This window comes from Thalassospira sp. ABL2_045, from assembly GCF_056161285.1.
Window position 1 is genome coordinate 1 of sequence record NZ_JBSWYV010000005.1, and the last position, 230,686, is coordinate 230,686.

Genomic DNA, 230,686 nt, shown 5'->3' on the forward strand with positions numbered 1-230,686 from the left:
GTCATGCGCAAAATCATTGTAAGGGCAAACGCAAGGATGCGCATATATCATGCAGCGGTCCTTGACACTTAACACCGCTGCTTTTTCTTTTGCACACCAACATCTCTGCCTAAAACCAGTGACGAACATTATGCGGCGAACACTTCACAAAGCTCGTCAAGTGTCGCCAGAAGCTCTTTAAGGTTCAGCGGCTTGGACATCACCATGACCGGTGCATCTGTCCCGTCCTCGTCTTCAACTGGCTTCTCGGCATCACCGGGATGGCCGGTCATCACAATAACCGGCAGTGCAGGATTGCGTTCGCGGAGCTCCTTGACCAGCGTATTGCCATCCATTTGTGGCATGCGAATATCGGTAATCAGGATATCGGGCTGGACTATGCCTGCGATCGCCAGAGCATCTTCACCGTCGCTTGCTGCGGACACATTAAAGCCCTGTGCTTCCAGATAGCCCGAGATAATCTCCATCGCGTCAAGTTCGTCATCGACCACAAGGATACGAATATTACCGCGTGCTTCCGCATTCTTTGGCACCTGCGACAGCCACCCGTCCTCGAGTTCTTCATCGGCCAAATCGTCTGCCTCAGTGACCTCGATATCGGCAAGCGGCAGGGAAATTTCAAAACAGGCCCCGTCGCCCTCGTTTCGAACATCGATCCTGCCGCCCATGGCTTCAACAATGCCAAAGCTGACAGAAAGGCCAAGTCCGGTGCCCTTGCCCACATCCTTGGTGGTAAAGAACGGGTGGAACAACAGATCAATCGCCGCTTCCGGCACGCCACCACCGTTATCATTGACCGCAAGCTTCAATGTCTTGCGCGTTTCATCAATCATGGCACAAACCCGGATCAGGCCACCAATGCTTCCGGCGTCATCGCCGTTTTCGTTAATCGCATCCCGGGCATTGCTCAGTAAATTGACCAGTACCTGTTCCAGTTGGACCTGACGACCATTCACAAAGCAGCGCTGCCGGGGAGACACGACATCAATGACGATGCCTGAAAGTCGGCAGTCATGCTCAACCATATCTACGGCACGCTCGACCGCCTTCATCACATCAAACGGTGCGAAATCGTCATCGTCTGGTCGGCTGTAAATCTGAAGGTGTTTGATGATCTCGGACATGCGCTCTGTCTGTGCACTGATCAGGGACAATCTTTCGCGCTGGAAAGCTGGCTTTACCGCATCCAGATCATATTGCAGGGCACAGGTATCAGCAGCCATGCGGATTACATTGAGCGGCTGGTTCATTTCATGGGCCACGGATGCCGCCATCTCGCCGAGTGTGGCGAGTTTGGAAGTCTGAACCAGCTGGCGTTCGACCTTGCGCTTTTCGGTGACATCTTCGGCCAGCATCAGCATCGCGGGCGCGCCTTCATGGGTAAAGGCAATGGCCGAGACTTCAAGTTCGACATTCTCGCCTTCCGGGCGCTGACAGATGATCGTGAAATCCGCCCGGCCGGGATAACCATTGCGATAGCGCGAGATATATTCTTCAAGTGTTTCGCGGCTTGAAGGATGCACCATCTCCATAAAGGATCGCCCAACAAGCTTGTCGCTGTCGCTTGCGCCCAAAATGGTCACCCCCTGCTGGTTCATATAGACGATTTCTTCCCCGCTCAAGACAGAGATAAGTTCCGGTGCCAGTTCAACCAGCTTGCGGTATCGTTCTTCACTTTCCTTCAGCGCCCGCTCGGCCCGTGAACGCTCAATCGCGTAGCGGATCGAGCGGCGAATGGTGCGACCATCCGGGAATTCCTTGGTCAGATAGTCTTCTGCACCGTGCTGAAGTGCATCAAACGCCAGTTCCTCGTCCTTGTGACCGGTCAGAACAACCACAGGCGCAACATTGGCACAACTGCGAACACGACTGATGGTCGCGACCCCTGACGAATCCGGCAATGTCAGATCAAGCAGGACAACGTCAAACTGCGCTTCTGCCCCTTCTCCATTAAGAACCGCCATCGCAGAAGCAAGATCACTGCAATGTTCGATATCAAATGGTTCACCGGTTTCTTCCAACAGGGTGCGCACCAGAAACGCATCCCCAGGATTATCTTCGACAAGAAGAATTCGAAACCGTTGTTCAGGCATTGCAGTCGCATCCAACTATCAGAGAAACGGGTTCTCGTCCTGTATTGAAAGGATCGAAAACCTGTTGATTCTGCATGGTTTCGCCGTCCCTAGCAATCCTGAACATCAACAAGCAGCCGTCCCTTGACCTGACCTTTGAGGATCTTCTCACCCCATGGAATAATGTCAGCAAGCGCAACCTTGGTAGTTGCCGCTGCCAACTGGTCCTTGGGCAGTTCCTTGGCAAGGCGTTTCCAGGCACGAACACGCGTTTCATACGGGCACATGACTGAATCAATGCCGATCAATTTCACACCACGCAGCAGGAACGGAATAACGGTTGCCGGCAAGTCCGGACCACCGGCAAGTCCGCAGGCGGAAACAACACCATGATACTTCATTTCAGACAGCACATGCGCAAGGGTCGTGCTGCCGACACTATCAATGGCCCCCACCCAGCGCTCGGCCAAAAGCGGCTTGCTGGTGTCGGTCAGTTCATTGCGATCAACAATCGTGCTCGCCCCAAGGTCACGAAGATATTGATGCGTTTCCGCACGCCCGGTTGATGCGGCCACCAGGTAGCCCAGCGAAGACAGAATGGAAACAGCAACCGACCCGACCCCGCCTGCGGCGCCAGTCACCAGAACTTCGCCATCGTGATCTTTTGAGACGCCCTGCTCTTCAAGCGCCATGACAGCCAGCATTGCGGTAAAGCCGGCTGTACCAATCGCCATCGCCTGCGAAGCGTCAAGCCCGCCGGGCAGTGGCACCAGCCAATCCGCTTTGACCCTGGCAAGTTGGCCATATCCGCCCCAGTGGGCCTCACCAACGCGCCAACCGGTCAGGATAACTTCGTCACCGGTCTTGTAGCGATCATCAGTCGATGAAACGACTTCGCCCGAAAAATCGATTCCGGGGACATGTGGATAATTTCGAACAAGCCGCCCCAAACCGTTCAGGACCATGCCATCCTTGTAGTTCAAGGTCGACCATTTGACGTGAACCAGAACCTCGCCTTCAGGCAAGTCATCTGTGCTCAGATCCTTGAATTCTGCCGAGACGCCTTTTTCTTTCTGGTTAAGTACCAGTGCACGGAATGGCTCAGTCATGGGGTCCTCCCGATCTGTTCGGTTTACAGATCAAGAGTATGGGGCCGGGTTCCTTACGTCAAACCTGGACATGGCTTTCAGGCTAAGTCAGGGGCTCACTCAAGGACAGGACTGCGCGCCGGATCGAACGCGGGGTCCACATCGCCCACTAGGGCAATAAGGATCACGACACCCACCAGAATGCCCAGATAAATGAGTAACCGTCGGGAAGCATTCCTGTTTTCAGGACTTGCTGGAACAACCTCATCCTGCACTTCCCCCGGCAGACTGCGGTAGGATAGCCAGCTCAGCAACGGAACAATAACGAGGTCATCTAACCAGCCAAGTCCCAGCAGGACATCGGGCAACAAATCGACCGGACTGATCAAATAGACGAGTCCGGCCAATAAAAGCAGCTTGGATTTCAACGCGACATCCTTGCGCAGCAAAGTGCGCAAAAGGTTCGGGATGACCATCCAAGTCGATGCCTTTTTCACAAGACCTAACCCATCCTAGCGATGCAATGGTGTGACATAGGCAGAGTAGGCAACTCGCATCGCTTGTGCAAACTGATCACGCTCTTTCTCTGTATAGCGCGACTTCGCAATGTCATTCTCAGCTGACAGGCAATCCGCGGTGCATTCCGCGAGAACGGTGGTCGGCAGTTTGAATTCGTATGTCGCACCCGACGCGGCAGTCCCCTTCAAGGGCATCGCTTCGATCGATTCCGCGTGCAGATCACTCGGCGGCACAGTCATCCATGCCAGTCCCAATGCAAAACCAAGAACAGCCAGCATTGCTAGTTTATCAAGATACAGCATCTCTACGTCCCAACAGCATTTCTGTTAATTGTTATTCGCAATTGATAAATGCCGTAGCGACGTACTTGTTCCCTCAAAAGTTAAGAGACATTAACTTCTTACCGAATTTTCGAGCGTTTCAAAGACATCCGCACCCGGTGCATGACCAAGCACGTTCGCCTGATGCCAAAGGGCATAAAACAGCAAATGCCAACAGGCGGCCCCTTCGCGTTTGCCCGGTGTCTCAAAGAGTTTCTCGACCCGCTCAGCATCGGCAATTTCGGCAATACCTGCCTGACGTGCAACCAGGGGACCAAGTTCCTTGCCGCGCCCTGCAATCCACTCAGATACCGGCACAGTAAACCCACGTTTTTTGGCAAATGGCTCCGCCATTGGCAAGCAACGCTCCAACCATTTACGCAACAGAAACTTGCCGACACCTTTGCGAACCTTGAGACGGTCCGGCAGCTGATAGGCAAACTCTGCGACAACCGGATCGAGGAAGGGGGCACGCCCCTCGAGGCCATTGGCCATCAACATGCGATCCAGCTTCAACAACAGGTCATTTGGCAGCCAGTCAGAACAGTCAACAGCCTGTGCGATCGAAAGACGAGAGCGTTTCCCTCGGTTTTCACGACTTTCCGAGGCAGCAATTCCATCGCGCCAGCCGTCAAGAATACCTGGGCGCAAGACGTCAACCTTGTCAAAAGTCCCCTTGGATCGCATGACGCGTCCCCCAAGCAAAAAGGGACGCATGACCGAACGATACCGGCCATAGCCGCCAAACAATTCGTCACCGCCTTCGCCCGACAGCACAACCTTGAAATCGCGCGCAGCTTCCTTGGCAAGTTTATAAGTCGGCAAAATCGCATAATCTGCCGCCGGATCATCCATACATGCGGCCACCTCGGGCAACAGCGTCCAGAAGTCCTTCTCGGAAAACATTACCTCGACATGATTTGCATTGCAGGCCTTGGCGACATTACGCGCAAGCTCGCGCTCGTCATGGACGCTACCGGCTTCAAACGCCGCCGTATAGGCCGTTACCGGCCGTTCATTCAGGCGATGCATCATGCCAAGCAAGGATGCGCTATCCACCCCACCCGACAGGAACATGGCATAGTCGACATCGGACCTTTGATGCAGACGGACCGTTTCCTCAAATACCCCGTCCCATTCATAAAGCGCACGGTCAAGATTGTTACCAACGGCACCCGTGTCACTCAAAACCTGACGACGGCGACGCTCGACGATGCGTCCGTTTTTCAAAACGATGGTTTCGCCAGGTTGCAGGCGCTTGATCCCGTCCAGGATGATCTCTGTCCCGGTTGTAAATTGAACCTGCAGCAGTTCCGCGCGCGCGTCCTCACGCACTTGACGTCTCACAAGGCCCGCGGCAACCAATGCCTGCGCTTCGGATGCAAAGGCAAAATATTCGGGTGTTTCGACGTAATAGACCTGCTTGATGCCAAACGGGTCGCGACACAGAACAACCTGATTGTCGATCACATCGTGAATGGCAAAGGCATACATACCACGCAGTTGATCAAACCCGCCAACACCATCGCGTGCAAATATGCGAAGGGCTGTTTCGCAATCCGAATGGGTTTTAAATCCGTCTTCGCCCAACTCTTTTCTGAGTTCGAGATAGTTATAAATCTCGCCATTGGCGATCAGGGCATTGCCATTTTCATGATATAGCGGCTGATCGCCTGTATTCAGATCAATGATCGCAAGTCGGGTCTGAACAAAGCCGACAGGCCCTTTAACGTAACGCCCGTCTCCATCCGGCCCACGGTGTGCCAGGGCATCACGCAAACGATCCAGCACCTCAGGATCAAGGGTTTGCTTGTCCTTTGCGATATAACCGGCAATCCCGCACATTAAGGTGTTACCTCATCAAAGAAGGCCTTGTATCGACTGACCACGACATCCTCAGTAAAGTCTGCTTCAAACGCAGCGAGACCGTTTGCCGACAATGTTTGGGAAAGAGCTTTATCATCAACCACTGTGCGCAAATCATTCGCCAGCGCAGCAATATCTTCAAGAGGCGAGAGTAATCCGCTTTCCCCCGGCTTGATCAACTGCACGGGTCCCTGACTGGCTTGCGCAACGACAGGTTTGCGGTGCGCCCAAGCCTCAATCACCATGTTGCCAAGCGGCTCGTGGCGCGAAGATGCGCAAAAGACATCACAGGTAGCAAAAAGATTGGCTACATCCCGGCGCCAGCCCAACAACCGGATACGATCAGCCACACCACATTCGCCAGCCAGTCTCAGCAGCTCATCCTTAAGGCCGCCTGCCCCGGCAATCCACAGATAGGCATCAGGCACATCAACCAAAGCGCGGATTAGCGTATCGAATCCCTTGTTCTCATGCAGACGGCCCAAACCCAAAATCAACGGTGCGTCGTTCGGCGTGTTGAATTCGGATCGATCAATTGGGGTACCGGGTTTTGCGTCGACAAAGTTCGGGAGATAATGGGTCCGATCAGCCGGCCAACCTTCACGTACCAGATAATCACAAATGTCGCGCGTGTTGCCGATCAGGTGGTCACAATCACGGAAATTCTTCAGCTTGTAATAGCCACCAAGTCGGGCGACTTTGGTAAAATTGCCCGATGGCGTCATACGGCTGGCACGGTTCATCCAGCTCAGAACGATCTTCGGCTTGTGCTCTTTGATCTGCTTGCGCAATGCCCAAGGCGTTCGGAAATCAAGGCGCCCGCCAAAAGGCAACTCTTCAAATGAAACACCATTTTCGGCAAGAACGGCGTTACGGCCTTCGTTCGGCCGGACAACGCAATGCTGATCAACCCCGGCACGCTCAAAGCCAGATGCCAGACGCACAAAGAACTCCTCTGCACCTCCGAAAGGGCTTCCGGCCATGGTTTGCATCAACATGGTCATTGGCGGTTCTCCGATGCACCCAGATTACTCGTCGTCATAGCGCGCCTTAAGATAGGATACCATCGGGAACAAAGCAGCCAGCAAGGCGATCAGGAACCCCATACCGCCTTCCTTGTATCCCTTGCGCGATACAAAGCAGCGCCAGAAGCGTGAAATAATACGTCGGAAGTTATGTGCAAAACTGCCAATTTTTCCTGAAGCGCGCAGGTCAGCTGCACGTGCTGTTGTATAGCTGTCAAAACGGCGGATCATGTCTGAAATATTGCGGTCAACAAAATGCACCAACGCACCGCCAAGCTTTGGCCCCTGACTCCCTGTAAAGTTTATAGACGGATGAACACGTTGCCCGCCCCAGACCTTGCATCCCTTCCTGAACAACCTCCATACCGCCGAAGTTCCGAACGACGCGCCCCAACCATAACGCACCAATCGTTTGCCGACATAATTATCAACAGCGATCAAATAGCGGTCATACCCACCGACGCTGACCGCCTCCTGAATCGACCGCGCAAGTTCGTCATTAACATGCTCATCAGCATCTAATTCAAATATCCATTCACAGGTTGCCTCTTCGATCCCCTTGTTCCGACGATGCCCCTCAATGGTCCAACTACCAACAACTGTTTTTGCACCAAACTCTTTTGCGATCTCTTCGGTCCGGTCTGTGCATTTGTCACAGACAACAACAATCTCGTCGGCGAAGCTGATCTTTTCCAAGCATGCGGCCAAACGATTTTCTTCGTTGTGGGCACAAATAACCACTGAAATACTGGGTTTTGTATCAGTCATGGACCTGTTCCTGTTTACGATGATCTGTGACCAATTGGATTGCCGCTGCGACCACTTTGGCAACCGGCAGGGTTTCCATCAAATTTTCTTTCGACAGATAGCTTTCGCGGTTTGCCATGATCTTGTCAAAGGACCAATCTGTCCTAACTGCCCGCCCCCATCTTGAATAAGGCCTGTAATGTTCGTCGCGTGACGGCCCGAAAAGTCCGAGTGTCGGGCATCCTGATGCCGCCGCCATATGCATGAGGCCTGAGTCATTGCCAAGATACAAATCTGCGCTTTCTAGACACGCCATTACTGTCAGGAGGCTCTCGGTCCCGAATATCTCGGACTTGCGGTTTTCAGGAAGGGACCGGATAACCGGCGCGGCCATCTCACGCTCGTTCGGGGCGCCGATCAACAAGACATGCGCGCCTTCCAGAACGCTGCCCTCACCTGTAAGCAGAGAAATTGTTTCAATAAACCGTTCTGGATGCCAGGTTTTGCCAACCCAGTTTGATGTTGGCCCAACGACCAGCAGGGGTCGATCCGTCTTGGGCAATATCTGCTGCGCGCGAGCCCGTTCCTTTTGACCAATCCAGATTTTTGGCGAAGGTGGCGGCTCTACGCCGATCATTCTGCCCAACTGTTCCAGTCGATGGAGGCTGTTATCATTGCCCGGCAACACCACCCGTTTCCGTCCCGGCAACACATAGGCCGTCGCACTGCCGCGCAAATCAACGATGATATCCCACCAGTTCAGGACGACAGATTTCCAGAGCTTCCACCAATGGCCGCCGCGCTTTTGCTTGGGCATTTTGATGATACGTTCAAGGTTCGGGACACCTTCGAAAATTGGGGCTGCAACCGGCCCGCAGGCAACCGTCACGCGGATGCCGGGATAGGTTTCGACATAGTGGCGCAGAACCGATGTCGACAGTACCGCATCGCCCAGACGGTTTGAGGTGATGAACAGCAGGCGCACGGTTTACAGTTTCTCCAGCTCGCCAGCGACATGGATCCATTCGCGTCGATCATTGCGCGCGGCTTCGGACTGGCTGGCAAAGAAGGAACGGTCTGTCAGAAGCTGCGATGTGATGTTGCCAAATGCCGCCTCGTCAGGGACGATGTAACCGGTCTTGCCATCCTCAACCCGACTTTTGGCAATCCCGCCATAGGACACAACCGGTGTTGCAGCCCCTAGCGCATCAACAAGCCACTGCCCGACATAATCCGTGCCATACTTGCCGTGATGGAGGAATGCCCGTGCATTGGCAACGGTTTCGGCCATATCGGCTTCGGGTTTGGGATGATGAACCCTTACCCCCTTGTCGATGGCCGAACGCACCATATCGAGCAGGTCTTCAGATACGGCGTCGTTTTCGCCGGCCATGGCGCTAAACAGGTCATAGGCATAGATTTCAAGGATCGCATCGGGTGCCTTGGGCGCAACGTAGGTTTCCCAAATGCGGATGATCTGGGCGATTCCGGTCGAGCTGTTGGCAACGGTCACGGCCAGTTCATCGCGCGATTCAAACGCCCAGTGCATGTTCGATGCCATGACAAAGGATGTCGTCGCCCCTGGCTTGATCACCACCGGCTTTTTGGCCAGTTCCGCATCAAAGGCGTTTGCCTGCGCATCATCGGTAAAGATGACCTGAACTCTCTTTTCCTGCAGAACCAGACGCACATCATCGGCATTCAACCGCGCCGGATCGCCATCGAACCAAAGTGCAATGGTTGCGCCTTCGGGTACAGATGCGTGGCTGAGCAACGCCGGATCGCGCCAGACAATCACGGTATTGACCGCATCACCGCCAAAGGGTGGCAGTTCAGCATCAAGCTGGCGCCAGGCAACACCGTGCATGTCCTTGTCGATGCCGCCACTCCGGCGCGCTTCGACCTTATGACCGCGGGCAACAAGGGACTCTGCCAAGGCAATGAAAGCGCGCTGGCATGTTCCGAGCGGACGGGCTTCGCGATCCTTGGGATCAAAGCCGATAGACTGATCAAGCATCAAGATTTTCATAAGTTTGGTTCTATCCGTTCGACGCCGTTTTATGAAGGGTTTTCTTATATCTTATCCGGCCCTTATCCGCACAGACAGGTCTTGCGAAAATTCTGTGATTGCCCCACATTTTGCCCAAACAATTCCGATGAACCGGAGCCAAAATCATCATGAGTGAGACTTTTTATGCCCTTTTGCCGGATCGCGCGGTGATCCGCGTGAGCGGCCCGGACCGGGTCAGCTTTCTGCAAGGGCTGGTATCAAACAATATCGAAACCATTTCACCCGAGAAGTCGGGCTATGGCGCGCTTTTAACCCCACAGGGCAAATTCCTGTTTGATTTCTTTGTCTATCATCAGGATGAAGACAGCCTGCTGATTGAATGTGAACGCGGCGAAAATGGCGAACGTGCGGCCGAACTGTTCAAAAAACTTCGCATGTACAAGCTGCGCGCAAAAGCCGAACTGACGGATGTCAGCGACAGTTACGACGTGATGGCAGTCTTTGGCAAAGATGCCCTGACGTCCCTTTCGCTTGAAGCAACACCTGGTGCGACAGCCCACATGGCCGATGGTATCAAGGCGGTTGACCCGCGCCTGGTCGAGATGGGCGCGCGTGTCCTTCTGCCAAAAAATGCGCTGGCGGAAATGGGTGCGATCGGTGCCGAGGAGAGCGATGTCGAAGCCTATCACCAGATGCGTGTTTCGCTGGGCATTCCCAATGGCAGCGAAGAAATGGAAGTCGAGAAATCCATCCTGCTTGAAAGCGGCTTTGAGGAGCTGGGCGGCGTCGATTTCAAAAAGGGCTGCTACATGGGCCAGGAGCTTACTGCCCGCACCAAATATCGTGGCCTTGTCCGCAAACGCCTGTTGCCTGTCAAAATTGACGGCCCGGCACCAAGCGTTGGCACACAGATCATGAATGGCGACAAGGAAGCTGGGATTATCCGTTCTGTCCATGGCGATTTCGGACTGGCTCTGATCCGGCTTGAGCGGGTTGAAGGCGATGCAGAGCTATCTGCAGGCGATGCAAAGATCACGGTTTCTGTTCCCGATTGGGTTCAGTTGCCGGAAAATGCTGCCTGAATTCGGCCCAAAACCCGAAACTGATGTATCAAACGGGCTCCGCCATGCGGGGCCCGTTTTTCGTTAAAGTCTGTTGCAACGCACCAACAGCCCCTATGTTAAAAGAAAAGCAAAATCGGGATTTGCGATGAAACTGTGGAACAGGGTCCTTTATGTCCGGGGCTTGATGGCCGTGCTTTGCACGCTTGCCATGACACCTGCCATGGCAGCAATTCAGCAAACTGCGCCGGATTTAAGTGACGTACCGGTATCCGACATGTCGATTACTGAGGCCGAAAAGGAACTGGCAACAATCACCGAGGCGTATAACCGCAAGGGTTATCAGATCAAGCAGATGGCGCTTGGCACGTTGCTTCGCTTCTACACGCAAAAAATTGTGCCCTGTGGGGCGATTGTCACAAACGTTCGTGACTGTCTGGACAATTACTGGCCGGACCTTAAAACCTATCCGGGGCATTTTCTGGGGCCGAATGAAAAGCCCGCACTCAAGCCGACCATCGAACAGGCGCGCATGACAGAGGAAAACTACCGCGATGCGGTAGAACGTCTGAACATGTTGCTGCGTGCCGTCCGCTATGAAAGCACGCTTGCCCCCGACCAACGTTATCGCACGCAGCTTGATGCCGTGATTGCGCACCTGACGGAGCTTCGCGAGGCCGAATATCACAACCGGCTGCTTTTCGAGAAACTGTTCAAGATCGGCGGCATCATCCTGTTGCTTCTAGGGCTCGCGGTTGGCGGAATGCTGGTGATGAAACACCGGACCCAACGCAACGACCCGTCATAACAGTAAGACAAAAAAGAACGGCAACGAGCTACCCCGTTGCCGTTTTTATCTTTGTTCACGTCTCAAATTTACGTGCTGAAATTATTTACCAAGTGCAGCCTGTGCTGCAGCAAGGCGGGCAATCGGTACGCGGTACGGGGAACAGGAAACGTAATCAAGCCCCTGTGCCTCGCAGAAGGCGATGGATGCTGGATCACCGCCATGCTCCCCACAAATGCCAAGCTTGATGTCACCGCGCGTTGCACGGCCCCGCTCGGCCGCAAGGCTGACCAACTCGCCAACGCCATCCTGATCCAGCGATACGAACGGATCACCGGCGAAGATGTCCTTGGCAATATAGGTATCAAGGAAGCGCGCCGCGTCATCACGTGACAGACCAAAGGTCGTCTGGGTGAGGTCGTTCGTGCCAAAGCTGAAGAATTCGGCTTCTTCGGCAATTTCACCCGCCCGGAGCGCGGCACGCGGCAGTTCGATCATGGTGCCAACCAGATATTTCAGCTTGGCGCCCTTTTCGTCTTCGACCTCAGCTGCGACCCTGATGATCGCGGCCTTGAGGATTTCAAGTTCCTTCTTGCCAACAATCAGCGGGATCATGATTTCCGGAATGACCGGATCGCCACCATCCTTGGTCACCTCGATCGCAGCTTCAAAGATGGCGCGTGCCTGCATCTCGTAGATTTCCGGATAGCTGATCCCCAGACGGCAGCCGCGATGACCCAGCATCGGGTTGGCTTCGGCAAGATCCAGCAGGCGACGCTTGACGATGGCTTCGGACACACCGGCAGCCTTGGCCACCTCGGCGATTTCGGCATCGCCATGCGGCAGGAATTCATGCAGCGGCGGATCGAGCAAACGAATGGTGACCGGCAGCCCCTTCATGATGCGGAACAGGTCGATAAAGTCCTGACGCTGATAGGGCAGAAGTTTTGCCAGCGCGGAACGACGGCCCTGCTCGGTTTCAGCCAAGATCATCTCGCGCATGGAGATAATCCGTTCCGGATCAAAGAACATGTGTTCCGTGCGGCAAAGACCTATGCCCTCTGCCCCGAAGCCACGTGCAGTTTCGGCTTCTTCCGGGGTTTCGGCGTTGGTGCGGATCGTAAGACGACGCAGCGCATCCGCCCATTCCATCAGCTGCGAGAAATCACCGGAAAGATCGGGCTTCAGGGTTGCGACTTCGCCCAGCATGACTTCGCCGGTTGCGCCATCAAGGGTGATAACGTCCCCTTCCTTAAGGGTCACACCGCCCGACATCATGGTTTTGTTGGCATAGTCAATTTTGACCGCACCGGCACCACAAACGCAAGGTGTGCCCATACCGCGCGCAACCACGGCCGCGTGACTGGTCATGCCACCGCGTGATGTCAGAATACCTTGGGCCGCATGCATGCCGGCAATGTCTTCGGGGCTTGTTTCGATACGTACTAGAATAACCTTGCGACCCTTGCCTGCCCATTCTTCGGCAACCTCGGCGGAAAAGACGATCTGGCCGGATGCCGCGCCGGGTGATGCCGGAAGGCCCATACCAACCACCTTGCGGTCCGCTTCGGGATCAAGGGTCGGGTGCAGCAGTTGGTCAAGCTGCGCGGGATTGACGCGCATGATGGCGTCTTCCTGGGAAATCACGCCGTCACGGCACATTTCAACCGCGATGCGCAGTGCAGCCTTCGCCGTGCGTTTGCCCGCACGGGTCTGAAGCATGTAAAGCTTGCCGGACTCAACGGTGAATTCCATGTCCTGCATGTCGCGGTAATGGGATTCAAGCTTTTCGCGGATATCACAGAGTTCCTTGAAGACACGGGGCATCGCGGCTTCCATCGAAATCAGGTCGGAACCGGATTCCTGTTTTTCAATTTCGGTCAGCGGCGCCGGAGTACGGATACCGGCAACAACGTCCTCGCCCTGCGCATTGATCAGGTATTCGCCATAGAAGCGATCTTCGCCAGTTGAGGGATTGCGTGAGAAGCACACACCGGTCGCGCAGTCATCGCCCATATTGCCAAAGACCATCGCCTGAACGTTGACCGCAGTCCCCCAGCTGGCCGGGATATTGTGCAAACGGCGGTAGGTGTTGGCACGTGCATTCATCCAGCTGCCAAAGACGGCACCAATCGCGCCCCACAGCTGTTCGCGCGGGTCCTGCGGGAAAGGTTCGCCCAATTCGCTTTTGACTTTTTTCTTGAATGCTTCGACGACTTCGGCCCAGTCATCTGCGCCCATGTCGGTATCAAGGGCAACGCCCTTGTCTTCCTTGACGGTCTCAAGGATGTCTTCGAAGTGATAGTGATCAACGCCCAGAACGACGTCGCCATACATCTGAATGAAGCGGCGGTAACTGTCATAGGCAAAGCGACGGTCACCAGATACGGCTGCCAGTCCTTCGACCGTTTCGTCATTGAGACCAAGGTTCAGAACCGTATCCATCATGCCGGGCATGGACGCCCTGGCACCGGATCGCACGGAAACAAGAAGCGGGTCCTTGGCATTGCCAAATGTACGGCCGACAAGTTTTTCAACAGAGGCCAAGGCACTTTCGACTTCGGCATTCAGACCATCCGGGTAAGCGCGGTCATTGTCATAAAACGCCGTGCAGACTTCGGTTGTAATGGTAAAGCCGGGCGGGACTGGAAGTCCGAGATTGCACATCTCGGCAAGGTTTGCGCCCTTGCCGCCCAGAAGTTCACGCATATCCGAACGGCCCTCGGCGCTACCGCCACCGAAACCGTAAACCCATTTGGTCATCTTGCCTTTTCCTCATCTGGTCGAGGCCCCGATGGGCCTCCCCGGATGGGGAAAGCCCCGCAACCTTGACCGTATTTATGATTCGATCTTCGAGAAGTCGGCAATATCGTGCAATGCCGTGCGAATTTGCGCCAACAGCTTCAAGCGGTTGGCACGTTCATCAGCATTGTCGCTATTGACCGTAACCTTTTCGAAGAATGTATCGACCGGTTCACGCAACCGCGCAAATTCGGTCATAGCCGCGGCATAATCCTCGTCACGCAGAAGTGGCAAGGCCTTGTGCCGGACATCAATGAGCGCCTCATACAGTTTGCGTTCTTCTTCCAGGCTCAGAAGATCCGCGGAGACGTCCGCGTCATAGGACATATCGTCCTTTTTCTCTTCGATGCGCAGGATGTTGGACGCACGCTTGTATCCGGCCATAAGGTTGACGCCGCTTTCACCGGAGACAAAATCGGAAAGCGCTTCAACACGGGCCAACAGGCGGACAAGATCGTCCTCGCCATCGAGTGCAAACACGGCCGACACCAGATCATGGCGCACACCCTGTTCACGCAGATGGACTTTGAGACGGTCTGCAAAGAAGGCCAGAAGGTCTTCGACCGCCTCGTCACGACGAATGGTTGCCGGGTACTGGGAAACCGCGAAAGCAAAGATGCGCCGCAGCGGCAAACGCAAACCGTTTTCCAGAACCAGACGAATGACACCCAGTGCCGCACGACGCAAAGCAAACGGGTCTTTTGAACCGGTCGGCTTTTCATCAATCGCAAAGAACCCGGCAAGGGTATCAAGTTTCTCAGCCAGAGCGAGGGCAACCGAAACCGGGGCGGTCGGGCACATGTCCGACGGGCCGGCCGGTGCATAATGCTCGGCAATTGCATTGGCGACTTCCGGGGCTTCGCCGTCATTCTCGGCGTAATATTTACCCATCAGCCCCTGAAGTTCGGTGAATTCAAACACCATCTGCGACACGAGATCGGCCTTGCCGATTTCTGCTGCGCGGTCGGCCAGCTTGGTATCACAACCATCAATATCTGCAGAAACTTCACGCGCCAGACCCCGCAGGCGCAGAACGCGCTCTGCCAGCGAGCCAAGCTTGGCGTGGAAGACGATGTTATCAAGCTTCGGCAGACGCGATTGCAGCGTCACTTTCCGATCCTGATCCCAGAAGAACTTGGCATCATGCAGACGCGCACGCAGAACCCGCTCGTTCCCGGCGATGATCTTGGCGTTGCTGTCGGCGGTGATCATGTTCGAAACCGTGATGAAGCGCGCGGCAAGCTTGCCGGCCTTGTCTTCGACCACGAAATATTTCTGATGTTCACGCATCGAGGTTTCAAGAACCTCGCGCGGGATGTCCATGAACTGGTCATCAACCTTGCCCATGACCGGCACCGGCCATTCAACCAGACCACAAACTTCTTCAAGAAGACCGTTGTCTTCCAGAAGTTCAAAGCCTTCGGACGCTGCAAGTTTCTTGGCACCGTCAAGGATGACCTGTTTGCGCTGTTCGCGATCCAGCATGACCTTGGCGGCAAGCAGCTTTTCCTTGTAATCGGCGGCATTCGTGACACTGAATTCGGCCGGGGCAAGGAAACGATGGCCACGGGTGGTATCGCCTGCGGTGACCGGACCATAGGTGACCGGAATAACCTTGCCATCAAACAGGCACAGAATGCGGTCAAGCTGACGCACCCAGCGGATTTTCTGATCTGCCCAGCGCATGGATTTCGGCCAGGGCAGTTTATTCATTGCATCTTCGATGATGTCCTTGATGACATCGGATGCCGCGCGGCCTTTCTGTTCGACAATCGCAAACAGGAAGACGCCCTTGGGCGTTTCACGCTTTTCGCACTGATCAAGGGTCACACCATTGCCGGTCAGGAAGCCATTGATGGCCTTTTCCGGGGCATCGGCACGCGGACCACGGCGCTCTTCGCGCAGGTCAGGCTGTTTTTCCGGCAGACCATCAACAATCAGGGTCAGACGACGCGGGGTAACCAGCGCTTCGACCTTATCAAAGCCAAGGTCGGTGGCCTTCAGGCCATCGGTGACCAGTTTGGACAGGTCTTCGGCTGCACGCGCCTGCATGCGGGCCGGGATTTCTTCGGAAAACAGTTCAAGCAGCAATTCGGCCATGACTTAAGCCTCCTCGTTCAGATGGCCACGCGACCGCAGCCACGCTTCGCAGCAGGATTTCGACATGTCACGAACGCGGCCGATATAGGCCGCACGTTCGGTCACGGAAATCACACCGCGCGCATCAAGGAGGTTAAAGAGATGGGATGCCTTCATGGCCTGCTCATAAGCCGGCAGCGCCAGACCACGTTCAATATTCACCGCACACTCGGCCTGCGCATCCTTGAAGTGCTGGAACAGCATGTCGGTGTTTGCGACTTCAAAGTTATAGGTCGACTGTTCGCGTTCGTTCTGCAGGAACACGTCGCCGTAACTTACACCAGCGCCGTTGTAATCAAGATCGTAAACGTTCTCGACACCCTGAATATACATCGCCAGACGTTCCAGACCATAGGTCAGCTCTACCGGGACCGGGTTACATTCAAAACCGCCAACCTGCTGGAAATAGGTAAACTGGGTGACTTCCATGCCATCAAGCCACACTTCCCAGCCAAGACCCCAGGCGCCCAGCGTCGGGCTTTCCCAGTCATCCTCGACAAAGCGGATGTCATGGGCCATCGGGTCAATGCCCAGATGCTTGAGCGAGCCAAGATACAGATCCTGCGAATTGGCCGGTGACGGCTTCATCAGAACCTGGAACTGGTAATAGTGCTGCAGACGGTTGGGGTTCTCACCATAACGACCATCGGTCGGGCGACGGGACGGCTGCACATAGGCTGCATTCCAGGTTTCCGGGCCCAGCGCGCGCAAGGTTGTCGCGGTGTGGAAGGTACCGGCACCGACTTCCAAGTCATAAGGCTGCAGGATGACACAACCCTGATCGGCCCAATAGCTTTGCAGTCGAAGAATGATTTCCTGGAATGAAGGGGGACGTTGTGACCCGTCGAGCGCCATGGCGCGAACTCTCTGTTACTGTTTCTGTAAATTTATGGCGGCAAGCTACCGCCCTGCCCCGGCGCGGTCAAGAACGCAAAAGCCCTGAGACACGCCGAATTTGCAACCCTTGTATCCTGCCCTTCGCCATTATGCCGCATTGCAGCAACATAGATCAGCGATTATCGGGAAAAATCCAAGACAAATTCACATGCCTTGCCCCAAAGTCGAATGCCATCAGGCGGCTTTCGTCACAGGCAAATCAGAAAGGCAGGTAGAAGCCCTAGTCTTCGCAGCGATGCGCGTTGCCCTCGGCATGGTAAACCCCGCAATTCGGGCATTTTTCAAGCTCGTGGGCGACCGGCTTGGACTGGCTTTTCTTTTCGTGGCTGGTTTGTTTGGGCTGCTCTTTGCTGGAAACCTGTTTGCCGCGATTAAACAGTTTGAAGCCCTGCCAGACGACAACGACGACAAGCGCGGTGAATAGGATTTTCGAAAAACTCAGCATGTCAGGTCCCAAAGCACGGATTTATCTGCGACATTCATCGCAACCATGTCGTCTTTATATTCAAGTTCGACCGATTTAGAAACCGGGCAATGCCGTCGGATTGCGTAAAAGGCGATCCGTTTCCGGCAAATAGACCCCGCCTTCATCGTGCAAAACGATCCCGCGCCGCATGGTCAGCGGCGATGCAACGCCCTTGCGGGCCGAAACAATCACACGCAAGGGCGCATCTGCGTCGGCCTTGCTCCAGATCGGGTAAACCGTCATGTCTCCCGCCCTCCCGTGCAACAGACCAATGATCCGGTCAAGGTGATCGGCACGATGCACCAGCGTGATGCGCCCCTTTTGCCGGACCATCTTAAGGCAAAAACCGATCCAGCCCTTAAGATCGGCGGTGCCTTCCTGATGGGCCCTGGCACGGCTTTCGTTGCTGGGCCGCGTGCCACCGGCATAATAGGGCGGGTTGGAAATCACCTGATCAAAGCTTTCAGCAACCAGCGGCAAGCGACCATCATTGATATCACCGTGGATCGGCGTGACCCGCCCGGCGAAATCATTTTCCATCACATTGCGACAAAACAGCGCATAGAGATCATCTTGCAGCTCAACACCGGTTACCTTTGCGGTTTCAAGGCGTCGGGCAACACACAGTCCGGCACTGCCAACAGCCGCCCCGACATCAAGGATCTTTTCATCACGACGGGAATTGATCGAAACCGATGCCGCCAGCAATACAGCATCGACCGCCGCCCGGTAGCCGTCGACGGGTTGCTTGAGCACAACCGACCCGCCAAGAAGGTAATCATGACTGATCCGCTCTTCGGGGAAATCGGGCACTTCAATGCGTGTGGCTGCACTCACCATCAATGGTCCTGATCTGTCGTTCCGGGTTGTTTGCAATGTTATTCGGACGCCAGCGCGTCCGAACCATCACTTTTGGCGTTATGCTCATCAAGCTCGCGTCTGGCAACATCAAGAACGTATTTCGCGCGACTTTCCTCTTCGCCATCGACCATCAATCGCCTTGGCAGCGCCCCGATGGATCCTTCGATGATGCTGGCATGATAGTCAAAAATATGACTGTCGATGCCTTCATCGGCCAAAACAGCCTGTGCCCAGCTCAGTTCGATCGGATCGTTACTGCGAAATAGTTCGATCATCGGCATTTTCCCTCAAACTGTGATCAGGCTTGTCTTACGTTTTGAACTTTGAAGAAATCCAAAAAACAATAATATCTCTATAATGTAGGGGCTTGCAGTCGTGGTTTACAAAATCCTTTGCAAGAAACCCTGAATTATCTGCGGTTAAAGCAGGACTGGAACCGCATTTGTCCACTTGACCACAACAGCTTGGCCTATCTATGTTGAGGCCGCCTGCTGTTATTTGCAATCTTCGCCCAAGCAGGCAGCGAAGATGCCATTTGAGAAGTCGGAATACAGCGTGACCAATACCGCACCGCAGCCAAAGACTCAGCCGAGCCTTGATTCACTGGTCAACCTCGTCGACGGCGACATGAAGCGCGTCAATCAGGTGATCATCGACAACATGCACAGCGAAGTCGCCCTGATTCCGCAATTGGCAACGCACCTTGTCGCTGCTGGCGGCAAACGTATGCGCCCGATGCTGACATTGGCATCCGCCCGCCTTTGCGGTTACGGCGATGGCCCGCATGCCGTTGATCTTGCAGCCTGCGTTGAATTCATTCACACAGCGACCCTTCTGCATGATGACGTAGTTGACGAAAGCCAGCTGCGCCGTGGTCAGGCATCGGCCAATGCCCTGTTTGGCAACGAAGCCAGCGTTCTGGTCGGCGACTTCCTGTTTGCGCGCGCCTTTGTTGTCATGGTCAAAACCGGGTCGCTGCGCGTTCTTGATATTCTGGCACAGGCATCTGCCGTTATCGCCGAAGGCGAAGTCCTGCAGCTGTCTACCGCCAATGACATGGGCACCACCGAGGAAGCCTATCTCGAAGTGATCACCGCCAAAACCGCAGCCCTGTTTGGTGCGGCATCGCAGATTGGTGCGGTGATTGCCGATCGCTCGGCGGAGGATGAAGAAGCGCTTCGTCTTTACGGCATCTATCTTGGGACGGCCTTCCAGCTAATTGACGATGTTCTGGATTACTCCGCCCATCAGTCGACCCTTGGCAAAACCGTTGGCGATGATTTCCGCGACGGCAAGGTGACACTGCCGGTGATTATTGCCTATGCCAATGGTGATGAAGACGAAAAAGCCTTCTGGCGGCGCTGCATGGAAGATCAGGACTTCCAGGATGGCGATCTGGACCGCGCACAGGAACTGATCCGCAAATATAACGCGCTTGATGCATCCATGGACCGGGCGCGCGAGTTCGGTCAGAAGGCGATCGACACCCTGACCCGGTTTGAAGATGGCGCGATCAAGGATGCCATGATCGAAGCTGTCGAGTTCTGCATTTCCCGCCCATATTAATCGATATTCCCGTTGCGCATGCCGGGGTCACACCCGGACGGCACAAAAATATCTTGCGTCGCCTGCGATAAACCATTATCACCCGGCTTCGCAGAATGACGGAGCGTAGCTCAGCCTGGTAGAGCACTGTCTTCGGGAGGCAGGGGTCGGAGGTTCGAATCCTCTCGCTCCGACCATCATTCAAAGGCCCTGATACGGTTATCCGTTTCAGGGCCTTTTGCGTTTCAAACGGCAAGCCATCGCCCTATGAACATGCGCGCGCCCATGAATTTCAATCGCTTGTTTCGTCCCCATCCCCGCACGACACCAAACTGACATTTTTTCCGCCAAAACGTCGGGTTTATGCTTGATCCGCGCCGAAAGAAGGGATAAACCTCCGCCCACTGACGGAGCGTAGCTCAGCCTGGTAGAGCACTGTCTTCGGGAGGCAGGGGTCGGAGGTTCGAATCCTCTCGCTCCGACCATCAGTCGGGCGGTCTTTCATTGAAAGGCCGCCCGTTTTCGTTTTCGCACATGAAAACCCGTGTTGATGCCAAAATCTGCTGCATCTGCACTTCGGCATGGCAGCATCAGACGGCCAGCACGTACTTCCACGAACAACATGGCAAAACGATCCTAACGGATAGCGAATCACCATACGAAAAGTAAGGTCATGAGATCGCACCTGCGTAAACGACGAGGATCATAGGCCTTTTTGGCATTCAACTTTCGAACAAGATGAAAGAGCACCAAATACGCAATCCCGTGCGGATTTCCTGCTTTTGCGCCCGACAGCAAGTTTCATTTTTGCACCGCAATAAAGATATTTTCTTTCGCAAACGAGGAAACAAACTTGCTCATCCTTGCGAAATACGCTTATGCTTCGCCCTGCAACATAAAAATCGGGGAGAAAACCGCCCAATAATAAAAGCAAAAGGCGGTGGTCGGCCTCACGTGGTATTACCAATTTCGGACTTCTTAGGGAGGAAGACGAATGACTTTTTCTAAAGTGCTTAAATCAGCAACTTGCGCTGCTGTTCTTGCTGCGGCTGCGTTCACGGCGGCCCCGTCTGATGCGGACGCCCAGGAGCGTGTTCGCTGGAAAATGGGCTCCACCTATCCGGGCAGCCTGACCCAGCTCGGTACGCTTGGCAAACGCGTCGAAGAGAAAATCGAAGAAGTTTCTGGCGGCAATGTCCGCATCAAATTCTACGAGCCAGGCGCCCTTGTGCCAGCACTGGAAGTTTTCGATGCCGTTTCGACCGGCTCGATTGATGCCGCATTCTCCACCCCGGGTTACTGGGCAGGTAAAGTACCGGCCCTTCAACTGTTCGGTGCCGTTCCGTTCGGCCCGCAGGCTGGTGAATATCTGGCATGGGTCAAGTTTGGCGGCGGCCAGGAAATCTTTGACGATCTGTATGCCGAACATGGCATCAAATCGCTGTTCTGCGGCCTGATCGCACCGGAAGCATCGGGTTGGTTCTCCAAGGAGATCAATTCGCCGGAAGACCTTAAAGGTCTGAAAATGCGCTTCTTCGGTCTTGGCGCAAAAGTGATGGAAAAACTTGGTGTTTCCACCCAGCTTCTGGCGGGCGGCGACATCTATCCGGCACTTGAGCTTGGCACCATTGATGCCACCGAATTCTCCATGCCGGCGATTGACCTGAAACTCGGCTTCCATCAGGTCGCGAAATACTACTACTTCCCGGGCTGGCATCAGCAGTCGACCCTGTTCGATCTGATGATGAACAAGGAAAAGTGGGATGCCCTTTCCGACACCCAGCGCGCCCAGATCGAATCCGTATGTAACGACAACCTTGCATATGGCTTTGCAGAAGGTGAAGCGATCCAGTTCAACGCCCTGAAAGAACTTCAGGAAAAAGGTGTGAACATCAAAAAATGGTCGCCGGAAATGCTCGACACCATGCGTGGTGCCTGGGAAGAAGTTGCAACCGAGCTTTCGGCTGAGGATGCGAACTTCAAAATGGCTTACGAAAGCCTCCAGAGCTTCCGCAAAGATTACAAGATCTGGAAAGACATCGGATATCTCGAATAATCCAACAGGTCTGAACGACTGTTGAGGCAGTCGACAAAAACAAGTCTCGGCAAGGCCGGGTGCTCCGTGCCCCGGCCTTGACCGCGAAAAGAAGACCCGGGAGACCTTCTATGGAAGCGCTACTGAAATTTAGTGACGGCATCGACGCCATCGTGACCCGTGTGGGCAAGTGGGCAAGCCTGCTTGCGATACCGTTGATGATCGTCATCCTGTACGACGTGATCCAACGTAAGTTTGGCGGACAGGGCTCCATCAAGCTTCAGGAGCTTGAATGGCATCTGCATACCGGCCTGTTTATGTTGTGTTTCGGGTTCGCCTATATTCGCGACTCACACGTCCGTATCGAACTGATCCGTGACAACCTACGCCCCCGCACCCGTGCGATCGTCGAGATGATCGGCGGTATCATTTGCGTTTTGCCATTCTGTGCACTGGTGCTGTATTTCGGTTTTGATTTTGTTGCCCGCTCTTTTGAAAGCAACGAGGTTTCGGCTTCCACAACCGGCCTAACCCACCGCTGGATCATCAAATCGACCATCCCCATCGGCTTTGGCCTTCTCGCCATGGCGGGGCTTTCAATCTTCCTGAAATGCTTCGTCTTTGTCTTTGGCCCGACCAACCTGCACAAGCGCGCAGGCTACTATGTCGGCACCCACCATCTAGAAGACCTTGGCACCGCCAAGATCGAAGACTGAGCGGAACGGGGATAATTCCAAATGGGTAACTTCTATATCGAAGACTGGTTTCCGCTGTTCATGTTTGCCTCGCTGGGCATGCTTGTCTTCACGGGACTTCCGGTTGCATTCGTCATTTCAGGCATCGGGATCGGCTTTGGCTTCCTGGGTATGGCCTATGACGTTTTCTCCTTTATTGAATTTTTCAATATCGTCTCTCGCATCTGGGGCGGCATCTCCGAAAATATGGTGATGGTCGCCGTGCCGATGTTTATCTATATGGGCACGATGCTTGAAAAAAGTGGTGTTGCAGAAGATCTTCTGGAATGCCTCAACATGCTGCTGCGCAAGGTCCCGGGTGGTCTTGCCCTGTCGGTGACCCTGATGGGGACCATCATGGCGGCAACCACCGGCATTATCGGCGCATCGGTCGTGATGATGACCCTGCTGGCCCTGCCGGTCATGATGCGTCGTAACTATGACCCGTCGCTTGCCACCGGGACAATTGCCGCATCGGGGACGCTGGGCATTCTGATCCCGCCATCGATCATGCTGGTTCTGATGTCCGACCTTCTGTCGGTATCGGTTGGTAACCTGTTCCTGGCGGCCATCATTCCGGGCCTGATCCTGGCGGGTCTTTACACCGTCTATATCTTTGTACGCTGTCAGATGAACCCGTCCCTTGCCCCGCCCCTGCCAGAAGGCGAAGCGGTGCATGGCAAAGACCTTGTCATGATGGTGGTGCGCAGCTTCCTGCCGCCGGTCTTCCTGATTGTTCTGGTTCTGGGATCGATCTTTGCCGGTTTTGCCACACCGACCGAGGCCGCAGGCGTTGGTGCGGTTGGCGCGACCTTCCTGGCATTGGTCAAGGGACGCCTGAAATGGCCGGTCCTCAAGGATGTTTGCGAACGTTCGGCCCTTACCGGCGCGATGTTGTTCTTCCTGTTTGCCGGTGCAACGGTGTTTTCCTATGTGTTCCGTTCGCTTGGCGGCGATGATCTGGTGATCGATCTTGTCGAAAGTGCCGGTTTGGGACCGTGGGGCATTCTGCTGTTGCTGATGCTGATTGTCTTTATCCTTGGCTTCTTCTTTGACTGGGTCGAGATCACCCTGATCGTTCTGCCGATCTTTGCACCGGTTATTGCCCAGCTTGATTTCGGTCATCACCTGGATATCGGTGGCCTGGAAGCAAGCGAAGCACAGGTTCTGACTTGGTTTGCGGTCCTTGTGGCGGTGAACCTGCAAACAAGTTTCTTAACGCCGCCCTTCGGGTTTGCCCTGTTCTATCTCAAAGGCGTGGCGCCAAAGTCGATTTCCATCCAGCAGATCTACAAGGGCATTATTCCCTTCGTGCTGCTGCAGGTTGTCGGGCTGCTTCTGGTGATGTACTTCCCGGAACTGGCACTCTGGATGCCCAACACTATTCTTGAATAGCGTAAGGCACAAACAATCGTTAAAAGGGCGCCGTCAAAAGACGGCGCCCTTTTCGTTTGGCAACAAGGCCCCAAAAGAAAACCGCCCGGATCCACGATCGGGCGGCTTTGATCTGACTACATTGTAGCGCGCAGCTGATCAGTGATGCATCGCCCGTTCACCGGGAAGCTGCAGCATGCGGCCCATGAGATAATCGACATCATCTGAATCGAACTCGACACCCAAGTCACCATACTGGGTCAGAACCCGTTCAATCATCCGGCGGGAATAGCGTTCCTTGTCATGTTCTTCACCGTCAAACGATGTTTCGCGCGCCACTTCGATGGCAGCACGGACACCGGGGAAGAAATGCTCTGGCATGCCGGCCTTGTTATAGATCGCTTCCAGACCAAACGGTCCGCTGTCATGGATCAGGATCCGGGTATTGATCAGCGATACGCCTGCCCGTTTTGCCAAGGCCGCTTCAAAGAACGAAACATCCCCCATGCAAAGGGCGCGGAGGATCAGGCCGCTGGTCAAACGGTTGTTAGTATAAAGGTGCTCAACAAGCAATTCGACATCACGTTCTTCAACCCCGTCACCAAGCAACCCGATGGTCGCGCTTTCCTGCGACTGGGTCATCACGGCATTGACGATGCCCTCTGGGATATGGCCGCGCGAAATCAGTTGTGAGCGCATCCGTTCGGACACCAGGGTCACCATGCGTTCGGCAATCGTGATCGGCAAATGGTTGCGTTCGATCATCGGTTTCTGGATGCGTTCATTGTCGCCGAAATCATCAACGACCTTTTGCAAGGAAACCTCGCTGATTTCCGCACCCTGGTTTGACATCAGATCGACCATCACGTCTTCATGGCCGATATCAACCAGCGTTGCCGAAACAACTTCAGACACATGGGCACGCGAGGCAATCGCGCGCTGCTTTTCAACACTGTCTGCATTGTCGCCAATGATATCGACAAGATCGTCATCATTGAGCACTTCGGAAAATTCCAGAACCGGCAGGGCAACATCATCAACATCGCGCGCCAAGGTCGCAGCAACGTCATGGGGCACCAGAGGTGTCTGGGCAAGGTTCTTGGCAAGGGCCTTACGAACGCGCACTTCCGCGTCGCGGATCATCAGACGGAAAATATCTTCGGCCAGAACACGTTCGCTGTCCGTCAGGGTTTCGGTCGTGAATTCACGGCTGATTTTCTCAGCCGTGTCGGCACGGTTTGACCCGGACGGGTCCTGAACCAGCTTGCTCAGATCTTCTTTGGTGATACGTGGCAATAGATATCTCCTGGCACGCTTCTCACATGGCTGCCAAATTACTGCGCAAGATTATACTTCCGGCAGGGAATCGACAAACATATTTTCCTTAGTTGGGACACAAGGTCCTGATTTTCAACCATCCTGTTGATCAGTAAAGATCGGGAATTTTATCCCGATGCCGGATGGATGATATCTGACCACCTGCCGCCATGGCGGAAACACACTATTTCAGTCGTAAATTATTTGCCAGCGATCAAAAGACGAGAAATCTGGCAAATTCCGACAGCACCGACGAAAAATTGACTAAACTCAAATTCTTCATCATCACAATATGATAAATCTGGTTACCAGTTTTTGAAGATCAAGCGGTCATGCACCATGTTCATGCATGCAAAACTGCCGCCTTGACCTTGCGGTTACCACAGATGCGCCAGAACGCGGTGCATTATCCCGGCCATCGGGACCATCTAAATAAGAGAGAGGCTCCATAATGACGTTCTCGCGCAAACTGGTTCTCGTTGCCAGCTCCCTCGTTTTCCTGTCGGCGGCACCTGCGGTTGCCGGTGATGCGGCAAAGGGTGAAAAACTTTTCAAACGCTGCGCTGCCTGCCACAGCCTTGATGCCGGTGTAAACAAGGTCGGCCCGAGCCTTGCGGGTGCATTCGGTCGTGAATGCGGCGCGGCTGAAGGTTTCAAATACGGTCGTGGCTATCAGGCCGCTTGCGAAAAAGGCTTTGTCGCCGATGAAGCATTCCTGACCGATTATCTGAAGGATCCGTCCGCAAAGCTGAGCGAAATTGCCGGTTCCAAGCAGCGTTCCAAAATGGCCTTCAAACTCAAAAAAGAGTCCGATATCGCGGACATCATCGAGTTCCTGAAAACCCAGTAAATTCTGTTTTCCTGTGAAAACGCAAAATGGCCGGAGCATATCGCCCCGGCCATTTTTTTTGCAGATCATGATCCGCACAGCCCGATAAAACCAGGAACGTCAGGCCGCCTCGCGCCGGCGCAGAAGTTCCTCGCCAACAGAGCGCATCTGTTCGACCGTCGCCACGTCAAGGGTCGAGGTCACTTCAAGCTCACGGTCCTCATAGACATCCCGGTCCGGATGTTTGTCCATCCAGTCCGCCACAGCCTGATCACGTTCACGGATCAGCTGTTCAATTTGCGGACGGAACAGCACCATCATGCCCGAAACCCAGCGGTTGACCGGCCAAGATGGCTGGGCGTGATCAATGACAAAGCCATCAAGCATGCCAATAACGTCTTCGGCCTCATACCAGACTTCACCGGTCACCCAGCGGTTGGTCGTAAACAGGCGCTGACAGAAACCGAACTCATCCATCGAAAACGCAATCAGATGCGAAAGGGCATCATTCGGGCCCTCAGGATAGTCAAATCCGTCAATTTCTTTGGGCTTGCAGCCATCGGGCATGCCACGCGGGCGCATGAATGTGTGGAAATGGCCGTGTTCGTCCCAGTCCCGGCGCTCTTCCTTGGGATGGGCGTGGTAATAGAATTGTGCGTGGGACTGGCGGTCATAGACATCGCCCTGAGGGTAATGCGTCCATTCGTAAAACGTCCCACCGCCCTTGATCAACTCGCCCACGATGTTATCGCCCGTGGCGGTCAGGACCCGGTGGCATTCCATGACGTCACGTCCGGCTGCCAACATTTTTTCGAGTTGGTCTGTCGGGATCGACGCCAAATCAAGTGTATCTTCAGTCATATCTTCACCAACATCGTTGCGATCCACCCATCATTCTGCATGGACAGATTAAGGTGGTTTTTCCCTGATCGCGCCAATGAACCCCTATCAACAGTTAGTGATTTCAAGGAGCTTTGCAACAAACTTTGGGGCGTCGCACAAAACTGGTGTATGCGACCGGTAACAGATAAGGGGGGCGGCCACAGACCTATTGGTCGCGCATGACCCGAAAACCGATCAGGATGTGCTTGAGAAATTCCGGGCGACCATGTCGGGCTGCCGGGCGACAAACGCCACACCCCCGGTCATCCCATGACCCGCCTTTGACGATGCGATAGCCCGGCTGGGATGATGAAGATGTCCATTCAAACACCTGCCCGACCCCGTCATACAGGCCATAGGGGCCTTCTTCGAACTGACCAACCGGAACGGTATCAAACGGCCCCTTATCGGCACTGTTCAAGCGGGTTGCGTCAAATATGTTGCCCCACGGATAAAACGTCCCGTCCGGCCCACGCGTAGCTTTCTCCCAATATAATTCATCGGGCAGACGCCAGTTATCACCGGTCTTCTCGCTAAGCCAGGTGGCATAGGCATTGGCATCCTGCCAGGACACCAGAACCACAGGGTGATTACCCCGTCCACGCGGAGGATTGCCATTGTTCCACAAGAACGGCAAGACGGTATCGTAATTATAGATCAGACCCTGGCGTTCCCAGTCTTCCTGATTGATATCTGGTGCCGGGTGGCCGGTTTCTTCAATGAAGGCGGCATACTGGGCGTTGGTGACGGGCGTTTTACCCATATCGTAGGCCAGCAAATGAACGCGCCATTTATCGGCTTCGAGATCATACCATCTGTTGCGACGGCTGATGTCATGGCCATGGACCTGTTCATCGATTTCATAGGCATACTGGCGTTCAATAGAATCGGATCCCTGCCAGAACCAGCCGGACGGGATACGAACCGTGTCCGGGATTCCGTTACCGGCAGCCTGTCCATCGGAGACTCCTGCGAGGCCAACAACACATGCGACAGCGCAGAATTTCCAGATATCTGCGATACAGTCCCCGACTCTCATACAAACTTCCGTCCTGATCGGTGATGCGTCTCACGCTTTCTTCAAGCGGACCTGCATTTTCACCCGTCCTTTTCCCTGAGCACAAAATGAGGAAATTTCATCGCACTTTCAATCGCTTTGACCATTACACGACAGTATTTTTGACATTCTCTTTATGAAACAGGCTGTTAGTTCGGCCGCCACCACCGGTCGTGTGAACACGGTGGACTCACATAACAGTGAAACCATGTGACGCCGCACCAGGGAAGAATTGGACCATAGTGCCTCCACCGACGGGCGATGGAACGCCCCGGCTTAATCTTACCGGACCTACAGAGAGGCACGACATGAACAAGAAATCCCTGACTTTCACCCAAAAGGCACTGATCCCGGCAATGGCGATTGGCACCAGCCTTGCCATGGCAACCCCGATGGCGATGGCAGCCCCGCTTCCGACGCCGGCTGCGGAAGTTGCCAGCTGCGCGCCGTGCAACCCGTGCGCAGCTAATCCGTGTGCCGCCAATCCTTGTGCGGCAAACCCGTGTGCTGCCAAGAAAGTTAATCCCTGCAACCCGTGTGCTGCGAACCCCTGTGCGGCAAACCCGTGCGCAGCAGCCAACCCTTGTGCGGCCAATCCGTGTGCCGCCAACCCGTGCGCGGCAAACTGATCATTTGATCCGTTCCAACGCAAACGGGGGCGATGCCATGGCATCGCCCCCGTTCTTGTTTTCAGGCCAATTGGCACTCAAACCCTAGTCGCGTACGACCATGACCGAACATTCCGCATGGCGCACAACGCGCGCTGCGTTCGGGCCCAAAAGATAGTCTTTGAGTTCCGGGCGATGCGACCCGATGACAATCAGGTCGCAATTAGTTTTCTTGGCCATCTGCAAGATGACCTCGTAAACCGTTCCCTGGCCGACGATGTGCTGCACCTTGATGTCTGAGGGAATATGCTCGGACACAAATTCATGCAGGCGCTCGTTATAGGCTTCTAGAATCTTGGTTTCATAGCCCTTCGGGAAGAACTGACCGACCATCGACATCCCGACTGTGGGCACCACGGTCAGAACATGCAAACGCGCGCCAAAGCTTTGCGCCTGCTTGATTGCCACCGGTATGGCCTTCTTCCAGGAAGACTCATGATCAAGATCTACTGTGACCAGAATATCCTTGTACATGTTCACGCTCCCTGTCAGGCCGTACCAAGCGCGTCTTCACTGCGCTTGCGTCGGCGTTGAAGAACAATGATCCCGCCCAGCAGCAGGAAGGCCGGAATAAAGAAGACCTCCTTGGCCGGACGATCTGCCTCGACCTTGACCGCGGTGATTTCAAAGTCGAAATCAAGACCGGCTTTTTCGGCCGGGCCGGCAAAGACCAGATCATCGATATAGATACGACCATCTTCGTCACGAATGCCGATACCGGCATGATACAGGCGATCCTCACCCGATCCGGCTGGCCCCAAAGGCAGCATCACGGATTTGGAAACTTCATCACCCTCGATGCTAATCCCTTCAACATCCAGAAGGATGCTCGATTCCGGGGGCATGTTGGCGGCATCCTCGACAATCGTTGTCGCCGGCAGGTTTTCATAAGGCGGCGCAATCATGTCGAGCCAGAAGCCCGGACGGAACAGGGTGAAGGCGATCAACAGCAATGCCACACTTTCCCACAGCTTGGACCGGGCAAAGAAATACCCTTGCGTTGCTGCGGCAAAGACCAGCATGGCGATTGTCGAAACCATCACCACGACCACCACATCCACCGGATGATCCAGACCAATCATCAGAAGCTGGGTGTTAAACAGGAACAGGAACGGCAGAACCGCTGTGCGCATCGAATAGAAGAATGCGACCAGCCCCGTCTTCATCGGATCAGACCCCGAAACGGCCGCTGCGGCAAAGGATGCCAAACCAACCGGTGGCGTCACATCGGCCATGATGCCGAAATAGAAGACGAACAGGTGAACCGCGATCAGCGGCACAATCAGCCCGTTCGCAGCCCCCAGCTCGACAATCACCGGCGCCATCAGGCTTGAAACCACGATGTAGTTCGCCGTTGTCGGAAGCCCCATGCCAAGGATCAGGCTGATAATGGCCGTAAAGATCAGGATCAGCATCAGATTGCCGCCCGAAATCAGTTCGACGAACTCAACCATCACCTGACCGATCCCGGTCAGTGAAACCGTGCCGACAATGATCCCGGCAGCAGCCGTTGCGACACCGATACCGATCATGTTGCGCGCACCGGTGGCAAAGCCGTCAATGACGTCGATGACACCAAGTTTCAGGTCATTGGCAAAATCGGGTTTCTTGCGGAAGAAGCCCTTGGCGGCATGCTGAGTCAGCATGATGAAGATCATCAGAACCGTCGCCCAGAATGCCGAAAGCCCCGGTGATTTCAGCTCGATCATCAGGAACCAGACCAGAACCACGACCGGCAGCAGATAATGCAGGCCCGCCTTGGCGGTTTCACCCAATGCCGGCAGTTCAACAACTGGCTGGTTGGGGTCATCCATTTCAAGATCAGGATATTTGGCCGCGTAATAAAGACCGGCCAGATAAATCACCGCACATTCTGCCGCGACGATCCAGCCAACACCGTCACCAAACAGGCCTTTCTGGAAGACGATGGCGTAATAGACGATACCCGACAGAACCACGAGCGACAGCACAAACAGAAGTGATCTGATCAAGGTCTGACCAAGGGTTGAGGTCACACGTTTCGGCAGGCCCTGCATGTTCGCCTTAAGCGCCTCAAGGTGAACGATGTAAATCAGCGCGATATAGGAAATCGTTGCTGGCAGGAAGGCATGCTTGATGACTTCCGGATACGGGATGCCGACATATTCCACCATCAGGAACGCCGCAGCCCCCATGACCGGCGGCATGATCTGACCATTGACCGAGGATGCGACTTCGACCGCCCCGGCCTTTTCACCGGGGAAGCCAACGCGCTTCATCAGCGGAATGGTAAAGGTACCCGTCGTCACAACGTTGGCAATCGAGGAGCCGGAAATAAGACCGGTCATCGCCGAGGACAGAACGGCGGCCTTTGCCGGGCCACCGCGCATGTGACCAAGGGCAGCAAACGCCACCTTGATGAAATAGTTGCCTGCACCGGCTTTGTCGAGAAGCGAGCCAAACAGGACAAACAGGAACACAAAGCTTGTCGAAACGCCAAGCGCGATCCCAAATACGCCCTCTGTCGTGATCCACTGATGCGACATCGCCTTGGAGAAGCTTGCACCACTCCATTGCAGAACGTCCGGCACCCAGGCGGCATTGCCAAAGAAGACGTAAGCCAGGAACACCATGGCAACGATCATCAAGGGCGGGCCAAGGGCACGACGGGTTGCTTCAAGCAACATGACAAGGCCAACACCGGCCGCAACAAGGTCGGCCGTAATCGGCAGGCCCGGACGATCGGAAAGGTCGCGATAGAAAATGTAAATATAGGCCGCACAGAACGCACCAACCGCGGCCAGCACCCAATCCATGATCGGGATATAGCTGCGCGGGGAGTTTTTGAAGGCCGGATAGGCCATGAAGGCCAGGAAAATCGCAAATGCGAGATGGATCGACCGTGCTTCGGTCGAGTTCAAAACGCCAAAATTAAAGATAAACGGCAATGGCGACGCAAGCCATAGCTGGAAAAGTGACCACGCAACGGCAAGCCACAACAATATTTTCGCCGTCAAACCACTTGGCTGACGGGCCCCTGTATCATTTTCCGCAATCAGGTCCTGCAGCCCCTGATCGACGGACGGTTTTTCCGTTTTTTGATCGTCAGTCATCACAAACTCCCGGTCACTACGAAAGCCAATTGAACTGGTGGTCCAGAAACAAAAAGCCTCCGTCGACACACACCCGGTCCCCCACGGAGTACTCCAACACCTAAATCACGGTGTCATGTTTATTCAATTTTTGTGAGCAAACCCGTTGGGCGCAAAAGAAAAACGGAGGGCGAAAAACGCCCTCCGTCCCAAGGCTGATTACATCAGGCCTGCTTCTTTGTAGTACTGAGCTGCGCCGTCATGCAGCGGAGCCGACAGACCGTCCTTGATCATTTCTTCTTTCTTCAGGACAGAGAATGCCGGATGCAGTTTTTTGAAATCATCGAAGTTTTCAAAGACTGCTTTGACAACGTTGTAGACAACGTCTGCATCGGTGTTGGTCGAGGACACGAAGGTCGCGCCAACGCCGAAGGTTACGACGTCATCCGGGTTACCGCGATACATGCCACCCGGAATGGTGGCAGCACGGTAGTACGGGTTGTCAGCGATCAGCTTGTCGATGGCCGGGCCGGCAACTTCAACCAGAACCGAATCACAGGCAGTAGTTGCTTCCTGGATGGAACCGGACGGGTGACCAACGGTGTAGATCATTGCGTCGATCTTGTTGTCGCAAAGCGCCTGGGACTGCTCGGCCGGCTTGAGTTCGGATGCCAGCGAGAAGTCATCAAGGGTCCAGCCCTTGGCAGCCAGAACGATGTCCATGGTGCCGCGCTGACCCGAACCCGGGTTACCGATGTTCACGCGCTTGCCTTTGAGATCGTCAAAGGTCTTGATGCCGGCATCAGCACGGGCAACAACGGTGAACGGCTCCGGATGGACGGAGAATACGGCGCGCAGGTCTTCGAACGGACCCTGGTCTTCGAATTTCGAAGTACCGTTATAGGCATGGTACTGCCAGTCAGACTGGGCAACACCCATGTCCAGCTCGCCGGTACGAATGGTGTTGATGTTGTAGACCGAACCACCAGTGGATTCGACCGAGCAACGAATGCCGTGCTCTTTGCGATCCTTGTTGACCAGACGGCAGATTGCACCACCGGTCGGGTAGTACACACCGGTCACACCACCGGTACCGATGGTGATGAAACGGTTTTCCTGTGCCGATGCCTGACCGGCAAACAGCGAGGCGCCTGCGATTGCAGCGACTGCACCCGCTACAGCAATAAGTTTTTTCATAAGGATTCGCTCCCTTTATACACCCTGTTATAAGGCATTTCAGTGTTCGACATCGAACGACTGAATTACACGGAAACATCAGATAAATCAGATGTTTCGACGATGGGGATTATAGTGTCCGACATGGCGGAATAAAAGCCTATAACCCCGAAACCTCCTGACGAATTTACGTATTTTTGCGTATTAGCTGTTTCGTTTTGCCCCTCCTACCACACGGGTTGCATAATCTGGCGGGCTTGTTCGCCTGTGGCGATCTGCCGCCCCATCAAGATTGAACCGTCATGTGCCTGGGCAATCAGCTCAGCATTATTCGAAGCGGGCGAGCCGTCAACCCTAAGGTGATTGTTTTCAAATCCGATACGCGCATGCCCACCCAGCCCGGCACCGGTCAGAATGCAGGCATTTTCATAAGCGCCAAAGGCACATAGCATCCATTCCGAGACATACGGACTGGCACCAATAAACGGCAAAAGATCAGACGGCTGCGATACCTGCCCTTCGGTGTAACGCCCCAGCACAAACAAAACCGGGAACTTGTCACCGGGCAGCACCCCGATTTCGACAAGCTGGTTAAAGCGTGCGACGTCTTCGGGCGCATACAGGATCAATTGCGGCGCAACCTGTGCTTCGCGCATGAATTCGAAAAATGATTTCAACGCATTAAGGTCGGCATCATCAGGCGCAATTTCGCGCACGGCAATCGACACGGCCTCTGGCACGAGGTTTCTGATCATTTCCATCTGCTGCTGGGCGGTGTAAATGCCCACCGCCTCGGTCGTGACCTGCAACAGCATCTCATCGCCGACAGCGGATTTCACTTCAGCAAGCATTTCACGATACCGACCGACATCAAGGCTATGTTTCTGGTCATCATCGCGAACATGCAGGTGCATCATCGCGGCCCCTGCCGCCTTGCATTCCGCCGCCGTTTTGGCAACTTCGGCCGGGGTGATCGGAATATTTGGCCAATCAGCCTGTGTTTTGCGCGCCCCATTGGGGGCCGATGCGATCAGAAATGGCTTGTCACCATATGCCATTACACCAATCCCTCTGCCTTCAAGACATCATCAAGCGCACCGGCGAACAGATCGACGATCTTGGCGACATCAGTTTCATCGATGATAAAAGCCGGGGCGAACAGCACATGGTCGCCGCGCACGCCATCAATCGTGCCGCCCATCGGATAGGCCATCAGCCCACGGGCAAGGGCAGCCTTTTTGATCTTGGCATTGATTTTAAGGGCCGGGTCGAACGGATCCTTGGTTTCGCGATTTGCGACAAGCTCCACCCCGCGAAACAGACCGCGTCCACGAATATCGCCGACAAACGGATGCTGCCCCAACTTGGCCTGCAACGCGTCGACAAGGTTTTTCCCCTGTTTGACCACATTGGCCAGAAGGTTGCGTTCCTTGATGGCACGCTGGGTCGCAAGGGCGGCGGCACAGGCGGTTGCGTGCCCCTGATAGGTATGGCCGTGCTGGAAGAAACCAGATCCATTGGCGATGGCATCGTTGATTTTCCTGGAAACCAGAACCGCGCCAATCGGCTGATAACCGGCACCAAGCCCCTTGGCGATGGTTTGCAAATCGCCCGAAATGCCTTCTTGCTCAATCGCGTGCAGGGTGCCTGTGCGCCCCATGCCACACATGACTTCATCGAGGATCAACAACACGCCATATTGATCGCAAATCTCGCGCACGCGTTTGAAATAACCCGGCACCGGTGCCAGCGCCCCTGCCGTAGCCCCGACAACCGGTTCGGCAACGAATGCCGCAACGTTTTCGGAACCCAGTTCAAGGATCGCCGTTTCCAGTTCATTGGCAACGCGAAGGCCATAGGCCTCTGGCGTTTCATCCGCGCGCTGATCGCGATACTGGTAAACAGGTGCAATGTGGCTTGCCGTAATCAGAAGCGGTTCAAACTGTTTGCGCCGCCACATATTGCCCCCGACCGACAACGCGCCAAGCGTGTTGCCGTGATAGGACTGTCGACGCGCGATGACGTATTTGCGGTCCGGCTGTCCGATTTCGAGAAAATACTGACGCGCCATTTTAAGGGCGGCTTCCGTTGCCTCCGACCCGCCGGATACGAAATAGACCTTGTCGATGCCTTCGGGCGCTGATGCGACAAGTTGATCTGCCAGTTCTTCCATCGCATCGGATGAAAAGAACCCGGAATGGGCATAGGCGATCTGATCAATCTGGGCATGCATGGCCGCCCGGACATCCGGATCGGAATGCCCAAGACATGATACCGCCGCCCCCCCGCAGGCATCCAGATAACTCTTCCCGTTCTGATCAAAGATATAAATCCCCTCGCCCCGGACAGCGCGCGGCGGGGTGGATGTGCTCGTACGATGGAGCACGCGGGTTCCGGCATTGGGCGCCAGGTCAGAGGAATTGGCAGAGTTTGACACGTTGGTCATGTTCGGACGTTCCGTAAAATGCCTAGTCTTCAAGGTATGTATCGAAGACAGCGAGTTGTTCTTCTGCAACAGCGATCCGTTGCAGGGCCTTCGGGCCACCACGTGCAACCAGCAGGGCAACAAGGGCCTGCATGACCGACAGGGCGGCGGTAAAACTTTGGAAAAAGGACTGTGATGTATCGCGCACGACAAGTTTGCAAAGCGCATCCATCGCAATCGGCGACACATCGGAATCTGTTACGGCAATCACCGGACAATGCTGGGAGCGGGCGAATTCGACAGCCCGTACCGTGTCGCGGATATAGGGCTTCGCCCCGACAGCAATCAAAAGGTCACGTCGCCCGATGCCGCGCAGTTCATCGCCAAAGGTGCCGGAATGGCCATCGACCAGAACCCCATTGTCGCAAAACAGCCGATAGGCATAGGCAAACTGCGACGCCGACGGACTGGCCGCACCGCGCCCAACGATAAAGACCTGACGGGCATCTTCGATTGCCTCGCAGGCTTCGATCATCGCGGAAACGAGTTCGGGCGAAAAGGCAGCACTGATATTATCGATCTCGGTCCGGCAGATACTTTCAAGAAGATGCTCGTCCCGATTGGCATCATTTTCCGTGCGCTGGGTTTCCCGTGCGCGCTGCGCGTAGCTTGCTGGCTGATCAAGCAGACGGTTCTGATAATGGTCGCGAAATTCCTGCCAGGTTTTAACACCAATCGCACTCATCAGGCGGGTTACGGTACTTGGCGGCACGTTTGCGGCGCGCGCAAGGGCACGCATGGAACGCAGGGCAACGTCACTTGGATGATCAAGGATATAGCGCGCAGCCTTTTGCATTTGCGGACTGAGCTTGGCGTAGTCCGATATCAGCTTTTCACGCAAATCAGTTTGCACACCCATGACCCGGATACCCGTGAATTCCCAAGGAAGACATGATTACGACACAGGTCACGCCAACACTCAACAAATGTTTCAACACACCATCATATGAAACATATGTTTCGGACTTTTGTTTCATTCAGAGCGCCTGCGCATTTTGCGTGAGGTCGGAAAAACATGGACTTATTAGAAAAAACTGTAAAAATAGCGGGACTCACAGATGAAACTGAGGCGTTTCATACTGGAAACGCAAATATGCTTCTTGGTGGAGATCAAGACACCGAATCGGTGGATGCTTCATGGAAACGAAGATCATTGAATCCCTTAAACAAGCGCAGGCTGGCATTGCGCTTTTTGATGCTGACGAACGGATTGTCTTTGCCAATCCGGCGTGGGAACAATTGATTTCCGGCATTTCCGAAGAAGACCTGATTTTCAACGAAACCGAACTTGCTGACGGCGGCATGATTTCTGTCTGCTTTGTCAAACCACAGGTCCCGCACTCCGACCGCCCCGACCTGGCAAGCTCTGCCAACGATGCCAAAATCGGCACCGTGATCATTGCCGATGACAGCGAAAGCAACCGTATGGTCGCGCGGCGGATTCTGCAGGCCGAAGGATATGGCATTGTCGAGGCCAGCAACGGCCAGACCGTCTTGAATATGCTCAAACGCGGGGTGAATGCCGACCTGATCCTGATGGATGTCGAAATGCCCGATATGGACGGGCTGCATACGACCCGACGCATTCGCCACATGAATGGTCCGGTGTCACGCACGCCGATCATTGCGCTTTCGGCCCATCAAACGCGCGACTGGAATGTGATTGCCCGCCAATCGGGTGTTGATGATTTCATCAACAAACCCATTCAGCGACAAAAGCTGATTGAAACCATGCAGGAACTGATCATTCGGCGTGCGGGCACCAACGGCGATCCAAACGCCATTCAGAAACGCAGCAAGGGTGCCAGGATCGGCCGCCCGTCGCGTCCGGAATCCCTGACAAGCCCCGTTCTTGATGTCCGCATTCTTGAACAGCTTTATACCGATGCTGGCGATGAAGGGGCCGGGTGCGGGATCGAGATTTTCATCAATGAAACGGAATCCCGTCTGGTCAAGATCGACAAGGCCCTGTCAGAAGACGACATGACCACGGTGCGCAATGAAGTCCATGCGCTTAAAAGCACGTCAGGCACCTTTGGTCTCCGCCAGCTTTCCGAGCTGTGCGAAACCACCCAGTCGGTCTTTGAAGATGATGATCCCGATGAAAACCGCCTGCTATCGCTGTCACGCCAGGTGGTGCAACTGGCCCCGACGGCCCTGACCGCGCTCAACCTGTATCGTCGGTCACGCAATATCAGCAGCGCCCCACACGCCTGATTTCTCCAGATCCTGCCAAATCTGCCAAACCATCAGCGCCCAGACACCAAGCGCCATATCCAGATCATCGCCAGATACCGCGCGTTTCCAGTAAGCGGCTTTGACCGCGTGTGAGATCGCAACATCGGCAAAGACCACATCAAGAATAAGGCGTTCATCCCCCCACAGATATCGCGCAACGTTATCAAGCCACTTTGCCACCGGCGGATTAAACCCGATCTTGCGGTTCTGGATATGCCCTGCTGGCAGATAAGGCGCAATGGCCCGACGCCACAGTGTTTTGGCGCCATCGTCAAGGTGGTGCGATGCTGGAATTGACGCGGCAATGCGCACAACTTCATGCCCCAAAAGCGGTAGGCGATATTCCAGACCATGTGCCATCCCGCACCGATCCGACATCAGCAGCTGGTTACCGGGCAGGGTTACATCGCGATCGAAATCCATCATGGCACCAACCAGCCCCTCATTCAGCTCTGGCCGCACAGCCATCCGGGCATCGCATTCCGGAATGGCACATCGATTGTTCCAGACAGCAAAGGCATGCTCGGGGCCACCTGACGCCCCCGAAAGAAAGCGATGAACTTCCCTGTGTTTGCCAAGCCCCGGCAATTTTGCCATCAAGCGTCGCGCGGGCGTGGGCACGTGTCGCCAGTGTTTTTCGAAAACCTGAGCCGCCCGATAGCGCGGATAGCCGCCAAACCACTCATCCCCGCCATCGCCAGACAGGCAAACTTTGACATCCGCACTGACCGCCTTTGAAAGACACCGCATCAGAACAATCGACGGATTGGCAAAAGGCCCGCCGACACTGCGCAATCCGGCAACAAGTTCCTGATAGATTTCCTCGGGCCGTGTTGGGGCGGGAACGACATGCAACTCTTGTCCAAGATGCCGACACAGTTTTTGGGCAGCAGCCGTTTCGTTAATCGCGGGGTCATCAAACCCCATGACAAAAGCCATCGGTGGCTTTTGAGCGCGCTCGCGGGCGACATCTGACGCCAGTGCCGCAACCCCGACGCTGTCCAGCCCGCCTGAAACCAGACACCCGACCGGGCAATCTGCATCCATCGCATCGGCAACAGATTGTCGAACAACAGATAGCAATGCTTCGAGTCCGGCCACCCGCCCCGCCCCATTTGCTCGATCTGCAGGGTGGGCGATGCGTTCTTTTGAAACCCTACCCGCCTGCCACCGCAAGACCGTCCCGGGCGGAAGAAGTGTTACCCCCTTTATGCCCGTTTCCGGTGCGGGCACGAAAAGATGGGCGAGATATTTCGGCTTGATGGCCTCATCCGGCACAAGTTCCGCAATTGCAGAAACCGCCGCTATCTCAGAGGCAAAGGCAATGTCCCCGTCCCGGCAATCAAAGACATAAAGTGGTTTGATCCCCAACGGATCACGCGCCAACCACAGGCAAGCTTGCGTTGCGTCCCACAGGGCAAGCGCATATTGCCCGGACAGGGTTGAAAGCACGTGAGCGGGCTCATCCCCACGTCGGATTGCATCGGCCAGCAATTGCAGAACGAGTTCCGCCTCATTTCGGGTTTCAAATGCCGGTCCATCGCCGCATGCCGCCTGCATCCGGCGCCGATGCCCGGCAATATAGCCGTTAAAGACCAGAACAAATCGCCCGTCTGACGTAATCAACGGCTGGTTGGCCTGATCGCTAAGATCGGTTGTGGCAAGGCGGGTGCATCCAAGAACGATCTTTCCATCTGGATCAGACCAGCGGCCCGAACCATCCGGCCCACGATGGGCAAGGTTTTCGAGCATGGCATTGATGGCAGTCAGGTCGTCTGGTTGGATTATGCCCGCGATGCCACACATGGATGCCCTGCCTAAATTCGGTCGCTGCTGCTTTCAGGATCGGAAACCTCGGCATCATCATCGCTGCCCGCCAACCGGTTTTGCAGATCGCGCAGGACAAACAGACGCAGGGCACTCGAAAGGTTGCCTTCACGCTCCGTATCGATTTCGACAACCAGTTCGGCCAGCGTCATGTCGCGCCGCTCCGCAATGCCGAGCAGTGCTTCCCAGAAAGCATCTTCGAGGGAAAAGCTTGTCCGGTGGCCGGCAATTGTCACTGATCTTTTACGAACGGCATCTTCCATCGGCGTTTAATCTTTGATTCTTGGGTAAAAACGGCCATGATTTCAAAAGCTTTCCGCCATGATAGGGCATCGACATGAAATTCATACATCTTTCCGACCTTCACATTCTGGCCCGAAATGACGTATCGCGCCAACCCGATGCGGCCGCGACGCTCCGCAAGGTCATTGCAGAGGTCAATACCTATCACGCGGATGCTGAAATCTGCATCATCACAGGTGACATCACCCATCGCGGCACGCCGGAACAGTATGAACACGCGGTCGAGATCCTCTCGGACCTTGCCATTCCCTATCTGATTATCCCGGGCAATCACGATATCCGCGAAGGATTTTGCGATGCCTTCCCGACTGCCGAGACCGACACTCATGGCTTTGTCAATTTCGGGCGAACCTTCAATGGTGTGCGCTTTGTGATGATGGACAGTATCGTGCCCGGTCACCATCACGGTACGCTGTGCGCACAACGTTTGGACTGGTTGCGTGATGAACTGACGGCCCATCGCGATACGCCGACCTTCCTGTTCATGCACCACCCACCGATGAAAATGGGTTTGCCCTTCATGGATACGATCCGCCTTGATGCCGAAGACGCACTTGGTGAAATCGTCTTAGCCAATCCGCAGATCAAACATCTGTTCTTTGGTCACCTGCATCGCCCGTCGACCGGCACATGGCTTGGCGTTCCATTTATTCTGGGCAACAGCACCCAATCAGGTGAACCGCTTGATTTCCGTCACGAGAAAGAAGAAGAGCTCCAGGATCCCAATCCGCTCGGACCGGGTTATGGCATTGCCTTTGCCGATAGCGCGGGCGGGCTTCGCTATCACTTCAATTTCGTGAAGTTTGATATGTAGGTCGGATCAGGCTGCTTCTGCAGCCCGATCCCATTCCTCGCGAACGGTTGCGTCCGCTTCGCCCGCCGCATATGTGTCGCGCTTTTGGGCAAACGCCGCAGGCTCCATCAATTGCGACAGGGCCCAGACTGCACTGGCACGGATCAAGGCACTTTCATCTGACAGCAGCTGTTCAATACGCGGGATCAAACGCGGTGCCCCGCTATTGCCCGCAGCGATCAGAACATTGCGCAGGAACTTTGTCCGGCCGATCCGCTTGATTGGCGATCCGGTAAAGAAGGCGCGAAAGCCCGCATCATCAAGATCAAGAAAATCGGCCAGTCGCGGCGCGGTCAGTTCAACACGCGGGATAAAGGCCAATTCTTCCGTTCGGCTGGCAAACTTGTTCCATGGGCAAGCTGCAAGACAATCATCACAGCCATAGATACGATTACCCATGGGTTTGCGGAACTCGAACGGGATCGGTCCGTCATGTTCGATGGTCAGATAGGAAATGCACTTTCGCGCATCAAGCTTGTAAGGGGCTGGAAAGGCATCTGTCGGACAGGCAGACAGGCATTTCGAGCAGGACCCGCAATGATCGATTTCCGGTTCTGCTTCCGGCAATTCAAGGGTTGTAAAAACCTCACCTAGGAACAGCCAGCTGCCAAATTCACGCGAAACAAGATTGGTGTGCTTTCCCTGCCAGCCAATGCCCGATGCCTGCCCAAGCGGCTTTTCGAGAACCGGGGCGGTATCGACGAACACCTTGACCTGCTCCGTCCCGCCGGACTGCTCAACGACCCAGCGCGCCAGCTGCTTCAGGCGCTTTTTGATCAGGTCGTGATAGTCCTTGTTCTTGGCATAGACCGAAATCATCGCCCGGTCGGGGTGATCGAGCAGCGCCATCGGGTTTTCCGCCGGGCCATAATTACTGCCAAGGACGATGACCGATTTGACATCGGCCCACAGCTTTTCCGGATCACGCCGACGCGGCAGTCGTTCAGGATCATTCATCCAGCCCATGGAGCCGTATTCACCAGCGGCGACAAATTCATCAAGCCGCTTCTGATTGCGCGCATCAATCTTTGGCCGCGCCACACCACAGACATCAAAGCCGATTTCACGGGCTTTGGCCTGAAGCATCTCAAACGTGATGTTTTGGCGCGTTTTCGTCGTCATGACTTGGGTCGGGCTTGTCTTGTTTCACGGCCTCTCTCTGCTGCCTTATATAATCATCCACCCAAAACGCAAAAGGCCGCAGCACAAAGCTGCGGCCATCACGAAATAAGGATAGCAGAAATCAGAAGTTCGCTGTTAATGAAAACTTCGCAGTTAACGGGTCCCCCATAGTTAGATAACCTCCATTTGCCGACGACCAATAATTGTTATCGGTAATGTTTTCGACATTGGCGCGGAACGTAACCGGGTAATCATAAACCTCAGTTTTGTACTGCCCACCAATGTCTAGCCGTGTCCATGAGGGAATTTCTAACGTATTGGATTCGTTGACGAACTGCGAAGCGGTATGGATCACCCGTGCATTAACAGTTGCACCATCCAAAAATGGAAGATCATATTCCATATTCAGTTTCGCAACATAGTCAGGAACGCCAGAGGGTTTATTTCCATCATTAGTCCCCCCTGCCGTGCCACTGAGTTCTGCATCATAAAGACTAAATCCACCTAGAACACGGACTCCGCTGACCGGTTCTCCAAAAGCAGTCAATTCCACGCCGCGTAATTTTTGTTCCCCATCTGCAGCAAATATAGAGGTATCCGCATTGGTATAGGCTGATGGTTTGGAAATCTCAAAAAGAGCGAGGCTCCCGCCTAACACACCATAGTCGAACTTTACGCCTAGTTCGTACTGTTCCGTTTGGTAGGGTGCAAGCGTTTCACCAGTATTTGCTGCAGAGTTTGGCGCCGTTTCACCCTGTTGTAGTGACTCGGTGTAGTTGGCATAAACCGACCATTGTTCATCAATATTTCCAACGATACCAACTACGGGAGACAGTTCTGTCTCATTGTAGTTTTCGGACTCGGCGCCTGTTGCCAGATCAAAAGTTGTCACATTGATCTTCTGCTGGCGCAGTCCCCCGGTTAAGTGAATTTTATCATCCCAGAAACTCAAGGTGTCCGCCAAGAAATAGCTCGTCATTCTGGTGGTGTCGCGCAAGGCAAGATCTTCCAGATCACCTCGCGCAAATGTCACGGTCGAACTGTGACCGGCGGGATGGCTACCAAAAATGTTCCCGCCATCCACTGCCGTTGAATAAAATTCATAGGCCTGATGATTTTTCTGCCAGATACCTGATGCGCCAAAATTGAGTTCATGCTTAATAGTAGCTGTCTCGAATTCGTGACGCATGCCGACCATTGTACTGGTACTGTCATCCTGTCGATTGATTATTGAAGCTCCATAATCCGCCGTACCATCGACATCTTTTAATTTTGGCGTGGAATAACCGCCACCTTCCTCCATGTGACGAGCACCAATTACGGCATAAATCATTGCGCTGTCAGTCACATCATATTCGGTGCGAAGCTGCCCGAACGTGTCTTGCAGGTTACTATATGTCCATTCACTATTATAATTGAAGCTTGAGGAAGGGGCATCTGGTATACCTGTAAGACCAGAATCAATACGAATACCAGTACGGCCATTCTCAATATTTTGCTCGTTAAATGCGACATCGAGATTCACGCGCAGTCTCTCTCCAAGATAATCAAGGGCGAGTGCGGCTAGTTTGGTTTCCCGGTTTTCATCGTCAATCGCGGTTCCACCATTCCGGTAAAGGATATTGCTCCGAGCACCGAACCGGTTATCAGCACCAAACCGGCGACCAACATCAAGATGCCCACCTACTTGGCTGGTTCCGCCGTAACTCGATGTGAAATCTGTAACAGGGGCATTCGTCGCCCTTTTCGGCACAAGGTTGATCGTTCCACCAACCCCAGACGATGTCGGCGGCACCCCGTTCAGGAATGTTGATCCCCCCTTCAATACTTCAACACGCTCGAACATTTCTATTGCAGGCAACTGGCGCGGCACTGTCCCATACATACCGTCCATGGATACGTCACTGACATCCAGATCAAACCCTCGCACGGTAAATCGATTAGCGAAAGTCCCGCTGCCAATCGAATTGGTGACCGATGGATCACTATCCACTACATCCGCAATGTCCTGTGCGTTAAGGCTTTGGATCAGTTCACTCGTATAGCTAGTCGTCGAAAACGGACTATCCATATTGTCCATGTTTCCAAGGACTCCGGCGCGGCCACCTGTTGCCACTAAACCACCGGCGTATACTCCGGGAAGAGGTTTTCTTGGGCCCAATGCATTCGCTTCAACCCGAACAGGATCAAGAACGTTTTCGCCTTCTGCAGCAACCTTCTCGATGGTGATGATTCCATCATCGGTAAATCGCCAGGTAAATCCAGATCCACTCAGAAGCCTTGAAAGAGCAGCATCAACCGACATTTTCCCTTGAAGTGCTGGCACTTCAAGTCCGCCAAGCCCCTCGGATGGAAAAAACAGTTTCAAATCAGCCTGATCTGCCAATGCAGTCAATGCACGGTCAAGGTCCTGTGCCGGAATATCGAGTGTAACAATCATCGATTGGGCGATTTCGATACGCGGCCCAACCTGCGGCTCCATATTGGCCGCTTCTGCCTGCCACGGGCTCAGGATGGCCGAGCCGGAAATAAGTGTGGTTGCAACAAGCCTGCGCACCCAAAGGCTGCGCGATCCCCCATGACGAAGATTGACCGACGCTTCGGTGGTCGTTTTCGTCATCGCATTTACTGAACTCATCATAAGGCCTTCTGATTATATTTCCCAATGCGAATGATATTCAGAACTACAATCATTCGCTTTTGGCCTTAAGACGATCTCACCCAACGAGACTTGCACCAGATTTTTCAATTTTTTTTGATTTTTGGCTAAACCACTGGAATACAGATGCCTTTTACTAGTAGATCACCGTCAACAGCGGCAACTTAAGGATGCTGGCACCCGCTGTTTGCTCAATCGATTGCAACAAATCATCAAGTTCCGCTGTTTCAAAAACCCCGGTCACTTTCATATCGCGCAGCGCGTCCCGGGCGATAACAATTCGTCCCGGCTTGTGGCGCTGTGCTTCGGCAATGACATCTCCGAGCGGGCGGCTGTTAAAGATCAGTTTGCCGCGCTGCCAACTGCCATAGCCACCAAGATCGACACCGGCGTTCAGTTCAGGCACCTGCCCGTTTTGATAGGTTGCCTGTTCGCCCGCTGACAGTCGAAGGGCAGAACCCCCTCCATTGCGCACCTCAACAATGCCTTCCTGCACAGTAACCTTTGCGCAATCATCTGTGATCCGCACGCCATACACGGTACCAACGGCCATTGCCTGCCCATCAAGCGCAGAAACGATGAAGGGATGGTTTGCATCCTTGGCAACATCAAAGATGACTTCACCGAACGCCAAACTGACACGCCGCACATCACCGGAAAAATCAATCGAGAAGGCAGATGCCGTATTCATATGCGCCACAGACCCGTCGGGAAGTTCGATGGTCTGATACTGCCCCGTATCGGTCACATAGTCCGCGTTATAGCGGTTCCATATGTCCCCGGCTTCAAAGCCCGCAAACACCAGCATCAGCATCGCAGCGATACCGGCCACGGCAGAAACAACCGGGCGTCGACGCATAAAACCGTACGACCGCGCAGAAGCCGATGGGTTGTTGGAGACAGTCGAGGTCAACGACGCGCCTTGCAGGGCAACCGGCTCGCGCCAGTCGGCATGCTGGGCGATTTGGGTTTCGCCAACGGCACCAATCAGGCTTTCTGCATCGCGGGCGGCGCGTTCATGGGCGTCGCTTTGGGCGCGCCAGATTTCGAATTCATGAAACTCGGCAGACGCGGCATCCCCGGAATGCAGACGCACCAGACGTTCGATGGCCTGATCGCTGAGTACGATCATGTCATCGTCATAGTCCTGCAGCACTATGGCCTGGTCTGTGCTTATACCGGACGTCAAAACCTGTATCCCCGAATATCCATTCCGGCCACGCCTGACACGCAACCCCTGTTCATTAGACGAATAACCGCGATCAAATCCGCAACAAAATTTATCATTATTTTTTGCCCTCCGCCAAAAGGGCATCACGGCAATGCTTTAAAGCACGCGCGATATATTTGGCGACCATGCTGTTTGAAACACCCAGCCGGTCAGCGATTTCGGTGTGTGACAGCCCATCAACACGAAACAGCAAAAGTGCCTGGCGCGGTTTATCGGGCAACTCGGAAAGCGCTTTATCCATGATCGCGATCTGTTCACGCGAAAGGACAATCTTTTCCGGACCGGGCTTGGGATCAAGAATGTCTGATTGCGCCTGATCCGTTTCGACATGCGCCGACATCCGCCGTTCACGACGAATGCGATCAATCGCAAGGTTCCCCGCCACGCGATAGATATAAGCACGCGGATTATCGATGGTTTCATCAAGGTCGGACGTTCCGGCAAGCCGGACATAGGTATCCTGCACCACATCGGCTGCGCGTTCAGAATCGCCATTAAGCTTCCGAGTCAAAAACCGCAGAAGCTGTTCATAGTTTTCCTGAAAACTTGCAATCAAGATTGATGCGCTGCTGCGCGCCATTGATGTCGACCATTCGTTGCCAAAAGACAGGCAAATACCTGATGGCAATCGAATAACAGCAAACTCAACTTATGACAATGAGAATAATTCGCAAAATACCAGCCGACTCAAACCGCTTAATTGCCGACAAACAAAAAGACCGCCCGGCATTCCGTAGCGGTCTTTTCCATTAGCTTATGCGTGCTGTGGTACCCGTTCTGGTGCTTAACCGCGTCCGCGATACGGGGCCACACCCTGTTCGGGGATCCAGACACCATCCGGGGCCGGGCCGGTCTGATAAAACACATCAATCGGAATGCCGCCGCGCGGATACCAGTATCCGCCAATGCGCAGCCATTTCGGATCAAGGGTCTCGACAATGCGTTTGCCGACCTTGATCGTGCAATCTTCATGGAAAGATCCGTGGTTGCGGAACGAGGTCAGGAAAAGCTTGAGCGACTTGCTTTCCACCAGCCAGTCACCGGGCACATAATCAATCACCAGATGGGCGAAATCCGGCTGGCCCGTGATCGGGCAAAGCGATGTAAATTCCGGTGCAACAAACCGCACGCAGTAATCGGTTCCGGCCTGCGGATTTGAAACGCGCTCCAGAACAGCTTCATCTGGCGATGCCGGTTGCTGAGTATCGCCGCCCAGCATGGTCAGGTTGTCATAGATCGTTTGATCGGCCATGGCTTAATCCTCGATAATCGGCACGGGATCGATATCCCCGCCTTCCTGTCCGGCATAGAAATCGCGCGCAAAGGCGTCCATGCGTCCCTCGGCAATGGCTTCGCGCATGCCACGCATCAGGTCCTGATAATAGGCAAGGTTGTGCCAGGTCAGCAGAACCGCACCAAGGATTTCGCCCGCCTTGATAAGATGATGTAGATAGGCACGCGAATACTTCGTACAGGCCGGGCAACCGCACTGATCATCGAGCGGACGATCATCATCGCGATGACGACCGTTTTTAAGGTTCAATGTCCCGCGATGGGTAAAGGCCTGCGCATTACGCCCGGAACGCGTCGGCAGCACACAATCAAACTGGTCAATCCCGCGCATCACCGCACCGACAAGGTCGGACGGTTTGCCAACCCCCATCAGATAGCGCGGCTTGTTGCTCGGCAGCATATCAACGCAGAAATCAAGCGTATCAAACATGATCTGCTGGCCTTCGCCAACCGCAAGACCGCCCACCGAATGGCCCGGAAGATCGAGTTCAGCGAGCTTTTCGGAGCTTTCACGCCGCAGGTTTTCAAAAACACTGCCCTGCTGAATGCCATAAAGCGCGTACCCTTCGCGGTTCACAAACGCATCCTTGGACCGTTTCGCCCAGCGCATCGACATCTGCATGCTTTCGCGCGCCTGCTGTTCGGTCGCCGGGAACGGGGTGCATTCATCAAACGCCATGGTAATGGTCGAGCCCAGCAGATGCTGGATTTCCATCGAGCGTTCCGGCGTCAGGTTGAACTTGCGCCCGTCGATATGGCTTTTGAAGGTCACACCGTCTTCGGTGATCTTGCGCAGTTTTGCCAGTGACATGACCTGATACCCGCCACTGTCGGTCAGGATCGGTTTGTCCCAGTTCATGAATTTATGCAGACCACCCAAACGCGCGATGCGTTCCGCACCCGGGCGCAGCATGAGGTGATAGGTATTGCCCAGAAGGATCTGCGCCCCTGTATCGGCGACGTTTTCAGGCAGCATGCCCTTAACTGTCGCAGCCGTGCCGACCGGCATGAAAGTCGGCGTATCAATGACGCCGTGGGCGGTGTGAATGCGTCCCAGACGGGCCTTGCCATCCTGGGCAAGCAATTCATAGCGAAATTCGGTCATCGGTTCTTATGTCCGTGCATCAATTTTGTTGGCGCATTCAAGCAGGCTGCAATCGCCATAGGAATAAAAGCGGTATTCGTTTTCGATGGCGTGGTTGTAGGCCGCCTTCATCCGCTCAAACCCGGCAAAGGCCGAGACCAGCATAAACAGGGTCGAGCGCGGCAGATGGAAGTTGGTCAAAAGCATATCCACCGCGCGGAACTTGTAGCCCGGCGTGATAAAGATGTCGGTCTCTGCCTCAAACGGTTCAACCACCCCGTCTTCGCGCGCCGCACTTTCAAGCAAACGCAGCGACGTAGTCCCCACCGCAATCACCCGTCCGCCATTGGCATGGGTTTCGTTGATCAGGTCCGCGATTTCCTTGCTGATCGATCCCCATTCAGCATGCATCTTGTGATCGTCGGTATCATCAACCTTGACCGGCAGGAACGTCCCCGCCCCGACATGAAGCGTGATCGTGCGGCGATTGATCCCGCGCGCATCGAGATTGGCCAGAAGATCCGGGGTAAAATGCAATCCCGCCGTCGGGGCCGCCACCGCGCCATCCTTTTGGGCAAAGATGGTCTGATAATCGGACTTGTCCTGATCATCGCCACCGGCATCACGCCGGATATAGGGCGGCAGTGGCATGACACCGAATTCTTCAAGGGCCGCGATCAGGTCGGCACCGGATTTATTAAAGCGCAAGGTAACTTCGCCGCCATCCTTCTTGGCAAGAACTTCGGCTTCGAATGCGTCATTGACCTTGAAGGTTTCCCCGATGCGCAGTTTTTTGGCCGGTTTGGCAAACGCCACCCAAGTACCAAGGCCTTCCTGTTTGTGCAGGGTGACTTCAACTTTGGCATCCCCACGTTTGCCAAAAAGGCGGGCCGGAATAACGCGCGTATCATTGGAAATCAGAAAATCACCGGGACGCAGAATATCGGGTAGCTCACGCACGATGCGGTCCTGTGTCCCGTCGCCTGACAAATCAAGCATACGGGCTGCATCCCGCGGATTGGCCGGATGTTCGGCAATGCGTTCGCGCGGCAATTCAAAATCGAACAGATCGACTTTCATGGATCAGGGCAATTCCGGGTCAATTGAAAAAGCAAATGAAGGGGCGTCTTATGCGCCCCTTCAGAATAAATCACAAGGCCATGAACGGCATATCTGATCCGCCCTGACCCTGTATCCGTTTGGGCTCAGCCCCGGGCCGGTTCCGCATTGACGCGCGGGGTGATCACACTCATCAGCAGACGGAACGGTGCCAGGCAGGTCAGTGCCATGATCATCTTGGCGGCAAAATCGCCCATCGCCCACGTATCCCACGGAAGGCCGGTACCAGCAAAGGCGATCGAGAAGAACAAGGCAGTATCCACGGCCGAGCCGATCCCCGATGACACCAGCGGGGCTTTCCACCAGCTTGCGCGGCGCAGTTTGTCAAACACGGTGACATCGAGCATCTGGGCAATCAGGAATGCCGATCCCGATGCGATGGCAATACGGGTATCTGCAAAGATCAGCGACAAAACAACTGCCAACGCAAAACCGGCCAGCACGACAACACGTGCCGCCGCCGCCCCACGGGCACGGTTGGTCAGGTCGGTAACAAGGAAGGCGACCGGATAGGTAAAGGCGCCATAGGTCAGCCAGTCGGCCAGAACGCCCGGCAGCGGGTATTCAACCAGAATGTTCGATGCGACAACGGTCACCGCCATGGCGAGGACCCCGAAAATGATCGCTTTCATGTTTTAGCCCTTCTAAGCAAGTGAACCCACGCATAACAAATCTCGCGGCCCACCGAACTGGGCGACGATCACGAACGGATTCTGTGTAACTTTGGTGCGGCTGTTTACGCGCAGACCAAAGGTCGGTCAAGGAAAAACGGCGATCAGGAAACCCTGATCGCCGCTGCAGATCGCTGCAAGTCGCCCCGGGGAAAGTGGGGCGCCGCGCCGCGAAACTATATTCGTATGCGATTACAGCATGATGCCGCGAATGGTGAAGAACAGCAGCGCACCAAGGAAGGCACCGGCCGGAACCGTCACCACCCATGCGGTCGCAATCGTCACCGCATAGCGACGGCGCACCAGCAGGCGCTTGCGGAATTTCTTCTCTGCCTTTTTGGCTTCATTCGGATCGATCTGGCGCAGTGCCTCGATATGGGCATCGGCCTGCTCGTCCTCAGTGCGATCCACCAGCATCGGCGGTGCAATCTTACGACGACGATGTGACAGGCTTTCACGCAGGAAACCAACCCCGAACACCGCACCGACCGCAATGTGGGTCGAGCTGACCGGAAGCCCCAGCGCAGACGCAATGATCACGGTAATCGCCGCCGACAGCGCCACCGTATAGGCCCGGATCGGATCGAGCTTGGTAATCTTCGAGCCGACAGTCTTAATCAGTTTCGGACCAAACAGGATCAGACCAGCAGAGATACCAACGGCACCAATCACCATCACCCAGATCGGGATCGGGGCAGATGTGACGATCTCACCGCTATCAATCCCTGACACAATGGCGGCAAGCGGACCGATGGCATTGGCCACATCGTTCGAACCGTGGGCAAAGGACAACAGGGCAGCTGAAACCACCAGCGGAACCCGAAACAGCGATGCGATTTCCTTACGGCGGCCTTCCATATTGGCAGAAGCCCGGATGACAGCCTTGCGCATCGGAATAAGGGTCAGGAAGAAGGCGGCAACACCAATCGCCAGCACGACGGAAATGTCGGCCTTCCAGATTTTCTTGACGCCCTTCATCATCAGATAGACCGAGAAGACCGAAACCATCAAGGCGACCAGAACCGGCACCCATTTGCGTGCAGCCGTCACGCGGTCATTCTGATACAGCACCCGGAATTTGATGAAAGCCAGGAAACCGGCCGCGATCAAACCGCCCAGCACCGGAGAAATCACCCAGCTTGCCGCGATGGTTCCCATGGTCGGCCAATTGACCGCACCAAGACCAACGGCTGCCATACCAGCCCCCATCACCCCGCCAACAATCGAGTGGGTGGTTGAAACCGGCGCGCCAAGCCACGTCGCCAGGTTAAGCCAAAGGGCTGCTGCCAGAAGCGCCGCCATCATCGCCCACACAAAGGTCTGTGCATCGGGCATGGCGGTTGGATCAATGATGCCTTTTTTGATGGTGCCGACGACATCGCCACCGGCAATGATCGCACCGGCAGCTTCGCAGATGGCGGCAATCAACAACGCGCCAACCATGGTCAGCGCCTTGGACCCGACCGCCGGACCCACATTGTTGGCCACATCATTGGCGCCAATGTTAAGCGCCATATAGCCGCCGATAACGGCCGCAGCGATCAGAAAGCCGCTTTGCGGCAGACCACCCATGTGAAAGGCAACAAACGCACTACAGGCAAGGAGGAAAACAAGTGCCAGACCCAGCTTTGCACTGATCGACGCTGTTTCACCCAGCCCCGCATCCATGCGCTTTTGCCACCTGAGATCCTTATCCAGAGCAGTTTTCTTTACCAACATAATCAACCGTTACCGTCAAAGGGAATCGACGGGCGGATCATGTCGAAGCCGGACCTCTTTGTTAAGGTTTTTTTGCTTATTTATGACACCCCTTAATCAACCCATTGATCATAAACAAAAACGGCCCCACAAAGTGGAGCCGTTTTGGGGTAATTACACCGCTCGAAAGTGTTAGCGACCGAACTGGTTCAACAGACCTTTCAGAAGCCCTTTGGCCGCGTCCTCGGCGGAGCCACTGCCAGACCCGGACCCGCCATCACTTGAACCATCACCACCAAGTGCCTTGTCGATGATGTTATCAAGAACGCGCACAGCGACCTTGTCCATCCGCCCGGTAATGGCCGGATCGTCAATCTTGCCTTTGGCATAGACACTGAACGGCGGCAGTTCTTCGATTTTTTCCGAGAAATCAAAGTCGGCCTGCGTATCCATCACCCAGCGCGGCAGATCAAGGGTGGCATCCGCATCCGCCGTACCAACGCGCGAAACGGCAGCAACACGGGTGGTCTTGGCAATCCCGTCGGTAATGGTCATGTCGGCTTCAAGTGACTGCAACAGATCGTTATTACCGACCCCTTCAACCACCATGGCCTGCGGGCCCTGACGCAGCAGAGCTTCGATATTCAGGCTCGGGTCCGTTGAACGATTATCCGCATTGCTGAAACGCACGTCATTCAAAACCAGATTGGCGGTGCCATTAAGTGCCGAGACCAGACGACGCGATGTGTTGCCATTGGCATTAACATCAAATGTCAGGCCTGCCCCACCCAGGATGGTGTCATTGGCAACCTTGATCGGCGCCAGGCTTTCGATCCGTGCGCCATCAAGCTTGCCGGCAAGCGCCAGTTTCGGAACATCTGCACTGCGGGCATCAAATGTCCCGTTGATGGCAAGATCGCCCTGCCCCAAAAGCCCGGTAAAGGACGGAATGGTCAGAAGACCCCCAACCAGATTTGCCTTCAGGTCCGGATTGATCAGGCTGTAGGTATCAAAATCAAGCTGATCCAGTCCGATGGCGATATCCGCATCGATCGAGCGCAGGGCCGACACATCAATCTCATTGTCATCCCACGGCGTGCCATCACGCGCATCGACCCGGGTGACCGTCATGGATTTTGGCAGATTGAATGCCGCCTTGCGCGGACCACTGCCGATACCAGGCATCAGGCTTGCGCGTTCTGCAGCTGGCAGCAACGGATCGACGACAAGCGTGCCACCAGAAAGGCTGACAGAAAGCTTGGGCTGTGCCTGCGACGCATCGAAACGGACGTTACCATTGGTTTCAAACGCCCCAAGGATAAGCTTAAGTCCATCCAGCGCGACATTCTGCGCATTGCCCTGAACATTGCCCGACACCGCCAGACGGCCAAGATTGCCCGATGGCGTATAGGTCGGTGCGAGAAGTTCCAGCGCCCGGTTCAGGCTTGATGCCTGCACGGCAAGCTTGCCATCAATGCCCGGATTGCTGCCCAGCATTTCCGAAACAACCCCATCAAGGGCCACCTGGAGAAGCGGGTTGGAAACATCAACCGCAACCGTCGGACCCGTCACCAGACCATTCAGACCAAGATTGGCCTGAACACTCTTGTAGCTGCTGGCCGGGGCCGGCAGGGTAATGCCCGTAAGCCTTGCCAGCGGCTCAAGCGTTTTGGCGGTCACGCGCACCGACAAATTATCAAAGGCCGGAACATTGGCCGAACCGTTAAACACACCCTTTGCACTGGCCGAAAGCCCGGCGGCATCAGCAACGGCAAAGTTGGTGAGCGTAATATTCGGGCCGATGATGCTGCCATCAATTGAAATGCCCCGTACCGAGACACCCGATGAAATGATTTCATCGGCCGCCAGTCGGTAATTGGCCGCAAGCCCTTCAAGCGGCGCCAACGCATCCTTGATCACCTTGACCATATCGGGCTTTGGCGCAGACGCACTGCCGGTCCCCGAAGATTCTGTTCCACCCTCGCCGGATGACGCAGAACCCGCATCCGACGTCGTGGAGACTGAAACCTCTGCATCCGGGCTGGCGGCGATGTATTGATCAAGGTTGATACGATCAAGCTTGAGCCCAATGCCCAATGCCGGCAGGCCCGATCCACTCAGATTGGCGACAACCGCACCCCGAATGGCGGTGTCATCTACCCGCAGATCAAGGTCGGAAATGTTAAGCTGTTCCGGGGTTCCTTCAATGCCACCGGTCAAGGAGAACCGGCGCAGACGATCAGCACGAATGCCATCCACATCCGCCCCCAGCCAACGAATAACAGCACGGATATTTTCCGAGGCCACTTCGTAGCTCAGCTCGGCACTTGGTGTTGGGGTTTCACCGGAAATGCTGCCAAACACGGCGACGTCGGTTCCGCCCGGCAGACCGGCGGACACCTCGTTCAGCGTGACTTTGCTGTTGGCGATTGCGGCATTGATCCGCGCATTGTGGACCGGTGTTTGATTATAGATCAGGGTTTCGACTTCAAAATCGATCGAGGCGGTCAGATCGGCCGGAATGACCGGGGCGTCGGCCGCACCAGATTTCTTGACCGAACTTTGCGAAGGAATGGATTGCGCGCCACCTTCCGCATCGCCTGACGCTGGTGATGTGCTTTCGCCATTGTCGCTGGCTGCAGGCGACGCAGCGCCATCGCCCATATCGGCAAGGACCAGAATGCTATCAAGATCAAGCTGGTTAAAGCGAAGGGCAACATCGGCACTCAGGCTCGGTTCCTGATCAATGGCAATCGCGCCCGACCCGCGGGTTTCACCAAAGCGGATCGAAAGATCATTGAGCGTGACCGATTTGGCATTGGCGGTAATATGTCCGCCAAGATCAAGCGGCTTGGCGGCGATATCGGGGATATCGGCGTTGTCACCGGCAATGCGAAGGGCAGCTTCGCGCAGATCGTCAAAATCACTGTCGATTTCGCCGTCAAAACCTGGGTTCTCCGATGAAAGATCGACACGCCCGGCAACGGTAACACCCCCATCAACCTCATCAATGCCGAGTTTCAGGCTGACCGGGAACGGGGCGGTCTGGCTGATTTCTCCGACATTCAGTGCAAAGGTCAGCGGGATACCACGATAGAAGACATAACCTTCACCCTCGATCGGGCCATTCAGGGTCTGGGCGGATACACCAAGGGTCAGGCCCTCGATACGTTCTTCGGAGCCCGGCGCGCGATAGATGATGGTCGCATTTTCGATCTCGAGACGATCAACCTGAATGGTGCTGGCGAAATCACTGCCTGCCGCGTCGCCGCTTTCAGCTGCAGCGTCTCCGCCTTCAGCCGGTGCCGACGTTGTTTCACTATCCGTGCCCGGCGTGGTGATCATGCCAGCATCCGGACCTGAACGCGTTGCCTGATCGGGATCGAACACAAGGTTGTTGCTGCCATCTTCAAAGGTTTCGATGGCAATCACCGGATTGATCAGGCTGACTTCAGTCACCTGCACATTACCGGTCAGAAGCGGCATCAAGGCAACGGAAACCCGGACCTCGCCAATCTCGACCATGTTGGCATCCTGTGCGCTTGGCACATTGCCCAGGCTGACATCGGTTGCCGTCAAGGAGGGCGACGGGATGAGAGACATCGACAGATCGCCAGCAAGGTTCAGTTCGCGTCCGGTCGCATCACGGACAGCCTGACTGATCTGTGCCTTATAGCCATTCCAGTCGATCAGCGACGGAATGATCAGCAACGCGGCAACAAGAACCACGAGAAGTGCACCAATTGCAGCAAGGATTTTTTTCAACAGTCAGGCTCCGCTAGATCTCAAGGTCATCCGCCATATATGACGGCAACCCACAAAGGTTTGATTTTATGTCCGAAAGCATAAGGCTCGTGATGACTCTCGCAACAGAAAATGGCCGAAGATTAAAGCTAATTTCGGGCAAACTTGATCATTCTGTAACTCGGCGTTGAGCCCGTTGTTCCCAAAGCACCCTCTTCATGTGTGCAAACATCGCGGCCGGATCAAGCATCATGTTGATTTTACATTATTTTGAAGAATTACAAACAGAACCGGAATCCACGGAAAGAAAACCTTTAACGCCGTTTGCGAATTTACCAACCGGCGAAATACGTAGTTTAAAATCAATTGGATGGTGGAAATCGGCTTTCAAAATGATACATTTTATAAAACAAAAAATTCAATCCTGACTTTCATTCCAACCGGATGATCGTTGTACGCAATCGCGACAGGGAGGATTAAAATGACCGATACAACAATCGAAACGCCAGAAAAAGCGGTCGACCCCGGGCAGCGCGGAATCGCTGTACGTACCATCACCACCGACCAATCCGGTGCCTGGCTGCAGGCCGGGTGGCGCGATTTCAAACGAACACCGGCCATTGGCCTGACCTATGGCGCGCTTTGTACGATTGCCGGCTGGCTGATCGTGCTCAGCATTTTCCGATCCGGCCAACCCTATCTCACCTTGCCGCTTGCGGCGGGCTTCATGTTGTTGGCCCCGTTGGTGGCTGTCGGACTTTATGAAACAAGCCGCCGGCTTGAGATGGGCGAAAATGTCACTCTTTGGCACAGTTTGAATGGTTTTCGCCGCAACCCCGGCCAGATCGGGGCGATTGGTGTGCTGTTGATGCTGTTCTTCTTGGCCTGGACGCGCATTGCGATGTTGCTGTTTGCGCTGTTTTACAACGGCACCATGCCATCGCTTGACGTTCTGGTCTGGGAAACCTTCTTTTCGCGTGATGCGATCACCTTCCTGATCACCGGCGGCCTGATTGGTGGTGTCCTTGCCATCATTGCCTTTGCGGTTTCGGTCGTCTCGATCCCGCTTCTGGTCGATCGCGATGTTGATGTGATCACCGCTGTCATCATCAGTGTCTCGGCATTTCGCAAGAACTGGAAGGTTCTGGTGGGCTGGGGCGCGGTGATTGCCATCCTTTCAGCCTGTGGCATGGTCGTATTCATGTTCGGACTGGCGATCACGATGCCGCTTCTGGGCTTCTCAAGCTGGCATGCCTATCGCGGGATCATTGATGAAAGTCAGGCCGAAATGGCCCGACTACGCCGCCAAGTTCCCTGATCAAGTTCCCTGATAATGTCTTTCCGTTCGGACCGGAGCGACATAAAAGGCCCCCGCCTATTAATATGGACGGGGGCCTTTATGCGTTGTCGAGGTCGGTCTTAACCGAGTTTCCAGCCAAATTATCTAGAGCCCGTCGCTGTGGTTGGCGCCTGGAATGACCCCGGGGAACTGACGAAAAGCATCCTCAATTTCAGCTTTGTCGACATTGTGAGTAATGAAGACCAAATCGGACCGGTCACCATTTGCGGAACCTGATTGCAACTGTGTCAGCGGATGCAAGATATGCTGAACGCCATGGACGATGAACGGCTGATCGTATCCTTCGACATTCAGGATACCTTTCACCCGCAAAATCTTGTCGCCCATAAAGCCTTCCAACACCTCAAGCCATTCATCCAGAGCATCTTTGGCAATAGGTGTCTGGGCTGAAAAACAATAGGAGTTAATCCCGTCATCCTGCGCGTGGTGGTGGACATGATGATGGTGATCATGCGGTTCGTCGTCATGGTGGTGATGTTCGTGACCGCAAGGTTCAGCGCTCACTTCTGGTGAACTGTCCGTAACGCCAAAACGATTTTCGCCCGCTGCGCCCAGTTCAAGGTTTATAACCGTGGACGGACTGACAATGCCGTTCTGAACCATAACCCTTGGCGCAAGTGGATTGATCTCGTCAATTTGATCGTTGAACATATCTGATGCACCAGTCTGCACCAGATCGGTTTTGGCTATCAGCAGAACATCAGCCAATGCGATTTGCTTTACTGCTTCGTCATGCTTTGCAAGCGTATCGGCGCCATTGACCATATCAACCACGGTTACAATACCATCCAGTTTGTATTTCGATGATATCTGCGGATTGGTCATGATGGTGTTGATGATCGGCGCCGGGTCAGCAAGACCGGTTGTTTCAATCACAACGCGCGAAAACTGTCTTTTGCCCTGACGTGAAAAACGCCAGGTAATGTCGCGCAATGTCTTGACCAGATCACTGCGGATTGTGCAGCACATGCAACCACTATTGAGCTGTGCAACCGGAGTTTCGGTGCTGTGCGACACCAGAATATGATCAAGCCCGATTTCGCCAAACTCATTGACAATCACCAGCGCATCGGAAAGTTCCGGCTGAGTGATCAGGTGATTGAGAACCGTCGTTTTGCCACTGCCCAGAAAGCCCGTAAGCAAGGTGATCGGGATTAATTCTGATTTCTGTTGGCTCATTAATTACCAGGCCTCTCGGGTGCCCCATGCGACCGCGTCATGGGGGTGCAGGCTTTCAAAATGTCTTACATGAACGGATGGTTCCAAATACCCATCAAGTGCCGTTTCAATGCGCCGTGCCGCATCCTCGACAAACATCAGGTTTTGGCCATTCAATACCGCAAAGGCCTGTTCATCTTCCCGTTTTACCGCAGTCTGCACCGGCGTTCCAAGCGCGGCTTCAACACAATCAATCAAGTTCAACAGACCAAGTGTCTCCCCGTCATGGGCAAGCATGACGGACACGCGCGCTTGACTGCGCTGGCTATGGGGTGTGGCAAGCGTCCCGTGATCTCGGAGCCAACTGGATACTTCGCTGGCGTCAACCGGGTCTGACGCGCCAAATTGCGCCTGAAAACCCTGTTCCAACATTTGCCGTGACAAGGCCGCCGAACAGGGGCAGGTCGATGAATAAGCAATCGAAACTTCCGCAGAGCATTCAAATCTTTTACCGCGAAGAACCGCGTCTATGCGTATCGGATAGGATTTCCATCCAGATAAACCTTCGCTCAACAATGCCGGCCGCCTGACAAGAAGATCAAAACACAGCCGCATTCGGGCGTTGCCTGTCTCGCAAGTGCCATGACTTTCCACCATTTGCCTCAGCAAATTCTGCGACACTTGCGGCGATAGTGCTTCGCCGTCCGCCAGTTGATCGAGCAAACGATAAAGACGTGACATGTGAATACCCTTTACTTGCGGGGCAGGTAAATCCACATGCACGTCCGCACGCGCATGAACAGTGCGAACACACGCACCCTCATTGATCGATACCGGCAAATCAATGTCGTTCATTCCAACCCAGGACAATGGGCTTTGGTGCTTTGCGCTATCGGCAAGGCTGACATCAGGCAATTGGACGTTCATCAAAATTCCATTCATTGTCGATCAGATATGGCGCTTCAGGAAGTGAGCAATCAGGATTTCAAGGCGCGGTGGCGTCCACGTGGAGCTTGGCGAACCTCAAGCACCAAAGAACGATCGGTACGTTGGAACTTCGGAGAATACCGCACCAGCTGATCATCAGGCTTCAACACGCCACGAGTTATGTAACGTTATAACATAACTATTCTTTAGTTTCATTCAAGAGTCCATCAGAAGGCGCGCCGTTGAATCTTGCGCATCACTCAAAGCGCCCCTTCAGCAAAGCTGATCGAAACCAAAAAAGATGACCGCACGGGAACAAAACCCGCCCTTGGCGGTTTAAGCTTTGTGGCGACCAATCCGTTTCCGTGCGGTGAGATATCGTTCACGGCCCCGTAAACTTCACTGGCAAGCTTGCCATAAATTGTCCAAGATCAGTCGGCACCAGATCACTATCTGGCAACCAACTGCATTTACGAGTTAATTTGATCATGCATCAGGCCCGTGCGCTTCGCCACGTTATCGCCATCTCTGCCCCGCTGTTCGCGCTGCTTGCGGGCACACCAGGCGCATTTGCGCAAACCGATACGTCAGATGGACCGCAATCGACCCGTACGCCGGATGACAAGTGGGGCGTGTCGCTGTCGGTCGAGAACGATCTGTTTACGCCCACCAACAGCGATCAGCATTACACAAACGGTGTGCGTCTTGCCTTCATCTCGCCCGAGGATAGCGCGCCTGCGAGTTTTCTGAACGTTGCCAAACAAATCCCGTTCTTTGCATCTGATGGTCGTATCCGCACCAGCTATTCGCTGGGCCAGACCATGTACACGCCTGATGACATCACGGTTGCCGAAAATCAGCCCGATGACCGACCATGGGCAGGGATGCTTTATGGTACGGCCGGGCTTGTGTCTGATACCGGCCTTCGGGAAAAGGGATCAGATAGCAACTATTCGCGCATTGATACGCTTGAGCTGACCCTTGGTGTGGTGGGACCGGCATCGCTTGCCGATGAAACGCAGTCCTTTGTCCATAAGCAGATCAACAGCCCCCACCCCGAAGGCTGGGACAATCAGATCAAGAACGAACCGATCATTGGCCTGACCTATGAACGCAAATATCGCGGCTGGTTCGAAGCTGACCTTTTGGGTGTTGAATTTGATGCCACCCCGCACGGCGCAGTCACCCTTGGTAATGCCTTTACCAATGCAGAGCTCGGCACCATGTTCCGCATGGGCTTTGACCTGCCGGCCGATTATGGGCCGCCGCGCATTCGCCCCAGCTTGCCGGGATCGGATTTCTTTGTGCCCGATACCGAGGGCTTCCCGCTGAGCGGTTATATCTTTGCCGGGTTTGCAGGGCGCTACGTCGCGCGTGACATCACGCTTGATGGCAATACCTTTGCCGATAGCGCATCAGTCGACAAGGAACCATGGGTCGGTGATCTGCAGATCGGTCTGGCCGTCATCATTGGCCAGGCGCGCCTGACCTACACCCATGTCTATCGCACGCCGGAATTCACCGCCCAAAGTGGTGCGGATCAATTCGGGTCGCTATCGCTTTCCTTCCGCTTCTGAGCAAAAACAAAAACGGGGCCAAATGGCCCCGTTTTCAATCAGATAACCCTATTGGTCTGATGATATCAAAGACCCGGGATCAGCTTGCCCGGATTCATCAGACCTTTGGGATCAAGCGCGGTTTTGATGGCACGCATGACTGCAATGGTGTCCTCACCATGTTCGGTCACCATGAAATCAAGCTTGCCGTATCCAATGCCATGCTCACCAGTGCAGGTGCCCCCAAGCTTGAGCGCGCGTTCGACCATGCGACGGTGCAAACGGTTGGCTTCTTCCATCTGGGTCGGATCTTCTGGATCAAGCAGGATCAGGGTATGGAAGTTGCCATCACCTACATGACCAATGATCGTGCAGGTCAGCGGGCTGGCATCGCAATCAGCACGGGTTTCCGAAATCGCTTCGGCCAGTTTTGAAATCGGCACGCAGACATCGGTCGGCATGCCGGCCTTGCCCGGTTCAAGCTGAAGCGACGCGTAATAGGCCTTGTGGCGTGCGGCCCAAAGCTTGTTGCGATCTTCCTGACGGGTCGCCCACTGAAATTCCTCGGCCCCGAATTCTTCGGCAACAGATTGCACGAATTCCGCCTGCTCCTTCACCCCGGCCTCGGTGCCATGGAATTCAAAGAACAGGGTCGGTGCTTCCTTATGGTCCAGCTTGGAATAGTTATTGACCGCGCGGACCTGCAACGGATCAAGGAACTCGATACGTGCGACAGGAATACCGGCCTGAATGGTCAGGATGACGGTATTGACCGCATCTTCGACCGTCGGGAAGGCACAAACAGCCGCCGACATCGCTTCGGGGATGCCATAAAGCTTAAGGGCGATTTCGGTAATCACACCCAGCGTCCCTTCGGAGCCGACAAACAACCGGGTCAGGTCATAACCCGCCGATGATTTCCGCGCACGGTTGGCAGTCTTGATGATTTTGCCATCCGGAGTAACAACCGTCAGGCTCAGCACGTTTTCACGCATGGTGCCGTAACGCACCGCGTTGGTGCCCGATGCACGGGTCGCGGTCATGCCGCCGATCGAGGCATTTGCACCCGGATCAATCGGGAAGAACAAGCCGGTATCGCGCAGATGGTCATTAAGCTGTTCACGGGTCACACCGGCCTGAACACGGCAATCAAGATCCTCGTTATTGACCTCAAGAATCTGGTTCATCTGTGACACATCAATGCAAATCCCACCCCGCAGGGCCGCAACATGGCCTTCAAGTGAGGAACCCGTGCCAAACGGGACAATCGGCACATCATGGGCGGCGCAAAGCTTGACCACTTCTGCGACTTCCTCGGTCGAGTTTGCAAAGACCACCGCATCGGGCGGGGATGCTTCATGCCAGCTTTCATCCTTGCCATGCTGTTCCAGCACAGATGCGGATGTCGAAAGGCGATCACCAAGCATCTCGCGAAGCGCGTTGATCAGACTTTCCGGGGTTTCGATACGTTCATACTCACGAACTGACATGATTTTACTCTTTCGGCCTGTGTGGTCCTGATGGCGTTTATCCGGAATGCCTTTTCAGTGTGGGGAAGGCAACAGCGGACAGAAATTTGGCAGACACCCTACGCCGTGATGCGCCAAATTGGTATTACCTTTTGCCGGAAAACAGCAAAAAATTATCACGCCCCATCCCTAAAAGGTATTTGGGGATACCGCCCCTATATTGAAGGGCGATATCCCGCTACGCTTTTTTTTAAGCGGCAAACGGCATCCGGACCGCTTCTCAGACTTAGCCCTTATTGCGGTCCTGCGGCAGGGCCGCGGCAATACGATCCGCCAGGCGCGAGAATGGCAGGCTTTGCAGCCAGACGGTGCCCGGACCTTCAAGGGTTGTGACAAACAGTCCCTCTCCACCAAACAGCGCGTTGGTGAAACCGCCAATAAATTTGATGGAATAATCAACAGATGGCGTCATCGCGACCAGCGCACCGGTATCAACCCGAAGCGTTTCGCCTGCCTGCAAATCCTTGCGAATAATGGTGCCGCCCGCATGCATGAATGCCATGCCATCACCGCTCAGACGCTGCAGGATGAAACCTTCGCCGCCAAACAGACCGGCACCGAGTTTCTTGGAAAAGGCGATGTCGATATCAATGCCCGATGCCGCACACAGAAACGCATCCTTCTGACAGACGATCTCGCCACCATGTTCCGCCAGATCAAGCGGCACGACCTTGCCGGGATAGGGGGCGGCAAAGGCAACATGCCCCTTGCCCGATCCTTCATGGACAAAGCTTGTAATAAAGAAACCCTCGCCGGTCAGCATGCGTTTGAACCCGGAAAACAGGCCGCCACCAGTACCGGTCTGCATGGCGATGCCATCGCCCATATACATCATGGCGCCGGCCTCGGCCCGAACGCCTTCGCCCGGATCAAGTTCGATTTCAACCAACTGCATCTCTTCGCCATGGATCGTATAATCGATCACGTCTGCCATCCGGGCGTCTCCTGTTTATCTGAATGGATCGGATTTATCGGACAAGTTTGGAACCTGTCGGGTTCAATCGCAAGAAAAAGGGGCAAAAACACGACATCAACAGCAGCCGGTGCAGCCGTACACGGCCAGTTTGGCCCATTTATACGCTTGTTCGAAAAACCACCCTCAAGATGTTGATGGAAAAGCATTTTGTTAAGTAGTTTCTTATACTTCCTTATAGTACTGTGTTATGATGTATAAAGCGTTGATCAAGCTCTGTGATCGCTAGGGGACAAAGGCACGTGCGATGGTCTTGCTAAGGAAAGTCGACTGGATCACTCAGGACGAGGCCATGACGGCGTCGCTTGACAAGTGGCAACGTGTTGTTGATCTGATGACCAAGTTGCTCGGTGCGACGGCGGGTTACGTCATTGAATACAATGAAAAATACGGTTATCGCGCCGCACTGACCAGCCAAAACCCCGACAATCCCCATCCGCGCGTTTCGGGAAAACCCAAACCCCTGAATTCCAATGTCTATTGCCGCCGAGTGGTGGAAACCAAACTTTCGCTTTATGAACGCGACGCCAGCAACAAACCCGAATGGGCTGATAACCCTGAGGTGACCGAGGCAGGCTATATCTCCTATCTCGGCATTCCGCTTTTATGGCCGAACGGGACGGTATTTGGCACGCTGTGTGTGTTTGATCGCAAGCCGACCGGTTATGGCAATACGCTTCAGGAATTGATGGAAGTTTTCCGCGATTTGATCGAAGCGGATCTGCGTCTGTATGAGCAGTATGAAATCATGCGCAACCTGTCGATGACCGATCCGCTGACCGGCATGAACAACCGCGCTGGCTTTGAATTGCTCGCCCATCAGAAAATCCGCATCGCCAAACGCTATCACCACAATATCGGGATCATCTTTATCGATCTTGATAACATGAAACACTGGAACGATGATTATGGCCATGCCGCCGGTGACGCAGCACTGCGTGCTGTCGGCAAGGCCATCTCTGATAGCATCCGCGAAGTCGATATTTGCGGACGCATCGGCGGGGACGAGTTCGCCGTTCTGGGCTATGTCCGCAATCGGGGCGATCTGACAACCATCATCACCCGGCTGCGCAACGCCCTTGATCAGGTCAAATTGACCGTGCCGACGTCAAAATCACCGATCCGCGAAACACCACAAATCAGTTCCGGTGCCTCGGTCTTCTTTGAGCCGCTTGATAAAAGCCTTGACGACATGATGGCCGTGGCCGACCTTGAGATGTATCGCGACAAGAAAAGCCGCCGCAAATAACGGCCTTTTCAACCCTCCTCCGCCCTCACCAAGTCATCACCAAATTGTCACGCCCACCCGTGGCCGCGGCGTGGCATTAACCTCCCGGTATTCTTTTTGGGGGAAACTGAACCCAAAGGGCCTACCCTTAAGAACAATGACTTAGAGTGCCTGATATGCAAATACGCCAAGGGAACACTGACGACCTGTCAGACGTGCGTGCGCTTTCCGAACGCGCGACAGAAGCCTGCTGTCTTGTGGAAGAACTGGACGAGACAACCACTTCACTTGCGCGCGGTCTGACTGATGCGGCCCTTGATGCGTTCGCCGCCGGTATTGGTTCAGACAATCATTCTGTCTATGTCGCGGCACGTGATGATGTGCTTCTGGGCTATGTCATTGCCATCCATGATGCCCCTGAAATCCGCTGGATCGTTGTTGATCCCACAGCACAAGGCAGCGGTGCGGGCAAGGCGTTGATGATTGCAGCCCTTGATGCCCTGGCCGAACGCGGGGTTCGCAGCAATGTGCGTCTGACCGTTCCGGTGAACAACGAACGCGCCAAGGCGTTTTACCGTAAATTCGGCTTCATGGTGACCGGCCCGGTCAATGACCATCAGGTTCCCATGCTGGAAATGCAGCGCGCGGCTTGACAAATGTGCGTAATCGGACAACTTTGCGTCCGAACCTTAATCGGAGATCTCATGTCAGAGTCCCGGCACAGCCGCTGATCGCGGTTTGACAGCCCAGAGTCTTTCAAAGCCAGACCGCTGATCAGCAGATCGGACCGCCTGCCCGACCTTAAATCGGGTGCGCGTGACCGGTACTGTTGTGCCCGTCCCGATCGGAAACCGTTTTACCAACTGGTTTTCGGACTTTGACCGATGAATATTTCAAAGAATGAACAGCGCGTGCTGCATGCACTCGCTCAAGGCGGCCTGATCAAAGTGATCAAGGACGACAAAAACCATGTTCTCGAAGCAGATTGTATTACCCGCGACGGATGGTTTCTGACCGCCTGTACGCTTGATGTCTTCAAGAAATTGCGCAAACGCCGCCTGATCCGCAGCCAAGGGGGTGCGCCATACCGCATCACCCGTGACGGGCTCCTCGCGGTTCGCGCAGAACTGTGTCAACGCTAACAGCAAAGCCCGGCTGCAATCACAGCCGGGCTTTGTCCGCTTTATCCGAATTGGCCGTTGTTGTTATTGCGCGGCCTTCTCGCCCGCAATCGCCTTTGCACGTTTATAGGGCCCGACCGGGATTTCCTTGGGTGCGAAGGTTTCCGGGGATGCGCGTTCCCAACGCGAATGCCATTCATGCAGTTCCGGCGTTTCGGTTTCTGCAAGAAGGAAGCCCTCGGGAAGATACGGATAGGCTTCGTTGCCATCGACGAATTCGTTGTCTTTCTGGCGCACCATGAAGTGATAGGGCATGAAGTTGCGCGGGTCGGTCAGGCCTGCCGCCCCGGTGATTTCCGCCAGGGCATGCATGGTGTTGCTGTGGAAGCGCGCGACACGTTCGCTTTTATCGCCCGGATCAAGGGCGCGTTGGCGGATTTTGTCTTGCGTCGCGATCCCGACCGGGCAGCAGTTGGTATGGCAGCTTTGCGCCTGAATACAGCCCAGCGCAAACATGAAACCACGGGCCGCATTTACCCAATCCGCGCCAAGGGCCAGTGTCCGGGCGATATCAAAGGCCGAGACGATTTTGCCCGCCGCCCCGATCTTGATCTGATCGCGCAAACCGGCCCCGCGCAGCGCATTATGGACGAATGTCAGGCCTTCTTGCATCGGCATGCCGACATGGTTGGCAAACTCGACCGGGGCGGCACCGGTGCCACCTTCCTTGCCATCGACCACGACAAAGTCCGGGGTGATGCCGGTTTTAAGCATTGCCTTGATGATCGACATGAATTCCCGACGATGGCCAATGCACAGCTTGAACCCGACCGGTTTGCCGCCAGAAAGATCACGCAAGCGACCGATGAATTCCATCAGGCCAACCGGGGTGGAAAACACGCTATGGGCGGCGGGCGAGACACAATCCTGTCCCATCGGAATACCGCGCGCCTCGGCAATTTCCGGGGTAATCTTGGCTGCCGGCAACATGCCGCCATGGCCCGGTTTTGCACCCTGGCTCAGCTTCACCTCGATCATTTTGACCTGCGGGTCAGCCGCCGTTTGCGCAAACTTTTCCTCGGAAAATGTGCCGTCTTCGTTGCGTGCGCCGAAATAGCCAGACGCGACCTGATAAATCAGATCCCCACCGCCTTCGCGGTGATAGCGTGAAATGCTGCCTTCGCCGGTATCATGGGCAAAACCGCCCTTCTTGGCCCCCTTGTTAAGTGCCAAGATCGCATTGCCCGACAGCGCGCCAAAGCTCATGGCCGAGATGTTATAGAGACTGCAATCATAGGGCTGCTTGCAATTCGGTCCCCCGACGCGCACCCGAAAGTTGGTATCGCTGATGTGCTTGGGCGCGACAGAATGCGTGATCCACGAATAGCCGGATTTATAGACTTCCTCGATCGTGCCAAACGGGCGTTTGTCCTCTACGCCTTTGGCGCGCTGATAGACAAGACCGCGTGCCTGACGGCTGAACGGAATTTCGTCCTGATCACTTTCAAGCAGGTATTGGCGGATTTCCGGACGGAAGCTTTCAAGGATGAAGCGGATATGCGCGCTTATGGGATAGTTGCGCAGGATCGAGTGCTTGGTCTGATATAAATCGTGGGCCCCGACCAGCACCAGCAATCCGAATATGATGGCAGGTACCCAGAACCAGCTATCAACGGCAAGGCCCAAAATCACAGAGGCCAATGCCAAAACCACAACAGCGGCGATCACGAAATAGCGCTGGTTCAATATGAAGAATTTCACGGTGCTCTCTTCCTGTCCTGTTCAGGCCAATCTGATCCCCCGAAACACCGCCTGTGCGGGCAGGCATCTGGTATTTCGCACCCAAGATAGCAGCAACATCCACGATCATCGTTGATTTGACCACGGGCCTCAATGGCAATGTCGTTGATTTTTAATGAATCCCCATCCTCAGTGCATGTAGGGACGATGTTTCCAACATCAAGAAAAAGCCGCCTTGCAACAGGGCGCAAGGCGGCTTTGGGGACCGGAAACATCAGGTTTTTAAGGGGGGGAACACATTCCCGGCCCGGGACATCTGGTTGGGTGGGCGATCAGGCCTTGCCGTAACCGCCACCGCCCGGGGTTTCGATGACAAAGACATCGCCTGGATGCATTTCCGCACCATCGGTGCCGTTAAGCTCGATCACTGTGCCGTCGATACGTTCGATGGCATTGCGGCCAAGCTGACCGGGTTCCCCACCCTGGCATGCCTGAACCGGCACACGACGGTGGTTGGACAGGATCGATGCGGTCATGTCTTCAAGAAAACGCACACGACGGATCGCACCATCGCCGCCCTTATGCTTGCCAGCCCCACCGGAACCCTTACGGATTTCGAAGCTTTCGAGCAGCACCGGGAAGCGCCATTCAAGGACTTCCGGATCGGTCAGGCGCGAGTTGGTCATGTGCGAATGAACAGCTGCCGTGCCATCGAAGTCGGGACCAGCACCGGTACCGCCACAGATGGTTTCGTAATACTGGTGCGTATCGTTGCCCCAGGTGAAGTTGTTCATCGTACCCTGACCACCCGAAAGCACACCAAGGGCGGCATAAAGCGTATCGGTGACATGCATGCTGGTTTCAACGTTGCCGGCAACAACGGCGGCCGGGTAACGCGGATTGAGCATCGATCCTTCGGGCACGATCAGGTTGACCGGCTTCAGGCACCCGGCATTGAGCGGAATGTCATCATCAACAAGCGTTCTGAAGACATACAGCACAGCCGCACGGGTCACCGCTGACGGGGCGTTGAAGTTGTTATCAAGCTGATCGGACGTGCCGGTGAAATCGACCGTGGCCGAACGGGTTGCCTTGTCGATGGTGACCTTGACGCGGACGACCGCGCCATTATCCATCTCATAGGCGTATTCACCGTCTTTCAGCACATCGATCACACGACGCACGCTTTCTTCGGCGTTGTCCTGAACGTGCTGCATATAGGCATGCACCACATCAAGGCCGAAGTGGTCGACCATCTTGCGCAATTCCTGCACACCCTTTTCATTGGCCGCGATCTGCGCACGCAGATCGGCGATGTTCTGATAGGGGTTACGGGCCGGATATTTCGCACCTTCAAGAAGATCGGTCAGACCTTTTTCATCAAACGCCCCCTGATCAACCAGTTTGAAGTTGTTGATCAGAACGCCTTCTTCTTCAAGAACACGCGAATTCGGCGCCATGGAGCCCGGGGTGATGCCGCCAACATCGGCATGGTGACCACGCGATGCGACATAGAACAGCACTTCCTTGCCATCATCCCCAAAGACCGGCGTGATCAGGGTGATGTCAGGCAGATGCGTTCCACCATTGTACGGGTCGTTCAGCATATAAACATCGCCCGGCTTCATTTTACCGGCGTTGTTATTGATCACGGCCTGAACCGACTCACCCATCGAACCAAGGTGGACCGGCATATGCGGGGCGTTGGCGATCAGAAGGCCTTCCTGATCAAACACCGCACATGAGAAGTCCAGACGTTCCTTGATGTTGACCGAGTATGAGGTGTTGGCAAGCGTCACACCCATCTGCTCGGCAATGTTCATGAACAGGTTGTTGAACACTTCAAGCATCACCGGATCGGCCTGGGTTCCGATCGCCTCGGTCCGTTTCATCGGCACAACGCGATTGAGGATCAGGTGATCAAGACCATTGACCTTGGCTTCCCAGCCCGGATCGATCACGGTGGTGCCGACCGGCTCCACGATCACGGCCGGACCACGAACAGTCGCACCCGGTTTCAGGTTTTCACGTTTGTAGAACGGGGTCTGTTCGGTTTTACCATCAAACACGACCGGGCGGGTCGCCAGCGGCTTAAGCATGACTTCCGCGCCGTCCAGCTCGGCCGTTGCCGCCGGCAGGCTTTGGGTTTCACCAATGGCTTCGACCGCGACGGCTTCAACGACCAGCGGCTTCTCGCTCATGACAAAGCCGTAGCGCTGTTTGTGCTGCTCTTCGAACTGGGCCTTGATGGCATCGACATCGCCGAAATCAACGATGAGCGGGGTGTCGGTACCGTCATAGCGCAGATGCAGACGTTTCAGCAGGCGGATCTTGTCATCGCCAATGCCCTGCTCTTTGAGTTCCGCCAGGGCATCAACCGCCAGAACATCAAGCTGCTTATCAAGATCGGCAAGGCCGTCGGCTGCAAGCTGACCTTCGACCGCCTGCTCACGCATTGCGCGGATGTCGGCAAGGCCCATGCCATAGGCCGAGAGAACACCGGCGAACGGATGGACAAAGACCTTGGTCATGCCAAGGGTATCGGCCACCTGACAGGCATGCTGACCACCGGCACCGCCGAAGCACTGCAGGATATAGTCGCTGACATCATAGCCGCGCTGTACCGAGATCTGCTTGATCGCGTTTGCCATGTTTTCAACGGCAATGCGCAGGAAGCCCTCGGCGACTTCTTCGGGCGTGCGGATCTGGCCGGTGTTCTTTTCGATATCGGCCGCCATTTCCTCAAAACCCTTGCGGACGGCTTCGGCATTGAGCGGTTCGTCACCTTCGGGGCCAAACACATTCGGGAAGAAGTCCGGCTGAACCTTGCCCAGCATGACGTTGATATCGGTGACCGCCAGCGGACCGCCACGGCGATAGGCCGCCGGGCCCGGGTTTGCACCGGCACTGTCCGGCCCAACGCGGAAACGCGCACCATCAAAGTGCAGGATTGAACCGCCACCGGCCGCAACCGTATGGATTTTCATCATCGGCGCCCGCATGCGCACACCGGCCACCTGGGTTTCGAAATCGCGTTCGTATTCGCCGTCATAGTGCGAAACGTCAGTCGAGGTGCCGCCCATATCAAAACCGATGACCTGTTTGTAGCCATCCATTTCAGCGGTACGGACCATGCCGACAACACCGCCAGCCGGACCGGACAGGATTGCATCCTTGCCCTGGAACTTGGCGGCATCGGTCAGACCACCATTGGACTGCATGAACATCAGTTTCACGCCACCCAACTCACCGGCAACCTGTTCGACATAGCGACGCAGGATCGGCGACAGATAGGCATCGACAACCGTGGTGTCACCACGCGAAACCAGTTTCATCAACGGGCTGACCTGGTGGCTTGTCGACACCTGGGTAAAGCCGATGTCACGGGCAACCTTTTCGGCCGCCAGTTCATGGGCGGTATAGCGATAACCATGCATGAAGACGATGGCGCAGGCGCGAATGCCGCTGTCGTATACCTTTTGAAGGTCGGCACGCAGCGCATCAAGGTCCATAGCTTCGAGCTCGTTACCCTGTGCGTTAAAGCGGCCCTCAGCCTCGATCACGGTTTCATAGAGCGTTTCGGGCAGAATGATGTTGCGATCAAACAGACGCGGGCGGTTCTGATAGGCCAGACGCAGCGCATCGCGGAAGCCCTTGGTGGTGACCAGAACAGTACGGTCGCCTTTACGCTCCAGCAGGGCGTTGGTTGCAACCGTGGTGCCCATTTTGACGGCTTCGATCTTTTCGGCCGGGATCTTTTCCCCATCGGCAACCTCAAGCAGCTCGCGGATGCCCTGAATGGCGGCGTCCTTGTAGCGTTCGGGGTTTTCCGACAGCAGCTTGTGGGTGACAAGCGCGCCATTGGGTTTGCGGGCAACGATATCGGTAAAGGTGCCGCCGCGATCAATCCAGAACTGCCATTTCGGCTGTCCGGTCGTCTGCGAGGTGGGCGAATTTTGGTCGAGCGGTGCCATGATGCGCACTCCTTAAGGCATCTGTAGTCAGAAAATTCGAATATTTAAGTCAGTTCAGTCGATCGCCGTTAGCCACTCATTTGCGTTGGCAGCCAGGTCACGATCCCCGGGAAGACGGTGATCATCAGGGCGGCAAACAACAGCAAGAAGAAGAATGGCAAGGCAGCAACTGCAATCTTGAACAGGTTCTTGCCTGTCAGGCCTTGCAGCACGAAAAGGTTAAAGCCGACCGGTGGCGTGATCTGTGACATTTCGACCACCAGCACCACATAGATGCCAAACCACAGAAGGTCGATACCCGCGGCCTGCACCATCGGCAGGATCACCGAGGTGGTCAGAACCACCACCGAAATCCCGTCAAGGAAACAGCCAAGGACGATGAAGAACACGGTCAGTGCCGCCAGCAGCGCATATGGTGAAAGCTCCATCTGCGCGATCCAGGCCGCCAGTTCACGCGGCACCCCGGTAAAGCCCATGGCAACCGTCAGCACCGCCGCCCCTGCAAGAATAAAGCAGATCATGCAGGATGTGCGGGTGGCGCCCATGATGCCATCAAGCAGGCTTTCCTTGGAAAGCGAACCGCTTAGCGCTGAAAGGATCAACGCACCAACCACACCAAATGCCGCGGCCTCGGTCGGGGTGGCAACCCCGCCATAGATCGAGCCGATCACAGCCGCAATCAGAAGGATGACCGGGATCAGACGGCCCGATGCACGGATTTTCTCGGCAAAGGGAATGCTAGGCTCGGCAGCTGGCATCTTGTCCTTGTTGATCGTGGCCCAAATGCCAACGAAGCTCATGAACATGACGATCAGCATGGCACCGGGAATGACGCCGGCAACGAAAAGACGGGCGATGGAAAGCTCGGCCGAGACGCCGTAAACAATCAGGATGATCGATGGCGGGATCAGAAGACCCAGCGTACCGGAACCGGCAAGCGTGCCAAGGATCAGGCTATCGGCATAGCCCTGTTTACGAAGTTCGGGGATCGACATGCGCCCGATTGTCGCAGCCGTTGCTGCCGAAGAACCAGAGACCGCAGCAAAGATACCGCATCCCAGAATGTTCACATGCAGCAACCGGCCGGGAAGCTTGTTCAGCCATGGGGCAAGCCCGGTGAACATGTCTTCCGAAAGGCGGGACCTGAACAGGATTTCACCCATCCAGATAAACAGCGGCAGCGGCGCCAAGGACCAGGTCGCCAGGCTTGACCATGCCGTGGTGGCAATGATCGGACCGGTTTGGCCGCTGGTGAAAACATCAATGGCAAAAACGCCAATGGCAAAAAGTGCAAGTGCAACCCACAGACCAGCGCCCAGAAACAGGAACAGCAGGCCCATCAGGATCAGACCGATTTGAAGTACGTCCATGACCGCCCCCCTACTCGTTCAGTTCGTTTGCTTCGCCGCTGACAAAAGCGGGTTCGCGGCCAGCCAGAAGATCAACAAATGCTTCAAGCAGGGCGATGGTAAAGACGACAAGTCCGAACGCCATGGCGGTTTGCGGGATCCACAGCGGGAAGGCCAGAACGCCCGGCGACGTATCGCCATAAGAAAAGCTTTCCTGGGCCAGAACGGCCATCCACCAGGCAAAGTAACCGGCAAGATAGATCGCAGCCACAAGGGTGATCGCCTCAACAACGCGCTTCACACGGCCTTTAAGGTGCGAAAGAACGATCATGACCCGGATATGGGTGCCTGCACGCAGTGCCGGACCAAGGGCGAGGAACGTACCAGCCGCAAGCGAGAACCCGGCCAGTTCATTGGCGTCGTGAACCGCGATCCCGACAAGGCGCCCCAAGGACTGCGCCAGGATCAGCAGCGCGATGATGACCAGGAACGCGGCCGCCAACACGGCACTGAATTTGAATAAATAATCTAGCAGTCTGCGCACAGCAGTCCCCCTTTCCGCCAACGATTATCCCCAAAGCGACTTATCGCACGAACGGACAGTAACATTAAAATGTGCGGATTGTCCGGGACCGAACGGAGGACGACAACCGTCCGGTCCCGGCAACAGGCAAGAACCGGCTATCAGTTCTTGAACGCGTCGATGATGGCCTGGCCTTCATCGCCGGTTTTTTCCAGCCAGCCAGCGACCATTTTGTCACCAGCTTCTGCCAGACCGTCTTTGAGTTCTGCACTCGGCGCAGCAACGTTCATGCCGTTTTCAGCCAGGATTTCTTTCTTGGCTTCGGCTTCTGCCATGCTCATTTCCCAACCGCGGGTCTCGGCTTTGGCAGCGGCGTCCATGACAGCAGCCTGAACGTCAGCAGACAGGCCGTCGAATGCGGCTTCGCTTACGACAACCATGTTTTTCGGAAGCCATGCCTGAACGTCATAGAAGTTCGAAACGAAGTCCCATGCCTTGGAGTTCGCACCGGTCGACGGCGAGGTGATCATCGCTTCGACAATGCCGGTTGCAAAGGCGGTCGGGATTTCCGGAACTTCAACCTGGGTCGCAACCATGCCGGTCAGCGACGCCAGTTCAGACGTGGTAGCGTTATAGGCACGGAATTTAACACCTTCGAGGTCGGCAACGGTGCTGACTTCGTTTGCGGTGTAAAGACCCTGTGCCGGCCACGGAACAGCATACAGAACTTTAAGGCCGTCTTCTGCCAGTGCTTCTTCGATGCCCGGGCGCGAAACTTCCCAAAGTTTCTTGGCATCTTCATACGAGGTCGCCAGGAACGGGATCGCGTCAACGGTGTAGATCGGGTTTTCGTTGGCGAGCAGCGAAATCAGGGTTTCGCCGATCGGGATCAGGCCGCGCTGAACCGAACGTTTGATGTCAGCATGCTTGAACAGCGAACCACCGGAATGAACGGTGATGTTCAGTTCGCCGCCGGATGCTTCGTTCACGTCCTTGGCAAATTCGATGATGTTCTGGGTGTGGAACGTCGCGTCCGGATACGGCGTTGCCATGTCCCAGGTTTCTTCAGCCGATGCGAAACCGGCCGACATGGTGATTGCGGCAACTGCGACAGTTGAAAGTGCTTTTTTCAACATTATTCAAGTCTCCCTGTGTGTGATGCAAGCCGATACACGGTTTGGTGTATCGAGACTCCAAAGTAGCCTCCCGACACATTGATCACATTTTGCCGATAAATTGTCAATGTTGTTTCATAACTACCATGCAAAAACTGCAACCCGGAAAGGGCCCCGCGAAATTTCCGATCTGCGTCAATCCGTTGTCACGCAATAGAAAACGGGCGACAGTCCGCCTGAACTGCCGCCCGTAATTTTTTTTAGGATCAGAACAAGAAAAAGGTGCAACCCGCCACCGATCCGAGGTCAGATCGAGCTCGCCGCACGGGACGCCTGATCATAAACGCCGGAAATTGCACGCAATGTCTTGGCGACATCACCAACTTCCTCTGCATTCACACCCAGACGCTGGAAGGTTTCAACCAGGCAGTCTTCGCGGACCTGGCGATATTTCTCACACATGTCGCGGCCGTCGGCCGTGGTTGCATAATGCACTTCCTTGCCGCGCTTGACCCCGTCGACCAGACCAAGCTTGCGAAGCTTTTTAAGGGAATAGTTCACAAGGTGGCTGTCTTCGACATTCAGCACAAAGCACACTTCCGACAGGCTTTTTTCCCGCTCACGCGAATTGACGTTATGCAGAACCAGAATATCAAGTACCGAGACATCCGGCATGCCAGCCGCCCGCATGCAGCGCACCATCCAGCGGTTGAACGCGTTGCCCGACAGGATCAGGGCGAATTCAAGTTCCGAAAGTTCGGCTGCACGTTCCGAGACAAGATGTGACGAGGAGACAATGCGTGTTTTATCAGCCATCCGACGTTCCCTGTTGTCCGATATGACGGGGTGTTACAGCTATTTAGAGTGAGATCGCTGCAAGTTTGTCGGCATTTTATCGCGATAAAGGCGACAGAGTAAAGCCCCTGCCGCCTTATACTTATCGACAATTCGCTGTTAAAGTGTACACATCCGTTCCAGGAAACCATCAATCTGGGATCGAAGATCGCCACTCTGCTGACCAAGATTGTTGGCCGACGCATTGACGTCGCCTGCGGCCTGATTGGTTTCATTCACCGCCGCAGACACCCCTTGCATCGCGGCCGATATTTCTTCGGTCCCGGAGGCCGCCTGTTCGACATTTTGCGATATCTCGGCTGTGGCAACGGTTTGTTCTTCGACCGCAGCCGCAACGGCAGAGGCCCGTTCGCTGATGTCCGAGATCATTTTGACAATCTCGTCGATGGCATCAACGGCAAGTCCTGTCGCCTGCTGGATATCATTGATCTGGGTCGTGATATCCTCGGTCGCCTTGCCGGTCTGATTGGCAAGGTTTTTAACCTCGCTTGCCACCACCGCGAACCCTTTGCCAGCGTCCCCGGCACGGGCGGCCTCGATGGTTGCATTGAGTGCCAGAAGGTTGGTCTGTTCGGCAATATCGCTGATCAGACTGATGACTTCGCCAATCTTGATTGCGGAATCATTCAGCCCCTGAATATTGTCATTGGTTGTCTGGGCGCGTTCAGTTGCGGACTGCGCCATGCTTGACGTTTCCGTAACCTGCCCGGAAATCTCGCTGATCGAAGCCGAAAGTTCGGTTGCTGCGGTTGCAACCAGTTGCACGTTCGAGGATGCCTCTTCTGCGCCAGACGAAACCGCCATCGATTGATTGGTCGCGGTTTCAGCACTGCTGCGCAGAACGTTGGACACCTGATGCAACTGTTCGACAGCTGTTCCGACATCTGCCATGACGGCAACGACGGCTTGATCAAACTCAGCAATATACTTTTCCTGCGTCTCCATGCGTTTGCGGCGTTTTTCGTCTTCGGCCTTCTGGGCGGCTTCGAGTTTGACCCGCTCGATCCCGTTTTCACGGAACACCAGAACGGCACGCCCCATCTCGCCGATTTCATCCGCACGGTTCACTTCATTGATATTCACATCAAAGTCGTTATCGGCCAGTCGGGTCATCTTGACGGTCAGGCCCGAAATCGCCCGGACAATTGCCCGCGACAACAGGAATGAAAGTGCCAACAATGCAGCGATCCCGATCAGATAGATAACAACCGTTACCGTCAGGCTGGTTGCCGCAATCTGTTCTGCCCGCTGTTTTTCCAATGCGGCGATATCCCCGATCGCTGCACTGATTTCAACAAGAACCGGTTCGGCCTCGGCATAATAGTCAGACAGGAAGCCCAACTCTGCCTCGCGCTGAAGGATTTTTTCCGACAGTGCCTTGAAGTCGGTCACATAGGATTTCATCAGGTCGGTGATTTCCGCCTTTTCATCGGCCGGAATACTTGATGCGGCCAAGGCGGGCTCAAACTCGGCAAGGCGATCATCAACCCGTCCGACATATTTGGGATCAAGACGGGCAAGAAAATCTTTCTCGTGACGGCGCATCATCAGCATGATCACAGTCAGATTATCCGCACTGTATTTCTTGAGCGCTTCTTCGACATTATGTACCGACCCGCGCAGGCGCCCCAAAAGCCCTTCTTCCTCGTTCAGGCCAATATCGCGTTGCAGCCCGACAACCGTTGCAAACTTCTCTGTGTAGTTGGCAAAGGACGTTTCCATTTGAACCCGCTGATCATCAAAGGCACTCAGGCTTGCTGCTTCTGAAAGCCGTTCAAGACCGGCGACCACGTCGACAACAACGTCGCCATGTTGGGCGACATATTTCTCATCTTTGCGCAGCAGGAAATCTTTTTCGCGCCGCCGCGCATTGAGGAAATCACGCGAAATCGCATCCGCAACAAGCTTGTTATCAAGTGCCCTGTCCGCCACAGACTGCGCCGCCTGGCGCTGCTGTTCGGCGACAAATTGCACGGCACCGACCACGACAAAGATCACAAGTGCCACCGCCCCGATCAGCGATATTTGATACAGAAGTTTCATTCGGGAAAGAAAGTTCATCTAAGCCCCCCAGGGGTTCGCCACGTTGATGCCAAGCCGTTCGATGTCGCGCATCAGCGCAGATCAAAGTTCAAAACGAAATAAAGACACCCCGTGACCCCGGCCCTTCATGCGGCGGGGTAAAACTGTCGGTAGTGCGAGCCACCCACTCCCTGGATGGCCATCGCGTCCGGCATTGTGCAGTTGACAAGTCGCTTTGCTGTTCTTGTCTGGTGTCCTGTTTTGCTTGTCAGAGTCACATTTGTTTTCCGGCACAACAAAACAAGGGGGAAGATTGCTCTTCCCCCTTGTTCCAACGCGAAATTGTAAACTGTGTTGCGCTTAGCGATTAGGAGATCGACCGCATCCGCGAAAGGAAACTGTCGATACGCTCACTCAGTCCATCGCTTTGACGGCCAAGATTGTCCGCCGATCCGCGCACATCATTTGCCGCCTGACTGGTTTCGGCCACCGCCGATGAAACACCTTGCATGGCATTTGAAATCTCGCTGGTGGCAGAAGCCGCCTGTTCGACATTTTCCGAGATTTCGCTGGTGGCAACGGTTTGCTGTTCAACGGCTGCCGCAACAGAGGATGCCCGTTCGCTGATATCGGAAATCATCTGAACGATGCCATCGATTGCTTCGACCGCAGACTGCGTTGCCTGCTGGATATCATTGATCTGGGTCGAGATATCCTCGGTCGCCTTCGCCGTCTGATTGGCGAGGTTCTTTACCTCGCTGGCAACAACGGCAAACCCCTTGCCGGCATCCCCGGCACGCGCGGCCTCAATGGTTGCGTTCAAGGCCAGCAAGTTGGTTTGTTCCGCAATATCACTGATCAGACTGATCACTTCGCCAATCCGCACCGCAGCGGCATTCAACCCCTGAATATCGTCGTTGGTTGTCTGGGCGCGATAGCTGGCATTCATCGCCATTTTGGAAGTATCGCTGATCTGTCCGGCGATTTCGTGAATGGAAGCCGAAAGCTCGGTTGCGGCTGTCGCGACAAGCTGAACGTTTGACGATGCTTCCTCACTGCCCGCAGACACCGTTGTCGACTGTTCATTGGCCGTCGCCGCGCTGTTGCGCAGAACTTCGGAAACCGAATGAAGCTGTTGAACGGCAGTCCCCACTTCGCTCATCATCGCGACGACATCATCGTCAAACTCGCGAATGTGCTGTTCCTGCTGTTCCATGCGCTGGCGTTGCTTTTCATCAAGTTCGCGCTGCTGGGCTTCAAGTTTCTGGCGTTCCAGCCCGTTTTCACGGAAGACAACCACGGACCGGCCCATTTCGCCGATTTCATCCTTGCGGTCTGCTTCATCAAGTTTGACGTCGAAATCGTTCTTCGCCAGACGCGCCATCTTGGTTGTCAGCCCCGTGATCGCTAGCACAATGGCGCGGGCCTGAACCGTCGACATGATGATCATGATAATCGCGCCAGCACTAAAGATGGCAAACGTCACCTGAACGCCGGTATGTGCGATTTCCTCGGCACGGAGTTGCATGTTTTCCGCAACAGTTCGCACTTCATTGCCCAGTGTTTCCAGAATGGGTTCGACCGCCGCGTAATAACCACTCAGACGCTCAAGCGACGCTTCGCGTTCCAAAACAGCATCGGCCAGCGTTTTGAAATCCGCCAGATAGGAATCCATCAGCTTGCCAAGCTGCTCCTTCTTTTCATCCTGAATGCTGCCGGCCTGTTCAAGGGCGGTTGAAAACTGTTTGGCGGTTGCTTCAACGCTTTGGACATAGGCCGGGTCGAGGCGGGCGAGAAAATCCTTCTCGTCGCGGCGCATTTGCAAAACAGCAATAGACAGATCCTTGGTACCACTCAGTCCCAGCATCGCCTCAAGCTTCGCCACTTCCCCCAAAGCGGTTTCGACTTCTGATGCGGCACTGCGCATTTCACCAAGCAACCCGGAGTTTTCATCAAGGCCGACTTTGCTCTGCAGCTCTACGACTGTGGCAAACTCGGCGACATAGGCATCGACAGCGGTCTGTGCCTGCCCCACCAGCTCAAGAAGCTCGCCCAACTCGTCACGACCGGCGAGTTCTTCCAGACCGTCACGGATATTTGTTGCGGCCTCGCTGTGCGCGGCGACGTATTCCATGCTGCGTCGAAGGACAAAATCCTTCTCATGGCGTCGGGCATCAAGAAACGCCCGCGATACTGTGCCAACCGTTCGTGAATCTTCGCTGGCGGCCTTGGCAATCATCTGCGCGGACTGACGTTGTTGATCAGCAACAAATTGGGTAATGCCGACAATGGCGAAAATCACCAATGCGACGATGCTCAGCAGTGAAATCTGGTAAACCAGTTTCATTCGCGACAAGAAAGACATGTTTCCACCCCACATTCTCGATGTTGATTTTCTTCTTTTTTTCGTTATTTCAACATCATAAAATATTCTACCATCAGTAGATATACAAACACCAAAGTATAGACTAATTGTTAATTGGCACTACCTTTGACAATACCTCCCGTGAATTTGCCCATTTCTTTTCACGACTTGCGCACTATAGTTTGTGCCTTGAGCAGCGGGCTGACCTTCCGCCCGTGCTACGTGACAACAAACAGGATGAAGATCACCCATGAGCATCTGGGGCAAAATTATTGGCGGGACCGCAGGTTTCGCCCTGGGCGGACCATTGGGTGCAATCCTCGGTGCGGCGGCCGGCCACGTGGTTGACAAGATCAAGGGCGGCATGCGCGGACCGCAGGTCGGCGGTCATGATCCGCGCCAGATTGCCTTTGCAACCGGCGTGATCGTGCTCGCAGCCAAAATGGCCAAGGCCGACGGCCATGTCAGCCGCGATGAAATCAACACCTTCAAACGCGTGTTTCACATCCCGCCGGGCGAGGAAAAGAATGTCGGGCGCATCTTTGATATGGCCCGGTCATCTTCCGAGGGGTTTGAGGTTTATGCCCGCCAGATGGCCACCATGTTCCGTGGTGAACGCGCCATCCTTGAAGGCGTGCTTGAGGCCCTTTACCAGATCGCGATGGCCGACGGTGAACTGCATCTGGCAGAACAGGATTACCTTAAAAAGGTCGCCCATATCTTTGGCTTTGCCGATGTCGACTTTGACCGAGTGCATCATGCCTTTACCGCATCGAACGGCCCTGATCCCTATGAACAGCTTGGCCTGACCCGTGATGCCAGTGATGATGACCTGAAATCAGCGCACCGCAAATTGTCGCGCGAAAACCATCCCGACACCCTGATTGCCAAGGGCATGCCCCCCGAATTCATCGAACAGGCCAATGACAAGATGGCGCGGATCAATGCCGCCTGGGATCAGATCCGCAAGGAACGCAGCATTCGCTAATCAGCCGAACGGTACCAGCCAGCCATCTGATTGCCCCCACCCTGATATGATTTCCCTTGCAACAGCACCCGATTTGCTGTTTGCAGGGGGCCGGTCATTGTGACCTTGTTTTGTTTTCAAACTTGTCGGTTTTTCCATGGCGCCACCGCTGATCAATATAAATGACACTCACCTGACCTTTGGCGGAAACGATCTGTTTTCCGATGTGTCATTTGCCATCGGTGATCGCGACCGCCTGTGCCTTGTCGGGCGCAATGGTGGCGGTAAATCGACATTGCTGAAAATCATCGCCGGTGAAATCGAACCGGATGGCGGCGAACGGTTTGTTCAGCCAGGCTGCAAGGTGGCCTATCTTAATCAGGAACCGAAATTCGACGGCTATGACACGGTCGAGGATTTCGTTCTCGATGCGCTTGATGACCATGAACAGGAATATGCCTATCGCGCTGACATGCTGCTGGCATCGGTCGATATCGATCCGAAATCCGATCCCAAACAGCTTTCCGGCGGTGAAGGCCGCCGGGCGGCCATTGCGCGCGCCCTGATTGCCGACCCGCAGGTTCTGTTGCTTGATGAGCCGACCAACCACCTTGACCTGCCGACCATTGAGTGGCTTGAAGGCGAGATCAAGAATTTCCGGGGTGCCGTCGTGGTGATCTCGCACGACCGTGCGTTCCTGAATGCCGTATCCAATGGTGTGCTGTGGCTTGATCGCGGTGTCATGCATCAGGGCGCGATCAACTTTTCCAAGTTCGAGGAATGGTCCGAGGAAATCTATCGCAAGGAAGCCGAAGAACGCGCCAAGCTGGATAAGTTGATCGCGCAAGAAACCGTCTGGTCGGTACAGGGCATTTCCGCGCGCCGCAAACGTAACCAGGGCCGCCTGCGCAGACTTCATGACATGCGCGCACAGCGTTCCCAACAGGTTGACCGGATTGGCAATGTGTCGCTCGCGGCCGATGCGGGAGAAACATCGGGCAAGGTCGTGATTGAGGCCACCGACATAACCAAGTCATTCGGTGATCGCCCGATCATCTCAGACTTTTCGACCCGCATTATGCGCGGTGACAAGGTTGGCATTATTGGGCCGAATGGGGCGGGGAAAACCACGCTTTTGAAAATGCTGACCGGGCAGCTGGAACCAGACAGCGGCACGATCAAGATCGGCACCAACCTGAAACCGAGCTACTTCGATCAAAAACGCGCTGCCCTTGATGACACCAAAACCCTTTGGGATACGCTGTGTGATGTGGGTGGTGATCAGGTGATGGTGCGCGGCAATCCCCGCCATGTGGTCAGCTATCTGCGTGATTTCCTGTTTGACGAAAAACAGGCCCGAAGCCCGGTTGGCGCGCTTTCGGGCGGTGAACGCAACCGATTGTTGCTGGCCAAACAACTGGCCAAGCCGACCAACCTTCTGATCATGGATGAGCCAACCAACGATCTGGATATGGATACGCTTGATCTGCTGCAGGAAATGCTGAGCGACTATGAAGGCACGCTGCTTCTGGTCAGCCATGACCGTGATTTCCTGGATCGCGTGGTCACATCCTCCATCGTGATGGAAGGCGATGGGACAGCCATCGAATATGCCGGTGGTTATTCCGACTATATTGCCCAGCGCAAACTGTCGCGCGCTGAGGCCGCCAAGGAAGAAAAGGCCGCTGCCAAGCAGGTCAAGAAAACCGCACAAGCGTCTGCGCCGAAGTCCAAACCAGCGGGCAAGCTGAGCTATAAGGATCAGCGCGAATATGACAATCTGCCGGGTGAAATGGCCAAGCTTGAAGGTGAAATCGCAACCCTTGAAGAGGCGCTATCGGACAGCGGCCTGTTCACCAAGGACCCGGACGGCTTCCAGAAAAAGGTCGACCGTCTGGATGCGGCACGTGCAGGACTTGAATCCTCCGAGGAACGCTGGCTTGAACTTGAAATGCTGCGTGAGGAACTTGGTCAGTCCTGACCTTATTCTTGTGCCCGCGCGCGACAGTTGAGCCCTGAGTTGAGAACTACTCATTTGTGCTTTGGGGCAAAACATCCGATCAAGGGCAAAGGTCAGGATTTATAACTCGTCTAAAAATATCGACGGGATTGACCATCCGTCTGATATCCTTGGTGCAATTACCGCCCCTTTTACCGAAAGGCCTCGTCATGTCGATCAAAGCCTTGCTTATGGCCTTTTCCGTCGCCGTTATCTGGGGCGTCAATATGCTGACCGTCAAAGGCGCGGTTGGTGAAATCCCGCCTTTCATCCTGACCGCGATGCGTTTTGCCGCTGTGGCGATCCTGTTGATCCCGTTTACACAGATCCCGCGCGGCCGCTTTGGCAAACTTGCCCTGATTTCCGTGACATTCGGCGGTCTGCATTTCGGGGTTCTGTTTTATGCCCTGTCCATGCTTGATGCCGGGCCAGTTGCGGTTATCATTCTTCTGGGCGTGCCATTTTCATCTATGCTTGCCACCTATTTCTTCAATGATCGGCTGGGCTGGAAACGGCTATCGGGCATGGCGTTGGCCTTTATTGGCGTGACTGTGATGTTCTGGGATCCGACCATGACAGAGCTGCAATTGCCGCTGTTGCTTGTGGTGTTTGCATCCTTCATGTGGGCGGTTGCCAATGTCATGATCAAGAAGCTGGGCGATATCGACACCTTCCAGCTCAATGGCTGGATGGCATTGATGGCAGCCCCGCAGTTACTGGTCCTGTCGCTGATCTTTGAACCGCACGCCTTTCAGGCGATTGCCGCGGCAAGCTGGGTGGCGTGGGCGAACCTGGCATTCACGGTGGTGATGTCCTCCATCGTTGCCTATGGCTTCTGGTATCACTTGCTTAAGACGCAGGACGTGAATGTTGTGGTTCCCTGGATGCTGCTGGCACCCGTCATCAGTGTTATCGGATCGTTCCTGGTGTTTGACGAACCCTTCTCGCTGCTTAAAATCATCGGCGGCATCGTTGTTCTGTGCGGTGTGGCTGTGATCATGTTGCGCAAACCGGTTCAGCGCAAAGTACAGGGGATGGACTGATCCGAATGGGGGACGGTTTGCATAGCAAAAGCTTTCAGGGACGCATCATTTCCCACCCATCCCCCAATTTCGGTGATCGCCCCGATGGTTGCCCGATTGATATCCTGATCCTGCATTATACCGGCATGCAATCGGGCACAGCCGCCCTTGAACGTCTGTGTGACCCTGCAAGCTCGGTCTCTAGCCATTACCTGATCGAGGAAGATGGCCGCATCTTTCAGCTGGTCGATGAGGACAAGCGCGCCTGGCATGCAGGCGTTGGGGCCTGGCAGGAATGCCGGGATGTGAATTCGCACTCCATTGGGATCGAAATCGTCAATCCGGGTCATGAGTTCGGCTATCGCCCCTTCCCGGATATCCAGATCCAGTCGGTTATCGACCTGACAAAAGATATCCTGCCCCGTCACGCTATCCCGGCAGGCCGCATCATCGGTCATTCCGACATGGCCCCGGATCGCAAGGAAGACCCAGGCGAACTGTTCCCCTGGCAGGAGTTGGCCGAAAACGGTATCGGACTTTGGCCCGGATATACTGGCGTTCCGGCCATCGCATCAAACGTGCTCGACGCGCCTTCAAACCCGGATGAATTTCATGCCGTGCTTGATGCCATCGGCTATGGCCCGGTATCCAGCGAAGAAGACAAAACCCAACGCACCGTCGCCTTCCAGCGTCACTGGCGCCAGAACGATATTTCCGGCCAGGTTGACGAAGAATGCCTTGCCATTGCCAAGGTGCTCGCCAGCGCGATTGCCAGCTAGACCACCTAGCCACATCGCTTTTTCTTGACGTCCCCCCTGATGTGACCTACATCCCGACCACCAGATGGCCGGATGGCTGCCCTGATTGCGTGCAATCGGGGAGGAAAGTCCGGGCTCCACGGAAACACGGTGCCAGATAACGTCTGGCGGGGGCGACCCTAGGGAAAGTGCCACAGAGAGGATACCGCCGGATCGCGCAAGCCATCCGGTAAGGGTGAAAGGGTGCGGTAAGAGCGCACCGGTCCTTCAGCAATGCGGGACGCATGGTAAACCCCACCGGGAGCAAAACCTAATAGGAATGGTCGGCCGGATGCTTCGGCATTGTCGGCAGGTGGGTTTTCGCACCACCATTCGGGTTGGTTGCAGGAGGCGTTCGGCGACGGACGTCCCAGATGAATAGTCATCCAGTGCGGTTCGCCGCATGGACAGAACCCGGCTTACAGGCCATCTGGTTTTATCTTTCGCGGGCACAAAAAAGGCGATGACAGCTTCCCGTGATCGCCCGAACAAAATACCCGTAGTTACAGGCAGAAGATCAGCCTCGCTCGGCAATCGATTGCGCGAAATACTTGTCGGCTTCTTCCTGTGTGCCTTCCGGAATATCCGTCGAGGTCTGATCCTTGATCATCTTGCCCAAGGTCGGCAGCGTCTTGCGTTCAATCCGGGTGTCAGGATCCCACAGCTTGGAGCGCATCAGGGCCTTTGCACAATGCAGGAAGGCTTCCTCGACCGTGATCTTGATGGCGGTAATCGGTGCCTTGGGCGTATCGGTAAACAGGCCGAGCAGTTCCGGGTCGGTGCTGATTTCGGCCACACCATTGATACGCAGCGTTTCATTCACGCCCGGCACGAAAAACAGCATCCCTACTTTCGGGTTGTCGATGATGTTTGACAGGCTGTCCACCCGGTTGTTGCCCGGACGATCGGGCATGACCAGCGTCTTGTCATCAATCACCTTGATGAAGCCCGGGCCATCACCGCGAGGACTGACATCGGCATTACCATCCTGATCTGCCGACGAAATCACAGCAAAAGGTGCCAGGGAGATGAAGTGTTTGCAGTGCGGATCGAGTGCCGGCAAACACTTGGATACGGCAAGCCCAAGCGGCTCTCCATAGATGGCACGGAGCTTTTCCTGGGTATCGATTTTCGTCATGGCAGGCTTACCTTTCGCGGGGATTGGAGGCAGAAACTGCTTGAGTTGCAAACGCAAGTCAATTGCCGATTAACCGGCAATGATTTCGTCCACTGTTTTGACCGCTGCGAACTCTCCGTTCAGGCTGGCCAGTGCCACGTCATGCACCAGATCGGCGGCGAAAACCCGCCCATCCGGAAGGCTGCGATCAAAGGTCGCACAGGCATCTGCGGCAATGTTGGCCTCAAATCCAAGATTGGCCGCCATGCGTGTGGTCGTATTCACACAATGATCGGTCGTGATCCCGCACAGAACCAGCTTTGAAATACCTTTTGCGCGCAGATCGGCCTCAAGCTTTGTCCCGATCAGGGCCGAATTGACATTCTTGCCATAGACCGGCTCACCATCACGGGGCTCAAACCCGGGTTTGAAGGCATTTCCGGGGTGGCCGGGATGCAAACGCGATTGCGGCTCCGTTGAATCGTGCTTTGCATGGAAAACCGGCCACCCTTCCGCCCGCCAATGCGCCAACAGTTTTGCACCATTTGTTTCAGCATCGGGGTTGTTGCGGTTTCCCCAGTAGTCGAGGTCATCAAATCCTTGCTGCCAATCGATCAGTATGAGGGCGGTCTGGCTCATTTTGGGGCTCCGAAATCAGGTAAATACGCTCGTCAATCTAGCAGCGCGAAGACTGTCTGAAAGGACAGAAGCCCCACCAATTTTGCCAGATGACTTACAACCAGCCTTTGCGCTTGAAATATAAAAGCGGCAGGACGGCCGAGAGGATCATCAGGGCAATCGCAACCGGGTATCCGAACTGCCATTCAAGTTCCGGAATGAATTCGAAGTTCATGCCATAGATGCTGGCAATCAGGGTCGGCGGCAGGAAGGCCGCAGCAGCAACCGAGAAAATCTTGATGATGTTGTTCTGTTCAAGACTGATCATACCCAGCGTCGCATCGAGCAGGAAGGTCACCTTGTTGGCGATGAAATTGGCGTGCTCGGTGATCGAGACAATATCGCGCGAAAGGATTTTGAGCCGCGCCTTGGCGTCTTTTTTAAGTCGCGCCTGGGTCGAGAGGAACAAGCCCAAACGATGCAGGTTCAAAAGACTGTCCTTGGCCTTGCCTGACAGGTTGCCGGTTCGTCCGATCTGACGCAGGGTTTCGCGATGATCACCGTCAGAGCCCTTGTCTTCGGCGCTGATAAAGACCTGATTGGACAGGCCTTCAAGATCAATCGCGGTTTGTTCCATCAAATCAGCCAGACGATCCACGATCTGTTCAAGCAGACCAAACAGAACGGCCTCGGCACTGTTGGCCAGTGGCGGGCTGCGCTTCACACGCCGGATAAAGGTTTTGAACGGGACCGGATCGGCATAACGCACCGTGATCAGGGTTTTCTTGACCAGAATAAAGGTCACCGCCGTTGTTTGCGGCGCATCGGTGGTTGCCTTGGTCAGAACCGAAACGGTCATGAACAGCGCCCCGTCTTCATCATACAGGCGCGAGGACAGCTCAATTTCCTGCATTTCTTCGCGCGTTGGCATCTCGATACCAAAGCGTTCTTCGATTTCCTTGATTTCCTCTGTGGTGGGAGAATGCAAATCCACCCAGACCGGAAGGCGATCCACTTTTCCTGTTGCAGGTTTTGAAAGCGTGCTTTCACCAGCATCAACGCCGCCAGCGGCATTCGAAGCAACGGGCGCTGGCGCGTTGGTGTCATCAGTCGTCGTGCGCACCGGAGCAAAGAATTCGTTGGTGTCCATCAGCCTCTCCGTCTTTTCCGGCTTACCGACCATATCGGATGCCAGTTTATGTCTTGCTTGTCATGTGATGAATGCGTTTCAGAAGGAAGCATCCCTAAAACGGCAACACCGTCTGGAACGAAAACGGATCGATATCCGCATCGTCGCCGCGCTTGTCATCATAGGTTGTGCGCGCTTTTGCCAGGAATTCTTCCTTGGTGATCATCCGATCGCCATCGGCATCGTAATCAGGAAACAGCAAACCCAGCCGGCGGCTTTCAGTGCGCAGTCTTTGACGATTGCCCTCTGCTGAACCGGGCAGTTTTTCAACGGCGGCAAACTCGCGCGCGACAAGGACATTATCGCCATTGATATCGCGCCGGCGGAACATCCAGCTGGCATAGGCCGCGGCCTCGTCCGCGCTGATCCGGCCGTCCTGATCGATATCAATCGGATGATATTGCTCACGATAGACTTTGACCTGTTCCGGGATCCCGGAAGGTGCCACACCCGTTCCGCCATTTTGCTGGGCAAGGGCCTTTGCAATTGCCTCGCTCAGGCCGGGAATATTGGCAGCACCATCCCCCGTCATGCCGGGGACACCGGTACCCGATCCCGCCCCATCAAGGCCATTCAATCCGGAAAGCCCGCCCAGACCAAACTGCGACATCAGTTCCGGGTTGTTTTGAAGCTGCTGCATTATCAGCGGCAGCAATTCGCGCATCTGCGGCGATGAAACTTCCGGCGAAGTTGATCCGCCACCGGCCGGGTCAAGAGACAGTCCCTGTGCGAATGCCTCCCCGCCCGTGATTGGGCCAAGCCCCGGCAACAAAAAGGCGCCGGAGAATGCGCAACCCATTAATAGAATGGCAGCTTTTATCCGCAACAATCGCTTCCTTCGTTTCACTGACGCTGCCCCGCGCCAGATGAGCATGCCCCGTTCCCGCGCCAGATGAGCATGCCCCGTTGGGGGGCCATATTTCAGTCCTGATGGCAGATCAAACCGATCAAAAGACCATCAGAGATCGTTTTGACATTTTGCAGGAGTTTGCCCGCGCATCAAACCCGATTGGCCATCAAATCGCAAATTGTCTTCATCACGCCCCATCCAAACCCAAGTCCCCAAACGGTCCATCAAAACCCAAATTCCGGTTTTACGATGGCCTTCCCATGGGCACCCATGGACCGGATTTGGGATTTCATGGGCAGAAGATGGAGCAGCACCGGTTTTCCGGGATTTTCGGCCGAATTCAGCCTTTTTGCATGTACCGCAGAAACCCTCGGAAAGCGCCAAAACGTCACAAAACAGCCCATCAAATCCCATTGACCCCCATCATTTCCCATGGTACCCCATAAAGAGGCACAAATTCCGTGCCATGCGGGGCATATCCATTTCAGTCACATCACAGTCGCAAGACAGCCCGGTTGGGCCCGTGTTTTGAAATCGGATTTTTGATCAGGGGAATGGCGAAGTGCTGTTCACAGGGACGCACATTCACAAGCTGGACCGGAAGGGACGTGTATCCGTCCCCAAGCGGTTCCGTGCGGCCCTCGACAACGAAGAATTCGCTGGCATCTACCTGTATCAATCCCACAAGGAAAGCGCGCTTGAAGGCTGCAGCCACAGCCATATGGAGCGCATTGCCGCATCGCTTGATGAACTCGACATGTTCTCTGACGAAGCCGATGACCTGGCAGACACCATCCTTGGCTCCTCGCATATGCTTCCTTATGACGGCGAAGGTCGCATCATTCTGCCCGCAGAACTGATCGAATTTGCCCGTATCGAAGACCAGGTCGCCTTTGTCGGCCGTGGTCGCACCTTCCGCCTGTGGAACCCTGACATCTTCAAGCCCCTGCAAGAAGCCAGCCGGACCCGCACGCTCAACCGTGGTGCGACATTGAAGCTCAAACCGATGAGTGAACTCCCCAAAGGTGCACGTCCCGGCACCGTAGATGAGGAGGACGCATCATGAGCGACAAGGATCTGAGTTTTGCCACCGAAGACCGTCCCCATAAGCCGGTCCTGCTGCGCGAGGTCCTCGAAGCCCTTGCACCGCGTGACGGCGAGATCATGGTTGACGGCACCTTTGGCGCAGGCGGTTACTCCCGCGCCATTCTTGATTCCGCCAATTGCGAACTTTACGGCATCGACCGTGACCCGACTGCTGTCGCCACCGGCAAAAAGCTTGAAGCCGAATATGACGGTCGCTTCCATATGGTCGAGGGCTGCTTTGGTGACATGGGTCGCCTGATCCCGGAAGCGGGTGCAGAGCAGGTCGATGGCATCGTTCTTGATATCGGCGTTTCATCGATGCAGCTCGATCAGGCGGATCGCGGGTTTTCGTTCCGCGAAGACGGCCCGCTTGATATGCGCATGTCGATGTCCGGCCCAACGGCGGCCGACTTCGTCAACAATGCCGAAGAAGAAGACATTGCCAATGTCGTTTATCGCTATGGCGAGGAACGCGCATCGCGCAAGGTTGCACGCAAGATTGTCGAACTTCGTTCTGACGAACCTTTTACGACGACATCCCAACTGGCCCGCGCGGTGCGTTCGGTCGTGCGCAAGTCCAAAGACGGCATTGACCCGGCAACCCGCACCTTCCAGGCGCTGCGCATTTATGTAAATGACGAGCTTGGCGAACTTGAACGTGCCATGGAGGCGTCTGAAACCTTGCTGAAACCGGGCGGCCGTCTGGTGGTGGTGACGTTCCATTCGCTGGAAGACCGTCAGGTCAAAACCTTCATGAAGGCACGCTCGGGCGATCCGAAAAAGATGTCACGCCGCCTGCCCGGCGAACCGGAAGTCGCCATTCCGACGTTTTCGACCATCACGCGCAAGGCCGTGACCGGTCAGAAGGACGAAATTCGCGCCAATCCGCGTGCGCGGTCGGCCAAATTGCGCGCTGTTGCCCGTAACGAGCAGCCAGCCACATCGCAGGGAGGTCGCAAATGACCCGTGCGGTAACCATTATTGGCCTCGTCCTGACCATCCTGATCGGCACCGGCACCTATTGGGTCAGCCATCAGGTCGAACGTCTTGAAAAGCGTTACGCCGAAATCCAGTCTGATATTCTCGCCGAACAGGAAAGCATCCATGTGCTTCAGGCGGAATGGAGCTATCTGAACAATCCCGAGCGGATCGAACGCCTGTCTCAGCAGTATCTGAGCCTGGCCCAAATTGATGTGCTGCAGATGGCCAGCATCGATGATCTGCCCGAAGACGCCGATCTACACCAGTATGGCATCGACAAGTTCGGCGAAGCGGTTGCCTTCATGCCTGTCCCGCGCGCCCGTCCGGGGGATCTGATGTATGACGAGGCCGCAGATTCCATGATCATCGACGCCCCGTCGGTCGCAGCAGAAACCGGGGGTGCGCAATGAGCCTGACCCGTTTCTCATACTGGCTGCGTGGTGATCGCCCGGAACTGGGCCCGGACCAACGCGAACGCCTGGCGCTTGAAACCGCGCGCAACCGCATCTTCATTACCGGTGCAATGTTCATCATTGGTTTTTGCTGGATCACCTATGGTCTGGTTGATGCATCGGTTCTGCGTCAAGGCAACGAACCCGCCGTCGCATCGGGCACCGACACCCGCGAACTTAAAACCGAGCGCGCCGATATCGTTGATCGCAACGGCATGTTGCTGGCAACCGATCTTCCGACCAATTCGCTTTTTGCCGATGCGCGTGTCGTCAAGGATCCGGTTGAGTCTGCTGACCTTTTGCTGACCGTCTTGCCCGACCTTGATCGCGATACGCTGATCCGTCATCTCAGCTCGCGCAAGGCATTCGTCTGGCTGCGCCGCAACCTGACGCCGGAACAGCAATATGAAGTCAACTCGCTGGGCATTCCCGGCCTGAACTTCCAGCGTGAAGAACGCCGCGTTTATCCGCATGGGCGTTTGCTGTCACATGCGCTGGGCTTCACCGATATCGACAATAACGGCATCGCCGGCGCCGAGCGGGAGTTTGACAACGAACTGCGCATCAATAACGGCCCGCTGGAGCTTTCGCTTGATACCCGGGTGCAATACGCGCTTGAGGAAGAAGTCGAAACCGCGATGGAAACCTATAGCGCGGTTGGCGCAGCCGGGCTGGTGATGGATGCCTATACCGGCGAAGTCGTTGCGATGACGTCGCTTCCGAACTTTGACCCGCACCGTCCGGGTCAGGCACCGGCAGACGCGCGCTTTAACCGATCCACGCTTGGCGTTTATGAAATGGGTTCGGTGTTCAAGCTGTTTAACACCGCGATTGCCCTTGAAACTGGCACATCAACCTTGAATTCGGTCTATGACGCGACGGAACCGCTGCCGGTTGGCGGGTTCCGCATTCGCGACTATCACGCCGAAAACCGTTGGCTGACGGTGCCGGAAATTCTTGTGCACAGCTCGAACATTGGCTCGGCGCGCATGGCCATGGCCTTTGGCGGCGAGAACCAGCGCACCTACCTTAAAAAGCTTGGCATGCTCGACAAACCGCTGATCGAGCTTCCTGAAGTCGGCGGACCGCTTGTGCCCAATCCCTGGCGGGAGATCAACACCATGACGATTTCGTTCGGTCATGGTCTGGCCGTGACCCCACTTCAGGTTGTCAGTGGTATTTCCACCCTTGTGAATGGTGGCATTCGCCGCCCGGCAACCATCCTGAAACAGGACGGCGCCCCGGCAGGCGAACGTGTATTCTCCCAGAAAACCTCGGAACAACTGCGTCGCCTGATGCGGCTGGTCGTTACCGAAGGTTCTGGCAAGAAGGCCGAAGTGGCGGGTTACTTCCTTGGCGGGAAGACCGGGACTTCGGAAAAACTCGTGAACGGGCGCTACGTCAAGAACGCCCGCATGTCGACCTTTGTCGCCGCCTTCCCGATGCAGGACCCGAAATACGTGGTTCTGGTGACGTTGGACGAGCCCAAAGGCACCAAAGAAACTTATGGATTTGCCACAGCAGGTTGGGTGTCTGCCCCTGCCGTTGGCAAGGTTGTGACACGTATTGCTCCCCTTCTGGGCATTGAACCGGCGAATGCGAAGGCGCCGGAGATTGAGCAAGCGCTGCAGATCGAACTTCGCAAGGGGGAGCGCAAACTTGCGTCTTTCTGAGCTCATGGCAGGTGATCAAGCGGCATTGAAACATGCCGAAGGACAGGACCCGGATATCACGGGCCTGACAGCAGACTCACGTACCGTGAAGGATGGCTATATGTTTGCCGCCCTTTCCGGTGCACGAGACGACGGGTCCAAGTATATCGAAGATGCGATCAAACTTGGTGCCGCAGCCATCCTTGCCAAGGACGGCACGCCAAGACCCGCCGCCCCAACGGTTCCGCTGATCCCGGTGGAAAATCCGCGCAAACGTTATGCCCAGCTGGCCGCACGTTTTTATGGTCAGCAACCGGCAAACATTGCAGCGATCACCGGTACGAACGGCAAAACATCGACCGCGATCTTTACCGAACAGCTCTGGACGATCCTGGGTAACATGTCGGGATCGATCGGCACCCTTGGCATTCGCGCCGCTGGGGCGAAAATCCCCGGTTCGCTGACCACGCCGGACCCGGTCGCCCTGCATCAAAGTCTTGATGAAATGTCGGGTATTGGCGTTACCCATGTCGCGATGGAAGCAAGCTCGCACGGTCTTGACCAATACCGCCTTGATGGCGTGAAGGTCACCGTTGCTGCCTTCACCAACCTCTCGCGCGATCATCTGGATTATCACGGCACGTTTGAAAAATACTTTGCCGCCAAGGCGCGTCTGTTTTCCGACCTTCTGGTCGCGGACGGTACTGCTGTGCTCAATGCCGATGTCGAACAGTTTGATCTTCTAAAAAAGCTGTGCGCCAAGCGCGGTGTGAATGTTCTGTCCTATGGTCAGAACGCCGATGACATCAAACTGATCAAGGCAACACCGGATAGTACCGGCACCCAGCTCCGTCTTGCTGCGAACAAGGGCGAATACAACATTCACCTGCCACTGATGGGCAGCTTCCAGGTCATGAACGCGCTGGCCGCCCTTTCCATCGTGGTGGCATCGGGTGCGGACCTTGATCAGGCAATCCTTGCACTTGAAAAACTTGACGGTGTGCGTGGTCGTCTTGAACTGGTCGGCAAGACCAGCTTCGGTGCGCCGGTATTCGTGGATTACGCCCACACCCCAGATGCGCTTGAAACCGTCATCAAAGCCGTCCGTCCGCATTGCAAAGGCCGTCTGGTTTGTGTATTCGGGGCCGGTGGAGACCGTGACGTCGGGAAACGCCCGCTGATGGGGCAGGTTGCCCATGATTTTGCCGATATTGCCATCATCACCGATGACAACCCGCGCAGCGAAGATCCGGCTACCATTCGTGCTGCGATCAAGGAAAAGTGCGAAGGTGCTGTCGAGACTGGCGACCGTGCTGAGGCCATCAAACGCGGCATTGGCATCCTTCAGCGCAACGATGTCCTTATTATCGCCGGAAAAGGCCATGAAAGAGGCCAAGTTGTCGGCGATACGGTTCTTCCATTCGATGATGCATCTGTTGCCCGCAGCATCCTTGCCGGCGGCAATTGACCTTAATTCCCGTTACGGCGCTTTGGCCGTGATGGTCTGAGCGAAAAGAAAGTGACGTTATGACGAAGGCTGTTTTATGGACCGCAACGGATGCCGCAACCGCAACCGGTGGTAAAACCACAGGCGACTGGACGGTAACCGGCATCTCGATTGACAGCCGCAAAGTCAGCGAAGGCGATCTGTTTATCGCCCTTAAGGGCCCGAATTTCGACGGTCACAAATTTGCCCAGGCCGCCCTTGATGCCGGCGCCCATGCCGTCATGGTTTCAGATGCCAACGGCATCACCGATACCGACAAGGTTCTCCTGGTGGATGACACGATGGCCGCCCTTGAACGCCTTGGCATCGCCGGTCGTGCGCGCAGCAAGGCCAAGATCGTTGCCATTACCGGCAGTGTTGGCAAAACCGGCACCAAGGAAGCGCTTAAATACGTGCTGTCCCAGCAGGGTAAAACCCATGCCAGCCCGGCCAGCTTCAATAACCATTGGGGTGTTCCGATCACCCTGGCGACCCTGCCGGTGGATGCCGAATATGGCGTTTGTGAAATCGGCATGAACCATCCGGGCGAAATCAGCACGCTGGTCAAAATGGTCAAACCGTCCGTGGCACTGATTACCACCGTGGTTGGGGCACATACCGAATTCTTCAAGGACGAAGCCGAAATCGCCATGGCCAAGGCCGAGATTTTTGATGGCCTTGAGAGTGACGGCACGGTTATCCTCAACCGTGACAACCTGCATTACTTCGCCCTTGCACGGCGCGCCAAGGAACTTGGCCTGAGCACCATCAAGTGTTTTGGTACGGATGCGGTATCCGACTATCGCCTGTTTGAAGCCAACATTGTCACCGATGGCAGTGCTGTCCGTGCGCGCGTTGGCGGCCAGGATCTGGAATATTTCATCGGCTGCCCGGGCGAACACCGGGTTCTGAACTCGCTTGCAGTTCTGGGCTGTGTCGATGCGATTGGCGCGGATCTGGTCAAAGCGTCCAAGGATCTCGCCGATGTCACCCCGCCTGCCGGTCGTGGTGAAACGCTGACCCTCAAGCTCCCGTCAGGTGATGGCAGCTTTACCCTGATTGATGATGCCTATAACGCCAACCCGACCTCGATGATGGCAGGGATCAAGGTGCTGTCGCAGACCAAACCGGGCGAAGGCGGCCGCAAGATTGCGGTTCTGGGTGAAATGCGCGAACTTGGCGATATTGCAACCAAGATGCATGCCGATCTGTATCACCCGTTGACCTCGCTTGAGATTGACCGGGTCTATTCGGTCGGGCCGCTGATGGCCGAGCTCGACAAGACCCTGCCGTCCGAACGCAATGCCGGCCACTTTGAGACCGCCGAAGACGCGATTGAGCCGATCAAGGCCGATTTGCGCGATGGCGATGTGGTTTTGGTCAAAGGATCGCTTGGCATTTACGTTTCGAAAATTGTATCGGCCTTAAAATCCTGTGGCGTGGTGGAGAATTCCACAACCGCAACAGAAGAGGGTCAGGACTGACCCTAAGTCGCAAAAGGAACGACCAGAGCAATGCTCTATAATCTGCTTTATCAATTTGCTGATCAGATGCCGGTACTGAACCTGTTTCGGTATATCACCTTCCGCACGGGCGGTGCGATCATCACATCGCTTGTCCTTGCCTTTGTGATCGGCCCGCACCTGATCAACTGGTTGCGTTCCAAACAAAGTGAAGGTCAGCCGATCCGCGAAGACGGCCCGGAAAGCCACCTTTTGACGAAAAAGGGCACGCCAACGATGGGCGGGCTTTTGCTGCTGATCTCAACGTCAATTGCCACCCTGCTCTGGGCTGATTTGACCAACCCTTATGTCTGGGCGGTTTTGCTGGTCACCATCGGCTATGGCTTCCTTGGCTTCCTCGACGACTTCCTGAAGGTTTCCAAGCGCAATACCAAAGGCCTTCCGGGCAAGCTCAAGCTGCTTGGGCAGTTTTCGATCGCAGCCCTCGCTGCCTGGTGGATTTCCTATAACACCGCCGATCCGCTTTCGACCGCACTGGCCTTCCCGTTCTTCAAGAATTTCCTGCTCGATCTCGGCTGGTTCTTTGTCCCGTTTGCCATGTTTGTCATGGTTGGGGCTTCGAACTCGGTCAACCTGACCGATGGTCTGGATGGCCTGGCGATTGTGCCGGTGATGATTGCGGCTGCAAGCTTTGCCCTGATCACCTATCTGATCGGTAACGTTCAGTTCGCGGAATATCTGCAGGTTCATTACGTCGCCGGCTCTGGTGAGTTGACCATTTTCCTTGGCGCACTGGTCGGTGCTGGCCTTGGCTTCCTTTGGTACAACGCCCCGCCAGCGATGGTATTCATGGGTGATACCGGATCGCTTGCCCTTGGTGGTGCCTTGGGGGCTGTTTCGGTCGTGACCAAGCACGAACTGGTTCTGGCGATTATTGGCGGTCTGTTCGTTCTTGAAACCCTGTCAGTGATCATTCAGGTCGGCTCCTACAAACTGACCGGCAAGCGCGTCTTCCGCATGGCGCCGCTTCATCACCATTTCGAGAAAAAGGGCTGGCAGGAAGCGACCATCGTAATCCGCTTCTGGATCATTGCCGTCATCCTCGCACTGGTTGGTCTTGCGACCCTGAAACTTCGTTAAGGACAAACTGAGGTGATTGATCTTTCACATCTGCGCGGCAAAACCATCGCGGTTCTGGGTCTCGGGAAATCCGGACTGGCCAGTGTGAAAGCATTGATCAATGCAGGCGCCATCGTCTGGGCCTGGGATGACAATACCTCATCGCGTGAACAGATCGAACCGCTTGGCCTGGTGCCGATCAATCTGGCGGAATGTAATTGGTCGGAACCCGATATGCTGGTGATCAGCCCGGGTATTCCATCGACCTTCCCGACCCCGCACCCGGCCGCCGAAAAGGCCCGCCGTGCGGGCAAACCGATCATTTGCGATGTTGAGCTGCTGTGTACCGCACAGCCCGATGTGCCGACCCTGGCCATCACCGGCACCAATGGCAAATCAACCACCACTGCGCTCACCGCCCACATCATCGAACAGGCCGGGATCAAGACACAAGCCGGCGGCAACCTTGGCAATGCGGCCCTTGGACTTGACCCCTCCACACCCGATGATTGCCTTGTGCTTGAGCTGTCTTCTTATCAGCTTGAGCTGCTTGAACATGCGGCCTTTGACGCCTGCGCGCTTTTGAATATCACCCCGGATCATCTTGATCGCCATGGCGGGCTGGATGGGTATATCGGCGCCAAGCACCTGATCTTTGCCCGTTCAAAGGGCCCGAAATGGGCAATCATTTCCATTGATGATGAACCATGCGCGAAAATGTCCGTGGAACTGGCCCGTGAAGGCGGTCGTCACATCATCGAGGTTTCGGTTAAACAGCCTGTCGATCACGGCATCTATGTCGATGGCGATGGTTGGCTGATTGATGACATGACCGGGGCCAACACCCGCATTCTTGATCTTGCGACCGTTACCCACATGCCCGGGCGCCATAACTGGCAAAACATTGCCTTTGCCTATGGGCTGTGTCGTGCGCGGGGTGTCGATGCCACGCGGATCATTGACGGCATCATGTCCTTCCCGGGTCTTGCCCATCGACAGGAAATGCTTGGCACCATTGATGGCGTTGTGTTTGTTAATGACAGCAAGGCCACCAATGCCGAGGCATCGGCAAAGGCGCTGTCGGCCTATCGCAACATTTACTGGATTGCGGGTGGCAAACCCAAGGAAGGCGGGATCGCGGGATTGCAGGAATTTTATCCCCACATCAAGAAAGCCTATCTGATCGGGGCTGCGACCAACGAATTTGCAGAAACCCTTGGCGCTGACCTGCCGTGGGAGAAATGCGAAACGCTTGATGTCGCAACCAAGGCCGCCTTTGCGGATGCCAAGGCAAGCGGTGACGACAAACCGGTGGTGATGTTGACCCCGGCCTGCGCATCGTTTGATCAGTTCAAAAGCTTTGAAGCGCGCGGTGACGCCTTCCGTGATCTTTATACCGCCTTGGCCGATGGCAATATGACCGGGAAGGAAAGCGCATGAAGTCCTTGTTTGGTCATAACACTCATATCGCCTTTTCGCGTGCCGATACCTCGGTTCTGGGGATCTGGTGGTGGACGGTGGATCGCTGGTTGCTGGCGGCCATCATTCTTCTGATGGGGATTGGCGCGCTTCTGGTGATGTCGGCAAGCCCGCCGGTGGCAGATCGCATCAATGTCGACAGCTTCCACTTTGTGACCCGCCAGTTTGTCTTCCTTGGCATGGCAACGGTCTGCATGTTTGCCATTTCACTGTTGCCGGTGAAGTGGATCAGACGGCTGGCATCCTTCATGTTTCTGGGGGTGATCTTTTTGCTGATCATCACCCCGTTCATCGGATCAGACATCAAGGGTGCGGTGCGCTGGATCAACATTGCGGGGATTAACCTGCAACCCTCGGAATTCCTCAAACCGGCCTTTGCGGTTGTGATTGCCTGGATGTTTGCCGAAGGCCGCCTGAACCCGAACTTCCCGGGCTATATCGTTTCCAGTTTGATCCTGGCGGTGTGCATCTTCCTTTTGATGATCCAGCCGGACTTTGGCCAGACCGTTGTCATCACCTCGATCTGGTCGGTGCAGATTTTCCTGGCGGGTCTTCCGATCATTCTGGTGTTCTGTCTGGGGCTTGGCGCGGTTGGGCTGGCGGTTACGGCATACCTTATCCTGCCGCACGTTCAGTCGCGCGTGGATCGCTTCCTGGATCCGGCATCGGGTGACAGCTATCAGATCGAACGATCCATGGAAGCCTTCATGAGCGGCGGTATCATGGGCCGTGGCCCGGGTGAAGGCTGGGTCAAAAACTCCATCCCCGATGCCCATTCCGACTTTATCTTTGCCGTTGCGGGCGAGGAATTCGGTCTTCTTTTCTGTGTGCTGGTGGTTGGTGTCTTTACCTTCATCATCATGCGCGGTTTTTCGCGCCTGATGGGGGAACGTAACCTGTTTGTTGTTCTGGCTGTCACCGGCATTCTCGTTCAGTTCGGGTTGCAGGCCGTGATCAACATGGCCTCCACCCTGCAATTGGTCCCGCCAAAGGGCATGACTTTGCCGTTCGTTTCATACGGTGGATCGGCGACAATCGGCATTGCGATCGGCATGGGATTTGTCCTTGCCCTGACCCGCAAACGCCCGGGCGAATAGTCAACATCGCACCTTAAAAACTTTCTGCATCAAAACGACAAAATCGGGCCTTATTCAAGGACCGGTTTGAAGGGATATTAACCTTTGTCGGGTTCTGATGGGGGTAACTGTCAGGGACCTTCCCTGCACCGCCGTCGTTTTACATGTGGACAAGATGACTGACTTCGCAAATCCAGAACTTACTGCCGCCGAAACACCGCTGGCAGGTCAGGTGATCGCCGTAACATCCGGTGGCACCGGCGGGCATATGTTCCCGGCTGTTGCCTTGTCCAAATCGCTTGTCCGTCGTGGCGCACAGGTCCTGTTTTTCACAGATGCCCGTGCTGCGCGCTATACCGAGGGTGTCGAAGGCGTAGAGACCGTTGTCCTTCCGGCCGGCGGCATTGCCGGCAAGGGCATCAAGGGACGCCTGATCGGGGCCGCGCGGCTTGGCCTTGGCACGCTCAAGGCCAGAAGTCGCATCAAAAAAGTTAAACCGGCAGCCGTAATCGGCTTTGGCGGTTATGCCTCCATCCCCGCGACCATGTCAGCCAAGTGGCTTGGCATTCCCTATGCCATTCATGAACAAAACGCGGTTCTGGGGCGTGCCAACCGTCTGGTCGCAAGTAACGCCCAACGGATCGCGACATCCTTTGCCAAGGTCACGATGATCGCGCCCGAAGATGAGGCCAAAGTGATTTGGACGGGCAACCCGGTCCGCGCCGAAGTCGCCGCCCTTGCATCGAGCGAATATGACGCGCCGACCAATGATGGGCCGATCCGCCTTCTGATCACCGGTGGGTCGCAAGGGGCACGCATTCTGTCTGAAATTCTGCCGACCGCATTGGTGAACCTGCCTGAAGGCCTGCGCAAACGCCTGATCGTCACCCAGCAGGCCCGCGAAGAAGATATCGAAGCCGTGCGCAAAACCTATGACGGATCGCAGATCGACGTGAAACTGGCGTCCTTCATTGATGACATCCCCGAACGCCTGCGCGACTGCCATCTGGTGATTGCGCGATCCGGGGCATCGACCGTTGCAGAATTGACTGCCGCCGGACGACCCGGTTTTCTGGTGCCATTGCCCCATGCCATTGACGATCATCAGCGTTATAACGCGCAACAGGTCGAAGAGGCTGGCGGTGCATGGTTGATGCCGCAGGATCGCTTTAGTAGTGAGGCCGTCACAGACCGTCTGACAAAACTTCTAACCAACCCGGCCGCACTTACCCGTGCGGCAAAGGCTGCGAAAAGCAGCGGGCGCGCCAACGCCGCAGAGCGGTTGGCCGACATGGTGCTTGATATGCTGGGCCTGAACCCGGCCGGAAGCCCGGACAACAAAAACATGACCAAAGACCGAGGAGACATTCAATGAACACCCTGCCGCTCAACATCGGCACCATCCACTTTGTCGGTATTGGTGGCATCGGCATGTCCGGTATTGCCGAAATCCTCAATAACCTCGGTTATTCGGTTCAGGGGTCGGACATTTCCGACAATGCCAATGTGCAGCGCCTGCGCGCCCTTGGCATCAAGGTCTTTGTCGGCCACAAGGCGGAAAATGTCGAAGACGCCAAGGTCGTTGTCATTTCCACCGCTGTTAAACCCGACAATCCTGAAGTCACCGCCGCCCGCGCAGCCATGATCCCGGTCGTCCGCCGTGCTGAAATGCTGGCCGAGCTGATGCGCCTTAAGGCCGCAATCGCGATTGGCGGCACGCATGGTAAAACCACGACCACCTCGCTGGTTGCGACCATGCTTGATGCGGCCGGGCTGGACCCGACCGTAATCAATGGTGGCATCATCAACTCATACGGCACCAACGCCCGATTGGGCGAAGGTGACTGGATGGTGGTCGAGGCCGATGAATCTGATGGCACCTTTGTCAAAGTGCCGTCCACCATCTCGGTCGTGACCAACATAGATCCCGAACATCTTGATCACTGGAAAGACTTCGATCAGCTGCGCGAAGCCTTCAAGAACTTCGTTCAGAACATCCCGTTTTATGGCTTTGCCGTGCTGTGCATCGACCACCCCGAAGTCCAGGCCCTGATCGGGCGCATCACCGATCGTCGTATTTTCACGTTTGGCTTCTCGCCGCAGGCCGATGTGCGTTCGGTTAACGTCCGCACCAATATCGGCGACAGTGTCTTTGATGTTGTCATCCGCGAACGCGTCGACAGCGAAGAACGCGTGATCAAGGATGTTCGCCTGCCGATGGTCGGCGACCATAACGTTTCAAACTCGCTAGCCGCGATTACGGTTGCGCTGGAACTTGGTATCCCGGACGAGAAAATCGTTTCCGCCTTTGACGGCTTTACCGGTGTGAAACGCCGCTTCACCAAAACCGGGGAAGTTGATGGCGTGACCATCATCGACGATTACGGCCACCACCCGGTGGAAATCAAGGCCGTACTAAAGGCCGCCCGTCAGGCCACCCGGAACAACGTCATCGCCGTGGTCCAGCCGCACCGTTATTCGCGCCTGCATGACCTGTTTGAAGATTTCTGTACCTGCTTTAACGATGCCGACAACGTAATTGTCGCCGACGTTTTTGAAGCCGGTGAAAGCCCGATTGAGGGTGCCTCGCGGGATGCGCTTGTCGAAGGCCTGCGCAACCGTGGCCATCGCCATGTCAGCGCTCTTGAAGGCCCGGAAAAACTGGCCGAAGTCATCAAAGCCGAAGCGAAACCGGGCGATCTCGTCGTTTGTCTCGGGGCTGGCTCGATCAGTGCCTGGGCCAATGCCCTGCCCGCCCAACTTGAAGCGGTCAAGAACTGAAACAGATATGAGCACGCCGGCACACCATACGCCCCTGATTGACCGCCTGCCCAAGGTGCGTGGCAAGCTGCGTGAAGGCTCGCAACTTGCCAAAGTCACCTGGTTTCAGGTCGGCGGCCCGGCAGATGTGATGTTTCGCCCGGCCGATGAAACCGACCTCGCCGACTTTCTGAAAGGCAAGCCGGAAGACTTGCCTGTTACCGTGATCGGGGTTGGCTCCAACCTTCTGGTGCGTGATGGCGGCATTCGCGGCGTTGTCATCCGCCTGGGGCGACCGTTTACCGAGGCCTCGGTCAAGGATGGCGATCTCCATGTCGGCGCCGGCGCGCTTGATCTCAATGTTGCCCAGACGGCCCAAATGAACGGGATTGCCGGTCTTGAATTTTTGTCGGGCATTCCGGGCACCATTGGCGGGGCGCTTCGCATGAATGCGGGGGCCTATGGCACCGAGATCAAGGATGTTCTGGTATCGGCAACTGCCATTGATGGCAGCGGGAACATCCATACCGTCACGCCCGATGAGATGGACATGTCCTATCGCCATTGCGGTGTGCCGGAAGACTGGATTTTCACATCCGCCATTCTGCGCGGCACATCGGGCGATCCGACCGACATCGCCAAACGCATGGATGAAATTCAGCAAGCACGTGCGGGCTCACAACCCATAAAATCACGTACCGGCGGATCGACATTTGCCAATCCGGTGCCGGATCGCGCCTGGGAAGTCATTGATGCTGCCGGATGCCGGGGCCTTAAAATCGGTGGCGCCCAGATGTCCGAACAGCACTGCAATTTCATGATCAATACGGGCGATGCCACCGCCCATGATCTTGAGCAGCTTGGCGATGAGGTCCGCAAACGGGTCAAAGAACATAGCGGCGTTGAACTGCGCTGGGAAATCCGGCGCATTGGTGAACGCCTTGGCCACTCGATCATAGGAAAAGACGCATGAACAAACATGTCGCTGTCATTTTGGGCGGTTGGTCAGCAGAACGTGAAGTATCCCTGTCATCCGGACGCGAATGCGCCAAGGCCCTGCGCGAAAAGGGCTATCAGGTTACCGAGGTCGACGCGACGCGCGATATCGCAAGCCAGCTTGCCGCGGTTGATCCCAAACCCGATGTGATCTTTAACGCCCTGCATGGTCGCTGGGGTGAAGATGGTGCAGTTCAGGGGCTGCTTGAGATCATGAACATCCCCTATACCCATTCCGGTGTGCGGGCATCGGCCATTGCCATGGACAAGATGTCGGCCAAGGCGATGTTTGCCGAATATGAAATCCCCTGTGCCCGTCATGCCTGGGTCACGCGTGAAGACATTGCATCGGGCAATGCATTGCCGCCGCCCTACGTCCTTAAACCCAATAACGAGGGGTCCTCTGTCGGGGTTGAGATCATCCTGACGCCTGAGGAAGAGCAGAACATGCTCGCCCGTAGTTGGGATCACGGTGCCGGCATTATGCAGGAAGAATTCATTCCCGGTCGGGAAATGACCGTTGCCGTCAAGGATGGCAAGGCGATGGAAGTCATCGAAATCCTGACCGGCAATCATGCCTTTTACGATTTTGAATCCAAATACGCCCAGGGCGGGTCGGAGCATATCGTCCCGGCCGACATCGAAAGCGATTTGCGTGATCGCCTGCAACGCCACGCCGAAGAAGCCTATAAGGCGCTTGGCTGTCGTGGGGTCGCGCGGGCCGATTTCCGCTATGATCCGGAAAAGGATCATCTGGCGATCCTTGAAATCAACACCCAGCCGGGCATGACGCCGACATCGCTTGTCCCGGATGCCGCCCGTCACGACGGGATGAGCTTTGCCGATATCGTTGCATGGATGGTGGAGGACGCCTCATGCGAACGCTAGAAGAACAGGCCCGTGAACGCCGAGAAAAGCTTGATAAAAAGCATGGCGTTGCATCCAACGTTAAAAAGATCGCCCGCGTCATGTGGTGGAGCGGCTTTGTTGGCGCAATCACGATCATTCCGGCCGCCCTTTTATATACCGGCAAGGCCGATAAATGGCTTGATATGGCCGAACAGGAAAGTGTCCGCCTGTCAGCCGAGTTCGGCATGACGGTCAAGAATATCGAAGTATCCGGCCGCGAAAAAACCGACACCAATGCCCTTCTGGCCGCCATCGGACAGAAACCGGGTACGCCCATCATTACCTTTGACGTTGATGCCGCGCGTGAACGGGTCGAGGAACTTTCATGGGTCCGCAGCGCAACGGTCGAACGTCAGCTGCCCGACACCCTGATCGTATCCGTCGTCGAGCGTAAGCCGCTGGCATTGTGGCAGACCGAAGGTCGCGAACATGTCCTGATCGATGGCGACGGCGAACAGCTTCAGAACTATGAACTCGGTGATTATCTTGATCTGCCGGTTCTGGTTGGCGATGACGCGCCCAAGGCGGCAGCTGAAATGCTGACCACGTTGCAGACCATCCCGCATCTTTATGATCAGATCACCGGCGCCCAGCGCATCAGCCATCGCCGCTGGAACATTCAGCTTGCCAACGGCATGTTCATTCGCCTGCCCGAAGAAAACATGGCAAAGGCCTGGCAGCGGCTTGAACTGCTCGATCGTGATCATGGCATTCTCGATCGTGATGTTCTGATTGTTGATCTGCGTCTTCCTGATCGGACATTTGTCCGCCTGACACCGGGGGCTGCCGAACAACGGCGGAATCCGCCAAAGAAGGAGGGCGCGGTCTGAACTGACCGCCCTTCTGCCAGACTACCAAACCGCCGCCGAAAAAGCGCCTTGGACGGTTCTTTTCAGACTGCCAATCTTGTTTTTACACAATTCTTGCGAACATTCGCATGAAAGATGCGTTATGGGATGGTCTGCCTTAACCAAATTGCAACCGCTTTTGGTGGAAAACGGGCTTAATAAGGTAGAGTTATAAAACTCCCGCCACATAACCGATAAAAATTCAGAGCATTCAATTGGCACGCGGCAAAACCAGATCAGGATTGATTGCGGCTTTGGACATTGGAACGTCCAAGGTCTGCTGTTTTATTGCGCGGCGTGAAAAAGACCAGCCGCCCAAGATCATCGGCATTGGTCACAACATGTCCAAGGGTCTGCAAAGTGGATCCATTTCCAATCTGGATGCGGCTCAGGAAGTTGTCCTTGCAGCGGTCAACGCCGCTGAGAAAATGGCAGGACAAACCATCGACTCGGTGATCGTAAACCTCTCAGGTGGTCGCCCGGAATCGGAAACACACACGGTTGAGCTTCCACTTGGCTCCCGCCCGATTGGCAATCTTGAGATACGCAAACTCAATGACCAGAAAGAAGCCCTTCTGCGTCAGGCCGGTGATGAGCTGATCCACACGGTGCCGCTTGGCTTCCGCCTTGATGGCGCCAATACCATGAATGATCCGCGCGGCATGTATGGATCGACCCTTGGTCTTGATCTGCATTTTGTCCGCACCCAGACCGCCCCTTTGCGCAATCTCGATACCCTGCTGGCACGTTGCCATCTGGCGATTGAAGAAACCGTGGTCACCCCGCTGGCATCGAGCCTTTCCGCCCTCACACCGGATCAACGTGATCTTGGCGCGACCGTAATCGACATGGGGGCCGGCACAACCAGTGTTGCCGTGTTTAACGCCGGTCAGGTGGTTTACACGACCTCGATCCCGGTCGGTGGTGCACATGTGACACGTGACATTGCCTATGGTTTGAACACGTCGCTTAACCATGCGGAACGTATGAAAACCCTGCATGGCAGCGCCCTGACATCGCCGTCTGACGATCAGGAGATTCTGGCCGTTCCGACCATTGGGGATGAGGACGAAAACAACTTCAATCATGTGCCGCGCTCGATGCTGATCAATATCATCAAGCCGCGTCTTGAAGAAACCTTCGAGTTGATTCGTGATCAGCTTGAAGAACACGGTCTGAGCCAGATTGGCGGCCGCAGCATCGTTCTGACCGGTGGTGCCAGCCAGCTCAATGCCATTGCCGATCTGGCCAGCCAGATGTTTGAACGCCCGGCGACCATTGCCTTGCCGCACGGGGTTTCCGGCCTTGCCGAAGCCACGGCCGGTCCGGCCTTTTCGGCCTGTTCCGGTCTGCTTTTGCGCGCCGTTGCCCAACAGAATGACCCGCTGAGCGAAGCCATGGCGCAAATCCGTCAATCGGGTGGGCGTTGGGGCCGTTTGGGTGCCTGGTTCAAAGAGAACTTCTAGTACGCAAATCAGACGTACTTTTTTCTCCAATTTTCTGAAAACTTTTAGCCGTATTAAGAAGGCAATAACTCTTTGCCCGCTAAAACGAACTTGGAGGTCTTGTGCCCGAAGCATTTCTGGCACGCACAGGCAAAGGGAAGGCTTGTGTGGGACCCTCAGCTCTAAAGCGCGGAGAGGAAGAGCAAACAATGAGTACAATCAATTTTTCCGTTCCTGAAACGGAAGAAAACCTAAAACCGAAGATCACCGTTATCGGTGTCGGCGGTGCCGGCGGCAACGCCGTTAACAACATGATCGCATCCGAACTCGAAGGATGTGACTTTGTTGTTGCCAACACCGATTCTCAGGCCCTGACCCAGGCAAAAGCAACGCGTAAAATGCAGCTTGGTCGCAAGATCACCCAGGGGCTGGGTGCAGGCGCACGTCCTGATGCAGGCAGTGCCGCCGCGGAAGAATCCATTGAAGACATTCAGGCACAGCTTGAAGGCAGCCACATGGTATTCATCACTGCCGGCATGGGCGGTGGTACGGGTACCGGTGCCGCCCCGGTCATCGCACGTGCCGCCAAAGAGGCCGGCATTCTGACCGTCGGGGTTGTTACAAAGCCGTTCCATTTCGAAGGCACGCGCCGCATGCGCACCGCCGAACAGGGCATAGAGCAGCTTCAGCAGTATGTTGATACCCTGATCATCATTCCGAACCAGAACCTGTTCCGGGTTGCAAATGAAAAAACCACGTTCGCAGATGCCTTCCAGATGGCCGATGACGTTCTGCGGAACGGCGTGCGTTCGATTACCGACCTCATGATGGTTCCGGGCCTTGTGAACCTTGACTTTGCCGATATCCGCACTGTGATGAGCGAGATGGGCAAAGCCATGATGGGTACCGGCGAAGCATCGGGTGAAAAACGCGCCCTCGAGGCAGCCGAAGCCGCAATAGCCAATCCGCTTCTTGAAGATGCTTCGATGAAGGGTGCCCGTGCGGTCCTCATCAACATCACCGGCGGCATGGATATGGCGCTGTATGAAGTTGACGAAGCCGCCAACCGTATCCGCGAAGAAGTCGCATCAGAAGCCAACATCATCTTTGGTTCGACCTTTGATCCGACCATCGAAGGCGCGCTTCGCGTTTCTGTCGTGGCAACCGGTATCGACGCCGAAGAAGTTCGCCGTCCGCAACCGACCACGGTTTCCGTCGCACAGCCTGTGGCACCGAAACCGGCAGAACAGCCGGCAGCCGCCCCGTCCTTCGCACAGCATGGTGCCGGCAACGCAGCCGCCGCTGTAGCTGAAAGCACCGCCGCCGGCGATTACGCAGGTGGTGGATCAGTTGATCACATTCCGGCGGATCGCTTTGCTGCCACTGGCAGCGCACAGCAGCCGGAAATCAGCCACCAGGCCGAAGCACAGGAAACCGGTTCGATTGAAATGGGCCAGACGGTTCTCAAGCCGAAACCGGTTCTGCGCGCTGACAAGCCGACCGAAAAGACCACCAGCAACGGCGACATGGCCTTCATTCCGCCGCGCGCTGTAAGCCCGAGCGAAGCTGAGCACAAACCGCACAGCCCGGATGTATTCGAAGCAGCCGATGCCCAGAATGCGACCTCTCCGCGTTCGGTTCTGAGCAGCCTGTTTGGCAAGAACAAAACCGCCAAGGAACCGCAACACCACGCGGAACCAAAAGTCTCGCAGCCGCAGGCACCTGCTCCGCGTCAGACCGAGATGCCGCTTGGCGAAGACAGTGAACATGTCATGAAGAAGGAGCCCGCTTCCCGGGGCAAGACGCAAGGCGCGTCTGATGACCTTCTTGAAATTCCGGCCTTCCTTCGTCGTCAGGCCAACTGACGACGATCTCCGCGCGAAGATGGGGAAGGCGGCATGCCTTCCCCTTTTTTTGGGTGCACCAGATTACATGACGCAACACATCACTGCCTGTGATCAAAGTCCCAAACCCCGCACTATTACAGATGCTGTGAAACAATAACTATTTTTTGATTTTATTATTTAATTTCAATTAGATATGAAGTTTACAAAGCGTAACAAAGAGTGATTTGAGTGATTGTTCGATCCTCTGTAATGTTTGAAACTAACAAAGCAGGGGCCGATGGGTTTGAAGACGGCTTTAAACATGCTTTGACTTTGATTGATGACAAACTGACTGACCTGATTTGGGGGTTCCTGTGAACAATATTGCCGATCTTGGTGTTGCCATCGCGCAGACAGGCCATTCCGGTGACGGCTATGTGGCCCAGCGCACGTTGAAAGCCTCCATCGGTTGTGCCGGTGTCGGTTTGCATTCTGGCCAGAAGATCCGCATTACCCTGCACCCTGCCCCTGCTGATCATGGCATCGTATTTCGCCGCACGGATCTGGATGACCAGCCGCTGTTTCCGGCACGTTACGATGGTGTGATTGATACCCGACTTTGCACCTGCCTTGGCGATGCCTCCAAGGGCATCAAGATTGGCACCATCGAACATCTGATGGCCGCCCTTGCCGGATCGCGCATTGATAACGTTCTAATCGATATCGATGCCGATGAAGTTCCGGTCATGGATGGCAGCTCCGCCCCGTTTAACTTCCTGATCGATTGTGTGGGCATCGAAGAACTGGATGCCCCGCGTCAGGTCATCGAAGTCCTGAAACCGGTTGAAGTCGAATACAACGGCTGCACCGCGCGGGTCGAACCGGCCAACGGGTTCGAGATTGATTTCGAAATCGATTTCGCCAGCAAGGCGATCGCCAACCAGCGCATGTCTGTCAAATTTGATGACGGCGTGTTTGTTGCCGATATTTCGCGTGCACGGACCTTTGGCTTCCTGCATGAAGTCGAAGCGATGCGTTCTGCCGGTCTGGCACGTGGCGGGTCGCTTGACAACGCTGTTGTCCTTTCCGGTGACGAAGTCATGAACGAGGAAGGCCTGCGCTACGAAGACGAATTCGTTCGCCACAAAATCCTTGATGCGCTGGGCGATCTTTATACCGCTGGCAAGCAGCTCCAGGGCAAGGTTACCGCGTACAAATCCGGCCACCATGTCAACAACCTGCTGCTGCAGGCACTGCTGGCTGATGAAAGCGCTTATCGGGTTGTCCCGCTGTCCAAAGCGGCCCTGCGCGGCGTTGCCGAGCCGGTTCTTGCCACTGCCTGAAGCCAGGCGGGATTGGTTAACTTATGTTAAAAGTGGCGGCCCGTGTGGTCGCCATTTTTTATTGCCCGGAGCGAATTTCGGCCCTTTGATCCGGCTTGCGATATCCGCCGTCAAATAAAAGTCGGCAATTGACGACACTACTACTTGCCCAAGCACGCCCTTCACATGATATAGTCCGGCGGATTTTACGGTGAGTGCATCACAAATTTCGAGGATAGGTCACAGTGCTAAGTACCGTTCGCGCCAAACAACTCATTGCCATTTGCGGCGTGTCGCTGATGCTTGCGGCATGTTCAAGCAATGAGGCACCGGAATATGTCGAACGTCCGGTTTCCGAACTGTATAACGGTGCGCAGGACCTGCTTGACGCCAAGGAATACCAGCAGGCTGCCGAGGCATTTGACGAAGTTGAACGCCAGCATCCCTATTCCGTCTGGGCGACCAAGGCGACCCTGATGTCGGCCTATGCCTATTATCAGGACAACGAGTATGACGATGCGATCAACGCACTGGATCGCTTTATCTCGCTCCATCCGGCAAACCCGGATGTGCCTTATGCCTATTACCTCAAGGCGCTGTCCTACTACGAACAGATTTCCGATGTTGGCCGCGACCAGCAGATGACCCAGCACGCGATGGATGCGCTTGATGACGTCATCCGCCGCTTCCCGGACAGCAAATATGCCCGCGATGCCAAGCTGAAAAAGGACCTGACGGTTGATCACCTTGCCGGCAAGGAAATGGATGTCGGACGCTATTATCAGGACCGCAGCGAGTATCTGGCAGCGATCAACCGCTTCAAATCGGTGATTGAGAATTACCAGACCACCACCCACGTCCCCGAAGCCCTCGCACGTCTGACCGAATGCTATCTTTCGCTTGGTCTTGAAGGCGAAGCCAAACGGACCGCTGCCGTTCTGGGCCACAACTTCCCGGGCAGCGAATATTACAGCGAATCCTATAGCCTCATGCTGGGCGAAGACGCCCCTGAACGCGAAGAGGAAAGCTGGTGGGATTCCACCACAAACTCCATCTCAAGCCTGTTCTGATTTCAGGTCGCCGAACCGTTGCAAGGTCAAGGGTTTTCTTGACAATCCGCCGTGCGACATTATAGAACAAAAAAAGAACAACTTGCGGTTAGCATCTGAAATTACTGCAGTTTGATCAAACGTCGTTATCGCGACTGAATTGAAGGCCGTTTCGCCCTCGCAAGGCTTGCAAGGCCGGGCGGGATTGGGCACTCTGCAAATTCACAATTGGCTGTACCTGTCTGCTGCTCCGTTAACAACATCAGTACCCAGCAATGCTTCGACGCCTCAGCATTCGGAATGTAGTCCTTATCGACAAACTGGATCTCGATTTTCACGACGGGCTTAGCGTGCTCACAGGTGAAACGGGTGCTGGTAAATCGATCCTGCTTGATTCGCTTGGACTTGCCCTGGGTGCACGCGCCGATAGCGGCCTTGTCCGCCATGGCTGCGACAAATGCAGTGTGACGGCAACCTTCAATTTGCCGCAGGGCCATCCGGTTTTCAGCCTGCTTTCCGATCAGGATATCGACCTTGAAGGTGAAGACCTTGTCGTGCGCCGCGTGGTGACCTCTGACGGTCGATCGCGCGCCTATGTGAATGATCAGTCCGTCTCGGTCGGTCTGCTGCGCGATGTTGGTAATTACTGCGTTGAAATTCAGGGCCAGTTTGACCAGCACGGCCTCCTTGATCCGACAACGCATCGCGCCACCCTTGATGCCCATGGCAATCTTGGCACGCTTGCCATGACCGTGCGTGATCACTGGCGGGCATGGCGCGAAACGCAAAAGGAACTCAATGCCGCACGCACCCGCATTGAGAAAGCCCGCGAAGAAGAAGAATGGCTGCGCCATGCCGTGGATGAGCTTGAAAAGCTCGCCCCCGAAGAAGGCGAAGAAGAACGCCTGGCCGAGGAACGCCAGTTCCTGATGCATGGCGAAAAGCTGGTGGCGGCCCTGAATGACGCCGGATCAGAACTTTCACGTGGCAAGGGTGCTGAAAGTGCGCTTCGCAGTGCGCAGCGCTGCCTCGAACGCGAACTCGAAAAGGCCGATGGCCGGTTTGAACCGATCATCGAGGCCCTTGATCGTGCGGCCATCGAACTTGAAGAAGCCAATCGGTCGATCTCTGCAACGCTTGCAGACCTTAATCTTGATACCGGCCATCAGGAAAATGTCGAGGAACGCCTGTTTGCCCTGCGTGCAGCCGCCCGCAAATATGACGTCCCGGTCGATGGCCTTAATCCCCTGATGAAGGATTTCCGATCCCAGATCGATCAACTGGAATTCGGCGAAAAGGAACTCGACCGACTGACCGCCGCGGTCGCCGAGTATCGCGACGCTTACATTACGGCCGGCAAGAAGCTTCATCACGCCCGCAAGGAAGCCGCTGCAAAGCTTGATGGCGCGATCAATGCCGAACTGCCACCGCTTCGCATGGAAAAGGCACGCTTCGTCACCGACATCGCGGAACTCGAAGAAGCCGACTGGGGCCAAGAAGGCATTGATCGGGTGCAATTCACCGTCGCCACCAACCCCGGCAGTCCTCCGGGTGCGCTGAACAAGATCGCATCGGGTGGGGAGCTTTCGCGTTTCCTGCTCGCGCTCAAGGTCGTGCTGGCCCGTGTTTCTGCCGTGCCCAGTCTGGTCTTTGATGAAGTCGACAGCGGTGTTGGCGGCGCGACGGCAGCGGCCATTGGGCAACGCCTGCATCTTCTGGCGCAGGAACGCCAGATCCTTGTCATCACGCACAGCCCGCAAGTCGCAGCCCGTGGCCGTACCCATTTCTATATCGCCAAGCGCGAGGCAGAAGGCACCATGGTTACCCGTGTCGATGCCCTGGTCGATGGTGCGCGGCGCGAAGAAATAGCCCGCATGCTGGCCGGTCATTCCGTGACCGCCGAGGCCCGGGCTGCTGCAGACAGTCTGCTTGAACAACCCAATTGATCCCGACGCCAACATGTCGGCCCAACCTTGAATACGGAACAAAAAGAATATGAGCGCCGAGAACGCGTCAAACATCCCAGACCTTCCCGAAATGCCGTCCTCAAGCACCGAGGCGCGCAAACAGCATGCGGAAATCTCCGAACGTATCCGGTCTTATAACGAGGCCTATCACGTCAATGATGATCCGCTGGTTTCGGATGCGACCTATGACGCGCTGTTCAATCGCCTGATCGAACTTGAATCCCACTATCCGACGCTTAAGAAAAACAGCCCGACACAGGAAGTCGGCGCGGCCCCGGCAGAAGGCTTTGCCAAGGTCAAGCATGCCCGCCCGATGCTGTCGCTCGGCAATGCGTTTTCGCGCGAAGACATTGTTGATTTTCTGGCCCGTATTCGCCGCTTCCTGAACCTGACGGCGCATAGCCCGGTCGAAGTGGTGGGCGAACCAAAGATCGATGGTCTTTCCCTGTCGCTGCGTTACGAGAACCGCGAACTGGTCACCGCTGCCACCCGTGGTGACGGGTCGGAGGGCGAAGATGTTACCGCCAATGTCGCCCATATTGACGACATCCCGAAAACCCTGCCCGATGATGCGCCAGACGTGGTCGAAATCCGCGGCGAGGTCTATATGGCGCGCTCGGCATTCCAGAAACTGAATGCAACACAGGCCGAGACCGGCGGCAAAACCTTTGCCAATCCGCGCAATGCGGCGGCCGGGTCACTTCGCCAACTTGACCCGTCGATCAGTGCCAAACGCCCGCTGCGTTTCTTTGCCTACAGCTTTGGCGAGCTGTCCGAAAGCCTTGCCCAGACCCAGTGGGATTTTCTCAACAAGGTCGAAGGATGGGGCTTTGTCACCAATCCGCTGACCCGTTTGTTAAATGATGCCGATGACATCATGGCGTTCTATGACGAGCTGGGCACACAGCGCCCCGACCTTGATTACGACATTGATGGCATCGTCTATAAGGTCAATGACTTCGAACTTCAGCTGCGCCTTGGCTTTGTCAGCCGATCGCCGCGCTGGGCGATTGCCCATAAATTCCCGGCGGAAAAGGCCCGCACCCGGATCAAGGCCATCGACATTCAGGTCGGACGCACCGGTGCCCTAACCCCGGTCGCACGGCTTGAACCGGTTACGGTTGGCGGTGTCGTTGTATCGAACGCCACCCTGCATAACCGTGACGAGATCGACCGTCTGGGCGTTTGGGAGGGTGATCTGGTGGTTGTCCAACGTGCCGGCGATGTCATTCCGCAAGTCGTCGAGGTTATTCTTGAAGAGGATGGCAGTCATCCCACAGATGCCACCCCTTACGAATTCCCCACCGAATGCCCGAAATGCGGCAGCCACGCCATGCGCGAGGAAGGCGAAGCCGTCACGCGCTGCACCGGTGGACTGATCTGCCCGGCACAGGCGGTTGAGCGTCTGAAGCATTTCGTATCGCGCAACGCCTTTGATATCGATGGCATGGGTGCCAAGAATGTCGAGGCGTTCTTTGAGTTCGGTTGGCTGAAGTCACCCGGCGATATCTTCCGCCTTGAAAGCGATCACGGTGATGCCATTCGCAAGCTTGAAGGTTGGGGCGACAAATCCGCCACCAAGCTGTTTGATGGCATCAATGAACGCAGAACCATCGGGCTGGACCGCTTCATCTACGCGCTTGGCATTCGCCAGATCGGGCAGGCCACGGCAAAGCTTTTGGCCCGTCATTATGGGTCCCTTTCCGAATGGCGCAGCGCAATGGTTGCGGCCAATGAGACTGATAGCGAAGCACTGCGTGAACTGATCAATATCGATCAGATCGGCCCGGGTGTCGCCAAGGACCTGATCGAGTTCATGGCCGAGGATCACAACCGCGAAGTTCTTGATGATCTGCAAAGCCTTCTGACCATTACCGATGTCGAAGCTCCCACAGTCAGTGACAATCCGGTCAACGGCAAAACCGTCGTCTTTACCGGCAAGCTTGAGCTGTTTTCACGCAACGAGGCCAAGGTCAAAGCCGAAAGTTTGGGTGCAAAGGTCGCAGGATCGGTTTCGGCAAAAACCGATTATCTGGTTGCAGGGCCGGGTGCAGGCTCCAAATTAAAGAAAGCAGAAGAATTAGGTGTTACAGTGCTTGATGAACAAGGATGGCTTGATCTGATTGCTGCTGAATAAAAATGTTCTCATTGGGGAAGTGTGCTGATGGAAGACCTAGGAAGTTTCTTTCGCCGTTATGTCGACGCCCATCTCAAGCTTGAAGAAAACGCGCTTGATGAATTCTTTCACTTCCCGTGCCTGATCAATGATCTGTCCGGTGTTCAGGCGATTGCCAATTCATCTGATCTGCATAAATACCATCAGTCCTTTTTCGAAGAACTGAAAAACGCTGATCTTGCCATGGCCAAATCCATGGTGGTTGAACAGCATTCCGCCCTGCCTGGCGGCGCGCGCGCGATTGTTTCGTTCCGCTTTGGCAATTCGGAAAACAACCTGATCTTTGATTGCGACTATGCCTTTGCGCTGCTCAAGCAGGATGCTCAGTGGAAAGTCATCTTCGCACAGCTTGATGAAATCAGATACAGCGACCTGTATTGAGGCCCGCATGGCGCCCCTGTTTCCCCATCGTCTGATCAGACTTGGTCTTATTGCCCTGATGCTGGGATGTGTTCCTACCTTGGCAAAGGCCGATCCGGACTTTGACACCTTGTCAGGACCGGCACGCGCGATAGATGCCGATACACTTGAATTCGGGTTCCGGCGGATTGATCTGTGGGGGGCGGATGCCATGAACCGGTTCCAGAAATGTCTGGTCAATGGGCAAAGCACGGCCTGCGGGGCAGAAGCATGGCAGATCACCACCAACCTTCTCGTCTCCACCCCGATCACCTGTGAAGTGCGCGGCAAGAACCGGTATCATCGCAATATGGCCGTCTGCCGCAATGCCAACGGGGTCGATATCGGCCAAAGCCTGATCCTGCGGGGCATGGCGGTTGCCCGCCCCGATCAGATGCCGGAATACGAAGCTTATGAAAATCAGGCCCGCCAGGCACGCAGCGGCGTCTGGGCCGGGGCGTTTATCGATCCGCTGAAATGGCGCCGCGGTGAACGCCTGCCAGAACATGAGATCGAAGTCCGCCGCTGGCAACGCGATGAATAAACACCAGACACCAAACGTCTTAGCGTTGCGATGACCCGCCAGTTGATGCGAACGGACGCGCCAACAACCTGCCCAATCCCGCCAGCGTGAAGCTGTTTTTAAGCGACGCCACACCCAACGTGACCACGACAAAGCCGATCAATTGCGGAATGGTCAGAACTTCGCCAAGGAACAGCCAGGCGGCAAAGAATGTCATGGCAGGCCCGGACAATGAAATCAGTGATGCCTGTGTTGCCCCGACCCGGCGAATGCCTTCATAGAGCAGGAAGAACGGGATAACGGTGCAAAAGATCGATATGCCCACCGTCCACATGATCCCGGCCATGTTCAGGTTCAGCGGGTTCTGCACGATCAACTCGTAAATCACCATGCAAATGCCAGCCGCCGTATTGATCAGGGCGGCAAAATGCATGGAGCCAACCGTCGTAATCATCCGCTGCCCGAAATAAAGATAAATCGCATAGGTCAGTGCGGAACCAAACGCCCAGGCGGCCCCATACCACAAACTGTCCGACACTTCGCCAAACCCATCAGGGGCAAGAACCAGAACCAACCCTAAATAGGTGATGACAAAGCAGACGATTTGGCGAAATGGCGGGAAGCGCCGCTTATGAAGCGCTTCAAGGATCATTACCACGGCGGGGAAGGTAAACAAAACAATCCGCGAGACTGTGACATCAATCAGCGAAACGGCAGTAAAATCAAACAGGGCGGCCAAAAAGAACATGCCGCCATAAAGCCCGCCCCATGCCAGATCGACCGGTTTCATTTTGCGTTCGCCCGGCCGGTTCTTGCCAAACAGAACTACGCCAAGCCAGAAGAACGGCATGGCGATCAGAAACCGCAACAGCAACAAACCATCGACGGTCATACCGGTGGCATAAACAAACTTCGCCAAAAGGCCCTTCATGGCCAAGGCAACAGTTGCCAGCAAAACAATGGTCAGGGCAGAACCCGCAGGTGACACGACAGCAGCAACTGGCGGGGCGACCTTTTGTTCGGGCTCAGAAGGTGACGGTGGTGGCGTCATGAATTTCTCCGGTCCTCTCTTGATTGCCATAGTCACCTGCAAACTGCCATTATTCAATTCGAATTAATTGCTATCAGATATCAGCTTTGGCTATATCTGTTTATCTTGGCATTGCAGGAACCCGCGCAGGATCGCGACGCATGGATATCAAACAACTCAGAAGCTTTGTGCATATTGCCGAACTCGGAAGCCTGTCGCGCGCGGCAGAACGGCTGAACCTGTCGCAACCGGCACTCAGTCGACAGCTTAATCTGCTTGAAGAAACGCTTGATACCAAACTGCTCGAACGCACCGGTCGTGGCGTCAAACTGACCGAGGCTGGCCAGATGCTGGCCGAACGGGCACGTGTGATCCTGACCGACCTTGCAAGGCTTGAAGCCGATTTATCCGCACGGAGCAGCCAGGTCACCGGTCATGTCCATGTCGGGGTCCCACCGAGTGCCGGGATCGTCATTACCGGGGCACTGATCGAAACCCTGCGGGATCGGTATCCTGATCTCAATGTCACAGTCGCCGAAGACCTGACCGGTGATGTGCAGGAAGGCCTTCTGTCGGGGCGTCTTGATATCGGCATTCTTCATGACGGCATTATTTCACGCAGCCTGCATGCCGAACCGCTGTGGCGCGAAGACCTGTTTTTGATTTCCCATCCGTCGCAAGTCGGCGAACAGGAAACAGAAATCGCCTATGAGGATGTCCTGTCCCTGCCCCTGATCATGCCAACCAACAAGCACGGCTTACGCGCCATGATGCAGGAAGCGGCCTTTCGCGCCGGACGTCCCTTAACGCCCGTGGTAGAGGCGGATGCCCTGCGTGTGCTGGTTGACCTTGTGACCCGCAATGTCGGGCACACGGTTTTGCCGCGCAGTTCGCTGGTTCAGGAACTGTCCACCGGCCGCCTGATGGCACGACGGATCACCAATCCGGAACTCTCGCGCAAGGTGATGCTGTCATGGCTTCATGACCGCCCACTCAGTGCTGGCGGCAAGGCAGTTGTTGATACATTGCGTGATCTGGCCGGCACCGTCCCGATGGCTAATCAATAAAAACCCGCCCACCCCAAACAAAAACCCCGACCGGAGGATGCTGTGGTCGGGGTTTTCATCATCATGTGTAGCATCAGATTCAGACAGGTGCCTTACTGTCCGAGGATTTCTGCCAAAGGTTCACACCACCATCACCGGCATATTTATCAATCTCGGCAAGTTCTTCTGCGCTGAATTCAAGGTTATTGAGCGCATCAAGACTGTTGTCAAGCTGCTGAACGTGGCGCGCTCCGATCAGGGCCGAGGTTACCTCGGGACGGCGCAGAACCCAGGCAATCGCCATCTGGGCCAGGGTTTGCCCACGGCGTTTGGCGATTTCATTGAGCGCGCGAACACGATCAAGGTTTTCGTCTGACAGCATGCCCGGCTGGAACGATCCTTCGAGTGCGGCACGGGAATCTTTGGGCACCCCATTCAGATACTTGTTGGTCAGAAGTCCCTGTGCCAACGGCGAGAAGGCAATGCAGCCTATGCCAAGTTCCGCCAGGGTATCAAGCAGACCATCCTCAACCCAGCGATTGGCCATCGAATAGGACGGCTGATGAATAACGCATGGCGTCCCCATGTCTTTAAGGATCGCATGTGCTTCGCGGGTCATTTCCGGTGAATAGGATGAAATCCCGACATAAAGCGCCTTACCGGACCGCACGATTTGATCAAGGGCGCCCATGGTTTCGGCAAGCGGGGTGTTGGGATCAACCCTGTGCGAATAGAAGATATCAACATAATCCAGGCCCATCCGTTTCAAGCTTTGATCAAGGCTTGAAATCAGATATTTGCGCGATCCCCATTCGCCAAACGGTCCCGGCCACATGCGATACCCCGCCTTGGTTGAAATGACCAACTCGTCACGGTGGGATTTCAGATCCTGCGACAGAACCTTGCCAAAGTTCTCTTCGGCCGAGCCCGGCGGCGGCCCATAGTTGTTGGCAAGGTCGAAATGAAACACGCCACGATCAAAGGCACGGCGGATCATGGCCCGCTGGGTTTCATAAACATCCACGCCACCGAAATTCTGCCACAGACCAAGCGTGATTTTCGGCAAAAGCAATCCACTGCGCCCGCAACGGTTCCAGTTTTCATCCTGATAGCGATCAGGATTTGCCATCCACTGGGCTTCGACTTCAGCCATATGTTCCTCCAACTTTCAGAAGCGGTTTGCCGCTTTCCTTGAATCGATCCAATACCGTCTTATAGCGACATTCGATCCGGTTTGTCAGTGGCGAGGATGCAAAAAGCCGCGCCAGAAACCGACGCGGCCTTGCTGCGTGCATCTCGCCCCTTGGGGTCAGTCCTGTTTCTTTTTGATCGGCGCCGTTGCTTTTTGCAGCCATTCACGATGATCCTCATCAAGATCATCGGCATACATCGCATAGACCTGTGCATGGTAATCGTTAAACCACTGCAACTCGTCCTTGGTCATCAGTTCCGGATCAATCAGCTTGCGATCAATCGGCGAGAAGGTCAGCGTCTCAAAGCCAAGCATCTTGCGATCTGCACCAATCGGCGCATCGATTTCGGTCACGGCAATCAGGTTTTCAATCCGGATGCCGTATTCGCCTTCCTTATAGAAACCCGGTTCGTTCGAAACGATCATGCCGGGCTTCAGCGCCACCTTGTTTGGCGCCTTGGAAATGCGTTGCGGGCCCTCATGCACACCAAGGTAACTGCCAACGCCATGCCCCGTGCCATGGTCAAAATCAAGCCCGGCTTCCCAAAGCGGCATGCGCGCCAACGTATCAAGCTGCTGTCCGGTGGTGCCCACCGGAAACACGGCACGTGCAAGCGCAATATGCCCCTTCAGCACACGGGTAAAGCGATCACGATGTTCCTGTGTCGGCTCACCAATCACGGTCGTTCGGGTGATATCGGTGGTGCCATCAAGATACTGCGCACCGGAATCAATCAGGAAAATCTCGCCCGGTGTAAGTTTGCGGTTGGTTTCCGGGGTGTTGCGGTAATGGCAAAGCGCCCCGTTCGGACCACTGCCCGGAATGGTTTCAAAGCTTGAATCGCGGAAAAGCGGATCTTCGGCCCGCATCGACAGCAACATGTCGGCTGCCGCACGTTCATCGATGTCACCACCGCTTGCGGCTTCATCAAGCCATTTGAAATACCGGATGATCTTCTCGCCGTCGCGTTTGTGCGCCTTGCGCGATCCTTCGAGTTCGACGTCATTCTTGCACGCCTTGGGAATAGCAACCGGATCACGCCCGACACGCACGGTTGCGCCAGCTTCGGTAAGCTGCATGCGCAGCCAGTCGGCGGCTGTGGCTTCATCCAGACGCACGGACTGATTTCCCATCGCCTGCAGGGCACCGGCAATTTCGCCCGGTGCGCGCAAAGTTGCCTCGCCCGACAGCCAGGCGACGGTTTCTGTGGCAACCTTGCGCTCATCCATGAACAGATCGACCGAGGCATCACCATTAATGATCGCATAGCCAAGGGCCAGCGGCGTTTGCGGCACATCGGCGCCACGTATATTCAAAAGCCAGGCAATGCTGTCAGGCGCCGACAAAATGGCGCTATCGCACGAAATGCGTGACAGGATTTCAGCAATCTGAGTGCGTTTTTCAAAGCAGGACTTCCCGGCATATTCCATCGGATGCGGGCGCACCGGGCCAAGTGGCAGATGCGGCTGGGCATGCCAGATGGCATCAATCGGGTTGGTATCAATGGCGACAAGCTCCGCCCCGGCGGCATCACAAGCAGAGCGCAGATGGTTTGCCTGCTGCACGGTATGCAGCCAAGGATCATAGGCCAGTTTTTGCCCGGATTTCAGATTGTCGTGCAGCCACCCCACCACCGGTTCTTCGACCAGATGGCGGTATTCAAACAGGTCGCGATCAACCTGCTGGCGGACCTGAATGGTATAGCGGCCATCAACAAAAACCGCGGCCTTGTCACGCAGAACAACCGCCGCCCCGGCGGACCCGGTAAAGCCGGTCAACCATGACAGACGTTCGGCCCGGGCCGGGACATTTTCGCCCTGATGTTCATCGGCACGCGGGACGACAAAACCATCAACGCCCTTGGCGGCAAGATAGGTGCGCAGGGCATCAACGCGGTGTGCGGCGTCAAAATCATCCTTGGCCATTTTAAAGCGGCTTTTGCGTTCGTCGCGCAAAGCCAGCAACTCGGCGCGCAATGCGTCATCCGGGGAAGGACAGATCAGATCGATCCAGTCTTCTCGCGTGCTGCCTTCGGCGGCGGCCAGAACACCGTCAATCAGATCAATGACAGCGCTAACATCCTTGTCGACATTGGCGGCGTCAAGCAGCTTGGCAAGTTGAGCATCACCGGAAATGGCCATGAAGATCCTCTTTCATCCTGTGGGGCATCGGGCGGGTGGTACGACTTATGTAAGGGTTTGTACCGATGTGGTGCAAGCACCAAACGCCACATCGTTATGCTACGCCATTTTGGACGCCGGAAATACCGGTGCATGCATCCGGCGTATGAATGCCTTGCAACCTTCGCAATGCACATTAGTCAAAGGTTAACGTATGACAGTCCCGTGACAAAAAGATGGCCCGTCGGGACGTCAATTTGCTGGAGACCATAAACGGTGATCCGTTTTCCTATTACTGCCTTGAGCGTCATACAATCTCGTCGTCGCCAGACGGCCTATGACGGCCTTGAGCGCTTGACCCTCGGTCAAAAAGCTGCGCTCGGTCTTGATATTGGCCCTGCCCATCCGGCAGACGACATCGCTGATCGTATCCCATATGATCAGCACGATGCCCAAGGCACGGAATAACGGATCAGTCCCGCCTGGGTTGGTCTGACATCAAATGACGACGCGCAGGATCACGGTTCATGATCCTTGCGGCATTTTTGTCTTTTTCCCTCTGAAACGGCCCTGCTTCTCCACAGCAGGGCCGTTTCTTTTTGACCAATTCCAATCTGGCACGTCATAGTGGCCAAAACACCAAAACATGATGCGGAGTGGGAGCAAAAATGGCCCGGACAGTTCTGATTACCGGTGGATCGCGCGGCATCGGGCGCTCCACAGCCGTCTTGTTTGCATCCAAGGGCTGGAACGTTGCGTTCAGCTTTGTTGGCAATCAGGACAGTGCGGACGAAACATCCGCACTGTGCGAACGCGCCGGTGTCACCGGCAACGTGATCGCGCGCAAATGCGATGTCCGTCTTGAAGAGGATGTTGTTGCCCTGTTTGACGCCGCACGCGACAGGTTCCGATCCATCGACGGTGTGGTGAATAATGCCGGCATCGTCGCCCCGCAAAGTACGCTTGCGGATATGGATATCGAGCGCATGAAATCCGTTTTTGACACCAATATTCTGGGGGCCTATCTGGTCGCCCGCGAAGCAGCACGCAGCCTTCATTCCGGCACGGCCATTGTGAACGTGTCCTCCGTGGCGGCAAAACTTGGATCACCGGGCGAATATGTTGATTACGCCGGGTCCAAAGGCGCGATTGATACCCTGACCATCGGTCTTGCCAAGGAACTCGGCCCGATGGGTATCCGCGTCAATGCTGTACGTCCGGGGATTATCGAAACCGACATTCACGCAAGTGGCGGGCGCCCGGAACGGATTGCCGAATTGGGGCCATCCTGTCCACTGGGGCGCGCTGGTGATCCCAACGAGGTTGCCCAAAGCATCTTTTGGCTGATCTCATCAGATGCCTCCTACGTGACGGGCAGCATCATCGACGTGTCGGGTGGTCGTTAAAAGACAAACCAACCCACCTATTTTACGTCCCCGAGGTCCGCATCCGCCTGTTTGGTGGCAGAGGCGTTTGGGTTTTCCGCATCCTTGGCTTTGCCAATCACGTCGGCCAAACCATCATGAAGTTCCATGATATCAAGCGGCTTGGCCAGAATGCGCGAAACCCCAAACGCCCTGAAAGACTCCGTGACCTCGTCAGACGCATAGCCGGTCATGACCACGACCGGAATGTCATTGCCCGCCTCACGCAGTTTTTCGACCAGTTTCAGACCGGTCATGCCGGGCATTGTCTGGTCGGTCAGAATCCCATCGAAATGCGCATCGGGCTTGATCAGTGCTTCAAGCGCCTTGGACGCTTCGTTGAAGGTGACGACTGAATAGCCGATCCGCTCCAACATGCGTGCGCACAACTTCAGGTTCTTTTCTTCGTCATCGACAACAGCAAGCCTGCCACCAGAGGTCACAGTCAAAGCCTCTGTGCCGCGTGTTTCCTCTGGTGCTTCACGGTCATGTTCGGGCAGCAGAATGGAAAAGCGGGTGCCCTGCCCCAAACGGCTATAGACGGAAACTTCGCCCTTATGTCCGGCAATGATCCCGTGCACGGTCGACAGACCAAGTCCCGTCCCCTTGCCCGGTTCTTTGGTGGTAAAGAACGGGTCAAAGATCTTTTGGGCTGTTTCGGGCTCCATGCCCACACCATTATCCACCACACTGATCTGGATATAGCGCCCGGAACACAACAGGGGGTGCATTTCCAGACTGTCTTCGGTGACCTCAAACGGGCTTGCCTTCACCCGGATATCGCCCTGATCGCCGACCGCGTGATAGGCATTGGTAATCAGGTTCATCAGACACTGATCAAGCTGTGTGGCGTTGCCCATCACGGTCATGGATTTCGCGCCCAGCTCCACCTTGATCGAGACACTTGATGGCAGGGACCCACGGGCAAACCGCACGGTCCCCTTGATCATGGAACCGACATCAATCGGTGATCGTTCGGTTTCGGAATTGCGGCTGAAGGCAAGAATTTGGCGAACCAGATCACGCGCGCGGTCCGCCCCCTGCCGAATTTCCATCACATCATCACGCAGCGGCGAATCTTCGGGCAGATCGGTATAAAGCAGTTCGGCATAGCCGCTGATGGGTTGCAGGATATTGTTGAAATCATGCGCAATACCCCCTGCCAGCACCCCCATGGTTTCCATGCGCTGAGAATGGCGCAGCTGTTGTTCAAGCTTTTCACGTTTGCGTTCGGATTGCAGACGTTGAAGTTCGGCAGAGGCCCGTGAGGCAAATACTTCGACAATCGATCGGGCCAGTTCCGGATCACCCAGCGGCTTGTCCGATACGGTTACCAGAATGCCGTTCGGGTTGCCTTCATTGTCATAAAGTGCTGCCCCGACATAGCCGACAACATCAATATCGGTCACCCGGCTTACATCAGACATGATGTTCTGGAAATTGTCCTTGCAGACAAAGACACCTTCCTTGAGAACCCGTTCCCCGGCCGATCCTGCGAGAGCGAAGTCAAGCCCCCCGCGCCCGGTTTCCGGTGAGTAATATGCCACGGATTTCACCCGGTCCCCGACGATTTCCGCAACATGGCAATAGGTCATATCAAGCGTTTCACACAGAACCTGCGTCAGGTTCTCAAAGAACCCTTCACCGACCTGGAAGCGAATACCGCGATAAATCGATTCAAGCGTTCCCTGATGGCGTTCACGCTCTGTCACATCCAGCGCGAAGCTTGCGATACAGTCAAGTTCACCATTGGCATCAAAGATCGGGCTTTCATACCATTCACAGATGATCCGGCTTCCATCACTCCTAGTGTTTTCGAACCGGTTATTGACACTGTTCTGCGTCTCCATGATCCGCTTGATCAAGGTCCGCAGACGCCCGCGATCTTCTTCTGGCACCAGAAGTTCAAGCTTCTTGCCCACCATCTCATCGGCACTGTAGCCAAACAAATGACAGGCGGTTTCGTTGACCTCGATAATGGTGCGATCCGGCGTCCAGTAAAACACACCGATTTTGGCATTGTTAAAGTGCGCGCGAAGACGGCGCTGATTGGCTTCGAGCTCGCTTTTTGCGACTTCAAGATCGCGTCTGTAGCGCATGCGTTCAGTGATATCTCGGCAACTGATACGAATGCCCAGATTGCCACCGTCACTGTCAGCAATCGGCTGCCAGGACATATCAATACCGATCCGCCGGCCATCCTTGTGAACACCCGTGAATTCGCGGTCGCTGCCCGAAAGGCCTTCGAGGCCCTCGCTGATATAGTGTCGCACGCGATCACGATCTTCGGCCGCAACGAATGACAGAGGATAGTCATCAAGCGCCATGCATTCATCAACCGTGTAACCCAAAACACGTTCGATGCCCGGGTTCACCCAGATCAGTTTCCCGTCCGGCGCGATCCAGCTTTCCCAGCCATAGGTGTAATTGGCGACCGCCTCAAAACGACGGCGCGAGAAGCTGAGTTTATCATTGGCTTCCATCACGCTTTTCATGCCTGCTGCCGCGGCTAACAATCCGCCAGCAGTGTGCGCAAAGACAATTTCATCAGGCCGCCAGGATCTTTTGCGACCGACCGCCTCAAAACACAGTATACCCAGGCGCCCGGCTGCAGAAATCAGCGAAACATCAAGGATCGACTTGACGTTCATCGGGATCAGGTAGGCGTCTTTGAGCTCGGATGTTCGCGGGTCTTCCAACGCGTCTTCCGCGTCTACGATCTGTCCGGTCTCAAGGGCTGCGAAATATCGCGGCAAGTCGGAACGTCTCAGCACCATCCCGTCATGTTTGGCTGTCGGGTTGTTGGCATCAAACAACCCGACACACTCGACGTCACCATCATCTTTTTGCAGCCAAAGACTGGCGCGTTCGCAATTCATCAGAGTGGCAAAACGCTTCAATGTCGGGCGGAAAGATGCATTTTCAATGCGATCAAGCGACGAAAAGTGGTTTGCGACCTCGGTTGCACTTTCACGGATTTGCTCAAGAAACTTCTTGCCCGACATCAGTTCATTCTGTGAACGCAACTGATCGACACTCATCTGCAAAAGCGCCTGTCGCATCCAGACGACACCAACAACAATGGATGCGCTCATCCAGGTATAGCCAAACAGCACCGATCCCCAGACAGGGATTGTGTGGGGTACACTGCCGCTATCCCCGATCAGGCCACCGTCCAGACCATAAACCCGCATCACGCCAACGCCGATGATCGCCAAAAAGCAAAACACCGCATATCGAACCGTCATCGACAGCGACCAGAAAAGCGCAACCATCACGGTTGCGACGATCAGCATCGCCATGCCGCTGGCAGGCGAGAACTTGACGAGATAAAGCAACGACATCGCCGTCATTGCCGTCGCGATGACACGTGACTTGAACCGCGTGGACAGGCGCTTGCGCGCAGCAAGACAAATGACAACAGGAACAAAAATGGCCAGATGGATCACCTCGACAGCAAGCGAGCGTTGGCTTGCCTCGCGCAGCATGGATGCCACAAGCGCTGGCAGACCGCCAATCGACATGACCACAAGCATGAAATCGGCAATGCGGTTTTTGGTCTGACCCAGAATGGCGTTTAATCTTTGCGGCATGGGCTGTCAGGTTCCGTTGTCAGACCAACTGGTCGGGCATACTGTTATAGATGCTTTCAAAGCGGCCGTGATGATCGGCAAAAAGGCCTAGAAGCATGGGATCAAACATTTCAGGTGATGTCCGCTCGTCGCCTTTGGTAATGATTTCGACGGCTTCCAGATGGGCATAGGGCGGCTTGTAGCGGCGTGAACTGCGCAACGCATCATAGACGTCTGCCAGTGAAACAATCCGGGCGATCATCGGGATATCGTTGCCAGACAGTCCGGCACAATATCCCGACCCTTCCCAATGTTCATGATGATAGCGCGCAATCACGGCTGCCTGTTCGATCACGGGATTATCCGAAGAACTCAGCATGGCAAAACCGATCTCGGTATGGCGCTGCATGGTTTTGAATTCTTCGTCGGTCAGCTTGCCGTTCTTGAGCAGCACATCATCAGGCACCCCGACCTTGCCGATGTCATGAAGAATACCCGCCAGCCGGATGGTCCGTTGAACATTCTGATCCAAACCGGCCATGTCGGCCAGCAGCTGCGAGTACAAGCCGACACGCACGCAATGTTCGGCAGTTTCAATATCCCTGTACTGCGAAATCAGGCTGAGCCGGTCGATCATTTCCTGCTCGGCACCGCCAAGTTTGCGGGTGATGTCATCAAGGGTTTTTGACTGGCTGATATTTTCAAGTTCAAGCTTGCGAACCCGTTCCCCTTCGCGGTCGCGTTCCAACAAGCGCGCCTGTGCATCCAGGGCAGCGCGTTCGAGATCGGCACGCTCAATCGGCTTATCAAGGAACTCGCGCACGCCAAGACGCAGTGCGGTAACCGCATCCGACTTGTCCCCATCGCCGGTCAGAAGGATAAACTCAAAGTCGCGCTTGTATTCCTCTATCACCCGTTTGACGAATTCCAGCCCACCGCAATTTGGCATGCGCAAATCAGAAACGACCAGACGCAGTGACGCATCACCGCGCACTTTATCGAGCGCTTCCAGACCGTCCGATGCGACCACCACCTCAAACCCGGCACGTTCGAGAATACGTGCAAGCAGTTTACGGATGGGGGGCTCGTCATCAACAACGAGAATACGGTGCTCAAGCTCGCTCAATCGGTCCTCTCCCTATGCGATGCACGACACTACCAGTGAATAGATAGAACCTATCCGTTGGTATTGTATATTGCAACATACGCAGAAGATGACAGAGCGGATTTCATGCGCAGCAACGGGCTTTCGCCAAGTATTTCGCGGAAATTCTGGCACAAACCAGTGATTGCAGATCAGCCGGGGAGCTCAGCCGATACCGTGATTTTGATCGCTGTTGCGCAATTAGATCGCGAATCGATGGCTGGGACGGCAAGAATCGCCCCCTTGCGCGCAAGTCAGCCTCAATGGAAATTGATCCACAGGCAGAACAAAAAACGGCTGCCCACCTGATCTGATGGGCAGCCGCCAAAACCGTTCGATTTTAAAATGCTATGTGTTAGCCAACGACAAGTGTCGTCCAGTTCTCGACCTTGAATCGGTTGATCAAAGACAACCCGACTTCGCGATAGGCCGACAGAACAAACTGTTCCTGATGCGCCAAAAGACCCGACAGGATCACAACGCCGTCTTCAGAAAGCGTGTTGGTCAGGTCATGCGCCATGGCGCGCAGCGGGCGGGCAAGGATGTTGGCGCAAACGATGTCGTAATAACCGGCGTCACTGATGCGGGAATCCTGAAAACCGTTTGAATGAATGGCCGTGACAAGGTCGGCAACCTTGTTGGTTTTGGCATTTTCGCGGGCAACGCGCACCGATGCCGCATCAATATCTGCCATCATCACCGGGCAGCGCCATGTTTTGGCACAGGCCATACCCAGAATGCCGGACCCACAGCCCATGTCGAGCGCGTTATAACGCGGGCCACGTTTCGCCAGCCAGTCAATGGCCGCGAGACACCCTTTGGTGGTTTGGTGTTCACCAGATCCGAATGCCAGACCGGCATCAACCTGCAGCGCGGTTTTGGCGACCGGGAGTTCTTCGTCCCAATGCGAGCCATGTACAAAGAACCGCCCGACCGAGATCGGCTTGAAGCTGCGCAGGTTTTCACCCACCCAGTCTTTCGGCTCATACGTCCCGAACGTTACCGACGGTGTTTCAATACCAACAGCAGATGCCATGATTGAAACCGCGGTTTCCACAGCACCCTTGTCAAACATCTCGCCAGAAAAGCCTTCAACCCGCCAGGGCGCTGTCGGATCGCCATCACGTTCGAAATGCGACAGCGCATCGCAGTAATCAAACAGCGCGTCGGCAAAGACTTGCGCATGGGCGCCATCAACTTCGAACTGGAAGTTGTAGCAAAGAACGGGTTCGGTCATATCGCTTCTCGCTTGTGTGGGCGGCGAAACTTCACTGCCCGGTTAAATCGGTGATCCGAAAAGTTGGCTGGGGCTTACCCCGGCAGGATAAAGCTGTCGACCACTTTCTTCGTGCCGACACTTTCAAAGTGGATTTCAAGCTTGTTGCCATCCACGGACCGCACAGTGCCCGATCCGAACTTGCGATGACGCACCGTATCGCCAACCTTGTATTTCGACGATTTCGAATTGGTGGTGTAGCTGGTTTCCCCGTCCGGCTTCACATCAATCACATTCTTGCGCACGCGATCCTGCCAACCGCTGGACGCAAATTTGCGATCCCCTGCGCCCAATGTCTTGTTGCGATCCGATGCACCGTCGCTGGCCCAGCTTGGCATCTTCATCCATTCATCCGCCCCCCAGGCGCCCGGGGAATGATTGCCCCCATGCCCACCCAGGCCGGTATCGCTGCTGCGTTCGATATGCTCATCAGGCAACTCATCGACAAAGCGCGATGGCAGGGCAGATTGCCACTGGTTATAGATGCGCCGATTGGCGGCATAGCAAATGGTCGCGCGTTTGCGTGCACGTGTTATGCCGACATAGGCCAGACGACGCTCTTCTTCGAGGCCCTTGACCCCGCTTTCATCCATGGCGCGCTGATGGGGGAATACGCCCTCCTCCCAGCCGGGCAGGAAGACATAGTCAAACTCAAGCCCCTTGGCAGCATGCAGGGTCATGATCGTGACTTTTTCTTCGTGATCGTTCTGCGCGTTTTCCATCACCAGCGACACATGCTCAAGGAAGCTTGTGAGGTTTTCAAACTCGCCAATCGCGGAAACCAGTTCCTTAAGGTTCTCGAGCCGCCCCGGCGCATCGATCTCCTTGGAGGCCCGCCACATGTCGGTATAGCCGCTTTCATCAAGGACGGTCTCGACGACCTCGACATGGCTGCTGTTGCCAAGCATTTCACGCCAGCGTTTGAAATCACCCAAAAGCCCGCCGATGCTTTGACGCATCTTGGGTTTGAGTTCTTCGGTATCGATCAGATCGCGCGCCGCATCGGGCAGCGATATCGCCTGATCGCGGGAATATTGATGCAGGGTTTGAAGCGTTGCCTTCCCCACCCCGCGCTTGGGCACATTGACAATACGTTCAAACGCCAGACTGTCGTTGGGTTGTGCAACAAGGCGGATATAAGCCAGTGCATCCCGGATTTCCTGACGCTCATAGAAGCGTGGGCCGCCAACAACGCGATACGGAATGCCAAGCGTAATCAGGCGTTCTTCAAATTCACGGGTCTGGAACCCGGCACGCACCAGAATGGCAATCTGCGATGCGCCGACACCCTTGGTTTGCAGGGCTTCGATATCTTCTCCAATCAGGCGTGCCTCGGCTTCACCGTCCCACACACCTTTGACAAAGACCTTTTCGCCGGTATCGATTTCCGTCCAAAGCTGCTTGCCCAAGCGTCCGTCATTGAACGTGATCAGTTTGGACGCGGCCGCAAGAATATGCGGCGTGGACCGATAATTCTGTTCAAGACGCACAACCTTGGCGCCGGGAAAATCCGTCTCGAACCGCAAGATGTTACCGACCTCGGCCCCGCGCCAGCTATAAATCGCCTGATCATCATCCCCAACGCAGCAGATATTGCGATGAACCATGGCCATGGCCCGCAGCCACAGATACTGGGCCACGTTGGTATCCTGATACTCATCGACCAGAATGTAACGGAAGGTATTCTGATACTGCTTCAGAACTTCCGGATGCTGCTGGAACAGCGTCAGGCAATGCAGCAACAGATCACCAAAGTCGCAGGCATTCAGGACTTTGAGACGTTCCTGATAAATCTTGTAAAGATGCTTGGCCCCGCCATTGGCGAACTCGACACTTTCATTGACCCGCTCAGGCGTCAGCCCTTTGTCCTTCCATCGCTGGATGATCCCCATCAGCTGCTTGGCCGGCCATTTTTTCGGATCAATCTGTTCGGCATCCATGATCTGCTTGAGCAGGCGGACCTGATCATCGCTATCAAGAATGGTGAAGTTTGACTGCAGCCCGATCAGATCGGCATGCCGGCGCAACAAGCGCGCCGAAAGCGAGTGGAAGGTCCCCAACCACCAGCCTTCAACCGGCCGTCCAAGCGCCTGCGCCACACGTTCCTGCATTTCCTTTGCCGCACGGTTGGTAAAGGTCACGGCAAGGATCTGCTGCGGGTGCAGGCGCTCGGACTGCGACTTGGTTTCAAGCAGGTGTGCGAGCCGCGTGGTCAGCACGCGCGTTTTCCCGGTCCCCGCCCCTGCCAGAACCAGCAACGGTCCATCAAGGGTTTCCACAGCATCGCGCTGCTCGGCATTCAGGTTTTCGAGATATGCCGGGGTCGGTGTGTCGGCCAGACGCATTTCGGGGCTGGCGGCGAATTCATCAATTTCGAACGGATCATCCATCATGATGGCATATATATCACGCTCCGCATCAAGAGCCAGCCTTGCATCCGCAACGGCCGTGCAATTTTCCCTGTTCGTGCAAAATCGTCGCTAAATGCACCGTTTTTCAACTTGAGTTGAATTTTTTGCGCCAGTTTTTGCCGACCTATACGTGTGCTTAAGCATCAGAGCAATTCTCAATCAAGGCAGGAAAATGAGCGGTATCAACGGCATGGGCGGCAACATTGCCCAGTTACTTGGTCAAAACGGTCAAAATGCGAATTCCACTTCCGGCACAGATACCGTGTCGGGCGCAGAAGCATTTGGCTCGCTTGCACTTTTCAGTCTTCAGAACAGCGGCGAGAACAGCTCGGACGCCATGACTGATTTGACGTCGAAAAGTGAGGCCATTACCGGCCAACTGTCAGATTCCATTCTGTCGATGCTTATGGAACTGCAGGAAACGAGCACGACGACAGATGGCAACAGCAGCTTTGATGCTCAGCAATTGTTTTCAGACATGGATGCAGATGGTGACGGTACACTGAGCAAAGATGAATTCATGTCTGCTGCCCCTGATGACGTGACCGAAGAGATGTCAGAAAACCTTTGGAACGTTATGGCGGGTTCAGACTCAGATAGCATTTCCGAAAAAGATTATCTTGCTGCCATGGCTCCGCCTCCTGGCGCAATAACTGCCGAAGAGACTGAGAGCAGCTCTGACGAAACGTTGACGGGCTACGCTGCATCTCCTGGCGAAGACGGCACCTACGACCCCCTTGATACCAACGAAGACGGCGTTGTAAGCTTTTCGGAAATCATGGCCGCTGCACCAGTAGATGCAACCCCGTCTGCAAGCAGCCTGCCTGACGTCAGCAACGAAGCAGAGCCTACAGAAGTCTCCACCGAACAGACTGAGCAACCTGCAACAACCCCGCTTGATCCACGCAATGAGTCCTTCAGTAACAAGTTGATGGCTCAGGTAATTGGCTAACACCTAGCGGGATGAAAACTCTTCAAGCACGTCAATGATCCTGCCAGTGGCCTTACCATCCCAAAACGGGATTGAAGTGGCCCTTCTTGGGAGTGTCGTCTCTTGTAATCGACACATCACGGAGGGCAGTAATTCTTCTATATCGACCAGCCTGTTGGTTCCCTTGATGATGGTGATCGGACGTTCTGTCGATCTACGCAGGGTTAGACAGGGCACGCCAAGGCAGGTTGTTTCTTCCTGTACCCCGCCGGAGTCCGTCACCACGACACCGGCATCCTGCATCAAACTTGCAAACTCGACATAGCCCATCGGCGGCAACAACCGAACTCCCGCGGCACTCAGATCATCGATCGAACTTAATTCCGCGAGGCGCTTTTCTGTTCTAGGATGAAGGACAAAGCAGACCTCTGCTTTGTCGCCCAGTTCCTTCAATGCCTGACAAATCTGTCGAAGCCTTGCCAAAACATCGACATTACCTTGCCGATGCAACGTCACAAGGACATAGCGCCCCTTCGGCACGCCAACCTTACTGGCAGCATCCTCCCGGTCAATTTGCGGCCGCATCATCACAAGCGTGTCGGCCATGATATTGCCAACCAGCTTGATACGATCTGCCTCTATCCCCTCGACGATCAGGTTTTCGTCGGCATCCTTTGAGTGCGTCAGTAAAAGATCCGCCTTGTGATCAATCGCGATGCGGTTGTGCTCTTCCGGCATGTCGGGTTCATAACACCGTAGCCCCGCTTCGAGATGCACAAGGGGTATTGCCATTTCTGCCGCGACCATCGCAGCCGCCCGGGACGAATTCACATCCCCAACGACCAGAACCATGTCAGGTCGATTTGCATGGCACAACGCCTCATAGGCCCGCATCATGTCGGCGACGGGATCGCTGTTTTCTGACGCCGCCCAGTTCAGGACGTGACCCGGGTCTGGCAATCCGAGTTCCCGCCAAATCGCCGAGGACATCGCATCATCGCGATGCTGGGCGGTATGGACAAAAGAAGGACGTATGACCGGATGGTTCCGCAACGCGCGCCACAGGGGTGCGATCTTCATGAAGTTGGGTCTGGCACCGGCAATGAGGTGGAGCTTCATATCTTATCGACACGCGTCCTGCTTCTGGGAAAGTTCGACCGTCTTGCCATAGCCTAATAGATAAGTCCTACGACCTGTAACCTTCTTTGGTATCGGTATTTTCTGCCGTCCGTCGCCTCAGGCAGGATGTCAGAACGGCCTGCGGCCTTATCGCGCTATTCAATCGTCTTCGCATGTAATTTGCGAACCCTTGCGTCCCGCAACCGTGGTCTGAAAATTGCTTTGATTTCTGATGGTAAGCACGCCTGACGCGCCCAGAGACATTCGGGGGGTGTTGGCCGTGCTTTGTGCATCCCAGAAGAAAGGTATCTCGCAATGAGTACTATTTTTGGATTGGGCAACGGGTTGCCGATGTCAACCCGGGCCAGTTCCGCGGAACGGCCAGGTGCACACGAAGGTATCGAAGGTTTTAGCGCAGGTAGCGCTGCACCTGTAGCAAGTGTTGGGGCAATCGGATCTGAGGGGGGCTCGTCTAAAAGCCAGCTTTCGGATGCGGTTCAATCCGTCATGCTTGAATTTCAGGATATCGGAAGCGGGTCATCAAGCTTTGCTGCGGCCATGGATGCCGTCAAAGCCAATGACAGCGCAAACAGTATCAAGACTGCCGATGACGTCGTTTCCTCAAATTCCGATCCGGCAAATGACGACCCTGCACTTGCTGAGCAGGATGCCGAGGAGGAATTCAAATCAGCCCTTCGTGACAATTTCAGTCCGCCAACAAAGGACGAAAAACAGGACAAAAAGGCCGAGATTGAAAAACGCAGGGAACGTCAGGAGATCGATGACGCAGCCGAGCAGGCTGCAACCGATCTTCCCGAAGACGTTGCCGGTCTTGATAGCCGGGTCGCAGCCCAGGTCATGTCTGGTCAGCCAGCACGACAGCAACCCGCATTGGCCGCCTGATCACATCGGCCATAAAACCTTGAACGGAGCAGCGCCGTACAGCGCTGCTCTTTTCTTTTGTTTGAAAATATCAGAACAGCTTGGGCGGCGCGTCGCCGCGGTCTTCGCTCTGAAGCTCAAGCAACGCGTTGTTATAGGCCATCATCGCATCCTTTTCATGAACGAACCCGATGATATGGCGTTCCTCGGCACTGTTAAGGACCGGCAGATGTTCCTCGCCGGTTTGTTCCATCAGTTTGATGGCCTTTTCGATACTATCAGTGCGATACAGAACCGGCGGCTTTGATCGTGCGACCTGGCCTGCCGTTACCTCATCCCCCAACTTGGGATCAAAGGCGGCGTGACGCAAATCCGTCAGGGTAATCGTGCCATGCAGCTTGCCCTGGTCATCAATGACAAACAGTTCTGAATAGGGGGCATTGATCAGTTTTTCCCGCACTGTTGTCAGCCCCTCGCCAAGCGGGACGGTTTCGTATTCCCGCTTCATGATCTCGGCGACCTTGATCGTGCGTAGCAAATTGACTTCCCGGCCCCAGCGGGTCGAAACGCCACGGCATTTTAGTTGCCACTGGAAGAACGATCCACCCTGGAATTGATCCATCACCACCGTCGCCAGAACAGACGCCACCATGACCGCCGCCGTCAGGGCATAATCACCGGTGAGTTCGAAGATGATCAGCGTGGTAGAAATTGGCGCGCCAAGGACAGCTGCCGCCACGGCACCCATGCCAACAAGTGTGTAGGCCGAATAGCCCGATGACAGGTCGGGGAAGACATTGGTGGCGATAATACCAAACGCCCCACCCAGCATCGCGCCAAGGAAAAGGGCCGGACTGAACATGCCACCGGCGAAACCAAGCCCCATGCAGATCGACACCACAAACCCCTTGGCAAGCAGCAAGCCGATCAGGAAGGTCAGGTTATAGCTTTCATTGAGCGCATCGTTCATCGCCCCATAGCCGACACCGACGATCTGCGGAAAAAGTATGGCGACCAGTCCGACAATCAATCCCGCCACCGCGGGTCTTACCCAAAGCGGTGCATTGGTGCGATTTGCCGTTCTTTGGACAATCGGAATGGCGCGCACGACCAGCACCGCCGCAATCCCGGCAATAATCCCCAGAAGGGCAAAAGCAGGAAATTCCCAGAACGACTGAATATCATGGCCCGGGATCAGAAAGGCGACTTCATCGCCATAATAGATCCGCGTGATCACCGTTCCGGTCACAGATGCCAGCACGATCGGCGCAAAGGCTGTCAGGGCATAATGACCAAGTGCGACTTCATGGGCAAACAGCGCCCCGGCAAGTGGCGCATTGAACGATGCCGCAACGGCTGACGCCACGCCACAGCCCAACAAGGTTCTTGAGGCTGAACGCCGCAAATGAAGAATACGCGCCAGCCACGCCCCAAAGGATGCCCCCATATGAACAACCGGCCCTTCACGGCCAAGGGATGCCCCACTGCCAAGCGAGACAGCACTGGCAATCGCACTTTTGATCCCGCAGCGCGTTGACATGCGGGCGTCATGGAAGGACGCGGCATCAATGACGTCGGCAACCCCGTGCGGGCGCTTTTCAGGTAGAAACTTGTAGATGAAAATACCGACAATCAGACCGCCTACCGTCGGCGCAAGAATAAGCTGCCAGACCGGGATTTCGCTGAGGTGGCGGTGAAGGGCTTCTTCGCCGGTTCCGAAAAACAGCGACTGGATGAACAACAAACCGTCGCGAAACAGGATAGTTCCGCCCCCGGCCAATGCCCCGACAAGTAACGCCAAAATCGACAGAACCAGTTGCTCGCTTTTGACGATGCGGCGCAGACGGTTCAAAAAGATGTTCGATTTCAGAAGCTTTTCAGCCATATCAGCAATACCGGGGTTGGCGATAAGAAACGCAGCAAGATCATAGGATCACGTTTTCCTGCGAATAAAGGGTAAAGACAAGCAAGACCACGGTTATTTTCGCATTTCTGACACCCATTGATTGATCAGGGCGGATATGTAACAACAAGTGACCCGGGTTCAGGGCAGCCCCAGTGCCGCGATCCCGTTTAAGAAAACCGTCATTGCCAAAAACACACGAAATGCACCATTCTGCTCGCGCTACGTGAAAGCGGGGCCAGAAACGCCACCAATTGTTCTCAACGGAACCAAAAATAATGAATGACCCTCGACCAACGGGTACGCAGGCGGCACGGCCGTTGCCAGGACTTGTTGAATTTATCTGCCTGATGGCCATCACCATCGGTCTGGTCGCCCTGTCGATTGATAACCTTTTGCCGGCCTTTGGCCCGATTGCAGCGGATTATGGCATCGAAGACGGCAACCGCATGCAAATGCTGATCTATGTTTTCATGATCGCGTTTGGCCTGATGCAGATCGTCTATGGCCCGCTTGCTGACAGCTTTGGCCGCCGCCCCACCCTGATTGCCGGCCTTGGTATCTATTGCGTTGGCACCGTCATGGCGATCTTTGCCGACAGCTTCGAGTACCTTCTTGCTGCGCGTTTTGTGCAAGGCCTTGGGGCCGCTGCGCCGCGCGTTCTGACCATGGCAATCACCCGTGACTGTTTTGAAGGTCGCGAAATGGCCCGTGTCATGTCCTTTGTCATGATGGTGTTCATTGTCCTGCCCGTCTTCGCCCCTGCATCTGGCAGCCTGATCCTCGCACTGGCCAACTGGCATATGATCTTTGTCAGTACGCTTGTCCTCGCGATTGCGATTGTCTGCTGGTATCTGCTGCGCATGCCTGAAACCCTGCACCCGGAATACCGGCACAGATTGTCGCTGCGCCGGGTCGGTCGCGACATCAAAACCACGGTGACCAATCGCCAAACGCTTGGCTATGCGACCGCCATGGGCATGATGTTTGCCTCCCTGATGGCCTATATCGGGTCGGCCCAGCAGATATTTGAAACCGAGGTCTATGGCCTTGGCGTCTGGTTCCCGCTGGTCTTCGGGATGATTGCTGCTTGCATGAGCGTGTCATCCTTCGTCAATGCCCGCCTGGTGCGCAAGATCGGCATGCACAAGATTTCGCATATCGCACTGTTCGTGATGACCGGCAGCAGCCTGATCAATGTTCTGATTGCGATTTGGTTTGATGGGCAGCCGCCCCTGCCGCTGTTTGGCATCGGCCTGACAACGATCCTGTTCTGCTTCTCGCTGACCATGCCGAATTTCAACTCACTGGCCATGGAACCGGTCGGCGCGATTGCTGGAACCGCATCTTCGATGATTGGCGTTTACAGCACGCTGATTGGCGTGATTGCCGGCGGCATTATCGGGCAGCAGTTTAACGGCACCGTGATCCCGCTTCTGGCGGGTTACTTCTCGCTCGGACTGATTGGCATTGTGATTGTCGGCATTACCGAACGTGGCAAGTTCTGTCGCCCCACCCACTAGGGCGCATTACCCCTAAAACAAAAAAGCCCCGCAGAGTGCAGTCTGCGGGGCTTTTTCTTGCGACCGGACAGGCGATTATTTCGCCTGACGCGGATCGTAGTTCAGGTTCGGCGCCAGCCAGCGCTCAGCCTCTGCCAGGGTCATGCCCTTACGCTCGGCATAGCTTTCCACCTGATCGCGCTCGATCTTGCCAAGACCGAAATATTTGGCATCCGGATTGGCGAAATAAAAACCGCTAACCGATGCGGTAGGCGTCATGGCGTAGCTTTCGGTAAGCGACACACCGACATTCTTTTCCGCGTCAAGCAGCTCCCAAAGAATGCCCTTTTCGGTGTGCTCCGGGCATGCGGGATAGCCCGGTGCCGGACGAATGCCGCGATAGTTTTCGGCAATCAGATCATCATTGCCAAGCGCCTCATCCGGGGCATAGCCCCAAAGTTCCTTACGGACTTTTTCATGCATGCGCTCGGAAAAGGCCTCGGCAAAGCGGTCACCAAGGGCCTTGACCAGAATGGCGTTGTAATCGTCATGCTCGGCTTCGAGCTTGCCGGCAATCTCTTCGACTTCCGGCCCGGCCGTCACGACAAAGGCACCGATATAGTCGGTCTTGCCACTGTCTTTCGGCGCGATGTAATCGGCCAATGCCCGGTTCGGGCGCTTGTTGTTTTCGCGGTACATCTGCTGACGCAGGGTATGAAGCATCACCGGTTCATTGTGATCCGGGGCCGGGGTAACTTCGATGTCATCACCGACCGAGTTGGCCGGCCACAAACCAACCACCGCCTTTGGCTTGAACCATTTTTCGGCAATGATTTTCTTGAGCATTTCCTGCGCGTCTTCATACAGTCCGCGCGCGGTTTCGCCGACCTTCTCGTCCTTGAGGATATCCGGGAAACGGCCATGCAGTTCCCAGGTCTCAAAGAACGGTTTCCAGTCAAAGCGTTCCAGCAGCTCTTCAAGGTCGAACTCCTCAAACAGGGTAATCCCCGGTTTGAGCGGAACAGGTGCCTCGAAGTTATCCCAATCAAGCTGTGCCTTGTTGGCACGTGCATCGACAATCGAGAAACGCTTTTTCTGCAACTGCTGTGCGGCATGCTTTTCAGCCATCGCCACATATTCATTGCGAATTTCCGTCGCAAAGCGTTCGCGATGGGTTTCGGACAGAAGCTGGCTTGCGACACCGACCGCACGAGATGCATCGATCACGTAAACCACCGATGATTTCAGATAGTTCGGCGCAATTTTGACCGCGGTATGGACCTTCGATGTTGTCGCCCCGCCAATCAGAAGCGGGATATCAAGACCTTCGCGTTCCATCTCGGCCGCGACATAGGTCATTTCCTCAAGCGACGGCGTAATCAGGCCCGAAAGCCCGATCATGTCGACGTTTTCTTCCTTGGCGGTCTCGATGATTTTCTGGGTCGGCACCATCACGCCAAGGTCAATGACCTCGAAGTTGTTACATTGCAGAACCACGCCCACGATGTTCTTGCCAATGTCATGCACATCGCCCTTAACGGTCGCGAGTAGGATTTTGCCATTGGTTTCGTGCTTGCCGTCTTTTTCCTCTTCGATGAAGGGAATCAGATAGGCAACGGCCTTTTTCATCACGCGGGCGGATTTCACCACCTGAGGCAGGAACATCTTGCCGGCACCAAACAGGTCACCAACGATGTTCATGCCATCCATCAGCGGCCCTTCAATCACATGAAGCGGCTTGTCGGCCTGCTGACGGGCTTCTTCGGTATCTTCTTCGACATATTCGGCAATGCCGTTGATCAGCGCATGTGCCAAACGTTCATTGACCGGCTTTTTACGCCATTCAAGGTCGGCCTTTTTCTCGGGCCCGCCTGTGCCTTTGTATTTCTCGGCAACTTCCAGCAACCGGTCGGTCGCATCCGAACGGCGGTTGAGGATGACGTCTTCAACGCGTTCACGCAGTTCTTCGGGAATTTCTTCGTAAACAACCAGCTGACCGGCATTGACGATGCCCATATCCAGTCCCGCCTTGATAGCGTGATACAGGAACACCGAATGCATCGCTTCACGCACCGGGTTGTTGCCACGGAACGAGAAGGACACGTTTGAAACACCGCCGGAAATCTTGGCATAGGGCAGATGTTTCTTGATCAGACGGCACGCCTCGATGAAATCGACCGCGTAATTGTCGTGTTCTTCGATACCGGTTGCGACGGCAAAGATATTCGGATCGAAAATGATGTCTTCCGGCGGGAAGCCGACTTTCTCGACCAGCACGTCATAGCTGCGTTTACAGATTTCAAACTTGCGATCAACCGTATCGGCCTGACCTTTTTCATCAAAGGCCATGACGACAACGGCCGCCCCATAGCGACGAAGCATCTTGGCCTGCGCAATGAAGGGCTCTTCGCCTTCTTTCAGACTGATCGAGTTAACGATGCCCTTGCCCTGCAGGCATTTAAGGCCTGCTTCAATCACGTTCCATTTGGAACTGTCGACCATGATGGGCACACGCGCGATGTCCGGTTCGGCCGCGATCAAGTTGATGAACTTGACCATCGCCGTTTCGGCATCAAGCATCGCATCATCCATGTTGATGTCGATGATCTGTGCGCCGTTTTCGACCTGCTGGCGGGCGACTTCAAGCGCTGAATCGTAGTCTTCCTCGACAATCAGCTTCTTGAATTTGATCGATCCGGCAACGTTGGTTCGTTCACCAATATTGATAAATCTGGAAATGTCGGTCATGGGTCTTTTCGATCTCTTTTCAGCAATCAATATCGGGGTTACGCGGCATCAAACGGCTCAAGGCCGGAAAGACGCATGCGCGGCTCGAATTTTGGCACGATGCGTGGTTTGACATCGGCAATGGCGTCGGTAATCGCCTTGATGTGCGGCGGCGTCGTACCACAGCAGCCACCCAAGAGATTAACCATCCCTTCCTCGGCCCATTCCTCGACCAAAGCGGCCATTTCCGGAGCTGACTGGTCATACTCGCCAAATTCGTTCGGCAGACCGGCATTCGGATAAACCGACACGCGGCATTCGGCGATGCGCGAAAGTTCCTGCACATAGGGTCGCAGCTGTGCCGCACCCAGCGCGCAGTTAAGTCCGATCGAGAAGGGCTTGGTATGACGGACGGAATTGTAAAATGCCTCGGTCGTCTGCCCCGACAGGGTCCGACCCGATGCATCCGTGATCGTACCTGAAATCATCACCGGCACATCTTCACCACGTTCTTCGACAACTTCATCAATGGCAAACAAGGCTGCCTTGGCATTCAGCGTATCGAAGATGGTTTCAACAAGAAGCGTATCCGCCCCGCCATCAAGCAAACCGTTGGCTGCTTCCTTGTACGCCTCTTTCAGCTGATCAAAGGTAATCGCACGGAAGCCCGGATTGTTCACATCCGGTGAAATGGATGCGGTCCGGTTGGTCGGGCCGATGGCACCGTTGACAAAGCGAACGTCCCCCGGGTGGGATGCTTCCCATTCGTCACAGGCCGCACGGGCGATCTTGGCACTTTCGTAATTGATCTCGTAGGCCAGATCTTCCATGCCGTAATCGGCCTGGGCAATCGTGGTCGCGCTAAAGGTGTTGGTCCCGTTCAGGTCCGCACCGGCTGCGATATATTGCAGATGGATGTCCTTGATGATGTCGGGCTGGGTCAGGGACAGAAGGTCGTTATTGCCCTTCACATCCTGTTTCCAGTCGGCAAAGCGTTCACCGCGATAATCTTCCTCGGTCAGCTTGTGCTTCTGGATCATCGTGCCCATTGCGCCATCAAGGATCAGTATCTTTTCCTCGGCCTTTTTGCGCAGCAGGGCAATGCGTTCCTTGCGATCATTCATCATTTTCATCCAGTCAATTTGTCATGCGTCACGGTCAAAGCAAAAGGGACGATCAGGCCGCAGCCTGTTCAGGCACGCGAATGCCCAGCGCATGACAGATGGCATATGTCAGTTCGGCACGGTTTAGCGTATAGAAATGGAAGTCGGTCACACCTTCGCTGATCAGACCTTCTACCTGTGAAATCGCTTCATGGAATGCAACCATGCGGCGCGTATCGGGGTCTTCATCAAGACCTTCGAACCGCCAATGCAAACGCTGCGGTACAGAAGCACCACACATATCGGCAAATTTCAAGAGTGAGGCAAAGTTGGTCACCGGCAGAATGCCCGGAACAATCGGCGCATCAATGCCCGCAGCCACACATTTATCCCGGAAGCGAAGGTAGGTTTCGTTATCAAAGAAGAACTGGGTAATCGCCCGGTTTGCACCGGCATCGATCTTGCGTTTGAGATACTCGATCTCGAAATCTGCACTCGGCGCATCCGGGTGGGTTTCGGGATATGCCGAAACCGAGATATCAAAATCAGCAATTTCCTTAAGCCCCGCAACGAGATCAACCGCATAGGCATACCCGCCCGGGGTCGGCTCATACTTGTCACCGGCATCAGGCAGGTCGCCGCGCAACGCAACGATCGAACGGATCCCCTCATCCCAATAGCTGCGCGCGATCTGATCAATCTCTTCCTTGGTGTGGCCGACACAGGTCAGGTGGGCTGCTGCCGGAATGCCGGTTTCCTTTTGAATCCGCGTTACGCTGCCATGGGTGCGGCCACGCGTGGTGCCGCCTGCCCCATAGGTCACAGAGACGAAAGACGGATTAAGCGGCGCAAGCCGACGGATTGACCGCCACATGGTTTCTTCCATCTTCTCGGTTTTCGGCGGGAAGAATTCGAATGAAACCTTGAGGTTTTTGCGTACTGCCTTGATTTCCTGAACCGTCATCATATCAATATTTAAATCCTGTCTTCGCTTTCCCTGTGGGCTTTTTACTGCGCTGGCCCCTTGGGTCGGGTCTTATTGTCTTGCTGTTTCAAAAAGTGCACGCTATTCGGCTGCCTTTTCAGAACTGTTTTCTGGTTTGTCTGCCGCCTGATCCGTTACCGGGTGCGCTGACCAGATCCGCACTGTAAGTGGCTTTCCGGGCAGGCTGATCACATTGTCGGGCTCAAGCTTGTTGATGCGGAACCACGCATTGATCGACCCGTCATCAAAGCCAAGTCGACGATGTGCATGTTCCTCACGCAATTCTTCGTGCTCGTGCTGTGCAAAATCGACGATCACGAGCTTGCCGCCCGGCGCGAGAACCCGCGCGGCTTCGGCAAGGGCGGCCTCGGGCTTCTCTGCGAAATGCAAAACCTGATGCAGGGTCACCACATCAAACATGCCACCCGGATAAGGCAGCTGATACATATCTGCCTGGCGAACGAGGCAATTAGACAAGTCCGCACGTTGCAGGCGCGCACGCGCCACCGCCAACATTTCGCGGGACATGTCAACACCAACGCCCTCTTCGGCATTGCGCCCAAGCAACTCAAGAATGCGCCCTGTGCCGGTACCGACATCAAGAATGCGACCCCCGGTCAAATCACCCACGGCCTCGAGCAACGCCCTTTCCACCACGGTTTCATCGACATGCAGGGATCGGATCCGGTCCCAGTCTTCGGCATTCGCGCGGAAATATTCGGTGGCGATCTTCTCACGCTCGGCTTTCACCTGGTCAAGGCGGGCGCGATCAAGCGATAGCGTTTCGTCATCTTCGGGCAAAAGATCGAGAACGGGCTGAACAAGGTCAGCCCCCGGACCGGAATGCGGTGTACGATAGAAAACCCAAGTACCTTCGCGAAAACGCACCAGCAAGCCTGCTTCGCACAACAGCTTAAGATGTCGCGATACACGTGGCTGGCTTTGCCCAATGATTTGGGTGATCTCACTGACGGTCAGTTCACACTCGGCACAGATCGCCAGCAAACGAAGCCGTGTTGCTTCGGCAGCTGCGCGTAATCTTGCCAGAACCTGTTCCATCTCAATGCCCTCCACGTCGATGAGAAAGATATAAAGATATGTTTATATTTGTTCAAGGACTATTTTCGCCGTGAAACATGTTGCCCAAATGCCACACACATAAAGTGCTTGATCGCGATCAACTTTTTGTATGCTGGTGTTTAAATTCACCCTATGCTAACCAGATGGATATCTGAGGCGTGTGCGTTACATGGTCGCCCTTGCGAGCAGGGAGTTGATCGGTAACGTTTTTTGGTGTCCCGCACCAAAAACGTTTTGGGTCAGGGGAAGTCTGTGTATCGAACATCGGTTGGCTAAAAATAATGAAGTTTCGAACTTTGCTTTCGCTTTGTGCCGCAGGATCGCTGTCTTTGCTGACCGCGTGCGCATCGACAGAACCCGCTCAGGACACGAGTGATTACGACCCGCTTGAACCGGTGAACCGTGTTGTTCACGGCGTCAACGGCGCAGTCGATTTCATGGTCCTGTATCCCGCTGCAATGTGGTACCGCGACATTGCCCCGGAACCAGTCAAAACATCCGTCAAAAGTTTTGTGCGCAACATCAACGAACCGTTGAACTCTTTCAACGCGTTGCTGCAAGGTGATCCGGATCAGGCTGCTGCCTCGTTCCAGCGTTTCATCATGAACTCGACGATTGGCCTTCTTGGCTTCAACGATGTTGCAACCGACTTTGGCATTCCGTATCGCCGCGAAGATTTCGGTCAGACCCTTGCCCATTATGGCATTGGCGGCGGACCTTACATCGTGCTGCCGCTGATTGGCCCGTCCAACCTGCGTGACACGACCGGTATTGCCGTTGATTACGTTGCCAACCCGCTGACCTGGGGCGCTGAAAACAGCGACACCGCAGAAGCTCTTTACTGGGGGTCTCTCGGTCTCACCGCCCTGCATACGCGCTACGCCACGATCAATCAGCTGAACGAACTGCAGAAATCGTCGATCGATTATTATGCAGCTCTGCGTAGCCTGTATCGTCAGCAGCGCAACGCGCTGATCCGTAATGGTGCCCCGGCGCCAACAACAGCTGTTGAAGACGAAAGTGCCTCTTTTGACTTCGACGAGGCTGTTGACGCGGCAAGCGAATAAGAGCCGGTCATGGCAAATATCAAGATCGCCATACCAACTGCTGCGATGATCGCCATCGCGGCAGTTTGGGCGAATCCTTCGTTGGCAAACAGCCCGTCCTCCAATGTCGTTGCCGAAGTCGCTGTTGAAACCAGTGCCGCAGACGTCATTCAGACCATGGCCGATCAGGCCATCAACGAGCTGACAGACCAGTCACTCGCAGATGAGGTCCGTCGTAAAAAGTTCGTCTCCCTGATGGACCGCTACTTTGCGATGGATGTCGTCTCGCGCTTTGTGCTTGGCCGTTACTGGCGCTCGATCTCCAAAGAGGAAATCGAGGAGTTCTCGGTTCTGCTGCAGAACTATCTGGCGCTGAACTACGCCAACCAGTTCAAGGAATTCAACGGCGAACAATTCGTTGTCGGCGATGAAACCCAGAAGAACAAGGACACCTTTGTCGACTCGCAATTTGTCCGTCCTGACGGACCGCCGGTCAACATCGTCTGGCGGATGCGGGTGTTTGATGACAGCTACAAGATCATTGATGTTTCCATCGAAGGTCTGAGCATGGGCATCACCCAGCGCGACGAATTCACATCGGTCATTCAGCAAAACAATGACGATGTCAGCGCCCTGACCGCAGCATTGAAGGCAAAGACCGGCCTTTAAGAAAAGACCGTCTTCACCACCAAATACAAAAGCCACCATCCTCGCGAGGGTGGCTTTTTTTTGTTTTGGTCCGTTTTGTTTTGGTCCATCGCCCAGACATAAAAAAGGCCAGCCGAAGGTGGCCTTTAATCTCAAACCGAAAGCCCGCCTTAACGAGTGAGCGGCTTGTATTTGATGCGGTGCGGACGGCTGGCCTCTTCACCATAGCGGCGTTTGTAATCCGCTTCATATTCCTGATAGTTGCCTTCGAACCACTCGACATGCGAGTTGCCTTCGTAAGCAAGAATATGGGTCGCGATACGGTCAAGGAAGAAGCGATCGTGCGAGATAACCACGGCACAACCGGCAAACTCGAGAAGACCTTCCTCAAGCGCACGCAGCGTATCGACATCAAGATCGTTGGTCGGTTCGTCAAGCAGCAGGACGTTCGCGCCGGATTTGAGCATCTTGGCCAGATGAACACGGTTACGTTCACCACCTGAAAGCTGACCGACTTTCTTCTGCTGATCTGCCCCCTTGAAGGCAAACTGCGATACATATGCACGCGAGCTCATCGGGCGTTTGCCCAAAAGGATTTCGTCAAGACCATCGGAAACTTCCTGCCAGACGGTCTTGTTCGGATCAAGCGAATCACGCGACTGATCGACATAGCCCATCTTGACGGTTTCACCGATTTTCAGATCACCAGCGTCCGGGCTTTCTCTGCCGGTCAGCATTTTGAACAGCGTTGTTTTACCCGCACCGTTCGGACCAATGACACCGACGATGCCACCTGGCGGCAGACGGAAATCAAGGTTCTCGAACAGAAGCTTGTCACCATAAGCCTTGGTCAGACCTTCGGCAGTGATGACTTCATTACCAAGACGCTCGGCAATCGGAATAACGATCTTGGTCGAATCCGGAACCGCTTTTGCGGCCTCGGCGACAAGATCATCATAGGCACGGACACGGGCCTTGGATTTTGCCTGACGACCTTTCGGGTTCTGACGGATCCAGTCCAATTCGGTCGCAAGCTGTTTCTGACGGCTGCCTTCCTGACGGGCTTCCTGTTCCAGACGCTTCTGCTTCTGTTCCAGCCACGAGGAATAGTTGCCTTCAAACGGGATGCCCTGACCACGGTCAAGTTCAAGAATCCAGCCCGTGACGTTATCGAGGAAGTAACGATCGTGGGTGACCAGAATGACAGTGCCCTGATAGTCTTCAAGGTGACGTTCAAGCCACGCAACCGATTCCGCATCAAGGTGGTTGGTCGGTTCGTCAAGCAGCAGGATGTCCGGCTTGGCGAGCAGAAGACGGCAAAGTGCCACACGGCGGCGCTCACCACCGGAAAGCTTGGAAACGTCTGCATCCTTGGGCGGGCAACGCAGGGCGTCCATCGCGATCTCAAGGGTGCGTTCCAGATCCCAGCCATTGGCCGCATCGATGCGTTCCTGCAGTTCGCCCTGCTCTGCAAGGAGTTCTGTCATCTCGTCATCGGTCATCGGCTCGGCGAATTTTCCGCTGATCTCGTTGAAGCGCGCAAGATCGTCAACGATCGAACCACAGCCTTCCATGACGTTGCCAAGAACGTCTTTTTCCGGGTTAAGCTGCGGCTCCTGCTCGAGATAGCCAACATTGACGCCATCAGCAGGCCAGGCCTCACCGGCGTAATCCTTCTCGATGCCGGCCATGATTTTCAGCAGGGTCGATTTACCTGCGCCGTTGTTCCCGAGAACACCGATTTTTACGCCCGGCAGGAAGGACAGCGTGATGCCCTTGAAAAGTTCGCGACCGCCCGGAAGGATCTTGGTCAGGTCCTTCATGACGTAAATATACTGGTAGGATGCCATTAAATTCCCCATCCAAAAGTCGTTGGGTCCGCCCCGTCGGGCCGGAACACTACGGCACGCCCAAGGCGCGTGCCTGAAATACTGTGCCCGTTTGTAACCGACAGGCTGTCTCTTAACAACTTCAAACCGCAGAAGCCCGAAACTACCGGCCCAACCGCGCAAATCTTGCAACGATTCCACGTCGAAAAACCGGCAAAGGACACTTTCGCGTTCAGTTACCCCCTGAAAACGTCACTTTTTAGGCAGAAACAGCATGGCTTGTTCAACCCTGAAATGCTGCAGCGCACACAATAAAAACCGACCGGTTTCTGTCACTATTTTCAGTCATGCCACAGACGTCAAAGCCCCTAACACCCTGTTCTATACGACTAATGATTAGCTTATGGCGAATCCCGAAAGCTGATATCGACCTTTACAGGCAATGAGTGTGTCCCAATGCATTCGATGCCACTCGTTCATGCGGCCGGCAAAAACAATTCAAAAATGATGTCGGCAGGGAAAGTTATCATTTCTAGGAAGGAGACGCGCGATGGATGAACAAAGCGCAGCCTACTGGAAGAGAAACGTGAAACTGGTCTCGGTGCTTGTCGCGATCTGGTTCATCGTTTCCTACGGTTTCGGCATCTTGTTTGTCGATGCCCTCAATTCTATCGAAATAGCGGGCTTCCAGCTTGGTTTCTGGTTTGCTCAACAGGGGTCCATTTACGTCTTTGTCGCACTGATTTTCGTCTATGTGGCCAAGATGAACAAACTGGACCGCGAATTCGGCGTCCAGGAAGACGACGACTGACGCAGTATCTGGGAGACAGACAAGATGGATCTTACTACCCTTACATATATTGCCGTCGGTTTGAGCTTCGCGCTGTATATCGGCATCGCGATCTGGGCCAAGGCAAGCACCACCGGCGAATTCTATGTCGCTGGCAAAGGTGTTAACCCGGTCGTCAACGGCATGGCGACCGCAGCAGACTGGATGTCGGCTGCTTCCTTTATCTCTATGGCTGGCCTCATTGCCTTCCTTGGCTATGGCGGCTCGGTTTACCTGATGGGCTGGACTGGCGGCTACTGCCTGCTGGCAATGCTTCTGGCACCGTATCTCCGCAAGTACGGAAAATTCACCGTGCCGGAATTCATCGGGGACCGTTATTATTCCAAAGCGGCCCGTATCGTTGCTGTTATCTGCCTGATCTTTATCTCGTTCACCTATGTGGCAGGTCAGATGCGCGGCGTTGGTATCGTGTTCTCGCGCTTCCTTGAAGTTGAAATCCTGACCGGTCTGATCGTCGGCATGGGTATCGTCTTCATCTATGCCGTTCTCGGCGGCATGAAGGGCATTACCTATACCCAGGTTGCACAGTATTGCGTTCTTATTGTTGCCTACACCATTCCGGCAATCTTCATTGCCTTCCAGCTGACCGGCAATCCGCTGCCGCAGCTGGCATTCGGCTCGACCGTGAATGGTACCGGCGAATTCATGCTTGACCGCCTTAATCAGGTTGTGACGGAACTCGGCTTCCTCGAATACACCACTACCAGCAAGTCAACGATTGATATCTTTGCAATCACCGTTGCCCTGATGGTTGGTACCGCAGGTCTGCCGCACGTTATCGTTCGCTTCTTCACCGTTCCGAAAGTTCGTGATGCACGTTCTTCGGCTGGTTGGGCACTGGTCTTCATCGCGCTGCTTTACACCACCGCTCCGGCAGTTGGTGCAATGGCTCGTCTGAACCTGACCGAAACCATCCAGACCGGCGAAGTCGGCGATCCGGAAGGCAACCTTGTATTCGAAGAACGTCCGGACTGGATGAAACGTTGGGAAGCTACCGGCCTCCTGTCGTTTGAAGACAAAAACGGCGATGGCCGTATCCAGTACTACAACGATGCAAACGCAGAGTTCGCCGCCAAGGCAGCCGAGTTCGGCTGGCAGGGTAACGAGCTGAAGGTTGACCGTGACATCATGGTTCTGGCCAACCCGGAAATCGCACAGCTTCCGAACTGGGTCATCGCACTGGTTGCAGCAGGTGGTATTGCCGCTGCCCTGTCGACGGCTGCTGGTCTGTTGCTTGTGATTTCGTCTGGCGTATCGCATGACCTTCTCAAAGGTACATTCACACCAAACATGACAGAAGGACAGGAACTGATGGCAGGGCGTGTTGCCGCTGCGGTCGCGATCCTGATTGCCGGTTATCTGGGCTACAATCCTCCGGGCTTTGTCGCACAGGTGGTGGCCTTTGCCTTCGGTCTTGCCGCATCCTCGCTGTTCCCGGTTATCATCATGGGGATCTTCTCCAAGAAGGTTAACCGCGAAGGCGCGATTGCCGGCATGCTGACCGGTCTGGTCTTCACCATGGGCTATATCCTTGCCTATAAAGGTGTGTTCTTCGACCCGATCATTGCAAACACGCCTGAAAACTGGCTGTTTGGCATCTCGCCGGAAGGTATTGGTGCGGTTGGTATGGTTCTGAACTTCATCGTTGCTTTCGCTGTGTCGAAAGTCACCGCAGAGCCGCCAGAGCATATCCAGCACATGATTGAAGATATCCGCGTTCCGAAAGGGGCCGGTGGCGCGGTTGACCACTAATCGGTCAACCAGTTTGCCAAAAACTGTTGCGGGCCCCCGGATCCTTGATCCGGGGGCTTTTCTTTTCCGCTTCACTCAGGCAACAATGCAATCAGGGCGCGCCCTTGCGGAGGAAAAAAGGTCATGAGCATCGAACTCGAAGAAATTGCCGAGTTTCTGAAACAACACCACCCGTTCGATCTGTTACCCGATGCGGAAATAAATGCGCTGCCCAAACGCCTGCAGGCCCGCTATTTCCGGGCCGGGACCAAGGTGCTGTCGCCCGAACAACAATGCCTTCATCTTTATATTATCCGCACCGGCGGTACTGAGACCCGTGACCCGAACGGGCAATTGCTTGCCCGCCTGTCAGAGGGTGAATGTTTTGGCGTGCGCGCGATGTATCAAAACGGACGGGCTGCCAACAACATCACCACCCTTGAAGACAGCCTGTGTTACCTGCTGCCCGAAAAGGATTTCCATGATCTGACGGGCAAGTACCCGCAATTTAGCTATTTCTTCTCGCAGATGGGGGGTGATCGGCTACGCAGCGGCATGCAGCTGCTTGAAAGCCGCGATGACGACCAGCTCAAACTGATGAGTGTCAAGGTCAGTGACCTGATTGCCCGTGATCTGGTCAGCATCGACAAATCGGCATCGATCCTTGAAGCGGGCCAGCTCATGAGCAAGGAACGGGTATCCTGCCTGCTGATCACCGAAGGCGGCGACGGCGTTGCCGGTATCATGACCGACCGCGATCTTCGCAACCGGGTTGTCGCCGAAGGCCGCAGCTATGACGAGCCGGTAACGGGCATCATGACCGAAAAGCCGATTTCGATCTCGCCCGATCAATATGCGTTTGATGCCCTTCTGACCATGACGCGCAATAATATCCGCCATCTGCCGGTGATGAATGACGGCAAGGCGGTCGGCATGATCACCACCAATAACCTGCTCGCCCGCCAATCGCTGTCAGCGGTTTACATGGCCGGTCGTATCGGCAAGCTGACCGACCCTGCAGAAATGGCCAAGGTTATTGAACAGGTTCCCGAACTCCTCAGTCACCTGATTGAGGCGGGCGCAACATCACATAATGCCGGGCATATCGTGACCACCCTGTCGGACGCGGCAACCGCGCGCCTGCTACAATTGGCCGAAGAAGAATTTGGCCCCCCACCCGTTCCCTATGTCTGGATGGCCGGCGGATCACAGGGCCGCCAAGAACAAACCGCCCTTTCGGATCAGGATAACTGCCTGATCATTGATGACGCCTTTGAACCTGATCAACACGGCGCGTATTTCAAGAAACTGGCCGATTACGTCTGTGACGGGTTGCACAAGGTTGGCTATGTCTATTGCCCCGGCGACATGATGGCCAAGATCGATGAATGGCGCCAACCGGCCCGCACCTGGCAGCAATATTTCAATAAATGGATCGAACAGCCCGAACCAAAGTCCCTGATGCTGTGTTCAGTGTGGTTTGATTTGCGCCCGGTTCATGGCACCAAAAGCCTGTTTGACGACCTGCACCGCATGATTGTTTCCAAGGCCAAGGACAACCGCATTTTCCAGGCCTATATGGTCGGCAATGCGCTGACCCATCATGTGCCACTTGGCTTCTTTAAAAACTTCGTCATGATCCGCGGCGGGGAGCATGACAAAACACTTGATCTCAAACACAATGGCGTGGTGCCGATTGTCGATCTGGCACGTATTCATGCCCTTGCCAACGGGGTTGAGGCGGTCAACACCTATGAACGCCTCAATGCCGTCAAAGCCTTCCCGTCGATCAGCAATCAGGGGGCATCTGACCTTCTCGATGCGTTTGAGTTCATCAGCATCACACGGCTTAAACATCAAGTACGGCAAATTCGGCGCGGCGAGGCGCCTGATAACTTCCTGCAACCCGAAAGCTTGTCAGCATTCGAGCGCAGCCATCTCAAAGACGCCTTCTCGGTGATCAAGAACCTGCAAAGCGCGCTTGAGCACGCCTTTGGCAAAAGTGGGACGTGATCAAGATGGGTTTGCGCGAAAAGATCCTTGATAGCCGCCTATACCGTGATTTTGTCCAACGCAAGGCCACCGGGCCCTTGCGGACCTATTACGACGTACCGCCAGCCGATCCCGAAAGATCGGTGATGGAAACCGAATTCATCGCGCTTGATCTCGAAACCACGGGCCTTGATCCCAAAAGGGAAGAAATCGTCAGCCTGGGCTGGGTCATCATTCGCCAGCTCGCGGTCGATTTTTCAAGTTGCGAGCATATTCTGGTCCGCCCCACCAAGGAACTTAGCGAAAGCTCCGTCGTGGTGCATCGCATCTTCGATAGCGACGTCGCCGACGCCCCGAATATCGAGGCTGCCCTTGAACATCTGTTGCCGCAAATGGCAGGGCGCGTTTTGATTTCGCACCATGCGCCGATTGAGCTCGGCTTTCTTGGTCAGGCCTGCAAACGCTGCTTTGGTGCGCCGCTGCAAATTCCGACCGTTGATACCCTTGTGCTGGCGCTACGTGACATTCGTCGCAGTGGGGAGCCGATGAAGGCCGGCGCCCTTCGCCTTGATACCCTGCGTCGAAATCACAACCTGCCGCCCTTCCGGGCGCATAATGCGCTTTCGGATGCCATTGCCGCATCTGGCCTGTTTCTCGCCCAGGTCGCCAACCGTGATCCAAAAGGCGAACTTGAGCTCGACCGGATACTGCGCTAATCGGTTATCAGGGGTCAAAAATGCCCCACCAACAATAACAGTAATTCGGGAGCCACCAGCATAATGTACGTCTTCATCTTCACGACAGTTGTTGTCGGGTTTGCATCGGCTGGTGTGGTCATGCTGCTGTTCCGACTTTGGGGCCGCAAAGCACCGAAATATGTCATCCCCTTTGTCGCGGCGATTGCGATGTTTGGCTACATGATCTGGGATGAATACACTTGGTTTGACCGTTACGAAGCCCGCCTGCCACAAAACATCAGTGTCATCCAGACATTCACCGACGAAAACATCTTCGCACCCTGGACACTTGTTTCCGCGCCAACCAACCGTTTTACCGCTATTGATCACGACAAGCTGGTCGCCAATCCCGAAAACCCTGATCAAAAGCGCGTCATGACGCTGCTTCTGCGCAAGGGCGGTGAAACGCTGGCGCTCACGCATCTTGTTGATTGTGCGCAAGGTCGTCGTGGCTATATCACGCCGGAAACAGCACTTGATGACAACGGCTTCCCGACTGATATGGATGAGTGGTTTGATATGGGCCCGGATGAGCCATTGCGCGCAGCCGTCTGTTCGTAATCATCATCCCACCAAGCACTTCTGATCTTTGGCCCGCCTCCCGGCGGGCCTTGTCATTTATCGGCACGTTACAAAGGTGATCGCCCTCATGCCTTTGTTTCACAGCGATTTTCGCTATAGTGATCCGCAACGCCACCCCCGTTAAAGCCGAGCAACAGTCCCCATGCCCCACACGCTTCGCCGAAATTCACCTGCATTCGTCCTTTTTCTTGTCACGCTGCTCGCACTTGTCAGCATGTCCGCAAGTGCCCAGGCACGCGATATTACGGTCTTTGCTGCCGCCAGCATGACCAACGCCATCGAAACCGCAGCAAGCACCTATGAAAAGAAAACCGGCGACACAATCCGCCTGTCACTTGCCAGTTCATCAACACTGGCGCGCCAGATTGCCGCAGGCGCACCGGCGGATGTCTATATTTCGGCCAACGAAAAATGGATGGACTGGCTTGATGAGCAGGACCTGATCAATCCCACCAGCCGCTATGATCTGCTGGCAAACCGGTTGGTGCTGATCGCCCCCACGAACAGTTCCCTTAGCCCGATCACCATCGATGCGACCACCAACCTGATATCTATGATTGGATCAGATGACCGCATTGCAGTCGGCGACCCGGACCACGTCCCGGCAGGGATTTATTCCAAGCAGGCGCTGACATCACTGAGTGCTTGGGAAGACACCAACCCAATGCTCGCACGCGCTGACAATGTTCGCGCGGCCCTTGCACTTGTCGAACGTGGTGAAGCGCCGCTTGGCATTGTCTATCAAACCGATGCCGGCATTTCCGATAAGGTGAAAATCATCGGGACCTTCCCCGAAAACAGTCACCCGGCCATCACCTATCCAGTGGCCCTGATCGCCGATCAGGCCGAAACCAGTGCAATGAAATTCCTGTTGTGGCTTTTGGGGGATGACGCGGGCCGCATTTTTGCCGACTATGGCTTTGAACCCCTTGCAACAACGCAGGCAGCCGTGCCCGAACAATGATCAGCTTGACCCCCGCCGAAATCGAGGCACTGCTTCTAAGCTTGCGCATCTCTGGCGTTGCTGTTGCCTGTGCCCTGCCCTTTGCGGTTGTTGTCGCGACCGCCCTGGCCCTGGGACGGTTTCCCGGGCGCTTTATTCTGGATGCCATTGTCCATCTGCCCCTGATCCTGCCGCCGGTTGTGATGGGTTATCTGTTGTTGATCGCGATGGGGACCCGTGCCCCGCTGGGCGCCTGGCTTTATGAAACATTTGATCTGCGCTTTGTATTTAGCTGGACGGGTGCGGCACTGGCATCGGCGATTGTAAGCTTCCCGTTTCAGGTCCGCGCCATCCGGCTGAGCCTTGAGAACGTCAATCATGGTCTTTATCAGGCTGCCGAAACATTGGGGGCCGGGCCGATAGACCGGTTTTTCTCATTGACCTTGCCGCTGGCACTTCCGGGCATCATTGCCGGTGCAATCACCGCCTTTGCCGCAAGTCTTGGCGAATTCGGGGCGATCATTACGTTCGTCTCCAACATTCCCGGCGAAACCCGGACCTTGCCACTTGCGATCTATACCGCCATCCAGACACCGGGCGGTGAATTGGCGGCCGCACGGCTTGCAGCCCTTTCCATCGGTCTGGCCTTTACCGGCTTGCTTCTTTCCGAACTGGCGCTGCGCCGCATCCGCAAGAGGGCCGCGTCATGAGCATCGGTGTGAATGTCGAACATCAGTTCAAGGACTTCCGGCTTGCGGCAGAATTCAATATTCCCGAACCCGGCATTACCGCCCTGTTCGGTCCATCAGGCAGCGGCAAGACAACACTGGTCAACATGATTGCCGGTCTGGTCCGCCCGGATCGGGGCCATATCCAGATCAATGACCATGTTCTGTTTGAACATTCGCGTGGTATCAACCTTCCGGTGCGCGAACGCCGGGTGGGATGTGTGTTTCAGGATAACCGCCTGTTCCCGCATAAAACCGTGCGCGACAACCTGTTTTATGGCGCAAGGCGGAACCCGCACAAACTGCCGCAGGACGAACAACAGGCCATCCTTGCGATGCTTGATATCGCGGATTTGATGGATCGTCGCCCCAACCTGTTATCCGGCGGGGAAAAGCAACGCGTCGCACTGGGCCGGGCGCTTTTGTCCAATCCGGATGTGTTGCTGCTTGATGAGCCGCTTTCGGCCTTGGATCACGCCCGCAAACAGGAAATCCTGCCTTATCTTGAATGGCTGCGCGATCATCGCAAAATACCGATCCTTTATGTCACCCACGCCATTGACGAGGTCGCCCGTCTTGCCGATCACATGGTGGTGATTGATCAGGGCAAAACCCTTGCCACCGGATCGGTGTTTGAAATGCTGGGCCGCACCGACCTGCCACCGCTTGCCGGGCGCTTTGATGCCGGAACCGTCCTGCCCGCCCGGATTGTCAGCCGCGACCCCAAGGCCGAGGTCAGCTTCCTTGAATGTGGGGAACAGCGCCTTGTCGTGCCCTATCTCGGTCGGCCGCAATCAGACAAGGTTCGCCTGCATGTGCGTGCCCGTGATGTCATGATCGCCCGCACCCCGCCGCGCGACATCAGTGCCAATAACATCATCCCGGTGACCATCACCAAAATCAGTGACGAGCCCGGCGATACCATCGATGTCACCATGTGCTTTGGTCAGGATGCCGACGCCACCCTTTTGGCCGAAACCAGCGGCCGTCCGAAAATCCACGCCCGAATCACGAAATGGTCCGGATCGCGTCTGAAACTGCAGCCCCATCAAAAGGTGTATGCGGTAATCAAATCGGTCACGGTCAATGGTCAGCTGCGCGACCGCTAAAGCTCTTTGACCCGCGCTTAACAAAAATCCCCGTCGTAGAACCGACGGGGATTTTTCTCGGCATCAGGGATGCAGATACGCACTGGGTGCGGGCCAATCCCATTTATCCTGCAAGGCCGGATCAGTTTCATAGATCTCGACCTTCAACGGATAACAGGCCGCTTCATCACTTGAATGTCCGCTGCTGCAATCCCCGCCCGGGCAGGTCGACAGATTTCCCAGCAAATCAATCTCGGCAAACATTTCAAGATAATCACCCGGGCGTACCGGGCTTGCCTTCATGAAATACTGATGGGTGTCCTTGGTAAAGCCGGTGCACATGAAGACATTAAGCACGTCATGTACATAATGATCCGCTTCCTGCATCGACATGCCGGTTTCGTGACTTAGCGCCCGGCACAGATTGGAATGGCAGCAATGATGGTAATCATTCCCCGACAACAGCTTGTTGGTAAACGGATCGCAGCGGGTGCCGATCACGTCATGAACGCTGCCGCCGTCTTCATCAAAGCCATACCAGTCGAGCGTATCTTCGCTGATCAGTGCCATTGAGCGCAGATAAGGCATATTTGACCACAGCCGGTCACCGGTCGTTACGTGGGTCCGGTGCAACGCCCGCGTCTTGCCACTGAAAAACCGTTCTTTCAGGTCATTGGCATTCCACAGGTTCAGGTCCCCGACCTGCGGCCCGTCGACACTGACAATGCGGAAAAAATACCCCTTGGGCACGCGAAACGTCTTGGCATCGCGCGGCGGAACGATGACCTCATCCGCCTTTTTCATTGATGCCTTGAAGGCGGCCAATGTCGCAAAATCGGGCTCGGGCAGCGTTCCGTTGGGATAAACAACGACGGGCTTAACCGCGCGGCGTTCGCCGGCATCTGCCGGGGCTGGGTGCTGGGGCTTGGATGTCATGGGGTGGCCTTCGATATCATAAAATCAGATGCGCGACAGAATGGCACAATGGCGCGTTGAAACAAGCATGTTTCCCGTCTGATTACGCAACAGTTGTTCGGACAAAATTTGACTGAACCGGCCCACCGAAACGTCGCGACCCAATCACACAACCGGTGTGATCAATTCACCGCGTTCATCCCAGGCATCAAGGTTATCGATAACCAGTTGCGCCATGGCATCGCGGGTTTCAACCGTGCCACTCGCCTGATGCGGGTACAGCACGACGTTGTCAAGCTTGGCAAAGGCCGGATCGATGTTGGGTTCGTTCTCAAAAACATCAAGACCGGCACCGGCGATGGACCGGTCTTGCAAAGCGCGGATCAGGGCCAGCTCATCCATCACCGATCCACGCGCGATATTGATCACGATCCCATCGCCTCCAAGGGCGTCAAGCACCGCTTGATTGACAATCCCCTTGGTTTCCGCCCCACCGGGGCAGGACAGCACGAGAATATCTGACCACGCGGCCAGGGCGACCAGATCATCAAAGAACCGGTAATCGACGGCCTTTTTGCTACGTCCGAAATAACCGATCTCGGCCCCACTTGGGATGGCGCGCAATGCAATTGCCTGTCCGATCCGTCCCAGTCCAACAATGCCAAGCTTTTTACCCCGCACCGACCTGCCAAGTACCATCGGGCCCTTTGCCACCCAGTTCCCGCTCCTCACCCAATCATCACCGACACGAAGTTGACGCAAGCTGGCATGCATCAACATGATTGCTGTATCAGCAACATCATCGGTCAAAACATCAGGTGTCGTGGAAAGACGAATACCCCGCTCACGAAGGGCTTTTAGGTCAAAAACGTCTTGCCCGACGCCAAAGCTTGTAATCACCTCAAGATTTGGCAGCTGTGCCAACAAATCATTGTGTACGCCATAGCGTGCGGACGTCACAACCGCCCTGATCTCGCTGCCCTTCTCTTCAAGGAACGCCAGCTTATCCTCAATCAGGTCATATCGATGGATGTCATGACGATCTGCCAACTGGCTGGCATATTTCGGAGGAATATCAATAAGAACGAGGACGGATTTGATCATTCGGCGAGCTTTCTGCGGCGCAAACTGCGACCCAGACTAGCCACCCCACACTTGTAAAACAAGTTTACCAGACAATTATCTTGTGAGGCGCAAGCAACCCCTTACTCAAACCACGCGCCGCACCTCGGTCAGGAAATTCCCGATTTCCTCTTTTAGGGTTCTCGCCTTGGTGGACAGGTCATGCGCAGCGCCGGTCAGTTCCTCGGCCGCATCGCCGGTTTCCTGTGCCCCGCTGGTCACAGTGACAATATTGCGTGATACCTCATCCGTGCCGGTCGAGGCTTCCTGGACATTGCGCGATATCTCGTTTGTCGCGGCGGATTGTTCCTCGACCGCGGCTGCGACCGAGGTATTGGCATCATTGACCTGCGATATGATTGCCGAAATCCGGTCAATCCCCGCAACGGTCGACGTGGTTGCGCCCTGAATGTTGTCGACATACTGGCTGATTTCGCTGGTGGCCCGTGCCGTCTGACTGGCAAGGTTTTTCACCTCGTTGGCGACCACGGCAAAGCCCTTTCCGGCCTCGCCTGCACGTGCCGCCTCGATCGTCGCATTCAGTGCCAGCAGATTGGTCTGGGACGCGATATCATTGATCAGCGCAACCACAGTTGCGATCTGATCAGCCGCCTCGGTCAGCTCTGTGACTTGGGCCGTGACATTTTTCGATGTTTCGCCGGCTTCATTGGCCACCACGGCCGCATTGGAAACCTGACCACTGATTTCATGAATGGAGGCCGAAAGTTCTTCGGACGCCGAAGATACCGCTTGCACATTCGCCGATGCCTGCTCTGCAGCAGAAGCCACCAAAAGCGATTTTTCAGATGCATCTGCCGCGATGGTACTTAGCTGTTGTGACGATCCCGATAATTGCGTCGCCGAGGCAGAAACCGAATTAACAACGCTGACAACTGTATCTTCAAATGAATCTGCAAGCCCTTTGAATTCGTCCGTTCTGCTTTGCATCATGCCAAGCGCACTGTTAACTGACCGGCTGGCGGTCAGAAAAGTCCCCTGCATGCTGGTTTCCATGATCCGGCGGAAATAGCGGTTGTCGCGCACCTTTTCCATACAGGCGACCGACTCCCGAACATAGGTGTCATTGCGGTCGATCAGATCATTGATCGCATTGAGCAGCTCACCAATTTCGCCGGTGCTATTGATATTGGTGATACGGGCTTCGAAGTCTCCTGCGGCGGCACGGCGAACCACCTCTGTCGCGTTCCTGATCTCGGCATTGCTGGACCCAAACATGATCTGTTCTACCCTCCAAGAGACAAAGTAAATTCGTTGAATGTCTGTTTTTTGGCGGCGAGCATCTGTGTAATTTCAGCATAGGACGCGTCCAGCCCATCCTTGGGGGACGGTGCCGATTTTTCGAGTTCCTGCAGGTGGGCATAAAGTGGGACGATGGTCTCATCGATGATTTTCTTGTCAGGCGCACGACGGTTGCTGTGAAAACCGATAATTTCGCCTTCGGTATTTCGGCTGGGCGTCATGTGGGCCAGAACCCAGTAATTGTCGCCATTCTTGGAACGATTGTTCACATATCCGAAAATTTCCCGACCATCCTGGATGGTTTCCCAGGCAACCTTGAACAACGCACGGGGCATGTGGGGATGCCGGACAATGTTGTGCTGGGAGCCCAGACATTCTTTCTCGTCGTACCCGGCAAGTTTGTAAAACGTCCGGTTGCCATAGGTTATCTTTCCACTGGTATCGGTCTTGGTAACGATGATTTCTTCTGGCTGAAGATAGACTTCGTTGCCAGAAAGCTTCGCCTCGCGCCGGTCACTCATTTATCTACCCCCGGTTATTGGCACCCTGACCCCACTTTTTAATTTGAAAAACTCACCAACACACCAAAGCCACCATGACCAAGGGTATGTGCGAATATCTCAATAAAGCAGGGTTAATTATACTAATGGGGCGGGGATCGAAAAATTCAACCCACAGGATCGCGGTTAAATTGTAAATCCAAGCTTTCGCTCTGAGTCAGATGATCGGCCAAACAACCAACGGCCTGATCCGTGGCAGCTGATGGCATCGTCCAGATACAGTAGGGGCGGGGTTGGCAATTGCCAGAACCCCGCCCCAACCTGATTTATTCTGCGGCGAATTCCTTGCAGCCGGTGCACAGCAGATCGATGATGTGCAGGGCAAACGACCGCCAGATATCCATGCGGAAGCTTTGTTCTTCGTCGCGCCACAGGACGACCGTGACACCATCAATCACCGTGCGGCAACCACCGCCGACCGGGATGCTGTCAATGTCGCGTGGGCAACCAATGGTCAGCAATTCGGCTGCACGGTCGCCTTCGATCCGGACCGTGATTTCACGGGCGGATACCTCGGTCAGGCTGTGGGTTGCGGATGCATAAACATCCGCACAGGCCGAAACCAGTTTCTCGGTGTCGTCCGGCTTGGCGATGATCATCCATTCATCCGGACCAAGGCAGATGACCTCAGTCGTGCCATTGGCAGCACGTTCACCAACCGTGGTTGGCAAATCAACACCAAGGGCCTTTGATACAGCCGGAATGTTGGCTGCACGCAGGCGCAACGAGAAATGGGCAACCGGTGCCATCAGGGTCAGTTTGACCGGCCCGGAGGCAACGATCGGACCTGGCGTAAATGCGTGTGTAAGTACCGTCATTTTTCTGTTCCCCGCCTAGAGTTTCAACCGTGCGCCTTCAGGATCGTAAAATACGGTCCCGGTAACTGTCGCCTTGATCACACGATCTGGCATCGGAATGTAAATGGTTTCACCCATACGATTGAAACCGTCTTCAAGCAGTGCCATGGCAATCGGGCGGCCTGCAGCATCGCTGTGATAGCTTGATGTCACATGACCAACCATTTTCATCGGCTTGGGCTGGTTCGGATCAAGAACGATCTGAGCGCCTTCCTCAAGCTTGGTTTTGCCATCTTCGGTCAGAAGACCGATCAGCTGCTTGCGACCTTCGGCAACCAGGTCCGGACGCGCCAGACCGCGTTTGCCGACGAAGTCGGGTTTCTTTTTACCAATCGCCCAGCCAAGCCCGGCATCAAGCGGGGTAACCGTGCCATCGGTGTCCTGACCGACAATGATATAGCCCTTCTCGGCACGCAGCACGTGCATGGTTTCGGTCCCATAGGGGCAGATATCGTATTTCTTGCCAGCTTCGAACAGCATTTCCCAAAGGGCGCGACCGGCATGGGCCGGAACGTTGACCTCAAAGCCGACTTCACCGGTAAAGCTGATGCGGAACAGACGTGCCGGGAAACCACCAACACGACATTCGGCAACCGACATGTGCGGAAATGCTTCATCGGACATATCCAGACCTTCGACAAACGGCGCAAGCACCTGACGGGCATTCGGGCCATTCAGCGCAATGGTTGCCCACTGCTCGGTGGTCGAGGTCAGCCAGACATCAAGGTCCGGCCATTCGGTCTGAAGATAGTCTTCCATCATGTTCAGAACACGTGCCGCACCACCGGTCGTGGTGGTAACATGGAAGCGATCATCGGCCAGACGGCCAATGACACCGTCATCACGGATGAACCCGTCATCGCCCAGAAGCAGGCCATAACGCGCCCGACCCGGTGCCAGCTTGGTCCAGGGGTTGGTGTACATGCGGTTCATGAATTCAACCGCATCGGGGCCAACCACCTCGATCTTGCCAAGGGTCGATGCATCAAAGATGCCGACACTGGCACGCGTTGCACGGCATTCGCGATCAACAGCGGCATGCATGTCTTCGCCGTCTTTCGGGAAGTACCAAGCACGACGCCACAGGCTGACCGGCTCGTAAGCGGCACCATTTTCTTCAGCCCAGCTATCAATCGGGGTTTTACGGGTCACTTCAAAGTGACTGCCCTTGTGATAGCCACAGAACGCCCCGAAGGTGGTCGGGGTATAGGGCGGACGGAAGGTCGTGAGACCGACTTTCGGCTGCGGCACACCCAACGCGTCAGAGGCAATATTGAGGCCGTTGATGTTTGACATCTTGCCCTGGTCGGTCGCCATGCCATTGGTAGTGTAACGTTTGACATGCTCGATGGAACGCATGCCTTCACGTACCGCCAGACGAAGGTCCTTGGCGGTTACGTCGTTCTGGTAATCGACAAAGGCACGTGCTTTGCCAGCATCCAGATCGGTCGGCAGTTCCTTATGGCTGACACCGGTGCCCGGACGATCATTGGCAACGCCGTAGCTTGCAGCCTTGGCCGTCTTACCAAGGCTTTTGGCAGCAGCCGCACCCATTTCCGCGCCATCATTCAGGACCGCTTCAATGCCCCACAGGCCACGGCCCGCACCGGCGATTTCGCATTCCTCTGCCTTATGGTCCGGGAGGAAGGTCTGGCGATCCTCGTCCCACATGAGCGTTCCCTTGGTGTGCGAGAACAAGTGAAGCGACGGGGTCCAGCCACCTGACATCAGAAGGCAGTCACAGCCGATGGTTTCGGCAGCACCAACCGATGATCCGGTGATCGGGTTGACCCGAACCGATTTGACACGCAGGCGGCCTTCGGTCCCGGTAACCGTGTGACCGGCCATGATGCGAATACCGCGACGGGTCGCCTCGGCAACCAGATCGCCATTCGGCTCAGCACGGGTATCAACGATGGCGGCAACTGCGGTACCGGCATCGACCAGATCAAATGCCGCATACCATGCACTGTCATGGCTGGTAACGATGACAGCCTTGTCACCAACACGCACGCCATAGCGGTTAAGATACGTCTGGGCCGAACCGGCCAGCATCACACCCGGACGGTCATTGCCATCAAAGACCAGCGGCTTTTCAAGCGCCCCTTGTGCGAGAACAACCTGCTTGGCGCGGACACGCCACATGCGTTCGCGCGGGGTTTCCCCGTCCGGGCTGGCAAGATGGTCAGTGAGTTTTTCACAAAGACCCACCATGTTCTGGTGGTAATAGCCAATCGCAGTCGTGCGGGTCATCAGCTTGACGCCGAGCTCTTTGAGCTCTGCCACGGTTTTGGCAACCCAGTCCCAAGCCGGCATGTCTTCGATCATGGCGGATGGTTCAGACAGAAGCGATCCACCGGCTTCCGGGTTTTCATCAATCAGGGTGACTTGCGAACCGGCACGTGCCGCCGACAGGGCCGCGGCAAGACCAGCGGGACCAGCACCAATGATCAGAACATCGGTATGCAGGTAACGCGATGCATAGTGATCCGGATCAGGTTCGGTCGGCGAAACGCCAAGACCGGCCGCCGCACGAATGAACGGCTCATAAACCTTGTCCCAGAAGGATTTCGGCCACATGAAGGTCTTGTAGTAGAACCCGGCGGAAAACAGCATATAGGCCTTGTCATTGATCGCACCAATGTCAAAGGACAGGCTGGGGTAGCGGTTCTGGCTGTTGACCTGCAGGCCGTCCCAGATTTCCTGAACGGTTGCGCGGGTGTTCGGCTCAAACCGGCCCGGACCGCGACGGGTGCCGACCAGTGCGTTCGGCTCTTCCGAACCGGCGGTCACGGCACCACGCGGGCGGTGATATTTAAACGAACGACCCATCAGGTGAATGCCATTGGCCAGCAACGCTGATGCAACGGTATCGCCTTTGAAACCTTTGATTTTCTTGCCATCAAAGGTGAACTGGATCGGTTGGGTGTGATCGACGCGACCACGCCCGGAAACGCGGAAGCTGCTCATTTCGATTTCTCCAACAATTCGGATAGCTCAGGACGGGGATCATCGGTTTTATAGGTGATCAGGAACCGGTCACTAACCGTGTCACGTACAGCGTTGAAGTATCGACCGCAGCCGTGGAAATGGCGCCAGCGTTCATAATGCGGGCCCTTGACGTTGGTGCGGATGAACAGGAAATCGCGCCATTCCTCGTCACTGACCGACGAGGGATCGGCCGGACGTGCGATATGGGCTTCACCGGCATAGGTAAATTCCGCCTCCGGCAGGGTCTGATTGCAATAGGGGCAATGGATCAGAAGCATGTCCGGTCTCCTTAGTGCGCAACAGCGGCAGCAGCGGCTTCGTCAATCAGACGACCGGTGCTGAAACGTTCAAGGGTGAAGGGCGCGTTGGCCGGATGCGGATCATCCTTTGCCACAGTCCATGCCAGTGTATGTGCGGCACCCGGGGTTGCCTTGAACCCGCCGGTACCCCAACCACAATTGACGTAAAGCCCCGGCACCGGCGTCTTGCCAAGGATGGCCGAACGGTCCGGGGTCACATCAACGATACCGCCCCATTTACGCAGCATGCGCATGCGGTTGAAGATCGGGAAGATCTCGCAGATCGCAGCAACCGTGTGCTCGATCAGCGGCAGGCCGCCACGCTGGGAATAACTGGTATATTGGTCAGTCCCCGACCCGATGACGAGCTCGCCCTTGTCAGACTGACTGATATAGGCATGCACGCTGTTGGACATGACAACACACGGGAAGATCGGCTTGATCGGCTCGGATACAAGTGCCTGCAGCGGATAGCTTTCAAGCGGCATGCGCACACCAGCTGTATCCATCACGACCGAGGTATGACCGGCGGCCGAAACGGCAACCTTTTTCGCACCGATAAAGCCCTTGGCAGTTTCAACGCCGGTGACGCGGCCATCCGGCCCACGGCGAATGGCGGTAACCGGGCAGTTCTGAATGATGTCGACACCGCGTGCCGCTGCCCCACGGGCATAACCCCATGCCACCGCATCGTGGCGTGCGGTACCGGCGCGACGCTGAAGGGCGGCACCGACGACGGGGTAGCGCGCATTTGGCGAAATATCGAGCGGCGGGCAGAATTCCTTGGCTTCTTCCTTGGACAGCCAGACGTTATCCACACCGTTCAGACGGTTGGCATGCACGTGGCGCTGGAAGCTTTGAACATCATGAACATTGTGCGCAAGCATCAGAACCCCGCGCTGCGAATACATGACGTTGTAGTTCAGTTCCTGGCTCAGCCCATCCCACAGATCAAGCGCGTGGTCATAAAGCTTCGCACTTTCGTCATAGAGATAGTTCGAACGAATGATCGTCGTGTTACGGCCGGTGTTACCACCGCCAAGCCAGCCCTTGTCGATCACGGCGACATTGGTGATGCCGTGTTCCTTGGCCAGATAATAAGCCGCACCAAGACCATGACCACCCGCGCCGACGATGATGACATCATACTCGGCTTTCGGCTCACTGTCGGGCCACTGTGGCTCCCAGTTCTTTTGGCCACTAAGGGCGTTCTTGATAAGCGATAGCGCAGAAAAATGGGTCATGATTATACGATCCCCCGATTTACCATTGCCGGAACTCTATCAATGTCCTTGGTTTGCGGACTGGATAATTGCGACAAATTCATTGTATATTTTTGCCATGAACTCTTTTTCGAGCCCCGGATCCAACGCAAGCAAACCCCTTGCAAAAAAGCGCCTTCGCGTCGCCTTTCTGCTGGCGGACAATTTCACGCTGACAGCGTTCGCAAGTTTCGTCGACGTCTTGCGTCTGGCAGCCGATGAAGCAGACCGTTCGCGGCCGATTCACTGCGACTGGACGGTGCTGTCGGACACCATGAACCCGGTACGGTCCAGTTGCGGGGTCAAGGTGCAGCCCGACACGCGTCTGCGCAATGCCGGTGACTACGACTATATCGTAGTTGTCGGGGGGCTTATTCAAGAAGAAGGCGGACTTTCATCTGATTGCATCGCCTATCTCAAAGCAGCCGCGGCCAAGGGCAAGAACCTGATCGGCTTGTGTACGGGGGTTTTCGAACTTTATGAGGCAGGCCTGCTGGAAGGTTATCGCTGCTGTGTCAGCTGGTTTCACCATGACGAATTTGTCGAACGGTTCGAGGCCGCCCAGCCGGTTTCCGACCAGATCTTTGTGGTCGACCGCGATCGCCTGACCTGTTCGGGCGGGCATGGCGCGGCGCATCTTGCCGCCTGGGTGGTGGAAAAGCATATCGGCCGAACTGCGGCGACCAAAAGCCTTAGCATCATGATCATCAACGAGGCGATGACAGGCGAGAACCCGCAGCCAGGATTTCAAACCAACCTGGTGGCGCGTGAACCGCTGGTCAAAAAGGCGCTTCTGCGCATGCGCCAGAATATCGAGTCGCCTGAAACCATTGCCAAAATGGCCGAGAAACTGGGCGTGACACGCCGCAAGCTTGAACGCGCGTTTAACGCCGATCTTGGCATTTCACCATCACGCGCGGCCCTTCGTATCCGCCTTGATGCCGCCAAGAAGCTGCTGGGTGAGTCGGAAAAAACCACCACCCAGATTGCGCTTAACACCGGCTTTTGCGACGCATCGCATTTTATTCATGCCTTCAAGGCCGAAATCGGCATGAACCCGTCGGAATATCGCAACACGGTTCCACTGCCGGCCACCCTGCCCTGACGACAGACCGAAATTGATCCGCCGTCAGGCAAAGGTAACATCAGGCATCAATCGTGACCTGCCCAATCGGGTTTGAGCAGCAGGCAAGGATATAGCCTTCCTCGATATCATCATCGGTGATCCCGCCGTTATGGACCATATGAACCTGGCCTTCGGTCTTGCGCACCTTACAGGTCCCGCAAATCCCCATCGAACAGCCTGACGGGATCACAAGCCCGGCAGTCCGTGCCGCGGCAAGGACGGTATCGGTTTGCGTGCAATTGGCTGTAATGCCCGATGCGGTGAAGGCGATAACCGCCTTGCTTTCCTCATCCGGGACGACATCATCGGGCACGTCTTCGACATCCGGTGTTGGTGCGTGGAAGCTTTCCTGATGGTAGCGGTCCATGTCATAGCCAAGCCCGACAAGAACCTCGCGCACGGCCTGCATGAAGGGTTCCGGCCCGCAACAGAACACTTCGCGTTCGAGATAATCCTGCGCCATCAGGCCCAGCATCAGCTGATTGAACGTACCAAGATATCCGGTCCAGGGTTTGTAGGGATCGGCTTCCTCGACCACCCATTTAAGTTCGATACCGTTGATCCGTGATGCGCTGTGTTCCAGCCGTTCGCGAAAGATGATCTCGGATGGGCGCTTTGCGCAGTTAACAAAGACGATGTCGGGATCACGCCCGGAATCATACAGATAGGTCGTCATCGACATCATCGGCGTAATGCCCGATCCCGCCGAAATGAACAGGTATTTCTCCGCCGGATGATTGATCAGCGAGAAGCTTCCAGACGGCCCCTTGGCCCGAAGGCGCATGCCCGGACGCAAATGATCAAGCATCCAGCGCGTCCCGATCGATCCCGCTTGTGCCTTGACCGTCACAGTCAAGGATGTCGGGCGCGATGGCGAGGACGAGATGGTGTATGTCCGATAAAGCGGCCCGCCCGGCACCGGAAGCTCCAACGTCAAAAACTGCCCCGGATCGTAACTGAACAAGGCACCGGACACCGACTGGAAACAAAACGTCATGACGTCGGGTGCTTCGGGCAGGAACGAGACACATTCGAGTTCTTCAGAATCCGACCAGAAGGCGAGCTTTGGCTTTTCAATCACAGACATCACCCTACTCCGCCGCAAGCGGTGTGGTTTGGGCCAGGTTGTCTGACAGGGTTTTCGCATACCAGTTGCCAAACTGGGCCACGCCCGCTTCCTGGATCTCGGAATAGGGACCAACTTTATAGGCCGGCGTTGCGATGCCGCGCTGATTGTTTTCGACCACTTCCTTGTCCTCGGCGTTGGTCGCAAGCCAGACTTCGGTCAGGCGTTTAAGATCATAATCGCGCCCCTCCACCGCGTCCTTGTGCACCAGCCACTTGGTGGAAACTTCGGTTTCGGTCGCGCTGATCGGGGTTACCCGGAAAACAAGCGCATGGTCCGACAGGAAATGGTTCCAGGTCGACGGGTAATGGAACTTCAAAAGCGAGCCGCCATTTTTGAACGGGATGTTCGAATTCGCCAGGCTGACCGCCGCCTTGGTATCAAGGGTATAGCTTTCCGCCGCCCCCAGAAGCGGCACACGCACCAACCGCCATTCCCCGTTACCAGAAATCTGATAAGCAGACGGCGCACCCACCGCTTCACACCGGGCGATATGATCGTCAAGTTCGCTTGCCAACACACCATCGGCCGTGCTGCCAATTGCGCGGGCATCTTCCGGGAAGGTCCGGCACAGCGAGGGGTGGTTACCCCCGCAGTGATAGCATTCCCGGTTATTCTCCCAGACCAGCTTCCAGTTGGCGTTTTCGATGATCGTGCTTTCAAACGCGACCTTGGAGTTTTCAAGATCGTGCGGCGCCAGATACTGTTCGGCCGCCGTGGCAAACGGCTCGATATCCGGGGCGTTATCGGCGAGACAAATATAAACCAGCCCATGGATCACCCGGCAGTGAACCGGACTTAACCCGAATTTCGAATTGTCAAAATCCGGGCCCATGTCGCGGGCCCAAAGCAACTTGCCATCAAGGTCATAGGTCCATTGATGATAGGGGCATACCAGCCGCGGATTGCGGCCCTTTTTGGTTTTGCACAGAACCGATCCACGATGGCGGCACGAATTGTGAAAGGCCCGCACCACCTGATCATTGCCCCGCACGATCACAACCGAATAGGCACCGACTTCATAAATGACGTAGTCGCCCGCCTTGGGGATTTCACATGCCGGGATCGCAAACAGCCATTCCTTGTAGTGAATGTTTTCCAGATCCAGCTGAAAGATCGAAGGATCGGTATAGAAAGGCTGTTCCAGAGAATATCCGGGCACACGACGCGCCAGAAGGTCGTGAACGGAAGGCGGGGTAGCGGGCATGGCGAAAATCCGTCTTTTGGGTGTTTTGAATCAACCAAAAGTTTGAACTTCATCTCAGGTTTGACAACGGCATTAATTTTCATCTTGGTTTAGTTCAACTAATCTGAAAAACTCAGCCCACATGCCCTGCATTGTTTTCAGGAGAGCCGATTGGCCCGCCCCTATGATCTGTCTTCGATAAATGCCCTGATCTGCTTTGAAGCAGCGGGCCGCAATATGAGTTTCAAGGACGCGGCATCCGAACTCAATGTGACGCCTGCGGCTGTAAGCCACCAGATCAAGGCGCTTGAGGCCGATATTGGCAGCGCGCTTTTCATTCGGCGTAACCGCGGGGTGGAGCTAACCGAAAAAGGCGCCTTTCTGCTCGTCGCCCTGCAACGGGGTTTTGAAACCATTTCCGAAACGGTCATGCAGCTACGTGATCAGCCCGAAACAGTCGATGTTACGATCCGGACAACAACGGCGGTCAGTTCACTTTGGCTTACGCCAAAAATTGCCGCCTTCTGGAAAATTCACCCCAATATCACGGTCTCGCAAATTGTCTCCGACGTGCCGGGCATGACCGGGCAATGTGATCTCAGCATTCATTACAGCAACCCCGATGACGGGACAGATGGATATTACAAACTGTTTCAGGACCGGGTCGCTGCCATCGGCACGCCCGCCTTCAAGGCCGAACAGAACATCGAAACGATTGATGACCTGCTGCGAAGCCCCCTGATCCATCTTCATAACGAGGAAACCGACTGGACAACATGGACCGACTGGTTCCGCGCATTGGGCCGGCCAGCCCCCAAGGGACGCAGCTTCAAGCTTAATAATTACACGATTGCCTTACAGGCCGCCCAGGATGACGTTGGCGCGGTGCTTGGCTGGGACGAACTGGTCGGGCCGTTGCTTGAAGACGGACGTCTGATCAAACTCGTGCCCGATGAAATCCCATCCCCGATGGGGTTTTATTTACGCGTCCATCCGCGCGCCTCGGAAAAGGCCCGCATTTTTGTCGACTGGCTGATTGATACCGCCTGACCGAAAGGCAAATGGCAAGCGCAGCAAATCGCCACGCTTGCCAAGCACATCAGACGTCTTTGAGCAGACGCAACGCATCATAGATTGCCGCATGCGTGTTACGTGCGGACACCGCATCCCCGATCCGAAACAGCTGATAGGTTCCGTCCGGGTTCCGCACAACCGATTGCGGCTGACCTGCCAGAAGCTGATCATGGGACATCTCACCATGGTTCGATGAACCGGGCTTGAGATCAAAATAGATATCATCAAGCGGAATAGTCCCGTGGTTGATCACGATCTGATCGACAACCCGTTGCTTCGCCACCCCGCCATAGTCACTGCCGACATGCGCGATCAGCTGGTTGCCCTGCCTTTCGACTGCCTCAAGGCGATAGGTCACGGTAAAGGTGGTATCAAGCTTCTGCATGCTGCGCATATAGGGCACCAGGTTCATGGCCATGACTTCCGGCGCAAAGGCGCGATCCGGGGTCATGATTTCGACCTTGCCACCGCTTTGCGCAATCAGCTCGGCCGCCTGCAGACCGGCATGATCCCCTGCATCATCATAGACCAGAACATTGCTGCCGGGTTTGACGTCGCCCGAAATGATATCCCAGCTTGAAACCACAAGATCATTGCCCTTTGAAAGCACCTCGGTATCAGGCATGCCGCCAGTGGCGATAATCACCACATCGGGGTTTTCCGCCGTGATCGTGTCTGCTTCGGCCCAGGTGTTGAAATGGAAGCTCACACCAAGACGGGTGCATTCGGCCATGCGCCAGTCGATGATGCTGATCATTTCGCGGCGACGTTCGTTTTGCGCGGTCAGGCGAATTTGCCCACCCGGATTTGGGGCTGCTTCATAGACAACAACCTCATGCCCGCGTTCGCCAGCAACACGGGCGGCTTCCATCCCCGCCGGGCCGGATCCGACAATCACGACCTTCTTGCGGGTTTTGGCCGCCTCGATGACCTGCGGCATCGAAAGCTCGCGCCCGGTGGCGGCATTATGAATGCAATAGGCAGACCCACCTTGATAAATGCGATCAAGGCAATAGTTCGCCCCGACGCACGGACGAATTTCTTCCTCGCGTTTCTCGATGATCTTGCGCACGACATGCGGGTCGGTCATGTGCGCACGCGTCATGCCGACCATGTCGATTTTGCCCGATGCAATTGCATGGCGTGCGGTTGCGACGTCGGGAATTTTGGCCCCATGGAAGGTCGGGAAATCGGTGGCTGCGCGAATATCACCGGCAAAATCCAGATGCGGCGAGTTCGCCATGCCCTGAATCGGGATCACATCGGTCAGACCGGCATCCGTATCGATATGGCCGCGAATGACATTAAGGAAGTCGACCATGCCACTGTCTTTAAGGCGCTGGGAAATCGCCAGACCATCTTCCTTGGTCAAACCACCATCAAGGTCCTCATCCCCGGTATAACGCACACCAACAATGAAATCCGGGCCGACGCGTTTGCGGATTTCGGTCAGCACATCAAAGGTAAAGCGCAGGCGGTTATCAATGCTGCCCCCATAAGGACCATCAAGATCGTTGGTCAGCGGCGACCAGAACTGATCCATCAGATGGCCATAGGCCTGAAGCTCGATCCCGTCCATGCCGCCAGCCTTCATGCGCTCAGCCGCGTCGGCATAATCCTTGATGATGCGCTCAACATCCCAGTCTTCCATCTTTTTCGGGAAGGCCCGGTGCGCGGCTTCGCGCTTGTGCGATGGCGAGACGACCGGCAACCAGTTTGCCTTGTCCCAGCGCGTGCGGCGCCCAAGATGGGTCAGTTGGATCATCACCGCGGCACCCTGTTCATGCACCGCGTCGGTCAGGTCCTTCATCCACGGAACAACTTCATCCTTCCAGACCAGAAGATTGTTAAAGACCGGCGGGCTGTCCTTGGACACCGCAGCCGAACCCGCCGTCATGGTCATGGCGACACCGCCCTTGGCACGCTCGACATGATAGGCGCGATAACGCCCCTTGGGCATGCCATCCTCGGGATAGGCCGGTTCGTGCGACGTCATCATGATGCGGTTACGCAGCGTCAGATGTTTAAGCTGATAAGGCTGAAGAAGCGGGTCGTTGGACATGTGCGGGGCTCCGGTTTGATCTCTCTGCAAATGACGATATTCAGAAATGTACAGATATGTCAATTTTAAGTTCACTGATGTATATTTCAGATACATTGATGTACACTTCGCTTGTCCCGAACCGGGCAGTTTGCTAAGGACACGTCCATGGAAGAACAGATTGAAAATACCGCCGGGCAAAATGGCGCCGGACAAAACAGCGGCTGGCGCGGATCGGCCGATATCTGGTTGAACGCGGCTTATGAGGCGCTTCTTGAAACCGGTGTCGATGGGGTAAAGATCCAGCCACTGGCAAAGCGCCTGAACCTGTCACGCACCAGTTTCTATTGGTTCTTCAAGGACCGAAAGGAATTGCTGCGCGCCCTACTGGATCTGTGGCGCGAAAAAAACACCGGCAATCTGATCAAACAAACCGAGGCCTATGCCGAGTCTGTTTCAGAGGCGATGCTTAACATCATCGATCTCTGGCTGATGCCCGATCTGTTTGATTCACGCCTGGAATTTGCCGTGCGCAGCTGGTCGGTCCAGTCCAACACCGTCATGGCCGAGATCGAAAAGGCCGATCAGCAACGCCTTGATGCACTCGCCAAACTGTTCATCCGCTTTGGTCAGGACGAACGCATGGCCGATGTCCGTGCACGTGCCATTTACCTGGTTCAGATCGGCTATATCTCGATGCAATCAAATGAAGACCTGTCTGTCCGCATGGCCCGCATTCCGGGCTATGTCGAAACATTCTGCGGACAGGCGCCAAAACAAAACGAACTCAACCGCTTCTACGCCCGTCATAATTTTGCCCCGTGAAATGGCAAGCACGGGACGGCGCGGCAAACGTCTTGTGGTTGGAGAATCGGCTGGTTCTTATGTAACAACATAAACGGCCAGCATCTTTGGGCAAAGATACTGGCCAAATATGGTTTTGATCATCAGATATCAAAGTTGGTTGGCAAGACGATCATGTCGCGGATGGTGACGGTGCGCGGGCGCGACAGCATGTAGATCACCGCGTCCGAGACTTCGTCTGGATCAAGCAGGGCACCGTTTTCCTTGGCTTTGCGCAGGTTTTCCTCTGGCCAGTCAGCCAGAAGGGCTGAAACCACTGGGCCCGGCGAGACCTGGGCGACACGAATGCCGTGTTTATTAAGTTGTCGACGCATGGTCTGAACAAAGCAGGTCATCGCCCATTTTGACCCGGAATAAACCGGCTCCCACTGAATGGGCATGTGTCCGGCGACCGATGCGGTAACGATAATATCGCCAGTACCGCGTTCCTGCATGTGCGGGATCACGTCACGGACATTTTTCATCACCGCATTGACGTTCAAGTTCAGCATCCGGTCGATGGTTGCGGTATCGGTTTCCACCAGATCACCGCCGATATAAGACCCGGCATTACAATGCAGAATGTCGATGTGATCGACCTTTCCCAGAATTTCGGGAACCATCGCCGCACAGCTGTCGACATCAAGCAGGTTGGTATGCTGGGCAATGGCATTTGCCCCAAGTTCACTGACAAGTTCAAACAGGACACCTTCGTTGTAATCCACCATCACAACCGTGGCGCCAGCATCCAATAGCGCACGCGTGGTCGATAGGCCAATGCCCGATGCAGCGCCGGTGACAACGGCAATCTTGCCCGCAAGTGATTGAGCCATAATATATCTCCAAAAGAAAAAGGCGTGGGATCAGACAGCAAGAAAACCGCCATCGACAGGAAGAACCGCGCCACTGACAAAGGACGCGTCATCATCGAGCAGCATGACGATGGACCGGGCGACTTCTTCGACCTCGGCAAATCGGCCATGGGGATGACGCACCATCATCGGATCACGCTTGGCCGGTTCGGACCAGGCCGCGGCCGCCAATTCTGTCATGGTAACCGTCGGGGCCACCGCATTGACGCGAATGCCATGCGGGCCAAGTTCCTTGGCCATCACCCGGGTTGCTCCTTCAAGCCCCGCCTTGGAAGCGGCATAGCACATGTGATCAACAAAGCCGCGATGCCCGGCGATCGAGGTGACATTAACAATCGCCCCGCCACCGCCGACCACCACCCGGGCGCGCGCAAACTCCTGCGCACAGATAAGGGCCGCACGCAGATTGATACCCATGACGGTTTCATATCCCGCATCCGTCATCTCAAGCACGCTTTCGAGAACATTGGTTCCCGCGCAATTGATAAGATAATCCGCCGGGCCGGCTGATTTTATGGCGTCACGCGCCGCATCGCCGTCGGCCAGATCAACACGAATGCCCTTTGCCCCGATGTCGGCTTCCAGTGCGTCAAGGTCGGCTTGGGTGCGTGCCATGGCAATGACCGACGCACAGCGTTTGGCCATGGTGTGGGCACAGGCACGTCCTATGCCCTTGCCCGCTCCGGTGATGATGACTTTCTTTCCTGAAAATGTAGATGTCATATTTCAAAGTTTTCCCTGATGTGGATTGCGCACAGTGCCTTGTTTTTATTGCCATATGCATTGGCGTTGTGGCCTGCGCGGAAATGGTTATGTCATGGCTTCGACTAAAAGCTCGGCTGTCAGGTCATCGGTCACAAGTGTATCGACAAGCCCGCGCTTGATCGCCGCCTTGATAATCGGAACCTTGTGCTTTCCTGCTGCGGTCAGGATCTTGTTGGGGATGTCTGCCAACGAATTCAGATCCACCCCGACCGTTCGGGCGTTGAGCGGATGATCGATTTCGTTGCCATCGGCATCAAGAAACCGGCCAAGCACATCACCAACCGCGCCGGCATCACGCAATTCCTGCATGGTCACGTCGCCGGGCAGTCCGTATTTGACCATAAAGGACAGATCGGACACATCGCCAACAACCAGCAAGGCCGCATCTGCCGACAGGCATCGCTCAATGTGCGAGGCATAGATTTCCTGACTAAGGAACACATCCTTGTCGACGTCATCTGGCAAATAGATCGGGGCTACCAAATGGGAATAGTTGGCATCAAACCGTTCGGCAAAACCCGAGGCGATGCTAAAGGCATTGAAAGATGACCCGGCCGCCGTTCCGCCCATCAAGGCCAGAATTTCAAGATCAGGAACGGAATGCAGCGGCAAACGTTCCATCGCGCGCTGCAACGTCACCCCCCAGGACACGCCAATGCGCTTCCATGGTTGGTTCTTGAGCGTTGTCGAAAGATAGTGCGCCAAAGCCGCACCGACCGGGGCATGGTTGTCATAATTGGCATGATCCACTGGCACCACAAGTGCCTTTGCCACACCGGCCTGCTCAAGACGTTGCTGGACCTCAAGACGCGTCACAAACGGTGATTCGATCTGGATTTTGACAAGTCCAAGCGATTTAGCCTTCTGGATCGCCTGATTGACCCGAAGACGAGTCACCCCCATGTCGCGGGCGACCTCGGCTTGTGTCTGGCCGTTTACATAGTAACGCCAACAAACCTCGGTTACGAACCCTTCCCCGTCCTCAAGCGGCTCTCTTGGCATGCTTTGTTTCCTCTCATGACCCTGCGCATTGCGGCAGTGTGTTTTGTTATAGGCAGCAAACTAACAAATGTATTTAAAAAATTACAAATGAAAATTTTCACTTGCATGCAATTTAATACATATGCATTCTGCCGCGACTGGAACCGCAACTCCAAAGCAACGCAAGATTGCTGATCGCGGTTTCCCTATCAATCCAACGGGAGGAAAACCTATGAATTTTGCACTTAAAGTAGGTGTATCTGCTCTGGCGATGGTTGTTGCATCAAGCACAGCCTATGCCGATGACGCTTTCTGGAAAGAAGCAGCCAAGCCATATCAAGACGTTACCCTTCACGGTGTAACCGAATCGTCGCCGCCTTCGATTTACATCCGAGAAGTCTTGGCTCCGCAATTTGAAGAGCTAACGGGAATTCGGGTCGATATTGAGACGACATCCTGGGATCAGATGTTCGATAAGGCGATCAAGGACATGGAAGCCGGCACCGGCATTTATGACTTGGTATATATTGAACAAGATATCATCTATTCCTATCTCGCTCGTGACTTCCTAGCCGACACCACAAAGCTTTTGGCGGATAATCCGGACCTGAAGGCACCGACCTATAGCGAGGATAATTTCACCACCTTCGCCAACTATTTCCGGGGTGAAAACGGTGATCTTTATGGCATACCGATGGAAGCCTTCATCAAGATCTATCTCTATCGTACTGACCTGTTTAATGACGCCGAGATCAAAGCGGCCTTCAAGGAACAGACCGGTCGCGACCTTGTCCCGGCCACCAGCCATGCGGAATATGCCGAAATCGCGCAGTTCTTCACCAAATGGGGCGAAGATCATGACATGGATTTGTGGGGCACCACCGCACAGGCTCATACCGGCCATCCGGCATCCTGGTACGAATTTTTTGAAACCATCGCGCCGACCTTTGGTGTCTACAACTGGGGCATTGATGCCGATAACAACTTCGCGGCATCAGTCGCCAATGGCGGCGCAATGAACAGTGATGAAGCCAAAGAAGCCATGAAATGGTGGCTGAGCATGCGCGATATCGCCCCGCCAGAGAGTAATGCATCCACCTGGACCGAAGTCGGCACCACCTTTGGTGCAGGCCGCGTGGCCCAGGGGCTGGTTTACGGCGAAAATGCCGGCTGGATTGCCGCTGATGAAACCAAGTCACTAGTTGTTGGTAATGTCGGCGTGGCCCTGCCGCCGCTTCAGGATGGCATCATGGACGAAGTCGAAGGCGGCACCGGCTATATCGGTTATTATGATGGTGGGGCGTTTGGCATTCCATCCACCTCGAAAAGCCAGGAAGCTGCGATGTTGTTCCTGCAATATATCGGTCAGGACGAAGTTCAGCCTGACTGGGCTGTTGCGGCCCCGCGTGTGACAAACAAGTCTACCTATGACGACCCCAAGGTTCAGGCGATGAACGAGGAACTCGGTGGCTATTACGACCTGCTGCGTGACAAGGGATACCTGTTTGCCGGTGCACCGGCATATCCGTTCCACGCTCAGGTTCGCGAAGCTACTGCGCCGATCCTTTATCAGATCCTGACCGGCGACCTTGGCCCGGAAGAGGGCCTCGATCAGATGGCGGCAAAGGCCGAGGCCGAGCTGACCGACCTTGGTTATCGTAAATAGGTCTGTTTCCTGAGAACATCCCTCGTGGTCGTTGTCCATTGATCGGGCAGCGGCCACGAACCGGCTTGGTCCTTTGTGGGGCCATAAGAGCCTGACCGCATCTTTTTCCAGGGAGTAGACGATGCAATCCAACAAACTCGGTTGGATCCTCCTGGCCCCGACGCTGGTGATCCTGTTTTTCTTCGGTGTTTTGCCGTTTCTCTATGTCGTTTTTGTCTCGTTTCATCAATGGAACCCATTTGCGGCATCACCCGAAATGATCTTTAACGGGGCGGAAAATTTTCGCCGCATCGTCTTTGATGACGCCTTCCTCAATTCGCTCGGTGTCACCGTGGCGTTTGTGGTCTTTGCCGTGCTGTCCGAACTGATCATTGGATATCTGCTGGCTCAGGCCTTCATGAAGGAATTCCCCGGAAAATCGATTTTCCGCACCATTCATACCCTGCCGCTCATTATGGCGCCGATCATTGTGGGCTCTGTCTGGAAGCTGATGACCACGCCATCAATCGGCATCATTCCGCACTATCTGGATGAGTGGTTTGGCATCACGATGAATATAGGGACATCGGCCCCGGCCGCCTTTTTGACGATCGTTATCATGGATATCTGGCACTGGACGCCGCTTGTCACCCTGACATTGATCGCTGCCCTTGTCTCTTTGCCGCGCGATCCGTTCGAGCAAGCCCAAATTGATGGTGCCAACAAAGTGCAGACCTTCTGGCACATCACCCTGCCAATGATTACGCCAGCCCTTGTGGCAACCATATTCATTCGTCTGATGGATGCCCTGCGAACCGTCGATGAAGTCTGGATGCTGACCGGGGGTGGGCCGGGCTCATCAACCCGCTTCCTTGGCGTGCACATTTTCAAGGAAGTCTTTCCCAAAACCAACTACGGCTATGGGTCAACCATTTCCGTCATCGTGCTCTACCTGACGATTGTCGTCTGCTGGCTGCTTTATGTCAGCATGCTGGCCCCGCGCAAGAACCGGAAGGGATAAGACCATGAAAAAGCGTAATCCACTCCTCATAACACTCTTCTGGGTTCTGGTCAGTCTGCTAACCCTATTCCCGATCTATTGGCTTTTTGTAATTTCGGTCAAACCAGCCGTACAGCTTTTCAGCACCCCGGATGTAATCGTCAGCAATCCCTATTGGGGCAACTATGCCGACGTACTTGGCAACCGCTTGCTTCGTAGCTACATGGTCAATTCGATGGTGATTTCCACCGGCAATGCCGTGCTCTGCACCGTCCTTGGCTTCTTTACCTGTTATGCGCTGTCGCGTTTTCAGTTCCGCGGCAAGGAATCAATCTTTTTCTGGACGATTACCAACCGCATGGCACCTCCAGCCGTGTTCCTTCTACCATTGTTCCTTTTGATGACGCAGGTCTATCGCGTCGGGGACTTCACCCTGCTTGATACCCGCATTGGTATGATCTTGGTCTATTGCACCTTTAATCTGCCTTTTGCGATCTGGACCCTGCGCCCGACGATTGATGCCATCCCGCGCGAGCTTGATGAAGCCGCCTATGTCGATGGCGCAAGCCCGTGGAAGGTCATCACCGAAATCGTCTTCCCGCTGTGCCGTCCGGGACTGGCTGTGACCCTGATCCTGACTTGGGTCTTTGCCTGGAACGAATATCTTCTGGCCGCGACACTCACCAATTTTGAGGCCCGCACACTTACAACCGGTCTTTCGGAATATGTCACCACCACGGGGACGGAGTGGGGAATTATGGCGACCATTTCGGTCTTTACCCTGATCCCGGCCCTGATCGTGTTTGGCCTGGTGCAAAAACACATTGTCGCAGGCCTGACCTTTGGCGCGGTGAAAGGATAACACCATGACCAAACAAAACGCGACACAGCTCGATACTGCCCCTCTGAGCGAGGAAGAAAACGAAAAGAAACCGACCACGACGCAAGAACGTCAGGGCTTTCTGCCGATTGAAACCAACGCCTTTGACCGTTGTTTCATTTCGGTCGTGATCTGGGTGGCAATGTCGCTCTTCTGGTTCCGTTTTATCGAACCGATGGGCGCATCAATCTGGATTTCGAACGTCATTGCCCTTGCGATTGCCGTCCACATTGTCAGGAAAGGTTAAGTCATGAAATCCCTGGTTCTTGAAAAAAAGGATGACATCACCCTGCGTGACTTTCCTGCCATTGACCGCGAGGAAGAGCTCCTTGGTCCGCGCGACGTTCGCATCAAGATGCACACCGTCGGCATTTGTGGCTCCGACGTGCATTACTACACCCATGGCCGCATCGGCCCGTTTGTTGTCAATGAACCGATGATCCTCGGTCACGAAGCATCAGGCACCGTCATTGAAACGGGGAGCGAAGTCACAACCCTTTCGGTTGGTGACCGCGTCTGCATGGAGCCGGGCGTGCCGGACCCCAACAGCAAGGCCACCCGTCTTGGCATGTATAATGTCGATCCGGCGGTCCGGTTCTGGGCCACCCCGCCGGTACATGGCATTTTGCGCCCGACCTGTGTGCATCCCGAAGCCTTCACCTTCAAGCTGCCCGACAATGTATCCTTTGCCGAGGCCGCCATGGTCGAACCACTGGCCGTCGGGGTCCACGCCGCAACCAAGGCCAAAATCAAACCGGGTGACATCGCCCTTGTGATTGGCGCCGGTCCAATTGGCCTTGTTACCGCCCTGGCCGCCCTGGCGGGCGGCTGTGCGCGGGTTTATGTCGCTGATCTTGCGGAAAAGAAACTTGAAATCGCTGCATCGCTCAGCCCGGCCATCACCCCAATTGACGTTAAATCGCAAAGCATCACCGACATCGTCAAGCGCGACACAGATGGCTGGGGCGCGGATATCGTCTTTGAAGCCACTGGTTCGCCCAAGGCTGCGGCGGGCGTGTTTGAGCCACTTTGCCCGGGGGGATGTGTTGTCATGATTGGCGGCCAGCCCGACCCGATCAGTTATGACGCCGGGGCGGCGATGATCCGCGAAGCCCGGGTCGAAAATATTTTCCGCTATGCCCATGTCTTTCCGCGCTGCGTTGCCATGCTGAGCTCCGGCGCGATCGACGTCAAACCGCTTATCACCAGAACATTCGCATTCGAAGACAGCGTGCGCGCATTCGATATCGCAGCCTCCGCACCACCGGCAGACGTCAAGCTGCAGATCGAATTGCCGCAATAGGGAGAAGCCTTATGGCCGATGTAAAAATAGAAAACGTAATCAAACGCTACGCCAATGTTCAGGTCATGCATGGTGTCGATGTCGATATCAAGGACGGCGAATTTGTTGTTCTGGTCGGCCCTTCGGGCTGTGGCAAATCAACCTTGCTTCGGATGCTGGCCGGGCTTGAGGAAATAACCGACGGCACCATTTCCATCGGCGGGCGAGTTGTAAACGACGTCATCCCCAAGGATCGCGACATCGCAATGGTGTTTCAAAGCTACGCGCTTTATCCGCATAAAACGGTGTATGAAAATATCGGCTTCCCGCTCAAGATGGCCAAACACCCTGAAAGCGAGATAAAGGAAAAAGTCACCAACGCGGCCGAGATCCTTGACCTTGCCCACCTTCTTGACCGCTACCCCAAGCAGCTTTCCGGCGGTCAACGCCAGCGTGTTGCCATGGGCCGCGCCATTGTCCGCGATCCGCAGGTCTTCCTGTTTGATGAGCCGCTTTCCAACCTTGATGCCAAGTTGCGCGTGACCATGCGTGTGGAGATCAAGGAACTCCATCAGCGTCTTGGCACAACCATCGTTTATGTCACCCATGATCAGATTGAAGCCATGACCATGGCCGACAAGATCGTTGTCATGCGCGATGGCCGGGTTGAGCAGATCGGAACGCCGCTTGATCTTTATGACTATCCGACCAACGTGTTTGTGGCGGGCTTCATCGGATCGCCATCGATGAACTTTGTTCATGGCAAGATCGGTGAAGCTGATGGCAAGAAGCATTTTGAATCCGATAACGGCCTGGTCCTGCCAATCCCTGAAACCACCGCCGAAGTTGGTCAGGGTGTGACTTATGGCATTCGCCCGGAACACATCGATATCGGAGAAACCGGCATTGCGATGAACGTCGTGGTCGTCGAACCGACCGGTTCGGAAACCCAGATTGTCGCTAAATCCAACGGCGATCTGATTGATGCACTGGTCAAACAACGTATCGCGGCCCGTCCGGGATCCGAGCTTTTTTATGTGATTGATCCGGCCAATGTGCATCTGTTCGATCGCGATACCGAACAACGGATCTAGGGGCCGATCATGGATGTACCTGCCGCCGTCATTTTTGACCTAGATGGGTGTCTGGTCGACAGCGAACCACTGTCATTGGAAGTCATCGCCACCGAGATGAATTGTCTGGGGATTGATGACGTCACCATCAATTACGTGCGTGACCGATTCCTTGGTGTCTCAATCCAGGATATTTGCAAGCATGTCTCGGACCGGCTTGGCAAAGCATGCCCGGATGATTTCACCCAACGGGTCGAAGACCGGCTGTTGGAGGAATACAAAACCCGGCTGCGCCAAATTCCCGATGCCGAAAACCTGTTGCGGCGCCTGACCGATGCCGGGGTAAAAACCGCCTTGGCAACCGGAAGCTCGCTGCGGCGGATGGGGGCAACGCTTGATATATCGGGCCTTGCCGTGCATTTCACCGGGACGGCGTTCAGCGCCGATCAGGTCACCAATGGCAAGCCTGCCCCTGACCTGTTCCTGCTGGCGGCCGAGGGTATCTCTGTGCCGCCGGAAAACTGCGTGGTGATTGAAGATTCCCCGCACGGGGTCAAAGGGGCGCGGGCGGCCGGGATGACGGCCCTTGGTTTTGTTGGCGGCACACACCTGCATGACATCCGTGCCGATCAGGTACAGGTATTGCTTGATGCAGGGGCCACGGAAATCTTTGAAAGTCTTCAGGAAATTGGAGACGAAATTCTGCACAACCTTAAGTAATGTCATGCTATGACATCGCCACAGATATCGCGTAACTGGCTTCGATGTCCGCAACAAAGGCTTTGGAATGACTTTTCTTGGTATTGACCTTGGAACCTCGGGCGTTCGTTCACTTCTGGTCGATGAAGATGGCCAACCGATCGGCGCGACCGAACGCGCCTATCACGCGGCGCACCCGCATCCGGGCTGGTCGGAACAGAACCCGGCGGACTGGATTGCCGCCCTTGAAGAAGCCATCGCAGAGCTTCGCGACAACTACCCGCAATTTTCCGCCCTGCGCGGCATTGGCGTTGCCGGCCACATGCATGGCGCGACCCTTCTTGATGACTCTGGTCGCCCGCTTCGCCCCTGCATCCTGTGGAACGACACGCGCTCCCACGCCGAGGCCGCCCGACTGGACGCCAAGGATCAGGTACGTGCCATTTCCGGCAATATCGTTTTCCCGGGCTTTACCGCTCCCAAGCTCGAATGGGTCCGCGCACACGAACCCGAAATTTTTGCCAAGACCGCCAAGGTGCTGCTGCCTGCGGCCTATCTGAATTTCTATCTGACCGGCGACTATGTCGCGGATATGTCTGACAGTGCAGGCACCTCATGGCTTGATGTTGGCAACCGCAGCTGGTCTGACACCTTGCTTGAGGCGGGAAACGTGCGCGCCGATCAGATGCCGCGTCTGGTCGAGGGTACGGAGGAAGCCGGTCGTCTCCGTCCTGCCCTTCTTGACAAGTGGGGCTTGAGCGGCCCGGTTTCGGTTGCTGGCGGGGCTGGTGACAACGCGGCTGCGGCATGTGGCATCGGCGCGCAGGATGAAGGCCAGGGCTTTGTTTCGCTCGGCACATCGGGGGTACTGCTTTCAACACGTGACGGTTATCACCCTGCACCCGAAACAGCGCTTCATACCTTCTGCCATGCCATTCCCGGGCGCTGGTATCAGATGGGCGTCATGCTTTCGGCAACTGACAGTCTCAATTGGCTGGCCCGCATCACCGGCCAAAAACCGGTTGAGCTGGCCACAGAACTGGATGGCACCTTACAAAAACCGGGCTCCGTTCGGTTTCTGCCCTACCTGTCGGGCGAGCGCACCCCGCACAATGATGCTGAAATCCGCGGCAGCTTCACCGGCCTTGCCACCGACACCAGCCGTGCGGACCTGACCCGTGCAGTGCTTGAAGGTGTTGCCTTTGGCCTGCGCGACAGTTTCGAGGCGCTTGTCGCAACCGATGCCAAGCTTAATCAACTCATTGCAATTGGTGGCGGTTCGGCATCACGCTACTGGATCGAACTGATCGCAACCGCCCTTGGCGTCCCGCTGTCGCTTCCTAAAAGCGGCGAGTTTGGCGCCGCCCTCGGTGCTGCCCGCCTTGGCATGACCGCGGCCACGGATGTGGCAACAGATACCGTCATGACCATTCCGGAAGTCCGCGAAACCATCGACCCCAGTCAGGCCCTCCGCCCGGCTTTCGAAGACGCCTACCAAGGCTTCCGCGCCGCCTACCCGGCCATCAAGGCAGGCCAGTAAGCTATCCAAGGTAAAGGGATCCGGGCTCTGGAAAATCTAACGCAAATAATCAAACAATGACAGATCAGTCATCTGCGCCGTGACGGAGTAGGATGCTTCGAGCTGCATTGACAGGGTTTCAAGTGTAACCACCGCTTCGGCAAGATCTACATCTGTCAGGTTGCTGACCGTGGCTTCTGCGGTCAGTTGAAAATCCGTATGCATATCAATGATGTTTTCAAGCTTGTCTTGGGTATAGGACACCTGATTTTGGAGTTCCGAGATACCGGCGACGGCTGCTTCCAGAAGCTCGGCTGCCTCCTGCAAAGCAACCTCGTCGACTGGATCTGTATCTGCATAGGCCGCGAGGTTGAGAGCACGCAAAGCATTCTCGAACGTTTCGTTGTCAGCAGTGATGCCATACTCAATCGTCGTGCCGTCTGCTACCTTGGCAGAGGCAATATCGCTGTTCCCGGAATAGTAGGACGTATCGGTCGTTGTCGGACTTGTTTTTGCGGGGTACGCCGTAGCACTGACGTCGACAGGTTCCCTATCAGTCGCTGAACCCGCATAGATGTAACGGCCTTCATATTCGGTATTGAGCAAGGAAGCGAAGGTTTCCAATGCGGCTGTTGCAGACTCTGCAATACCATATGAGTTCTCTGTCCCGGTGCTCAAACCTGCAGAAATATCTGCTGTCATATCGGTCAGAACATCGACCATGTCGTTAAGGGTCGAATAGTAAACCTCAACCCTTCCCTGAATTTCCTCGGCAATTTCGCTATAGGCTGCGGCTTGCGAAACCTCGGCACTCAGGGTCGCGATCAGATACGAGTTTTCTGACACGCCGGAATTTGAACTGGCGATTTTGCCGGAACTTGATTGCTCTGTTGCCTCCGCTAGTTGGGTTTGCACGGAACGGATCTGGCTCAACATGTTTTCTTGCATTGCCGCTGTTGAAACTCTCATGACTAATTTCCTTACCGCACGGCCTCAAGCAGCGTATCCATGAGCGACTGGGTAATTTCCAGCACAGCTGCCGCGGCCTCATAGGCGCTTTCAAGATTACTCAGCGTCAAAGCTTCTTCATCGGTATTGACGCCGTAATTATTGGAAAATGTTTCAACCAAGTCCTCATAAGCTTCCAATGAGACACTTGCTTCAGTATCCGCCGCTGATGCCTGCTGAGCGACATCCGACAATATCTCTGCCCCATAATCCGAAAAGGTCGTTTTGGTTGAACCAAGATTGCCGGCATCCGAATAACTGATGTTTTCGTCAAAGACATCGGCCAGGGCCTCGGTGATGTCGGAGCTTGATGATGAAATCACACTGTCGCCAACGGCCAGTGCCGCATCATCCGAACCCGTTCCAACCGGCAACCTGCTGCTATCGGCATCCCAGTCCTCATTCAGCGAAATGTTGCTGGCACCGGTTCCTTCAAACATGTCATTCAAGCCGAAATAGGCAGAAAACCCCTCTGCGTCTGTTCCCACTTCTGCGTCCATATTGACAATCGACACACCATAATCGTCATCCGTTGTCGCGATTGTCAGCGTCCCATCGGCATTGACAGATGCGGTTAAATTGCCTGAGGCATTAATCTCATCGACAAGGTCCTGAACCGTTGTAACGGTCGTAAGGTCGATATCGACGATCTCAACGGCATTACCTTCATCATCTGTTGCGACCAGGCGCACTGTTCCGGTCCCGGAAAAGGCATCGGTCAAATCGGTCTGGGTTGTGCCGGTCAGGTCGCTTGGCGGCGGATATGCTGTTCCGAGATTTGAAACCTCGTTCAAAGCATCCATGAGTGTCGTCGCCAGATTGTCGAGTTCTGCCTGAATATCGGGCAAAGTCTCGTCACGCAGATCGATCAACCCGCCAAGTTCACCGCCCGATATATCGTCCGAGATCGATTGCCCATTCACGGTCACATCCGCGAAGTTGGTATCCACATTCACCGACCCGGCCGCGTTATAGGACAGCTCCTGAACCTGACTGCCAACAACGAGCGTGCCACCAATATAGATGTTCGTATTGTTCGATGAGTCCGTGTAATAGGAAATATCCACCAGTTCCGACAGTTCATTGATTGCCTGGGCGCGGGCATCGTTCAGCTCGCTACTGGAAAGAGTGGAGTCAGCTGTGCCGCTAAGCTGCTTGTTGTAGGAATCAATTTCATAAAGCAGCTCATTGATCTGATTGACGGTATCTTCAATTGATTGATCCGCACTGGCCCGCTGATCCTGAACCGTCGCCGACAGACTGTTCAACTCATCAGCCACGGCTTCTGCATCATTGAGAACTGTGGATTTCGCGGATTGGCTATCTGGACTTACCGACAAGGCCGCCAATGACGTTTCAAGATCGGTAATCAGGGTCGAAATTGCACCATCATCACCAATGTCGCCAAAAGCACTCGCGACTGTTTCGAGCGGTGTCGAAAATACTGATGCATAACCGCTCTCGGATGCTGCCTCACTGATCGATTTCAACAGATAACTGTCGACATCCGATCCGACCGATGTGATCGTGACCCCGGTCGTCGCGCCAGCCGTAACACTACTCGCCGTGCTGGTCGATTTGGCGGTGTAACCGTCAACGGATGCATTGGCGATATTCTCCGAAGACACACTGATCCCGGCCTGGCTTGTCTGCAAGGCACTTAACGCAGCAGTTTGTGCAGCACGGATCGACATGTTTCGGACCTGTTTGGCTGAAATGTGTGTTCAATCGCTGTGCCATATTCCGACGCGACTGAAGTTTGACTCACATTTTGATGCTTAGAATACGCTGATGAAGGCCACCACGGACGTCGCCATCCTGACCATAAGACGGCGTCTCGTCTGACGCGGTTGCTGCCCAGCCAGCACGAATACGCCTCAGACATGCTTCGCGCTTTGCCTGGAGGCGAATATTGTTTCGCTTCAGTTTGGCACGCAGTGCATTGACCTTTTTGATATCCAGGAACAATCCGGCCAACGGATTGCTGCTGTTTTCCTTGCGCTGGGCTGCAATTTCGCCATGCAGTTCATCTTCGAGCGCATTCTTTTCGTGGGTAATGTCAGGCAGTAGGTCGTACTTTGCCTGTTCGAGAATGCGCCATTCGACATCCAGCAATTCAGACAAACGGTCCATGACTTCTGCAATTTTGTCACTGTCGCATGGCATCACGGGTGCTTGGACGGTCATGAGAACCTCTCCTTAGTTAACCGACGAAATAAGGGTGTCATACATGTCGCTGGTGGTTGAAATGACCTGAGCTGCGGCGGAATACGCCTGCTGTGCGACAATCATGCGCGAGAATTCAGTGGTGGTGTCGACCGTGGAACTTTCCAGGGAATAGGACGCAATTGTTCCGGTACCACCATCACCAGGGGTCTTCAGGACATAACTGCCCGACGTATTGCTTTCGCGATAAACTGTATCGCTATACGCGGTGAGACCGTCCGCATTGGTGAAATCGGCCAGAACAACCTGATAGACCGGTTCACTGACACCATTTTCGTAGGTCACCGACACGACACCGTCATCCGAGATGTCGATCTCGGCAATTTCACTGTAGTTCGAGCCATCCTGGTCAACGGAATACAGGGTCATGTCCCCGTCTTCCTCGTCAGAGGCGTATTGCTGCAGACCATCGCTGGAACCGGCTGTCCCGAAATCGGTAACGATGGAGCTATCAGAAGCGCCAGTCGTCCATCCGGTGATGGTCAGGGTGGCACTGTCGGTCACATCCGTACCGCCGGAATCCTCAATTGATTCAAGTTCACCATCCGAATTAAAGGTAATCGTCAACGGACCACCTGAAGACGTGCCGGTTACTGTCGTGCCGTCAGAGGTCAAAACCGGGTCGGAATAGTCGACTTCCCATTCATTTTCGGCGGTTTTTGTGTAGGTGTAGGTCACCGTATGACTGGTCCCGAGACTGTCAAATACTTCGACATCGACGGAGAAGTCATCACCGACGTCTGCATCTGCTGGCAGGTTGGCAACAATTGAGGTTTCTGTTGTTGCCTCTGCCGTACCGGTCAGATTCTCAAGGTTGATTGTTGATAGTGCCGCGGTACTTGTCGGGACTGTCCCTGATGCCGGATTTCCGTCCTCGTCGAGCGCATAGCCCATCAAGTAATAGCCGGAACTATTGACAAGGTTGCCTTCGGAATCTGCCGAAAAATCACCTGCGCGGGTGTAAAAGGTGCCCCCGCTGGCATCCGTGACCACAAAGTAACCATCACCTGAAATCGCCAGGCTGGTCGCAGAGGTATCGGACTCAATCAAGCCTTGCGTTGAAATATTGGTCAGCATCGTCGCGGTAACGCCGTTGGCGCTCCCCTGTGTCGACGATCCCGGGTTGGTGACCAGCGAAGAAAACGCCGTCGTGCTGTCTTTGTAGCCCGTGGTTTCACTGTTTGCGATGTTCCCCGAGATGACGCCAAGTGATGTGGATTGTGCATTCAAGCCGAGTACGGCTGCGTTCAGAGCACTATTGAGACTCATGATCTTGATCCTTCATTTCAGGAAACGGTCTGCGTGCCTTGCACGCTTGAGATCGAAACATCGACCCCGTTCACATACAGCACAGCTTCATCACCAGTGAGATCAATTGCCGACACGACACCGGTCATCAAGGTTTCGGATGAGATAGAGTTACCATCGGAATCAGTGGCGCTAACCGACAGGGTATAAGTCCCCGAACTCAGGGTTTCACCGTCATCGGTGGTGCCATCCCAGACAAAACTGTTCGAGCCCTCCGATCCGCTTTCCGTGGTTTCATAAACGACATTGCCATCCTCGTCGGTGACGCTGAGCGTCACACTCGAAGCATCGTCTTCAAGCACGTAGTACCACTCGGCTTCACCGTCCTCGAGTGGTGCTGTATCACCCACAGCAACAATATCAGTACCGAGGTAAGCCTGAGCAGCACTGTCATCGACAACCCCCTGCAGAGCAGTCAGGGCCTCCGAAAGGTTTGAGAGAAGAGAGTTGTTCTCCTCAGCCAGTTCAAGCTGCTCAAAGGTTGCCAATTGCGTTGTGATTTCCGAGACATCTTCAGGATCGGTCGGATCCTGGTTCTCCAACGTTGTCAGCAACAACGTCATGTATGTCTCGTAGGTAGAGTCATCACTTGTCGTTGAAGATGTCTCTGTTGAGCTGCTGCTCGAAGAAGACGTTGACGACGTCAGGCTATCGTATGTCAGGCCACTGAGATAACTCATCACCAACTCCGGGCAAGAACGTTTAAAGGCGCTAATGTTCTTTACACGGACGTTTCCCGAGAAACTGGCGCATGAAATTCAGATTTTTGGAAAATAAAAGAGGGATGCTTTCGCATCCCTTTGAAACAATGACTTTATTGTTCGTGTGGCGGTGGACCAGGCGGACGGATCAATGTCATCTTTTCCCGGTCATCCTGTGAAAGCCTGATGGTCACATTCGCCATGTGATCCAGAACCACACTCAGATCGTTGCCAACCGCATTTTTAAGTTCAGCGTAAGCTTTGCGGATCTCGGCATCCGTTACATCTGGATCGGCCAAAACTTCCTGTAAAGCAGCTTCAAGGAGCCTCGGGTTCTGGCGCTCACGGATCTTCGAAGTGACAGGCTCAAACTCGCTGTCGAAGATGACCTTTCCTTCAGCACTCAACCGGCTGCGAATTGCGCGTAGCAACCCGATACTTGGCGGTTCGGTCGGATTGTCAAATGCTGGTGGCGGCGGAGGTGGCATGAAATTGCGGAATACAGGCAGCCCCGTCACAAGCGTGCCAGCAAGCGCGCCGATCAAAAACAAGTTCACGGCCAGCGATGCCAACATCAGTTTGCGCATGGAAGACACCCGACGGAACGCAAAGCTCATTGGCCAGCCTCCCTCTCATGCAAGCGCGTGTCAAAATCCGCGGCTGCTGGCAGTTGCTCAAGCGAATAGATATGTCTTTCAAGCAGTTCGCTCAATCGGGCTTCTTCGGCCGTGGCGGTATCTTGATGTCCCTGTTCGACTGTCAGGGTGACGCCAAAAACAAATCCGGCCAGAACACAAACCGCCATGCCGGTCAGGGAAAAGACACGTTCTCCCATCCTGCCGAGAGTACCATCCTTGCGCACCGTATGATTTGTACTGTCCTTGGCAATCGCTGAGGAGGTCGGTGAAACAGAAACCGTGGCTGGATAAGTGCGGCGTGCGGGGCCATCCCCCGTCGGTGCAGCACTTGCTGCGGCGACATGCCGGCGAGATTTCGGACGATCATCAATTACCTGGAAAGGACTGTCTTCTTCGACATCATCTGCGTCGGTATCAGGCGCGGCGTGTTTCTCTGAAGCTTCAATGGCGTCAAAAATATCATCGATGGCCTTGTGCTTGCCCATCAAGACGGGATCATCGGCAAGAATATCTTCAACAGCACGCAACGATCGGTGCAACTCGGCGGCACGGACATCATTTGCGATAAGAACATTGGCTTCTCGGCGCAATGCTTCTGGCCAGGAACTCAAATCCCAGCCATGTTGATCCAGTAGTTCTTCGAAATGCTCGAGTTTCACAGCTCACCGCTTTTTAATAGGACGAACTTACCTGTTCGAACGACATTTGAACCTAATCGGTTCTCAAATTGATTTCAACTCTTCACGCAACCGCTTTCTGGCGCGTTTCAGGAGCGATTCCATGGCGTTAACCGAAACCCCCATGATCGAGGCGGCCTCCTGATTGGACAGTTCGCGATCATAAAACAGGTTAATGGCAATTTGTTGTTGGTCAGACAGATTTTTGATCGCTTTGCGCAGTCGCTTGAATTCCTGATGTTGGGCCAATTTGTCGACGGCTGACATGCTCACATCAGGGACTTCATCAAGTTCCTGGCCGCCCACAGCCTGAGGTTTGCGCTTGATATCAATAACGCGATTGACGGCCACCCGATAAAGCCAGGTCTTGAACGTTGCGCCACCATCAGCCTGCCATTTTTCGCGATGCAGCCAGACACGCACGAAAACATCCTGTGCGACATCTTCGGCATCACCGCTAACAAGCCCCATTCGGCGAGCAACACCAACAATTCCACGGTAATAGCGTTCGACGATCACTCGATACGCCGCCTTGTCGCCTTGCACCATGCGCGCAACAAGGGCGTTGTCATCAAGTTCTGTCAGGGCTGCTTTTGCCGACGCAACAGCAGATGTACCTGAACTTGTCGTCACAGCTTCGCGCAAACCTACACTCAAGCATCCCTCACAACACTGTTCCGATCATCGGATGCCCTGATTGGGCTTGAACAGTCCTACGTGGATCGACTTTCGAGAATTTTTCCCATTCACGCGCAAGCTCTTGCAGGTTGCGGTCAACGACCTCGTATCGTTCCTCCATGGAACAATCCCTGCGATTGCGTGCGAGCAATTTAATCATTCTGGCATAAAAGGCAAAGAGATCTCTTGAAAGCTCTGGCGCAGAATCCGGTGCGATACATGCTTGCAAGGCCTTAAGCCTTTGTACAACAATGGTCTTCTCACGCTGCTCCTGCTCGAAATCTCCCTGTTCTCTGAACTGCCATGCCTCACGAAGATGCTGACGCGTCTTGGTCAGGGCGATCACCATCATTGCAATTGGCGAGGTTGTTCTTAGTGCGTTGTTATAAAGTGCCGTCGCGCCCGCACTGCGATAGGCTTTCTGCGCAGCAGTTGGAGCATAATTAGTCATCGTCACCCCATAAGGCTTCAAGTTGTTCGCGCAATAGCTGAAGCTGGTAGAGTTCAGCTTCAATTGCAGAATATCGCTCGGTTAGTTCGGCCGCGTATTTGGTCGCGTCTTCGGTGATCTCCTCGACATCATCTTCCAGGTCATCGACCTGTTCCTCGAGACGTTCAAGCCGGTTCGAAATCAAACCGTCCGAGCTGTTGGTGTAACGGTCCAGGGAATCGGTCAGGTCATAGGCAAGACCGCTTTTGACAGTGACCTCGACGCTTTGCGATGTGTCGCCACCAAAGAACAGCGTGACACCCTCGTATTCACTGCCTTCGGCACCCACCAGCTTGTTGTCACTGATGGTAAACAGGCTGTCATCGCCATCGACACTGGCTGATGTGATATTGCCATCAGCATCCGTCACGATGTCGATCGCAAAGGTCCCGGTGTAGGAACCGTCCGCCTCGGAGACCAGGAGATCTTCTGAATCTGTACTTCCCGAAAAGGAAAACAGTGCTGCGACTTCGTCAAAGTCGGAAACAAGCGCTTCTTCAAGCACGTCAGACTCAATGACCAGGTAATTGCTATCATCAAGCGTGATGCCGATAGAGGCCAGCGTGGCGTAAGTATCACTGTCATTGGTAAAGGACAGTGCGTCATAAACAGCCGACGACACAGAGCTCAGCAGGCTGTCGCCAAACAGGACCGCGTCCTCATCGGCACCTTCACCAACTTCATAGGCCTGATTGGTTATGATGAAGCTGCGCAATTCGTTATAGGCAGTGACGAATTCCTCAATCGCACTATAGGCGGAGCTCGCATCATCTTCGACTTGAAGCGTAATCTCTGTACCTTCTTCCTCGGCATAGAGATACAGCGTCACCCCATCGATTACATCGTCAACTGTGTTGCTGCTGCGGGTAACTTCCACGCCATCAACCGAAAAGATCGCCTGGTCCGCTGTAACAAGTTCGTTGCTGTATGAACCATCGGCTTCAACAAAACCCAAGGACTGGGCAATTAATGTGTCTGCACCATCGGTATCAAAGGTGATCTCCTGACCGGTATCAACCGCGGAAAGGACCAACATATATTCGTCGTCAGATACCTTCAGAACACTTGCACTCACACCTGTGGTGGCAGTTACCTCGTTGATCGCTTCTGCGATATCGGCAATCGACATGTCTTCCGTAATTTCGACATCGACGGCTTCATAATCATCACCGGCAACAAGGCTCAATGCGCCGCTCAATGCCTGTGCCGTGCTATTGTCTGTATTGGTATCGCCACCGAGCTTGTGCGCTGCTGCCAACTGCTTGACTTCGAGGGTGTAACTCCCGGCCGTTGCCGTATCATCGACCAGCACACCGACAACATCCGAAGCATCGGTATTAGCATCAGAGGATGACAGATAGGCCGACTTTCCAACCCAGACATCATCGCGCAAGCTGTCGAGTTCGGCTTCCGCGGTTAAGGCTTCTGCACTGCTCTCCAGGGTCTCAAGCAGGGTCTGCAAATCTTCGAAGGCCGCAATCTCAAGCTCGATGTCATCGATTTCGGCCTCGACGACATCGGCGACCTCCATCTTTGTATCATAGGCATCCTGAACGAGCTCGGCTGTATCAAGATCCGTCAGGCCCGAAACATAAGACGAAGAAGCATAGCTCGACGACGTTGTTGAGTTGATGGTCGACATACTCCCCTCCTTCTGCCTTCAATCGAAAAAATCAGGGCCATCCGGGGGGCTCTCAACACCGGATGGCCCTGTCACGAGTTAGCTCAGCAAACGCGAGAGCTTCTCGAGATTCTCATTGGAGATCGACAGCGCCTGAATGGCGGAATCCATCTTCACACCCAATTCGGTCTGATCGGCACTAAGGGCGGCAATATCGGCGTCCATATAGACGCTCATTGCAGATTCCAGGTTGGTTTTGGCCGTTTCGATGTTGCCCGCGGCATAGTCGAAGCGAGACATCATTGCACCGACCGATGCACGACCTGCGGATACAAGCTCGATCGCGGCTTCGATCTCACCCAGCGCGGTCGTCGCGTTGGTCGAAGAATCAACCCCGGCCGCAATGGCCAAACCTGTCGTGTCGTAGGCTTGCCCGATCGTCACATCAATCGCGGCTGCCGCAGAGTCGGCAGAAACGGTGAAGCCCTCGTCATAGGTGCCATCAAGAAGCGACGTATCGAAATAGGTCGTCGATTCAACGATGGAATCAATCTGGGAGCTCAGCTCTGTATATTCATCGTCGAGATACGCACGCTCGGTATCGGTCACGGAACCCGAAGATGCCTGCGATGCCAGCTCGTACATCCGTTCCAGAATGTCGGCGATTTCGGCCAGACCACCATCGGCAGTTTCAAGAATTGCCGTCGCAACTTCAGCGTTGTCAGCCGCCTGATCCCAAGCCGCATAGTCGACCGACATCGCGGTATAGACGGCAAGACCCGCAGCATCATCGGACGCAGAGTTGATCGACTGACCGCTCGACATCGCGGTCAGAACCGAGGTCATTTCGTCAGTGGTTTTGTTAAGGCTCGACACCGCAAGGGTGGCCGACATGTTTGTGTTAATACTCGCCATTTTTCATACTCCTATATGGACCTCTGCGTTGACATACCTGCCAACACGCCCCGGAAAAGGGGCCGATACAAGGTCACACGCGAGCGCTGGGAAAAACTGGCGGTGTTTTTTCTATTTTCTTGCAAGAACAGTCAGAAGACTGACTAACCCATTGAATAAACATACTTCTCATAAAGGAAATTTTGATCAGCACTACAAAACAGGCCTATCCCGAATTATGACAATTCAGCACTCAACAGTTTAGCGTGAGAGAGGTCATGAAGTGTTCGGCAACAATGTGGGAAAAGTTGTCACGTGCCACAAAAGCTGACATTCGACTCCTCGCGAAATCAATGCCTTAGCATTTTCGATTGCCAGATAAGTTGTCATCGATTGTCACATAAGATGACAAAAACCTACAGAATTGACAGAAAAGCTGACAATTATTCACCGCACCTAGCGTCACCTAGAAATCTGCATCAAACACGCTGTTGTCCAGAAACTGATCAAGACCAACAAGAGATCGATCTGGCGCATCAGCCAAGCCTTCTATGCGCCAGTCATCCTTCGGGACCAACACATCAAGCCCGTCAACAGCCGTACGATAAAGGTCCGGCCGATAGACATTGGGGATAACAGATTGCAGGTCTGCATCTCCGGGAATTTGCCCCCAACGCTTCATCTGCTCACCAAGCCAGCGCCCCTGTGACAACCAAGGGAAGGTCGCAGTGTAACGATAAAACACATGGCGATCAGGAAGGTCCGCGGGCGGCTCCCCCGGACGCAGAACCGGCTTACCACTAAGCGACGCCTTGAGCACCTCAAACGGAGCACCCACATTGGCTTCTTCGGACAAAATGTGGGCCAGCTCTATCCGGTTGCCCGGCTGGTCTGCCCATTCTGCTGCCCTGACGAGCGCACGCACCAGCGCCGACACCAGTTCGGGCTTTGAGTTCGCCCAATCTTCGCGCAGGCCCAGAACCTTTTCCGGACTGCGTGACCAAATATCGTCCTTGAGTGCGACAATTACACCATCGCCGTGAAAGACGGCACGCTGGTTCCATGGTTCCCCGACGCAATAGCCATCGACCCAGCCATTGCGCAAACTGTCAAACATGCGCGGCGGTGCAATCACCCCGATATTCACATCCTTGTCCGGATCAATACCGGCAGCCGCCATCCAGTATCTAAGTTCATAATTATGGCTTGAGAACGGAAACACGGTCGCAAAGGACAAGATCGGGCGACCTTCTGCCTTGTCTTCATCAATGACCTTCTTAAGCGCACGCGCCGATTGTCCTCGCGGGCCATGCATCGCCGATGGATCAGCTTCCAGCATCCGCTGATAAAGCTGGGTTGAAACCGTAATCGCATTCCCGCCCCGACCGAGCGCCATCGGGACAACGATATTCTGAACTGGCAAGCCACCCAATCCCAACCGCGCAGCAATCGGAATACCGGCCAACAGGTGGGCCGCGTCAAACATGCCAAAGGAAAGCTTGTCTCGAATGGCCGCCCATGACATTTCGCGCACAAGTTCGAGTTCGATATTTTCCTCCGCGGCGAAACCCATCGCGCGCGCCACGACCGGAATGGCACAATCCACAAGCGGGACAAACCCAAGACGAACCTTGTCTGCCATCAATCAAAACTCCAACTGAAACGCCGTAATAACACTTTGCGCGATCTCGTAGATCTTGCGGTTCTGCTTCATGGCGTTTTTGCGCAGAAGGTTATAGGACTCTTCTTCGGACAGGCCTTTTTCCTTCATCAAAAGCCCTTTGGCCCGTTCGATCAATTTGCGCTCATTAAGCTTGGCCTGCGCTTCGTCACGTTCGCGGCGCAACTGATCAAACACGTTGAAACGGGAAATTGCCATGTCGACAATCGGGCGAATGCGGTCCTGACGCAGTCCATCAACAACATATGCACTGACCCCGGCCGAAACAGCCTCCTGAATCATCGAGGCATCGCTTTGATCAACAAACATCGCGATTGGACGGGCAATCGCGCGCGATACCTGAAACATCTGCTCAAGGGTATCGCGGTCCGGGTTTTCAAGATCGATAATGATGATGTCAGGGGCTAGCGCCTGAATGCGCTCGACCAGGTTGTGCGAGGTTCCAATCCTTGAAACCCGTGCATATCCGCTTTCGACCAGGCCGCGCTCGACAATAGCCGCGCGATCGGGATCTTCGTCGATTACCAGAATGTTGTATTCTTCCAGCTTTACCAAGTTACCCCTAAACTCCCTGACAGCCTTTTGTCAGCCAGACCTCTCCAATAAGTCTTTTTATGTTTTGGCCCGTTTTCGGGTCCATCTTTTTGTTCGGGATGCGACAAACGCCGCATCCCGAAAAGATCAAAACTCAGATCACATTATTCCGCTGCAACCGGCGTACCGCCCGACGCGGAAGATGTGCTCAAACGTTCTGCATGTGCACGTTCGAAACGTTCCTTTTCCTCGGCCTGTGTTGCGGCAGAGAACCGAACGGCCAATGCGGCGAACGAACAAATGATAACCGCAACGCCGAGATAAAGAAGGCCTTCCTGATAGGTAAGCGCTTCAGACTTGAACAAGAAGCCCGCGGCAACTGCACCGGCATTACCGCCGGCACCAACGATGCCTGCCACCGAACCAAGTGCCTTGCGGTTCACAAATGGAACGATCCCGAAAGTTGCACCTTCAGACATCTGAACAAACAGCGAGAAGACGATCATCACCGTCACGGCAACAACCAGCGCCTCCATCTGAGAGAAAGCAACAAGTGCCACACCTTCGATGAAAAGCGCCATGAACAGGAATTTCACACGCCCTGAAAGTCCACCCTTGGCAGCAAACTTGTCAGAGAACACACCACCAAGGGTGCGTGCAAAGATGTTCATCAAACCAAACAGACCGGCAATCATGCCAGCGGTTGCCAGCGAAAGCTCGAACTTGTCGAAGAAATAGATCGCAGCAATGTTGTTGATCGTCAGTTCAACGCCGAAACAAGCGGCATATACAAGGAACAATGCCCATACGCGGTAGTCGGACACAGCTGCCAACATACCCTTGGTCGCACCGGCAGTGTCATCTTCGGGTTTCAACGCACCACTTTTGCGCATTTCGGCATAGTTGCCGTCCGGGCAATCAGTGGTGAAGACCCAGTAAAGCACAGCCACAACCAGCATGATCGCACCCGGGAACACCATTGCCAAACGCCAGCCCATGGTTTCAGCCACACCAAAACCAAGCACCATGGCGAGAATTGCCGGCATGACCATCTGGGTTACGCCACCACCGAGGTTACCCCAACCTGCCGTCGTGGCATTTGCCGTCCCGACCACGTTTGGCGCAAACATCATCGAGGTATGATACTGCGTGATGACAAAGGATGCCCCGATCGAGCCAATGGCAAGACGGGCAAGCAAGAAAGTCTCATAGCTGTCGGCAAGACCGATCAACATGACCGGGATCGAGCCGAGCACAAGAAGACCGGTATAGGTCTTGCGCGGGCCGATCTTGTCACAGAGCGGACCGATCAGAAGACGCACAAGTACCGTAATCGCAACCGAGGCGATAATGGTGCTGCCGATTTCACTTTTACTCAGACCAAGATCATCGCGCACCAAAGGCATCAGCGGTGCAATCCCGAACCAGCCAAAGAAGCACAGGAAGAAAGATAGCCAGGTGAGGTGGAAGGTACGCATCTGCACAGTCTTGAGACTGAAGAGATTTATGCGTGTAGCCTTGTTCTTGATTTCCATGATTTGAAGCCCTTCGTTTAGGCCGCACAGAACATGATGTCTGTTAAAAACGACCGACGGTTTTTCCCCATGGGCCTCATGCTTCATCTGGAAGATGTCCGCAGGCGGCCCGTCATTCGTATCGGAAAGGCTGCGCGGTCATCGCGCGGCAGTTCCAAACGTCTGATCGTCCGCCGTTGGACGAAGAACTGTGAGCCACCCGTCATTGGGCATGCTTTCGTCAAAGCTGCTCACACGCTGACATGGTTGCAAACAGCGCGCCAATTTTTCCGCGATGCGGCAAAAATGCAGCAAGCATCTGATTTTGCGAAATTTAATCTGAGCGCAGATGCACAGAAGAAATATGACCAACAGAAAACTTGATAAAGTTGCCTAAAAATAATTCATGCACAAAAAGTAGTGTCTATTTTTTAATCAAATCGGCAAATGTCGAACTCAACAAAAAATTATCCCACTCGAAATTCACAGGCTATTTCAATCGCCTACCAGTTTCTTCGCCCCTCCCTGATTTCTGGCACGATCCTTGTATATACGGGAGTATGAGCGCAGGCACTGTCGCCCGCAGCTCCGGCGAAATGCCGATTGCATATATATAGAATCCAACGACGGGTTCACCGGATAACGACGTCCGTTGCGAAATGCCTCTTTCGAGGGCAGGCCGCATCGGGCGTTTTTTTGTGCCAACTTCGCATCCCGCGACGAGGAGCCAGAGACAAATGAACCACGTCACTGCAGCAATACGAACCCAAAAGGCCCGCCTGGTTGTCATCGGCAACGGCATGGCCGGAATGCGCACCGTTGAAGAAATCCTGTCCCGCGCACCGGAAAAATACGACATCACCGTTTTCGGTGCTGAACCGCGCGTGAACTATAACCGCATCATGCTTTCCCCCTTGCTTTCCGGCGAAAAGAGCTTTGACGAAATCGTCATCAACACCCCGGAATGGTATACGGAAAACAAGATCCACCTTTATTCCGGCGATCCGGTAGTCGAGATTGACCGCACCCGCAAAGTGGTGATTTCGAAAAGCGGTACGGAAACCGAATATGACGAGCTGCTGCTTGCCACAGGTTCTGATCCGATCATCATCCCGGTACCCGGCCACAAGCTTGACGGTGTTGTCACCTTCCGCGATGTCGATGATGTCGACACCATGCTGGGTGCAGCAGCAAAAGGTGGCCCGGCAGTTGTCATCGGTGGCGGCCTTTTGGGTCTCGAGGCCGCTGTTGGTCTGCAATCGCGCGGTATGGATGTAACGGTTTTGCACCTTGCGGGCCATGTCATGGAACGCCAGCTTGATCCGTCTGCTGGCTATTTGCTGGCGCAGGAACTCGAACGGCGCGGCATCACAGTGATTACCGAGGCCGACACCGCCGAAATCGTTGGCACAGAAAGCGTAACGGGTGTCCGCCTCAAGGACGGACGCATGATCCCGGCTGATCTGGTGGTTATGGCTGTTGGCATTCGCCCGAATGGACGTCTTGCAGCAGACGCTGGCCTCGCAGTCGAACGCGGCATCGTCGTTGATGATGTCATGACCACCAGTGATCCGGCGATTTTTGCGGTTGGCGAATGCGTACAGCATCGCGGTCAATGCTATGGCCTGGTTGCCCCGCTGTTTGAAATGGCCAAATCGCTGGCTGACCACCTGGCAGAAATCGACACCGATGGCTATGCCGGCTCGGTCACATCGACCAAGCTTAAAGTCACCGGTGTGGATGTATTTTCCGCTGGTGACTTTTCTGGTGGCGGCGAGACCGAGGAAATTGTCTTCCGCGATGCCGGCCGTGGCGTCTACAAACGCATCGTCCTTGAAGACGGCAAGATCAAGGGCGCGGTACTGTACGGCGACACAACCGATGGCGGCTGGTATTTCCAGCTGATGAAGGATTGTGAAGACGTCACTGAGCTGCGTGACACACTTGCCTTTGGCCAGGCATTTGCCGGGGGTGCTGCCGGAAACCCTCTTGATGCCGTTGCAGCCCTGCCAGACGATGCAGAGATTTGTGGCTGTAACGGCATTTGCAAAGGTTCAATCGTTGCTGCAATCAATGAAAAGGGACTGACCACCCTTGATGAAGTCAAAGGCCATACCAAGGCATCCGCATCATGCGGCTCCTGCGCTGGTCTGGTGGAGAACCTTCTGGCCGCGACCCTTGGCGGCGATTATCAGGCTGCAACCGTCAAGCCTATCTGCACCTGTACTGAGCATGACCATGACAGTGTGCGCCGCCTGATCATTGCCAAAAACCTGAAATCCATGCCAGCTGTCATGCAGGAACTGGAATGGAAATCATCCGATGGCTGTCACGTCTGCCGTCCGGCTCTGAACTATTACCTGCTGGCCGCGTGGCCGGGGGAATATGTTGACCACGGCGCATCGCGTTTCATCAACGAACGCGTGCACGCCAACATCCAAAAAGATGGCACCTACTCGGTCATTCCGCGCATGTGGGGTGGCTTGACCAACCCGCGTGAACTGCGCGCCATTGCCGATGTGGCTGACAAGTTCGAAATCCCGACCGTCAAGGTCACCGGCGGTCAACGCATCGACCTTCTTGGCGTCAAAAAAGAAGACCTGCCAGCCGTCTGGGCCGATCTGAATGCTGCGGGTATGGTTTCAGGGCACGCTTACGGCAAATCGCTTAGAACCGTCAAAAGTTGTGTCGGTCAGGAATGGTGTCGATTTGGCACCCAGATGTCGATGAGCATGGCCGTCGAACTGGAAAAAATGACCTGGGGATCATGGATGCCCCACAAGTTCAAGATGGCTGTATCCGGCTGCCCGCGGAACTGTGCGGAAGCAACCATCAAGGATTTCGGCGTCGTGGCAACCGATGGCGGCTGGGATCTTCATGTAGGCGGCAATGGCGGCATTCATGTCCGCGCAACCGAACTGCTCTGCAAGGTCACAACCGATGATGAGGTCAAGGAATATTGCGGCGCCTTCATCCAGCTTTACCGTGAAGAGGCCCGCTACCTTGAACGCACAGCCCCTTGGATCGAACGCGTTGGCTTGAAACATGTTCACGAACGCGTGGTGGATGACGAAGCCAACCGCAAGGCACTGTTTGAACGCTTCATGATCAGCCAGCAGACCGCCCAAGTTGACCCGTGGGCAGAGCGCGCCTCCGAGGGTGTCGATGCGCACGAATTCAAATCCCTTTCGATGATCGCAGCGGAGTAAGACAGATGACAGACAACCTGACCTGGGTAGAAGTCGGCCCCGCGACCAACATCCCGAAACAGGGTGCGCGCACCCTGCAAACCGAAACCGACCGGATCGCGATCTTCCGGACCCTTGATGATCAGATCTTTGCCCTGCTTGATCGATGCCCGCACAAACAGGGCCCGCTGGCACAGGGCATCGTGCATGGTCATTTCGTCACCTGCCCGCTGCATAACATGGTTTTCTCGCTTGAAACCGGCGAAGCACAGGGACCGGACGATGGGTGTGCAGCCAAGGTGGCCTGCGAGGTGATTGACGGGATCGTGCGGGTTGGCCTGACCGAGTTGCAAGCTGGATTGCGCCATGCGGGATGAGGTCAAAACAACCTGCCCCTATTGCGGTGTTGGCTGTGGCCTGATCATTTCGCCAACCCGTGACGGATGGGCCGTGGGCGGCGATCCCGATCATCCGGCAAACCTTGGGCGCATATGCTCCAAGGGGGCTGCCTTGGTCGACACCATCATGGCCGAGGAAGAACGCGATATTCGCCTTCTGGAACCGGAAGTCGATGGCGCTCAGGTAACATGGGATGCGGCGATTGGCGAAACGGCTTCGCGCCTTCGCGACACCATCGAAAAATACGGCCCCAAATCGGTGGCATTTTATGTCTCTGGCCAGCTCCTGACCGAGGATTACTACGTTGCCAACAAGCTGATCAAAGGTTTCATCGGATCACCACATATCGATACCAATTCACGACTTTGCATGGCATCGACTGTGGTTGGCCATAAACGTGCCTTTGGTGCTGATGTGGTGCCGGGTTGCTACGAAGACCTCGAAATTGCTGATCTGGTGATACTAACCGGGTCCAACCTTGCATGGTGCCACCCGGTCCTGAACCAGCGCCTGCGCGCAGCAAAGGAAAAACACGGCACCAAGATCGTCGTGATTGATCCGCGCAGAACGGCCAGTTGCGATATTGCAGACCTGCATTTGCCCATCAAACCGGGGAGTGACGTCGCACTATTTAATGGTCTGCTTGCCTGGCTTGATCAGACTGGCAATACCGACCTTAAATATGTCGCCCGCCATGTCAGCGGCTATGACGGCGCTGTGGCAGCCGCCCGCGCTGATTGCCCGGATATTGAAACAACCGCAAGAAAATGTGGGCTCGACACCCTTGAAAGTGCCAATGAAACTGACTCGGGTGTGGGAAAACTGGAAACGTTGTTTAACTGGTTTGCCGCCTTTGAACGTACCGTTACGGTGTTTTCGCAAGGTGTGAACCAGTCCTCAAGCGGATCGGACAAGGTCAACTCGATCCTGAACTGCCATCTGGCAACCGGACGGGTCGGCAAACCCGGTTCCAGTCCGTTTTCGGTCACCGGACAACCCAATGCCATGGGTGGACGCGAAGTCGGCGGGCTTGCCAATCAGTTGGCCGCACATATGAACCCCAATGATCCGATCGATGTTGATCGTGTGCGGCGCTTCTGGAAATCCGACGCCCTTGAACAAGGCGAAGGATACAAAGCCGTTGATATGTTCCGCGCCATTGAGCGCGGCGAAATCAAGGCTGTCTGGATTATGGCGACCAACCCCGCGGTGAGCCTTCCCGATGCCGATCGCGTTCGGCTTGCACTGTCGCGCTGCCCGCTTGTCATTGTTTCGGATGTCGCCAAGGACACCGACACATTGCGCCACGCCCATATCAAACTGCCCGCCGCTGGCTGGGCCGAAAAGTCCGGCACGGTAACCAACTCCGAACGCCGTATTTCGCGCCAACGCCCGTTCCGCAAGGCGCTCGGCAGTGCAAAGCCTGATTGGTGGATCATGTCCGAAGTCGCCAAGGCTATGGGATACGCCAAGGCCTTCAAATACAAGGACCCAAGCGACATCTTCGCCGAACATGCCGCCCTGTCCGAATTTGAAAATGAGGGCATGCGCACGTTTGATATCGGCGTCTGGCACAAGGCCAAGAAATCGACCTACGACGCGATGGAGCCGTTTCAATGGCCGGCATCGCGCAAACATCAGCCTCATGATGGCGCCACCCGCCTCTATGGTAATGGAAAATTCACGACTTCAAGCGGGCGGGCGAAGATGCTTGGCCTTGAACATACTGCCCCGCAATCACAAACTAGCCGTGATTACCCTCTGGTCGCCAATAGCGGCCGTTACCGCGATCAATGGCACACCATGACGCGAACGGGCACGGCCGCACGGCTCAGCGCCCATCGACCCGAACCGTTACTTGAAATCCATCCGAAGGATACCCTGCGCTTCGATCTCCATGATGGCGCGATTGCACGGATTAAAAGCCCGCATGGCAATGCGTTGATGCGTGTCGCGGTCACCGATGCGCAAACGCCGGGACAGGTTTTCATTCCAATGCACTGGAATGATGTCTTTTCGGCCGCGGGTGGGATTGGTCGACTACTGCCCCCCAATGTTGACCCCCACTCCGGCCAACCCGAAAGCAAACACATCCCCGTTGCGCTCGAACCGTTCATCGCCAAATGGCAGGGATTGCTGTTCTCAAGCACACCGGTTGATCTTTCCGGGCTGCCCTATTGGGTCGGGGCCACCGGCCCGGGCAGCATGATCTACGAAATCGCGGGGGATAGCCCGATCCTGTTTAAATCCCTGTTGCCTGTTATGGCGCAGAAGGACGATGAACAGATCATTGAATATTCCGATGCCAACAAGGGTGTGCATCGCTTTGCCCGGCTTGTTGGCGATCGCATCACCGGCGCGCTGTTCATCAGCCCGGATCGCCCGGTACTGGGCCGCGACTGGATTTCCAATCTGCTCAGCGCGAACACTATTGCACCTAACGAACGCAATGCCCTCCTGGCCGGGCGGATGCCTGATGCCGGGGCAATTAATGATCGCCTGATCTGTTCATGTTTCTCGGTCGGTCTGGCCGCGATCAGCACCGCCATATCTGAACAGAATGCTGTCACCGTGGCCGATATCGGCCGTTTGCTTCAGGCCGGAACAGGATGTGGATCCTGCTTGCCGGAGATAAAGGAGATTCTCGATGACGTATTACCGCGCGCTGCAGAATAATGCTTTGCACTCTCCAGCTTCCCCGGCGGACGCCAACCAGCCGGACGAAAAGTTTGTCTATTTCCCGGCCTTCGTGAAGGTACAGGGCAAGAAGGTTGTTGTGCTTGGGGGTGGCGATGTCGCCGCGGGCAAGCTCCGCCTTCTGTTGCGCAGTCATGCCGACATCACCGTGATTGCCCCCGAACTTTGCGATGATGTGGCAAAGATGCACGACAAAGGCCAAATCACATGGGAACGCGCGCCCTTTGTTGACACCATGATCAATGGCGCCGTGATGGTCTTTGATGCGACGGATAATCCGCACGTGACCAAGCGGGTCGAAGCGGCAACCAAGCGTCGAAACATCTTGCTGAATGTGGTTGATAAAACAGCACATTGCGATTTTATCGTTCCGGCCATTCTTGACCGTGCGCCAGTCATGATCACGATCTCGACCGGGGCTTGTGCTCCGGCTCTGGCGCGCATCTTGCGCCAACGGCTCGAAACCGTGTTTCCTGCAACACTGTCAAACATCGCAAAAATCGCCCGTGATGCCCGCGAAACAGTTGCAGGACACCTGACAGATGGCTTGTCACGGCAGCGTTTCTGGACCCGGTTCTTTCAGAACGCCTTGCGCGCTGATAATGGCGGAAACATCACGCAGAACAACCTCACGAACGATCTCCACCGCTTTGTCCCCCAAGGCAGCAGCGCTACCGTACCGTCCGGCCAATCCTTGCGCATTGAAGTCACCGCCGACAACGCCTACGAGATCCCGCACGGTGTTGCCCGCAACATCGAAACGGCAGACATCATTTTTCACGACGCTAATATCCCCACCGACATCCTGGCGCTGGCCCGCCGTGATGCCACTCTGACCAACCTCGACGCTTCCGCAGTTAACACCAACAACGGACAGACGCTGGATAAACAGATCAAGTTCTTCACACAGCAAGGCATGAACATTTTGCAGCTGTGCCGGGGATAATTTCAGTCCGGAATATTGAGAGCGATGGAGCAGTGATTACGCTTCGTAAACACTTGTCAGGTGCCACAAAAGGTGACATCCGACTTCTTGCGAAATCAATGCCTTGGCATTTCCGATTGTCAGATAAGTTGTCATTGATTGTCACAAAAGTTGACAAAAATCTGCAGAATTGACAGAAAAGCTGACAATTTTCATTTTCAGCGAAATGCCAAGATCAATCCCCTCTCATCAAATCTATTGAGGAGAGGGGAAAACACATATCAAGATTGATCTGGTCTAAAAGCGTGTTAATGTCCTAGTCGGTAATATGGCTAGTTCTGCCAATTTGCGGCAATCACAGTTTGCACATTCGAGAATGCATCGCTGTTACGATCAATCGTGTCTGCAATGACATCACCGACCCCGAACACTGACATCGCATCAATTAATGCCTGAACATTTTCCCCATCAAGCGATGCACCTGAACCAAGTTCGATGTAATTGACCAAATGGTTACCAGTTCCGTCAAACCAATCTGAGACCGTCAAATTGTCTTGGCGGCCAAGCAATTGGATCCCCAGATCTTCGCCGGTTGTCATTGGCTACGACCCAGATGACTTGCTTCCGTTCACTTCCCTCGACAGATAGTGTCGCATCACCAATCGTACTGCCCTCACCATACAAGGAAGCATCCGCCATAAGAGGGATCGAAGGATCCGTGACGACACTACTGGTATGGAAAACTGTTCCATTCTTGCTGTAACTGTCCGTTCCACTCTCATCGCGTGAGACCGTCAGAACATCGCCCAGCTGATAACTCCCCCCCCCCCCAGCCGCTCCTCTTGCGGCAACGTTTTCCTCGACATAGATCTTCCTTTCCGAATTCAGATAAATGCCTTAATCAATCGTCGCATAGTCGGCCCCGGAAGCTGTAGACGACAAGCCAACAACACGTGCATTGTTGGTTTCCGTTGCAATGACGCTCAGTGAACCGGCTCCGGTGAAGCTTTCCGAGGAATACGCGTCGCCATTCTAGCCCGCTCCACCCGAAATCTTCGTCAAAAGACCCGACTAGCCTGTGCCAATCTCGAAAATGGTTACATCGGTTGAATAGTTTGCTGCAATCCAATCTGCAAGACAGCGGTCACCTTCGGCAAACAGAGTTCCGTTTTCCAAGCGGCGCTCATAATATTCAAACGCACCTGGCTGAACAACTGCAAGCCTCTCGATGCGTTCCCGAACAACTGCTTCAACTGTTCAGATAATGGTATCAATGTTAAATTTCATTATGCTTCATGCAAAAGCAGGAGCGACAAAATCAGAGCGCAATAGTTGCACATCATAATGACAATCACGAGCACGAGACTTCAAAAACCGTCAAAAACCAAGTTGTATTGGTTAGCTTCCGAAAACTCGCGGAACATTTCATTCAATATGTCGCTGATTGTACATTCCCTTGAAAATTGGCATTTCGCTCTTGATAAACAGCACGATCACGTAGCCTAAATAAGGCACCCAGATCCTCCCCAGACACACATTCTCTGTTGCTATTTAAATCCAAAAGCTAGAACCGTCTTTCTCATTGAACTATCCAAACCAAAATATTGCTCAACATAGTCTGGGCCATATTTTCGCGCAGCATTCGTCCAGCTTGGATTGTTCAGTATATAAAGTAGTCGCTCTGCCAAATCCTGTGCAAGATCAGGTGTCTCTATATCGACAATCCATCCCGACTTCCCTTCAGCCACAACTTCTGCTGTGCCACCGACACGAGGGGCGACAACGGGCAAACCAACCGCTTGCGCTTCCAAAAGAACGTTTGGGCAACCTTCAACCCGCGACGTAAGGAGCAAAGCATCCATCATCGCGTATCGAGCAACAATTTCCTTATCATTTCCAACAAAATGGATGCGTTCGCCGAGACCAAGTTGATCGCCGAGTTGACGGGCAGCCGCCAACATCGGACCATCACCGACCAACATGAAATGACAATCGGGTCTATTGCGAGATACTTCGTGCATCGTCTGCACCCAAAGCAATGGTCTTTTTTCCTCGGAGCAACGCATAACCCCTCCGATAAGTGGCTGTTCCGGTGCAAGACCATAACTTTCCCGTAACGCGACCGATTTCTTTTTGCTATCTTGAAATTGTCGGCGCAGTTCTGCACCATCCAGAGCATTTGGTGTCACAAGATTCACGTCAAGTTTTAGATCAAGCCACTTCATATAGTCGCGTAGTCCTGCCAGACTGTTATTAGCCATTGCAACCCAAGGCAAGGAAAGCAATTCTCGATATGCCATGTGCATGTATGGAGCTAACCGTCGTGTGCTATCCGGCCTTAAACTGCGTGTCGACATCATAATGCGTGGCACACCAGCCAAAACGGCAACCGCCCCCCCGCTAAGAGCAACTGCGTCTTGCCACGCATGAACGATATCAGGTTTCAATTCCTGAAGGGCCACATAGAGCTTTTGCAGCCACTGGTTGCTTTGCTGGGGAAAGCAAGACAGCAGCGCAAGATCATGCTGCACCAGTTCGGATATTTTCGTGACATCTGTTGGAACTTTAATATCTTCGAGCGACATGACCTTAATGCCAGCGTTTTGCAAATCTTCAAGAAAGAAATCCGCCCAAGGTCCATTCGTCAGAGTTTGGACAATCACCGAAACCTTTGCAATTTCTGCACTGTTTTTGGTCAACGCAGATGCGGCGAGCGCAAACTGCCGCTCTGCGCCACCGGGCCCAAGTGATCGGCTGATCATCACGACGTGCGGTCGGCTTTTTCCATATGGCTTCGGCATGCCCCGCATCTTGGCCCGCCTTGTAATTTCCTCAAAGAGAATGTCAGGAATCTGCTGGGAAGGTCCCTCAAAGGTCCATCCATCATGCGCCACATCAATGCCTGTTTGTTCCAAAGCAGTATAGATACTGATCAAAGCGCCGGTAATTTCGAGATCGAGCGGATCGTGTTCACGCAACAAACGATAATATGGAAGCGCCTGCCCAATCCTGTTTTGCCGAAAATATAATCCGGCCAACGCTTTTATCACCTTTAGCGCGTTGTCACCTTGTCCGTCTTTCGTCAGTTCTTGAGCCTGCAACAACAGCGCCTCAGCGTCATCAAGACGCCGCCCTTCTTCAAGAACCTGTGCTTTTGCCAACAATCCATGAAAATCATCGGCAAATAAGCGATCAACGTGTTCGCATATCTCCGCAACGTCCTGCCATTTCTCCATTCGGACAAGGATACGGGTTTGCATTAACCAAGCCCTTAGCGAAAGCGGATCCAGACGGCTGACCTTTTGCCAGATTTCCCGAACCTCGTTCAGATCACTTTCAGAGTTCTCCACTTTGATTTTCAGCTTATTCGAGGCGATATTAGACCATGCCTCGATATGTTTTTCATCGACTTCCAGAACCTTTTGCCAGAGATCAATTAGTGAATGAAAATCAGCATCTTCCCGGCGGTTAACCATGCGTGCCAATTTCACCCGAGGGCGAACATCGTCAGGCACGGCAGCTTGCCAACGACGACAGAGATCGGCCACCTGGTCCAGATCTTTGCGTTTTTCGCATATACGCGTCAATTGCGCGTAGGCCTCAATATGTGATGGCAAAATTTGCAACACATGATTGTACACCTGTTCTGCTTCATCATCCTTGCCTTGATGAACATAGATCCGCCCGGTCTGAATAATGGCCTCGATATTTTCGGGAAACAGATGTGCTACTTGCGCCCATAGTGACAGCGCTTGCGGCCAGTTATGTTGTCTGCTGTGATAGCGCGCTAACCAGAACAACGCTTTTTCCGACTGCGGAAACCGTTGCAATATGGTTTCATATGTTTTCGCCAGTTCTGGCTGCGAGAGCTGATCACGAACAACGCTCACATTTCGATACAAGGGTCCTGGGTCGTCAGGCCGCAAATCGGACAATTTCAGCCAGATCCTGTTGGCGCAACTGTTCAAGCCCAGATCTTGCGCCAATCTGGCTTGCAGCAAAAGATGATCCTCATTCTCGGTCCTTTCACAAACAAACCGCGTCACATATTGGTTTTCCGTATCAAATTGTGCGTCTCGTAAACATTTGTGCCAATTACGAAAAGCCCAGTCTTTCTCAGCGGCAGCGCTACATTCATAAAGCTTGTTCCAGTAGGTACAGGCCTGTTCATATTCTGCCACCTGAGCTAAATGTTGCGTGATCCGTTTCAAAACCTCGATGTCTTCCGGACAGGCCAGATGAATTTCCTGCCAAAATGGCAAAGCTTTATCTTGATCAATCTCGCGCGCACATTTTTTCCAATTGCGTAAAGACCAATCGCGATCAAGTTCTGGTGCAACATAATAGAATTGTTTCCAGTAGTGACAGGCCTGTTCCAGTTTCCCATCGGTCTGTAGGGCCTGCGCCATCTTCTTACAGGCCAAGTGATCCGCTGTCAGAAAATCGACATAATTTTTGAGCTTGAGATATTTTCCCTTTTCGAAATCGTCAAATGCGTGTTTACGACAATGTTCTGCTTCCCTTCGAAACTCCGAAGTCGACAAAAACTCCTTTAGTGCTTGCAGATTCTGAATAACGGCTTTGTAGTCTTCTTGTTGCCAGGCGATCTGATACAAAGACCGATAGGCCTGCTCCTTGCAAACCCCGGAATGCAAAACATTAAACCATCTCTTCTTTTGATCGTTAATTGTGTCGGTGGCAATCAATTGCCTAAAAAGCTCTAAGAACCTGGTGTCATTCTCGGATATAGCAAGCAAGCACCCGAAGATACTTTCCCGGAGACGAACGCTTTGAGACACCACTCTGCATTGAGAAAGTTCTACAAGAAATGTCGCGTCTTCTTTGAAGATATCGATCAATAAAGTCAGATTCTGTTCCGACTGAGCCGAAGCTGTTAGCTCATAAAGAAGGGCACTGACTTTTTCACGTAATTGGTCCTTGGTGACAATACCAACCTGGTTAAACCAGTTGAAAACATACAGGTTTAACAACCCGCCCCAGCATTGCTGACGCCGATAGGCCAGTTCCAGATAGCGCTGTATTTTCGCGGTATGGGGGTCTGCATCGCGGTATAGCTCCAGCAGGCGGATCGCATCTGAAAACCTGTCAATTCTGGTGGCAATTCGGCCTGCCTGAAAGAGATGTTCGATTTCGTCAGGTTCAATTCGAGACAATTTCAGCCAGATTGGATAGGCATCCCGCCACATACTGCGTCTGTTGTAAATGCGAGCCATTAACTTCAAAGCTCTGGTGTTTTCCGGCTCATGTCTCAGAACCGATGCTGCAAACGACAAAACTTTGTCGTCGTCGCCCTCTTTATAAGCCGCTTGCGCAGCCAAAAGGCTTGAACGTACTGATGACATTACACGTTCCTGCCAGACAAACTGAAAGGCTCCGCAATCGGGGAAGAGCCATCCCCGTCGATGAAAGTCCGGAACCACAACTCAAGCATCAACAAGGCCCATAATCGGGTACCATGATCCTCTACACCGTCGTGATGGGCCTGCAACATGTCCCTTATGAAGGCAGGACGAAACAGCCCTCTCTCCTGACTCTTCTGACTAAGCAGAATATCCCGTGTTGGTTCATAAATTTCCTTTGCCAGCCAGTGCGTCACCGGAACACGAAAACCCATCTTGGGGCGCAATGTTATGCCTTGTGGCAGAAAAGGGCTAATTGCGGCCTTTAACAGGCCTTTGCTCTCGCCATTGAGGCGACGCACCCCTAGGGGCAACATTGAAAGCCATTCGACCAGATGATGATCCATGAAAGGCGACCGCACTTCCACTCCGTTCGCCATACCAGCAATGTCCATTTTGACCAGAATATCGTCTGTCAGATATGTTCTCTGATCAAAATAAGCTGCTGCGATTTCAGGTACCAGACCAGCTTGAAACAATGAAGCATAACGCTCACTTATGCTATGCCCGAGTTGCGGTAACAAACGATGTTCGTAAGCCGCAACTTTGTGACGTTCACGGAATTTTTCCATCAAATAGATGTAGGCATCAAAAAGTGACGGAGACCTTTCGGGATAGAACGACATGCGCCGCCGATTGAGGGGCGTATCCTCGGTAGCGTGACCAGCAATCATGTCTGTCAGTTTCTCGTATCGAGTATATCCCAACAACAACTCATCCGCACCATCTCCGGACACCGCCACTTTGACTTTTTGCGATATTTGTTGCGAAAGCCCGTAGCTCACCAATGCCGAACTATCCGCATAGGGTACATCATAGTGCCAAACCACCCGCGCTAACATGTTCAGCAAGCTATCATCCATCACAAATGAATGATGATCCGTACCAAGATGCGTGGCTACTGCACGGGCACTGTCAGTTTCATCATATCCGTCATGGTCAAACCCGACCGAAAAGGTTGACAGGGGCCGATCCCCCTGAGGAATCATCCGGGCGCATACAGCAGAAGAATCAACCCCGCCTGACAGGAACGCTCCAACTTCAAGGTCGGCGATCTGGCGATATTTGACAGCCGTATCAAATCTGCACAAAAATTCCTCGCACCAGACGAGCTCTGAAACATGACCTGTTTGAGATGCGATCTCAGATGGATAGGGAGGAGCCCAATATTGACGAATTTGGGATGTCATGTCTGTCCCAACCTGCAAAAAACACCCTGCGGGCAAACGGTGAACTCCCTGAAATCCAGTACCTTCACCGACCGTATATCCAAATGTCAGGAAATCATGAATGCTGGCATAATCCGGGGAACGCACAACATTCGGCCAACTCAAAAGCGCCTTAACTTCCGATGCAAACAACAACGTACCATTGGAAAAACTGTAATATAACGGTTTTTGGCCCATTCGATCTCTGGCTAAGAAGAGATGTTTTTCTCTGTCGTCCCAAATTGCGAAGGCAAACATTCCGCGCAAATGCGCCAAAACCCCCTGTCCCCATTCTGCGTAACCTCTAAGAACCACTTCCGTATCACAATGGCTAACGAAGCGGTGCCCCTTGGCCTCCAACCGGGCACGGATCTCGCCGTGATTATATACCTCGCCGTTATAAGTGATGCTCAATTCGCGCTCCGTGCCACAATGCATCGGCTGCTTGCCACTCTCACTGAGGTCAATGATTGCAAGACGAGTATGCGCAAAACCAACCCGACCATTTTCCCACACACCATTGCCATCCGGTCCCCGATGGTGCAGCAGATGTGACATTCTTTCGAGCCGTCTAACAAACTCTTCGGAGTTCAGACGTGTTCCAGATAGCAACGCACCTGCAATACCACACATAAGCTAACCCCGTTTTCTATTTGACTGTTGAATACAAGCTGACGGTGTCGGATACCATCTTTTCCAGTCGAAAATTTTCTGTCATGCGTTTGATCGCGATTTGGCGCGCTTGCTTTCTCCAGGACAAATCGCGCAAACTTTCAAGAACTCTCTGAGCAAGCTCTTCTGCGCAGGCTGCGTAGGTTTTTTCACTTTCATCAACGGACACACCCACCGTTTCCGGCGGCTCCGGCAAGGGAACAACCCATCCGGTTTTACCGTGTAAAATGACCTCTTCGGTACCACCTGCGGCGGTTGCGACAACGGGAAGCCCCATTGCTTGCGCCTCCATCACCGCATTTGGCAGCCCTTCCACCAAAGATGTCATCAAAAACAGATCCATTTTATTCAAGTACTGAGTCACATTTCGCACTTGGCCTGGAAGGAAAAAGTGATCTTCAAGCCCTTGTGCAGCGAGCTTTCCCAAGAAACCGGCGCGCAACGGACCATCCCCCACCAGAAGAAACTGACAATTGGGCTGGTGCTTTAAGACAATTTTGGCAACCTTCAACCAGAGATTTGGGTTTTTCTGCCATACAAAGCGGAACACGGCACCAATCACAGGCCCTGAAAGTTCCGGAATACCTGGGCCCTTGTCTTGTTCTTGTTGTGGCTCAAGATCCAATCTGTCCACATCAAGCCCATTATGAATAAACGAGGCTTTCTCTGGGGCCAGCCCCAGCCATTTTGCATATGCCTTTGCAGTAAGACGACTATTGGTGCACAGATGAACGGACTTTTCCGCGCACAGGGTCTGATAAACCGACTTGATGTAATCAGGAGACTGAATACACGAGCGCGGATGAAATGGTGGGGATGTACGACCAGACAAAATGATCTTCGGAACACCCGCAATGTAGGCCGCCAACCCTGCGGCACAATTAAGGGAATCCTGCCAAATATGAACGATTGCAGGCGTTGACAAACGAAATGTTTCATAATGGGCAACGACCTGCTTGCGATAGCCATCCGGCAGCAAATCAACCAGTTTTTGAATCTCTCTATCGTTGAAAGAGACTTCATCTGGGGGCGCTGGCTCGATGATACGAACATGTAGATCGCTTAAAAGAGATGCATAAAAACCATCATTTTTTCCCGCCCGGTTCAGATGGGTAACGAGCATAAGATTACGCCACCCGGCTTTGGCAAGCCCTTGTAACGTCATGGCAACTTGTCGTTCGGCCCCTCCTCCGCCCAAGGATCGTGTTACCAATGCAATTCCACTATCACTTTTGCCCCTCAGTGCAGGGCTTTTCAGTTTTACATGGTTGACAATGGCCTGCACCACCGTGTCGGGCACCCGAATATCGAGCACTGTGTCTTCCAGACCAGAAAGGCTGTCAACCGTGTTGCAAACCTGTCGCCATTCCTGCGGCATGTCGTCTTGGACCGAGCCATAATACCGGCGAATACGTTCATCGGCCTTGCCAAGATGTCCCTGTCTTATGAAAAACCCGATCAGTTCCGGTTCGTAATTGGCCTCGCGGCATCGTGCTTCCAATTCATCCCGAAGCTGATAAGCACCGATACGCTGAGCCATATCCAATAACATGGCAAAGTTTTCTCGATGATCGACAAGAAATTGCACGGCTGTCTTTAAATAACCCAAGGCTTGTTCGTCATCTTCCAGACGATAGCAACTTTCAATCAGATCTTGCCAAGCTCTGTTGTTTTGGGGGCGAAGCAGGGTCCATTCCTTCGCCATCTCGCGCAACGCATCCCAGCAACGCTGACGTCGATATATCCATGCCATCAAGCGGTAGGTTTCATCTTGGGGACCATGCGTTTTTCCAAGATGATGCAGCATACCTGCTGCCTGATCAAGATGACCGGCCTTGATGCGGGCCCGGATGGCCCGAAATGCCGTTGCCGTGCGACGATCCCTGCCAAACAGGGCCCACCATATTTCAGCGGCATCGCCATAGTCTTCGGCCTGAAAACACATTCTTGCCTTGCGCTCTGCAAGCAAAGGATCATCTGGGTGCCATTCATATGCCCGGGTGATGGCGCACGCCAAAACATCCGGTGGCCAGTCTCCTCTTTCCAAATCCTTGACATACCTGAGCCAGTATTCGGCACGCGATCCATGGGAATCGATATATTTTTCCAAGGTATATCGCGCACGATCCTCATGCCTCAATTTCAAGTGGCACTTTATCATCCGATCAAGAACACTCTGTCCGAACCTGTCATCCCTTACCGCGCTTGTCTCGGGCAGAATATCTTGCAAACATTCAAGGGCATTATGCCATTGCCCACCAAGCTCATAATGGCGTGCGAGTTTACTCCGATCTTTCGAGCTGATTCGGCCCGATATTTTCAGTCCCTCCAGATGAGAGATTAACGCCGCTTCCTGTCCTGAAAGCTGCATGGCCTTTTGCAACAAAGTCTCGTATTTTTCTGCATCGTCCCTAAAGGCAAACGCCTTTTCACACAAGGATACAACCAGCTCGTATTCCTGTTTCTCAAACAAAGCTGCTACGGATTGATACGGAGGCAGAAAATCCAGCAAAAACCCAGGAGTGCGTTGCCAAAGCTGCCCCCATTCAAGCAAATCGCCTTCGTGCGGCGGCAATGCAAGACAGGCACTCTGAAAATCCATATCTGCAGGAAACTTGCGAATTCCCAACCACGAAATTTTCGATGCCAATTTCTTACGCCCTTTACGACGATAGAAATACACCAGCTTTTTGAAGGGAAACGGATCATTTGGCAAAAGACGACAGACATTGCGCCAATTCGCTGAGACCTTGTGAGCGGGACCAAATTTTTCAAGCGCGACAGCACGCCTAAGAACCGCAGTTTTATATTCCGGGTCCATGGAAAGTATGCGATCACAGGCTTGCACGACATCTTGGAAACGCGAAAGCTTTTGTGCCGCGAGGCTCCATTCAAGCGCAAATTTTATCTTTTCTGGTTCCGCATCTGAGAGCTGCTGCCAATATGCAGCTTTATCCTCCCAAGTCCCATCGTTCAACTGACACTCGCTTGCGATATTTATCGTTTCCGAACTTATCTAGGCTCAAGCCAAATTAACAGGTCCTGAGCCTCAGAATAATATATACTGAACAGACTTAAAAAGAATTCATTCACAAACCAATGTCATCGTATCGATATCCTTGTAAATTAGAGCGATTAAATTGAAACTTATAGTCCAGATTCCGTGCTACAATGAAGCGTCGTACATCGCCGATGTTCTGATGGCTGTCCCGAAACAAATTGATGGCATTAAAACCATTGAAACGGTCGTGATCGACGATGGCTCCACAGACGGGAGTGCCCAAGTCGCCCGAGATGCCGGCGCAACTTATGTTTTAAAACATCACCAGAATTTGGGGCTGGCAACCGCCTTCACAAGCGGCATGAAAAAATGCCGGGAGCTGGGTGCCGATATCGTGGTTAATATTGATGCTGATGGTCAATACAATGCTGCCGAAATCCCGATTTTGATTGCCCCCATACGCGAAAAATCTGCGGATCTCGTTATCGGCGACCGACGCCCTGACAAGCTGGAACACTTTTCGCTATCCAAACGCTTCATGCAAAAGCTGGGCAGTCGCATCGTCAGTAGCCTGTCACGCCTGAACATACCCGACACTACCAGCGGCTTTCGTGCCTATTCAAGAGAAGCCCTTTATCGCCTTACAATCGAAACAAATTTCAGCCATTCTCTCGAAACAATCTTGCAAGCGCATCAGAAGAAACTCGTCGTCTGCTCGGTACCGATCTCGGCGGCTCATACGCAACGACAATCCCGATTGGCCAAGTCATCCTATCATTTCGTATGCAGGTCGATTGTCACCATTCTGAGGGTAATCACATATTACCGACCTTTGCCCCTGTACTGGGGATTGGGCGGGGTATTGATACTTGTCGGCATCAGCTCGTTTCTGCGTTTTTTATGGTTCTATTTTGTGAGTCAAGACGGCGAGGGTCACATACAGTCTCTTGTTATTGGTGGCTCTTTTATCGCAATTGGCTTTACGACCTTACTTTTTGGAACCCTTGCCGATCAAACCAACAAAAATCGCAGAATACTCGAAGATATCAGCGCACGACTTCACATTCTGGAAAACCATATCAAGTCGAAAAAATAACCCGCTGGCAGCCTTTTATCCTGTGAGAACACTTTTCCGCAGGCATTTTGGGCGTCGTCCGTACTGCATTAAAGAATGCAGTACAACAATAAACAGCAACCTACAATACAATTCTAGGCTCAGTTTAGGTGTTGCAGCATTCCGGAAAAGTGCTGCCTTGGTTGTCAGATTAAGGACAGCTTTCAGGCCCCGATTTCTGCTTGCAGCTCTTTGACCTTGGACGCATTTTTCTCCACACCCTGCCCTTGTTCATACATATATATCAAACGTGCGACACGCCCTGTGTTGCCCATGTCGAGAGCCTTATGATACCAAGTTGCCGCTTCGGAAAAATCCTTGTTGCCGAGGGCTCCGGAATAGTACAGATCCCCAACCTCAATGGCAGCGACAGGTAATTTATCTGCAACAGACTTATAGGTTATCAGCGCTTTTTGAATATCCGGCGAACCGAGTTTTCCACTTTGATAAAGATGCCCCAAACGCAGTTTGGAATACGGTTTGGTAATTGGATCATTTTCAAGTTGCTCGGCATAAATAGTATAAGCCGTCATTGCACCGTTAGGATCTTTCGGACCGCCCACCCCTGCAGCTAACATGTCAGCATAACGTCCAGCACGCTGGTAGCTGTCATTGGCAACTGCAACCGCATATAACCGACGAGCCGTCTCAAAGTCGCCATTGTCATAGGCAACATCGCCACCCAAACGTGCAGATGACGCATCGCCGACAGAAGCGCCAACCTCATAGAGAGCCATAGCGCGATCATATTGTCTCTCGACACCGTGTCCAGACACGTAGAGGCTTGCCAAAACACGGTTTTCCCATTGCGACCGCTGATCCCCCAATTCCTCAAGATTGGCGGCAGCCTGGGCCCAATACTGGTTTGCCTTGGCCAAGTTCGCAGCAATACCTTCGCCATTGGCATACATTGTTCCTAAACGGGAAAGCCTGGTGTTCGAGCCAAGTTCGACCGATTTCAAATACCAACCAAGAGCCTTGGACTTGTCTGGTTTGTTCAGCCCTTCTCCAGCATAATAAATGTCGCCAATAATACGCGCATTTAGACCATTCTCTTCATCCGCGATTCCTTCAAGAAGAGAAATTGCCTTTTCACCATCGGCCTTACCGCCGAGACCATTAGCGTACATGTGGGCCAAGCTGCGCTTGATAGATGGATGCACAAAAGCATCTTCTGCAAGTCCCCCCTCGTGATACGCAATGTAGCGGGTGTAATACCGATTTGCCTTTTCCATATCGACATTTACGCTAACACCCTTGGCATATATATCCCCCAACTGACGCAAACGTTCGATGTCCCCGGCCTCATCAGCCAAGGTATACCACCTCAAAGCCGACGCCATATCAACAGGCTTACCCAGACCGTTATACTCAATATCACCGGCCAATCTTGCTAGGGTGCCGATTTCTGCACCATCATGGCTTTCGATAAGATCAAGAGCAGCCTGAGCGTTTGCAGGCGTGCCCTGGCCCCGGGCATACATACTTGCGAGTATCATCACATCATTAGTCTGCAAACTCTGTTTGCCTTCGTAAAGGCGAATGGCAATTGCCCAGAATTTTTCGGCTTTTGCAGCATCGTAGAACTCACCATCGCTACGGCCATATATGTCACCAACCGTTTTGGCATATCTATCATGCTTTCCAGATGGATCTTGAACCGCCTTTTCATACCACATAAGTGATTTGGCTGTGTCGCTTTCCACACCTATACCGCGGGCATACATCGTCCCCAAATAGGCCATAGCTTCATAATCACCATTTCCTGCAGCTTTCAGAAAATATTCCTCTGCACGCTCAGGCTGTCCAATATCAACCTGCTGGCGACCGGCCCAGTAATAATGATCATTATAAAGTTCGGGGAATGATGTCTGAATAGAACAAGCAGAAGTAGTTACTGCCAAGCCAACAAATGCAATTCCAATACGACGATTCATCTTCGTTCCCTTACAACTCGAAATAACGAGAGGTGCAATATATAAAATCTAAATATAAAATCTAAAATGTCACTTTAACAAAAACTGAACTCAGATTTCGCGAAATATTGACATTCTGCGCATTACTGTCACGCATACGGTGTTCATACTGAGCCCCAACAAGCCATTTTTCAGTCAAAGAATATTCCGCACCAAGGGCACCAACATAATAATCATCTTTGCGTACACCGCCACTGGCTGCCGAGGAACTGCGGCGATATGTGCGATCTTTCACACTTAATTCACCGCTGATACTCAGGTTACGGACAATCTCATACGAGATACTTGCCGATGCAGAGTCTGAAACAATAACCGAAGTCGTCCCGCTGGTGGTGGGATTGAAATCACGCCATACCCTAAAACGTGCTTCCCAGGCATCTGACACCATCCATCGAACATCAGCATTATAGGCAAAGGCCGATGTATTGTTGAAGTCTTCTGAAGCGTAGTCATAATTCTGGTATCCAGCCCAGAAATCTGCGGTCAGCCTTGACGGAACATTGTAGCGGACTCCGGCAGCGACAAGATATCCATCATTGTCACGCACGTTGGAAATCTCTGAATCGTGAAACTCACGATCCGAAACTTCCGCTTTGACATAAGCCGTCGTGTTCGGAGCAACCAAATATCCAGGCTGAACGTAGATATAGGTCTCACCATAATTACGATCACTGTTGGAAATCAGGCTGCCATTTCGGCGATAGGTATCTTTATAGTCACGGAATCGATACCCGACACCACCGTCAAGAACGTAACGATTAATTTGGTAGTTTGCATCGAGACCAAAACTCCCAATGTAACTTTCTGTGTCCGATACCGGCGTCGCCTCGGGATCTTCATATGTATTCCCCCGCGCCGTCACCGCACGCCGGACATCCCCACTAAACTTCATGTTGAACTGATCGGAGAAATCGTGCTTCCAGCTGCCAATCACACGAAACTGTTCATTATTTTGTTCTGAATGGTCGGCATAGCGGTTGGCTTCAGCATTGAGTCTCAGAATAACATCGTCGCTTTCACGAAGACTGCGTGCCGTAAGCTTGCCAATAAGCTGGGTAATAAAGTCTTCTTCCTCATCGGAGCTGGAAGAAAAGATGTTATCATCATAGGTCAACTCTGTCTCAGCGTCTGCCGAGATTGTCATCGAGCCGCTTTTATAAAATTCGGCAAGAGCTGTTTGCGCGAAAGCAGTACTGAAAACAATGGCCGTTGCAACCCCGACACTAGATTTCAGAACAAGCTTGAAACCACTCGCACTAACAGACATCGCAATCTTCTCCTTGAGCAATCGCATGTGGCCTAACAGCCACCTTCGGTCCATTCCGCTACAAGCACCAGACTATTCATCGTAATAACATTGCAGCTACTTTATACTTCTATGTATACGAAGATCAGGTAGCATTTCTGATGATATGCATCAAGTTGATATGATTGATATTTAAGCCAAGGCGGAAGGACAATGTGATATTATGCGCTATGACATATGGAATCTTCCGTCTTGAACATTCTGCTCGACATTGCGCATCCGGTTGACAGCCATTTTTACAAAAAACTTGCCCCACTACTCGAACAAGATGGGCATAACGTATTTTGGGCAGGACGCCACAAGGAAGTGACCAATGCCCTTCTTCAGAAGGAGCACGCTGTACTGTTTAGCACAGTACCGCGTCAAACACGTTTTGGGCAGGCTGTTGAGCTCATTCAACGAACAAAAAAACTAATAACGGCCTGTCGCCGTTATAATATCTCGCTCATTCTTACCAAAAATCCTACTGGCGCATTAGCCGCAAGAACCCTTGCCATTCCGGCTGTTTACAACACAACCGATGGCAAAGCATCCGGCCTTCATTACCAAATCGCCCGTTACACCGCACGACTTATAACCTGTGAAATCGACGCTGATTGCATTTTTGATCATAAACACTTGATATATCGGGGGCATCTTCATGCCTCTTACCTTCACCCGAAATATTTTTCCCCAGCTCCTGACATCAAACAGGCTTTAGGTCTTCATCCGGGTGAAAACTATTATATCCTTCGCTTTAGCGCCTATAACGCCTCTCACGACCACGGGCATCGCGGACTTGATGATCAAGACAAGAAATGGCTTGTCTCATATCTCAAAACCAAGGGAGAAGTCTTTATCTCAAGTGAAGTCCCTCTCTGCGAGGATATGGCGCAATACGCGGTGCCCTTGCCAGCGGAAAAGTTTCTTGATGTTCTCTGTGGTGCCTCTGGTGTCATTGGCGACGGTATTTCAGTTGCGATTGAAGCGGCTTTGTTGGGCACACCATCGATATGCGTCTCAAGCTACATAATGACATTAAAATATGCCAAATCTCTGGCGGAAAAGCTTGAACATCTTCATATCTTGCCCCCCATTCCCAGTCAAAAAAATCCAGATCACCTATCGCTCAGAACATGGATCGAACACAGCCTAAGATACCAAAAGGCAACAGATGTCTCTCTTGAGGATTTCTGGCGTCAGCAAGTGGATCTGATCGAATGGTACCGTGATCTGGTCAAAAAATTTCAAACGGATGAGATCTAGACATATCCAGAATGGTATTGATTCCCCATTTTTTCAGAGCAAAGACAAATTTTTCCTGCCCAAACTTCTGATATTCTTGCTCCTGTTCCGCCCCACGCTTGGTCAAGGTCTGGGACGGAAAATATTCATAGACATATCGATTGCGACGAAAGGGTGTAAAATCGGGATTATCTGTGAAAAAAACAGGTCGGAACCTTCTTGTTCGACATTGATTTTCAAAAATTTTCCCAACAATCTGTCCAGTCTCCTCGGTGCTGCATGCAAATGTCAAAATGGCAATCACCAGGTCGGTCTGATTATTCAAACCATAACATCCCAGCCCCGGGTTCACGCTGGCCGGAGGCAAACTGCATGCCGTCTGGAAATATGCCGGGTCGAAATCTTTTACCAGCATCATATCATCACACTGATAGCGTGTCATACTCGGGACATCCTGGCGGGCGTCACCTGTCTCTGATTCTTTCGCAAGCAGGGCTTCCAAGGCAGCTAATCTCAGATACTGGTTCTCGACCAGCTCGCGGGTCCGCATCAATTGAAATTCCAGGAGCCGTATCCGTTCTGACGCTGCCTTTTTATTCATTTTCTGCGACCTTCGACATTCTAAAGCATGTTGTGTTTAATCTGCGATTTTGCCGGAGACATTCTTTTACCCGGTACGGAAAAGGGCCTAGCGGGGCTGACGGTTAACCAGACCCATAGAGCCTCAATATTGCGGCGTCTGTCGGTGTAACACCGTTTGATAGATTCCCCGCTTCGCTCTGTTCGCTGTGCCTTACCAAACACAGGAAAAACAAACACAATGGACCAGGATAAATGTAACACGCTTTAGATCGCGTCCTTGATACATTCAGAAAGCAGATCAGCAATATCAACGGCCCCGTTCGACCAAGACAAGCTGGCAAGTCTGGCCCGCAATCGCTCTCGCACGTCCTGCGACATCATCTCACCAATCACGGCATGAAAATCAGTTATCTCCATATCAGCTTGCAATGCCAGGCCCTGATCTACAGCGTATCTGGCACGTCCGACCTGATCATCAAGCCGGGTAAATTTGTTAGCTATAAAAATTGCAGGAACCTGAGACAATAGTAACTCGTGAAAGGAATTGTATCCCGCGGCACTAATGACAAAATCGAAAGCACGCAGACACGGGCTTAGGGGATAGCGCCTGAGGATGCGAACATCCGTGCGAGGCAAAGGTGGCCGATCAGCAATCGGCCACTGCGCAACAAAAATTTCGACACCGTCATGCTGCTGCAATGCACCAATCAGCCTGTCGAGCAGCATTTCCGTATCTCGTAAATTACCCGCGCCAACCTGAATCAGAACTTTCAAGCCACCATCATTGATCGAAAGCTTTTGCCGGGCCTCGCTTCTTGTCAGGAAGTCTTTCGCCCCGACAATAGAAACCGGACTGACCTGCTTGTAGCAGCGCGGCCAGTCGAATGTTTCCACGGCCAAGGATGACGGGCCTTGATCATAATCCGCCGCAGCTTCGCCCGGTTCAATAACATAAGTAGCAAAAGACTGCGCTTTCAAAGACGATGACGGAACAGTCTTTTTGAAGAAACCGCGCCGAAGCCAAATCAAGGGTATGCGCATCGACGACATCGCTTGGGCAACCGCATCATAGAGAACATTGCCGTCATACAGGATCGCCTTCGGCTGGTGAAAGCGGATAATCGCCTCCATTTCGGACGCAGCTACCTGATGCCAGTCCTTTGGCACCAAACCTAAATATTCATTTGAAGACATATGCTCGCAATGATAACCGGCATCCTGCACCATCCGCACACCGGCCGAAAATACGGCAAAGACCGGTTTTATATCCTGCTGACAGGCATTGGCCACTGCAATCAGTCTAGTAATATGACCCAAACCGATGCCATTAGTGCTAACAAACAACACAGTATTTTCGCTGCGGCACATCTGTTGCGCACGGAAATGCCCCCCTGCCAAGCCCACCATTTCTAACAGCGTTTTCAGATTGCGGGCATAGGACTTCGCACCACTGGCGAGTGCAATCGCCTGACGACGCTTTCTTTGTTCCCGGCGCAACGCTTTTGGATCGCATGCGTACCGCTGCAAAAGATTGAGACAATCTTGCGCGTTCAGATCATCTGTACTATCCGACCACCCGGTTTCGACATCTTCAAGAAAACAAATCACGCCAGAGGCATCGCACTGCGCGCGCAACAAACCGTATATATCGGCAGCAGTCACAAACAATACATCTAAAAGGCCAAGAAATCCGCCATATGATAAGGGGAAAGATCGATACACCGTCCAACGTGCGGGAATGATGACATCCACCTCCCTGAGCCGATATTCTGGGTCCCAAATCCGCAGAATGACGTCAGACATTTCCGAAAGATTTCGGAGCATGCTGGTCATTGCCTCGGAAAGCCCCCGCTCAAGATCGATTCCGATCTGAAGTGTGTTCGCCGTCGGCTTTACCACTTCAGAATCCCCAAGTGGGAATCGCCAAATATCAGGGTAAAGAACCGAATCTTCGAGATGATCTTTGAGATGTCGAAAGCTTCTTGCTGATGCAGCAACGATGACAAGTTTCGACGTCACAGCCTTAAGGTCGGAACACAGAATATCAAATAACCGAAGATCTTTATCAGGCAGATCTTCGACCCAGATGATCACGCATTTACCACGAAGGTGATCAAGCATCTCTGCCTGTCGACCTTCTGGCATGCCGTACCCAAGTGAAAAGGAGTTGAGCAAAACAGCAGCATCAATCCATAGAGCTGCTGTCGTGGCATCGTCAACGGATTTACCGATATCGTAGACAATACCAGAGCCATCAAATCCGCGACATAGTTGTGAACGCGCCGCCGCACAGCCTACGATCGTAATCTGGGACTCTTTCCTTGAGCGCGAACCAAACATTATGTGTCAAAATTTATGAAGCGTCCGCGCCATTATCCGGATCATTTCCTGGTGTAACAATCGCCCCATCAGGCAAACCTCCGCCGAGACCATCAATGATAGGTTGAGCGACACTCTCTCCGGTCGGGGCCCCGGCGGCACTGTCAGCCTGGGCGACACGCACTTCGGGTTGAATTTCCTTGGCAACACGCACTTCGTCATGGGCCTCGATCACATCATCGAGAAGACTGGATAATTGTTCATCTTGCAACCTTTGCTCAGCATTAGAGGAAGACGAAACAACAGCTTCAGTGTCCACCTCAACAGCTTGCGCAGACTTAGCGGCAAAAAATCCCCCCGAAAACAAGGCGAAAGAACTGACCGACGCAATGAATTTGTATAGTGGACCCATTACCTACCTTTAATTCTTTTCTCAAAACTTGCTAATTTTTAAATGGTGATCGGGTATGACACAAGCAATATTGACAATCAAGAGTGTAAAATACAATCGAAAGCATCGACCAACCGAGCTTAAAACTGAAAATAAATGAAATGAGGGCTTTGAACCGGATAGGCTAAAAAAATCAAGGCAACAGCCATCCCGCAAAGCAACCAGAACAAAGGGGCGGGAACCGGTGGGATACGCTGACTTACGCGAAGTGTCCCCATAACGTGATCCGCGACCAAAGGAACCAGAAACAGACAGATGCTCCCCACGCCCAAGAGCGGCTCCCCTCCATCAACGTGATCTGCCCCGCCAACTCTTGTCCAGAAAACCATCAAACTATCCAAGTCTGAAAGACGAAACCCAGACCACAAAACCAAAACGCAAAGCTGCGTGAAGGCAAAAGACATGATACGCGGCACGGCGCGGCTTATCTTTTGCGCCAGAACAAATTTATGCGCAATCAGCAACAAGCCATGACCACATCCCCATAAGACAAATCCAACAGCCGCCCCGTGCCACAATCCGGCAAGCACCATGGTCAACATCAGGTTGCGACTATATACAGCAAATCCCGATCCCCGCCCTCCGAGCGGAATGAACAGATAATCACGGAACCATTGCGACAGGGAAATGTGCCAGCGATGCCAAAAATCCGTTGGATTTGCCGCACTGTATGGAAACTTAAAATTGCGAGGTAAATGAAAGCCAAGCAAGTACGCAACACCAATGGCAATCGTTGAATATCCGGCAAAGTCAAAATAGATCTTAACGTGAAAACCCACCAGCGCACCGATCAAGGACATTCGATCATAATTTGAGATATCGTCGAATACGGGGTCAATAAATGGCGTCAGATTATCTGCAATCAGAATTTTATAGACCAACCCCAACAGAACAAGCCGCATCCCCCAGTAAAACGATCTTTTTGAAAAATGGCGGAAACACCCCAACTGAGGAAAGAACTGGGCGGCGCGAACAATCGGGCCGGCCACAAGCTGGGGAAAGAAAGCAATATAGAGCATAACCCTTATTACAGACCGATCCGCGCCAATCCTCCCCGACGAAACATCCACGACATAGCTAATAGATTGAAAAACATAAAAACTGATGCCGACTGGCAGAATAACATTCTGTAGCAAAATGTCATGATGCACACCGAATGCGACGAGAAGCGGCATCAATCCTGCAATAAAGAAGTTGTAGTATTTAAACACTCCCAAAACGGCGAGCATACCAGTGATGGCCACCCATAATATAGCCTTCTTGTCCGCTGGCACCGCAACAAGAAGTAACGCCGCCCCGTATGCCAACAAACTGACCGCAATGATTAATCCGAGAAAATGCCAGTCCCACCAGCCATAAAACAGGTAACTTGCCGACAATAGCCAGATATGACGCAAGTTGTGCGACCGAAGTCCCCAATGAACAGCCCAGACAATGACAAAAAAGAAGACAAAGGACCAAGAATTGAAGATCACGACACCACCTTGTCTTTGATAAGGCGATAGGCAAACCAGACCGAAAACAGTTCCGCACCTTTGTCAAGTAAGTGCGTGTAATCGTACCACATATCGACCGATCCATAGTCGAGAAAGACATCGGGCAGGTTGGCATTCAAGCAATATGAATCTGCCTTCCATGCACAAAACTGGCGCGTATATCCGCGAAAGTTCGGCAAACTGTTCGGCAGTGCATAATAGCCCGTCAACCGCCCTCCGGCTGCCTCTATACGGGACTTCACATCTGAAAAATAAACATCCAGCCAGGGATTGGATTCTGATAAACTGGGTGCGGTCTCGTCATATGGTGTCGGCGTTGCAAGCCGTTGCCTTAGCTTTGCTAGATCGACCGAGGCCTTAGGCATGGCAAGCGGCCTGAAAGCAGATCTGGGCCGGGCAGAAGCATGCACGATCATGTTCTGTTTTTGCGCCAGTCCAAAATTGACCTTTCCTGCCAGATAATGTTTGACGATTTCCGCCACCGCATTCAGGCCTGTCGGATATGTCTTCCATTGGGCGGCAAATCTATCATCATAAAAAACAGCCAGAAACGCCCAGCGCAAAGTAGAATCCGTAATCTGGTTGATGGCTCTTGAGGACATGGGGTTCTTAAGCCCATACAACGGAAAAGCATCCCATTGAGGATGGATCTCGAACATGATTTTTTCCGGCATACGACCAAGCGCCTTTTGAGCATCTTCAAGCAGTATCCATTGCTCCAGACGTGAGGCCCCGCCTGCAGCGCGCGTCATAAGTCGCGTATGAATGTTCTCAGCAGCCCAGATTTTGTTGACGATCTCAGGATTGATGCCATTTCGGGTATAGCTTGATCCGATCAACATCATTACAGGAGCTTTATTTGCGCCTTCCGGCACATACCATTTTTGCCGTACAATTGCGGAACTTCGTTCCAAATCCATTCGGTTGAAGACGGCATTGGTACAAACGACAACCAGAACGCCCCCCAACAGTACCGCAAGCAGATTAGCCAAACCGACACGATATTCGCCTTTTGGGATCTGCGACATATGCACGAGGCTCAAAGCGAGCACTGCAAATAGCAACCAAATGAAGTCGCCGGACAACGCATCCGCAATCTCACCAAACATGTTCAAGTCTCACTGCCTTCGTCATACCGTTGCACGCAGGCATTGCCCAACATACCTGCCGCACCAGACGGACAATAATTGTCAATATTCTTGACAGCGCCATTTTCAAGTCGAACAGTCTGGTCTGCAATTTCAAGCATATGATTATTATGCGTGATGATCAGGATCGTTACCTGTCCTTTCTGAGTCTGCAGATAATTGAGAATTTGATGTTGATTGTTGAGATCCAGCGCATTTGTCACCTCATCCAAAATCAGAAGTTGCGGCTTGCGCACCAGCATACAGGCCAACATTAGCCGTTGGCGTTCACCGCCAGACAGGTTCCGTCCATTTTCCCCCACCAGATACTCAAGGGGCTCAGGATGTTGACACAAAAAATCCATCGCCCCTGCATGTTTCAAGGCATCGTGCATCTCACGCAGACTGCAGCCTGGGGCATGCCAACGCAAATTGTCTGCCACCGAACCGTCGAGCATAAAGTTTTCCTGGGGCATATAGGAAATGGATGCACACCATGCCTGCCGGCTCAAGTCCTTGATGTCCGTGCCGTCTATCGTGATCGTTCCCTGTGATACTGGCAGCAGACCGGCGACAAGCGAGCTCAAACTTGTTTTTCCGGCCCCTGACGGGCCTGTTATCGCCGTTATTTTTTGCGCAGGGATTGTCAAATTTATATCTGTCAGAATATCATGATCCGGCGTGTTTAAATGGTGCATAAACACGCCTTTTAACGCGATCTCAGTCTCTAACTTGATCTTTTCAACAGGCTTTTGGTCTTGATAAGGCTCTGATGATATTCTGGTTTTGTGCGCGGCTTTGGTCCCAGAATATTTTGAATGTTCTGATAATTGCGGCACAAGTTCACGTTCCAGAGACATCAGATACTGACAGGACGGCCAGATGTGTAAAATCGCATGAAGATTTTTCTCGATCCCGGACCAGACCGGCAGTAAGCGACTAAGAATCATCACCATTATCAGCAGTGTGGCAAAGTCCAGGTTGAAAACCTCAATCCCAAGCCACAAAAATACAACCAGCCCAATCATGCTAAGCCATTGCAACAGGAAGTTACTGCTTGCCATCATTCTCTGGTGGGTTTGCCGCGCTTCGAAAGTTAGGCCTTGCCGATAGATAAATTCGGTCGTCAGTTGCGCTTCTATCCCATTGGCCTTGGCATATGCCAGGCCATCCAGATACTGCGTCATCACATGGCTTGTCTTCCGTCCATGCCCCAGAACATCCCGCCCTGTTTGCAAGCTCCGGTGTCTTGTGCCCGCCGTAATGGCAAAAATTGCTCCTGCCATGACAATCACCAAGCATGTCAATTGCCAAGACAGTTGAAAGGCAAAGACCATATAAACCAGCATCAAGATCACAGAAGATACAAAACGCAGAGCGTCAGCCAGACCATTGGAAAGACGCTGTACCTCAATGGTTAGGGAATGGATAAAATCACTACGGCGTCTGGCGGCCAAAAAATACCATTCACCGTCAATCAGCGTGTTCCAGATGCGCTGAAACAAATACCGACCAAAATCCAGGCGCAATTTCGATACTTGAAGCGAACGATGATATACGATCATCAAACGAACGGAGATAATACCGGCAAACAGCAGCAAGATGACACTCAGCTTAGTCGGGATCGCCAGAAAATCCACATATTCTGCCAAGTGTAAAAGCCTTGATCCCGCAATGCTGTCTCCTAGACCCAACAAACCCAGCATTGGCAAAATCAACATCAAACCAATGCCTTCGGTAAGTGCACCGCAAAGCGAAAGAACAAACACCCCAGCTATTGTTTTTCGGGCATATCTCAGAAAACCCGTAAATGTTCCCTCCATGGTGTCCCTCACTTCAAACTCACCTTCCCATGGCCGATTGCCGATGGAAAACTTCCTGAAATGGCCACTATGACTGCCTTAACTTGCAGACCTGATCGTCTCCGACGATAACAACAGCCTCAGATTCTTTGTGGCAAAATGTCTCCAACTCAGGTGACCTGTTGTGCTTTGTGACAATCAAGTCTGTCACCCCATAGCGGTCTAGCAATACTCTTCGCAACGGATCATCCGTTTCAGGATCGAGTATGATGCGCAGGTCTTTCTTGCGTTGTGACCTGTCTTTAATAAAGTAATGCCCCCGCTTGGGGATCATCACCTTACCTATGAAAGCTGCCAGACTGAATGCCGTCGTGAGGTCTGTTGCGACGATCGATTCTTCTGAAAGATGCTCTGCGAGCGCCTTATTGCGCCTGACAACCGGACTTTCACTGGCGTCACGATCAAAACTGATAACAACGCTTTGCATATATTGGCGATAAGTCTTGCTGACTTTCTGGCTGCCAAACACAACAAGCACCAAGGAAACCAAAACAATACCGAAAAAACGCACAACAGCGTTCTGAACTCTGATGGCCTCAACAAACACCGCGACCAGACACAGATGGGCGGCAACCAGTGCAAAAAAAAGATACCGATGCCCCAAGGCGATCGGCAAGACAGCATTGATCATCAACAATCCAATGAAAACACCTGCCATCATAACGATGGCGCGATAACGGGGTAGAAATTTCCAGACAACTGGCAGAAATAGAAAACCAACCAGACCCACACCAGCTCTGAGCACAAGTTGGTCCGTGTCATAAAAATACTTTGTGCGGCCCGTGCTGTTCAATCTGGCGATCCTGTCAAGTTCAGGAAAAGATTCAGCTTTCAGCCAGTTTGCTTGCAAGGCAAGATCATTGGAAAACAGGACCCCTCCGAGGGAGTACCAAGGCCAAAGCAAAGCAAGGGCGAAAGCAACCGCCGCCCAACAAACAATCTTTCTTTTATTTCGGGGATTGGTGGATTTCTCAAAGAACAGCAATGAAAGACCAAAAACACCGGCAAAAATGGCGGTAAGGAGGTGGCTTAAGATTATGACAAAAACCAAGCCACAAAAAGCGGCTCCCTGAAGATTGGAAAGTTCTTGCGGCTGACGGATCAAGCGCAGGGCAAACCCGAACAGAATAAAGCTGAGGCCAAATACTCCGATTGAAGGGTAAGGCGCGACCAATATTAGGCTGCGCAAGCCATAAGCGTTGGACCACCCCCAACCTATCCCCCAAAAGGTCAACATTACGATCAGGGTAATAACCGGTGCCCAAACGGATCGATAATATGCCAAAGCAAACCAACGCAACCCGACAAGCAAAAGGATAAAGTGGACAATGCCGATCCATCCGATCATCTGCAAAGGCGGCAAGCCCGTAGCAGCAACAATGATGGCATAGCATAAGTATAGCGGCGAATATCGCGGGGACCCGACATCTACATTCACTTGCGGATGAGACGGATGGAGAATGTTTTGCGACCAGGCTTTGAGAACTGCCACATGTTCCCAGATGTCTGAACCCGCCCCATAGGTAACCAACTGCCCCCACAAACCATCATAGCAAACCCATGATAAGGTCAGTAACGCCAGAATAGAAAACGCCATATGGGCAAGAGAGTCCGGGGCACGCACTTCAATTTTCAACGGCATCCCCTTGTTTGAAACTGAAGATCACTTACGATGACCTGCTGCGCAAAATCGCATTCCCCGAAAGATACCCTCGCGCACATGACTGTTATCATCCACCTTCTGGCACACTGTTTTGGAACACAGTATGCCATCCAAATTAGCCAACTTTGATATCAGTCTCGTGCCGCAAAAAACACCTTAAATTCTATGCAGTGTCCATCTTTTGCCAAACGAATATACTACTCACTGCCCAAACCTGTGGATTTGTGAAATTGTCGACATTACCTCCTTTTATCAGCACCAAAAATCGGTTCAGCGAACTGCATCTTCTTTTGGAACTTTGCACCCCACCTTCCGAACTGCCCCGCCCGGAAATACATTTGGACACTATGTCGACATGGGACTGGAAACGGTTTGTTGTGATGGCAAATCGCCACGGCTATCTGTCTCCGCTTTGCCATCAGCTCGCGTCATATCCGTCCTCGCCAATTCCGCCAAATGTCCAAAGCAAAATCACCAAATCTTACAAACAGCAGTCCATGCGTGCAATGAAGCTTCTTCGCACATTGCACAATGTCAGCGATATATTTGATCAACACTGCATCCGCTTTTTAACCCTCAAAGGGCCAGCACTTTCGCAACAGCTTCATGGCAGCAGCATCTACCGCCGAAGCCTTGATTTGGATTTTCTGATTTCTCAGGAGGATGCGACGAAAGTTGATAAGATACTAAGGATGAAAGGATTTATACGCCTGCATCCCAAGGCTGATTTATCGAATTTACAGCAAAAAATTTTCATGGCCCGCGACAATGTCGCTTGCTATGAGTTTGCTTCTACCCGGATTGAAATTCACTGGCGTCTTTTTGAAAACCCGAACTATCTTGATATTGCCTTCGATGAGTTGTGGCACAAACGCACGGTCATTGCGTTAACAGGAAAAGCCCTTCCAACACTGGGGCATTCAGACAACCTGCTTTATCTTCTCGCACATGGTGCAAAACACTTCTGGATATATTTGAAATGGATGGACGATATCGTCGCATTTAGCAAAATCATTCCATCCGATGACTATAACGAGGCAGTTCGTCTTGCTCGCAAATATGGCCTTTCTGATGTGATGTTTAGCAGTCTGGACTTTATCCGTACGTTTTATGGAAAAGAGTTGAAAATTGGCACACCGCCTTCGGCGCCAAGATCAAAACGATATAGACGGCTGATTTCTGCATTTCGTCGTTCTTTTTGCGAGTCAAGCCAATTAGGCAAAGAGGTTTCTCCAAGATGGGCCCGAACCTTGATTTTCGTGCGACAATTCCATTTGAAATCAACCTTTTCATATCGCATGCGCCTCACATTGCGCTGGCTGATCAATTTTGAAGACCTTTACGAGTTACAATTGCCATCCGCACTTTTCCCCTTGTATATTTTGCTCCGCCCCGTTTTTTGGCTCAAGCGGTTTATAAAAGGAAAAACAACAGGCTAGCAGAAAAGGCGGAAAATGGGCAATCTGATCTGCCAATTCCCGCCTCAAACCTGCCAACACACTCCAAAAAATTCCGGTCGGGGGATATCTGTCAATCAGAGGAAGGTTCTAACTCTTTTCAACGCTCAAAACATCGTTCTTGATCAAACCATCGAGTAGGGTTTCGACATCGCGCCGGGCCTGTTCTTCAGATACCTCGAACTCGGAGACGACAGCTGCAACCACGTCTTTGAACATCGCTGGTTTCTCCAGCGCTTCCCAAACCACCGTCGCTGTATCGTTCAAGCTCATATACTGACCGGTTTCCACCTGCATCATCAATGTTTCCTCGCCCGAACGTGCTGCGATCCAACTGTCAGTACGCTTGATCAAATTGTTTTCATACTTATCCATTGTTTTACTCCGCTAAATGTCCGTATTGAGCGGGACATAGCCCAACTGCACCATCATCTTTGCATGTTGGCATTCAATGTCTCTGATTTGTGCTTTGGTCAACTCGTCGCGCCAACCATCAACCAGACCTCTTCTGAAGAAAGTAGGATTCGGGGCCTCACGAAAACCGGATTTTTTCTCTTGTGCCTGAAGCGTCTCGAAGCGGGATGC

187 protein-coding genes, 2 tRNA genes and 1 other RNA gene (1 of these 190 cut by a window edge) are annotated in these 230,686 nt (G+C 54.3%); 80 read left to right on the forward strand and 110 right to left on the reverse strand.

Annotation, left to right across the window (positions count from 1 at the left end; genetic code table 11):
* Nucleotides 1-128 precede the first annotated feature (128 nt).
* The 9 genes from ACXAIA_RS09220 to ACXAIA_RS09260 all read right to left on the reverse strand — a co-directional run bounded on the left by ACXAIA_RS09220 (nt 129) and on the right by ACXAIA_RS09260 (nt 9,654).
* Complete coding sequence (locus ACXAIA_RS09220) at nt 129-2,093, reverse strand: response regulator (protein WP_475349060.1); 1,965 nt, start codon at nt 2,091-2,093, stop codon at nt 129-131.
* Nucleotides 2,094-2,182: 89 nt separating this feature from the next.
* Nucleotides 2,183-3,181, reverse strand: a complete 999-nt coding sequence (gene acuI, locus ACXAIA_RS09225) for an acrylyl-CoA reductase (NADPH) (RefSeq protein ID WP_475349061.1) — start codon at nt 3,179-3,181, stop codon at nt 2,183-2,185.
* Between the two features lie 95 nt (nt 3,182-3,276).
* Nucleotides 3,277-3,657 carry a DUF1232 domain-containing protein gene (locus ACXAIA_RS09230; RefSeq protein WP_475349062.1) on the reverse strand — a complete coding sequence of 127 codons (381 nt, stop codon included), beginning with the start codon at nt 3,655-3,657 and terminating at the stop codon, nt 3,277-3,279.
* A gap of 15 nt (nt 3,658-3,672) precedes the next feature.
* Nucleotides 3,673-3,981 (reverse strand): hypothetical protein, encoded by a 309-nt coding sequence (locus ACXAIA_RS09235; protein WP_475349063.1) that lies wholly within the window; start codon nt 3,979-3,981, stop codon nt 3,673-3,675.
* A gap of 90 nt (nt 3,982-4,071) precedes the next feature.
* Nucleotides 4,072-5,844 carry an asparagine synthase (glutamine-hydrolyzing) gene (asnB, locus tag ACXAIA_RS09240; RefSeq protein ID WP_475349064.1) on the reverse strand — a complete coding sequence of 591 codons (1,773 nt, stop codon included), beginning with the start codon at nt 5,842-5,844 and terminating at the stop codon, nt 4,072-4,074.
* A complete protein-coding gene (locus ACXAIA_RS09245) occupies nt 5,844-6,869 on the reverse strand; it encodes a glycosyltransferase (RefSeq protein ID WP_475349065.1) in 1,026 nt (341 codons plus the stop codon). Before ACXAIA_RS09245 ends, asnB (ACXAIA_RS09240) begins: the two co-directional genes overlap by 1 nt.
* Before the next feature lie 24 nt (nt 6,870-6,893).
* The gene (locus ACXAIA_RS09250) at nt 6,894-7,658 is read right to left on the reverse strand and encodes a glycosyltransferase family 2 protein (protein WP_475349066.1); all 765 of its coding nucleotides are present in this window, start codon (nt 7,656-7,658) and stop codon (nt 6,894-6,896) included.
* Nucleotides 7,651-8,622, reverse strand: a complete 972-nt coding sequence (locus ACXAIA_RS09255) for a glycosyltransferase family 9 protein (RefSeq protein WP_475349067.1) — start codon at nt 8,620-8,622, stop codon at nt 7,651-7,653. The genes ACXAIA_RS09250 and ACXAIA_RS09255 overlap by 8 nt, the downstream gene beginning before the upstream one ends.
* 3 nt (nt 8,623-8,625) lie before the next feature.
* Nucleotides 8,626-9,654: a glycosyltransferase gene (locus tag ACXAIA_RS09260; RefSeq protein WP_475349068.1), complete on the reverse strand. Its 1,029-nt coding sequence runs from the start codon at nt 9,652-9,654 to the stop codon at nt 8,626-8,628.
* A 161-nt stretch (nt 9,655-9,815) separates the two neighbouring features.
* Between ACXAIA_RS09260 and ygfZ the strand changes: the two genes are divergently transcribed.
* Both ygfZ and ACXAIA_RS09270 read left to right on the forward strand, forming a co-directional pair.
* Nucleotides 9,816-10,730 carry a CAF17-like 4Fe-4S cluster assembly/insertion protein YgfZ gene (gene ygfZ / locus ACXAIA_RS09265; RefSeq protein WP_475349069.1) on the forward strand — a complete coding sequence of 305 codons (915 nt, stop codon included), beginning with the start codon at nt 9,816-9,818 and terminating at the stop codon, nt 10,728-10,730.
* 127 nt (nt 10,731-10,857) lie between these two features.
* Entirely contained in the window at nt 10,858-11,517 is a 660-nt protein-coding gene (locus tag ACXAIA_RS09270; RefSeq protein ID WP_475349070.1) for a hypothetical protein, read from the forward strand.
* Between the two features lie 81 nt (nt 11,518-11,598).
* On the opposite strand, the gene ppdK is transcribed toward ACXAIA_RS09270, so the two are convergent.
* From ppdK to ACXAIA_RS09300, 6 genes are all read right to left on the reverse strand, one after another.
* Complete coding sequence (gene ppdK / locus ACXAIA_RS09275) at nt 11,599-14,259, reverse strand: pyruvate, phosphate dikinase (RefSeq protein ID WP_475349071.1); 2,661 nt, start codon at nt 14,257-14,259, stop codon at nt 11,599-11,601.
* A 75-nt stretch (nt 14,260-14,334) separates the two neighbouring features.
* Entirely contained in the window at nt 14,335-16,398 is a 2,064-nt protein-coding gene (gene glyS / locus ACXAIA_RS09280) for a glycine--tRNA ligase subunit beta (RefSeq protein ID WP_475349072.1), read from the reverse strand.
* A 3-nt stretch (nt 16,399-16,401) separates the two neighbouring features.
* Complete coding sequence (locus ACXAIA_RS09285; protein ID WP_044828052.1) at nt 16,402-17,292, reverse strand: glycine--tRNA ligase subunit alpha; 891 nt, start codon at nt 17,290-17,292, stop codon at nt 16,402-16,404.
* 262 nt (nt 17,293-17,554) lie between these two features.
* The gene (locus tag ACXAIA_RS09290; protein ID WP_475349073.1) at nt 17,555-17,779 is read right to left on the reverse strand and encodes a hypothetical protein; all 225 of its coding nucleotides are present in this window, start codon (nt 17,777-17,779) and stop codon (nt 17,555-17,557) included.
* Nucleotides 17,780-17,854: 75 nt separating this feature from the next.
* The gene (locus tag ACXAIA_RS09295) at nt 17,855-18,640 is read right to left on the reverse strand and encodes a tRNA1(Val) (adenine(37)-N6)-methyltransferase (protein ID WP_475349074.1); all 786 of its coding nucleotides are present in this window, start codon (nt 18,638-18,640) and stop codon (nt 17,855-17,857) included.
* Nucleotides 18,641-18,678: 38 nt separating this feature from the next.
* Nucleotides 18,679-18,936 (reverse strand): putative signal transducing protein, encoded by a 258-nt coding sequence (locus ACXAIA_RS09300; RefSeq protein WP_475349075.1) that lies wholly within the window; start codon nt 18,934-18,936, stop codon nt 18,679-18,681.
* 253 nt (nt 18,937-19,189) lie between these two features.
* Here ACXAIA_RS09300 and ACXAIA_RS09305 point away from each other — a divergent pair, with 253 nt between their 5' ends.
* The 6 genes from ACXAIA_RS09305 (at nt 19,190) to ACXAIA_RS09330 (ending at nt 24,370) form a co-directional block, all read left to right on the forward strand.
* Nucleotides 19,190-20,227, forward strand: a complete 1,038-nt coding sequence (locus ACXAIA_RS09305) for a polyprenyl synthetase family protein (RefSeq protein WP_475349076.1) — start codon at nt 19,190-19,192, stop codon at nt 20,225-20,227.
* A gap of 99 nt (nt 20,228-20,326) precedes the next feature.
* Nucleotides 20,327-20,403, forward strand: a tRNA-Pro gene (locus ACXAIA_RS09310).
* A gap of 211 nt (nt 20,404-20,614) precedes the next feature.
* Nucleotides 20,615-20,691: transfer RNA gene (locus tag ACXAIA_RS09315), tRNA-Pro, on the forward strand.
* Nucleotides 20,692-21,200: 509 nt separating this feature from the next.
* Nucleotides 21,201-22,262, forward strand: coding sequence for a TRAP transporter substrate-binding protein (locus tag ACXAIA_RS09320; RefSeq protein WP_475349077.1), 1,062 nt, complete (start codon nt 21,201-21,203; stop codon nt 22,260-22,262).
* Nucleotides 22,263-22,372: 110 nt separating this feature from the next.
* Nucleotides 22,373-22,957, forward strand: coding sequence for a TRAP transporter small permease subunit (locus tag ACXAIA_RS09325; RefSeq protein WP_475347433.1), 585 nt, complete (start codon nt 22,373-22,375; stop codon nt 22,955-22,957).
* A 21-nt stretch (nt 22,958-22,978) separates the two neighbouring features.
* Complete coding sequence (locus ACXAIA_RS09330) at nt 22,979-24,370, forward strand: TRAP transporter large permease (RefSeq protein WP_475349078.1); 1,392 nt, start codon at nt 22,979-22,981, stop codon at nt 24,368-24,370.
* 138 nt (nt 24,371-24,508) lie between these two features.
* On the opposite strand, the gene spbR is transcribed toward ACXAIA_RS09330, so the two are convergent.
* The gene (gene spbR, locus ACXAIA_RS09335) at nt 24,509-25,645 is read right to left on the reverse strand and encodes a SpbR family protein (RefSeq protein WP_475347435.1); all 1,137 of its coding nucleotides are present in this window, start codon (nt 25,643-25,645) and stop codon (nt 24,509-24,511) included.
* Nucleotides 25,646-26,117: 472 nt separating this feature from the next.
* On the opposite strand from spbR, the gene ACXAIA_RS09340 reads away from it, so the two are divergent.
* Nucleotides 26,118-26,516, forward strand: coding sequence for a c-type cytochrome (locus ACXAIA_RS09340; protein ID WP_475349079.1), 399 nt, complete (start codon nt 26,118-26,120; stop codon nt 26,514-26,516).
* 99 nt (nt 26,517-26,615) lie between these two features.
* On the opposite strand, the gene ACXAIA_RS09345 is transcribed toward ACXAIA_RS09340, so the two are convergent.
* Nucleotides 26,616-27,356, reverse strand: a complete 741-nt coding sequence (locus ACXAIA_RS09345; RefSeq protein WP_475349080.1) for a DUF6969 family protein — start codon at nt 27,354-27,356, stop codon at nt 26,616-26,618.
* Nucleotides 27,357-27,543: 187 nt separating this feature from the next.
* Entirely contained in the window at nt 27,544-28,416 is an 873-nt protein-coding gene (locus ACXAIA_RS09350; protein WP_475349081.1) for a formylglycine-generating enzyme family protein, read from the reverse strand.
* A gap of 326 nt (nt 28,417-28,742) precedes the next feature.
* On the opposite strand from ACXAIA_RS09350, the gene ACXAIA_RS09355 reads away from it, so the two are divergent.
* Entirely contained in the window at nt 28,743-29,063 is a 321-nt protein-coding gene (locus ACXAIA_RS09355; RefSeq protein ID WP_475349082.1) for a hypothetical protein, read from the forward strand.
* A gap of 84 nt (nt 29,064-29,147) precedes the next feature.
* On the opposite strand, the gene ACXAIA_RS09360 is transcribed toward ACXAIA_RS09355, so the two are convergent.
* The 6 genes from ACXAIA_RS09360 to ACXAIA_RS09385 form a co-directional block, all read right to left on the reverse strand.
* Nucleotides 29,148-29,576, reverse strand: coding sequence for a universal stress protein (locus ACXAIA_RS09360; protein ID WP_475349083.1), 429 nt, complete (start codon nt 29,574-29,576; stop codon nt 29,148-29,150).
* Nucleotides 29,577-29,590: 14 nt separating this feature from the next.
* Nucleotides 29,591-32,194, reverse strand: a complete 2,604-nt coding sequence (locus tag ACXAIA_RS09365) for a TRAP transporter permease (protein ID WP_475349084.1) — start codon at nt 32,192-32,194, stop codon at nt 29,591-29,593.
* Between the two features lie 198 nt (nt 32,195-32,392).
* Entirely contained in the window at nt 32,393-33,370 is a 978-nt protein-coding gene (locus tag ACXAIA_RS09370) for a TAXI family TRAP transporter solute-binding subunit (protein ID WP_475349085.1), read from the reverse strand.
* A 206-nt stretch (nt 33,371-33,576) separates the two neighbouring features.
* Nucleotides 33,577-34,407 (reverse strand): beta-keto acid cleavage family enzyme, encoded by an 831-nt coding sequence (locus ACXAIA_RS09375; protein WP_475349086.1) that lies wholly within the window; start codon nt 34,405-34,407, stop codon nt 33,577-33,579.
* Entirely contained in the window at nt 34,407-35,795 is a 1,389-nt protein-coding gene (locus ACXAIA_RS09380; RefSeq protein WP_475349087.1) for an aspartate aminotransferase family protein, read from the reverse strand. Before ACXAIA_RS09380 ends, ACXAIA_RS09375 begins: the two co-directional genes overlap by 1 nt.
* 22 nt (nt 35,796-35,817) lie before the next feature.
* Nucleotides 35,818-36,693, reverse strand: coding sequence for a MurR/RpiR family transcriptional regulator (locus tag ACXAIA_RS09385; RefSeq protein WP_475349088.1), 876 nt, complete (start codon nt 36,691-36,693; stop codon nt 35,818-35,820).
* 278 nt (nt 36,694-36,971) lie between these two features.
* Here ACXAIA_RS09385 and ACXAIA_RS09390 point away from each other — a divergent pair, with 278 nt between their 5' ends.
* Complete coding sequence (locus tag ACXAIA_RS09390) at nt 36,972-38,051, forward strand: response regulator (protein WP_475349089.1); 1,080 nt, start codon at nt 36,972-36,974, stop codon at nt 38,049-38,051.
* Here the strand turns inward: ACXAIA_RS09390 and asnB (ACXAIA_RS09395) are convergent.
* Nucleotides 38,019-39,878, reverse strand: coding sequence for an asparagine synthase (glutamine-hydrolyzing) (gene asnB, locus ACXAIA_RS09395; RefSeq protein WP_475349090.1), 1,860 nt, complete (start codon nt 39,876-39,878; stop codon nt 38,019-38,021). The genes ACXAIA_RS09390 and asnB (ACXAIA_RS09395) overlap by 33 nt on opposite strands.
* A gap of 11 nt (nt 39,879-39,889) precedes the next feature.
* Nucleotides 39,890-40,162 (reverse strand): ribbon-helix-helix domain-containing protein, encoded by a 273-nt coding sequence (locus tag ACXAIA_RS09400; RefSeq protein ID WP_475349091.1) that lies wholly within the window; start codon nt 40,160-40,162, stop codon nt 39,890-39,892.
* 74 nt (nt 40,163-40,236) lie between these two features.
* Here ACXAIA_RS09400 and ACXAIA_RS09405 point away from each other — a divergent pair, with 74 nt between their 5' ends.
* Entirely contained in the window at nt 40,237-41,016 is a 780-nt protein-coding gene (locus ACXAIA_RS09405) for a phosphodiesterase (RefSeq protein ID WP_475349092.1), read from the forward strand.
* A 6-nt stretch (nt 41,017-41,022) separates the two neighbouring features.
* Here ACXAIA_RS09405 and queG read toward each other — a convergent pair whose 3' ends face one another.
* The 10 genes from queG to ACXAIA_RS09455 form a co-directional block, all read right to left on the reverse strand.
* The gene (gene queG, locus ACXAIA_RS09410) at nt 41,023-42,177 is read right to left on the reverse strand and encodes a tRNA epoxyqueuosine(34) reductase QueG (RefSeq protein ID WP_475349093.1); all 1,155 of its coding nucleotides are present in this window, start codon (nt 42,175-42,177) and stop codon (nt 41,023-41,025) included.
* Nucleotides 42,178-42,298: 121 nt separating this feature from the next.
* A complete protein-coding gene (locus tag ACXAIA_RS09415) occupies nt 42,299-44,818 on the reverse strand; it encodes a TonB-dependent siderophore receptor (protein WP_475349094.1) in 2,520 nt (839 codons plus the stop codon).
* Between the two features lie 154 nt (nt 44,819-44,972).
* Nucleotides 44,973-45,968: a FecR family protein gene (locus ACXAIA_RS09420; RefSeq protein ID WP_475349095.1), complete on the reverse strand. Its 996-nt coding sequence runs from the start codon at nt 45,966-45,968 to the stop codon at nt 44,973-44,975.
* A 154-nt stretch (nt 45,969-46,122) separates the two neighbouring features.
* Nucleotides 46,123-46,647, reverse strand: coding sequence for an RNA polymerase sigma factor (locus ACXAIA_RS09425; RefSeq protein ID WP_475349096.1), 525 nt, complete (start codon nt 46,645-46,647; stop codon nt 46,123-46,125).
* Nucleotides 46,648-46,851: 204 nt separating this feature from the next.
* On the reverse strand, nt 46,852-47,319 hold the full coding sequence (gene queF / locus ACXAIA_RS09430; protein ID WP_475349097.1) for a preQ(1) synthase: 468 nt from the start codon (nt 47,317-47,319) through the stop codon (nt 46,852-46,854).
* Between the two features lie 3 nt (nt 47,320-47,322).
* Complete coding sequence (tgt, locus tag ACXAIA_RS09435) at nt 47,323-48,465, reverse strand: tRNA guanosine(34) transglycosylase Tgt (protein ID WP_475349098.1); 1,143 nt, start codon at nt 48,463-48,465, stop codon at nt 47,323-47,325.
* A gap of 6 nt (nt 48,466-48,471) precedes the next feature.
* Entirely contained in the window at nt 48,472-49,524 is a 1,053-nt protein-coding gene (queA, locus tag ACXAIA_RS09440; protein WP_475349099.1) for a tRNA preQ1(34) S-adenosylmethionine ribosyltransferase-isomerase QueA, read from the reverse strand.
* Nucleotides 49,525-49,649: 125 nt separating this feature from the next.
* A complete protein-coding gene (locus ACXAIA_RS09445; protein ID WP_475347457.1) occupies nt 49,650-50,195 on the reverse strand; it encodes a VUT family protein in 546 nt (181 codons plus the stop codon).
* A 231-nt stretch (nt 50,196-50,426) separates the two neighbouring features.
* Complete coding sequence (locus ACXAIA_RS09450; protein WP_475349100.1) at nt 50,427-51,902, reverse strand: inorganic phosphate transporter; 1,476 nt, start codon at nt 51,900-51,902, stop codon at nt 50,427-50,429.
* 222 nt (nt 51,903-52,124) lie between these two features.
* Nucleotides 52,125-55,697, reverse strand: coding sequence for an AsmA family protein (locus ACXAIA_RS09455; RefSeq protein ID WP_475349101.1), 3,573 nt, complete (start codon nt 55,695-55,697; stop codon nt 52,125-52,127).
* Between the two features lie 460 nt (nt 55,698-56,157).
* On the opposite strand from ACXAIA_RS09455, the gene ACXAIA_RS09460 reads away from it, so the two are divergent.
* A complete protein-coding gene (locus ACXAIA_RS09460) occupies nt 56,158-56,994 on the forward strand; it encodes a DUF2189 domain-containing protein (RefSeq protein ID WP_064789404.1) in 837 nt (278 codons plus the stop codon).
* Between the two features lie 126 nt (nt 56,995-57,120).
* Here ACXAIA_RS09460 and ACXAIA_RS09465 read toward each other — a convergent pair whose 3' ends face one another.
* Together ACXAIA_RS09465 and folE2 are read right to left on the reverse strand one after the other, a co-directional pair.
* A complete protein-coding gene (locus tag ACXAIA_RS09465) occupies nt 57,121-58,215 on the reverse strand; it encodes a CobW family GTP-binding protein (RefSeq protein WP_475349102.1) in 1,095 nt (364 codons plus the stop codon).
* A 3-nt stretch (nt 58,216-58,218) separates the two neighbouring features.
* Complete coding sequence (gene folE2 / locus ACXAIA_RS09470) at nt 58,219-59,121, reverse strand: GTP cyclohydrolase FolE2 (RefSeq protein WP_475349103.1); 903 nt, start codon at nt 59,119-59,121, stop codon at nt 58,219-58,221.
* 488 nt (nt 59,122-59,609) lie between these two features.
* Here folE2 and ACXAIA_RS09475 point away from each other — a divergent pair, with 488 nt between their 5' ends.
* Nucleotides 59,610-60,698 carry a lipid A deacylase LpxR family protein gene (locus ACXAIA_RS09475; protein WP_475349104.1) on the forward strand — a complete coding sequence of 363 codons (1,089 nt, stop codon included), beginning with the start codon at nt 59,610-59,612 and terminating at the stop codon, nt 60,696-60,698.
* A gap of 65 nt (nt 60,699-60,763) precedes the next feature.
* Here ACXAIA_RS09475 and ACXAIA_RS09480 read toward each other — a convergent pair whose 3' ends face one another.
* Together ACXAIA_RS09480 and ACXAIA_RS09485 are read right to left on the reverse strand one after the other, a co-directional pair.
* Nucleotides 60,764-62,167, reverse strand: coding sequence for an FAD-binding oxidoreductase (locus ACXAIA_RS09480; RefSeq protein WP_475349105.1), 1,404 nt, complete (start codon nt 62,165-62,167; stop codon nt 60,764-60,766).
* Nucleotides 62,168-62,432: 265 nt separating this feature from the next.
* Entirely contained in the window at nt 62,433-63,140 is a 708-nt protein-coding gene (locus tag ACXAIA_RS09485; protein WP_064789406.1) for a TIGR00266 family protein, read from the reverse strand.
* 331 nt (nt 63,141-63,471) lie between these two features.
* Here ACXAIA_RS09485 and ACXAIA_RS09490 point away from each other — a divergent pair, with 331 nt between their 5' ends.
* The 3 genes from ACXAIA_RS09490 (at nt 63,472) to ACXAIA_RS09500 (ending at nt 65,549) form a co-directional block, all read left to right on the forward strand.
* Nucleotides 63,472-64,428, forward strand: coding sequence for a sensor domain-containing diguanylate cyclase (locus ACXAIA_RS09490; RefSeq protein ID WP_475349106.1), 957 nt, complete (start codon nt 63,472-63,474; stop codon nt 64,426-64,428).
* Nucleotides 64,429-64,583: 155 nt separating this feature from the next.
* Nucleotides 64,584-65,060 (forward strand): N-acetyltransferase family protein, encoded by a 477-nt coding sequence (locus tag ACXAIA_RS09495; protein WP_475349107.1) that lies wholly within the window; start codon nt 64,584-64,586, stop codon nt 65,058-65,060.
* A 231-nt stretch (nt 65,061-65,291) separates the two neighbouring features.
* Nucleotides 65,292-65,549, forward strand: a complete 258-nt coding sequence (locus ACXAIA_RS09500) for a YjhX family toxin (RefSeq protein WP_064789409.1) — start codon at nt 65,292-65,294, stop codon at nt 65,547-65,549.
* 63 nt (nt 65,550-65,612) lie between these two features.
* Here the strand turns inward: ACXAIA_RS09500 and ACXAIA_RS09505 are convergent, their stop codons facing one another.
* From ACXAIA_RS09505 to ACXAIA_RS09540, 8 genes are all read right to left on the reverse strand, one after another.
* Complete coding sequence (locus tag ACXAIA_RS09505) at nt 65,613-67,289, reverse strand: FMN-binding glutamate synthase family protein (protein WP_475349108.1); 1,677 nt, start codon at nt 67,287-67,289, stop codon at nt 65,613-65,615.
* Between the two features lie 311 nt (nt 67,290-67,600).
* Nucleotides 67,601-71,242: a hydantoinase B/oxoprolinase family protein gene (locus ACXAIA_RS09510; protein ID WP_475349109.1), complete on the reverse strand. Its 3,642-nt coding sequence runs from the start codon at nt 71,240-71,242 to the stop codon at nt 67,601-67,603.
* A gap of 68 nt (nt 71,243-71,310) precedes the next feature.
* Nucleotides 71,311-72,612: a TRAP transporter large permease gene (locus tag ACXAIA_RS09515; RefSeq protein WP_475349110.1), complete on the reverse strand. Its 1,302-nt coding sequence runs from the start codon at nt 72,610-72,612 to the stop codon at nt 71,311-71,313.
* 10 nt (nt 72,613-72,622) lie between these two features.
* A complete protein-coding gene (locus ACXAIA_RS09520; protein ID WP_475349111.1) occupies nt 72,623-73,135 on the reverse strand; it encodes a TRAP transporter small permease in 513 nt (170 codons plus the stop codon).
* A gap of 140 nt (nt 73,136-73,275) precedes the next feature.
* Nucleotides 73,276-74,250: a TRAP transporter substrate-binding protein gene (locus ACXAIA_RS09525; protein ID WP_475349112.1), complete on the reverse strand. Its 975-nt coding sequence runs from the start codon at nt 74,248-74,250 to the stop codon at nt 73,276-73,278.
* Nucleotides 74,251-74,535: 285 nt separating this feature from the next.
* Nucleotides 74,536-75,045 (reverse strand): winged helix DNA-binding protein, encoded by a 510-nt coding sequence (locus ACXAIA_RS09530; protein ID WP_475349113.1) that lies wholly within the window; start codon nt 75,043-75,045, stop codon nt 74,536-74,538.
* A gap of 138 nt (nt 75,046-75,183) precedes the next feature.
* On the reverse strand, nt 75,184-77,145 hold the full coding sequence (locus ACXAIA_RS09535) for a methyl-accepting chemotaxis protein (protein WP_475349114.1): 1,962 nt from the start codon (nt 77,143-77,145) through the stop codon (nt 75,184-75,186).
* Nucleotides 77,146-77,473: 328 nt separating this feature from the next.
* On the reverse strand, nt 77,474-79,471 hold the full coding sequence (locus tag ACXAIA_RS09540) for a methyl-accepting chemotaxis protein (RefSeq protein ID WP_475349115.1): 1,998 nt from the start codon (nt 79,469-79,471) through the stop codon (nt 77,474-77,476).
* A 250-nt stretch (nt 79,472-79,721) separates the two neighbouring features.
* Between ACXAIA_RS09540 and ACXAIA_RS09545 the strand changes: the two genes are divergently transcribed.
* The 5 genes from ACXAIA_RS09545 (at nt 79,722) to rnpB (ending at nt 84,694) form a co-directional block, all read left to right on the forward strand.
* Entirely contained in the window at nt 79,722-80,459 is a 738-nt protein-coding gene (locus ACXAIA_RS09545; protein ID WP_475349116.1) for a TerB family tellurite resistance protein, read from the forward strand.
* Nucleotides 80,460-80,595: 136 nt separating this feature from the next.
* The gene (locus tag ACXAIA_RS09550) at nt 80,596-82,419 is read left to right on the forward strand and encodes an ATP-binding cassette domain-containing protein (protein ID WP_475349117.1); all 1,824 of its coding nucleotides are present in this window, start codon (nt 80,596-80,598) and stop codon (nt 82,417-82,419) included.
* 188 nt (nt 82,420-82,607) lie between these two features.
* Nucleotides 82,608-83,480 carry a DMT family transporter gene (locus ACXAIA_RS09555; protein WP_475349118.1) on the forward strand — a complete coding sequence of 291 codons (873 nt, stop codon included), beginning with the start codon at nt 82,608-82,610 and terminating at the stop codon, nt 83,478-83,480.
* A gap of 17 nt (nt 83,481-83,497) precedes the next feature.
* Complete coding sequence (locus ACXAIA_RS09560; protein WP_475349119.1) at nt 83,498-84,238, forward strand: N-acetylmuramoyl-L-alanine amidase; 741 nt, start codon at nt 83,498-83,500, stop codon at nt 84,236-84,238.
* A gap of 60 nt (nt 84,239-84,298) precedes the next feature.
* An RNA gene (rnpB, locus tag ACXAIA_RS09565) (RNase P RNA component class A) lies at nt 84,299-84,694 on the forward strand.
* A 79-nt stretch (nt 84,695-84,773) separates the two neighbouring features.
* On the opposite strand, the gene ACXAIA_RS09570 is transcribed toward rnpB, so the two are convergent.
* The 4 genes from ACXAIA_RS09570 to ACXAIA_RS09585 form a co-directional block, all read right to left on the reverse strand.
* Nucleotides 84,774-85,394 (reverse strand): pyridoxamine 5'-phosphate oxidase family protein, encoded by a 621-nt coding sequence (locus ACXAIA_RS09570; RefSeq protein WP_475349120.1) that lies wholly within the window; start codon nt 85,392-85,394, stop codon nt 84,774-84,776.
* Between the two features lie 69 nt (nt 85,395-85,463).
* Nucleotides 85,464-86,012 (reverse strand): cysteine hydrolase family protein, encoded by a 549-nt coding sequence (locus ACXAIA_RS09575; protein ID WP_475349121.1) that lies wholly within the window; start codon nt 86,010-86,012, stop codon nt 85,464-85,466.
* Between the two features lie 94 nt (nt 86,013-86,106).
* Nucleotides 86,107-87,141 carry a magnesium/cobalt transporter CorA gene (gene corA, locus ACXAIA_RS09580; RefSeq protein ID WP_475349122.1) on the reverse strand — a complete coding sequence of 345 codons (1,035 nt, stop codon included), beginning with the start codon at nt 87,139-87,141 and terminating at the stop codon, nt 86,107-86,109.
* Between the two features lie 94 nt (nt 87,142-87,235).
* A complete protein-coding gene (locus tag ACXAIA_RS09585; RefSeq protein ID WP_475349123.1) occupies nt 87,236-88,006 on the reverse strand; it encodes an EF-hand domain-containing protein in 771 nt (256 codons plus the stop codon).
* Nucleotides 88,007-88,592: 586 nt separating this feature from the next.
* On the opposite strand from ACXAIA_RS09585, the gene ACXAIA_RS09590 reads away from it, so the two are divergent.
* The 22 genes from ACXAIA_RS09590 to ACXAIA_RS09695 all read left to right on the forward strand — a co-directional run bounded on the left by ACXAIA_RS09590 (nt 88,593) and on the right by ACXAIA_RS09695 (nt 115,065).
* Nucleotides 88,593-89,096, forward strand: coding sequence for a division/cell wall cluster transcriptional repressor MraZ (locus ACXAIA_RS09590; RefSeq protein ID WP_475349124.1), 504 nt, complete (start codon nt 88,593-88,595; stop codon nt 89,094-89,096).
* Nucleotides 89,093-90,079: a 16S rRNA (cytosine(1402)-N(4))-methyltransferase RsmH gene (gene rsmH / locus ACXAIA_RS09595; RefSeq protein ID WP_475349125.1), complete on the forward strand. Its 987-nt coding sequence runs from the start codon at nt 89,093-89,095 to the stop codon at nt 90,077-90,079. Before ACXAIA_RS09590 ends, rsmH begins: the two co-directional genes overlap by 4 nt.
* Nucleotides 90,076-90,507, forward strand: a complete 432-nt coding sequence (ftsL, locus tag ACXAIA_RS09600) for a cell division protein FtsL (protein ID WP_475349126.1) — start codon at nt 90,076-90,078, stop codon at nt 90,505-90,507. The genes rsmH and ftsL overlap by 4 nt, the downstream gene beginning before the upstream one ends.
* Nucleotides 90,504-92,222, forward strand: a complete 1,719-nt coding sequence (locus ACXAIA_RS09605) for a peptidoglycan D,D-transpeptidase FtsI family protein (protein ID WP_475349127.1) — start codon at nt 90,504-90,506, stop codon at nt 92,220-92,222. The genes ftsL and ACXAIA_RS09605 overlap by 4 nt, the downstream gene beginning before the upstream one ends.
* Nucleotides 92,223-92,226: 4 nt before the next feature.
* Entirely contained in the window at nt 92,227-93,669 is a 1,443-nt protein-coding gene (locus ACXAIA_RS09610; protein WP_475349128.1) for a UDP-N-acetylmuramoyl-L-alanyl-D-glutamate--2,6-diaminopimelate ligase, read from the forward strand.
* A gap of 59 nt (nt 93,670-93,728) precedes the next feature.
* Nucleotides 93,729-95,171: a UDP-N-acetylmuramoyl-tripeptide--D-alanyl-D-alanine ligase gene (locus tag ACXAIA_RS09615; RefSeq protein ID WP_475349129.1), complete on the forward strand. Its 1,443-nt coding sequence runs from the start codon at nt 93,729-93,731 to the stop codon at nt 95,169-95,171.
* Nucleotides 95,172-95,201: 30 nt separating this feature from the next.
* Nucleotides 95,202-96,290 (forward strand): phospho-N-acetylmuramoyl-pentapeptide-transferase, encoded by a 1,089-nt coding sequence (gene mraY, locus ACXAIA_RS09620; RefSeq protein ID WP_213473865.1) that lies wholly within the window; start codon nt 95,202-95,204, stop codon nt 96,288-96,290.
* Nucleotides 96,291-96,302: 12 nt separating this feature from the next.
* Nucleotides 96,303-97,709 carry a UDP-N-acetylmuramoyl-L-alanine--D-glutamate ligase gene (gene murD / locus ACXAIA_RS09625; RefSeq protein WP_475349130.1) on the forward strand — a complete coding sequence of 469 codons (1,407 nt, stop codon included), beginning with the start codon at nt 96,303-96,305 and terminating at the stop codon, nt 97,707-97,709.
* Nucleotides 97,706-98,845, forward strand: coding sequence for a putative lipid II flippase FtsW (gene ftsW, locus ACXAIA_RS09630; protein WP_475349131.1), 1,140 nt, complete (start codon nt 97,706-97,708; stop codon nt 98,843-98,845). Before murD ends, ftsW begins: the two co-directional genes overlap by 4 nt.
* A gap of 154 nt (nt 98,846-98,999) precedes the next feature.
* Nucleotides 99,000-100,199 carry an undecaprenyldiphospho-muramoylpentapeptide beta-N-acetylglucosaminyltransferase gene (murG, locus tag ACXAIA_RS09635; protein ID WP_475349132.1) on the forward strand — a complete coding sequence of 400 codons (1,200 nt, stop codon included), beginning with the start codon at nt 99,000-99,002 and terminating at the stop codon, nt 100,197-100,199.
* The gene (gene murC, locus ACXAIA_RS09640; RefSeq protein ID WP_475349133.1) at nt 100,196-101,605 is read left to right on the forward strand and encodes a UDP-N-acetylmuramate--L-alanine ligase; all 1,410 of its coding nucleotides are present in this window, start codon (nt 100,196-100,198) and stop codon (nt 101,603-101,605) included. Before murG ends, murC begins: the two co-directional genes overlap by 4 nt.
* Before the next feature lie 7 nt (nt 101,606-101,612).
* Nucleotides 101,613-102,557 carry a UDP-N-acetylmuramate dehydrogenase gene (gene murB, locus ACXAIA_RS09645; RefSeq protein ID WP_475349134.1) on the forward strand — a complete coding sequence of 315 codons (945 nt, stop codon included), beginning with the start codon at nt 101,613-101,615 and terminating at the stop codon, nt 102,555-102,557.
* Nucleotides 102,554-103,468: a D-alanine--D-alanine ligase gene (locus tag ACXAIA_RS09650; RefSeq protein WP_475349135.1), complete on the forward strand. Its 915-nt coding sequence runs from the start codon at nt 102,554-102,556 to the stop codon at nt 103,466-103,468. Before murB ends, ACXAIA_RS09650 begins: the two co-directional genes overlap by 4 nt.
* Nucleotides 103,456-104,319, forward strand: a complete 864-nt coding sequence (locus tag ACXAIA_RS09655) for a cell division protein FtsQ/DivIB (protein ID WP_475349136.1) — start codon at nt 103,456-103,458, stop codon at nt 104,317-104,319. The genes ACXAIA_RS09650 and ACXAIA_RS09655 overlap by 13 nt, the downstream gene beginning before the upstream one ends.
* A 272-nt stretch (nt 104,320-104,591) precedes the next feature.
* Nucleotides 104,592-105,803: a cell division protein FtsA gene (gene ftsA, locus ACXAIA_RS09660; RefSeq protein WP_475349137.1), complete on the forward strand. Its 1,212-nt coding sequence runs from the start codon at nt 104,592-104,594 to the stop codon at nt 105,801-105,803.
* Between the two features lie 188 nt (nt 105,804-105,991).
* A complete protein-coding gene (gene ftsZ / locus ACXAIA_RS09665) occupies nt 105,992-107,647 on the forward strand; it encodes a cell division protein FtsZ (protein ID WP_475349138.1) in 1,656 nt (551 codons plus the stop codon).
* Nucleotides 107,648-107,982: 335 nt separating this feature from the next.
* Nucleotides 107,983-108,951 carry a UDP-3-O-acyl-N-acetylglucosamine deacetylase gene (gene lpxC / locus ACXAIA_RS09670; protein ID WP_475349139.1) on the forward strand — a complete coding sequence of 323 codons (969 nt, stop codon included), beginning with the start codon at nt 107,983-107,985 and terminating at the stop codon, nt 108,949-108,951.
* Nucleotides 108,952-109,229: 278 nt separating this feature from the next.
* Nucleotides 109,230-110,000: an outer membrane protein assembly factor BamD gene (locus ACXAIA_RS09675; RefSeq protein ID WP_475349245.1), complete on the forward strand. Its 771-nt coding sequence runs from the start codon at nt 109,230-109,232 to the stop codon at nt 109,998-110,000.
* 254 nt (nt 110,001-110,254) lie between these two features.
* Nucleotides 110,255-111,925: a DNA repair protein RecN gene (gene recN / locus ACXAIA_RS09680; RefSeq protein ID WP_475349140.1), complete on the forward strand. Its 1,671-nt coding sequence runs from the start codon at nt 110,255-110,257 to the stop codon at nt 111,923-111,925.
* Between the two features lie 49 nt (nt 111,926-111,974).
* The gene (gene ligA, locus ACXAIA_RS09685) at nt 111,975-114,083 is read left to right on the forward strand and encodes an NAD-dependent DNA ligase LigA (RefSeq protein ID WP_475349141.1); all 2,109 of its coding nucleotides are present in this window, start codon (nt 111,975-111,977) and stop codon (nt 114,081-114,083) included.
* 27 nt (nt 114,084-114,110) lie between these two features.
* A complete protein-coding gene (locus ACXAIA_RS09690) occupies nt 114,111-114,503 on the forward strand; it encodes a hypothetical protein (RefSeq protein WP_475349142.1) in 393 nt (130 codons plus the stop codon).
* Entirely contained in the window at nt 114,475-115,065 is a 591-nt protein-coding gene (locus ACXAIA_RS09695; protein WP_475349143.1) for a thermonuclease family protein, read from the forward strand. The genes ACXAIA_RS09690 and ACXAIA_RS09695 overlap by 29 nt, the downstream gene beginning before the upstream one ends.
* A gap of 19 nt (nt 115,066-115,084) precedes the next feature.
* On the opposite strand, the gene ACXAIA_RS09700 is transcribed toward ACXAIA_RS09695, so the two are convergent.
* On the reverse strand, nt 115,085-116,095 hold the full coding sequence (locus tag ACXAIA_RS09700) for a DMT family transporter (protein WP_475349144.1): 1,011 nt from the start codon (nt 116,093-116,095) through the stop codon (nt 115,085-115,087).
* A 140-nt stretch (nt 116,096-116,235) separates the two neighbouring features.
* Between ACXAIA_RS09700 and ACXAIA_RS09705 the strand changes: the two genes are divergently transcribed.
* Nucleotides 116,236-117,141, forward strand: coding sequence for a LysR family transcriptional regulator (locus ACXAIA_RS09705; protein ID WP_475349145.1), 906 nt, complete (start codon nt 116,236-116,238; stop codon nt 117,139-117,141).
* A 79-nt stretch (nt 117,142-117,220) separates the two neighbouring features.
* Here ACXAIA_RS09705 and mgrA read toward each other — a convergent pair whose 3' ends face one another.
* Genes mgrA through ACXAIA_RS09720 form a run of 3 tightly spaced genes read right to left on the reverse strand, consistent with a single transcriptional unit; the run spans nt 117,221 to nt 120,454 of the window.
* The gene (gene mgrA / locus ACXAIA_RS09710; RefSeq protein WP_475349146.1) at nt 117,221-118,273 is read right to left on the reverse strand and encodes an L-glyceraldehyde 3-phosphate reductase; all 1,053 of its coding nucleotides are present in this window, start codon (nt 118,271-118,273) and stop codon (nt 117,221-117,223) included.
* On the reverse strand, nt 118,266-118,475 hold the full coding sequence (locus ACXAIA_RS09715) for a hypothetical protein (protein WP_475349247.1): 210 nt from the start codon (nt 118,473-118,475) through the stop codon (nt 118,266-118,268). Before ACXAIA_RS09715 ends, mgrA begins: the two co-directional genes overlap by 8 nt.
* Nucleotides 118,430-120,454: an aminopeptidase P family protein gene (locus ACXAIA_RS09720; RefSeq protein WP_475349147.1), complete on the reverse strand. Its 2,025-nt coding sequence runs from the start codon at nt 120,452-120,454 to the stop codon at nt 118,430-118,432. Before ACXAIA_RS09720 ends, ACXAIA_RS09715 begins: the two co-directional genes overlap by 46 nt.
* Nucleotides 120,455-120,709: 255 nt before the next feature.
* On the opposite strand from ACXAIA_RS09720, the gene ACXAIA_RS09725 reads away from it, so the two are divergent.
* Both ACXAIA_RS09725 and ACXAIA_RS09730 read left to right on the forward strand, forming a co-directional pair.
* Nucleotides 120,710-120,901 (forward strand): hypothetical protein, encoded by a 192-nt coding sequence (locus tag ACXAIA_RS09725; protein WP_475349148.1) that lies wholly within the window; start codon nt 120,710-120,712, stop codon nt 120,899-120,901.
* 200 nt (nt 120,902-121,101) lie between these two features.
* A complete protein-coding gene (locus ACXAIA_RS09730; RefSeq protein ID WP_475349149.1) occupies nt 121,102-121,839 on the forward strand; it encodes an SDR family oxidoreductase in 738 nt (245 codons plus the stop codon).
* A 17-nt stretch (nt 121,840-121,856) separates the two neighbouring features.
* Here the strand turns inward: ACXAIA_RS09730 and ACXAIA_RS09735 are convergent, their stop codons facing one another.
* Nucleotides 121,857-125,450 (reverse strand): PAS domain S-box protein, encoded by a 3,594-nt coding sequence (locus tag ACXAIA_RS09735; protein ID WP_475349150.1) that lies wholly within the window; start codon nt 125,448-125,450, stop codon nt 121,857-121,859.
* 19 nt (nt 125,451-125,469) lie between these two features.
* Nucleotides 125,470-126,555 carry an HD domain-containing phosphohydrolase gene (locus ACXAIA_RS09740; RefSeq protein WP_475349151.1) on the reverse strand — a complete coding sequence of 362 codons (1,086 nt, stop codon included), beginning with the start codon at nt 126,553-126,555 and terminating at the stop codon, nt 125,470-125,472.
* Nucleotides 126,556-126,660: 105 nt separating this feature from the next.
* Between ACXAIA_RS09740 and ACXAIA_RS09745 the strand changes: the two genes are divergently transcribed.
* A complete protein-coding gene (locus ACXAIA_RS09745; protein ID WP_475349152.1) occupies nt 126,661-126,882 on the forward strand; it encodes a hypothetical protein in 222 nt (73 codons plus the stop codon).
* A 46-nt stretch (nt 126,883-126,928) separates the two neighbouring features.
* On the opposite strand, the gene ACXAIA_RS09750 is transcribed toward ACXAIA_RS09745, so the two are convergent.
* Together ACXAIA_RS09750 and ACXAIA_RS09755 are read right to left on the reverse strand one after the other, a co-directional pair.
* The gene (locus ACXAIA_RS09750) at nt 126,929-127,810 is read right to left on the reverse strand and encodes a 50S ribosomal protein L11 methyltransferase (RefSeq protein WP_475349153.1); all 882 of its coding nucleotides are present in this window, start codon (nt 127,808-127,810) and stop codon (nt 126,929-126,931) included.
* Between the two features lie 74 nt (nt 127,811-127,884).
* On the reverse strand, nt 127,885-130,239 hold the full coding sequence (locus tag ACXAIA_RS09755; protein ID WP_475349246.1) for a UvrD-helicase domain-containing protein: 2,355 nt from the start codon (nt 130,237-130,239) through the stop codon (nt 127,885-127,887).
* 193 nt (nt 130,240-130,432) lie between these two features.
* Here ACXAIA_RS09755 and ACXAIA_RS09760 point away from each other — a divergent pair, with 193 nt between their 5' ends.
* Entirely contained in the window at nt 130,433-131,212 is a 780-nt protein-coding gene (locus ACXAIA_RS09760; protein WP_475349154.1) for an EF-hand domain-containing protein, read from the forward strand.
* Nucleotides 131,213-131,215: 3 nt separating this feature from the next.
* Here the strand turns inward: ACXAIA_RS09760 and wecB are convergent, their stop codons facing one another.
* Nucleotides 131,216-132,310, reverse strand: a complete 1,095-nt coding sequence (wecB, locus tag ACXAIA_RS09765) for a non-hydrolyzing UDP-N-acetylglucosamine 2-epimerase (RefSeq protein WP_475349155.1) — start codon at nt 132,308-132,310, stop codon at nt 131,216-131,218.
* Between the two features lie 507 nt (nt 132,311-132,817).
* On the opposite strand from wecB, the gene ACXAIA_RS09770 reads away from it, so the two are divergent.
* On the forward strand, nt 132,818-133,213 hold the full coding sequence (locus ACXAIA_RS09770) for a hypothetical protein (RefSeq protein WP_475349156.1): 396 nt from the start codon (nt 132,818-132,820) through the stop codon (nt 133,211-133,213).
* A gap of 70 nt (nt 133,214-133,283) precedes the next feature.
* Here the strand turns inward: ACXAIA_RS09770 and ACXAIA_RS09775 are convergent, their stop codons facing one another.
* Nucleotides 133,284-135,077 (reverse strand): chloride channel protein, encoded by a 1,794-nt coding sequence (locus ACXAIA_RS09775; RefSeq protein WP_475349157.1) that lies wholly within the window; start codon nt 135,075-135,077, stop codon nt 133,284-133,286.
* Between the two features lie 296 nt (nt 135,078-135,373).
* Between ACXAIA_RS09775 and ACXAIA_RS09780 the strand changes: the two genes are divergently transcribed.
* Nucleotides 135,374-136,618, forward strand: a complete 1,245-nt coding sequence (locus ACXAIA_RS09780) for a multidrug effflux MFS transporter (protein WP_475349158.1) — start codon at nt 135,374-135,376, stop codon at nt 136,616-136,618.
* A 75-nt stretch (nt 136,619-136,693) separates the two neighbouring features.
* Here the strand turns inward: ACXAIA_RS09780 and metH are convergent, their stop codons facing one another.
* From metH to ACXAIA_RS09800, 4 genes are all read right to left on the reverse strand, one after another.
* Complete coding sequence (gene metH / locus ACXAIA_RS09785; RefSeq protein WP_475349159.1) at nt 136,694-139,345, reverse strand: methionine synthase; 2,652 nt, start codon at nt 139,343-139,345, stop codon at nt 136,694-136,696.
* A 38-nt stretch (nt 139,346-139,383) separates the two neighbouring features.
* Nucleotides 139,384-140,451: a homocysteine S-methyltransferase family protein gene (locus ACXAIA_RS09790; protein ID WP_475349160.1), complete on the reverse strand. Its 1,068-nt coding sequence runs from the start codon at nt 140,449-140,451 to the stop codon at nt 139,384-139,386.
* A gap of 49 nt (nt 140,452-140,500) precedes the next feature.
* Nucleotides 140,501-141,394, reverse strand: coding sequence for a methylenetetrahydrofolate reductase (metF, locus tag ACXAIA_RS09795; protein ID WP_475349161.1), 894 nt, complete (start codon nt 141,392-141,394; stop codon nt 140,501-140,503).
* 99 nt (nt 141,395-141,493) lie between these two features.
* A complete protein-coding gene (locus tag ACXAIA_RS09800; RefSeq protein ID WP_475349162.1) occupies nt 141,494-142,471 on the reverse strand; it encodes an ArsR/SmtB family transcription factor in 978 nt (325 codons plus the stop codon).
* A 302-nt stretch (nt 142,472-142,773) separates the two neighbouring features.
* Here ACXAIA_RS09800 and ACXAIA_RS09805 point away from each other — a divergent pair, with 302 nt between their 5' ends.
* Both ACXAIA_RS09805 and ACXAIA_RS09810 read left to right on the forward strand, forming a co-directional pair.
* Nucleotides 142,774-143,559 (forward strand): MlaA family lipoprotein, encoded by a 786-nt coding sequence (locus ACXAIA_RS09805; RefSeq protein WP_475347187.1) that lies wholly within the window; start codon nt 142,774-142,776, stop codon nt 143,557-143,559.
* Between the two features lie 9 nt (nt 143,560-143,568).
* Complete coding sequence (locus tag ACXAIA_RS09810) at nt 143,569-144,207, forward strand: MlaC/ttg2D family ABC transporter substrate-binding protein (protein WP_475349163.1); 639 nt, start codon at nt 143,569-143,571, stop codon at nt 144,205-144,207.
* Nucleotides 144,208-144,356: 149 nt separating this feature from the next.
* Here the strand turns inward: ACXAIA_RS09810 and ettA are convergent, their stop codons facing one another.
* A complete protein-coding gene (ettA, locus tag ACXAIA_RS09815) occupies nt 144,357-146,036 on the reverse strand; it encodes an energy-dependent translational throttle protein EttA (RefSeq protein ID WP_475349164.1) in 1,680 nt (559 codons plus the stop codon).
* Nucleotides 146,037-146,565: 529 nt separating this feature from the next.
* Here ettA and ACXAIA_RS09820 point away from each other — a divergent pair.
* From ACXAIA_RS09820 to modC, 8 genes are all read left to right on the forward strand, one after another.
* Nucleotides 146,566-146,826 (forward strand): DUF4212 domain-containing protein, encoded by a 261-nt coding sequence (locus ACXAIA_RS09820; RefSeq protein ID WP_475347184.1) that lies wholly within the window; start codon nt 146,566-146,568, stop codon nt 146,824-146,826.
* 24 nt (nt 146,827-146,850) lie between these two features.
* The gene (locus tag ACXAIA_RS09825; protein ID WP_475349165.1) at nt 146,851-148,617 is read left to right on the forward strand and encodes a sodium:solute symporter family protein; all 1,767 of its coding nucleotides are present in this window, start codon (nt 146,851-146,853) and stop codon (nt 148,615-148,617) included.
* Nucleotides 148,618-148,740: 123 nt separating this feature from the next.
* Nucleotides 148,741-150,609, forward strand: a complete 1,869-nt coding sequence (locus ACXAIA_RS09830; protein WP_475349166.1) for a DUF294 nucleotidyltransferase-like domain-containing protein — start codon at nt 148,741-148,743, stop codon at nt 150,607-150,609.
* A 5-nt stretch (nt 150,610-150,614) separates the two neighbouring features.
* Complete coding sequence (locus tag ACXAIA_RS09835) at nt 150,615-151,304, forward strand: exonuclease domain-containing protein (RefSeq protein WP_475349167.1); 690 nt, start codon at nt 150,615-150,617, stop codon at nt 151,302-151,304.
* Between the two features lie 63 nt (nt 151,305-151,367).
* Complete coding sequence (locus tag ACXAIA_RS09840) at nt 151,368-151,886, forward strand: hypothetical protein (RefSeq protein ID WP_475347180.1); 519 nt, start codon at nt 151,368-151,370, stop codon at nt 151,884-151,886.
* Nucleotides 151,887-152,049: 163 nt separating this feature from the next.
* Entirely contained in the window at nt 152,050-152,871 is an 822-nt protein-coding gene (modA, locus tag ACXAIA_RS09845) for a molybdate ABC transporter substrate-binding protein (RefSeq protein ID WP_475349168.1), read from the forward strand.
* Nucleotides 152,868-153,560: a molybdate ABC transporter permease subunit gene (gene modB / locus ACXAIA_RS09850; RefSeq protein WP_475349169.1), complete on the forward strand. Its 693-nt coding sequence runs from the start codon at nt 152,868-152,870 to the stop codon at nt 153,558-153,560. The genes modA and modB overlap by 4 nt, the downstream gene beginning before the upstream one ends.
* Nucleotides 153,557-154,687 carry a molybdenum ABC transporter ATP-binding protein gene (modC, locus tag ACXAIA_RS09855; protein WP_475349170.1) on the forward strand — a complete coding sequence of 377 codons (1,131 nt, stop codon included), beginning with the start codon at nt 153,557-153,559 and terminating at the stop codon, nt 154,685-154,687. The genes modB and modC overlap by 4 nt, the downstream gene beginning before the upstream one ends.
* 63 nt (nt 154,688-154,750) lie before the next feature.
* Here modC and ACXAIA_RS09860 read toward each other — a convergent pair whose 3' ends face one another.
* From ACXAIA_RS09860 to ACXAIA_RS09895, 8 genes are all read right to left on the reverse strand, one after another.
* Entirely contained in the window at nt 154,751-155,602 is an 852-nt protein-coding gene (locus ACXAIA_RS09860) for an urea carboxylase-associated family protein (protein ID WP_475349171.1), read from the reverse strand.
* Between the two features lie 144 nt (nt 155,603-155,746).
* Nucleotides 155,747-156,685, reverse strand: a complete 939-nt coding sequence (locus tag ACXAIA_RS09865; protein WP_475349172.1) for a 2-hydroxyacid dehydrogenase — start codon at nt 156,683-156,685, stop codon at nt 155,747-155,749.
* Between the two features lie 105 nt (nt 156,686-156,790).
* Nucleotides 156,791-157,939: a methyl-accepting chemotaxis protein gene (locus ACXAIA_RS09870; protein WP_475347174.1), complete on the reverse strand. Its 1,149-nt coding sequence runs from the start codon at nt 157,937-157,939 to the stop codon at nt 156,791-156,793.
* Nucleotides 157,940-157,947: 8 nt separating this feature from the next.
* Nucleotides 157,948-158,484, reverse strand: coding sequence for a PAS domain-containing protein (locus ACXAIA_RS09875; RefSeq protein ID WP_475349173.1), 537 nt, complete (start codon nt 158,482-158,484; stop codon nt 157,948-157,950).
* 305 nt (nt 158,485-158,789) lie between these two features.
* Nucleotides 158,790-159,341 (reverse strand): sarcosine oxidase subunit gamma, encoded by a 552-nt coding sequence (locus ACXAIA_RS09880; RefSeq protein WP_475349174.1) that lies wholly within the window; start codon nt 159,339-159,341, stop codon nt 158,790-158,792.
* A gap of 15 nt (nt 159,342-159,356) precedes the next feature.
* On the reverse strand, nt 159,357-162,350 hold the full coding sequence (locus ACXAIA_RS09885; RefSeq protein WP_475349175.1) for a sarcosine oxidase subunit alpha: 2,994 nt from the start codon (nt 162,348-162,350) through the stop codon (nt 159,357-159,359).
* Complete coding sequence (locus ACXAIA_RS09890) at nt 162,347-162,649, reverse strand: sarcosine oxidase subunit delta (RefSeq protein WP_475347170.1); 303 nt, start codon at nt 162,647-162,649, stop codon at nt 162,347-162,349. The genes ACXAIA_RS09885 and ACXAIA_RS09890 overlap by 4 nt, the downstream gene beginning before the upstream one ends.
* A gap of 11 nt (nt 162,650-162,660) precedes the next feature.
* Nucleotides 162,661-163,914: a sarcosine oxidase subunit beta family protein gene (locus tag ACXAIA_RS09895; RefSeq protein WP_044827950.1), complete on the reverse strand. Its 1,254-nt coding sequence runs from the start codon at nt 163,912-163,914 to the stop codon at nt 162,661-162,663.
* 97 nt (nt 163,915-164,011) lie between these two features.
* Between ACXAIA_RS09895 and ACXAIA_RS09900 the strand changes: the two genes are divergently transcribed.
* A complete protein-coding gene (locus ACXAIA_RS09900) occupies nt 164,012-165,037 on the forward strand; it encodes a GlxA family transcriptional regulator (RefSeq protein WP_475349176.1) in 1,026 nt (341 codons plus the stop codon).
* Between the two features lie 40 nt (nt 165,038-165,077).
* On the opposite strand, the gene ACXAIA_RS09905 is transcribed toward ACXAIA_RS09900, so the two are convergent.
* Nucleotides 165,078-166,145, reverse strand: coding sequence for an FAD-binding oxidoreductase (locus tag ACXAIA_RS09905; RefSeq protein WP_475347168.1), 1,068 nt, complete (start codon nt 166,143-166,145; stop codon nt 165,078-165,080).
* Nucleotides 166,146-166,149: 4 nt separating this feature from the next.
* Nucleotides 166,150-167,391: an aromatic ring-hydroxylating oxygenase subunit alpha gene (locus ACXAIA_RS09910; RefSeq protein WP_475349177.1), complete on the reverse strand. Its 1,242-nt coding sequence runs from the start codon at nt 167,389-167,391 to the stop codon at nt 166,150-166,152.
* A 150-nt stretch (nt 167,392-167,541) separates the two neighbouring features.
* On the opposite strand from ACXAIA_RS09910, the gene ACXAIA_RS09915 reads away from it, so the two are divergent.
* Nucleotides 167,542-168,420 (forward strand): LysR substrate-binding domain-containing protein, encoded by an 879-nt coding sequence (locus ACXAIA_RS09915; protein ID WP_475349178.1) that lies wholly within the window; start codon nt 167,542-167,544, stop codon nt 168,418-168,420.
* 49 nt (nt 168,421-168,469) lie between these two features.
* Here the strand turns inward: ACXAIA_RS09915 and ACXAIA_RS09920 are convergent, their stop codons facing one another.
* Nucleotides 168,470-170,506: an oxidoreductase gene (locus ACXAIA_RS09920; protein WP_475349179.1), complete on the reverse strand. Its 2,037-nt coding sequence runs from the start codon at nt 170,504-170,506 to the stop codon at nt 168,470-168,472.
* A 147-nt stretch (nt 170,507-170,653) separates the two neighbouring features.
* Between ACXAIA_RS09920 and ACXAIA_RS09925 the strand changes: the two genes are divergently transcribed.
* Nucleotides 170,654-171,310: a TetR/AcrR family transcriptional regulator gene (locus tag ACXAIA_RS09925; protein WP_475349180.1), complete on the forward strand. Its 657-nt coding sequence runs from the start codon at nt 170,654-170,656 to the stop codon at nt 171,308-171,310.
* 122 nt (nt 171,311-171,432) lie between these two features.
* On the opposite strand, the gene ACXAIA_RS09930 is transcribed toward ACXAIA_RS09925, so the two are convergent.
* The 3 genes from ACXAIA_RS09930 to ACXAIA_RS09940 form a co-directional block, all read right to left on the reverse strand.
* Nucleotides 171,433-172,161 carry an SDR family oxidoreductase gene (locus ACXAIA_RS09930; protein ID WP_475349181.1) on the reverse strand — a complete coding sequence of 243 codons (729 nt, stop codon included), beginning with the start codon at nt 172,159-172,161 and terminating at the stop codon, nt 171,433-171,435.
* Between the two features lie 30 nt (nt 172,162-172,191).
* The gene (locus ACXAIA_RS09935; RefSeq protein WP_475349182.1) at nt 172,192-172,923 is read right to left on the reverse strand and encodes an SDR family oxidoreductase; all 732 of its coding nucleotides are present in this window, start codon (nt 172,921-172,923) and stop codon (nt 172,192-172,194) included.
* 87 nt (nt 172,924-173,010) lie between these two features.
* On the reverse strand, nt 173,011-173,967 hold the full coding sequence (locus ACXAIA_RS09940) for a sugar-binding transcriptional regulator (RefSeq protein ID WP_475349183.1): 957 nt from the start codon (nt 173,965-173,967) through the stop codon (nt 173,011-173,013).
* 211 nt (nt 173,968-174,178) lie between these two features.
* On the opposite strand from ACXAIA_RS09940, the gene ACXAIA_RS09945 reads away from it, so the two are divergent.
* The 8 genes from ACXAIA_RS09945 to xylB all read left to right on the forward strand — a co-directional run bounded on the left by ACXAIA_RS09945 (nt 174,179) and on the right by xylB (nt 182,065).
* Nucleotides 174,179-175,612 (forward strand): extracellular solute-binding protein, encoded by a 1,434-nt coding sequence (locus ACXAIA_RS09945; RefSeq protein WP_475349184.1) that lies wholly within the window; start codon nt 174,179-174,181, stop codon nt 175,610-175,612.
* Between the two features lie 121 nt (nt 175,613-175,733).
* Complete coding sequence (locus tag ACXAIA_RS09950; protein WP_475347159.1) at nt 175,734-176,612, forward strand: carbohydrate ABC transporter permease; 879 nt, start codon at nt 175,734-175,736, stop codon at nt 176,610-176,612.
* A gap of 4 nt (nt 176,613-176,616) precedes the next feature.
* A complete protein-coding gene (locus ACXAIA_RS09955; protein WP_475349185.1) occupies nt 176,617-177,453 on the forward strand; it encodes a carbohydrate ABC transporter permease in 837 nt (278 codons plus the stop codon).
* A 4-nt stretch (nt 177,454-177,457) separates the two neighbouring features.
* Nucleotides 177,458-177,718 carry a DUF2160 family membrane protein gene (locus tag ACXAIA_RS09960; protein ID WP_288349518.1) on the forward strand — a complete coding sequence of 87 codons (261 nt, stop codon included), beginning with the start codon at nt 177,458-177,460 and terminating at the stop codon, nt 177,716-177,718.
* 3 nt (nt 177,719-177,721) lie between these two features.
* Nucleotides 177,722-178,774 carry an NAD(P)-dependent alcohol dehydrogenase gene (locus tag ACXAIA_RS09965; protein ID WP_475349186.1) on the forward strand — a complete coding sequence of 351 codons (1,053 nt, stop codon included), beginning with the start codon at nt 177,722-177,724 and terminating at the stop codon, nt 178,772-178,774.
* 11 nt (nt 178,775-178,785) lie between these two features.
* The gene (locus ACXAIA_RS09970) at nt 178,786-179,847 is read left to right on the forward strand and encodes an ABC transporter ATP-binding protein (RefSeq protein ID WP_475349187.1); all 1,062 of its coding nucleotides are present in this window, start codon (nt 178,786-178,788) and stop codon (nt 179,845-179,847) included.
* Between the two features lie 9 nt (nt 179,848-179,856).
* The gene (locus ACXAIA_RS09975) at nt 179,857-180,546 is read left to right on the forward strand and encodes an HAD family hydrolase (RefSeq protein WP_475349188.1); all 690 of its coding nucleotides are present in this window, start codon (nt 179,857-179,859) and stop codon (nt 180,544-180,546) included.
* A gap of 67 nt (nt 180,547-180,613) precedes the next feature.
* Complete coding sequence (gene xylB, locus ACXAIA_RS09980; RefSeq protein WP_475349189.1) at nt 180,614-182,065, forward strand: xylulokinase; 1,452 nt, start codon at nt 180,614-180,616, stop codon at nt 182,063-182,065.
* Nucleotides 182,066-182,101: 36 nt separating this feature from the next.
* Here the strand turns inward: xylB and ACXAIA_RS09985 are convergent, their stop codons facing one another.
* The 14 genes from ACXAIA_RS09985 to ACXAIA_RS10050 all read right to left on the reverse strand — a co-directional run bounded on the left by ACXAIA_RS09985 (nt 182,102) and on the right by ACXAIA_RS10050 (nt 195,978).
* Entirely contained in the window at nt 182,102-183,013 is a 912-nt protein-coding gene (locus ACXAIA_RS09985) for a flagellin (protein ID WP_475349190.1), read from the reverse strand.
* Between the two features lie 11 nt (nt 183,014-183,024).
* Entirely contained in the window at nt 183,025-184,746 is a 1,722-nt protein-coding gene (gene flgK / locus ACXAIA_RS09990) for a flagellar hook-associated protein FlgK (RefSeq protein WP_475347138.1), read from the reverse strand.
* A gap of 70 nt (nt 184,747-184,816) precedes the next feature.
* Nucleotides 184,817-185,239, reverse strand: coding sequence for a hypothetical protein (locus ACXAIA_RS09995; protein ID WP_475349191.1), 423 nt, complete (start codon nt 185,237-185,239; stop codon nt 184,817-184,819).
* A 12-nt stretch (nt 185,240-185,251) separates the two neighbouring features.
* Nucleotides 185,252-186,547, reverse strand: coding sequence for a flagellar hook protein FlgE (gene flgE, locus ACXAIA_RS10000; RefSeq protein WP_475349192.1), 1,296 nt, complete (start codon nt 186,545-186,547; stop codon nt 185,252-185,254).
* Between the two features lie 17 nt (nt 186,548-186,564).
* Nucleotides 186,565-187,266, reverse strand: a complete 702-nt coding sequence (locus tag ACXAIA_RS10005; RefSeq protein WP_475349193.1) for a flagellar hook assembly protein FlgD — start codon at nt 187,264-187,266, stop codon at nt 186,565-186,567.
* A 134-nt stretch (nt 187,267-187,400) separates the two neighbouring features.
* Nucleotides 187,401-187,904 (reverse strand): hypothetical protein, encoded by a 504-nt coding sequence (locus ACXAIA_RS10010; protein WP_475349194.1) that lies wholly within the window; start codon nt 187,902-187,904, stop codon nt 187,401-187,403.
* The gene (locus ACXAIA_RS10015) at nt 187,901-188,584 is read right to left on the reverse strand and encodes a hypothetical protein (RefSeq protein WP_475349195.1); all 684 of its coding nucleotides are present in this window, start codon (nt 188,582-188,584) and stop codon (nt 187,901-187,903) included. The genes ACXAIA_RS10010 and ACXAIA_RS10015 overlap by 4 nt, the downstream gene beginning before the upstream one ends.
* 63 nt (nt 188,585-188,647) lie before the next feature.
* On the reverse strand, nt 188,648-189,259 hold the full coding sequence (locus ACXAIA_RS10020) for a sigma-70 family RNA polymerase sigma factor (protein WP_475349196.1): 612 nt from the start codon (nt 189,257-189,259) through the stop codon (nt 188,648-188,650).
* Between the two features lie 7 nt (nt 189,260-189,266).
* Nucleotides 189,267-189,731 (reverse strand): flagellar protein FliS, encoded by a 465-nt coding sequence (locus ACXAIA_RS10025; protein ID WP_475347131.1) that lies wholly within the window; start codon nt 189,729-189,731, stop codon nt 189,267-189,269.
* Nucleotides 189,724-191,412 carry a flagellar filament capping protein FliD gene (gene fliD, locus ACXAIA_RS10030; protein WP_475349197.1) on the reverse strand — a complete coding sequence of 563 codons (1,689 nt, stop codon included), beginning with the start codon at nt 191,410-191,412 and terminating at the stop codon, nt 189,724-189,726. Before fliD ends, ACXAIA_RS10025 begins: the two co-directional genes overlap by 8 nt.
* Nucleotides 191,413-191,490: 78 nt before the next feature.
* Nucleotides 191,491-192,306, reverse strand: a complete 816-nt coding sequence (locus ACXAIA_RS10035) for a flagellin (RefSeq protein ID WP_475347129.1) — start codon at nt 192,304-192,306, stop codon at nt 191,491-191,493.
* 445 nt (nt 192,307-192,751) lie between these two features.
* Complete coding sequence (locus ACXAIA_RS10040; RefSeq protein ID WP_475349198.1) at nt 192,752-193,927, reverse strand: CmpA/NrtA family ABC transporter substrate-binding protein; 1,176 nt, start codon at nt 193,925-193,927, stop codon at nt 192,752-192,754.
* 3 nt (nt 193,928-193,930) lie between these two features.
* Nucleotides 193,931-194,521: an ANTAR domain-containing response regulator gene (locus ACXAIA_RS10045; protein ID WP_475349199.1), complete on the reverse strand. Its 591-nt coding sequence runs from the start codon at nt 194,519-194,521 to the stop codon at nt 193,931-193,933.
* 143 nt (nt 194,522-194,664) lie between these two features.
* Entirely contained in the window at nt 194,665-195,978 is a 1,314-nt protein-coding gene (locus tag ACXAIA_RS10050) for a NarK family nitrate/nitrite MFS transporter (protein ID WP_475349200.1), read from the reverse strand.
* Between the two features lie 90 nt (nt 195,979-196,068).
* Between ACXAIA_RS10050 and ACXAIA_RS10055 the strand changes: the two genes are divergently transcribed.
* The 5 genes from ACXAIA_RS10055 to ACXAIA_RS10075 all read left to right on the forward strand — a co-directional run bounded on the left by ACXAIA_RS10055 (nt 196,069) and on the right by ACXAIA_RS10075 (nt 203,244).
* The gene (locus tag ACXAIA_RS10055) at nt 196,069-196,398 is read left to right on the forward strand and encodes a hypothetical protein (protein WP_475349201.1); all 330 of its coding nucleotides are present in this window, start codon (nt 196,069-196,071) and stop codon (nt 196,396-196,398) included.
* Nucleotides 196,399-196,751: 353 nt separating this feature from the next.
* Nucleotides 196,752-199,223 (forward strand): nitrite reductase large subunit NirB, encoded by a 2,472-nt coding sequence (gene nirB / locus ACXAIA_RS10060; protein WP_475349202.1) that lies wholly within the window; start codon nt 196,752-196,754, stop codon nt 199,221-199,223.
* A 5-nt stretch (nt 199,224-199,228) separates the two neighbouring features.
* Nucleotides 199,229-199,579, forward strand: coding sequence for a nitrite reductase small subunit NirD (gene nirD / locus ACXAIA_RS10065; protein ID WP_475349203.1), 351 nt, complete (start codon nt 199,229-199,231; stop codon nt 199,577-199,579).
* Nucleotides 199,569-202,277, forward strand: a complete 2,709-nt coding sequence (locus ACXAIA_RS10070; RefSeq protein WP_475349204.1) for a molybdopterin-dependent oxidoreductase — start codon at nt 199,569-199,571, stop codon at nt 202,275-202,277. The genes nirD and ACXAIA_RS10070 overlap by 11 nt, the downstream gene beginning before the upstream one ends.
* Nucleotides 202,249-203,244, forward strand: coding sequence for a precorrin-2 dehydrogenase/sirohydrochlorin ferrochelatase family protein (locus tag ACXAIA_RS10075; RefSeq protein WP_475349205.1), 996 nt, complete (start codon nt 202,249-202,251; stop codon nt 203,242-203,244). Before ACXAIA_RS10070 ends, ACXAIA_RS10075 begins: the two co-directional genes overlap by 29 nt.
* A 311-nt stretch (nt 203,245-203,555) precedes the next feature.
* On the opposite strand, the gene ACXAIA_RS10080 is transcribed toward ACXAIA_RS10075, so the two are convergent.
* The 4 genes from ACXAIA_RS10080 to ACXAIA_RS10095 all read right to left on the reverse strand — a co-directional run bounded on the left by ACXAIA_RS10080 (nt 203,556) and on the right by ACXAIA_RS10095 (nt 213,500).
* On the reverse strand, nt 203,556-203,822 hold the full coding sequence (locus ACXAIA_RS10080) for a calcium-binding protein (RefSeq protein ID WP_475349206.1): 267 nt from the start codon (nt 203,820-203,822) through the stop codon (nt 203,556-203,558).
* A gap of 948 nt (nt 203,823-204,770) precedes the next feature.
* Complete coding sequence (locus tag ACXAIA_RS10085; protein ID WP_475349207.1) at nt 204,771-208,586, reverse strand: glycosyltransferase; 3,816 nt, start codon at nt 208,584-208,586, stop codon at nt 204,771-204,773.
* The gene (gene asnB, locus ACXAIA_RS10090) at nt 208,586-210,484 is read right to left on the reverse strand and encodes an asparagine synthase (glutamine-hydrolyzing) (protein ID WP_475349208.1); all 1,899 of its coding nucleotides are present in this window, start codon (nt 210,482-210,484) and stop codon (nt 208,586-208,588) included. The genes ACXAIA_RS10085 and asnB (ACXAIA_RS10090) overlap by 1 nt, the downstream gene beginning before the upstream one ends.
* Before the next feature lie 16 nt (nt 210,485-210,500).
* Nucleotides 210,501-213,500 (reverse strand): glycosyltransferase, encoded by a 3,000-nt coding sequence (locus tag ACXAIA_RS10095; protein ID WP_475349209.1) that lies wholly within the window; start codon nt 213,498-213,500, stop codon nt 210,501-210,503.
* A 163-nt stretch (nt 213,501-213,663) separates the two neighbouring features.
* Between ACXAIA_RS10095 and ACXAIA_RS10100 the strand changes: the two genes are divergently transcribed.
* Nucleotides 213,664-214,620 carry a glycosyltransferase family 2 protein gene (locus ACXAIA_RS10100; RefSeq protein WP_475349210.1) on the forward strand — a complete coding sequence of 319 codons (957 nt, stop codon included), beginning with the start codon at nt 213,664-213,666 and terminating at the stop codon, nt 214,618-214,620.
* 182 nt (nt 214,621-214,802) lie between these two features.
* On the opposite strand, the gene ACXAIA_RS10105 is transcribed toward ACXAIA_RS10100, so the two are convergent.
* Both ACXAIA_RS10105 and ACXAIA_RS10110 read right to left on the reverse strand, forming a co-directional pair.
* Complete coding sequence (locus ACXAIA_RS10105) at nt 214,803-216,575, reverse strand: tetratricopeptide repeat protein (RefSeq protein WP_475349211.1); 1,773 nt, start codon at nt 216,573-216,575, stop codon at nt 214,803-214,805.
* A 61-nt stretch (nt 216,576-216,636) separates the two neighbouring features.
* Complete coding sequence (locus tag ACXAIA_RS10110; RefSeq protein WP_475349212.1) at nt 216,637-217,881, reverse strand: outer membrane beta-barrel protein; 1,245 nt, start codon at nt 217,879-217,881, stop codon at nt 216,637-216,639.
* Between the two features lie 231 nt (nt 217,882-218,112).
* Between ACXAIA_RS10110 and ACXAIA_RS10115 the strand changes: the two genes are divergently transcribed.
* Nucleotides 218,113-219,165 carry a hypothetical protein gene (locus ACXAIA_RS10115; protein WP_475349213.1) on the forward strand — a complete coding sequence of 351 codons (1,053 nt, stop codon included), beginning with the start codon at nt 218,113-218,115 and terminating at the stop codon, nt 219,163-219,165.
* Here the strand turns inward: ACXAIA_RS10115 and ACXAIA_RS10120 are convergent.
* The 7 genes from ACXAIA_RS10120 to ACXAIA_RS10150 form a co-directional block, all read right to left on the reverse strand.
* Entirely contained in the window at nt 219,137-219,745 is a 609-nt protein-coding gene (locus tag ACXAIA_RS10120; RefSeq protein ID WP_475349214.1) for a hypothetical protein, read from the reverse strand. The two genes, ACXAIA_RS10115 and ACXAIA_RS10120, sit on opposite strands and share 29 nt — an antisense overlap.
* A gap of 245 nt (nt 219,746-219,990) precedes the next feature.
* Nucleotides 219,991-222,066: a glycosyltransferase gene (locus ACXAIA_RS10125; RefSeq protein ID WP_475349215.1), complete on the reverse strand. Its 2,076-nt coding sequence runs from the start codon at nt 222,064-222,066 to the stop codon at nt 219,991-219,993.
* A gap of 13 nt (nt 222,067-222,079) precedes the next feature.
* A complete protein-coding gene (locus ACXAIA_RS10130; protein ID WP_475349216.1) occupies nt 222,080-222,457 on the reverse strand; it encodes a hypothetical protein in 378 nt (125 codons plus the stop codon).
* A gap of 119 nt (nt 222,458-222,576) precedes the next feature.
* On the reverse strand, nt 222,577-223,971 hold the full coding sequence (locus tag ACXAIA_RS10135; protein WP_475349217.1) for an MBOAT family O-acyltransferase: 1,395 nt from the start codon (nt 223,969-223,971) through the stop codon (nt 222,577-222,579).
* Nucleotides 223,968-225,101, reverse strand: a complete 1,134-nt coding sequence (locus ACXAIA_RS10140; RefSeq protein ID WP_475349218.1) for a hypothetical protein — start codon at nt 225,099-225,101, stop codon at nt 223,968-223,970. The genes ACXAIA_RS10135 and ACXAIA_RS10140 overlap by 4 nt, the downstream gene beginning before the upstream one ends.
* A 2-nt stretch (nt 225,102-225,103) precedes the next feature.
* Entirely contained in the window at nt 225,104-226,942 is a 1,839-nt protein-coding gene (locus ACXAIA_RS10145; protein ID WP_475349219.1) for an ATP-binding cassette domain-containing protein, read from the reverse strand.
* A 67-nt stretch (nt 226,943-227,009) separates the two neighbouring features.
* Nucleotides 227,010-228,617, reverse strand: coding sequence for a hypothetical protein (locus ACXAIA_RS10150; protein ID WP_475349220.1), 1,608 nt, complete (start codon nt 228,615-228,617; stop codon nt 227,010-227,012).
* Between the two features lie 257 nt (nt 228,618-228,874).
* Between ACXAIA_RS10150 and ACXAIA_RS10155 the strand changes: the two genes are divergently transcribed.
* A complete protein-coding gene (locus ACXAIA_RS10155; RefSeq protein WP_475349221.1) occupies nt 228,875-230,083 on the forward strand; it encodes a nucleotidyltransferase domain-containing protein in 1,209 nt (402 codons plus the stop codon).
* A 108-nt stretch (nt 230,084-230,191) separates the two neighbouring features.
* Here ACXAIA_RS10155 and ACXAIA_RS10160 read toward each other — a convergent pair whose 3' ends face one another.
* Together ACXAIA_RS10160 and ACXAIA_RS10165 are read right to left on the reverse strand one after the other, a co-directional pair.
* Nucleotides 230,192-230,476 carry a PqqD family protein gene (locus ACXAIA_RS10160; RefSeq protein WP_475349222.1) on the reverse strand — a complete coding sequence of 95 codons (285 nt, stop codon included), beginning with the start codon at nt 230,474-230,476 and terminating at the stop codon, nt 230,192-230,194.
* Between the two features lie 12 nt (nt 230,477-230,488).
* Nucleotides 230,489-230,686 carry the 3' portion of a sulfotransferase domain-containing protein gene (locus ACXAIA_RS10165; RefSeq protein ID WP_475349223.1) on the reverse strand. Its footprint extends 699 nt past the window's final position, so only the last 198 of its 897 coding nucleotides appear in the window; its start codon lies beyond the right edge, outside the window; its stop codon occupies nt 230,489-230,491.

What these genes read in the sequence shown, in the direction of transcription:
- ACXAIA_RS09220 (WP_475349060.1), bottom strand. Translation starts at nt 2,093, where the DNA reads ATGCCTGAACAACGGTTTCGAATTCTTCTTGTCGAAGATAATCCTGGG.
- acuI (WP_475349061.1), bottom strand. Translation starts at nt 3,181, where the DNA reads ATGACTGAGCCATTCCGTGCACTGGTACTTAACCAGAAAGAAAAAGGC.
- ACXAIA_RS09235 (WP_475349063.1), bottom strand. Translation starts at nt 3,981, where the DNA reads ATGCTGTATCTTGATAAACTAGCAATGCTGGCTGTTCTTGGTTTTGCA.
- asnB (WP_475349064.1), bottom strand. Translation starts at nt 5,844, where the DNA reads ATGTGCGGGATTGCCGGTTATATCGCAAAGGACAAGCAAACCCTTGAT.
- ACXAIA_RS09245 (WP_475349065.1), bottom strand. Translation starts at nt 6,869, where the DNA reads ATGACCATGTTGATGCAAACCATGGCCGGAAGCCCTTTCGGAGGTGCA.
- ACXAIA_RS09250 (WP_475349066.1), bottom strand. Translation starts at nt 7,658, where the DNA reads ATGACTGATACAAAACCCAGTATTTCAGTGGTTATTTGTGCCCACAAC.
- ACXAIA_RS09260 (WP_475349068.1), bottom strand. Translation starts at nt 9,654, where the DNA reads ATGCTTGATCAGTCTATCGGCTTTGATCCCAAGGATCGCGAAGCCCGT.
- ygfZ (WP_475349069.1), top strand. Translation starts at nt 9,816, where the DNA reads ATGAGTGAGACTTTTTATGCCCTTTTGCCGGATCGCGCGGTGATCCGC.
- ACXAIA_RS09270 (WP_475349070.1), top strand. Translation starts at nt 10,858, where the DNA reads ATGAAACTGTGGAACAGGGTCCTTTATGTCCGGGGCTTGATGGCCGTG.
- ppdK (WP_475349071.1), bottom strand. Translation starts at nt 14,259, where the DNA reads ATGACCAAATGGGTTTACGGTTTCGGTGGCGGTAGCGCCGAGGGCCGT.
- glyS (WP_475349072.1), bottom strand. Translation starts at nt 16,398, where the DNA reads ATGGCCGAATTGCTGCTTGAACTGTTTTCCGAAGAAATCCCGGCCCGC.
- ACXAIA_RS09285 (WP_044828052.1), bottom strand. Translation starts at nt 17,292, where the DNA reads ATGGCGCTCGACGGGTCACAACGTCCCCCTTCATTCCAGGAAATCATT.
- ACXAIA_RS09290 (WP_475349073.1), bottom strand. Translation starts at nt 17,779, where the DNA reads ATGCTGAGTTTTTCGAAAATCCTATTCACCGCGCTTGTCGTCGTTGTC.
- ACXAIA_RS09295 (WP_475349074.1), bottom strand. Translation starts at nt 18,640, where the DNA reads ATGGTGAGTGCAGCCACACGCATTGAAGTGCCCGATTTCCCCGAAGAG.
- ACXAIA_RS09300 (WP_475349075.1), bottom strand. Translation starts at nt 18,936, where the DNA reads ATGATCGAACTATTTCGCAGTAACGATCCGATCGAACTGAGCTGGGCA.
- ACXAIA_RS09305 (WP_475349076.1), top strand. Translation starts at nt 19,190, where the DNA reads ATGCCATTTGAGAAGTCGGAATACAGCGTGACCAATACCGCACCGCAG.
- ACXAIA_RS09320 (WP_475349077.1), top strand. Translation starts at nt 21,201, where the DNA reads ATGACTTTTTCTAAAGTGCTTAAATCAGCAACTTGCGCTGCTGTTCTT.
- ACXAIA_RS09325 (WP_475347433.1), top strand. Translation starts at nt 22,373, where the DNA reads ATGGAAGCGCTACTGAAATTTAGTGACGGCATCGACGCCATCGTGACC.
- ACXAIA_RS09330 (WP_475349078.1), top strand. Translation starts at nt 22,979, where the DNA reads ATGGGTAACTTCTATATCGAAGACTGGTTTCCGCTGTTCATGTTTGCC.
- ACXAIA_RS09340 (WP_475349079.1), top strand. Translation starts at nt 26,118, where the DNA reads ATGACGTTCTCGCGCAAACTGGTTCTCGTTGCCAGCTCCCTCGTTTTC.
- ACXAIA_RS09345 (WP_475349080.1), bottom strand. Translation starts at nt 27,356, where the DNA reads ATGACTGAAGATACACTTGATTTGGCGTCGATCCCGACAGACCAACTC.
- ACXAIA_RS09350 (WP_475349081.1), bottom strand. Translation starts at nt 28,416, where the DNA reads ATGAGAGTCGGGGACTGTATCGCAGATATCTGGAAATTCTGCGCTGTC.
- ACXAIA_RS09355 (WP_475349082.1), top strand. Translation starts at nt 28,743, where the DNA reads ATGAACAAGAAATCCCTGACTTTCACCCAAAAGGCACTGATCCCGGCA.
- ACXAIA_RS09360 (WP_475349083.1), bottom strand. Translation starts at nt 29,576, where the DNA reads ATGTACAAGGATATTCTGGTCACAGTAGATCTTGATCATGAGTCTTCC.
- ACXAIA_RS09365 (WP_475349084.1), bottom strand. Translation starts at nt 32,194, where the DNA reads ATGACTGACGATCAAAAAACGGAAAAACCGTCCGTCGATCAGGGGCTG.
- ACXAIA_RS09370 (WP_475349085.1), bottom strand. Translation starts at nt 33,370, where the DNA reads ATGAAAAAACTTATTGCTGTAGCGGGTGCAGTCGCTGCAATCGCAGGC.
- ACXAIA_RS09375 (WP_475349086.1), bottom strand. Translation starts at nt 34,407, where the DNA reads ATGGCATATGGTGACAAGCCATTTCTGATCGCATCGGCCCCCAATGGG.
- ACXAIA_RS09380 (WP_475349087.1), bottom strand. Translation starts at nt 35,795, where the DNA reads ATGACCAACGTGTCAAACTCTGCCAATTCCTCTGACCTGGCGCCCAAT.
- ACXAIA_RS09385 (WP_475349088.1), bottom strand. Translation starts at nt 36,693, where the DNA reads ATGGGTGTGCAAACTGATTTGCGTGAAAAGCTGATATCGGACTACGCC.
- ACXAIA_RS09390 (WP_475349089.1), top strand. Translation starts at nt 36,972, where the DNA reads ATGGAAACGAAGATCATTGAATCCCTTAAACAAGCGCAGGCTGGCATT.
- asnB (WP_475349090.1), bottom strand. Translation starts at nt 39,878, where the DNA reads ATGTGTGGCATCGCGGGCATAATCCAACCAGACGACCTGACTGCCATC.
- ACXAIA_RS09400 (WP_475349091.1), bottom strand. Translation starts at nt 40,162, where the DNA reads ATGGAAGATGCCGTTCGTAAAAGATCAGTGACAATTGCCGGCCACCGG.
- ACXAIA_RS09405 (WP_475349092.1), top strand. Translation starts at nt 40,237, where the DNA reads ATGAAATTCATACATCTTTCCGACCTTCACATTCTGGCCCGAAATGAC.
- queG (WP_475349093.1), bottom strand. Translation starts at nt 42,177, where the DNA reads ATGACGACGAAAACGCGCCAAAACATCACGTTTGAGATGCTTCAGGCC.
- ACXAIA_RS09415 (WP_475349094.1), bottom strand. Translation starts at nt 44,818, where the DNA reads ATGATGAGTTCAGTAAATGCGATGACGAAAACGACCACCGAAGCGTCG.
- ACXAIA_RS09420 (WP_475349095.1), bottom strand. Translation starts at nt 45,968, where the DNA reads ATGATCGTACTCAGCGATCAGGCCATCGAACGTCTGGTGCGTCTGCAT.
- ACXAIA_RS09425 (WP_475349096.1), bottom strand. Translation starts at nt 46,647, where the DNA reads ATGGCGCGCAGCAGCGCATCAATCTTGATTGCAAGTTTTCAGGAAAAC.
- queF (WP_475349097.1), bottom strand. Translation starts at nt 47,319, where the DNA reads ATGGCCGATCAAACGATCTATGACAACCTGACCATGCTGGGCGGCGAT.
- tgt (WP_475349098.1), bottom strand. Translation starts at nt 48,465, where the DNA reads ATGACCGAATTTCGCTATGAATTGCTTGCCCAGGATGGCAAGGCCCGT.
- queA (WP_475349099.1), bottom strand. Translation starts at nt 49,524, where the DNA reads ATGAAAGTCGATCTGTTCGATTTTGAATTGCCGCGCGAACGCATTGCC.
- ACXAIA_RS09445 (WP_475347457.1), bottom strand. Translation starts at nt 50,195, where the DNA reads ATGAAAGCGATCATTTTCGGGGTCCTCGCCATGGCGGTGACCGTTGTC.
- ACXAIA_RS09450 (WP_475349100.1), bottom strand. Translation starts at nt 51,902, where the DNA reads ATGGATGCGGGGCTGGGTGAAACAGCGTCGATCAGTGCAAAGCTGGGT.
- ACXAIA_RS09460 (WP_064789404.1), top strand. Translation starts at nt 56,158, where the DNA reads ATGACCGATACAACAATCGAAACGCCAGAAAAAGCGGTCGACCCCGGG.
- ACXAIA_RS09465 (WP_475349102.1), bottom strand. Translation starts at nt 58,215, where the DNA reads ATGAGCCAACAGAAATCAGAATTAATCCCGATCACCTTGCTTACGGGC.
- folE2 (WP_475349103.1), bottom strand. Translation starts at nt 59,121, where the DNA reads ATGAACGTCCAATTGCCTGATGTCAGCCTTGCCGATAGCGCAAAGCAC.
- ACXAIA_RS09475 (WP_475349104.1), top strand. Translation starts at nt 59,610, where the DNA reads ATGCATCAGGCCCGTGCGCTTCGCCACGTTATCGCCATCTCTGCCCCG.
- ACXAIA_RS09480 (WP_475349105.1), bottom strand. Translation starts at nt 62,167, where the DNA reads ATGTCAGTTCGTGAGTATGAACGTATCGAAACCCCGGAAAGTCTGATC.
- ACXAIA_RS09485 (WP_064789406.1), bottom strand. Translation starts at nt 63,140, where the DNA reads ATGGCAGACGTGATCGATTATACGATCCATGGCGAAGAGATGCAGTTG.
- ACXAIA_RS09490 (WP_475349106.1), top strand. Translation starts at nt 63,472, where the DNA reads ATGACGGCGTCGCTTGACAAGTGGCAACGTGTTGTTGATCTGATGACC.
- ACXAIA_RS09495 (WP_475349107.1), top strand. Translation starts at nt 64,584, where the DNA reads ATGCAAATACGCCAAGGGAACACTGACGACCTGTCAGACGTGCGTGCG.
- ACXAIA_RS09500 (WP_064789409.1), top strand. Translation starts at nt 65,292, where the DNA reads ATGAATATTTCAAAGAATGAACAGCGCGTGCTGCATGCACTCGCTCAA.
- ACXAIA_RS09510 (WP_475349109.1), bottom strand. Translation starts at nt 71,242, where the DNA reads ATGGCACCGCTCGACCAAAATTCGCCCACCTCGCAGACGACCGGACAG.
- ACXAIA_RS09515 (WP_475349110.1), bottom strand. Translation starts at nt 72,612, where the DNA reads ATGGACGTACTTCAAATCGGTCTGATCCTGATGGGCCTGCTGTTCCTG.
- ACXAIA_RS09525 (WP_475349112.1), bottom strand. Translation starts at nt 74,250, where the DNA reads ATGTTGAAAAAAGCACTTTCAACTGTCGCAGTTGCCGCAATCACCATG.
- ACXAIA_RS09530 (WP_475349113.1), bottom strand. Translation starts at nt 75,045, where the DNA reads ATGGCTGATAAAACACGCATTGTCTCCTCGTCACATCTTGTCTCGGAA.
- ACXAIA_RS09535 (WP_475349114.1), bottom strand. Translation starts at nt 77,145, where the DNA reads ATGAACTTTCTTTCCCGAATGAAACTTCTGTATCAAATATCGCTGATC.
- ACXAIA_RS09540 (WP_475349115.1), bottom strand. Translation starts at nt 79,471, where the DNA reads ATGTCTTTCTTGTCGCGAATGAAACTGGTTTACCAGATTTCACTGCTG.
- ACXAIA_RS09545 (WP_475349116.1), top strand. Translation starts at nt 79,722, where the DNA reads ATGAGCATCTGGGGCAAAATTATTGGCGGGACCGCAGGTTTCGCCCTG.
- ACXAIA_RS09550 (WP_475349117.1), top strand. Translation starts at nt 80,596, where the DNA reads ATGGCGCCACCGCTGATCAATATAAATGACACTCACCTGACCTTTGGC.
- ACXAIA_RS09555 (WP_475349118.1), top strand. Translation starts at nt 82,608, where the DNA reads ATGTCGATCAAAGCCTTGCTTATGGCCTTTTCCGTCGCCGTTATCTGG.
- ACXAIA_RS09570 (WP_475349120.1), bottom strand. Translation starts at nt 85,394, where the DNA reads ATGACGAAAATCGATACCCAGGAAAAGCTCCGTGCCATCTATGGAGAG.
- ACXAIA_RS09575 (WP_475349121.1), bottom strand. Translation starts at nt 86,012, where the DNA reads ATGAGCCAGACCGCCCTCATACTGATCGATTGGCAGCAAGGATTTGAT.
- corA (WP_475349122.1), bottom strand. Translation starts at nt 87,141, where the DNA reads ATGGACACCAACGAATTCTTTGCTCCGGTGCGCACGACGACTGATGAC.
- rsmH (WP_475349125.1), top strand. Translation starts at nt 89,093, where the DNA reads ATGAGCGACAAGGATCTGAGTTTTGCCACCGAAGACCGTCCCCATAAG.
- ftsL (WP_475349126.1), top strand. Translation starts at nt 90,076, where the DNA reads ATGACCCGTGCGGTAACCATTATTGGCCTCGTCCTGACCATCCTGATC.
- ACXAIA_RS09605 (WP_475349127.1), top strand. Translation starts at nt 90,504, where the DNA reads ATGAGCCTGACCCGTTTCTCATACTGGCTGCGTGGTGATCGCCCGGAA.
- ACXAIA_RS09610 (WP_475349128.1), top strand. Translation starts at nt 92,227, where the DNA reads ATGGCAGGTGATCAAGCGGCATTGAAACATGCCGAAGGACAGGACCCG.
- ACXAIA_RS09615 (WP_475349129.1), top strand. Translation starts at nt 93,729, where the DNA reads ATGACGAAGGCTGTTTTATGGACCGCAACGGATGCCGCAACCGCAACC.
- mraY (WP_213473865.1), top strand. Translation starts at nt 95,202, where the DNA reads ATGCTCTATAATCTGCTTTATCAATTTGCTGATCAGATGCCGGTACTG.
- ftsW (WP_475349131.1), top strand. Translation starts at nt 97,706, where the DNA reads ATGAAGTCCTTGTTTGGTCATAACACTCATATCGCCTTTTCGCGTGCC.
- murG (WP_475349132.1), top strand. Translation starts at nt 99,000, where the DNA reads ATGACTGACTTCGCAAATCCAGAACTTACTGCCGCCGAAACACCGCTG.
- murC (WP_475349133.1), top strand. Translation starts at nt 100,196, where the DNA reads ATGAACACCCTGCCGCTCAACATCGGCACCATCCACTTTGTCGGTATT.
- murB (WP_475349134.1), top strand. Translation starts at nt 101,613, where the DNA reads ATGAGCACGCCGGCACACCATACGCCCCTGATTGACCGCCTGCCCAAG.
- ACXAIA_RS09650 (WP_475349135.1), top strand. Translation starts at nt 102,554, where the DNA reads ATGAACAAACATGTCGCTGTCATTTTGGGCGGTTGGTCAGCAGAACGT.
- ACXAIA_RS09655 (WP_475349136.1), top strand. Translation starts at nt 103,456, where the DNA reads ATGCGAACGCTAGAAGAACAGGCCCGTGAACGCCGAGAAAAGCTTGAT.
- ftsZ (WP_475349138.1), top strand. Translation starts at nt 105,992, where the DNA reads ATGAGTACAATCAATTTTTCCGTTCCTGAAACGGAAGAAAACCTAAAA.
- ACXAIA_RS09675 (WP_475349245.1), top strand. Translation starts at nt 109,230, where the DNA reads ATGCTTGCGGCATGTTCAAGCAATGAGGCACCGGAATATGTCGAACGT.
- recN (WP_475349140.1), top strand. Translation starts at nt 110,255, where the DNA reads ATGCTTCGACGCCTCAGCATTCGGAATGTAGTCCTTATCGACAAACTG.
- ligA (WP_475349141.1), top strand. Translation starts at nt 111,975, where the DNA reads ATGAGCGCCGAGAACGCGTCAAACATCCCAGACCTTCCCGAAATGCCG.
- ACXAIA_RS09690 (WP_475349142.1), top strand. Translation starts at nt 114,111, where the DNA reads ATGGAAGACCTAGGAAGTTTCTTTCGCCGTTATGTCGACGCCCATCTC.
- ACXAIA_RS09695 (WP_475349143.1), top strand. Translation starts at nt 114,475, where the DNA reads ATGAAATCAGATACAGCGACCTGTATTGAGGCCCGCATGGCGCCCCTG.
- ACXAIA_RS09700 (WP_475349144.1), bottom strand. Translation starts at nt 116,095, where the DNA reads ATGACGCCACCACCGTCACCTTCTGAGCCCGAACAAAAGGTCGCCCCG.
- ACXAIA_RS09705 (WP_475349145.1), top strand. Translation starts at nt 116,236, where the DNA reads ATGGATATCAAACAACTCAGAAGCTTTGTGCATATTGCCGAACTCGGA.
- mgrA (WP_475349146.1), bottom strand. Translation starts at nt 118,273, where the DNA reads ATGGCTGAAGTCGAAGCCCAGTGGATGGCAAATCCTGATCGCTATCAG.
- ACXAIA_RS09715 (WP_475349247.1), bottom strand. Translation starts at nt 118,475, where the DNA reads ATGGCTGCAAAAAGCAACGGCGCCGATCAAAAAGAAACAGGACTGACC.
- ACXAIA_RS09720 (WP_475349147.1), bottom strand. Translation starts at nt 120,454, where the DNA reads ATGGCCATTTCCGGTGATGCTCAACTTGCCAAGCTGCTTGACGCCGCC.
- ACXAIA_RS09730 (WP_475349149.1), top strand. Translation starts at nt 121,102, where the DNA reads ATGGCCCGGACAGTTCTGATTACCGGTGGATCGCGCGGCATCGGGCGC.
- ACXAIA_RS09735 (WP_475349150.1), bottom strand. Translation starts at nt 125,450, where the DNA reads ATGCCGCAAAGATTAAACGCCATTCTGGGTCAGACCAAAAACCGCATT.
- ACXAIA_RS09745 (WP_475349152.1), top strand. Translation starts at nt 126,661, where the DNA reads ATGCGCAGCAACGGGCTTTCGCCAAGTATTTCGCGGAAATTCTGGCAC.
- ACXAIA_RS09750 (WP_475349153.1), bottom strand. Translation starts at nt 127,810, where the DNA reads ATGACCGAACCCGTTCTTTGCTACAACTTCCAGTTCGAAGTTGATGGC.
- ACXAIA_RS09755 (WP_475349246.1), bottom strand. Translation starts at nt 130,239, where the DNA reads ATGGATGATCCGTTCGAAATTGATGAATTCGCCGCCAGCCCCGAAATG.
- ACXAIA_RS09760 (WP_475349154.1), top strand. Translation starts at nt 130,433, where the DNA reads ATGAGCGGTATCAACGGCATGGGCGGCAACATTGCCCAGTTACTTGGT.
- wecB (WP_475349155.1), bottom strand. Translation starts at nt 132,310, where the DNA reads ATGAAGCTCCACCTCATTGCCGGTGCCAGACCCAACTTCATGAAGATC.
- ACXAIA_RS09770 (WP_475349156.1), top strand. Translation starts at nt 132,818, where the DNA reads ATGCTTGAATTTCAGGATATCGGAAGCGGGTCATCAAGCTTTGCTGCG.
- ACXAIA_RS09775 (WP_475349157.1), bottom strand. Translation starts at nt 135,077, where the DNA reads ATGGCTGAAAAGCTTCTGAAATCGAACATCTTTTTGAACCGTCTGCGC.
- ACXAIA_RS09780 (WP_475349158.1), top strand. Translation starts at nt 135,374, where the DNA reads ATGAATGACCCTCGACCAACGGGTACGCAGGCGGCACGGCCGTTGCCA.
- metH (WP_475349159.1), bottom strand. Translation starts at nt 139,345, where the DNA reads ATGACCGACATTTCCAGATTTATCAATATTGGTGAACGAACCAACGTT.
- ACXAIA_RS09790 (WP_475349160.1), bottom strand. Translation starts at nt 140,451, where the DNA reads ATGATGAATGATCGCAAGGAACGCATTGCCCTGCTGCGCAAAAAGGCC.
- metF (WP_475349161.1), bottom strand. Translation starts at nt 141,394, where the DNA reads ATGATGACGGTTCAGGAAATCAAGGCAGTACGCAAAAACCTCAAGGTT.
- ACXAIA_RS09800 (WP_475349162.1), bottom strand. Translation starts at nt 142,471, where the DNA reads ATGGAACAGGTTCTGGCAAGATTACGCGCAGCTGCCGAAGCAACACGG.
- ACXAIA_RS09805 (WP_475347187.1), top strand. Translation starts at nt 142,774, where the DNA reads ATGAAGTTTCGAACTTTGCTTTCGCTTTGTGCCGCAGGATCGCTGTCT.
- ACXAIA_RS09810 (WP_475349163.1), top strand. Translation starts at nt 143,569, where the DNA reads ATGGCAAATATCAAGATCGCCATACCAACTGCTGCGATGATCGCCATC.
- ettA (WP_475349164.1), bottom strand. Translation starts at nt 146,036, where the DNA reads ATGGCATCCTACCAGTATATTTACGTCATGAAGGACCTGACCAAGATC.
- ACXAIA_RS09820 (WP_475347184.1), top strand. Translation starts at nt 146,566, where the DNA reads ATGGATGAACAAAGCGCAGCCTACTGGAAGAGAAACGTGAAACTGGTC.
- ACXAIA_RS09825 (WP_475349165.1), top strand. Translation starts at nt 146,851, where the DNA reads ATGGATCTTACTACCCTTACATATATTGCCGTCGGTTTGAGCTTCGCG.
- ACXAIA_RS09830 (WP_475349166.1), top strand. Translation starts at nt 148,741, where the DNA reads ATGAGCATCGAACTCGAAGAAATTGCCGAGTTTCTGAAACAACACCAC.
- ACXAIA_RS09835 (WP_475349167.1), top strand. Translation starts at nt 150,615, where the DNA reads ATGGGTTTGCGCGAAAAGATCCTTGATAGCCGCCTATACCGTGATTTT.
- ACXAIA_RS09840 (WP_475347180.1), top strand. Translation starts at nt 151,368, where the DNA reads ATGTACGTCTTCATCTTCACGACAGTTGTTGTCGGGTTTGCATCGGCT.
- modA (WP_475349168.1), top strand. Translation starts at nt 152,050, where the DNA reads ATGCCCCACACGCTTCGCCGAAATTCACCTGCATTCGTCCTTTTTCTT.
- modB (WP_475349169.1), top strand. Translation starts at nt 152,868, where the DNA reads ATGATCAGCTTGACCCCCGCCGAAATCGAGGCACTGCTTCTAAGCTTG.
- modC (WP_475349170.1), top strand. Translation starts at nt 153,557, where the DNA reads ATGAGCATCGGTGTGAATGTCGAACATCAGTTCAAGGACTTCCGGCTT.
- ACXAIA_RS09860 (WP_475349171.1), bottom strand. Translation starts at nt 155,602, where the DNA reads ATGACATCCAAGCCCCAGCACCCAGCCCCGGCAGATGCCGGCGAACGC.
- ACXAIA_RS09865 (WP_475349172.1), bottom strand. Translation starts at nt 156,685, where the DNA reads ATGATCAAATCCGTCCTCGTTCTTATTGATATTCCTCCGAAATATGCC.
- ACXAIA_RS09870 (WP_475347174.1), bottom strand. Translation starts at nt 157,939, where the DNA reads ATGTTTGGGTCCAGCAATGCCGAGATCAGGAACGCGACAGAGGTGGTT.
- ACXAIA_RS09875 (WP_475349173.1), bottom strand. Translation starts at nt 158,484, where the DNA reads ATGAGTGACCGGCGCGAGGCGAAGCTTTCTGGCAACGAAGTCTATCTT.
- ACXAIA_RS09880 (WP_475349174.1), bottom strand. Translation starts at nt 159,341, where the DNA reads ATGACGGTACTTACACACGCATTTACGCCAGGTCCGATCGTTGCCTCC.
- ACXAIA_RS09885 (WP_475349175.1), bottom strand. Translation starts at nt 162,350, where the DNA reads ATGAGCAGCTTCCGCGTTTCCGGGCGTGGTCGCGTCGATCACACCCAA.
- ACXAIA_RS09890 (WP_475347170.1), bottom strand. Translation starts at nt 162,649, where the DNA reads ATGCTTCTGATCCATTGCCCCTATTGCAATCAGACCCTGCCGGAGGCG.
- ACXAIA_RS09895 (WP_044827950.1), bottom strand. Translation starts at nt 163,914, where the DNA reads ATGACCCATTTTTCTGCGCTATCGCTTATCAAGAACGCCCTTAGTGGC.
- ACXAIA_RS09900 (WP_475349176.1), top strand. Translation starts at nt 164,012, where the DNA reads ATGAACTCTTTTTCGAGCCCCGGATCCAACGCAAGCAAACCCCTTGCA.
- ACXAIA_RS09905 (WP_475347168.1), bottom strand. Translation starts at nt 166,145, where the DNA reads ATGTCTGTGATTGAAAAGCCAAAGCTCGCCTTCTGGTCGGATTCTGAA.
- ACXAIA_RS09910 (WP_475349177.1), bottom strand. Translation starts at nt 167,391, where the DNA reads ATGCCCGCTACCCCGCCTTCCGTTCACGACCTTCTGGCGCGTCGTGTG.
- ACXAIA_RS09920 (WP_475349179.1), bottom strand. Translation starts at nt 170,506, where the DNA reads ATGTCCAACGACCCGCTTCTTCAGCCTTATCAGCTTAAACATCTGACG.
- ACXAIA_RS09925 (WP_475349180.1), top strand. Translation starts at nt 170,654, where the DNA reads ATGGAAGAACAGATTGAAAATACCGCCGGGCAAAATGGCGCCGGACAA.
- ACXAIA_RS09930 (WP_475349181.1), bottom strand. Translation starts at nt 172,161, where the DNA reads ATGGCTCAATCACTTGCGGGCAAGATTGCCGTTGTCACCGGCGCTGCA.
- ACXAIA_RS09935 (WP_475349182.1), bottom strand. Translation starts at nt 172,923, where the DNA reads ATGACATCTACATTTTCAGGAAAGAAAGTCATCATCACCGGAGCGGGC.
- ACXAIA_RS09940 (WP_475349183.1), bottom strand. Translation starts at nt 173,967, where the DNA reads ATGCCAAGAGAGCCGCTTGAGGACGGGGAAGGGTTCGTAACCGAGGTT.
- ACXAIA_RS09945 (WP_475349184.1), top strand. Translation starts at nt 174,179, where the DNA reads ATGAATTTTGCACTTAAAGTAGGTGTATCTGCTCTGGCGATGGTTGTT.
- ACXAIA_RS09950 (WP_475347159.1), top strand. Translation starts at nt 175,734, where the DNA reads ATGCAATCCAACAAACTCGGTTGGATCCTCCTGGCCCCGACGCTGGTG.
- ACXAIA_RS09955 (WP_475349185.1), top strand. Translation starts at nt 176,617, where the DNA reads ATGAAAAAGCGTAATCCACTCCTCATAACACTCTTCTGGGTTCTGGTC.
- ACXAIA_RS09960 (WP_288349518.1), top strand. Translation starts at nt 177,458, where the DNA reads ATGACCAAACAAAACGCGACACAGCTCGATACTGCCCCTCTGAGCGAG.
- ACXAIA_RS09965 (WP_475349186.1), top strand. Translation starts at nt 177,722, where the DNA reads ATGAAATCCCTGGTTCTTGAAAAAAAGGATGACATCACCCTGCGTGAC.
- ACXAIA_RS09970 (WP_475349187.1), top strand. Translation starts at nt 178,786, where the DNA reads ATGGCCGATGTAAAAATAGAAAACGTAATCAAACGCTACGCCAATGTT.
- ACXAIA_RS09975 (WP_475349188.1), top strand. Translation starts at nt 179,857, where the DNA reads ATGGATGTACCTGCCGCCGTCATTTTTGACCTAGATGGGTGTCTGGTC.
- xylB (WP_475349189.1), top strand. Translation starts at nt 180,614, where the DNA reads ATGACTTTTCTTGGTATTGACCTTGGAACCTCGGGCGTTCGTTCACTT.
- ACXAIA_RS09985 (WP_475349190.1), bottom strand. Translation starts at nt 183,013, where the DNA reads ATGAGAGTTTCAACAGCGGCAATGCAAGAAAACATGTTGAGCCAGATC.
- flgK (WP_475347138.1), bottom strand. Translation starts at nt 184,746, where the DNA reads ATGTCGATCCGTGCTGCACAAACTGCTGCGTTAAGTGCCTTGCAGACA.
- ACXAIA_RS09995 (WP_475349191.1), bottom strand. Translation starts at nt 185,239, where the DNA reads ATGACCGTCCAAGCACCCGTGATGCCATGCGACAGTGACAAAATTGCA.
- flgE (WP_475349192.1), bottom strand. Translation starts at nt 186,547, where the DNA reads ATGAGTCTCAATAGTGCTCTGAACGCAGCCGTACTCGGCTTGAATGCA.
- ACXAIA_RS10005 (WP_475349193.1), bottom strand. Translation starts at nt 187,266, where the DNA reads ATGAGTTATCTCAGTGGCCTGACATACGATAGCCTGACGTCGTCAACG.
- ACXAIA_RS10010 (WP_475349194.1), bottom strand. Translation starts at nt 187,904, where the DNA reads ATGAGCTTTGCGTTCCGTCGGGTGTCTTCCATGCGCAAACTGATGTTG.
- ACXAIA_RS10025 (WP_475347131.1), bottom strand. Translation starts at nt 189,731, where the DNA reads ATGACTAATTATGCTCCAACTGCTGCGCAGAAAGCCTATCGCAGTGCG.
- fliD (WP_475349197.1), bottom strand. Translation starts at nt 191,412, where the DNA reads ATGTCGACCATCAACTCAACAACGTCGTCGAGCTATGCTTCTTCGTCT.
- ACXAIA_RS10035 (WP_475347129.1), bottom strand. Translation starts at nt 192,306, where the DNA reads ATGGCGAGTATTAACACAAACATGTCGGCCACCCTTGCGGTGTCGAGC.
- ACXAIA_RS10040 (WP_475349198.1), bottom strand. Translation starts at nt 193,927, where the DNA reads ATGGCAGACAAGGTTCGTCTTGGGTTTGTCCCGCTTGTGGATTGTGCC.
- ACXAIA_RS10050 (WP_475349200.1), bottom strand. Translation starts at nt 195,978, where the DNA reads ATGCGTACCTTCCACCTCACCTGGCTATCTTTCTTCCTGTGCTTCTTT.
- ACXAIA_RS10055 (WP_475349201.1), top strand. Translation starts at nt 196,069, where the DNA reads ATGATGTCTGTTAAAAACGACCGACGGTTTTTCCCCATGGGCCTCATG.
- nirB (WP_475349202.1), top strand. Translation starts at nt 196,752, where the DNA reads ATGAACCACGTCACTGCAGCAATACGAACCCAAAAGGCCCGCCTGGTT.
- nirD (WP_475349203.1), top strand. Translation starts at nt 199,229, where the DNA reads ATGACAGACAACCTGACCTGGGTAGAAGTCGGCCCCGCGACCAACATC.
- ACXAIA_RS10070 (WP_475349204.1), top strand. Translation starts at nt 199,569, where the DNA reads ATGCGGGATGAGGTCAAAACAACCTGCCCCTATTGCGGTGTTGGCTGT.
- ACXAIA_RS10075 (WP_475349205.1), top strand. Translation starts at nt 202,249, where the DNA reads ATGACGTATTACCGCGCGCTGCAGAATAATGCTTTGCACTCTCCAGCT.
- ACXAIA_RS10080 (WP_475349206.1), bottom strand. Translation starts at nt 203,822, where the DNA reads ATGACAACCGGCGAAGATCTGGGGATCCAATTGCTTGGCCGCCAAGAC.
- ACXAIA_RS10085 (WP_475349207.1), bottom strand. Translation starts at nt 208,586, where the DNA reads ATGTCATCAGTACGTTCAAGCCTTTTGGCTGCGCAAGCGGCTTATAAA.
- asnB (WP_475349208.1), bottom strand. Translation starts at nt 210,484, where the DNA reads ATGTGTGGTATTGCAGGTGCGTTGCTATCTGGAACACGTCTGAACTCC.
- ACXAIA_RS10105 (WP_475349211.1), bottom strand. Translation starts at nt 216,575, where the DNA reads ATGAATCGTCGTATTGGAATTGCATTTGTTGGCTTGGCAGTAACTACT.
- ACXAIA_RS10110 (WP_475349212.1), bottom strand. Translation starts at nt 217,881, where the DNA reads ATGTCTGTTAGTGCGAGTGGTTTCAAGCTTGTTCTGAAATCTAGTGTC.
- ACXAIA_RS10120 (WP_475349214.1), bottom strand. Translation starts at nt 219,745, where the DNA reads ATGAATAAAAAGGCAGCGTCAGAACGGATACGGCTCCTGGAATTTCAA.
- ACXAIA_RS10125 (WP_475349215.1), bottom strand. Translation starts at nt 222,066, where the DNA reads ATGTTTGGTTCGCGCTCAAGGAAAGAGTCCCAGATTACGATCGTAGGC.
- ACXAIA_RS10130 (WP_475349216.1), bottom strand. Translation starts at nt 222,457, where the DNA reads ATGGGTCCACTATACAAATTCATTGCGTCGGTCAGTTCTTTCGCCTTG.
- ACXAIA_RS10140 (WP_475349218.1), bottom strand. Translation starts at nt 225,101, where the DNA reads ATGTTTGGTGAGATTGCGGATGCGTTGTCCGGCGACTTCATTTGGTTG.
- ACXAIA_RS10145 (WP_475349219.1), bottom strand. Translation starts at nt 226,942, where the DNA reads ATGGAGGGAACATTTACGGGTTTTCTGAGATATGCCCGAAAAACAATA.
- ACXAIA_RS10160 (WP_475349222.1), bottom strand. Translation starts at nt 230,476, where the DNA reads ATGGATAAGTATGAAAACAATTTGATCAAGCGTACTGACAGTTGGATC.